Origin of the sequence: Streptomyces sp. Tu 3180, assembly GCF_009852415.1 — a bacterium.
Taxonomy (GTDB): Bacteria; Actinomycetota; Actinomycetes; order Streptomycetales; family Streptomycetaceae; genus Streptomyces.
This window is the reverse complement of sequence record NZ_WOXS01000002.1, coordinates 1,197,771-1,424,924: the sequence shown is the minus strand read 5'-3', so window position 1 is coordinate 1,424,924 and position 227,154 is coordinate 1,197,771. Positions and strand designations below refer to the sequence as shown.

Annotated in this window: 198 protein-coding genes and 7 pseudogenes (2 of these 205 running past the window's edge); 103 read left to right on the top strand and 102 right to left on the bottom strand. The window is 74.2% G+C overall.

Annotated elements, in window-relative coordinates; all coding sequences use genetic code 11:
• Positions 1–483: the beginning of an ABC transporter permease gene (locus tag GL259_RS07280; RefSeq protein ID WP_159530315.1), read on the bottom strand. The gene continues 549 nt to the left of window position 1, outside the view; only the first 483 of its 1,032 coding nucleotides appear in the window; the start codon lies at positions 481–483; its stop codon lies beyond the left edge, outside the window.
• A 163-nt stretch (positions 484–646) separates the two neighbouring features.
• On the opposite strand from GL259_RS07280, the gene GL259_RS07275 reads away from it, so the two are divergent.
• From GL259_RS07275 to GL259_RS07245, 7 genes are all read left to right on the top strand, one after another.
• Positions 647–1,276 carry a TetR/AcrR family transcriptional regulator gene (locus GL259_RS07275; RefSeq protein ID WP_159530313.1) on the top strand — a complete coding sequence of 210 codons (630 nt, stop codon included), beginning with the start codon at positions 647–649 and terminating at the stop codon, positions 1,274–1,276.
• A 137-nt stretch (positions 1,277–1,413) separates the two neighbouring features.
• On the top strand, positions 1,414–1,716 hold the full coding sequence (locus GL259_RS07270) for an urease subunit gamma (RefSeq protein ID WP_208026448.1): 303 nt from the start codon (positions 1,414–1,416) through the stop codon (positions 1,714–1,716).
• A gap of 15 nt (positions 1,717–1,731) precedes the next feature.
• A complete protein-coding gene (locus GL259_RS07265; protein WP_159530310.1) occupies positions 1,732–2,043 on the top strand; it encodes an urease subunit beta in 312 nt (103 codons plus the stop codon).
• Entirely contained in the window at positions 2,036–3,757 is a 1,722-nt protein-coding gene (locus GL259_RS07260; protein ID WP_159530308.1) for an urease subunit alpha, read from the top strand. Before GL259_RS07265 ends, GL259_RS07260 begins: the two co-directional genes overlap by 8 nt.
• Positions 3,757–4,443 (top strand): urease accessory UreF family protein, encoded by a 687-nt coding sequence (locus tag GL259_RS07255; protein ID WP_159530306.1) that lies wholly within the window; start codon positions 3,757–3,759, stop codon positions 4,441–4,443. The genes GL259_RS07260 and GL259_RS07255 overlap by 1 nt, the downstream gene beginning before the upstream one ends.
• A gap of 50 nt (positions 4,444–4,493) precedes the next feature.
• Positions 4,494–5,171 (top strand): urease accessory protein UreG, encoded by a 678-nt coding sequence (gene ureG, locus GL259_RS07250; RefSeq protein ID WP_159530304.1) that lies wholly within the window; start codon positions 4,494–4,496, stop codon positions 5,169–5,171.
• Positions 5,159–5,926, top strand: coding sequence for an urease accessory protein UreD (locus tag GL259_RS07245; RefSeq protein WP_208026447.1), 768 nt, complete (start codon positions 5,159–5,161; stop codon positions 5,924–5,926). Before ureG ends, GL259_RS07245 begins: the two co-directional genes overlap by 13 nt.
• 63 nt (positions 5,927–5,989) lie before the next feature.
• On the opposite strand, the gene GL259_RS07240 is transcribed toward GL259_RS07245, so the two are convergent.
• A complete protein-coding gene (locus GL259_RS07240; RefSeq protein WP_159530302.1) occupies positions 5,990–6,715 on the bottom strand; it encodes a lysophospholipid acyltransferase family protein in 726 nt (241 codons plus the stop codon).
• Positions 6,716–7,048: 333 nt separating this feature from the next.
• Between GL259_RS07240 and GL259_RS07235 the strand changes: the two genes are divergently transcribed.
• Positions 7,049–7,504, top strand: a complete 456-nt coding sequence (locus tag GL259_RS07235) for an RpiB/LacA/LacB family sugar-phosphate isomerase (protein ID WP_159530300.1) — start codon at positions 7,049–7,051, stop codon at positions 7,502–7,504.
• A gap of 57 nt (positions 7,505–7,561) precedes the next feature.
• On the opposite strand, the gene GL259_RS07230 is transcribed toward GL259_RS07235, so the two are convergent.
• From GL259_RS07230 to GL259_RS07210, 5 genes and pseudogenes are all read right to left on the bottom strand, one after another.
• Positions 7,562–8,791, bottom strand: a complete 1,230-nt coding sequence (locus GL259_RS07230) for a SpoIIE family protein phosphatase (RefSeq protein WP_208026446.1) — start codon at positions 8,789–8,791, stop codon at positions 7,562–7,564.
• A 99-nt stretch (positions 8,792–8,890) separates the two neighbouring features.
• Entirely contained in the window at positions 8,891–11,335 is a 2,445-nt protein-coding gene (locus GL259_RS07225) for a SpoIIE family protein phosphatase (protein ID WP_159530296.1), read from the bottom strand.
• 176 nt (positions 11,336–11,511) lie between these two features.
• Positions 11,512–12,738: an ornithine--oxo-acid transaminase gene (gene rocD / locus GL259_RS07220; protein ID WP_159530295.1), complete on the bottom strand. Its 1,227-nt coding sequence runs from the start codon at positions 12,736–12,738 to the stop codon at positions 11,512–11,514.
• A pseudogene (gene ddaH / locus GL259_RS07215) lies at positions 12,735–13,548 on the bottom strand (dimethylargininase). Before ddaH ends, rocD begins: the two are co-directional and overlap by 4 nt.
• Positions 13,549–13,672: 124 nt before the next feature.
• Complete coding sequence (locus GL259_RS07210; protein WP_159530294.1) at positions 13,673–14,176, bottom strand: Lrp/AsnC family transcriptional regulator; 504 nt, start codon at positions 14,174–14,176, stop codon at positions 13,673–13,675.
• 122 nt (positions 14,177–14,298) lie between these two features.
• Here GL259_RS07210 and GL259_RS07205 point away from each other — a divergent pair, with 122 nt between their 5' ends.
• Genes GL259_RS07205 through GL259_RS07190 form a run of 4 tightly spaced genes read left to right on the top strand, consistent with a single transcriptional unit; the run spans position 14,299 to position 18,378 of the window.
• Complete coding sequence (locus GL259_RS07205) at positions 14,299–15,069, top strand: LytTR family DNA-binding domain-containing protein (protein ID WP_159530293.1); 771 nt, start codon at positions 14,299–14,301, stop codon at positions 15,067–15,069.
• A 10-nt stretch (positions 15,070–15,079) separates the two neighbouring features.
• Positions 15,080–15,439 carry a hypothetical protein gene (locus tag GL259_RS07200; protein WP_159530292.1) on the top strand — a complete coding sequence of 120 codons (360 nt, stop codon included), beginning with the start codon at positions 15,080–15,082 and terminating at the stop codon, positions 15,437–15,439.
• Between the two features lie 21 nt (positions 15,440–15,460).
• Complete coding sequence (locus GL259_RS07195; RefSeq protein ID WP_159530291.1) at positions 15,461–17,176, top strand: cation acetate symporter; 1,716 nt, start codon at positions 15,461–15,463, stop codon at positions 17,174–17,176.
• Positions 17,173–18,378, top strand: coding sequence for a histidine kinase (locus tag GL259_RS07190; protein WP_159530290.1), 1,206 nt, complete (start codon positions 17,173–17,175; stop codon positions 18,376–18,378). The genes GL259_RS07195 and GL259_RS07190 overlap by 4 nt, the downstream gene beginning before the upstream one ends.
• A gap of 22 nt (positions 18,379–18,400) precedes the next feature.
• Here the strand turns inward: GL259_RS07190 and GL259_RS07185 are convergent, their stop codons facing one another.
• From GL259_RS07185 to GL259_RS07155, 7 genes are all read right to left on the bottom strand, one after another.
• Positions 18,401–18,577, bottom strand: a complete 177-nt coding sequence (locus GL259_RS07185; protein WP_159530289.1) for a hypothetical protein — start codon at positions 18,575–18,577, stop codon at positions 18,401–18,403.
• A 13-nt stretch (positions 18,578–18,590) separates the two neighbouring features.
• Positions 18,591–20,393 carry a serine/threonine-protein kinase gene (locus GL259_RS07180; protein WP_159530288.1) on the bottom strand — a complete coding sequence of 601 codons (1,803 nt, stop codon included), beginning with the start codon at positions 20,391–20,393 and terminating at the stop codon, positions 18,591–18,593.
• 28 nt (positions 20,394–20,421) lie between these two features.
• Positions 20,422–21,756, bottom strand: a complete 1,335-nt coding sequence (locus GL259_RS07175; RefSeq protein ID WP_347814617.1) for a DUF6777 domain-containing protein — start codon at positions 21,754–21,756, stop codon at positions 20,422–20,424.
• Positions 21,757–21,949: 193 nt separating this feature from the next.
• Complete coding sequence (locus GL259_RS07170) at positions 21,950–22,900, bottom strand: cytochrome c oxidase assembly protein (RefSeq protein ID WP_159530286.1); 951 nt, start codon at positions 22,898–22,900, stop codon at positions 21,950–21,952.
• A gap of 105 nt (positions 22,901–23,005) precedes the next feature.
• Positions 23,006–24,031 (bottom strand): 6-phosphofructokinase, encoded by a 1,026-nt coding sequence (locus GL259_RS07165; protein ID WP_159530285.1) that lies wholly within the window; start codon positions 24,029–24,031, stop codon positions 23,006–23,008.
• 200 nt (positions 24,032–24,231) lie between these two features.
• Positions 24,232–24,960 carry a glutamine amidotransferase gene (locus GL259_RS07160; RefSeq protein ID WP_159530284.1) on the bottom strand — a complete coding sequence of 243 codons (729 nt, stop codon included), beginning with the start codon at positions 24,958–24,960 and terminating at the stop codon, positions 24,232–24,234.
• Positions 24,961–24,984: 24 nt separating this feature from the next.
• On the bottom strand, positions 24,985–26,223 hold the full coding sequence (locus tag GL259_RS07155; RefSeq protein WP_159530283.1) for a MurT ligase domain-containing protein: 1,239 nt from the start codon (positions 26,221–26,223) through the stop codon (positions 24,985–24,987).
• A 147-nt stretch (positions 26,224–26,370) separates the two neighbouring features.
• On the opposite strand from GL259_RS07155, the gene def reads away from it, so the two are divergent.
• Positions 26,371–26,925, top strand: a complete 555-nt coding sequence (gene def / locus GL259_RS07150) for a peptide deformylase (RefSeq protein WP_159530282.1) — start codon at positions 26,371–26,373, stop codon at positions 26,923–26,925.
• Between the two features lie 15 nt (positions 26,926–26,940).
• Here def and GL259_RS07145 read toward each other — a convergent pair whose 3' ends face one another.
• Positions 26,941–27,582: a TetR family transcriptional regulator gene (locus GL259_RS07145; RefSeq protein WP_159530281.1), complete on the bottom strand. Its 642-nt coding sequence runs from the start codon at positions 27,580–27,582 to the stop codon at positions 26,941–26,943.
• A 173-nt stretch (positions 27,583–27,755) separates the two neighbouring features.
• Between GL259_RS07145 and GL259_RS07140 the strand changes: the two genes are divergently transcribed.
• The gene (locus tag GL259_RS07140) at positions 27,756–28,982 is read left to right on the top strand and encodes an acyl-CoA dehydrogenase family protein (RefSeq protein WP_159530279.1); all 1,227 of its coding nucleotides are present in this window, start codon (positions 27,756–27,758) and stop codon (positions 28,980–28,982) included.
• Between the two features lie 108 nt (positions 28,983–29,090).
• Positions 29,091–29,759: a transcriptional regulator gene (locus tag GL259_RS07135; RefSeq protein ID WP_159538446.1), complete on the top strand. Its 669-nt coding sequence runs from the start codon at positions 29,091–29,093 to the stop codon at positions 29,757–29,759.
• A gap of 6 nt (positions 29,760–29,765) precedes the next feature.
• Here GL259_RS07135 and GL259_RS07130 read toward each other — a convergent pair whose 3' ends face one another.
• The 5 genes from GL259_RS07130 to GL259_RS07110 form a co-directional block, all read right to left on the bottom strand.
• Positions 29,766–30,002: a DUF6213 family protein gene (locus tag GL259_RS07130; protein WP_048580541.1), complete on the bottom strand. Its 237-nt coding sequence runs from the start codon at positions 30,000–30,002 to the stop codon at positions 29,766–29,768.
• Between the two features lie 25 nt (positions 30,003–30,027).
• A complete protein-coding gene (locus GL259_RS07125) occupies positions 30,028–31,413 on the bottom strand; it encodes an NADP-dependent succinic semialdehyde dehydrogenase (RefSeq protein WP_159530277.1) in 1,386 nt (461 codons plus the stop codon).
• 75 nt (positions 31,414–31,488) lie between these two features.
• The gene (locus GL259_RS07120) at positions 31,489–31,953 is read right to left on the bottom strand and encodes an NUDIX domain-containing protein (protein WP_159530275.1); all 465 of its coding nucleotides are present in this window, start codon (positions 31,951–31,953) and stop codon (positions 31,489–31,491) included.
• Positions 31,950–33,488 carry an ATP-dependent DNA ligase gene (locus GL259_RS07115; protein ID WP_159530273.1) on the bottom strand — a complete coding sequence of 513 codons (1,539 nt, stop codon included), beginning with the start codon at positions 33,486–33,488 and terminating at the stop codon, positions 31,950–31,952. The genes GL259_RS07120 and GL259_RS07115 overlap by 4 nt, the downstream gene beginning before the upstream one ends.
• A 50-nt stretch (positions 33,489–33,538) precedes the next feature.
• On the bottom strand, positions 33,539–34,528 hold the full coding sequence (locus GL259_RS07110; RefSeq protein WP_243762269.1) for an NAD(P)/FAD-dependent oxidoreductase: 990 nt from the start codon (positions 34,526–34,528) through the stop codon (positions 33,539–33,541).
• Positions 34,529–34,605: 77 nt separating this feature from the next.
• Here GL259_RS07110 and GL259_RS07105 point away from each other — a divergent pair, with 77 nt between their 5' ends.
• From GL259_RS07105 to GL259_RS07080, 6 genes are all read left to right on the top strand, one after another.
• The gene (locus tag GL259_RS07105) at positions 34,606–35,193 is read left to right on the top strand and encodes an XRE family transcriptional regulator (RefSeq protein WP_159530271.1); all 588 of its coding nucleotides are present in this window, start codon (positions 34,606–34,608) and stop codon (positions 35,191–35,193) included.
• A gap of 96 nt (positions 35,194–35,289) precedes the next feature.
• Positions 35,290–36,267: an NADPH:quinone oxidoreductase family protein gene (locus tag GL259_RS07100; RefSeq protein WP_159530269.1), complete on the top strand. Its 978-nt coding sequence runs from the start codon at positions 35,290–35,292 to the stop codon at positions 36,265–36,267.
• The gene (locus tag GL259_RS07095; RefSeq protein WP_159530266.1) at positions 36,264–37,454 is read left to right on the top strand and encodes an acyl-CoA dehydrogenase family protein; all 1,191 of its coding nucleotides are present in this window, start codon (positions 36,264–36,266) and stop codon (positions 37,452–37,454) included. The genes GL259_RS07100 and GL259_RS07095 overlap by 4 nt, the downstream gene beginning before the upstream one ends.
• Positions 37,451–38,536, top strand: a complete 1,086-nt coding sequence (locus GL259_RS07090; protein WP_159530264.1) for an acyl-CoA dehydrogenase family protein — start codon at positions 37,451–37,453, stop codon at positions 38,534–38,536. Before GL259_RS07095 ends, GL259_RS07090 begins: the two co-directional genes overlap by 4 nt.
• A gap of 219 nt (positions 38,537–38,755) precedes the next feature.
• The gene (locus tag GL259_RS07085) at positions 38,756–39,619 is read left to right on the top strand and encodes a phosphatidylinositol-specific phospholipase C/glycerophosphodiester phosphodiesterase family protein (protein WP_159530262.1); all 864 of its coding nucleotides are present in this window, start codon (positions 38,756–38,758) and stop codon (positions 39,617–39,619) included.
• A gap of 102 nt (positions 39,620–39,721) precedes the next feature.
• A complete protein-coding gene (locus tag GL259_RS07080; protein ID WP_159530260.1) occupies positions 39,722–39,916 on the top strand; it encodes a hypothetical protein in 195 nt (64 codons plus the stop codon).
• 64 nt (positions 39,917–39,980) lie between these two features.
• Here GL259_RS07080 and GL259_RS07075 read toward each other — a convergent pair whose 3' ends face one another.
• From GL259_RS07075 to xylB, 3 genes are all read right to left on the bottom strand, one after another.
• A complete protein-coding gene (locus GL259_RS07075; RefSeq protein WP_159530258.1) occupies positions 39,981–40,376 on the bottom strand; it encodes a luciferase family protein in 396 nt (131 codons plus the stop codon).
• A gap of 242 nt (positions 40,377–40,618) precedes the next feature.
• The gene (locus GL259_RS07070) at positions 40,619–41,827 is read right to left on the bottom strand and encodes an ROK family transcriptional regulator (RefSeq protein WP_159530256.1); all 1,209 of its coding nucleotides are present in this window, start codon (positions 41,825–41,827) and stop codon (positions 40,619–40,621) included.
• Positions 41,828–41,923: 96 nt separating this feature from the next.
• Entirely contained in the window at positions 41,924–43,378 is a 1,455-nt protein-coding gene (gene xylB / locus GL259_RS07065; protein ID WP_159530254.1) for a xylulokinase, read from the bottom strand.
• Positions 43,379–43,492: 114 nt separating this feature from the next.
• Between xylB and xylA the strand changes: the two genes are divergently transcribed.
• Both xylA and GL259_RS07055 read left to right on the top strand, forming a co-directional pair.
• Positions 43,493–44,659, top strand: a complete 1,167-nt coding sequence (gene xylA / locus GL259_RS07060; protein WP_159530252.1) for a xylose isomerase — start codon at positions 43,493–43,495, stop codon at positions 44,657–44,659.
• Between the two features lie 342 nt (positions 44,660–45,001).
• Positions 45,002–45,448 carry a hypothetical protein gene (locus GL259_RS07055; protein WP_159530250.1) on the top strand — a complete coding sequence of 149 codons (447 nt, stop codon included), beginning with the start codon at positions 45,002–45,004 and terminating at the stop codon, positions 45,446–45,448.
• A gap of 33 nt (positions 45,449–45,481) precedes the next feature.
• On the opposite strand, the gene GL259_RS07050 is transcribed toward GL259_RS07055, so the two are convergent.
• Together GL259_RS07050 and GL259_RS07045 are read right to left on the bottom strand one after the other, a co-directional pair.
• Complete coding sequence (locus tag GL259_RS07050; protein ID WP_159530248.1) at positions 45,482–46,750, bottom strand: SWF or SNF family helicase; 1,269 nt, start codon at positions 46,748–46,750, stop codon at positions 45,482–45,484.
• Complete coding sequence (locus GL259_RS07045) at positions 46,747–49,557, bottom strand: DEAD/DEAH box helicase (RefSeq protein WP_243762268.1); 2,811 nt, start codon at positions 49,555–49,557, stop codon at positions 46,747–46,749. The genes GL259_RS07050 and GL259_RS07045 overlap by 4 nt, the downstream gene beginning before the upstream one ends.
• 331 nt (positions 49,558–49,888) lie before the next feature.
• Here GL259_RS07045 and GL259_RS07040 point away from each other — a divergent pair, with 331 nt between their 5' ends.
• Positions 49,889–50,071 carry a hypothetical protein gene (locus GL259_RS07040; protein ID WP_159530246.1) on the top strand — a complete coding sequence of 61 codons (183 nt, stop codon included), beginning with the start codon at positions 49,889–49,891 and terminating at the stop codon, positions 50,069–50,071.
• Positions 50,072–50,075: 4 nt separating this feature from the next.
• Here GL259_RS07040 and GL259_RS07035 read toward each other — a convergent pair whose 3' ends face one another.
• From GL259_RS07035 to GL259_RS07025, 3 genes are all read right to left on the bottom strand, one after another.
• On the bottom strand, positions 50,076–51,461 hold the full coding sequence (locus tag GL259_RS07035; protein WP_159530244.1) for a tannase/feruloyl esterase family alpha/beta hydrolase: 1,386 nt from the start codon (positions 51,459–51,461) through the stop codon (positions 50,076–50,078).
• Between the two features lie 222 nt (positions 51,462–51,683).
• Complete coding sequence (locus tag GL259_RS07030) at positions 51,684–52,559, bottom strand: hypothetical protein (protein WP_159530242.1); 876 nt, start codon at positions 52,557–52,559, stop codon at positions 51,684–51,686.
• Between the two features lie 136 nt (positions 52,560–52,695).
• Positions 52,696–52,992: a hypothetical protein gene (locus GL259_RS07025; RefSeq protein ID WP_159530240.1), complete on the bottom strand. Its 297-nt coding sequence runs from the start codon at positions 52,990–52,992 to the stop codon at positions 52,696–52,698.
• Positions 52,993–53,090: 98 nt separating this feature from the next.
• Between GL259_RS07025 and GL259_RS07020 the strand changes: the two genes are divergently transcribed.
• Positions 53,091–53,972: an oxygenase MpaB family protein gene (locus tag GL259_RS07020; RefSeq protein WP_166461628.1), complete on the top strand. Its 882-nt coding sequence runs from the start codon at positions 53,091–53,093 to the stop codon at positions 53,970–53,972.
• Between the two features lie 38 nt (positions 53,973–54,010).
• On the opposite strand, the pseudogene GL259_RS07015 reads toward GL259_RS07020, so the two are convergent.
• Positions 54,011–54,609, bottom strand: a pseudogene (locus GL259_RS07015) (class I SAM-dependent methyltransferase).
• 150 nt (positions 54,610–54,759) lie between these two features.
• On the opposite strand from GL259_RS07015, the gene GL259_RS07010 reads away from it, so the two are divergent.
• The 5 genes from GL259_RS07010 (at position 54,760) to GL259_RS06990 (ending at position 59,713) form a co-directional block, all read left to right on the top strand.
• On the top strand, positions 54,760–55,533 hold the full coding sequence (locus GL259_RS07010; protein WP_159530236.1) for an MHYT domain-containing protein: 774 nt from the start codon (positions 54,760–54,762) through the stop codon (positions 55,531–55,533).
• A 63-nt stretch (positions 55,534–55,596) separates the two neighbouring features.
• Complete coding sequence (locus GL259_RS07005; protein WP_159530234.1) at positions 55,597–58,134, top strand: nitrate- and nitrite sensing domain-containing protein; 2,538 nt, start codon at positions 55,597–55,599, stop codon at positions 58,132–58,134.
• Positions 58,131–58,568 (top strand): roadblock/LC7 domain-containing protein, encoded by a 438-nt coding sequence (locus GL259_RS07000; protein WP_159530232.1) that lies wholly within the window; start codon positions 58,131–58,133, stop codon positions 58,566–58,568. Before GL259_RS07005 ends, GL259_RS07000 begins: the two co-directional genes overlap by 4 nt.
• A gap of 22 nt (positions 58,569–58,590) precedes the next feature.
• Complete coding sequence (locus GL259_RS06995) at positions 58,591–59,001, top strand: DUF742 domain-containing protein (protein WP_159530230.1); 411 nt, start codon at positions 58,591–58,593, stop codon at positions 58,999–59,001.
• A 106-nt stretch (positions 59,002–59,107) separates the two neighbouring features.
• The gene (locus tag GL259_RS06990; RefSeq protein WP_159530228.1) at positions 59,108–59,713 is read left to right on the top strand and encodes an ATP/GTP-binding protein; all 606 of its coding nucleotides are present in this window, start codon (positions 59,108–59,110) and stop codon (positions 59,711–59,713) included.
• Positions 59,714–59,740: 27 nt separating this feature from the next.
• Here the strand turns inward: GL259_RS06990 and GL259_RS06985 are convergent, their stop codons facing one another.
• Entirely contained in the window at positions 59,741–60,169 is a 429-nt protein-coding gene (locus GL259_RS06985; RefSeq protein WP_159530226.1) for a PPOX class F420-dependent oxidoreductase, read from the bottom strand.
• Between the two features lie 119 nt (positions 60,170–60,288).
• On the opposite strand from GL259_RS06985, the gene GL259_RS06980 reads away from it, so the two are divergent.
• Positions 60,289–60,702, top strand: coding sequence for a roadblock/LC7 domain-containing protein (locus GL259_RS06980; RefSeq protein WP_159530208.1), 414 nt, complete (start codon positions 60,289–60,291; stop codon positions 60,700–60,702).
• 251 nt (positions 60,703–60,953) lie between these two features.
• Here GL259_RS06980 and GL259_RS06975 read toward each other — a convergent pair whose 3' ends face one another.
• Together GL259_RS06975 and GL259_RS06970 are read right to left on the bottom strand one after the other, a co-directional pair.
• Complete coding sequence (locus GL259_RS06975) at positions 60,954–61,823, bottom strand: acyl-CoA thioesterase II (protein ID WP_159530206.1); 870 nt, start codon at positions 61,821–61,823, stop codon at positions 60,954–60,956.
• A gap of 19 nt (positions 61,824–61,842) precedes the next feature.
• Positions 61,843–64,356 (bottom strand): DEAD/DEAH box helicase, encoded by a 2,514-nt coding sequence (locus GL259_RS06970; protein WP_166461437.1) that lies wholly within the window; start codon positions 64,354–64,356, stop codon positions 61,843–61,845.
• Positions 64,357–64,501: 145 nt separating this feature from the next.
• Between GL259_RS06970 and GL259_RS06965 the strand changes: the two genes are divergently transcribed.
• Positions 64,502–65,296 carry a metal-dependent hydrolase gene (locus GL259_RS06965; RefSeq protein WP_159530204.1) on the top strand — a complete coding sequence of 265 codons (795 nt, stop codon included), beginning with the start codon at positions 64,502–64,504 and terminating at the stop codon, positions 65,294–65,296.
• Between the two features lie 97 nt (positions 65,297–65,393).
• Here the strand turns inward: GL259_RS06965 and GL259_RS06960 are convergent, their stop codons facing one another.
• From GL259_RS06960 to GL259_RS06940, 5 genes are all read right to left on the bottom strand, one after another.
• On the bottom strand, positions 65,394–65,648 hold the full coding sequence (locus GL259_RS06960) for a type B 50S ribosomal protein L31 (RefSeq protein WP_159530202.1): 255 nt from the start codon (positions 65,646–65,648) through the stop codon (positions 65,394–65,396).
• 59 nt (positions 65,649–65,707) lie between these two features.
• Positions 65,708–66,178 (bottom strand): DUF5709 domain-containing protein, encoded by a 471-nt coding sequence (locus GL259_RS06955; RefSeq protein ID WP_159530200.1) that lies wholly within the window; start codon positions 66,176–66,178, stop codon positions 65,708–65,710.
• Between the two features lie 273 nt (positions 66,179–66,451).
• A complete protein-coding gene (locus GL259_RS06950; protein WP_159530198.1) occupies positions 66,452–68,233 on the bottom strand; it encodes an ABC transporter ATP-binding protein in 1,782 nt (593 codons plus the stop codon).
• The gene (locus tag GL259_RS06945) at positions 68,230–70,062 is read right to left on the bottom strand and encodes an ABC transporter ATP-binding protein (RefSeq protein ID WP_159530196.1); all 1,833 of its coding nucleotides are present in this window, start codon (positions 70,060–70,062) and stop codon (positions 68,230–68,232) included. The genes GL259_RS06950 and GL259_RS06945 overlap by 4 nt, the downstream gene beginning before the upstream one ends.
• A 196-nt stretch (positions 70,063–70,258) precedes the next feature.
• On the bottom strand, positions 70,259–70,723 hold the full coding sequence (locus tag GL259_RS06940; RefSeq protein ID WP_159530194.1) for a MarR family transcriptional regulator: 465 nt from the start codon (positions 70,721–70,723) through the stop codon (positions 70,259–70,261).
• 99 nt (positions 70,724–70,822) lie between these two features.
• On the opposite strand from GL259_RS06940, the gene GL259_RS06935 reads away from it, so the two are divergent.
• Entirely contained in the window at positions 70,823–72,625 is a 1,803-nt protein-coding gene (locus GL259_RS06935; RefSeq protein WP_159530192.1) for an ABC transporter ATP-binding protein, read from the top strand.
• A 43-nt stretch (positions 72,626–72,668) separates the two neighbouring features.
• On the top strand, positions 72,669–73,514 hold the full coding sequence (gene mltG, locus GL259_RS06930; RefSeq protein ID WP_159530190.1) for an endolytic transglycosylase MltG: 846 nt from the start codon (positions 72,669–72,671) through the stop codon (positions 73,512–73,514).
• Between the two features lie 13 nt (positions 73,515–73,527).
• On the opposite strand, the gene GL259_RS06925 is transcribed toward mltG, so the two are convergent.
• Complete coding sequence (locus tag GL259_RS06925; RefSeq protein ID WP_159538438.1) at positions 73,528–74,595, bottom strand: NAD(P)-binding domain-containing protein; 1,068 nt, start codon at positions 74,593–74,595, stop codon at positions 73,528–73,530.
• 90 nt (positions 74,596–74,685) lie between these two features.
• Between GL259_RS06925 and GL259_RS06920 the strand changes: the two genes are divergently transcribed.
• Positions 74,686–75,108: a secondary thiamine-phosphate synthase enzyme YjbQ gene (locus GL259_RS06920; RefSeq protein WP_159530188.1), complete on the top strand. Its 423-nt coding sequence runs from the start codon at positions 74,686–74,688 to the stop codon at positions 75,106–75,108.
• 188 nt (positions 75,109–75,296) lie between these two features.
• Here the strand turns inward: GL259_RS06920 and GL259_RS06915 are convergent, their stop codons facing one another.
• Positions 75,297–84,797, bottom strand: a complete 9,501-nt coding sequence (locus GL259_RS06915; RefSeq protein WP_159530186.1) for a hypothetical protein — start codon at positions 84,795–84,797, stop codon at positions 75,297–75,299.
• A gap of 150 nt (positions 84,798–84,947) precedes the next feature.
• A complete protein-coding gene (locus tag GL259_RS06910) occupies positions 84,948–87,416 on the bottom strand; it encodes a CHAT domain-containing protein (protein WP_159530184.1) in 2,469 nt (822 codons plus the stop codon).
• A gap of 212 nt (positions 87,417–87,628) precedes the next feature.
• On the opposite strand from GL259_RS06910, the gene GL259_RS06905 reads away from it, so the two are divergent.
• Positions 87,629–89,773 (top strand): CHAT domain-containing protein, encoded by a 2,145-nt coding sequence (locus GL259_RS06905; RefSeq protein WP_208026445.1) that lies wholly within the window; start codon positions 87,629–87,631, stop codon positions 89,771–89,773.
• On the opposite strand, the gene GL259_RS06900 is transcribed toward GL259_RS06905, so the two are convergent.
• The gene (locus tag GL259_RS06900; RefSeq protein WP_159530180.1) at positions 89,760–90,128 is read right to left on the bottom strand and encodes a hypothetical protein; all 369 of its coding nucleotides are present in this window, start codon (positions 90,126–90,128) and stop codon (positions 89,760–89,762) included. The two genes, GL259_RS06905 and GL259_RS06900, sit on opposite strands and share 14 nt — an antisense overlap.
• Before the next feature lie 823 nt (positions 90,129–90,951).
• Between GL259_RS06900 and GL259_RS06895 the strand changes: the two genes are divergently transcribed.
• Complete coding sequence (locus tag GL259_RS06895; protein WP_159530178.1) at positions 90,952–93,069, top strand: LamG domain-containing protein; 2,118 nt, start codon at positions 90,952–90,954, stop codon at positions 93,067–93,069.
• Positions 93,070–93,303: 234 nt separating this feature from the next.
• On the opposite strand, the gene GL259_RS06890 is transcribed toward GL259_RS06895, so the two are convergent.
• A complete protein-coding gene (locus tag GL259_RS06890) occupies positions 93,304–94,140 on the bottom strand; it encodes a universal stress protein (protein ID WP_159530176.1) in 837 nt (278 codons plus the stop codon).
• Positions 94,141–94,547: 407 nt separating this feature from the next.
• Between GL259_RS06890 and GL259_RS06885 the strand changes: the two genes are divergently transcribed.
• Both GL259_RS06885 and GL259_RS06880 read left to right on the top strand, forming a co-directional pair.
• Positions 94,548–95,018, top strand: coding sequence for a cation:proton antiporter regulatory subunit (locus GL259_RS06885; RefSeq protein WP_166461436.1), 471 nt, complete (start codon positions 94,548–94,550; stop codon positions 95,016–95,018).
• 4 nt (positions 95,019–95,022) lie between these two features.
• Positions 95,023–96,270, top strand: coding sequence for a cation:proton antiporter (locus tag GL259_RS06880; protein WP_159530172.1), 1,248 nt, complete (start codon positions 95,023–95,025; stop codon positions 96,268–96,270).
• 84 nt (positions 96,271–96,354) lie between these two features.
• On the opposite strand, the gene GL259_RS06875 is transcribed toward GL259_RS06880, so the two are convergent.
• Positions 96,355–97,431, bottom strand: a complete 1,077-nt coding sequence (locus GL259_RS06875; protein WP_159530170.1) for a MerR family transcriptional regulator — start codon at positions 97,429–97,431, stop codon at positions 96,355–96,357.
• 325 nt (positions 97,432–97,756) lie between these two features.
• On the opposite strand from GL259_RS06875, the gene GL259_RS38620 reads away from it, so the two are divergent.
• Complete coding sequence (locus GL259_RS38620; protein WP_243762267.1) at positions 97,757–98,179, top strand: hypothetical protein; 423 nt, start codon at positions 97,757–97,759, stop codon at positions 98,177–98,179.
• On the opposite strand, the gene GL259_RS06865 is transcribed toward GL259_RS38620, so the two are convergent.
• From GL259_RS06865 to GL259_RS06855, 3 genes are all read right to left on the bottom strand, one after another.
• Positions 98,145–98,633, bottom strand: coding sequence for a hypothetical protein (locus tag GL259_RS06865; protein WP_159530168.1), 489 nt, complete (start codon positions 98,631–98,633; stop codon positions 98,145–98,147). The two genes, GL259_RS38620 and GL259_RS06865, sit on opposite strands and share 35 nt — an antisense overlap.
• A 297-nt stretch (positions 98,634–98,930) precedes the next feature.
• On the bottom strand, positions 98,931–101,111 hold the full coding sequence (locus tag GL259_RS06860; RefSeq protein ID WP_159530166.1) for a TerD family protein: 2,181 nt from the start codon (positions 101,109–101,111) through the stop codon (positions 98,931–98,933).
• 90 nt (positions 101,112–101,201) lie between these two features.
• The gene (locus GL259_RS06855) at positions 101,202–101,615 is read right to left on the bottom strand and encodes a DUF5997 family protein (protein ID WP_159530164.1); all 414 of its coding nucleotides are present in this window, start codon (positions 101,613–101,615) and stop codon (positions 101,202–101,204) included.
• Positions 101,616–101,652: 37 nt separating this feature from the next.
• On the opposite strand from GL259_RS06855, the gene GL259_RS06850 reads away from it, so the two are divergent.
• Entirely contained in the window at positions 101,653–102,417 is a 765-nt protein-coding gene (locus tag GL259_RS06850) for a LysR family substrate-binding domain-containing protein (protein ID WP_159530162.1), read from the top strand.
• 29 nt (positions 102,418–102,446) lie between these two features.
• Here the strand turns inward: GL259_RS06850 and GL259_RS06845 are convergent, their stop codons facing one another.
• From GL259_RS06845 to GL259_RS06830, 4 genes are all read right to left on the bottom strand, one after another.
• Positions 102,447–103,196 (bottom strand): DUF4142 domain-containing protein, encoded by a 750-nt coding sequence (locus tag GL259_RS06845; RefSeq protein WP_159530160.1) that lies wholly within the window; start codon positions 103,194–103,196, stop codon positions 102,447–102,449.
• A 92-nt stretch (positions 103,197–103,288) separates the two neighbouring features.
• Entirely contained in the window at positions 103,289–106,111 is a 2,823-nt protein-coding gene (locus tag GL259_RS06840) for a beta-L-arabinofuranosidase domain-containing protein (RefSeq protein WP_159530158.1), read from the bottom strand.
• A 142-nt stretch (positions 106,112–106,253) separates the two neighbouring features.
• Positions 106,254–106,949 carry an HAD family phosphatase gene (locus GL259_RS06835; protein WP_159530156.1) on the bottom strand — a complete coding sequence of 232 codons (696 nt, stop codon included), beginning with the start codon at positions 106,947–106,949 and terminating at the stop codon, positions 106,254–106,256.
• Positions 106,946–107,446, bottom strand: a complete 501-nt coding sequence (locus tag GL259_RS06830) for an Lrp/AsnC family transcriptional regulator (protein ID WP_159530154.1) — start codon at positions 107,444–107,446, stop codon at positions 106,946–106,948. The genes GL259_RS06835 and GL259_RS06830 overlap by 4 nt, the downstream gene beginning before the upstream one ends.
• A gap of 270 nt (positions 107,447–107,716) precedes the next feature.
• Between GL259_RS06830 and GL259_RS06825 the strand changes: the two genes are divergently transcribed.
• Both GL259_RS06825 and GL259_RS06820 read left to right on the top strand, forming a co-directional pair.
• Positions 107,717–109,207, top strand: a complete 1,491-nt coding sequence (locus GL259_RS06825; protein ID WP_159530152.1) for an FUSC family protein — start codon at positions 107,717–107,719, stop codon at positions 109,205–109,207.
• A gap of 104 nt (positions 109,208–109,311) precedes the next feature.
• A complete protein-coding gene (locus GL259_RS06820; protein WP_159530150.1) occupies positions 109,312–110,343 on the top strand; it encodes a lactonase family protein in 1,032 nt (343 codons plus the stop codon).
• A 95-nt stretch (positions 110,344–110,438) separates the two neighbouring features.
• Here the strand turns inward: GL259_RS06820 and GL259_RS06815 are convergent, their stop codons facing one another.
• The 5 genes from GL259_RS06815 to GL259_RS06795 form a co-directional block, all read right to left on the bottom strand.
• Complete coding sequence (locus tag GL259_RS06815; RefSeq protein WP_159530149.1) at positions 110,439–111,362, bottom strand: hypothetical protein; 924 nt, start codon at positions 111,360–111,362, stop codon at positions 110,439–110,441.
• Positions 111,363–111,446: 84 nt separating this feature from the next.
• Complete coding sequence (locus GL259_RS06810) at positions 111,447–112,454, bottom strand: BadF/BadG/BcrA/BcrD ATPase family protein (protein ID WP_159530148.1); 1,008 nt, start codon at positions 112,452–112,454, stop codon at positions 111,447–111,449.
• Positions 112,451–113,128 carry a uracil-DNA glycosylase gene (locus tag GL259_RS06805; RefSeq protein WP_159530147.1) on the bottom strand — a complete coding sequence of 226 codons (678 nt, stop codon included), beginning with the start codon at positions 113,126–113,128 and terminating at the stop codon, positions 112,451–112,453. The genes GL259_RS06810 and GL259_RS06805 overlap by 4 nt, the downstream gene beginning before the upstream one ends.
• A gap of 70 nt (positions 113,129–113,198) precedes the next feature.
• Entirely contained in the window at positions 113,199–114,353 is a 1,155-nt protein-coding gene (locus GL259_RS06800) for an exo-alpha-sialidase (RefSeq protein ID WP_159530146.1), read from the bottom strand.
• 101 nt (positions 114,354–114,454) lie between these two features.
• Entirely contained in the window at positions 114,455–116,149 is a 1,695-nt protein-coding gene (locus GL259_RS06795; RefSeq protein ID WP_243762266.1) for an acyl-CoA dehydrogenase family protein, read from the bottom strand.
• Positions 116,150–116,221: 72 nt separating this feature from the next.
• Between GL259_RS06795 and GL259_RS06790 the strand changes: the two genes are divergently transcribed.
• Positions 116,222–116,998: a PaaX family transcriptional regulator C-terminal domain-containing protein gene (locus GL259_RS06790; protein WP_159530145.1), complete on the top strand. Its 777-nt coding sequence runs from the start codon at positions 116,222–116,224 to the stop codon at positions 116,996–116,998.
• A gap of 76 nt (positions 116,999–117,074) precedes the next feature.
• On the opposite strand, the gene GL259_RS06785 is transcribed toward GL259_RS06790, so the two are convergent.
• A complete protein-coding gene (locus GL259_RS06785; RefSeq protein ID WP_159530144.1) occupies positions 117,075–117,878 on the bottom strand; it encodes a pectate lyase in 804 nt (267 codons plus the stop codon).
• A 266-nt stretch (positions 117,879–118,144) separates the two neighbouring features.
• Positions 118,145–119,224: an NADH:flavin oxidoreductase/NADH oxidase gene (locus GL259_RS06780; RefSeq protein WP_159530143.1), complete on the bottom strand. Its 1,080-nt coding sequence runs from the start codon at positions 119,222–119,224 to the stop codon at positions 118,145–118,147.
• Positions 119,225–119,352: 128 nt separating this feature from the next.
• Between GL259_RS06780 and GL259_RS06775 the strand changes: the two genes are divergently transcribed.
• Entirely contained in the window at positions 119,353–119,712 is a 360-nt protein-coding gene (locus tag GL259_RS06775; RefSeq protein ID WP_159530142.1) for a helix-turn-helix transcriptional regulator, read from the top strand.
• Positions 119,713–119,733: 21 nt separating this feature from the next.
• Here GL259_RS06775 and GL259_RS06770 read toward each other — a convergent pair whose 3' ends face one another.
• Positions 119,734–121,122 carry an FAD-dependent oxidoreductase gene (locus GL259_RS06770; RefSeq protein ID WP_159530140.1) on the bottom strand — a complete coding sequence of 463 codons (1,389 nt, stop codon included), beginning with the start codon at positions 121,120–121,122 and terminating at the stop codon, positions 119,734–119,736.
• 211 nt (positions 121,123–121,333) lie between these two features.
• On the opposite strand from GL259_RS06770, the gene GL259_RS06765 reads away from it, so the two are divergent.
• Positions 121,334–121,801 carry a DUF6214 family protein gene (locus GL259_RS06765; RefSeq protein ID WP_159530138.1) on the top strand — a complete coding sequence of 156 codons (468 nt, stop codon included), beginning with the start codon at positions 121,334–121,336 and terminating at the stop codon, positions 121,799–121,801.
• A gap of 102 nt (positions 121,802–121,903) precedes the next feature.
• On the opposite strand, the gene GL259_RS06760 is transcribed toward GL259_RS06765, so the two are convergent.
• Entirely contained in the window at positions 121,904–122,572 is a 669-nt protein-coding gene (locus GL259_RS06760; protein ID WP_159530136.1) for a DUF305 domain-containing protein, read from the bottom strand.
• Between the two features lie 194 nt (positions 122,573–122,766).
• On the opposite strand from GL259_RS06760, the gene GL259_RS06755 reads away from it, so the two are divergent.
• Entirely contained in the window at positions 122,767–124,269 is a 1,503-nt protein-coding gene (locus GL259_RS06755; RefSeq protein ID WP_159530134.1) for a hypothetical protein, read from the top strand.
• Here the strand turns inward: GL259_RS06755 and GL259_RS06750 are convergent.
• The 4 genes from GL259_RS06750 to GL259_RS06735 all read right to left on the bottom strand — a co-directional run bounded on the left by GL259_RS06750 (position 124,257) and on the right by GL259_RS06735 (position 127,528).
• A complete protein-coding gene (locus tag GL259_RS06750; RefSeq protein ID WP_159530132.1) occupies positions 124,257–124,964 on the bottom strand; it encodes a TetR/AcrR family transcriptional regulator in 708 nt (235 codons plus the stop codon). The genes GL259_RS06755 and GL259_RS06750 overlap by 13 nt on opposite strands.
• A 182-nt stretch (positions 124,965–125,146) precedes the next feature.
• Positions 125,147–125,818 carry a phosphatase PAP2 family protein gene (locus tag GL259_RS06745; protein WP_159530130.1) on the bottom strand — a complete coding sequence of 224 codons (672 nt, stop codon included), beginning with the start codon at positions 125,816–125,818 and terminating at the stop codon, positions 125,147–125,149.
• A gap of 128 nt (positions 125,819–125,946) precedes the next feature.
• A complete protein-coding gene (locus tag GL259_RS06740; RefSeq protein ID WP_159530128.1) occupies positions 125,947–126,882 on the bottom strand; it encodes a M56 family metallopeptidase in 936 nt (311 codons plus the stop codon).
• Between the two features lie 100 nt (positions 126,883–126,982).
• Positions 126,983–127,528, bottom strand: coding sequence for a DUF5134 domain-containing protein (locus GL259_RS06735; protein ID WP_159530126.1), 546 nt, complete (start codon positions 127,526–127,528; stop codon positions 126,983–126,985).
• A gap of 189 nt (positions 127,529–127,717) precedes the next feature.
• Here GL259_RS06735 and GL259_RS06730 point away from each other — a divergent pair, with 189 nt between their 5' ends.
• Entirely contained in the window at positions 127,718–129,400 is a 1,683-nt protein-coding gene (locus tag GL259_RS06730; RefSeq protein ID WP_159530123.1) for an FUSC family protein, read from the top strand.
• A gap of 38 nt (positions 129,401–129,438) precedes the next feature.
• Positions 129,439–130,014, top strand: a complete 576-nt coding sequence (locus GL259_RS06725; RefSeq protein WP_159538433.1) for a MarR family transcriptional regulator — start codon at positions 129,439–129,441, stop codon at positions 130,012–130,014.
• An 83-nt stretch (positions 130,015–130,097) separates the two neighbouring features.
• Here GL259_RS06725 and GL259_RS06720 read toward each other — a convergent pair whose 3' ends face one another.
• Together GL259_RS06720 and GL259_RS06715 are read right to left on the bottom strand one after the other, a co-directional pair.
• Positions 130,098–130,862 (bottom strand): VOC family protein, encoded by a 765-nt coding sequence (locus GL259_RS06720; protein ID WP_159530120.1) that lies wholly within the window; start codon positions 130,860–130,862, stop codon positions 130,098–130,100.
• A gap of 175 nt (positions 130,863–131,037) precedes the next feature.
• Positions 131,038–131,430, bottom strand: coding sequence for a VOC family protein (locus tag GL259_RS06715; RefSeq protein WP_159530118.1), 393 nt, complete (start codon positions 131,428–131,430; stop codon positions 131,038–131,040).
• A gap of 92 nt (positions 131,431–131,522) precedes the next feature.
• On the opposite strand from GL259_RS06715, the pseudogene GL259_RS06710 reads away from it, so the two are divergent.
• Positions 131,523–132,066 (top strand): annotated as a pseudogene (locus GL259_RS06710) (GNAT family N-acetyltransferase).
• Between the two features lie 4 nt (positions 132,067–132,070).
• On the opposite strand, the gene GL259_RS06705 reads toward GL259_RS06710, so the two are convergent.
• Entirely contained in the window at positions 132,071–132,754 is a 684-nt protein-coding gene (locus tag GL259_RS06705; RefSeq protein WP_159530116.1) for a glycerophosphodiester phosphodiesterase family protein, read from the bottom strand.
• 249 nt (positions 132,755–133,003) lie between these two features.
• Here GL259_RS06705 and GL259_RS06700 point away from each other — a divergent pair, with 249 nt between their 5' ends.
• From GL259_RS06700 to GL259_RS06680, 5 genes and pseudogenes are all read left to right on the top strand, one after another.
• Positions 133,004–134,401 (top strand): DUF6421 family protein, encoded by a 1,398-nt coding sequence (locus GL259_RS06700; protein ID WP_159530114.1) that lies wholly within the window; start codon positions 133,004–133,006, stop codon positions 134,399–134,401.
• A 38-nt stretch (positions 134,402–134,439) separates the two neighbouring features.
• Entirely contained in the window at positions 134,440–135,186 is a 747-nt protein-coding gene (locus tag GL259_RS06695; RefSeq protein ID WP_166461435.1) for an SDR family NAD(P)-dependent oxidoreductase, read from the top strand.
• The gene (locus tag GL259_RS06690; RefSeq protein WP_159538431.1) at positions 135,183–136,253 is read left to right on the top strand and encodes a low specificity L-threonine aldolase; all 1,071 of its coding nucleotides are present in this window, start codon (positions 135,183–135,185) and stop codon (positions 136,251–136,253) included. The genes GL259_RS06695 and GL259_RS06690 overlap by 4 nt, the downstream gene beginning before the upstream one ends.
• A 75-nt stretch (positions 136,254–136,328) precedes the next feature.
• Complete coding sequence (locus GL259_RS06685; RefSeq protein ID WP_159530110.1) at positions 136,329–136,901, top strand: transglutaminase domain-containing protein; 573 nt, start codon at positions 136,329–136,331, stop codon at positions 136,899–136,901.
• Between the two features lie 25 nt (positions 136,902–136,926).
• Positions 136,927–137,603: pseudogene (locus GL259_RS06680) on the top strand (phenylalanine--tRNA ligase beta subunit-related protein).
• 39 nt (positions 137,604–137,642) lie between these two features.
• On the opposite strand, the gene GL259_RS06675 reads toward GL259_RS06680, so the two are convergent.
• Entirely contained in the window at positions 137,643–138,371 is a 729-nt protein-coding gene (locus GL259_RS06675) for a lysophospholipid acyltransferase family protein (protein WP_159530108.1), read from the bottom strand.
• A gap of 271 nt (positions 138,372–138,642) precedes the next feature.
• Between GL259_RS06675 and GL259_RS06670 the strand changes: the two genes are divergently transcribed.
• From GL259_RS06670 to GL259_RS06655, 4 genes are all read left to right on the top strand, one after another.
• Complete coding sequence (locus GL259_RS06670; RefSeq protein WP_208026444.1) at positions 138,643–139,032, top strand: thioredoxin family protein; 390 nt, start codon at positions 138,643–138,645, stop codon at positions 139,030–139,032.
• A 142-nt stretch (positions 139,033–139,174) separates the two neighbouring features.
• Positions 139,175–139,684 carry a flavin reductase family protein gene (locus tag GL259_RS06665; protein WP_159530104.1) on the top strand — a complete coding sequence of 170 codons (510 nt, stop codon included), beginning with the start codon at positions 139,175–139,177 and terminating at the stop codon, positions 139,682–139,684.
• Positions 139,685–139,902: 218 nt separating this feature from the next.
• Positions 139,903–140,691, top strand: a complete 789-nt coding sequence (locus GL259_RS06660; RefSeq protein WP_159530102.1) for an electron transfer flavoprotein subunit beta/FixA family protein — start codon at positions 139,903–139,905, stop codon at positions 140,689–140,691.
• Positions 140,692–140,753: 62 nt separating this feature from the next.
• Positions 140,754–141,716 carry an electron transfer flavoprotein subunit alpha/FixB family protein gene (locus GL259_RS06655; protein WP_159530100.1) on the top strand — a complete coding sequence of 321 codons (963 nt, stop codon included), beginning with the start codon at positions 140,754–140,756 and terminating at the stop codon, positions 141,714–141,716.
• Positions 141,717–141,771: 55 nt separating this feature from the next.
• On the opposite strand, the gene GL259_RS06650 is transcribed toward GL259_RS06655, so the two are convergent.
• Positions 141,772–142,677: an endonuclease/exonuclease/phosphatase family protein gene (locus GL259_RS06650; protein ID WP_159530098.1), complete on the bottom strand. Its 906-nt coding sequence runs from the start codon at positions 142,675–142,677 to the stop codon at positions 141,772–141,774.
• A gap of 191 nt (positions 142,678–142,868) precedes the next feature.
• Here GL259_RS06650 and GL259_RS06645 point away from each other — a divergent pair, with 191 nt between their 5' ends.
• The 3 genes from GL259_RS06645 to GL259_RS06635 all read left to right on the top strand — a co-directional run bounded on the left by GL259_RS06645 (position 142,869) and on the right by GL259_RS06635 (position 145,023).
• Positions 142,869–144,173 (top strand): aldolase/citrate lyase family protein, encoded by a 1,305-nt coding sequence (locus tag GL259_RS06645; RefSeq protein WP_159530096.1) that lies wholly within the window; start codon positions 142,869–142,871, stop codon positions 144,171–144,173.
• Positions 144,174–144,244: 71 nt separating this feature from the next.
• Positions 144,245–144,742 carry a DUF2975 domain-containing protein gene (locus GL259_RS06640; RefSeq protein ID WP_159530094.1) on the top strand — a complete coding sequence of 166 codons (498 nt, stop codon included), beginning with the start codon at positions 144,245–144,247 and terminating at the stop codon, positions 144,740–144,742.
• The gene (locus GL259_RS06635; RefSeq protein WP_159530092.1) at positions 144,742–145,023 is read left to right on the top strand and encodes a helix-turn-helix transcriptional regulator; all 282 of its coding nucleotides are present in this window, start codon (positions 144,742–144,744) and stop codon (positions 145,021–145,023) included. The genes GL259_RS06640 and GL259_RS06635 overlap by 1 nt, the downstream gene beginning before the upstream one ends.
• Positions 145,024–145,149: 126 nt before the next feature.
• Here GL259_RS06635 and GL259_RS06630 read toward each other — a convergent pair whose 3' ends face one another.
• The gene (locus GL259_RS06630) at positions 145,150–146,226 is read right to left on the bottom strand and encodes a LacI family DNA-binding transcriptional regulator (RefSeq protein WP_166461434.1); all 1,077 of its coding nucleotides are present in this window, start codon (positions 146,224–146,226) and stop codon (positions 145,150–145,152) included.
• A gap of 212 nt (positions 146,227–146,438) precedes the next feature.
• Here GL259_RS06630 and GL259_RS06625 point away from each other — a divergent pair, with 212 nt between their 5' ends.
• From GL259_RS06625 to GL259_RS06615, 3 genes are all read left to right on the top strand, one after another.
• The gene (locus GL259_RS06625; RefSeq protein ID WP_159530088.1) at positions 146,439–147,392 is read left to right on the top strand and encodes an ROK family protein; all 954 of its coding nucleotides are present in this window, start codon (positions 146,439–146,441) and stop codon (positions 147,390–147,392) included.
• A gap of 153 nt (positions 147,393–147,545) precedes the next feature.
• On the top strand, positions 147,546–147,737 hold the full coding sequence (locus GL259_RS06620; protein WP_159530086.1) for a hypothetical protein: 192 nt from the start codon (positions 147,546–147,548) through the stop codon (positions 147,735–147,737).
• A 143-nt stretch (positions 147,738–147,880) separates the two neighbouring features.
• Positions 147,881–148,921 carry an NUDIX hydrolase gene (locus tag GL259_RS06615; protein ID WP_159530084.1) on the top strand — a complete coding sequence of 347 codons (1,041 nt, stop codon included), beginning with the start codon at positions 147,881–147,883 and terminating at the stop codon, positions 148,919–148,921.
• Between the two features lie 94 nt (positions 148,922–149,015).
• On the opposite strand, the gene GL259_RS06610 is transcribed toward GL259_RS06615, so the two are convergent.
• A complete protein-coding gene (locus tag GL259_RS06610) occupies positions 149,016–150,377 on the bottom strand; it encodes a dipeptidase (RefSeq protein ID WP_159530082.1) in 1,362 nt (453 codons plus the stop codon).
• Between the two features lie 191 nt (positions 150,378–150,568).
• Here GL259_RS06610 and GL259_RS06605 point away from each other — a divergent pair, with 191 nt between their 5' ends.
• Positions 150,569–151,807 (top strand): geranylgeranyl reductase family protein, encoded by a 1,239-nt coding sequence (locus GL259_RS06605; RefSeq protein ID WP_159530080.1) that lies wholly within the window; start codon positions 150,569–150,571, stop codon positions 151,805–151,807.
• Here GL259_RS06605 and GL259_RS06600 read toward each other — a convergent pair.
• Positions 151,791–152,240 (bottom strand): nitroreductase family deazaflavin-dependent oxidoreductase, encoded by a 450-nt coding sequence (locus tag GL259_RS06600; protein WP_159530078.1) that lies wholly within the window; start codon positions 152,238–152,240, stop codon positions 151,791–151,793. The genes GL259_RS06605 and GL259_RS06600 overlap by 17 nt on opposite strands.
• A gap of 179 nt (positions 152,241–152,419) precedes the next feature.
• Here GL259_RS06600 and GL259_RS06595 point away from each other — a divergent pair, with 179 nt between their 5' ends.
• The 3 genes from GL259_RS06595 (at position 152,420) to GL259_RS06585 (ending at position 155,337) form a co-directional block, all read left to right on the top strand.
• The gene (locus GL259_RS06595) at positions 152,420–153,187 is read left to right on the top strand and encodes a TetR/AcrR family transcriptional regulator (protein ID WP_159530076.1); all 768 of its coding nucleotides are present in this window, start codon (positions 152,420–152,422) and stop codon (positions 153,185–153,187) included.
• A gap of 219 nt (positions 153,188–153,406) precedes the next feature.
• Complete coding sequence (locus GL259_RS06590; protein WP_159530074.1) at positions 153,407–154,675, top strand: sensor histidine kinase; 1,269 nt, start codon at positions 153,407–153,409, stop codon at positions 154,673–154,675.
• Positions 154,672–155,337 carry a response regulator transcription factor gene (locus tag GL259_RS06585; protein ID WP_159530072.1) on the top strand — a complete coding sequence of 222 codons (666 nt, stop codon included), beginning with the start codon at positions 154,672–154,674 and terminating at the stop codon, positions 155,335–155,337. The genes GL259_RS06590 and GL259_RS06585 overlap by 4 nt, the downstream gene beginning before the upstream one ends.
• Here GL259_RS06585 and GL259_RS06580 read toward each other — a convergent pair.
• Positions 155,298–155,582 (bottom strand): DUF6332 family protein, encoded by a 285-nt coding sequence (locus tag GL259_RS06580; protein ID WP_159530070.1) that lies wholly within the window; start codon positions 155,580–155,582, stop codon positions 155,298–155,300. The two genes, GL259_RS06585 and GL259_RS06580, sit on opposite strands and share 40 nt — an antisense overlap.
• A 110-nt stretch (positions 155,583–155,692) precedes the next feature.
• Here GL259_RS06580 and GL259_RS06575 point away from each other — a divergent pair, with 110 nt between their 5' ends.
• A complete protein-coding gene (locus GL259_RS06575) occupies positions 155,693–156,085 on the top strand; it encodes a MarR family transcriptional regulator (protein WP_159530068.1) in 393 nt (130 codons plus the stop codon).
• A gap of 18 nt (positions 156,086–156,103) precedes the next feature.
• Here GL259_RS06575 and GL259_RS06570 read toward each other — a convergent pair whose 3' ends face one another.
• From GL259_RS06570 to GL259_RS06560, 3 genes are all read right to left on the bottom strand, one after another.
• Positions 156,104–156,838, bottom strand: coding sequence for a maleylpyruvate isomerase family mycothiol-dependent enzyme (locus tag GL259_RS06570; protein ID WP_159530066.1), 735 nt, complete (start codon positions 156,836–156,838; stop codon positions 156,104–156,106).
• A 73-nt stretch (positions 156,839–156,911) separates the two neighbouring features.
• On the bottom strand, positions 156,912–157,790 hold the full coding sequence (locus tag GL259_RS06565; protein ID WP_159530064.1) for an SDR family oxidoreductase: 879 nt from the start codon (positions 157,788–157,790) through the stop codon (positions 156,912–156,914).
• A 195-nt stretch (positions 157,791–157,985) separates the two neighbouring features.
• Positions 157,986–159,149, bottom strand: coding sequence for an MFS transporter (locus GL259_RS06560; protein WP_159530062.1), 1,164 nt, complete (start codon positions 159,147–159,149; stop codon positions 157,986–157,988).
• A gap of 434 nt (positions 159,150–159,583) precedes the next feature.
• On the opposite strand from GL259_RS06560, the gene GL259_RS06555 reads away from it, so the two are divergent.
• Positions 159,584–160,702, top strand: a complete 1,119-nt coding sequence (locus tag GL259_RS06555; protein ID WP_243762265.1) for a DNA primase — start codon at positions 159,584–159,586, stop codon at positions 160,700–160,702.
• Positions 160,703–160,905: 203 nt separating this feature from the next.
• A pseudogene (locus GL259_RS06550) lies at positions 160,906–161,543 on the top strand (class F sortase).
• Between the two features lie 62 nt (positions 161,544–161,605).
• On the opposite strand, the gene GL259_RS06545 reads toward GL259_RS06550, so the two are convergent.
• The 3 genes from GL259_RS06545 to GL259_RS06535 form a co-directional block, all read right to left on the bottom strand.
• Complete coding sequence (locus GL259_RS06545; RefSeq protein ID WP_159530060.1) at positions 161,606–163,243, bottom strand: cellulase family glycosylhydrolase; 1,638 nt, start codon at positions 163,241–163,243, stop codon at positions 161,606–161,608.
• 49 nt (positions 163,244–163,292) lie between these two features.
• On the bottom strand, positions 163,293–164,375 hold the full coding sequence (locus GL259_RS06540) for a GDSL-type esterase/lipase family protein (protein ID WP_159530058.1): 1,083 nt from the start codon (positions 164,373–164,375) through the stop codon (positions 163,293–163,295).
• Between the two features lie 585 nt (positions 164,376–164,960).
• Entirely contained in the window at positions 164,961–165,824 is an 864-nt protein-coding gene (locus tag GL259_RS06535) for a leishmanolysin-related zinc metalloendopeptidase (protein WP_159530056.1), read from the bottom strand.
• A gap of 474 nt (positions 165,825–166,298) precedes the next feature.
• Between GL259_RS06535 and GL259_RS06530 the strand changes: the two genes are divergently transcribed.
• Positions 166,299–168,152, top strand: a complete 1,854-nt coding sequence (locus GL259_RS06530) for a peroxidase family protein (protein ID WP_159530054.1) — start codon at positions 166,299–166,301, stop codon at positions 168,150–168,152.
• Between the two features lie 108 nt (positions 168,153–168,260).
• On the opposite strand, the gene GL259_RS06525 is transcribed toward GL259_RS06530, so the two are convergent.
• Genes GL259_RS06525 through GL259_RS06515 form a run of 3 tightly spaced genes read right to left on the bottom strand, consistent with a single transcriptional unit; the run spans position 168,261 to position 171,275 of the window.
• Positions 168,261–169,754: a tripartite tricarboxylate transporter permease gene (locus GL259_RS06525; protein WP_159530052.1), complete on the bottom strand. Its 1,494-nt coding sequence runs from the start codon at positions 169,752–169,754 to the stop codon at positions 168,261–168,263.
• A gap of 1 nt (position 169,755) precedes the next feature.
• Positions 169,756–170,295 (bottom strand): tripartite tricarboxylate transporter TctB family protein, encoded by a 540-nt coding sequence (locus GL259_RS06520; protein ID WP_159530050.1) that lies wholly within the window; start codon positions 170,293–170,295, stop codon positions 169,756–169,758.
• Positions 170,292–171,275: a tripartite tricarboxylate transporter substrate binding protein gene (locus tag GL259_RS06515; RefSeq protein WP_166461626.1), complete on the bottom strand. Its 984-nt coding sequence runs from the start codon at positions 171,273–171,275 to the stop codon at positions 170,292–170,294. Before GL259_RS06515 ends, GL259_RS06520 begins: the two co-directional genes overlap by 4 nt.
• Positions 171,276–171,596: 321 nt before the next feature.
• Between GL259_RS06515 and GL259_RS06510 the strand changes: the two genes are divergently transcribed.
• The 4 genes from GL259_RS06510 (at position 171,597) to GL259_RS06495 (ending at position 175,309) form a co-directional block, all read left to right on the top strand.
• On the top strand, positions 171,597–172,364 hold the full coding sequence (locus GL259_RS06510; protein ID WP_159530046.1) for a response regulator: 768 nt from the start codon (positions 171,597–171,599) through the stop codon (positions 172,362–172,364).
• 157 nt (positions 172,365–172,521) lie between these two features.
• Positions 172,522–173,637, top strand: coding sequence for a Gfo/Idh/MocA family oxidoreductase (locus GL259_RS06505; protein ID WP_159530044.1), 1,116 nt, complete (start codon positions 172,522–172,524; stop codon positions 173,635–173,637).
• A complete protein-coding gene (locus GL259_RS06500; RefSeq protein ID WP_159530042.1) occupies positions 173,634–174,560 on the top strand; it encodes a PmoA family protein in 927 nt (308 codons plus the stop codon). The genes GL259_RS06505 and GL259_RS06500 overlap by 4 nt, the downstream gene beginning before the upstream one ends.
• Positions 174,554–175,309, top strand: coding sequence for a cupin (locus tag GL259_RS06495; protein ID WP_159530040.1), 756 nt, complete (start codon positions 174,554–174,556; stop codon positions 175,307–175,309). The genes GL259_RS06500 and GL259_RS06495 overlap by 7 nt, the downstream gene beginning before the upstream one ends.
• Positions 175,310–175,451: 142 nt before the next feature.
• Here GL259_RS06495 and GL259_RS06490 read toward each other — a convergent pair whose 3' ends face one another.
• Both GL259_RS06490 and GL259_RS06485 read right to left on the bottom strand, forming a co-directional pair.
• Positions 175,452–176,123: a phosphatase PAP2 family protein gene (locus GL259_RS06490; RefSeq protein WP_159530038.1), complete on the bottom strand. Its 672-nt coding sequence runs from the start codon at positions 176,121–176,123 to the stop codon at positions 175,452–175,454.
• Between the two features lie 165 nt (positions 176,124–176,288).
• Positions 176,289–178,544 (bottom strand): heavy metal translocating P-type ATPase, encoded by a 2,256-nt coding sequence (locus GL259_RS06485; RefSeq protein WP_159530036.1) that lies wholly within the window; start codon positions 178,542–178,544, stop codon positions 176,289–176,291.
• A 217-nt stretch (positions 178,545–178,761) separates the two neighbouring features.
• On the opposite strand from GL259_RS06485, the gene GL259_RS06480 reads away from it, so the two are divergent.
• Positions 178,762–179,727, top strand: coding sequence for a hypothetical protein (locus tag GL259_RS06480; protein ID WP_159530034.1), 966 nt, complete (start codon positions 178,762–178,764; stop codon positions 179,725–179,727).
• Between the two features lie 3 nt (positions 179,728–179,730).
• Here GL259_RS06480 and GL259_RS06475 read toward each other — a convergent pair whose 3' ends face one another.
• Positions 179,731–181,566: a glycoside hydrolase family 15 protein gene (locus GL259_RS06475; RefSeq protein WP_159530032.1), complete on the bottom strand. Its 1,836-nt coding sequence runs from the start codon at positions 181,564–181,566 to the stop codon at positions 179,731–179,733.
• Between the two features lie 72 nt (positions 181,567–181,638).
• Entirely contained in the window at positions 181,639–182,418 is a 780-nt protein-coding gene (locus tag GL259_RS06470; RefSeq protein WP_159530030.1) for a DeoR/GlpR family DNA-binding transcription regulator, read from the bottom strand.
• Positions 182,419–182,553: 135 nt separating this feature from the next.
• On the opposite strand from GL259_RS06470, the gene GL259_RS06465 reads away from it, so the two are divergent.
• Both GL259_RS06465 and GL259_RS06460 read left to right on the top strand, forming a co-directional pair.
• Positions 182,554–183,435 carry a sugar isomerase gene (locus GL259_RS06465; protein ID WP_159530028.1) on the top strand — a complete coding sequence of 294 codons (882 nt, stop codon included), beginning with the start codon at positions 182,554–182,556 and terminating at the stop codon, positions 183,433–183,435.
• A 21-nt stretch (positions 183,436–183,456) separates the two neighbouring features.
• Complete coding sequence (locus GL259_RS06460; RefSeq protein WP_159530026.1) at positions 183,457–184,323, top strand: class II fructose-bisphosphate aldolase; 867 nt, start codon at positions 183,457–183,459, stop codon at positions 184,321–184,323.
• Positions 184,324–184,444: 121 nt separating this feature from the next.
• Here GL259_RS06460 and GL259_RS06455 read toward each other — a convergent pair whose 3' ends face one another.
• Positions 184,445–185,116, bottom strand: a complete 672-nt coding sequence (locus tag GL259_RS06455) for a hemerythrin domain-containing protein (protein WP_159530024.1) — start codon at positions 185,114–185,116, stop codon at positions 184,445–184,447.
• A gap of 341 nt (positions 185,117–185,457) precedes the next feature.
• Between GL259_RS06455 and GL259_RS06450 the strand changes: the two genes are divergently transcribed.
• Both GL259_RS06450 and GL259_RS06440 read left to right on the top strand, forming a co-directional pair.
• Positions 185,458–186,552 (top strand): glutamate--cysteine ligase, encoded by a 1,095-nt coding sequence (locus tag GL259_RS06450; RefSeq protein ID WP_159530022.1) that lies wholly within the window; start codon positions 185,458–185,460, stop codon positions 186,550–186,552.
• A gap of 1,711 nt (positions 186,553–188,263) precedes the next feature.
• A complete protein-coding gene (locus tag GL259_RS06440) occupies positions 188,264–189,661 on the top strand; it encodes a M20/M25/M40 family metallo-hydrolase (RefSeq protein ID WP_159530020.1) in 1,398 nt (465 codons plus the stop codon).
• A gap of 36 nt (positions 189,662–189,697) precedes the next feature.
• On the opposite strand, the pseudogene GL259_RS38615 reads toward GL259_RS06440, so the two are convergent.
• Together GL259_RS38615 and GL259_RS06435 are read right to left on the bottom strand one after the other, a co-directional pair.
• Positions 189,698–189,802 (bottom strand): annotated as a pseudogene (locus GL259_RS38615) (IS6 family transposase); the annotation flags it as partial.
• 282 nt (positions 189,803–190,084) lie between these two features.
• Positions 190,085–191,218 (bottom strand): methyltransferase, encoded by a 1,134-nt coding sequence (locus tag GL259_RS06435; RefSeq protein ID WP_159530018.1) that lies wholly within the window; start codon positions 191,216–191,218, stop codon positions 190,085–190,087.
• Positions 191,219–191,285: 67 nt separating this feature from the next.
• On the opposite strand from GL259_RS06435, the gene GL259_RS06430 reads away from it, so the two are divergent.
• The 4 genes from GL259_RS06430 (at position 191,286) to GL259_RS06415 (ending at position 194,686) form a co-directional block, all read left to right on the top strand.
• Complete coding sequence (locus GL259_RS06430; RefSeq protein ID WP_159530016.1) at positions 191,286–191,936, top strand: alpha-ketoglutarate-dependent dioxygenase AlkB; 651 nt, start codon at positions 191,286–191,288, stop codon at positions 191,934–191,936.
• A gap of 36 nt (positions 191,937–191,972) precedes the next feature.
• Positions 191,973–193,211, top strand: a complete 1,239-nt coding sequence (locus GL259_RS06425) for an ROK family protein (protein ID WP_159530014.1) — start codon at positions 191,973–191,975, stop codon at positions 193,209–193,211.
• A gap of 114 nt (positions 193,212–193,325) precedes the next feature.
• Positions 193,326–194,213 carry an NAD(P)-dependent oxidoreductase gene (locus GL259_RS06420; RefSeq protein WP_159530012.1) on the top strand — a complete coding sequence of 296 codons (888 nt, stop codon included), beginning with the start codon at positions 193,326–193,328 and terminating at the stop codon, positions 194,211–194,213.
• A 53-nt stretch (positions 194,214–194,266) separates the two neighbouring features.
• Positions 194,267–194,686, top strand: a complete 420-nt coding sequence (locus GL259_RS06415; protein WP_159530010.1) for a PPOX class F420-dependent oxidoreductase — start codon at positions 194,267–194,269, stop codon at positions 194,684–194,686.
• Between the two features lie 205 nt (positions 194,687–194,891).
• On the opposite strand, the gene GL259_RS06410 is transcribed toward GL259_RS06415, so the two are convergent.
• A complete protein-coding gene (locus GL259_RS06410) occupies positions 194,892–195,476 on the bottom strand; it encodes a DUF4865 family protein (protein WP_159530008.1) in 585 nt (194 codons plus the stop codon).
• 38 nt (positions 195,477–195,514) lie between these two features.
• Entirely contained in the window at positions 195,515–196,078 is a 564-nt protein-coding gene (locus tag GL259_RS06405) for a TetR/AcrR family transcriptional regulator (protein ID WP_243762264.1), read from the bottom strand.
• Between the two features lie 197 nt (positions 196,079–196,275).
• On the opposite strand from GL259_RS06405, the gene GL259_RS06400 reads away from it, so the two are divergent.
• Entirely contained in the window at positions 196,276–196,554 is a 279-nt protein-coding gene (locus tag GL259_RS06400; RefSeq protein ID WP_159530004.1) for an SHOCT domain-containing protein, read from the top strand.
• A gap of 131 nt (positions 196,555–196,685) precedes the next feature.
• On the opposite strand, the gene GL259_RS06395 is transcribed toward GL259_RS06400, so the two are convergent.
• Both GL259_RS06395 and GL259_RS06390 read right to left on the bottom strand, forming a co-directional pair.
• Positions 196,686–197,228, bottom strand: coding sequence for an ATP-binding protein (locus GL259_RS06395; RefSeq protein ID WP_208026443.1), 543 nt, complete (start codon positions 197,226–197,228; stop codon positions 196,686–196,688).
• Positions 197,229–197,411: 183 nt separating this feature from the next.
• Positions 197,412–197,735, bottom strand: coding sequence for a hypothetical protein (locus tag GL259_RS06390; protein ID WP_159530002.1), 324 nt, complete (start codon positions 197,733–197,735; stop codon positions 197,412–197,414).
• A gap of 334 nt (positions 197,736–198,069) precedes the next feature.
• On the opposite strand from GL259_RS06390, the gene GL259_RS06385 reads away from it, so the two are divergent.
• Entirely contained in the window at positions 198,070–199,194 is a 1,125-nt protein-coding gene (locus tag GL259_RS06385) for a PLP-dependent cysteine synthase family protein (protein ID WP_159530000.1), read from the top strand.
• A 19-nt stretch (positions 199,195–199,213) separates the two neighbouring features.
• On the opposite strand, the gene GL259_RS06380 is transcribed toward GL259_RS06385, so the two are convergent.
• Together GL259_RS06380 and GL259_RS06375 are read right to left on the bottom strand one after the other, a co-directional pair.
• A complete protein-coding gene (locus GL259_RS06380) occupies positions 199,214–199,702 on the bottom strand; it encodes an SRPBCC family protein (RefSeq protein ID WP_159529998.1) in 489 nt (162 codons plus the stop codon).
• 67 nt (positions 199,703–199,769) lie between these two features.
• A complete protein-coding gene (locus tag GL259_RS06375; protein ID WP_159529997.1) occupies positions 199,770–200,612 on the bottom strand; it encodes a DeoR/GlpR family DNA-binding transcription regulator in 843 nt (280 codons plus the stop codon).
• 406 nt (positions 200,613–201,018) lie between these two features.
• On the opposite strand from GL259_RS06375, the gene GL259_RS06370 reads away from it, so the two are divergent.
• Positions 201,019–203,268 (top strand): hypothetical protein, encoded by a 2,250-nt coding sequence (locus GL259_RS06370; protein WP_243762547.1) that lies wholly within the window; start codon positions 201,019–201,021, stop codon positions 203,266–203,268.
• A 12-nt stretch (positions 203,269–203,280) separates the two neighbouring features.
• Here the strand turns inward: GL259_RS06370 and GL259_RS06365 are convergent, their stop codons facing one another.
• The 4 genes from GL259_RS06365 to GL259_RS06350 form a co-directional block, all read right to left on the bottom strand.
• Positions 203,281–205,719, bottom strand: a complete 2,439-nt coding sequence (locus tag GL259_RS06365; protein ID WP_159529993.1) for a right-handed parallel beta-helix repeat-containing protein — start codon at positions 205,717–205,719, stop codon at positions 203,281–203,283.
• Between the two features lie 157 nt (positions 205,720–205,876).
• On the bottom strand, positions 205,877–206,482 hold the full coding sequence (locus GL259_RS06360; RefSeq protein WP_159529991.1) for a hypothetical protein: 606 nt from the start codon (positions 206,480–206,482) through the stop codon (positions 205,877–205,879).
• A 101-nt stretch (positions 206,483–206,583) separates the two neighbouring features.
• A complete protein-coding gene (locus GL259_RS06355) occupies positions 206,584–207,411 on the bottom strand; it encodes an MOSC N-terminal beta barrel domain-containing protein (protein ID WP_159529989.1) in 828 nt (275 codons plus the stop codon).
• A 41-nt stretch (positions 207,412–207,452) separates the two neighbouring features.
• Positions 207,453–207,887 carry a DUF6643 family protein gene (locus GL259_RS06350; protein ID WP_159529987.1) on the bottom strand — a complete coding sequence of 145 codons (435 nt, stop codon included), beginning with the start codon at positions 207,885–207,887 and terminating at the stop codon, positions 207,453–207,455.
• Positions 207,888–208,185: 298 nt separating this feature from the next.
• Here GL259_RS06350 and GL259_RS06345 point away from each other — a divergent pair, with 298 nt between their 5' ends.
• The gene (locus GL259_RS06345) at positions 208,186–209,457 is read left to right on the top strand and encodes a TerD family protein (RefSeq protein ID WP_159538425.1); all 1,272 of its coding nucleotides are present in this window, start codon (positions 208,186–208,188) and stop codon (positions 209,455–209,457) included.
• Positions 209,458–209,476: 19 nt separating this feature from the next.
• On the opposite strand, the gene GL259_RS06340 is transcribed toward GL259_RS06345, so the two are convergent.
• Positions 209,477–210,670: a glycosyltransferase gene (locus GL259_RS06340; RefSeq protein WP_159529985.1), complete on the bottom strand. Its 1,194-nt coding sequence runs from the start codon at positions 210,668–210,670 to the stop codon at positions 209,477–209,479.
• A 39-nt stretch (positions 210,671–210,709) separates the two neighbouring features.
• On the opposite strand from GL259_RS06340, the gene GL259_RS06335 reads away from it, so the two are divergent.
• A complete protein-coding gene (locus GL259_RS06335) occupies positions 210,710–211,495 on the top strand; it encodes an aspartate/glutamate racemase family protein (RefSeq protein WP_159529983.1) in 786 nt (261 codons plus the stop codon).
• 128 nt (positions 211,496–211,623) lie between these two features.
• Positions 211,624–212,169, top strand: coding sequence for a hypothetical protein (locus GL259_RS06330; protein WP_159529981.1), 546 nt, complete (start codon positions 211,624–211,626; stop codon positions 212,167–212,169).
• Positions 212,170–212,317: 148 nt separating this feature from the next.
• Here the strand turns inward: GL259_RS06330 and GL259_RS06325 are convergent, their stop codons facing one another.
• The gene (locus GL259_RS06325) at positions 212,318–213,340 is read right to left on the bottom strand and encodes an O-antigen ligase family protein (protein ID WP_243762263.1); all 1,023 of its coding nucleotides are present in this window, start codon (positions 213,338–213,340) and stop codon (positions 212,318–212,320) included.
• 326 nt (positions 213,341–213,666) lie between these two features.
• Between GL259_RS06325 and lnt the strand changes: the two genes are divergently transcribed.
• The 4 genes from lnt to GL259_RS06305 all read left to right on the top strand — a co-directional run bounded on the left by lnt (position 213,667) and on the right by GL259_RS06305 (position 218,771).
• Positions 213,667–215,280: an apolipoprotein N-acyltransferase gene (lnt, locus tag GL259_RS06320; RefSeq protein WP_159529977.1), complete on the top strand. Its 1,614-nt coding sequence runs from the start codon at positions 213,667–213,669 to the stop codon at positions 215,278–215,280.
• Between the two features lie 65 nt (positions 215,281–215,345).
• Complete coding sequence (locus GL259_RS06315) at positions 215,346–215,825, top strand: NUDIX domain-containing protein (RefSeq protein WP_159529975.1); 480 nt, start codon at positions 215,346–215,348, stop codon at positions 215,823–215,825.
• A gap of 54 nt (positions 215,826–215,879) precedes the next feature.
• Positions 215,880–216,680: a 3-hydroxybutyrate dehydrogenase gene (locus GL259_RS06310; RefSeq protein ID WP_159529973.1), complete on the top strand. Its 801-nt coding sequence runs from the start codon at positions 215,880–215,882 to the stop codon at positions 216,678–216,680.
• 105 nt (positions 216,681–216,785) lie between these two features.
• On the top strand, positions 216,786–218,771 hold the full coding sequence (locus GL259_RS06305) for a GAF domain-containing protein (RefSeq protein ID WP_159529971.1): 1,986 nt from the start codon (positions 216,786–216,788) through the stop codon (positions 218,769–218,771).
• 60 nt (positions 218,772–218,831) lie between these two features.
• On the opposite strand, the gene GL259_RS06300 is transcribed toward GL259_RS06305, so the two are convergent.
• Complete coding sequence (locus GL259_RS06300; RefSeq protein WP_159529969.1) at positions 218,832–220,217, bottom strand: MFS transporter; 1,386 nt, start codon at positions 220,215–220,217, stop codon at positions 218,832–218,834.
• 876 nt (positions 220,218–221,093) lie between these two features.
• On the opposite strand from GL259_RS06300, the gene GL259_RS06295 reads away from it, so the two are divergent.
• The 6 genes and pseudogenes from GL259_RS06295 to GL259_RS06275 all read left to right on the top strand — a co-directional run bounded on the left by GL259_RS06295 (position 221,094) and on the right by GL259_RS06275 (position 225,695).
• A complete protein-coding gene (locus GL259_RS06295) occupies positions 221,094–221,834 on the top strand; it encodes an ABC transporter permease (RefSeq protein ID WP_243762546.1) in 741 nt (246 codons plus the stop codon).
• Positions 221,835–221,870: 36 nt separating this feature from the next.
• Positions 221,871–222,923, top strand: coding sequence for an ABC transporter substrate-binding protein (locus tag GL259_RS06290; RefSeq protein ID WP_159529967.1), 1,053 nt, complete (start codon positions 221,871–221,873; stop codon positions 222,921–222,923).
• Complete coding sequence (locus tag GL259_RS06285; RefSeq protein WP_159529965.1) at positions 222,910–223,728, top strand: ABC transporter ATP-binding protein; 819 nt, start codon at positions 222,910–222,912, stop codon at positions 223,726–223,728. The genes GL259_RS06290 and GL259_RS06285 overlap by 14 nt, the downstream gene beginning before the upstream one ends.
• 27 nt (positions 223,729–223,755) lie before the next feature.
• On the top strand, positions 223,756–224,640 hold the full coding sequence (locus GL259_RS06280; protein ID WP_159529963.1) for a TauD/TfdA family dioxygenase: 885 nt from the start codon (positions 223,756–223,758) through the stop codon (positions 224,638–224,640).
• Positions 224,641–225,064: 424 nt separating this feature from the next.
• Positions 225,065–225,193, top strand: a pseudogene (locus GL259_RS38610) (transposase); the annotation flags it as partial.
• 256 nt (positions 225,194–225,449) lie between these two features.
• Positions 225,450–225,695, top strand: a complete 246-nt coding sequence (locus tag GL259_RS06275) for a DUF5133 domain-containing protein (RefSeq protein ID WP_159529961.1) — start codon at positions 225,450–225,452, stop codon at positions 225,693–225,695.
• 312 nt (positions 225,696–226,007) lie between these two features.
• On the opposite strand, the gene GL259_RS06270 is transcribed toward GL259_RS06275, so the two are convergent.
• Complete coding sequence (locus tag GL259_RS06270) at positions 226,008–226,382, bottom strand: hypothetical protein (RefSeq protein ID WP_159529959.1); 375 nt, start codon at positions 226,380–226,382, stop codon at positions 226,008–226,010.
• Positions 226,383–226,976: 594 nt separating this feature from the next.
• On the opposite strand from GL259_RS06270, the gene GL259_RS06265 reads away from it, so the two are divergent.
• Positions 226,977–227,154, top strand: the 5' portion of a protein-coding gene (locus tag GL259_RS06265) for a hypothetical protein (RefSeq protein ID WP_159529957.1). 56 nt of this gene lie beyond the right edge of the window; the window shows 178 of its 234 coding nt (coding positions 1–178); it begins with the start codon at positions 226,977–226,979; its stop codon lies off the right edge, out of view.

Below are 227,154 nucleotides of genomic sequence, written 5' to 3'. Positions count from 1 at the left end.
CACGCTCGCGTTCACGGCCGCCCCGCGCGGATCGCCCGCGGCCGCGGGCACGACGTCCTCGGTCGTGACCCGGGCGCCGCCGGCGGACGCCGGATCCGCCACCGCCTGCTGCAGCGCCTGCGCCACGGACGGGCTCGCGGCGGAGGCGGTGAGCAGCTTCGGGCCCCGTTCGGTGACGACGACCGCGCCGTACACCTCGCGGTCCTCCACGGCCTTCCGGGCGGCGGGCTCGTCGGCGTAGCGGTGGAGGTCGAAGGCGCCCTCGCGGTCCTCCAGCCGCTGCTCCACCGGTGCGGTCGCGGTGGCGGGGCCGGCCACGCCGAGCGGCAGGTCGCGGGGGGCCGTACGGGCCGCGGGCCAGGCGAAGGCCCAGAGCGCCAGCGCCACCAGGACGGGGACGAGCACGATCACGGCCGCGACGCGCCGGTGCGGCGGCACGGAGGGTGCCGGAGGGAGCGCGGAGGCGGCGGGGGGAGTGGACATGGAGACTCCTCGGAGGGCTTCCCGGAGGTCGAGCGCTTCTGCGGCGGACGCCCGGGTCCCCGGCGGCCGCCAAAAAAGAAGGATCGTTCGTTTTGGATTCGTCACCACCGTCCCGCTCCCGGCGCTCCTTGTCAAGAAGGAATGTTCGTTTTAGGTTGACCGCATGGCCCGCGTATCCCAGGAACACCTCGACGCCCGCCGCCGCCAGATCCTCGACGGCGCCGCCTCCTGCTTCGCCCGCAACGGCTTCCACGCCACCTCGATGCAGGACGTGCTCAAGGAGGTGGACCTCTCCGCCGGCGCCGTCTACCGGTACTTCAGCGGCAAGGAGGAGCTGATCGCCGCGATCGTGACCGAGGTGCTCGGCACGGTGCGCGGCATCCTCGAGCAGGCCGCGCAGGAGAGCCCGCCGCCCACCCCCGACGTGCTCATCCCGCGCTCCCTGGCCCGGATGAGGGAGCAGCGGCCGGCCACCCTGGACGGCGGCGAGTGGATGTTCCCGCGGCTGATGATCCAGGTGTGGACGGAGACCGCGCGCAGCCCCGAGCTGGCGGCCGTGCTGGGCGACGGATACCGCGACGTCCGCACCGCCTGGGGGAAGGTCGTCGAGAGCTACAAGGACACCGGCCTGATGCCCGCCGACGCCGACACCGACGCCGTGGCCCGGGCGATGATCGCGTTCGTGCAGGGCTTCGCGGCCCAGATGGCCCTCTTCGGCGGACTCTCCGAGCGGGCCCTGGGCGAGGGCCTGCGGGCGCTGATGGCCATGGGCCGCACCACCGCGGACACCTGACACCGGACCACGGCGCGGTTAACGTCCCCGAAACGCCGCCCGACTAGCCTGCCGGTCCACGCCACCGGGACCCTGCCCCGTGGCCGCGGCAGCCGGGCCCCGCACGGCCCGGAACGAGGACTGTGAGGTGGGACGCCGTGCACCTGACCCCGCACGAGCAGGAGAGGCTGCTGATCCACGTCGCGGCCGACGTGGCGGCCCGGCGCCGCGCCCGGGGGCTGCGGCTGAACCACCCCGAGGCGGTCGCCCTCCTCACCTCGCACCTCCTCGAGGGCGCCCGGGACGGCCGTACGGTCGCCGAGCTCATGGCGTCGGGGCGCCGGGTGCTCACCCGGGACGACGTCATGGAGGGCGTCCCCGAGATGATCCACGACGTCCAGGTGGAGGCCACCTTCCCGGACGGCACCAAGCTCGTCACCGTCCACGACCCGATCGTCTGACGGGGAGCGGCCGCCGTGATTCCCGGAGAGATCCTGTTCGCCGACGACCCGGTCGCCTGCAACGCGGGCCGCGAGGTCACCCGGCTGACCGTCCTCAACGCCGCCGACCGGCCCGTGCAGGTCGGTTCCCACTACCACTTCGCCGAGACCAACCCGGGCCTGGAGTTCGACCGCGCGGCGGCGCGCGGCAAGCGGCTGAACGTCGCCGCCGGGACCGCCGTGCGCTTCGAACCCGGCATCCCGGTCGAGGTGGAACTCGTCCCGCTCGCCGGAGCCCGTGTCGTGCCCGGGCTGCGCGGGGAGACCGGGGGCGCCCTCGATGCCTGAGATCTCCCGCGCGGCCTACGCCGACCTGTTCGGCCCGACGACCGGCGACCGCATCCGGCTCGCCGACACCGACCTGCTGGTCGAGATCGAGGAGGACCGCTCGGGCGGTCCCGGACTCGCCGGGGACGAGGCCGTGTTCGGCGGCGGCAAGGTCATCCGCGAGTCCATGGGGCAGGCCCGTGCCACCCGCGCGCAGGGCGCCCCGGACACGGTCGTCACCGGTGCGGTCGTGGTGGACCACTGGGGCGTCGTCAAGGCCGACGTCGGCATCCGCGACGGCCGGATCACCGGCATCGGCAAGGCCGGCAACCCCGACACCATGGACGGCGTCCACCCGGACCTGGTCATCGGCCCCGAGACCGAGGTCATCGCCGGCAACGGACGGATCCTCACCGCCGGTGCCGTCGACGCGCACGTCCACTTCATCTGCCCGCGGATCGCCGACGAGGCGCTGGCCTCCGGCGTCACCACCCTGGTCGGCGGCGGCACCGGACCCGCCGAGGGCTCCAAGGCGACCACCGTCACCCCGGGCCCCTGGCACCTCGCCCGGATGCTGGAGGCGATGGAGGCCCACCCGCTGAACATCGGCCTGCTCGGCAAGGGCAACACGGTCTCCCACGAGGCGATGCTCTCGCAGATCCGGGGCGGCGCGGTCGGGCTGAAGCTGCACGAGGACTGGGGGTCGACCCCGGCCGTCATCGACGCCGCGCTGACCGTCGCCGATCGGACCGGCGTCCAGGTCGCCATCCACACCGACACCCTCAACGAGGCCGGTTTCGTGGGCGACACGCTCGCCGCGATCGCCGGGCGCGGCATCCACGCGTACCACACCGAGGGCGCGGGCGGCGGACACGCCCCGGACATCATGACGGTGGTCTCCGAGCCGCACGTCCTGCCCAGTTCGACCAATCCGACCCGGCCGTTCACCGTCAACACCGTCGAGGAGCACCTCGACATGCTGATGGTGTGCCACCACCTGAACCCCGCGGTGCCGGAGGACCTGGCCTTCGCCGAGTCCCGGATCCGGCCGTCCACCATCGGCGCGGAGGACGTCCTGCACGACCTGGGCGCCATCTCGATCATCTCCTCGGACTCCCAGGCCATGGGGCGGGTCGGCGAGGTGATCATGCGGACCTGGCAGACGGCCCACGCCATGAAGCGGCGGCGCGGCGCCCTCCCGGGCGACGGGCGCGCGGACAACCGCCGGGTGCGTCGCTATGTCGCCAAATACACGATCAACCCGGCCCTCGCCCAGGGCCTCGCCCGCGAGATCGGCTCCGTCGAGAGCGGCAAGCTGGCCGATCTGGTGCTGTGGGAACCGGCGTTCTTCGGGGTCAAGCCCCACCTCGTCCTCAAGGGCGGGCAGATCGCCTACGCCCAGATGGGCGACGCCAACGCCTCCATCCCGACGCCGCAGCCGGTCCTCCCGCGCCCGATGTACGGGGCGATCGGCCGGGCGCCGGCCGCCAACTCGCTGAACTTCGTCGCACGGGCGGCGATCGAGGACGCGCTGCCGGAGAGACTGGGGCTGGGCAAGCGGTTCGCGGCGATCGACTCCACGCGCGGGGTGACCAAGGCGGACATGCGCGAGAACGACGCCCGGCCCGACGTCCGGGTCGACCCCGACAGCTTCGCGGTGCGCATCGACGGGGAGCTGGTCGAGGCGGTTCCGGCCCCGGAACTGCCCATGGCCCAGCGGTACTTCCTCTTCTGATGGCCTCCACGACACCGAGGGCCGCACTCCTCGTCCTGGCCGACGGACGCTTCCCCGCCGGGGGGCACGCGCACTCCGGCGGCGCGGAGGCGGCGGTCGGCGCCGGGCGGATCACCGGGGCGGACACGCTGGAGGACTTCTGCCGGGGGCGCCTCCACACGGCGGGACGGGTGTCGGCGGCGCTCGCGGCGGCGGCCGCGCTGGGCGTCGACCCCGTGGTCCTGGACGAGGCGGCCGACGCCCGAACCCCCTCGCCCGCGCTCCGGTCGGCCGCGCGCAGACTGGGCCGGCAGCTGATGCGGGCGGCGCGCGCGACCTGGCCGTCGGCCGAACTGGACGCGCTGGCGGGGAGGTTCCCCAAGGGAGCGCACCACCCGGTGGTCCTGGGCCTGACGGCGCGGGCGGCCGGGCTGGGACCGGCCGACGCGGCGTACTGCGCGGCGTACGAGAGCGTGAGCGGACCGGCGACGGCGACGGTGCGGCTGCTGGGTCTCGACCCCTTCGACGCGACGCGCGTCCTGGCCCGGCTGGCGCCGGAGCTGGACCGGGTGGCCGGCCGGGCGGTCGAGGCGGCGCGCGGGGCGGCCGACGAGGGGAGCGACGCGCTGCCCGCGGCGTCGGCGCCGCTGCTCGAGACCGACGCGGAGGCGCACGCGGCACGGCCGGTGCGTCTGTTCGCGTCGTAGGCCCCGGGGAAGGCCGCCGGACCGTCACGAGACAGGAAGGACCACGTTCCATGCACCTCGACCACGCCCACCACGGCCCCGGGGCCGTGAGCGCCGACGCCCGCCGCCCGGACGGTGCCCGCCGGGCTCTGCGCATCGGGCTGGGCGGTCCCGTCGGGTCCGGGAAGACCGCCACCGTGGCCGCCCTCTGCCGCGCCCTGCGGGAGGAGGTGTCGCTCGCCGTCGTCACCAACGACATCTACACGCGGGAGGACGCCGAGTTCCTGCTGCGTGAGGCCGTGCTGCCGCCCGAGCGGATCACCGCCGTGGAGACCGGGGCGTGCCCGCACACCGCGATCCGGGACGACATCTCCGCCAACCTCGAAGCGGTGGAGGACCTGGAGGACGAGGTGGGCCCCCTGGACCTCGTCCTCGTCGAGTCCGGCGGGGACAACCTCACCGCCACCTTCTCCAAGGGGCTCGTCGACGCGCAGATCTTCGTCATCGACGTGGCCGGCGGGGACGACATCCCGCGCAAGGGCGGCCCGGGGGTGACCACGGCCGACCTGCTGGTCGTCAACAAGACCGACCTCGCCCCGTACGTCGGCTCCGACCTCGGCCGCATGGCCGCCGACGCCAGGGCGCAGCGGGCCCGTCTGCCCGTGGTCTTCCAGTCGCTGCGCAGTGCGGAGGGGGTGGCCGAGGTCGCCAGCTGGGTGCGGGAGCGGCTCGCCGCGTGGACGGCGTGAACACCACCGGCGTCCGCGCCGTCGCCCGGATCCACGCCCGCTCCGACGGCCGGGGCGGGACCTGCCTGCCCGTGCTGGAGAGCGACGGGCCGCTGGCCCTCCGGCGGGCCCGGGGGAGCGGCGCCGAGGCGCGGGTCGTGCTCGTCGGCGCCATGAGCGGACCGCTCGGCGGCGACCGCTTCACGGTGCGGGCGGAGGTCGGGGAGGGCGCGCGGCTGCGCGTCGGATCGGCCGCCGCCACCCTCGCGCTGCCGGGACAGAACCGGGGCGAGGCCCGCTACGACGTGCGGATCACCGTCGCCGACGGCGCCGAGCTGCACTGGCTGCCCGAGCAGCTGGTCTCCGTCCGGGGCAGCGAGCTGCGCGTCACCACCCGGGTCGACCTCGCCGCCCGGGCCGGGCTCGTCCTGCGCGAGGAACAGGTGCTGGGACGTGCGGGGGAGCCCTCCGGCACGCTCACCGGCCGTCTGACCCTGCGGATCGCCGGACGCGCCGTCCTCGACCAGGAGCTGGCCTCCGGGCCCGGGGCGCCGGGCGGCTGGGACGGCCCCGCCGTGCTCGCCGGACACCGCGCCGTCGGCCAGCTCCTCGTGGTCCGGCCCGGGTTCGCGCAGGCGCCGGTGAGCCCGCGCCCGCTGGGAGACGGTGCCGCGGTGCTTCCGCTCGCCGGGCCCGCCGCCCTGGTGACCGCCGTGGCACCGGACGCGTTGCGGCTCCGCCGCCTGCTCGACGAAGGGCTCTCCCGCCTGGGGTAGCCGTCCGCCGGCACGAGGGACGGCCGGAGCCCCGGGCCGCCCCCGCCGGTGCGCCCGGGACGCTCAGCCCAGCGGCATGCGCGGGAACCGGCGCCTGTCCTCCGCCGCGCGCGCCGCCTCCTGCTCCTTGACGACGGCCGCGTACTGGTCGACGTACTCCTGCCCGGACAGGGTGAGGATGGCGTACATGATCTCGTCGGTGACGGCGCGCAGGACCGCCTTCTCGTTCTCCAGGCCGGCGTAGCGCGAGAAGTCCAGCGGTTCGCCGAAGCGGATCACCACCGGATGGAGGCGGGGGACGACCTTGCCGGGCGGCTGCGCCTCGAAGGTGCCGATCATCGCGCAGGGGACCACCGGGACGCCCGCCTTGAGGGCCATCACCGCGACACCGACCTTGCCCTTGTAGAGACGGCCGTCGTGCGACCGCGTGCCCTCCGGGTAGATGCCGAGCAGTTCCCCCTTGCCCAGCACCCCGAGGCCCTCCCGGACGGCGGCCTGGCCGGCCTCCTTGCCGGAGCGGTCGACCGGGATCTGCCCCGCGCTGTGGAAGAAGAAGGCCGTCAGCCGGCCCTTGAGCCCGGGGCCGGTGAAGTACTCGGCCTTCGCGAGGAAGGTGATGCGCCGCTTGAGCACGGCCGGCATCAGGAAGTGGTCCGAGAACGACAGGTGGTTCCCCGCGATGATGGCGGCGCCGGACGACGGCACGTGCCGCAGGCCCTCTATTCGGGGCCGGAAGAGCAGTCTCAGCAGCGGGCCCAGTAAGACGTATTTCAGAAGGTAGTAGAACAAGCGCACGCTCCTCGACTCTGGCGGACGGGCGGGGCCGCCGCGTTCCAGCAGGTCGACCGGCCGTCGTGAGGGGTGCCAGTCTAGATCCGGGCGGGGTCGCCCGGCACCATGTCCGACGCGCCCGGCACGGAGCCGTGCCGGGCGGCCGAACGCCCGTCGGCGGCCGGGCCGGAGGGCACCGACGCGACCGGGGAGGACCACCGCCCCGGCCTGCCGCCGACGACCGGCCGGCGGCGGCCCGGCCGGCGGGAGCGGCCGGACCGCACGGGCCGGGAGCCCCCGCCGGCCCCTGCCGGGTCTCCCGCCGCCGCCCGGCCGAGTAGGCTCCGGGGCATGCGGATCTCCGTCTCCTCCGACATGGACGAACCCGTGGCCCGCGCCCTCCTCGCCGAGCTGCGCGAGCGCGGTCACGAGGTGCGCGCGCACGGTGCCCTGAGCCCCGGTGACGACTCGCGGTGGGCGGCCTGCTCCGAGGCGGCGGCCCGCGAGGTCGCCGACGGGACGGCGGACCAGGCGGTGGTGTGCTGCTGGACCGGCACCGGCGCGTCGATCGCCGCCAACAAGGTGCCGGGCGTCCGGGCCGCCCTGTGCACGGACGCCTACACGGCGGACGGCGCGCGCCGCTGGAACGACGCCAACGTGCTGGCGCTCGGCCTGCGGCTGACGTCCGAACCGCTGCTGAAGGAGATCCTCGACGCCTGGTTCGCCGGCGCGCCCAGCGACGATCCCGAGGACCGGTGGAACGTGGACCGGACGGGACGGCTCGACCGGGAACGCACCGGCCCCTGACGCGCCGGCGCCCGGCGCACCGGCTTCCCGCCGGACCGGTCACGGCCGCACCCGCGCTCACAGCCGCACGACGACCAGCGCCGTGTCGTCGGTGGCGCCGCCGGGCGGCAGCAGCTCCAGCAGCACGATGTCCGCGAGCGTCTCGGGATCCTGCGTCCGGTGGCGGCGCAGGGACTCGGCGAGACGGAGCAGTCCCGTGTCGATGTCCTCCCGGCGCCGCTCGATCAGACCGTCGGTGTACAGCACGAGCGTCGCCCCCGGCGTGAACGAGGTCGCCGCCTCGGACCTCGGCGTCGGGTCGGGCTGGGCGTCGAGCGGCGGGTCGGTGGCCCGGTCGAGGAACTCCACCCGCCCGTCGCCGTGGAGCAGGACGGGCGGGGGATGGCCCGCGCTGCTGTAGGTGACGGTGTGCCGGTCGAAGTCGATGAAGGTCGTCACCGCGGTCGCGGACTCGGCGCCGTCCACCACGTGGGCGTAGCGGCCCACCACGTTCAGCGCCTGGGCGGGCCCGTCCGCCACCCGGGAGGCGGCGCTCAGCGCGCTGCGCAGCTGGCCCATGACACCGGCCGCCTCCAGACCGTGCCCGACCACGTCGCCCACGGACACGCCGATGCGGTGCCCGCCCACCAGGTCGACCAGGTCGTACCAGTCCCCGCAGACGTTGAGCGCCCCCACCGCGGGCCGGTACCGCACGGCGGCCCGGTGGTGGCCGACCTGCCGGCGGGCGGGCAGCATCGCCTTCTGCAGCGCCAGGGCCACCTCCCGCTCCCGCGCGTGCGCCTGGCGCAGCCGGTTGTTGAGCTCCTGGAGTTCGCGGGCGCGCGAGTACAGCTCGGCCTCCAGCACCCGGCCCCGGCCGTCGTCCGTGCGGCCGCGGGCCCGGACCAGCTCGGTGACCTCCTCCACCCGGTGCACGATCAGCCCGGGCTTCCCGTCGGGACCGAGCACCGGGGTGTTCACCGGGCTCCAGAACCGCTGCTCCCACTCCCCGGGCCGTTCGGGGTTCTCGACGTCGTAGCGCTGGAGGGGCATGGTGTCGCGCTCGCCGGTGGACAGGACCCGCAGCAGCGAGGCCCGGAGGTTGCGCGCGCCCGTGGAGCTCGGGTCGTCCGGGTTGTCGGGGAAGGCGTCGAACAGGTGGCGGCCCACCAGTTCCCCGCGCGAGCGCCCGGTCCCGCGGACGTACGCCTCGTTGACGTCCGCGAACACCAGCTCGGGGGTCAGCAGCGCCACCATGCCGGGCAGGGCCTGGTAGACCGCCGCGTAATCGATCGACGTTTCCGCCATGGCCATCGCCTCATCGCCGGGAACGCGTTGATTTTCCACCATACGGACGTACGGGCCTGGCCGTTCGCCTCCGTCCCGCGGGCGGACGGTGCCGGAACGTCACCCGGCCGGCGCGTCCAGTGACTGCTCGGCCCAGATGATCTTCCCCTCGGCCAGGAACCGGGTCCCCCACCGCTGGGAGAGCTGGGAGACCAGCAGCAGCCCGCGTCCGCCCTCGTCCATCACGCGGGGATGCCGCACGCGAGGCGTCGTCGCGCCGCCGTCGAACACCTCGCACACCAGCGAGCGCTCCAGGATCAGCCGGAGCCGGACGGGGCCGACGGCGTGCCGGATGGCGTTGGTGACGAGTTCGCTGACGACCAGTTCGGTGGTGAAGGCCAGCTCGTCCAGCCCCCACCGGGCCAGCTGCCGGGTGGCGGACCTGCGGGCCTCGGCCACGACGGCCGGATCCCCCGGCAGGGCCCAGACCGCGACCCGCCCGGGAGCGAGGCGCTTGGTACGGGCCATCAGCAGGGCCACGTCGTCGTACGGACGGGCCGGCACCAGTGCGTCCATCACGGCACGGCAGCTGGGCTCGAGCGACTCCGGGGCCCCCTCCAGCGCCCGCCGCAGCCGGTCCCGGCCCGTGCCCGCGTGGGCCAGCAGGCCGTCGGTGTGCAGGGCGAGCGTGCTGCCCTCGGCCAGGGAGAACTCCACCGACTCGAACGGCGGACCGCCCACGCCGAGCGCGGGGCCCTGCGGAAGCTCCACGAAGGTGACCGTGCCGTCGGGCGCCACCACGGCGGGCGCGGGATGGCCGGCGGCGGACATCGTGCACCGGCCCTCCACCGGGTCGTAGATCACGTACAGGCAGCCGGCCCCCACGGCCTGGCCGCCCGGGACCCCGGTCTCCGGCTCCTCGTCCCCGTCCTGCGCGGGGCAGCCGGACACCAGGTCGTCGAGGTGGGCGAGCACCTCCTCGGGCGACAGGTCCAGCGCGGCCAGGGTCCGCACCGCGGTCCGCAGCCGGCCCATGGCCGCGGCGGCGCCGATGCCGTGCCCGGGCACCTCGCCGACGACGAGGGCGACACGGGCGCCGGACAGCCGGACGAGGTCGTACCAGTCGCCGCCCAGACCGGTCAGTTCGTCGGCCGGGCGGTAGCACGCGGACACCTCGACGGCATCCTGCTCGGGCAGCCGGCGGGGCAGCAGGCTGCGCTGCAGGACGAGCGCGGCGTCCCGCTCGCGGGTGTAGCGCCGGGCGTTGTCCACGCAGACGGCGGCACGGGAGACGAGGTCCTCGGCCAGGTTCAGGTCGTCCGCGTCGAAGGGGTTCTCACGGCGGCGCCGGAAGAACGTGGTGATGCCCAGGGTGACGCCCCGGGCGCGGACCGGCACGATCATCACGCTCTGCAGGCCCAGCTCCAGGAAGGTGGGCTCGTAGTCGTCCGGCATCCCCGCGAACCACCCCGTGGCGAGCGGGTCGAGCCGCTCCTGCCGCCAGGACCGCCCCGTGGTCAGACAGCGGACCGGTGGCGAGTCGGCCAGGTACGTCACCACCCCGCCGTGCTCCACGGCCGTTCGCGGCAGGTCCTTGTACAGCGACCGGTGGCCCGCGCGGCGCAGCGGCACCCGGTCCGACTCCGCGAGCGGTCCGGGCGGCAGCTCGGCGCCCCGCAGCACCGTCTCCAGCAGGTCGACGACGACGAACTCCGCGAGCTCCGGCACGGCGACGTCGGCCAGTTCCTGCGCGGTGCGCATGATGTCCAGGGTGCGGCCGATGTACTCGCCGGCCCGGTCGAGCAGGGCGAGGCGCTGCCGGGCGCGGTGCCGCTCGGTGATGTCCACGACCGTGTAGTAGACGCCCATCGGGTGGCCCTGCTCGTCGTCGAGCCGGGTGAACGAGAGCATGTGCGCGGTGTCGCGCAGCGGTGCCGAGCGGACGCGGCCGACGTGCTCGTAGCCGACCACGCGTTCGCCGGTCTCCAGCACGTGCCGCATCTGCGCCTCGACGGACTCGGCGTCCATGCCCGGCTGGACGTCCGCGAACCGCAGCCCCAGGCGCCGCTCGGGCGGACCGCCGCCGAACTGCTCCAGTGCGGCGTTGGACCACACGAAGCGCAGATCCGTGTCCACGATCGCGATGCCGATCGGCGAGCCGGTGACCAGCTGCTCCAGCACCGGGCGGCTCATGTCCCAGCCGCGCGCGCCGGCCAGCTCCGACAGCAGCACCAGCAGCGGCGAGCGGCCCCGCGGCTCCACGGTCGGGATGATCCGGACCATGACCGCGACCGGCCGCCCGTCCCGGTGCAGGGCCGTCATCAGCCCCGCCCAGCCGCCGTCCGCCCGGCACCGCTCGACCAGGTCCGGCACCCGTTCGGCGTCCTGGGGGGTCAGCAGCTCGGCGAGCTTCCTGCCCACCGCCTCGGACGCGCAATGCCCCAGCAGCCGCTCGGCCTGACCGGTCCAGCCCGACACCACGCCCTGCGGATCGAGCAACAGGGGAGCGGCGTCGGCCACATCGAACCCCTGCCGGGCAACGTCCTGCTCCTTGTGTCCGCCCACGGCCGACCTCTCTGTCGCTGAGAGTGGTCTACCACCTCTTGTCCCCATCTTCACCCTTGACCGGAAAGGGGGCTCCCCGGGTGGCGGGGCGGGCGGCGCCGGGCCTCCCCGGCGGGACGGCCCGGCCCGAGGGGGGTGTGACGGGCCCGCGGACCGCCACACCCCGCACCGCCGGTTCAGTCCCGGCGGCCCAGGACCTTCTCCAGGGTCCCCAGGGCCCCCCGGAGCTCGTCCGCCGTGATCGTCAGCGGCGGGGCCAGACGGATGGTGGAGCCGTGGGTGTCCTTGACGAGCACGCCCTCGCGCATGAGGCGTTCGCTCACCTCGCGGCCCGTGCCGAGGGCCGGGTCCACGTCGACGCCCGCCCACAGGCCGCGGGAGCGGAAGCCGACGACGCCCTTGCCGGCCAGCGCCTCCAGGCCCTCGCGCAGGACCACCCCCAGTTCCGCCGCCCGCTGCTGGAACTCACCGGTCTCCAGCAGCTCCACCACGGCCGTACCGACCGCCGCGGCCAGCGGATTGCCGCCGAAGGTCGACCCGTGCTCCCCGGGGTGCAGCACCTGGAGCACCTCGCGCCGGGCGACCACCGCCGACACCGGGACGATGCCGCCGCCCAGCGCCTTGCCGAGCAGGACCACGTCCGGGACGACCGACTCGTGCTCCACGGCGAGCGTGCGGCCGGTGCGGCCCAGCCCCGACTGGATCTCGTCGGCGACGAACAGGCACCCCTCGCGGCGCGTCAGCTCCCGCACGCCCGCCAGGTAGCCGTCGTCCGGGACGACGACGCCCGCCTCGCCCTGGACCGGCTCGATCAGCACCGCGGCCGTCGTCTCGTCGACCGCCGCCTCCAGCGCCGCGAGGTCGTTGTAGGGCACCACCCGGAAGCCCGGGGTGAAGGGGCCGAAACCGGTGCGCGCCACCTCGTCCGTCGAGAAGCTGACGATCGTCGTCGTGCGGCCGTGGAAGTTGTCCGCCGCCACCACGATCGTCGCCCGGTCGGCCGGGACGCCCTTCACGTCGTAGGCCCACTTGCGGGCCACCTTGATGCCGCTCTCCACCGCCTCCGCGCCGGTGTTCATCGGCAGCACCATGTCCAGGCCGGTCAGCGCGGCCAGCCGCTCGGCGAACCCGGCGAGCCGGTCGTTGTGGAACGCGCGCGAGGTCAGCGTGAGCCGGTCCAGCTGGCGGTGCGCCGCCTCGATCAGCGCGGGGTGGCGGTGGCCGAAGTTGAGCGCCGAGTAGCCGGCCAGCATGTCGAGGTACCGCCGGCCCTCCACGTCCTCCACCCACGCGCCCTCCGCGCGGGCGACGACCACGGGCAGCGGGTGGTAGTTGTGCGCGAGGACCGGTTCCTCCGCGTCGATCAGCTCGGCGGACGAACGCGCGGGGACGACAGAGGTCATGAGCGGATCTCCTGAGTGCAGCACTTGATGCCCCCGCCCGCCTTGTGGAACTCGGACAGGTCGACGGGGACGGGGACGTAGCCGCGGTCGGCGAGCCGGGCGGCGAGGGCCGTGGCCCCGGGCGAGATGAAGACGTGGCGTCCGTCGGACACGGAGTTCAGGCCGAACGCCATCGCGTCCTCACGGGTCGCGAGCACCGCGTCCGGGTACAGCCGGGCGAGCACCTCGCGGCTCCCCGGCGAGAACGCCTCCGGGTGGTACGCGATGTTCTCCTCGTCCAGCACGAACAGCGCCGTGTCCAGGTGGTAGAAGTACGGATCCACCAGCGTCAGGCCGATCACCGGCACCCCGAAGAACTCCTGCACCTCGCGGTGCGCCTCACGGGTGGTGCGGAACCCGGTGCCGGCGAGGATCCAGCGCCCGGCGGGCACCAGGTCGCCCTCGCCCTCGCAGACCGACCCGGGGTGGTGGACCTCGTACCCCTCGGCCTTGAACCAGGCCCTCGTACGGCACGGACTCCGGGCGCCGCTCGGGCGCGAGGAACAGGGAGCCGAAGACGCGTCCCTCGACGACGACCGCCGCGTTCGCGGCGAACACCATGTCGGGCAGTCCGGGCTCCGGTTTCACGTTCTCCACGGTATGGCCGTGGTCACGGTAGGTGTCGACCAGCGTCCGCCACTGCCGCTGGGCGAGGGAGACGTCGACGGGGCGGTCGGGGTGCATCCAGGGGTTGATCGCGTATCGCACGGCGAAGTGTCTGGGTTCGCAGACGAGGTAGCGCCGCCGGCGCGCCACACGGGATCCGGGCACAGAGGGGTTCCTCCGCTTCCACACGGTGCCGACAGGGGGTGCCTCCACGGTAGGAACCGGGCGGGACGGGCGACAAGGAACGAGAGCTGCGTGTACGCGCAGGATCACTGCGCGTTTCCGCCGCTCAGCGCACGTCTGCTGCGCCTTCCGGGGCAGGCTGGCTGACTCCTGCCTCAGGACTGTCCGGGAGCAGGTGGGACAGCACCATCACGCTGATCGTCTTGCGGATGAACGGCTCCTGGCGGATGCGCTCCAGCACCTCCTCGAAGTGCTCCACGTCCCGCGCACGCACGTGCAGCAGCGCGTCCGCGCCGCCGGTCACCGTCATCGCCGCGGCGATCTCCGGATGGTTGCGCACCACCTCCGCCAGCCGCCGGGGCGGCGCCGCGCCCTCGCAGTACACCTCGACGTACGCCTCCGTGCGCCAGCCCAGCGCCGACGGCCGCACGGTCGCCGTGAACCCGGTGATCACCCCCGTCTCGCGCAGCCGGTCCACCCGGCGCTTGACCGCCGTGGACGACAGCCCGACGGCCGCGCCGATCTCGGCGAAGGACGTCCTGGCGTTCGCCATCAGCGCGGTGACGATCTTCCGGTCGAGCTCGTCGAACGGTGCGGGCCTGCTGGTCATGCGGGAACTGTATCCAGCGGCGACCGCCCCCGTCCGCGGCGGCGGACGGGGCACCGCAACCGGCGGGACGGCCGCGTCCGGCACGTGCCCAGACGGGGAAATGCCCCCTACACTCCAGCTTCATGCTGCGTGTCCTCGCCGTCGACGACGAACGTCCCTCACTGGAGGAACTGCTCTACCTGCTCAACGCGGACCCCCGCATCGGCAGTGCCGAGGGCGCCGGCGACGCGACCGAGGCGCTGCGCCGCATCAACCGGGCCCTGGCCTCGGGACCCGACGGCCCCGAGGCCGTCGACGTCGTCTTCCTCGACATCCAGATGCCCGGCCTCGACGGCCTCGACCTCGCCCGGCTGCTCACCGGCTTCGCCCGGCCGCCGCTCGTCGTGTTCGTCACCGCCCACGAGGACTTCGCCGTGCAGGCCTTCGACCTCAAGGCCGTCGACTACGTGCTCAAACCGGTCCGCAGGGAACGGCTGGCCGAGGCGGTCCGCCGCGCCGCCGAACTGCGGGCCGCCGCCCGGCGCGGCGCCGCCCCGCACATCCCCGTGCACGAACCCGACCCCGACCACATACCCGTGGAGCTCGGCGGCGTGACCCGCTTCGTCGCGGTCGACGACATCACCCACGTCGAGGCCCAGGGCGACTACGCCCGCCTGCACACCGACAGGGGCAGCCACCTCGTCCGCATCCCGCTGTCCACCCTGGAGGAGCGCTGGCGCTCCCGCGGTTTCGTCCGCATCCACCGCCGCCACCTGGTCGCCCTGCGCCACATCGGTGAGCTGCGGCTCGACGCGGGCACCGTGAGCGTCCTGGTCGGCGCCGAGGAACTCCAGGTCAGCCGGCGGCACGCCCGTGAACTGCGGGACCTGCTGATGCGCCGGACCACGAGCTAGGGAAGGACGCATGCCCCAGGACCCGACCGAACGCCGCGTGGTCGTCACCGGCCCGCCGCGCCGCGCCCGGCGCGCCTTCGGCTACTACCGCCCGCGCACCGAGATCGACGAGCAGACCACCCTCGGCCACACCTACGTCCGCTCCCTGATGCGCATCCAGCTGCGCACCGGCCTCACCGTGTTCGCCGTCCTCGTCCTGCTCATAGGCCCGCTGCCGCTGGTCCTCGCCGCCGCCCCGGACGCCCGCCGCCTGGAGTGGGCGGTCCTCGGCTTCGGGCTGTACCCCCCGCTGGTCCTGCTCGCCCGCTGGTACGTGCGCCGCGCCGAACGCAACGAACGCGACTTCGTGCGGCTCGTCGAGGACCGCTGAGACGACGGGACCGTCCGCGCCGTGAACTCCAGCTACGCCGTCCCCGCCGTCGCGCTCGTCGTCCTGGCGACCGTCCTCGTGGGCGCCTTCGGCCTGCGCATCTCCCGCACCACCTCCGACTTCTACGTGGCCTCCCGCACCGTCGGCCCCCGTCTCAACGCGGCCGCCATCAGCGGCGAGTACCTCTCCGCCGCCTCCTTCCTGGGCATCGCGGGACTCGTGCTCGTACAGGGCCCGGACATGCTCTGGTACCCGGTCGGCTACACCGCCGGCTACCTGGTCCTGCTGCTGTTCGTCGCCGCCCCGCTGCGCCGCTCCGGCGCGTACACCCTGCCCGACTTCGCCGAGGCCCGGCTCGCCTCGCCGGCGGTGCGGCGGCTCGCGGGCGCCTTCGTCGTCGGCGTCGGCTGGCTGTACCTGCTGCCCCAGCTCCAGGGCGCCGGACTCACCCTGACCGCCGTCCTCACCGACGCGCCCGACCGGCTCGGCGGAGTGATCGTCGCCGTGGTGGTGACCGTGATCGTCGCCGCGGGCGGCATGCGCAGCATCACCTTCGTGCAGGCCTTCCAGTACTGGCTCAAACTCACCGCCCTGCTCGTCCCCGCCCTCTTCCTGGTCCTCGCCTGGCAGCGCGACGGAGCGCCCAGCCACGCCTTCGACGAACCGGCCGCCTTCCGCGAACAACGGGTGGTCCGCGTCGAGGACGGCCTCGACCTGAGGCTGGAGGAACCGCTGACCGTGACGGTGGACGGCACCGTCGACGGCCGCGAGCACCACGGCACCGCCCTCCGGCTGCCGGCCGGCACCCACCACATCGACGGCGGCGCACGCCTGACGTTCGCCGAGGGCGCCGGGGTCCCCGCCGCCGGACGCGGCGCCGACGACGCCCTGTCGCCCTCCCGGGCCGAGTCCCGCGAGGAACGCCCGCTGTACGCCACGTACGGGCTGATCCTCGCCACCTTCTTCGGCACCATGGGCCTGCCGCACGTCGTGGTGCGCTTCTACACCAGCCCGCACGGCGTCGCCGCCCGCCGCACCACCGTCGCGGTCCTCGGCCTGATCGGCGCCTTCTACCTGCTGCCCCCGCTCTACGGGGCGCTGGGCCGCCTGTACGCGCCCGAACTCATGCTCACCGGGAACGCCGACGCCGCCGTGCTCCTGCTGCCCGACCGCATGATCGGGGGAGTGGGCGGCGACCTGCTCGGCGCGCTGGTCGCCGGGGGCGCCTTCGCCGCGTTCCTGTCCACGGCGTCCGGGCTGACCATGGCCGTGGCCGGCGTGCTCACCCAGGACGTCCTGCCCTCGCGCGGCGTACGGCACTTCCGGCTCGGCACGGTGCTCGCCATGGCCGTCCCGCTCGCGGCGAGCGTCCTGGTCGGCGGCCTGCCGGTGGCCGACGCCGTCGGGCTCGCCTTCGCCGTGTCCGCGTCGTCCTTCTGCCCGCTGCTCGTCCTCGGCATCTGGTGGCGCCGGCTCACCCCGCCCGGCGCCGCCGCCGGGATGCTGGTGGGCGGCGGTTCCGCCTTCCTCGCCGTCGCCGCGACCATGGCCGGCTACCCCGGCGAGGGCCCCTGGCACGCCCTGCTCGCCTGGCCGGCCCTGTGGTCGGTGCCGCTGGGCTTCCTCACCATGGTCCTGGTGTCCCTGGCCACCCCCGGCCGGGTGCCGCCCGGCACGGCGGGCGTGCTGGCCCGGTTCCACCTGCCGGAGGAACTGCGTACGGAGGTGTCCGCGTGAGCGGTTTCCTCGCCGGGCTGCTGGTCGCCGTACTGCCCCTGCTGGCGGCCGGCTTCTGGCTGGGCCGGCGCACCGCCCGGCCCAGCAGTCTCGCCGGACTCGGCACCCCCGTCGAGCACGCGACCTTCGAGACCCTGCACACCGCCTCCCTGGCCACGCCGCCGCTGCGGGCCGGCCTGACGGAGGAGACCGCCCGCAAGTCCGCCCGCAAGCTGCGCTCCCTGCTGGGCACGGACGCCCTGTGCCTGACCGACCGCGAGCGGGTCCTCGTCTGGGACGGCGTCGGGGCGCACCACCGCACCGAGATCATGGAGCGCCTCGCCGGCCCCCTCGACACCGGCCGCGGCGAGGCCTTCCCGCTCACCTGCGACACCCCCGACTGCGCGGTGCGCTGGGCCGTCGTGGCCCCGCTCACCGTCGACGACCGGGTGCACGGCGCGCTCGTGGCCTGCGCGCCCCACGAGTCGGCGGTCCTGGTCCGGGCCGCCGGGGAGGTCGCCCGCTGGGTCTCCGTCCAGCTCGAGCTGGCCGACCTCGACCAGTCCCGCACCCGCCTCATCGAGGCCGAGATCAGGGCCCTGCGCGCGCAGATCTCCCCGCACTTCATCTTCAACTCGCTCGCCGTGATCGCCTCGTTCGTGCGCACCGATCCCGAACGGGCCCGCGAGCTGCTGCTGGAGTTCGCCGACTTCACCCGCTACTCGTTCCGCCGGCACGGCGACTTCACCACCCTCGCCGACGAGCTCCACGCCATCGACCACTACCTGGCACTGGTGCGGGCACGCTTCGGCGACCGCCTCTCCGTCACCCTGCAGATCGCCCCCGAGGTGCTGCCGGTCGCCCTGCCCTTCCTCTGTCTCCAGCCGCTCGTGGAGAACGCCGTCAAGCACGGCCTGGAGGGCAAGGCCGACAAGTGCCACATCCAGATCACCGCGCAGGACGCGGGCGCCGAGGCCCTCGTCGTCATCGAGGACGACGGCGCCGGGATGGACCCCGGCCTGCTGCGCCGCATCCTCGCCCGCGAGGTGAGCCCCACGGGCGGCATCGGGCTGTCCAACGTCGACGACCGGCTCCGCCAGGTCTACGGCGACGACCACGGCCTGGTCATCGAGACCGCCGTGGGCGCGGGCATGAAGATCACCGTCCGGCTGCCGAAGTACCAGCCGGGCGTGCACTCGGCGGGCCGGCTCACCCCGAAGTGAGACCGGCCGCCGCGGACGGACCTCAGGTGCTGCGCGTGGCGACCATGCCGAGGGTGATCAGACCGAGGACGACCCAGCCGAACCACAGCCAGCCGTTGCTGCCGAGCGCCACCGTGTAGGCCGTCACGGCGACGAGCCCGCCGACGGTGAGCACCCCCATGGTCTTCGTCGAGCTGGAACCGTTCGTGGAACCGGGCATCGCGACACCCTCCTCATTCGGTTCCCTCCATGGTGCCCCCGTTCTGCCTCCGTACGGTGCACACGACGACATGAGTGCCGGATTTCCAGGCCCCCTCGCTGGTCCAGGACCCGGCTTCGTGGACGGACGGGTCGAAGCCGTAGTCGCGCGGCGGCACCTCGCGCGCGCACGCGGCGTCCGACGCGGTGCGCGCCTCGGCGAGCGTGACGTCCCCGCCGAGGCGCGCGAACCCGAGCACCTGCTCGTCGTACCGGCCGCCGCACGGCACCAGCCGGACCTCCCGGCCGGAGCGCACGTCCAGGCAGTCCCGCCGCTGCATCGTCGCGGTGTCGGCGAACGCCGTCCCGAACCGGCGCCGGTCCCCGATCGGCCCGTACACCGGCCCGTGCGCCCCCAGCACCAGACAGGCGGTGCGCCGCCCGGCCGCCTCGAACCCCCGCGCGGTCGGTACGACGGCCAGGCTGCGGACGTCGGCCAGCCTGCCGCGGACCTCCCGCGTCAGCTCCTCGCACCGGGCCGGCCCCTGCTCCCGCGCCTCCTCCTGCGAGGCGGCCCCGGCGAACGCCATGACCTGCCCGTCGGGCGCCTTGTCCCCGCAGGTCGGGTCCAGGGTGAGCCGCGGGACGCCGGTGAACCGGGTGCCGCCGGGCCAGTCGGCCAGCACGCAGTCGCCCTCCGCCAGGGGCTTCACCAGCCCGACGGTCCCGCCGTACGGCAGCGCCGCCCGGCCGCCGCCCCCGGTCCGGTCGGCCAGCGCGTACCAGGCGCCGCCCAGGGCCAGCACCAGGCCGAGCCCGCCGGCGAGGGCGGCGCGCAGCGCGTGCGGGCGGCGCCGCCGGCGGGCGCCGGCGGCGCCGCGGCCCTCCCCTCCGCCCGTGGGCCGGGCCGGGGCCTCCCAGGGCGACGGCGATCCGAGGTCCGTCTGCGTCCGCGCGTACGCCTCCGACTGGGGCGTGACGATGCGCGCCAGCTCCGCCTCCACCGCCCGTGCCGTCGCCCGCCGGTCCGGGTCCTTCTCGAGCAGTGCCCGCAGCACCGGCTCCAGCGCGCCCGCCCGCACCGGCGGGCGCGGTTCCTCCATGACCACCGCGGTGACCGACGCCAGCGGGGACTCCCGCGCGAAGGGACCGTGGCCCTCCACGCCGTGGTAGAGCGTGCAGCCGAGCGAGAACAGGTCGGCCGCGGGGGTGGGCGGGCCCCCGGTGACCCGCTCCGGCGCCAGGTAGCCCGCCGTGCCGACCAGCGCGGACGCCATGGTGTACCGCGTCTCACCGGTGTCCGGCTGGACGGAGATGCCGTAGTCGGTGAGCAGGACCCGTCCGTACGGCGCGCCGGTGCGGTCCGGCGCGAGCAGGATGTTCGCCGGTTTCACGTCCCGGTGCATCACGCCCCGCTCGTGCCCGGCGGTCAGCGCGTCCAGCACGGCCAGCCCGATCCGGGCGCACTCGGCCGGGGGCTGCGGACCGTCCCGGGCCACCAGCTCACGCAGGTCCACGGCGCCCGCGACGTACTCCATGACGATCCACGGCAGCCCTTCGTGCTCCAGGACGTCGTGCACGGTCACTACGTGCGGGTGTCCGCGCAGGCCCGCCGCGTGCCGGGCCTCCGCGCGGGCCCGCGCCACCCGGGCCTCGCGTTCCTGGCCGGGTTCGGCCGGATCGCGGAACACGATCTCCTTGAGGGCGACCTCGCACGCGAGTCCCTGGTCGTGGGCGAGCCAGACGTGCCCCATGCCGCCCCCGCCCAGCCGGCGCAGCAGCAGGTAGCGGCCGGCGATGACCCGGCCGACTCCGGACGTCGGTGATCCTGAAGGCATCCGATGAACTCCCGGGTTCGCGGGGGCGCTACGCGGGGGTGGCCGCGTCGGCGGTTCCGGTGGCGGTCCCCGCAGGGGGGCCGGTGAGGGCGGGCGCTCCGGTGCCCGGGGCGCCCGTGGCGGGTGCGCCGCTCGCGTGCGTACCGGTCGCCGGGGGCGGCGCGGCGCTCGTGACCGGATCGCCGGCCGGGGGAGAGGAGGCGGTGGTTCCCGAAGGCGCCCCGGTCGCGGTGGCCGGCGGGGAGCCGGCTCCCGTCCCGGTGCCCGGCGGAGGCGGTCCGGAGCCGGTCGCAGGTGCGCCGGACGAAGGGGCCGTGGCCCCGGGCGTCTCGCCCGGAGCCCCGGACCCCGGCCGCTCGGATCCCGTCGGTCCGGAAGGGGACGGGGAGGACACCGCCGATGACGACGGGGCCGACGGCGGTGAGGACGGCGCCCGCGGCTCTTCGGCCGCCCGCGACGACTCCGCCCCCGGGGAGGTGGTCCGCCCGCCGGATCCGCTCTCCCCCGCGCCGCCCTCCGTCACGCTCAGCGCGACGTGCGCCCCGAACCCCAGCTCGACGCCGGCGGCCGGGTCGGAGGCCGTGACCCGCGCCCCGTCCGGCGGGGGCCCCTCTCCGGCGTACGCGACCGCCAGTCCCCGCTCGGCCAGCCGCCGGCTCGCCTCGCCGAACGTGGTCCCGGCGAGCGGCGGCACCGCCCGCCGCTCCCGTGTGCCGAAGACCGAGTCGTCCTCGCCGGCCGTCCCGACGGGCCGCTCCAGGCCCCGGTCGGGGTCCTCGACGTCGACGAGGGAGATCCGCTCCAGTGCCCGGGGCGCGGGCCGCACCACCACGACCTCGGAACGGTCGTAACCCTCCCACTTCTCGTTTCCGTCCTCGAACGTGACGGAAATCCTGTTCCTGTCCCCCTCGAAGGGGCGCAGCGGATTTCCGCACGAGCACTTCACCGCGGGCAGTCCCCGCTCGTCGACCAGAATCGCGATTCCGGCCTGGAGCAGCGAGTGGAAGGGAACAGCCTTTCCCTTTTTGTAGTCGTGGTTCTTCACGAGGGTGTCGTGACGCAGGAGAACGGGGGTGAGCCGGTCGAGGTATTCCGGTATCCCGCCCGTGCGGAGCCCCAGCGCCTTCGTCCACGCCCGCGCCTTGCGGTCGTTGCGCGGATCGGTGAGGTACCGCTCCAGCCGCCCGACGTCGCAGAGGGTCCGCTGCCCGGTGCCTCCGTACAGGCCGGGCGTGCTGCCCTGCTGCAGGCCGCCGCGGGCGGGCCGGGACCGCACGTCGGCGTCCCGTCCGAGTCCGCTGCCCTCGTCGAAGAAAGGCGCCCGGGAGGCGGCCCCCGCGGCGACCGCCCTGACGTCGAACAAAGGTGTGGCCGAATCGCACCCGCTGACGACCAGAAAGAACAACGGCAGGACGGCGATCTTCCGAATCGCCGTTTTCCCCGCCCCGTGCATGAACGCGCGCAGTGTCATCACCGCTCCCCCCGGCGGTTTCCCCCAGAAGCATCATGCTACTGAAGGAAATTTCCCGTTCAAGGGGACCGGGGGACCGGTGAATTCAGTTCCCGCGTGCGTGCAGTGAGGCCAGGTAGGCGTTGTACGCCTCGAGTTCCTTGTCCCCGTCACGGTCGGCGGCGCGGTCCTTGCGCCTGGCCTGCCGCTGGTCCGAGGCGTACCACTGGAACAGCAGCGCGATCAGCACCAGGACGGACGGGATCTCGCTGAACGCCCAGGCGATGCCGCCGGCCGCGTTCTGGTCGGACAGCGCGTCGATCCCGAGCGAGGCGGGCGGGTTCTCGAAGGTCGTGACCATCGGGGTGGACGCCATCATCAGCGCGATGCCGAAGAAGGCGTGGAACGGCATGCCCGCGAACAGCTCCAGCATCCGCATGAGGTGTCCCGGCCGGTGCGGGCCCGGGTCCACGCCCATGATCGGCCAGAAGAAGAACAGGCCGACGGCGAGGAAGTGCACCATCATCGCGGCGTGCCCGACCTGCGAACCCATCAGGAAGTCGAACAGCGGGGTGAAGTACAGCGCGTACAGGCTCGCGATGAACATCGGGATGGTGAACACCGGGTGGGTGACGATCCGCATGTAGCGGCTGTGCAGCAGCATCAGCAGCAGCTCGCGCGGGCCCTTGCGGCCCCGCCCGGCCGTCGGCAGCGCGCGCAGCGCCAGGGTGATCGGGGCGCCGAGCAGGATCAGGATCGGCGACACCATGCTGATCACCATGTGCTGCACCATGTGCACGCTGAACATGACCATGCCGTAGTCGTTCAGCCCGGTGCACATCACCAGCCCGATGCTCAGCACACCGGCGGCGAACGCCACCGTCCGTCCCGCCGGCCACTTGTCCCCGCGCCGGGTGAGGCGCACCACGCCCCAGCCGTACAGGGCCAGCCCGATCAGGCAGGCGAGGAGAAAGAACGGGTCCGCCGACCAGGCGAGCCCTCGCCCCAGCGTGAACGGCGGCAGATCCATGGTCATGCCGTGCCCGCTGTGATCCATCCGCCGGCTCCTGTTTCGTGGGGTTGTGCGCTGTCTGTCCGCACCAGAGTAGAACCGCCCCCGGTCGCGACCGCGACCGGGGGCGGGCTCCGCCCACTCAAGGTGTCACAGGACACATTCCGCTTCGGCGTAGCGCTCCTCGGGCACCGTCTTCAGCGTCTCGACGGCCTCGGCCAGCGACACCATGACGATGTCGGTCCCGCGCAGCGCGGTCATCCTCCCGAACTCGCCCCGGTGCACGGCCTCCACGGCGTGCCAGCCGAACCGCGTGGCCAGCACCCTGTCGTACGCCGTCGGCGTGCCGCCGCGCTGGACGTGCCCGAGGATGACCGGACGGGCCTCCTTGCCGAGCCGCGCCTCCAGCTCGAGGGAGAGCTGCCGCGCGATCCCGGCGAACCGCTCGTGGCCGTAGACGTCCTTGCCGCCCTCGTCGAAGTCCATCGTCCCGGCCTTCGGCTTGGCGCCCTCGGCGGCCACCACGATCGCGAACCGCTTGCCGGCCGAGAACCGTGCGCCGACCTTCGCGGTCAGCTCGTCGATGTCGAAGGGCCGCTCGGGCACCACGACGGCGTGCGCGCCGGCCGCCATGCCGGAGTGCAGCGCGATCCAGCCGGTGTGACGGCCCATGACCTCCACGATGAGCACGCGCTGGTGGGACTCGGCGGTGGTCTTCAGCCGGTCCAGCGCCTCGGTCGCCACGCCGACGGCGGTGTCGAAGCCGAAGGTGACGTCCGTGACGGCGATGTCGTTGTCGATGGTCTTCGGCACCCCGACTATCGGCAGGCCGTTGTCCGACAGCAGCCGGGCCGCCTTCAGCGTGCCCTCACCGCCGATCGGGATGATCGCGTCGAGCCCGAGCTCCCGCACGTGCCCCTTGGCCCGCTCCACACCGCCCCGCAGGTGCTCGGGGCGGACCCGGGAGGAGCCGAGGATGGTGCCGCCGAGGGCGAGGATGCCGCTCACGGCGTCGAGGTCGAGCTTGAGGTAGTCGCACTCCAGGAGGCCCTTCCACCCGTCCCGGAAGCCGATGACCTCGTCGCCGTGGTCGACGACGGCGCGGTGCACGACGGACCGGATGACGGCGTTCAGGCCGGGGCAGTCGCCGCCGGACGTGAGGACACCAATGCGCATAGCCCGAAACAACCTTCTCGATGTGGGCCGGGACCGGACCGCGCTGTCCGGCTCGATCTCCGCCACCCTAGCGGCATCGGGGGGCGGGACCGCACCTCACGTCCGCCTGCTGGACGACCCCGCTCACCTGTGCGGAGCAGCCGTCAGACGGGCCGGTCGCGTCCGTCCGACGGCGGGGTGCCCACAGGTCCGGGCGTGCCTCAGGCGGGCTGCTGCGCCGCCGCGATCCGCTCGTTGCGGAGCGCTTCGTACCAGCGGTCGTCGGTCGGCGGCAGCGCGTTGACGTCGAGCGCCAGCTTCAGCAGCAGGTCCGCGATCAGCGGGTTGCGGGCGAGCACCGGGCCGTGCATGTACGTGCCGAAGACGGTGTCGTTGAACGCGCCCTCGGTGCCGTCCCCGGTGCCGTTGCCGTTGCCGAAGCGCACCTGGGCCAGCGGGCGGGCCGTGGGGCCCAGGTGGGTGACGCCCTGGTGGTTCTCGAACCCGGTCAGCGGGGGCAGCCCCAGCTGCGGGTTGATGTCCGCCAGCACGTCGCCCACGCACCGGGCGCCCTCGCCGCGCACCGAGACCACGTCGAGCAGGCCGAGGCCGGGCTCGCGCTGGCCGAGGTCGTTGATGAACTCGTGGCCGAGGATCTGGTAGCCGGCGCACACCGAGAACACGATCGCGCCGTTCTCCACCGCCCGGTACAGGCCGCCGTCCCGGCGCAGCCGCTCGGCGGCCAGCCGCTGCGGACGGTCCTCGCCGCCGCCGATCAGGTAGATGTCGCCGGAGGTCGGGATCGGCTGGTCGCTGCGCACGTCGAGCCGCGCCACGTCCAGGCCGCGCTGCCGGGCGCGTCGCTCGACGACGAGGACGTTGCCCTGGTCGCCGTAGGTGCTGAGCAGGTCCGGGTAGATCCAGACGACCCGCAGCTGGTTGTCGCTCACTTCAAGTCCCCTGAGGTGTCGTGGTCAGTTGCCGACGCGGCGGCGCAGGTCCTGGAACGCGGTGTAGTTGGCGATGACCTCGATGCGGCCCGGCGGGCACATCTGGATCGCCTGGTCGAGGTTCTCGCAGACCTGGAACTGCTGGTCGGCGACCTCCAGGCGCACCGCGAGGTCCAGCTTCCGGTCACCGATGACGCAGATCGGGTGGCCGCTCAGCCGCGTGTAGTCGACGTCCCACAGCCAGGAGGTGTCGGTGCCGTCGGCGGAGCGGGCGTTCACCGACAGGATCACCGGGGTCGGCGGCGGGTCGATCAGCGAGAACGTCTCCAGCCAGCCCGCGGGGTTCTTGGCGAGCAGCAGCCGCAGGTCACGGCCCTGGAACTGCACGACGTCGTAGCGGCCCGCCACGGCCTGCACCTGGTACATCCGCTCCAGGGCGACCTGCGGGGGCACTCCGAAGACGGCGGCGACGGCCGCGGAGCTCGCGGCGTTGGCCTTGTTGGCGCGGCCCGGCAGCTGGAGGTGGATCGGCCAGGCGGAGCCGTGCGGGTCGAGGACGTGGTCGCCGGAGAGCGCCCAGCTGGGGGTCGGCCGGCGGAAGCCGCACTCGCCGCAGAACCAGTCGTCGCCCGGGCGCTGCATCACACCGCCGCAGGACGGGCAGGACCAGGCGTCGTCCTTCCACATCTGCCCGGCGGCGACCCAGATCACGTTGGGGGAGGAGGACGCGGCCCACACCACCAGCGGGTCGTCGGCGTTGGCGACGACGACGGCCTTGGAGCCGGCCAGGCCCTCGCGCCAGTTCTCCGCGAGCATGCGGGTCTCGGCGGCGCGGTCGAGCTGGTCGCGGGAGAGGTTCAGCAGGGCGATGCACTTCGGGTCGGTGTCCCGGGCGACGCCCGCGAGGTACTTCTCGTCGACCTCGATGACGCCGAACTTCGCGTCCGAGCCGCCGGCGAGCGCCGAGGTGATGCCGGCGGGCATGTTCGCGCCGAGCGCGTTGGAGACGACCGGCCCCGCGGCCCTGAGCGCCTCGGCGATGAGCCGGGTGGTGGTGGTCTTGCCGTTGGTCGCCGAGACCAGGACGCAGTCCAGGTTCTGCGCGAGCCGGGCGAGGAGATCGGGGTCGAGCTTGAGCGCCACCCGGCCGCCGATCACCGAACCGCTGCCGCGCCCTGCGGCGCGGGATGCCGCTGCGACCGCCTTGCCCGCGGTCACGGCCAGCTTGGCCCGCGGCGTGAGCGGGTCCGAGTTGCCTGCCATCAGTTCTCGATCCTCCTTGCGTACGCGCCGCGCCTGTGCCTGACGGCCACGTGGTGTGAACGTCAGCCTATCGAGATCCGTTCGCACTCCAGAACCGCGGCACCCTCGTGAGACGGGCGTTGCTGGGAGGACCGTACTCTGACCGCCATGCGACACGGCTCCATCCCCGGCGTCCACGGACGTGTGCGGCCCCTCACCCTGCTCGGCGATCCGGTGCTGCGCGCACCCTGCCGGGAGGTCACCGACTTCGGCCCGGAACTGGCCCGGCTGGTGGAGGACTTGTTCGCGACGATGTACGCGGCCCAGGGGGTGGGCCTGGCCGCCAACCAGGTCGGCGAGCCGCTGCGGGTGTTCGTGTACGACTGCCCGGACGACGAGGACGTCCGCCACCTCGGCCACGTGGTGAACCCGAGGCTGGTCCGGACGGACGGCGTGGTGGTGCGCGGTCCCGAGGGCTGCCTGTCCCTGCCGGGGCTGGAGGCGGGGACGGAGCGCCACGACCACGCGGTCGTCGAGGGTTTCACGGTGACCGGTGAACCGGTCACCGTCCACGGCACGGGTTTCTTCGCCCGGTGCCTGCAGCACGAGTGCGACCATCTGGAGGGCCGCCTCTACGCCGACCGGCTGACGGGGTGGCGGCGCCGCAGGCTCCTGCGCCGGGTGGGGCGGGCCTCCTGGAGCCGGGAGGACCGGGAGGGCTGAGGGCGGCGGGACGGGTCAGAATCCCGGGCCGCCCACCCTGTCGCCCGCCGCGGCCAGCCGCCCCCACAGCAGGTCGGCCAGGCTGCGCACCAGGTCGGCGCGGGAACAGGGCCGTTCGCCGAGCCACCAGTCGCCGGCCGCGTGCATCATGCCGACGATGCCGTGCCCCCACACCCGGGCCAGCCGCTCGCTGCCCGGACCGAGGTCCAGCCGCTCCTCGATGACCTGCGCCAGCTCCTCGCCCATCCGCCGCAGCAGCGGCGCCGAGTGCTTGCCGACGTCGAAGCCCTGATCGCCCTGCGACCCCTCCGCCGGGTGCATCAGGAACCGGTACACCTGGGGGCGCGCCTCGATCGCGGCCAGGTAGGTGTCCAGCGTGGCCTCGACCCGCTCGCGCCGCTCCGCCGGGGCGTCCAGCGCCGCCCGCAGCGAATCCAGCAACGCGTCGGTGTGCCGTTTGGCCAGGGCGGCGTAGAGTCCCCCCTTGTCGCCGAAGTGCCGGTAGAGGATCGGCTTGGTGATGCCGGCCTCGGCGGCGATCGCGTTCATCGAGGCCTGCGGGCCGTCGCGCAGCACCACTCGGTCGGCGGCCTCCAGCAGCTCGCGCCGGCGTCGGTCGGCGGACCGTTGCTGATCGGTCCGCTGTGTGGCGTCCATGAACTCTCCCCACCCGTGCTGTTTCGGTGACGCCTGCGCAAACTAACACTGACGGCGCCCCGGGCATCGAACGGGATGCCGACCGGTCCCGGGGAGTTGACTTTTCCTACCAGCGGGTAACAGACTCGGGTTACCGCAAGTAACATGCACGTGCAGCGCCCGCTGGAGGGGACATGGCCGAGTTCACCATGGAGCTCAACGACGAACAGAAGGAGGTCCGGGACTGGCTGCACGGCTTCGCCGCCGATGTGATCCGCCCCGCGGCCGCCGAATGGGACGAGCGTGAGGAGACTCCCTGGCCGGTCATCCAGGAGGCCGCCAAGGTCGGGATCTACTCCCTGGACTTCTACGCCCAGCAGTACTTCGACGCAAGCGGTCTCGGCATCCCCATGGCGATGGAGGAGCTGTTCTGGGGCGACGCGGGCATCGCCCTGTCGATCGTCGGCACCGGCCTCGCCGCCGTGGGCGTCCTCGCCAACGGCACCGAGGAGCAGATCGGCACCTGGATCCCGCAGATGTACGGCGACGCCAACGACGTCAAGGTCGCCGCGTTCTGCTCCTCCGAGCCCGACGCCGGCTCCGACGTGTCCGCCATGCGCACCCGCGCGGTGTACGACGAGGCCAAGGACGAGTGGGTGATCAACGGCACCAAGACCTGGGCGACCAACGGCGGCATCGCCAACGTCCACGTCGTGGTCGCGGTCGTCGACCCGGAGCTCGGCTCCAAGGGCCACGCCTCCTTCATCGTCCCGCCGAACACCCCGGGCCTCTCCCAGGGCCAGAAGTTCAAGAAGCACGGCATCCGCGCCTCGCACACCGCCGAGGTCATCCTGGACGACGTGCGCGTCCCCGGCTCCTGCCTGCTCGGCGGCAAGGAGAAGCTGGACGAGCGCCTCGCCCGCGCCCGCGAGAAGGCGAAGAAGGGCGGGGAGCGCGTCAAGAACGCCGCCATGGCCACCTTCGAGGCGTCCCGCCCGGCGGTCGGCGCCATGGCGGTCGGCACCGCCCGCGCCGCGTACGAGGTCGCCCTGGAGTACGCCCAGACGCGTGAGCAGTTCGGCCGCCCGATCATCGACAACCAGGGCGTCGCCTTCCAGCTCGCCGACATGCGCACCCAGATCGACGCCGCCCGCCTCCTGGTGTGGCGCGCCTCCTGGATGGCGATCAACGGCAAGCCCTTCACGGCCGCCGAGGGCTCGATGTCCAAGCTGTTCGCCAGCGAGACCGCCAAGAAGGTCACGGCCCAGGCGATCCAGATCCTGGGCGGCAACGGCTACACCCGCGAGTACCCGGTGGAGCGGATGCACCGCGACGCCGCGATCTACACCATCTTCGAGGGCACGAGCGAGATCCAGCGCCTGGTGATCGCCCGCACCCTGTCGGGCATGCCCATCCGCTGAGGCGGCGACGGCACACGGGACCACCCGGCGGTGCGGGCGGCACCGCCGGGTTATCCGCGCCCCGCTCCGGGGGAACGTTCGGGTGTGACCGACGCCACGGAGGACGCGATGACCCGCACGGCCCGGGACCTGATGGAGACGACCGCCCGCGACCTGGCCCCGGACCCGCGCGCCAACCCCCTCGTGCCGCTGATCGCCCGCGGCGAGGCGGACCGGGACGTCCTGGCCGCGCTCGCCCTGGAACAGCGGTGGGTGATCCCCGCGGACCGCCGCGCGTTCCTCCACCTGGCGGACAGGGCCACGGCCACGGCCGAACCGGACTCCGCCGCGTTCTTCACGGCCCTCGCGGAGGGCGAGGCGCTCGCCGAGGGGCACCTCGGGCCGTTCGCGGCCGCCTGCGGTGTCGACGCGGCCCGGGCGGACGGGTACGACCCCCTGCCGGGGTGCCAGGCCTACCCCGCCTACGTCGCCTGGCTGGCCCTCAACGCCGCACCGGCCGACGCCGTCCTCGCCGTGACCGCCAACTTCTCCGCCTGGGGCGGCTACTGCGCCACGATCGCGAAGGCCCTGCGCACCCATTACGGCCTCACCGACGAGGCCTGCGCCTTCTTCGACTTCTTCGCAGGGCCGGCCCCGGACCTCGACCGCACGGCCCGGGCGGCGGTCCGGGCCGCCCTGGACGCCGGCAGCCTGGACGAGCACCGCGCACGCCGCTACGGCCGCCTGCTGCAGAGCTACGAGGCGATGTTCTGGGCGACGCTCGCACCGCCGGCCTGACCGCCCCTACGGCGCGCCGCCGCTGCTGTGCGCGATGCACGCCACGTCGATCCGGTCGGCCAGCTTGGCCAGCTCGATGGTGAGCGCGGCCACCGTGTCCTCGTCGAGCCCGTCCTCCCCGGCCTCCACGAGATGCAGCCACCGTCCGCCCACCGTGCGGAGCAGTTTGCTCACGTCGGCCGCGGCCACCTGCAAGGTACCGCGGTCGTCGACGATCAGAGGCAGAGTCACTTCGCGGTTCACAGTCGGGATCGTAGCCGTGGAAGCCTCACGCACCGTGCCAAACCGTGGTGATGTTGCAGAACTCGCGGATTCCGTGCCCGGACAGCTCACGCCCGTACCCGGACCGCTTGACCCCGCCGAACGGGAACGCCGGATGGGACGCCGTCATGCCGTTCACGTACACGCTGCCCGCCTCCAGGTCCCGGACGAACCGGTCGGCCTCGGCCTCGTCGCGCGTCCAGACGTTGGAACTCAGGCCGAAGTCCGTGTCGTTGGCGATCAGCACGGCCTCGTCCAGGTCGGCCGCCCGGTACAGCGTGGCGACCGGGCCGAAGGCCTCCTCCCGGTGGATGCGCATCTCCCGGCTGATCCCGGTGAGCACGGTCGGCGGGTAGAACCACCCGGGTCCGTCGGGGCGCTCGCCGCCGCACAGCACGGTGGCGCCCGCGCGGACGGCGTCGTCGACCAGTTCCTCCAGGTCCTTGCGGCCCTGCTCGCTGGAGAGCGGGCCGACGTCCGTCTCCTCGTCCATCGGGTCGCCGACCCTCAGCGCCCTCATGCCGGCGACGAAGCGCTCGGCGAAGGCGTCGTGGACGTCCGTGTGCACGATGAACCGCTTGGCGGCGATGCAGGACTGCCCGGTGTTCTGGACCCGCGCGGTCACGGCGACCTCGGCGGCCCGGTCCAGGTCGGCGGACGGCATGACCACGAACGGGTCGCTGCCGCCCAGCTCCAGCACCGTCTTCTTGATCATCTCCCCGGCGGTCGAGGCGACCGCGCGTCCCGCCGGCTCGCTGCCGGTGAGGGTGGCCGCCCTCACCCGCTCGTCCCGCAGGACGTCGTCTACCGCGGCGGAGCCGATGAGCAGGGTCTGGAAGCAGCCCTCGGTGAAGCCCGCCCGGTGGAACAGGTCCTCCAGGTACAGGGCGGTCTGCGGCACGTTCGAGGCGTGCTTGAGCAGGCCCACGTTGCCCGCCATCAGCGCGGGCGCGGCGAACCGGACCACCTGCCACAGCGGGAAGTTCCACGGCATCACGGCGAGCACCGGGCCGAGCGGCCGGTAGCGCACCAGGACCCGGGAGGCGCCGGAGTCCTTCACGTCGGAGGCGTCCGGTTCCTCGTCGGCGAGGAGCCGCGCCGCGTGATCGGCGTACCAGTGCATCGCCTTGGCGCACTTGGCGGCCTCCGCGCGGGCCTGCTTGACCGGCTTGCCCATCTCCGTGGTGATCACCCGGGCGATGTCGTCCCGGTCCTCCTGGAGGAGGTCGGCGGCCCGGTGCAGCAGGCGGGCGCGCTCGTCGAAGGCCGTCGTCCGGTACGTGCGGAACGTGGCCTCCGCGAGCTGGAGTCGGCGCTCGATCTCGTCCTCGTCCATGGGGTGGTACGTCTTGACCGTCTCGCCGTTCGCCGGATTCACCGTTGCGATGTGCATCGCTGACCTCCCTGGGACGGGCTGTGCCTTCGACCTTCCCGCGCGGCGGTGGGCGGCGCAACGCGGGAGGGCTCCTCAGGACGAGTGCTCCGCCAGGCGGTCGAGAAACGCCGCCTGCGCGGTGACGATCACCTCCCGGGCCCGCTCCAGGGTGAACCACTCCACCCGGTCGAGCTCCGGGAACTCCCCGGTCCGCCCCGACCCCGGCGGCCACTCCATCGTGAACGTGCCGGGGACGACCGCCGCCGGGTCCAGGTCGGCCTCGACCGCCCAGACCGTGACGACCTTGCCGCCCGACTGCCGGACCTCCCCGAGCGGGACCGCCTCCCCGTCCGGCGGCTCCAGCCCCAGCTCCTCCCGGAACTCCCGGCGCGCCGCCTCCCGGGCCGGTTCGGCGGGGTCGTACTCGCCCTTGGGCACGGTCCACGCCCCGGCGTCCCGCCGCGCGAAGAACGGGCCGCCCATGTGACCGAGCAGCACCTCCGGGCCCCGGTCGGTGCGCCGGAACAGCAGCAGGCCGGCGCTCCGGGCGCCCCTCACGGCCGTACCCCCGGATGCGCGGCGAGCAGTGCCTCGACCGTGTCGGCCTCCTCGGGGCGCTTGTCCTCGCGGTAGCGGACCACGCGGGCGAAGCGGAGGGTGACGCCGGCCGGATAACGGGGGGAGCGCTGGAGGCCGTCGTAGGCGATCTCCACGACCAGCTCGGGGCGCACGGTGACGACGTACCCGCTCTCGTCGACGGCCAGCTCCCGCAGCCGCTCGGTCTGCCAGGCCAGCATCGCGTCGGTCATCCCCTTGAACGTCTTGCCGAGCATGGCGAAACCACCGTCGGCGGTGCGGGCGCCCAGGTGCAGGTTGGAGAGCTTCCCGGTGCGCCGGCCGTGGCCCCACTCGGCGGCCAGCACCACCAGGTCGAGCGTGTGGACGGGCTTGACCTTGAGCCAGGACGCGCCGCGCCGGCCCGCGCTGTAGGGGGCGTCCAGGCCCTTGACCACGACTCCCTCGTGGCCGCGCGCCAGGGTCTCGGCGAGGAACTCCTCCGCCGCGCCCAGGTCCCCGGGACCCGGCACCGCGGTGCGCCGCACCCGCATGGGTTCCGGGACCAGCCGGGCCAGCTCCGCGTGCCGCTCGGCGAACGGCAGGTCCAGCAGGTCGCGGCCGTCGACGGACAGCGCGTCGAAGAAGACGGGCGAGACGGGGACCTCGCGGGCGGCCGTCGCCACGTCCACCCGGGAGCCGACCCGCCCGGCCGTCTCCTGGAACGAGCGGGGGCGCCCGTCCTCGCCGAAGGAGATGACCTCCCCGTCGAGGATGAAGCGCTCGCCCCGCAACTCCCGTGCCGCCGCGGTCACTTCCGGCAGCCGGTCGGTGATGTCGTCGAGGGTCCGGGTGTGCACGCGGACGGTGTCCCCGTCACGGTGGACCTGGACCCGGATGCCGTCCAGCTTCTCCTCGACCGCGCAGGCACCGAGCTTCTCGACCGCCTCGGCGACCGAGGAGGCGCTGTGGGCCAGCATCGGCAGCACCGGGCGGCCGACGGTGAGACGGAACCGCTCCAGCGCGGCGGGGCCGTCCGCCAGCAGCGCCCCGGCCACCGTCTGCAGGGAACCCGCGAGCATCACCGCGCGCCGCACGTCCGCCGACGGCGCCCCCGTCGCCTGCGCCAGCCCCTCCACGGCGACCGCGTCCAGGGCGCCCTGCCGGACCTCCCCGGTGAGCAGACCGGACAGGAACCGCTGCTCGTCGCCGGTGGCCGCCCCCATCAACTCCCCGACCAGCCGGGCCCGCTCGGCCTGCGACCCGGGGCCGGACACCTCGCCCAGCCGGCTGAGCAGGGCGTCGACCTCGCGGACGGTCAGGGCCGGCTCGGCGGCGGGGGCGACCGGGCGGCTCAGCGCCTTCCAGCCGACGCCGAGCCGGCCCTGCGGCAGCCGCCCCGCCAGATACGGGATGACGATCGGCACGTCGTCCGCCTCGGCGTCCCGGAACAGCTCGGCGAGCAGGGCGATCTTCCGGGACCGCGCGGAGGTGGCGGCGACTTCCTGGGACACACGGGCGAGACGGGACAGCAGCATGCAGTCAGAGTGCTACGCGGCCGCGCCCTTCACACCCGGCCGTTCGGGAGTCACCCGGTCACCGCGGCGTCCAGGTCGGCCATGAGCAGGTCCCCGACGATCGCGGCCGCCGCGCGGTAGCCGCCGCTCGCCGCGTGGACGACCTGTTCGGCGAAGCCGATCGCGTTGCCCGCCGCCCAGACGCCGGGCACCGTGGTCAGGCCGGTCGGGTCGACGACCGGGTACGTGCCGAACGGGGTCTCGTCCATCTCGGCGCCGAGCCGCTGGAGCAGGCCGGTCCGCGGCACGGGGCGCGGCCCGACGTAGAGCACGGAGCGGGCGTGCGCGGAGCCGTCGGCGAGGCGGACCCCGGTGAGGCGGTCGTCCTCGACCAGCAGCTCCGCGACCTCACCGGGCACCACGTCGACCCCGGCGGCGGCCAGCCGCCGCAGGTCCTGGTCGGACAGTTCCTCCTCGGCGACCCGGTGCAGGAAGAAGGTGACGTCCTTGGACCACTGCGACACCATCAGCGCCTGGTGCACGCTCGCCGCACCGGACGCGAGCACGCCGAACGGCTCGTCGCGCACCTCCCAGCCGTGGCAGAACGGGCAGTGCAGCACGTCCCGTCCGAACCGCTCGGCGACCCCGGGCACCGCGGGCAGCTCGTCCTTCAGCCCGGTGGCGACGACCAGCCGGCGGGCCCGCACGGTCCGCCCCGAGCCGAGGACGACGGTGAAGTCCTCGTCCCGGGTCACGTCCGTGACCCGGTCGCGGACGAGCCCGACGCCGTAGCGCGCGATCTCCTCCCGCCCGGCCGCCAGGAACTCGGCCGGTGCCATCCCGTCCCGGGACAGATAGCCCTGCATGTGGGCCGAGGGCGCGTTGCGCGGCTCGCCCGCGTCCACGACCAGCGTCCGGCGCCGGGCCCGGCCCAGCACCAGGGCGGCGGACAGTCCCGCCGCCCCGCCGCCGACGACGACCACGTCGTGGACCTCGTCGCCGTGCGTACCGTCGTACGTCTCGTCCGTCTCGTCGCCGTACGTCTCGTTCGTCTCGTTCATGACGACCACCTCCACGACGACGATCGCCCGGGGACCGCGGGATTGACAAACGGCTTTGCCGATCCTGCAATAGCGGCATGACCGATTCCAACACGAGCACGGACGACGTCCTCGCGGAGGTGGGCCCCCGGCTGCGGCGGATCAGGAAGGAGCGGGAGGTGACCCTCGCCGCGCTGTCCGAGGCGACCGGCATCTCCGTCAGCACCCTGTCGCGGCTGGAGTCCGGACTGCGCAAACCCAGTCTGGAGCTGCTGCTGCCGATCGCGCAGGCCCACCAGGTGCCGCTGGACGAACTGGTCGGCGCCCCGCCGGTCGGTGACCCGCGCGTCCGCTCCAAGCCGATCGTGTGGGGCGGACGCACCCACTGGCCGCTCACCCGGCAGCCCGGCGGGCTCCAGGCCTACAAAGTGCTCGAACCGCGGCGCAGGCTCGAGCCCGAACCCCGTACCCACGAGGGCTACGAGTGGCTGTACGTGCTGTCCGGGAGGCTCCGGCTGGTGCTGGGCGAGCACGACGTCGTGCTGACGGCGGGCGAGGCGGCCGAGTTCGACACGCGCGTGCCGCACTGGTTCGGGTCGACGGGGGAGGGGCCGGTGGAGTTCCTCAGTCTGTTCGGTCCGCAGGGGGAGCGGATGCACGTACGGGCGCGGCCCAGGCAGGCGTGACGCACGAGACTGTTCCCTGAGGGCAAGCGACCGCTTAGTATGCGGTGGACCCGGTCCGGGTGAACCCGACGTCCACAAGCCCCGTGGAGGCCCCCCATGCAGGCATGGCAAGTGCACGAGCTCGGCGAGCCGGGCGAGGTGATGCGCCTCGCGGACGTGGCGCGACCGACGCCCGGTGAGGGGCAGGTCCTGCTGAAGGTGCGCGCCGCCAACATCAACTTCCCGGACGCGCTGATGTGCCGGGGGCAGTACCAGGTCAGGCCGCCGCTGCCGTTCACCCCGGGCGTGGAGATCTGCGGCGAGACCGAGGACGGGCGCCGCGTGATCGCCAATCCCGCGCTGCCGCACGGCGGTTTCGCCGAGTACGCCGTCGCCGACGCCGCCGCGCTGCTGCCCGCCCCGGACGCACTGGACGACGCCGAGGCCGCCGCCCTGCACATCGGCTACCAGACCGGCTGGTTCGGCCTGCACCGCCGGGCCGGTCTCGAGGCCGGCGAGACCCTGCTCGTCCACGCCGCCGCCGGAGGGGTCGGCAGCGCGGCCGTGCAGCTCGGCAAGGCGGCCGGCGCCACGGTCATCGGGGTCGTCGGCGGCGCCGGGAAGGCGGCCGCCGCCCGCGAACTGGGCTGCGACCTGGTGATCGACCGGCGCGAGCAGGACGTCGTCGCCGCCGTCAAGGAGGCCACCGCGGGCCGGGGCGCCGACGTGATCTACGACCCCGTCGGGGGCCAGGCCTACGCCCAGTCCGCCAAGGCCGTCGCCTTCGAGGGCCGGATCGTCGTGGTCGGCTTCGCCAGCGGTTCGATCCCCACTCCGGCGCTGAACCACGCCCTGGTGAAGAACTACTCGATCCTCGGCCTGCACTGGGGCCTGTACAACACCAAGAACCCGAAGCTGGTCCAGCACTGCCACGAGCGGCTCACCGAGCTGGCCGCCCGGGGGGCGATCCGGCCGCTGGTGAGCGAGCGCGTCCCGCTCGACGGTGCCGCGACCGCCGTCCAGCGGGTCGCCGACGGTGTCACCACCGGACGCGTCGCCGTGCTGCCCGCCCTCGCGAACGGAGCCGCCGCATGACCGACGCCGCCGAACTGCGCCGCCGCACGAGGGAGTTGCTGGCCGCGCACCCGCCCGCCGGCACCGGGCGCCTGGACTTCCTGCGCGCCCGCTTCGACGCCGGACTCGCCTGGGTGCACTTCCCCGAGGGGCTCGGCGGGCTCGGCGTCCCGCGCTCCCTCCAGGCCGTCGTGGACGCCGAGCTGGAAGCCGCCGGGGCTCCCGACAACGACCCGCGGCGCATCGGCATCGGCCTGGGCATGGCCGCGCCGACGATCCTGCAGTACGGCACGGAGGAGCAGAAGCGGCGCTTCCTCAAGCCGCTGTGGACCGGTGAGGAGGTCTGGTGCCAGCTGTTCAGCGAGCCGGGCGCCGGGTCCGACCTGGCCGCGCTCGGCACGCGCGCCGTCCGGGAGGGCGGGGACGGGGGCGACTGGGTGGTCAACGGGCAGAAGGTGTGGACGTCCAGCGCCCACCTCGCCCGCTGGGCCATCCTCATCGCCCGCACCGATCCGGACGTCCCCAAGCACCGGGGCATCACCTACTTCCTCTGCGACATGACCGACCCCGGTGTCGAGGTGCGGCCGCTGCGCCAGATCACCGGTGAGGCCGAGTTCAACGAGGTGTTCCTCACCGACGTCCGCATCCCCGACTCCCGCCGCCTCGGCGAGGTCGGCGACGGCTGGCGGGTCGCGCAGACCACGCTGAACAACGAGCGCGTCGCCATCGGCGGCATGCGGCTGCCCCGTGAGGGCGGCATGATCGGCCCGGTCTCGAAGACCTGGCGCGAACGCCCCGAACTGCGCACCCACGACCTGCACCAGCGGCTGCTGAAGCTGTGGGTCGAGGCCGAGGTCGCCCGCCTCACCGGCGAACGCCTGCGCCAGCAGCTCGTCGCCGGCCAGCCCGGCCCCGAGGGCGCCGGCATGAAGCTCGCCTTCGCCCGCCTCAACCAGGAGATCAGCGGACTGGAGGTGGAACTCCGCGGCGAAGAGGGCCTGTTGTACGACGACTGGACCATGCGCCGTCCGGAGCTGGTCGACTTCACCGGCCGCGACGCCGGTTACCGCTACCTCCGTTCCAAGGGCAACAGCATCGAGGGCGGGACCAGCGAGGTCCTGCTGAACATCGTCGCCGAGCGCGTCCTGGGCCTGCCGGCCGAGCCGCGCACCGACAAGGACGTCGCGTGGAAGGACCTGGCCCGATGAGCACCCAGCCCGACCTGCTGTACTCGGAGGAGGAGGAGGCGCTGCGCGCCGCCGTCCGGGACCTGCTCACCGACCACTGCGACGCGGCGGGGGTGCTCGCCCGCGTCGAGTCGGCCTCCCCGCACGACCCGTCCCTGTGGAAGGCGCTCGCCGACGGCATGGGCCTCGCGGGTCTGCTGGTGCCGGAGGAACGGGGCGGCCAGGGCGCCACCCACCGCGAAGCCGCCGTGGTCCTCGAGGAGCTGGGGCGCGCCGTCGCTCCCGTGCCGTACCTGACCAGCGCGGTCGTGGCGACCGAAGCCCTGCTCGCCTGCGCGGACGGCGACGAGCCGCTCGCCGGGCTGGCGTCCGGGCGCAGGATCGGCGCCCTCGCCGTCGGGCTGCACACCGCGCCCGGCGCCGCCTTCGCCACCGCGCGCCTGGAGGGCGGTGCGCTGCACGGCCGGCTGTCCGGCATCGCGGACGCCGCGGTCGCCGATGTGCTGCTCGTGCCGGCGGACGACGGCGGGCTGTACGCGGTGGAGGCCGACGCGGTCACCCTCACCCCGCAGACGTCCCTGGACCTCACCAGGCCGGTCGCCGAGGTCACCCTCGACGGCGCCCGGGGCCGCCGGCTGGGCGACGCCGGACCCGCCGTGCGCCGCGCCCTGCGGGCCGGGGCCGGACTGCTCGCCTCGGAGCAGCTCGGACTCGCCGACTGGTCGCTGACGGAGACCGTCCGTTACCTGAAGGACCGCAAGCAGTTCAACCGCCCCGTCGGCGGGTTCCAGGCGCTCAAGCACCGGCTGGCCCAGCTGTGGCTGGAGGTCGTCAGCCTCCGGGCCGCCGCCCGGGGCGCCGCGGACGCGCTGTCCACCGGGGAGGACGCCGACGTGGCGGCCGCCGTCGCCCAGGCCTACGCGGCCCCCGTCGCGGTCCGGGCCGCCGAGGAGGCGCTGCAGCTGCACGGCGGCATCGGCATGACCTGGGAGCACCCGGTGCACCTCTACCTGAAGCGCGCCAAGGCCGACTCGATCGCCTACGGCACGGCGGGCGCCCACCGGGAGGCGCTGGCCGAGCTGGTCGACCTGCGAGCGCCCTGACCCGTCCGGCCGAACAGCGGGAGAAGCCCGTCCCTCGTGGGGCGGGCTTTTCCGTGCGCCCCGCGCGGGTGAGGTGAACGCGCGACGGCGGATCGGCCAACTCCCCGCACGGCACTGCTTCTTGGCCTCACACGGACCTCATACTCTCCTCCAGTCCCGCATTCGCCCGACCGGGCGGTACCCCACCGTTCCCGTACGGCCCCACCAGGGAGGCAGAGCATGGCCCTCACCACCCGTCGCAGAGCCCTCACCACCCTCGGCACCGCCCTCGCCGGCTCGGTCGCGCTGCCCGCGACCCGGGCACCGGCCGGCGAACGCGGACCCCACCCGCGTCCGTTGTGGCGCGCCCACGCCCACAACGACTACGAGCACCCGCGCCCCCTCCTCGACGCCCTCGACCACCGCTTCGGCAGCGTCGAGGCGGACGTCTTCCTGGTCGGCGGCCGACTCCTCGTCGCGCACGACCCCGAGGACCTCGACCCGTCCCGCACCCTCGAATCCCTCTACCTCGAACCGCTCGCCGCCCGCGTCCGGGCCAACCGCGGCTCCGTGTACCGGGGTCACCGGGGACCGCTCCAGCTCCTCGTCGACCTCAAGACCGAGGGCTCGTCCACCTACCTCGAACTCGACCGCCGGCTGCGCCGCTACCGGCACCTGTTCACCACCTACGCGCACGGCCGGGTCCTGCCCGGACCGGTCACCGCCGTCGTCTCCGGCGACCGCGCGGCCCGCGGCCCCATGGAGGCCCAGCGGGTGCGCCGCGCCTTCTACGACGGCCGGCTCGCCGACCTCGGCGGCCCGGCGCGGTCCTCCTTCATCCCGCTGATCAGCGACAACTGGACGCTCAACTTCACCTGGCGGGGCGTCGGCGCGTTCCCCGACGCCGAGCGCCGCAAGCTGCGGGACCTCGTGGGCACCGCCCACGCCCGCGGTCAGAAGGTGCGGTTCTGGGCCACCCCGGACCTCCCGGGGCCCGCGCGGGACGCGCTGTGGGGCGAACTGGTCGCCGCGGACGTCGACTTCCTCAACACCGACGACCTCGCAGGGCTGGAATCCTTCCTCGACGCCCACCGGAGGGCGTGACACCACACGTTCGGAGGACAGGTCAGCCGCCCGGACGAACCCTCCGCTACGCCACACTTGCGGCCGAACGCCGCGAAGCGGACGTGGCGGAGGAGGTTGACGATGGCCGTTTCCATCTCTGTGGTGCTGCTGCTCTCGGTCCTGGCGGTGATCTTCCTGCGCAACGGCGGGCTGAAGATCTCCCATGCCCTGGTCTGCCTGCTGCTCGGCTTCTACCTGGCCAGCACCAGCATCGCCCCCACCATCCACAGCGGCCTCACGGCGACCGCGGACATCGTCGGCAGTCTGCGGCCGTGAGGCCGGCGGGACGGTCCCGGGGGCCGCTCCCGGAGGACCGGTCCCGGAAGGCCGGGCGGGCGGCTCAGCGGTCGGTCACCGGGTCGCGCGGCAGCACGGTGACCCGGTGGAAGTTGCACCCGGCCGCCGTCGATCCGGCGGAGCGGGGCCGGGCCTGGTGGGCCTTGAGGGCGACGCTCACCAGGCTCAGCAGCAGGTCGACGTCCGTGGTGCAGTCCAGGTGCACCGTCACCCAGCACGAACCCGGGACCAGTTGTATCGCGCTCGACCCGCCCAGGTCGTAGTGGAAGCGCTGGATGGCGCGCTGGGTGAGGTGGAGGTCCACGTCCCGGGCGGAGTGGAAGTGGACGATCTCGTCACGGCTGGTGCGGAGCGCCTGCCCCGTACCGCAACCCGCCGGACAGACCGTGAGATCGGGCCATGTCCCCAGCCGTTCCATGGCTCGCTGCGCCGGTGTCATGCGCTCATCGTCGCCTGCTCACCGTGCGGAAACCAGGAGTTGAGCGATTCGTAATCGAGAGGTGAAGTACCGGGGCCGCCGGCCGCGGTCACGCCGCGGCGGGCGAGGGCCTCGTGCGACCCCGTGACCCGGCACGGCGTCCCCGTCCCCGTGCCCGGCCGCGGGGAACCCGGGGAGAGGACCGGGCGGGGCTGACGGCGGCGGCCGCCCCGCTCCCCGGCGCCCATGGGCGGCCGGCCGTCTCAGGTCCGCCCGGCGACGGCCGCCGGATCGTCCAGGACCCCCCGCACCACCGAGTGCGCCGCGCCCAGCAGCGGTCCCTCGGGACCCAGCGCGGACACGGAGACGGGACAGACCGGTCCCGCCGTACGGCGGGCCAGCTCGGACCGCAGCGACGGCAGCAGCCAGGGCGCGAGCCCGGACAGCGCGCCGCCCAGCACGACGCCCTCGGGGTCCAGCAGATTGACCGCCCCGGTCAGGGCGATGCCGAGCGCCGTTCCCGCGTCGTGCAGGGCGCGCCGTACGTCCGCGTCGCCCTGCTCGGCGCGGCCCGCGAGCACGCCGACGCGGTCCTCGCCCGGCTCCAGGCCGGCCGCGCGCAGCACCGCCTCCTCGCCGGCGTACTGCTCCAGGCAGCCGCGTCCGCCGCACGCGCACCGCGGTCCCTCGGGCCGTACCGGCACATGGCCCAACTCGCCCGCGAAACCACGGTTCCCGCGCAGCAGCCGCCCGTCCACGACCACCGCGGCACCGATGCCGATCTCGGCCGACACGTGGAGGAAGTCCCGCAAGGTCCCCTCGCCGAGCCAGAGTTCGGCGAGCGCGCCGAAGTTGGCCTCGTTGGCCACGGTGAGCGGGAACCGGACCGGCAGCAGTTCGCCGAGGTCGGTGTCGTGCCAGCCGAGGTTCGGGGCGCGTACGACGGTCCGGGCGTCGCGCGCGACCAGACCGGGCACGGCCACGGCGAGCCCCGCCGGCCACAGGCCCTCGGCCTCCGCCTCGGCGACGACCCGGCGGACCAGCCCGGTGAGGTCCCCGAGCACCGACTCGGGGGAGCGGTCCCGGTTCGCCACCTGCCGCACCGCCCGCGAGCGGACGCGTCCGCGCAGGTCGACCGCGCAGACCGCGAGGTGGTCGACGCCGACCTCGGCGCCGATCCCCGCGGGGCCGCGCCCGCTGACGGCGAGCGCCGAGCCGGGACGGCCCACGCGTCCGGGGCGCTCGGGGCCCAGTTCCTCCAGCAGCCCCGAGCGGATGAGCTCGTCGACCAGGGTGGAGACCGCCGCGCGGGTCAGCCCGATGCGCGAGGCGACGGCGGCCCGGGACAGCGGTCCCTCGGCGCTGACGGTGTGCAGCACCCGCGAGAGGTTGCGGCGGCGCATGCCCTGCTGGGTGTCGGGCAGTGCGCGCCCCGGACCGGCCGGGCCGGCCTCGTGCAGCGGTGTGCTCATTCCTCCGTCAGTCCTCGGTCTCTGCGTCGTCGTCCCGTGCCGTCGGTCCCTGCCGTCGGCACGGTGCCTTCGGGGGCGGTGTCCGCGGTCCGCGCGTCACACGGCCTCGGGGGCGCGCTCCAGCAGCGGGGCCGCGTCGGAGAGTACCCCGGCGATCCTGGCCAGCGTCTCCTCGTCCCGCTCCACCGCCTCCAGCACCGGGCCCGCCGCCGTGTTCCACCGCCGGGCGACCGCGGCCGGGTCCTCCCCGGTGAGCAGCCCGGCCGCCTGCGCCGCCGCACCCAGCGCGACGAGTTCCCTGGCCTCGGGCACCTGCACGGGCCGTCCCGACAGCCGCCGTACGGTCTGCTGCCAGGCCGTGCCCCGGGCGCCGCCGCCGATCAGCAGCAGGGGCGACGACGGATCGGCGTCCTCGTCGTCCTCGCCGAGCACCAGGTCCAGCGCGCCGAGCAGGGAGTACACGGCGCCGTCGTAGGCGGCCTGGAGCAGCTGGCCGCCGGTCGTGTCGTGGCGCAGCCCGTGCAGCAGGCCGGAGGAGTGGGGGAGGTTCGGGGTGCGCTCGCCGTCCAGGAAGGGCAGCAGCGTGACGCCGGGACCGGCCTCGACGGCCTCGCGGTCCAGGCCCAGCAGGCTCGCCACCCGGTCCACGGCGAGCGTGCAGTTGAGCGTGCAGGCCAGCGGCAGCCAGTCGCCGCGCGCGTCGGCGAAGCCCGCCACGGTGCCGGTCGGGTCCGCCGGCCTGCGGCGCGACACGGCGTACACGGTGCCCGAGGTGCCGAGGCTCATCACCGGCGTGCCGGGGCGTATCCCGAGGCCCAGCGCGGCGGCGGCGTTGTCGCCGGTGCCGCACGCCACCAGGGTGCCCTTGGAGAACGGCAGGTCGTGGCCGTCGCGCACGGTCCCGGCCACCTCGCCGGGCCGCACGACACGGGGCAGCAGTGCCGGGTCGAGCCCCACGTGCGCGAGGATCTCCTCGTCGTAGGCCTCGGTCGCGGAGGCCCACCAGCCGGTGCCGGAGGCGTCGCCGCGGTCGGTCGTGCCCTGGCCGGTGAGCCGCTCGGTGAGGTAGTCGTGGGGGAGCCGGACGGCCTTGGTGGCGCGGACCGCCTCCGGCTCGTGCTCCGCCAGCCACGCCCACTTGGTGACCGTGAAGGAGGCCGCGGGCACGCTTCCGGTGCGCTCGGCCCAGAACTTCGCGCCGCCCAGCTCCTCGATCAGCCGGCGGCCCTGCGGCGCGGACCGCACGTCGTTCCACAGCAGCGCCGGACGGACCGGCTCGCCGTGCTCGTCCAGGGTGACCAGGCCGTGCTGCTGCCCGCCGATCGACACGGCGGCGGCCTCGTGCGCCGCCTCGCCGCACTGGCGCAGCGCCTCGCGCAGGGCGTCCCACCACTGGCGCGGGTCGCTCTCCCGGCCCGCCCCGGAGGTCACCGTGTGAGGGGCCTGGCCGCTCGCGACGACCCGGCCGGTGGCCACGTCGACGACCAGTGCCTTGGTGGACTGCGTGGACGTGTCCACGCCGACGACGAGCGGGCCCTCGGCTGCTGACATCGGTCTCTCCCTCTTCCGCGGCTCAGCGGGGTGAGTCTCTTCCCAGAAATGTTCCTGCATACTAATTTGTAAACCGCCATGACGAAATAGTCTCAGCGAGCAAGGAGCCGCGGCATGAGCTACCAGCCCACCCCCGAGGACAGGTTCACCTTCGGACTGTGGACCGTCGGCTGGCAGGGACGGGACCCCTTCGGCGACGCCACCCGGCGCGCCCTCGACCCGGTCGAGTCGGTGCGCCGCCTGGCCGAGCTGGGCGCCTACGGCGTCACCTTCCACGACGACGACCTCATCCCCTTCGGCTCGAGCGACAGCGAGCGGGAGGAGCACGTCAAGCGGTTCCGCCAGGCGCTGGACGACACCGGCATGAAGGTGCCGATGGCCACCACCAACCTGTTCACCCACCCGGTGTTCAAGGACGGCGGCTTCACCGCCAACGACCGCGACGTGCGCCGCTACGCGCTGCGCAAGACCATCCGCAACATCGACCTCGCGGTCGAGCTCGGCGCGCAGACCTACGTGGCCTGGGGCGGCCGGGAGGGCGCCGAGTCCGGCGGCGCCAAGGACGTGCGGGTCGCCCTCGACCGCATGAAGGAGGCCTTCGACCTGCTCGGCGAGTACGTCACCGCCCAGGGCTACGACATCCGCTTCGCCATCGAGCCCAAGCCGAACGAGCCGCGCGGCGACATCCTGCTGCCCACCATCGGCCACGCCCTGGCGTTCATCGAGCGCCTGGAGCGCCCGGAGCTGTACGGCGTCAACCCGGAGGTCGGCCACGAGCAGATGGCCGGGCTGAACTTCCCGCACGGCATCGCGCAGGCGCTGTGGGCGGGCAAGCTGTTCCACATCGACCTCAACGGCCAGTCCGGCATCAAGTACGACCAGGACCTCCGCTTCGGCGCGGGCGACCTGCGGGCCGCGTTCTGGCTGGTGGACCTGCTGGAGTCGGCCGGGTACGAGGGCCCGCGGCACTTCGACTTCAAGCCGCCGCGGACCGAGGACCTCGACGGCGTGTGGGCCTCGGCGGCCGGCTGCATGCGCAACTACCTGATCCTCAAGGAGCGCGCGGCGGCCTTCCGCGCGGACCCGGAGGTGCAGGAGGCGCTGCGCGCGGCCCGTCTGGACCAGCTGGCCGAGCCCACCGCGGCCGACGGCCTCCAGGCCCTGCTCGACGACCGGTCGGCGTTCGAGGACTTCGACGTCGACGCCGCCGCCGCGCGCGGCATGGCCTTCGAGCGCCTCGACCAGCTGGCGATGGACCACCTGCTGGGGGCCCGGGGCTGAGCTCCGGACGCGAGGGGCGCGGTCGCACCGGCGACCGCGCCCCTCGCGCGGTACCGCCCGTGGCGGGCTGCCGTCCGTGCCCGCTCGGCGCGGGGCGCGTCCGTCCACCCGCCCGGCGCGCGGTGGGCCCGGTCACGGCCCGGCCCGGCGTGCGGGACGCGCCTGGTCACGGCCCCGTTCGGCGCGCGCCGGTGCCATGTCCGCGCCCCGCGCGTGCCGACGCCGTACGGGCGTGCCTCCGCGCGGAGTACGCCGGAGTCATGGCGCCCGTGCCCTGACTCCGTATCAAGTTCCCCGCGGCGTCCTCGCGCCGGGCCGGGATCCGCGGCGACCATGGCGCGTATGGCCACGCCACCCGTACCGCCCCAGCCGCCGCCCGGCCCGCCGGGTGACACACCGCCGCCTCCGGGCGGCCGCTTCGGACCGCCCTCCCACGGCGGTGCGCCGCCGCCCCGGCCGCCCGGCGACCGGGGCGACCCGGGGCGCGGTCCCGGCGGGCGCAGGGTCCTGTTCGTCCTGCTCACCGTGATCGCGGCCGTCGTCGCCGTCTTGCTCGTCGTGCTGACGGCGTCGGGTGACGACGACCCGGAGAAGGAGCCCGCCGAGAGCGGCACGGCCACGGACGGCCTGCCCGGCCCGTCGCTGGACCTCCCCTCCGGGTTGCCCAGCGGTCTGCCGAGCCGGCTGCCGTCCGGTCTCCCGACCGAACTGCCGTCCGGCTTCCCCACCGAGCTGCCGAGCGGGCTCGAATCGCTCCTGCCGTCCCTCGGGGACGTGGATCCGCCCTGACCGAACGCGGCACCCGGCGCGCCCGCGGTCCGCCTACTCCCCGCCGGCGCGCTCCGCCGTCGCGAGGGCCGTCGCCGGATCCGGGGCGGGGCCGCCCGCCGGGAGCCAGCGGCCGCGTTCCTCGCGGTACGGCCACCACCGGCCGTCGCGGCCCAGGCGCAGCTGGACGGGCGCGCCGACCACCGTCCAGCGGTTGGCCCGGGACCGGAACACCGGTCGTTCGTCCTCGGACCAGGCCGTCTCCAGGGCGGCCCGCGCGCGTGCGAGGTCCTCGCCCCGCACCGTCCACTCCTCGTCGAGCACGGCCAGTGCCGCCGCACCGCCCTGCCGCCAGGCCCGTACGGCCACGGCCAGTCCCTCCCCGCCGCGCCCCGACCCCTCGGCGAGCCGCTCGGACACCGCGCGTGCGGGCTCCCCGGCGGCCAGCCGTACCGCGTCCACCGCCACCGTCGGCTCGGGCTCCACGGGATGCCGTTCGTGCCCTTCCCGCAGCGCCTCCGCCAGCAGGCGGTGGGCCCGCGCGGCGGTCCGCGCGGCCAGGAACTCCAGCGCGGACGGATCGCTCCCGGCAGCCGGCGCCGTCTCCGTGTCCAGCGACGGCGGGATTCCCGGTTCCGCGGGGAGCGCGGGAGGGCCGGGCAGCGACGGCAGGATGTCCCCGGCGGCGTACGCCTCGGCCGGGTCCACGCCCTCCGGCCGGGCGGGCCGGCCGGCGCAGGCCGCGTCGCGCGTCCGGAGCGCGTCCAGCAGGGCGCCTTCACCGCGTCCCCGCAGCAGCAGCAGGACGAACGGGTCCCGGTCCAGCAACCGGGCCACCTGGTAGCAGAGCGCCGCCGTGTGGCCGCAGTGGTCCCAGGCGCCGCAGCCGCACTCCGGCTCCAGATCACCCGGGCCCGGCAGCAGTTCCACCCCGGCCGACTCCGCGTCCTCCACCAGGTGCGCCGGCATCTCCCGGTCGAGCAGCGCCGCGACGTGCCCGGCCCGTTCGCCGGTCATGTCCAGGAAGCGGTCCCACTGCTCCGCGGACAGCTCCTGCAGCAGGACGTCCGCCCGGTGGGCCGTTCCGTCGCGGTCCTTCACGACCGCCGTGACGCGTCCGGGCCGCACGGACACCGCGCCGACCGCTCCCGCGCGCGCGAGCCCGCGGCCCGCCTTGAGCTGCCCGGAGTCCAGCGCCGTGCCCTCCAGCGCCGTCAGCCAGGCCCGGCCCCACCACGTCCGCGCGAAACCCTGCCCCCGCGCGGGCGGCAGCGCGGCGAAGGTGTGCTCCACGTCGGCCCCGTCACCGTGGTACCGGGTCATCGCCGTCCCCCTCGCAGTTCGACCAGATCCGCCAGTTCCTTGTCCGTCAGCTCCGTGAGCGCCGCCTCACCGGAGCCCAGCACCGCGTCGGCCAGCTCCCGCTTGCGGACCAGCAGCTCGGCGATGCGGTCCTCGATCGTCCCCTCGGCGACGATCCGGTGCACCTGCACGGGCCGGGTCTGGCCGATGCGGTACGCGCGGTCGGTCGCCTGCGCCTCGACGGCGGGGTTCCACCAGCGGTCGTAGTGCACGACGTGCTCCGCGCGGGTGAGGTTCAGCCCCGTGCCCGCCGCCTTCAACGACAGGAGGAAGACCGGGACCTCGCCGTCCTGGAAGCGGCGCACCATCGCCTCGCGCTCGGCGACCGGCGTGCCGCCGTGCAGGAACTGCGCCGGCACACCCCGCGCCGCCAGGTGCCGTTCCAGGAGCCGGGCCATCCGCACGTACTGCGTGAACACCAGGACGCCGGCCCGTTCGGTGAGGACCGTGTCGAGGAGTTCGTCCAGCAGCTCCAGCTTCCCGGACCGCCCGGCGACCACGGGCCGCTCCTCCTTGAGGAACTGCGCCGGGTGGTTGCAGATCTGCTTCAGGCCGGTCAGCAGCTTCACGATCAGCCCGCGCCGGGCCATGCCGTCCGCGCCGGCGATCGCGGCCAGCGCCTCGCGCACCGCGGCCTCGTACAGCCCCGCCTGTTCCGGGGTGAGCGACACGGCGTGGTCGGTCTCCGTCTTCGGCGGCAGCTCGGGTGCGATCCCCGGGTCCGACTTGCGGCGGCGCAGCAGGAACGGCCGTACCAGCCGGGCCAGCCGGTCCGCGGCGGCCGGGTCCTGTCCGCCCTCCACGGCGTCCGCGTACCGCCTGCGGAAGGTGCCGAGCCGGCCCAGCAGCCCGGGCGTCGTCCAGTCGAGGATCGCCCACAGCTCCGACAGGTTGTTCTCCACCGGCGTGCCGGTGAGCGCCACGCGCGCGCGTGCGCCGATGGAACGCAGCTGCCGGGCCGTGGACGAGTACGGGTTCTTCACGTGCTGGGCCTCGTCGGCGACGGCCATCCCCCAGGCGACCTCGGCGAGGCGGGGCGCGTCCCTGCGCATGGTGCCGTAGGTGGTGAGCACGAACGTGCCGTCGGCCAGGTCCTCCAGCGCGCGCCGCGCCCCGTGGAAGCGACGCACCGGGGTACCGGGCGCGAACCGCTCGATCTCCCGCTGCCAGTTGCCCATCAGCGAGGTCGGGCAGACCACGAGGGTGGGCCCCGCCGACGAGGGGTCGGTCTGCCGGTGCAGGTGCAGGGCGATGAGGGTGACGGTCTTGCCCAGGCCCATGTCGTCGGCGAGGCAGCAGCCCAGGCCCAGGGAGGTCATGCGGACCAGCCAGTCCAGGCCGCGCCGCTGGTAGTCCCGCAGCGTGGCGGCGAGGGCGGCCGGCTGCGCGACCGGTTCCCGGGCGCCGGGCTCCGCGAGCCGGTCCCGCAGCGCCGCCAGCCACCCGGTGGGGCGCACCTCGATCAGGCTGCCGTCGACCTCCACCGAGCCCGTCAGGGCCGCGCCGAGCGCGTCGACCGGTGCGATCTTGTGGTCCTGGCGCGCCCGGGCGCGCCGGACTTCCCGGGGGTCGACCAGCACCCACCGGTCGCGCAGCCGCACCAGGGGGCGGTTCGCCTCGGCGAGCCGGTCCAGTTCCTCGCGGGTGAGGGGCCGGTCGCCCACGGCGAACGACCAGTCGAAGGCGAGCAGCGCGTCGGCGGACAGGAACGACGGCCCTCCGGGGAGGCCGGTCCTCCCGGGCTCCGGCCCGTCGTCCGCGGGCCCGATCCTCGCGCGGGTGGTGAGTCCGCGGACCGGCTCCCGGGGCCAGTGCACGTCGACGCCCGCGCCGGCCAGCGCCCGGGTGCCCTCGCCGAGGAGTTCGGCGACCTCCTCCTCGGCGAGGTCGACCGCGTCCGGCACGGCCGCCGACAACAGGGGCGCGAGCGGGGCCCAGGCCCGGACGGCGCGTCGCAGCGCGAGCAGGGCGTCCATCCGCGCGCGGGGGCCGAAGGCGGTGTCCGGGGCCCCGGCCCACACCTCGGCGGCGTCCGCGACGAGGGCGGGATCGCTCACGTCGTGCATCTGGAGCACGGCCCGGAACGACACGTCCGCGCCGTCGGACGTGTCGTCCGCCGCGTCCGCCGGCCCGCGCATCTCGATCCGCAGGGAGAGCCGTACGCCCGCGTCGTGGCCCGCGGCGACGTCGGCGGCCCAGGCCCGCAGCCCGGGCAGTCGCTGCGGTTCCGGTACCGCGAAGGCCGGGGTGCCCGTGACCAGGTGGGCGGCGGGGGAGCGGGGGAGGGCGTCGGCGACCGCGTCGAGGAAGGCGCGCAGCAGCCGTTCGGGGTCGGGCAGGCGCGGCGGCCCGGTGCCGTCGAGCGGCGCGGCGTGTGCTTCCGGCGGCATGGCGGCGGCGAGCCGGCGGACCGCCTCGACGTCCTGCGCGTCGAGCGGGCCGACGCGCCAGGCGTCGTGGTCGTCGGGGGACAGGCCGGGCAGCAGCAGACCGCGCGCCACCAGGTGCAGGGCCTGCACGGCGGCGGCCCCCCAGAACCGTGCCGCGCGGTGCCCCGCACCGCCGGCCCGGGCACGCGTGAGGAGCGGGAGCGCGGCGGGCACCGGCACCAGGGTGGCGGGCACGCGCACCGCCTCGACCCCGTCGTCGCCGGGCACGACGACGGTCAGGCGGCCGGCCGACGCCGTGTCCACGACGGGAGGAGCCGAACCGTCGGGCCGCCAGAAGGCGATCCGGCCGGTGCGGGCGGGGTCACCGGGAACGAACACGGCCGGACAGCCGGCCAGCCGGGAGTGTACGGAGGAGGACGCCGGGGGAGTGGTCTGCTCAGCGATGACAAGTCCTCAAATTTGACTACTGAAGTCGGAGTCGCCGAGGGTACCGCATGAGCGGCGTCGACCGGGTATGCCTGCGGTGTGAGACGGGTCACCATGAAGGCGTCGTCGTGAGCCCTCCTCCAAGGGAGGCCCCGGCGGGCCCTCCCGAAGACCCTAGGGGGCGCACCTCAGGGGCGTCTCAGGGTCGCGGTCCGGAACCGCCGAAAGCGCGGGCCCGTTCTCACGACAGAGAGCGGCAGTGGCCGCGAAGGAGGCGACACTCATGTCGAAGAACGCCAAGATCGCCGCGGGGGGTGTGGCGGCCGGGCTCGTCCTGCTCATCTGGCTGCCCTGGTGGGCCGCGCTTCTGATCATCCTGGGAGTCCCGGCCGCCGCGTACCTCACCCTGGACCCCTCGCAGCGGCGCAGGCTGCGCCGCGTCTCGCGCAAGGAGCTGGGCCGCTGAGGCGCTACCGCGCCACCGCCCCACCGGCGTCCAGTGCGCAGGAGTCGACCACGTCACCCTCCGCGGGCCGCTCGACGGTCCGGTCCGCGGGGGGCCTGACCCCGCGTTCCACCCAGGCCACCAAGGCGTCGAACGCCGACCGGTGACAGGGCAGGATCGGCCGCAGCCGGTCCGGGTGGGTGTCGTACAGCCCGTCGGCGTGCGTGCCGCCTTGCACCGTGTAGTAGCGGTGCAGCGCACCCCGCCCGGCCGTGTCGATCATGCGCGCGTACACATCGGAGTCGGTGGCTTTCGGCAGCAGCGCGTCCAGATCGCCGTGCAGGGTGATCAGCGGCCGGCCGATGCGCCCGGTCAGCGACACCCGGGCCACGGCGCGGTGCACGGAGTCGGGGCGCGAGGCGAAGTCGTAGGCGGCGTCGGAGGCGCACGGTGCGAGGACCTGCTCCGTCGTCGACCCCGCGGAGGGGCCGGGGCATCCGGGGTCGTAGGCCGGGTCGAACTCGGCGCGGTAGATCTTCTGCGTGATTCCCCAGTAGACCTTCTCGTGGTACGGCCACAGGAACTCGGAGCCGCGTGCGAAGCCCGCCGCGTACATGTCCTCGTCCCCGGCCGTGCCGGACATCCGGGCCACCGCCACCGGCAGGGAGGTGAGCGGGTGGTGCCCGTCGGCCGCCCACAGGGTGCCCTCCCAGTCCACCCCGCCGTCGTACAGCTCCGGGTGGTTCTCCAACTGCCAGCGCGTGAGGTAACCGCCGTTGGAGATGCCGGTGACGTACGTGCGGCGCGGGGCGTGCCCGTAGCGCTGCGCCACCGCGCGCCGGGCCGCCCGGGTGAGTTGCGTGGTCCGGGCGTTCCACTCGGCGACCGCGTCACCGGGCCGGGTCCCGTCACGGTAGAAGTCGACCCCGGTGTTGCCCTTGTCGGTCGCCGCGTACGCGTAGCCCCGGGCCAGCACCTGGTCGGAGATCGCCTCGTCCGTCGCGTACTGCTTGCGGTTGCCGGGCGCGCCGGTGACGACCAGCCCGCCGTTCCAGCGGTCGGGCAACCGGATGACGAACTGCGCGTCGTGCCGCCATCCGTGGGTGGTGTTGGAGCGGGAGGAGTCCGGGAAGTAGCCGTCGATCTGCACACCGGGCACCCCGGACGGCGACCGGGTGGCCGCGGCGGTCAGACCCGCCTGGTCGGCCATGTCGGTGTACGGGGTGCCGGCCAGCCCCGTGGTGGTCAGGTCGGGCAGACAGGCACTGCGCTGATGGGCGGCGCCGGGCACGCGCACCCGTTCCTGGTGCGCGCAGTGGCCGTCCCCGGCCGCACGGGCCGGGGACGGGGCGGTCAGGGCCGCCGCCGCGAGGGCGACGGCGAGCAACGGAACACCACGGGACGGACGCATGACGGCCTCCGGGAGGACGGACGGAAGAGGGGTACGGGGCTGCCCCATGGTGAGGTGCGACCGCGCCGTCATCGATGGGTTGGGGCCCTATGGAACGACACCTGCGCGTAGGGGGTCACCACATGCCGACTTCCGTCATCCGTAGCCCTTCCGCAGCTCTTCCGCGCCCTTCCGCGGCCCTTCCACAGTCCTTCCGCGGCCCTCCGGCGGGACCGGGAGGGCTCAGAGGGGTCGTACGGCCATCCTGTCGAGTGCTTCGAGCAGTCCCGGCAGCTCCGGCCCCCGGCCCACCGGGAGCACCTCACCGGGTTCGTCGTCCAGCAGGACGAACGCGATGTCGTCGGTCCTGGCGACCAGCGACCAGCCGGGACCGTCGGCCCGCAGGATGCGCGCGCCGCCCGGCGCGAAGGACGAGCGGACCCGGCCGAGCGGCGGTGGCGAGTCGGCATAGGCGCGCGCCTCCGCCAGGACGCGCCGGATGCCGCTGCGGACCGGCCGCCGGCCGCCGCTGCCGCCTTCCCGCCCGCCGTCCTCCGCGCCGCCCTCCGGGGAGACCCCGGCGCCGCCGGCCGCCGCCCCCGAGCCGCCGGGCGCCGCGAACGCCGTGTCGTCGACCTGCTCCCGCCACATCGCCCACTGCAGCGCGATCTCGTCGGCGCCCAGGCGGCGCTGGGCGGGGCCCCAGACGCTCGTGTCCGGCGGAGACAGCGGGGGCCGGTCCGCGACGTCGGGGCCGGGATCGTGCGGCGCGGGCACGTTCGGCGCCGTGACGGCGACCGCGAGGGGCCAGCCGGGCAGCGCGGTCACGACCGTCCGCTCGTCCGGCGACAGGTCGTGCTCCATGCCGCAGTCCCAGGACGCGATCGCGACGGCGACCAGCGAGACGTCGTCGACGACGACCGTCCACCGGGCCCCCTCGCCGTCCTGCCCGAGCACCAGCCCGTACCCGTCGGCGAGCGGCGGGAGACCGAGCGCCGCACACGCCTCCGGGTAGTCGTCGCCCAGCACGCTCGGGAACTTCGCCGGCGTCAGCAGCACCGCCGTGAGCACGTAGAGCGCATCGTCGGCGGCGACGGCTTCCTCATCCGTCCCGGCCATCCCAGCCTCCCCATCGGTTCGTCCGTCGGCGCGCACCCTATGCCGCCCCCGGCCGCTTGTCACGACCCCGCAGCCGCACCCGGAGCTGCGGGTTTCCGGCCGGACGGGACGGATCGGCCGCGCACCGCCGCGGGGATCAGGCCGCCGGAAGCCCCAGCAGCGCACGCGCGACCGTCCGCGGGGACTCGTCACGCTCCCGCGCGAGCGCGATGACGGCCCGGCACGCCAGCTCGTTCACCCCGAACGACAGGGCCTCCGGCGACACCCAGCCGGCCGCCTCGTCGATCCGCTCCTGATCGTCCTCCGCGCAGGCCGAGACGTAGGCCGCGGCGGCCTCGAACAGGTTGTGCGGGCGATCCGCCCGCCCGGCCCGCCGGCGCGTGCGCACGCCGTCGGCCACTCTGACGCCGACCCTGCGAACCCTGCCCCACATGCGGCTCACCTTCCCCCTGTGCCGTTGTCCTCGCCGGTCTTTCCTCTCCTGCTGTTCAACGTAGGGTTGGAACTCCGTCGGCAGAAGGGGGCAGCGTGGTGAAGCGCTTCGAACGGCTGGAGCGGATCCGGCGGATGGACCCGTACCGGGAGGCCACGGAGATCTACCGGCTCAGCGTGGCGTACGAGTTCCCCTGGGACTTCGCCCGGGCCCTCGAACTGGCCCTCTACCGCACCTACGCCGTTCCCCGCATCGGCCGGCTGCTCGCCGAGACGGCGGAGCTCACGGACCGCACGCAGAAGCGCTACGACGACACCTCACTGCTCCTGGACGCCGTCGTCGAGCACGGATTCGGCAGCGACCGGGGCCGGACCGCGATCCGCCGCATCAACCGGATGCACCGCAGCTACGACATCCCCGACGACGACATGCGCTACGTCCTGTGCACGTTCGTCGTGATGCCCAAGCGCTGGATCGACGCCTACGGGTGGCGCAGGATGTCGCGCCACGAGACCGTCGCCGCCGCCGTCCACTACCAGACCCTCGGACGGCACATGGGCATCAAGGACGTCCCCGGGTCCTACGAGGAGTTCGAGACCTTCCTCGACGCCTACGAGGAAGCCCACTTCGGCTGGGACGAGGACGCGCGGCGGGTCTCGGACGCCACGCTCGACCTCATGGCCTCCTGGTACCCGCGCCCGCTCGCCCCCCTGCTGCGCACCGCCACGCTCGCCCTGCTCGACGAACCCCTCCTGCGCGCCTTCCGCTACACCCCGCCCGGCCCCGCCACGCGCGTGTGGGTGCGCCGCGCGGTACGGCTGCGGGGACGCGCCGTCCGTCTGCTGCCGCCCCGCGGCGCCCCGCACTTCGCCCGGCAGAACCGGGAGATCAAGGGCTACCCGAACGGCTACCGGCTGGAGGACCTGGGCACCCGCCCCGTCCCGGGACTGCGCGGCTGTCCGGTGCGGCACGCGGACTGAGGGACCCACCCCCCGGCCCGGGCCCCCGTCCCGGGAGCTCAGCCCTCGCGCACGGCGAGCACCAGGAACCGGGCGTCCTCGTCGGCGTACGAGGTCATGCGCCATCCCGAACGGGCGAGCAGCGGACGGAGATTCGGCTCCGCGCGCAGGTCGTCCGGTGTGATCGAGCGGCCCTGGCGGGCGGCGAGCGCCGCCCTGCCGAGCGGATGGAACAGCGCGAGCACGCCCCCGGGCCGCACCACCCGCGCGAGTTCCCGGAGGTTCGCGGCGGGGTCGGGCAGGTGCGCGATCAGGCCCGCCGCGAACACGGCGTCCAGCACCCCCGGGCGCAGCGGCAGCGCGGTGACGTCGGTCAGCAGCAGCGCCCCGTCGCGGTCCCGTCCGGCCCGTGCCGCCTCCCGCAGCATGGCCGGGGTCAGGTCCGCGCCGAGCACCACCCCGAGGGCCCCACGGCCGCACGCAACGGAGGCAGCGCCCGCCCCGTGCCGCAGCCCGCGTCGAGCACCCGGTCGCCCTCGCGCAGCCCGAGCCCGGCGACTGCGGCCGCGTAGGCGGGGCCGTCGTCGGGGAAGCGGCGGTCCCAGCCGGCCGCGCGTGCGCCGAAGAACTCCTGGACGTGTGTGTGGTCGTCGCTCATGCACCGCATGATCCCTCACCGGGGCGGACGACCCGCTGTGCGCACGTTCGGGCGCGACACGGTCGATCCGGCGCACCGCTGCGTCATCTTCCGACAGCTTTCGGAACGCGCCCCCTCCGCGCACCTGTGCCCCCCTAGCGTCCCGGGGCCATGGGACACCTGGACCACGCCACCCTGGGATGGCTCACCCCCGTGCTGTCGTACGCGATGGCCTGCACCGGTGCGGCCCTCGGGCTGCGCTGCACGGTACGCGCGCTCGCCGCCACCGGCCGCGCGCGCCGCAACTGGCTGGTCACCGCGGCCTCGGCGATCGGCACCGGCATCTGGACCATGCACTTCGTGGCCATGCTCGGCTTCGGCGTCAGCGGCACCGGCATCCGCTACGACGTGCCGCTCACCCTCGCGAGCCTGTTCGTCGCCATGGCCGTCGTCTGCGCCGGCGTGTTCGCCGTCGGCCACGGCCCCGGTCGTGGCCGGGCCCTGCTGCTCGGCGGGCTCACCACCGGTCTCGGCGTCGCGAGCATGCACTACCTGGGCATGGCGGCGGTGCGCCTGCACGGCGACGTGAGCTACGACCCGGTGCTCGTCGGCCTCTCCGTCCTCATCGCCGTCGTCGCGGCCACGGCGGCCCTGTGGGCGGCGCTCAACATCGAGTCACCCGTCGCGGTCACCCTCGCCTCCCTGCTCATGGGCGCGGCGGTCAGCAGCATGCACTACACGGGGATGCTCGCGGTGAGCGTGCGCGTCACCCCCTCCGGCGAGGAACTGCCCGGGGCCACGGCGATGCAGTTCGTCTTCCCCCTCGCGGTCGGCCTCGGGTCCTACCTCTTCATCACCTCGGCCTTCGTCGCGCTCTCGCCGGCGACGCAGGAGCGCGGGAGGCCCGCCCCGGCCCGGCGGCCGGCCGGGGGCGCCGCCCAGTGAACGTGCCCGCCGCGCCGGGACCCGCCCCGGCCCGTCCCCGCACCCCTTCCGAGCGAGGAGTCCATGCGCACACCCCGTAGGACCCCGGCACCCCGCGACGAGGCGCCGCCCCCGCCTCCCGTGCGCGGCCGGCGCGCGCACGCCGGGCCACCGGCCGACGAAGGCCCGGACGCCCCGGACGAGCCGGCACCGGGCACCGCGCCCCCGTCCGCGCGACGCGGACTCACCGGGCCCCGCACCGTGCGGGCCAGGGTCATCTGCCTGCTGATGGTGCCGGTCGTCTCCCTGCTGGCCCTGTGGGGCCACGCGACCGTGACCACCGCCCAGGACGTCGCCCGGCTGCGCCAGGCCCAGCGCGCGGACGCCGCCGTCCGCGCCCCGCTCCTGGCCGCCGTCGCCGCCCTGCAGGACGAGCGCGCCGCCGCGGTGCGCCGCGCCGCCCACGCCCCGGCCGTACGGACCGACGAACTGACGGAGCTCGCCCGGCGCACCGACCGGGCCGTCGCGAGGCTGCGGCTCGGCGAGCGCGGGACCGTCGCCGACGGAGAGGACCTGCCCCGCGCGGTGTCCGGCCGGCTGGAGGCCTTCGTCACCGGGGCGGAACGCCTGCGCCCGCTGCGGACGGCGGTGCGCGAAGGGCACGCGGGCTGGGCGCGGACGTACGACCGGTACACGGACACCGTCGCCACGGCCTACGGCGTCGGCGGCGCCCTCACCGGCGTCCGGGACGCCGGCCCCGGCTCCGACGCGCGCGTGCTGCTCGAGTTCTCCCGCGCGGGCGAGGCCCTGGCCCAGGAGGACGCGGTCCTGGCCGGCGCCCGCCCCGACGGCGGACTCGGCGGAGAGCGGCTGAGACGGTTCACCGGGGCCGTGGCGCTGCGCCGCGCCCTCACCGGATCGGCCGTCGCGGACCTGGACGGCCCCGGGCGCGCCGCCTGGAACGCCCTCGCCCGCGGCGGCGCCCCCGAAGCCCTGGACGCCGCCGAGGACGAGGTGCTCGCCGCCGGCCCGGGCGGCCGGGCCCGCACCGCCGCCGAGCGGGACGCCTGGGACGCGGCACACGCGCGCGTCCGGGACGGGATGCGGACCGTCGAGGCCGACGCGGGCAGCGGTGCGGCGCGCCGGGCCGACCCGTTCACCCGCGGGCTGCTCACCCCGGCCGGCGCCGCGGTGCTCCTCGGCCTCGCCGCCGTCGCCGCCTCCCTCGTCATCTCCGTGCGCATCGGCCGCGGCCTCGTGGTCGAACTGGTCGGCCTGCGCGACGACGCCCTGGAGATCGCCCGCCGCAAACTCCCCGAGGCGATGCGGAGACTGCGTGCGGGCGAGGGGATCGACGTCCGGGCCGAGGCCCCGCCCGGACCGCCCGCGCGGGACGAGGCCGGCCAGGTCGCCGAGGCCCTCGGCACGGTGCACCGCGCCGCCCTGCGCGCCGCCGTCGAGCGCGCGGAACTGGCGGACGGCATCTCCGGCGTCTTCGTCAACCTCGCCCGCCGCAGCCAGATCCTCGTCCACCGGCAACTGAGCCTGCTGGACGGCATGGAACGCCGCTCCGACGACCCCGACGAACTGAGCGACCTCTTCCGCCTCGACCACCTCACCACCCGCATGCGGCGCCACGCGGAGAGCCTGATCATCCTCTCCGGAGCGGCACCGGGCCGCGCCTGGCGCAGGCCGGTCCCGCTCACCGACGTGGTGCGCGCGGCCGTCTCCGAGGTCGAGGACTACGCGCGCGTGGAGGTACGGCAGCTTCCCGAGGCGTCCGTCGTCGGGACGGCCGTCGCCGACCTCACCCACCTGCTGGCCGAGATCATCGAGAACGCGGCGCAGTTCTCCCCTCCCCACACACGCGTGCGCGTCACCGGCGAGCCCGTGGGCAACGGCTACGCCGTCGAGGTCGAGGACCGCGGTCTGGGCATGGGCCGGGAGGCCCTCGCGGAGGCCAACCGCCGCATCACCCGGTCGGAGGCGCTCGACCTGTTCGACAGCGACCGGCTCGGTCTGTTCGTGGTCAGCAGGCTCGCCGCCCGGCACGGCGTCAAGGTGCACCTCAGGACCTCCCCCTACGGCGGCACCACCGCGGTCGTCCTGCTCCCCACCGCCCTGCTGGACGGCACCGCGGCCGAACCCCCCGCCGACGGCGCGGCGGGGACGCGGCGGCCCGACCGGCACGCCCCCGCGCCGCGGCCCGACGGCCTCGCGCCCCCGCAGGCCCTCCCCGCACCGGACGACCGGCGCGCACCGGCGGCTCCCGTCACCGCCGTGCCGGCCGGCACCGCCGGCACGGCGCAGGGCGCCGTCCCGGACCGGCCCCCGGGCGTCGCCACCCTGCGACCGCGCCGCCGGGAGGAGGAGCCGGCCGGTTCCGACGGCCTCCCGCGCCGCGTGCGGCAGGCCAGCCTCGCCCCCCAGCTGCGCGCGGACCACCCCCGGCCCGCCGCGCCCCCGCACCACGGCGAGGGCCGGCACGACCGCACCCCCGAACTCGTACGGGACCGCATGACCGCCTACCGCGACGGCTGGGCGCGTGGCGGCGGCGGACGACCCGGCCGCGGCGTCACCCCGGGACCGGCCGGGCACAGCAGCGAAGGAGATCCCGCATGATCCAGGACCCACGCACCGGAGCCGGCCGGCGGTCCGGCGAACTCGACTGGCTGCTGGACGACATGGTGCTGCGCGTCGGCGACGTACGGCACGTCGTGGTGCTGTCCGACGACGGCCTCGCCGTGGGCGCCTCCGGCGGCCTCGGACGCGAGGACGCCGAGCACCTGGCGGCGGTCGCCTCCGGCTTCCACAGCCTCGCCAAGGGCGCGGGCCGGCACTTCGGGGCCGGCGCGGTGCGCCAGACCATGGTCGAGATGGACGACGGCTTCCTGTTCGTGGCCGCCGCCGGGGAGGGCTCCTGCCTCGCCGTCCTCACCGCCGTGACCGCCGACATCGGCCTGGTGGCCTACGAGATGGCACGGCTGGTCAAACGCGTCGGCGAGCACCTCCGCACCCTGCCGCGCGCCGGCGCGCGGCCCCCCGCCGCCGGATGAGGCGAGGAAGCGGTCCGAGCAGATGACCGAACACACGACGGGCGTCCCGCACGAACGGGGCGGCCACTGGTACGACCACGAGGCCGGGCCCCTCGTCCGGCCGTACGCCGTGACCGGCGGACGCACCAGACCCGGCCCCGGCGGAGCGCGCTTCGACCTGATCGCCCTGGTCACCCTGGACCCGGGCGCACCCGGCGCCGACGACCCGGCGCTCGGACCGGAACACCGTGCCCTGATCGGCCTGTGCCGCCCGGAGACGCAGTCGGTCGCCGAACTCGCCGCGGGCGCCGATCTGCCCGTCGGTGTGGTCCGGGTGCTCCTCGGCGACCTGCTGGAACGCGGCTGCGTCACCGTCAGCCGCCCCGTACCGCCCGCCCGCCTGCCCGACGAACGCGTTCTGCGCGAGGTGATCGAAGGACTGCGGGCGCTGTAGCGGCCCCGCACCCGCCGTCCGGACGCCGCGCGGCGGCGGCTCCCCGGACCCGCGGCACACCCGTACCGCTGCCGACCGCGGCCGGCACTCCAGAGAGAAGTGATCCATGGTTCCCGAACACCCCGGCGCCGCGGGCGGCGAGACGGCCGCACTGGCGCTGAAGATACTGGTCGCCGGCGGGTTCGGCGTCGGCAAGACCACCCTGGTGGGCGCGGTCAGCGAGATCCGGCCGCTGCGCACCGAGGAACTGCTGAGCGAGGCGGGCCGGTCGGTGGACGACACCGACGGCGTCGACCGGAAGGTCACCACGACCGTCGCCATGGACTTCGGGCGCATCACCATCCGGTCCGGACTGTCCCTGTACCTCTTCGGCACACCGGGACAGGACCGCTTCTGGTTCCTGTGGGACGAGCTGGCGCAGGGCGCCCTGGGCGCGGTGGTCCTCGCCGACACCCGGCGCCTGGAGGACTGCTTCCCCGCGGTGGACTACTTCGAGCACCGGCGCATCCCCTTCGTGGTCGCCGTCAACTGCTTCGAGGGAGCCCGGCGGCACGACGCGCGGACCGTGTGCCGGGCGCTCGACCTGGACGAGGGCACCCCCGTCGTGCTGTGCGACGCGCGCGAGCGCGACTCGGGGAAGGAGGTGCTGATCCGGCTCGTGGAGTACGCCGGGCGGGTGCACGCCGCCCGGCTGCTCGACTCGGTGGGGTGAGCGGAGCCCGCCGCCCGCGGCCGGGTCTCAGTCCGCGACGCCCTTCTCCGCCAGGACCTTCCCGATCGTGACGCGGACGAGGAGTTCGCCGGGCACGCCGTTGCGGGCCCCGAACTCCTCGGCGCGGTCCTCGCCCATGTACCGCCCGCCGATCCGGGCGGCCCAGCGCCGGAGCTCCCCGGGGTCCGCCGACAGCCGCGCCCGGCCGTGCAGCACCACGTGGGCGAACGGCGGCCGGTCGTCGTCCACGCAGAGGGCGACCCGTCCGTCACGGGCCAGGTTGCGTCCCTTCACGGTCCCCTCGCCGGTGGTGAACACCACCTCGTCGCCGTCGAGCAGGAACCAGACCGGGGCCACGTGCGGACTTCCGTCGGCGCGGACGGTGCAGAGCTTGGCGGTGCGGGTCCCGGACGAGACGAACTCCCGCCACTCCTCGTCGGTCATCTTCTGTCCCATGGCTCCCATCCTCCTTGCCCGGCGCCCGGTCGTGGGGAAGGCTGGCGCGGGGACCCTCCCGCCAGGAGGGGACGGCGGGCGGGGAAAGCCACGGGGAAGAACACGGGGAGATTCACGACATGGCGCAGAACCGGGGACTCGACTGGCTGCTGGACGACCTGACCCAGCGCGTCGAACACGTACGGCACGCGCTGGTCCTGTCCAACGACGGGCTGGTGACGGGCGCGAGCACGGGGCTGCGCCGGGAGGACGCGGAGCACCTCGCCGCCGTGTCGTCCGGACTGCACAGCCTCGCCAAGGGCTCGGGGCGGCACTTCGGTGCGGGCGGGGTGCGGCAGACGATGGTCGAGTTCGACGACGCGGTGCTCTTCGTCACCGCGGCCGGCGCCGGCAGTTGCCTGTGCGTCCTCAGCGGCGCCGAGGCCGACATCGGCCGGATCGCGTACGAGATGACCCTTCTGGTCAACCGGGTCGGCGAACATCTGGACGTGGACGCCCGCCGGCCGGATCCCGGTCCCTCCACGGGCCTGTGACCTGATCGTCCGCCAACCCCGTGGAGCCGCCCACGGGTCCGCCGCGAAGCGTGACGGAGCCGCCGCGTCTCCCGGGCGGGCGCACACGGCGCCGGCCGCCCGCACTCCACGGGGGAGACGGGCGTGTCCGGACGCCGTCCTCTCCCGCACGCCGCCACCACCGCCGGACGGGCCACGGCGGCACGTGGCACCCGGGCCTCCCCGTACGCGGCGGGGACCCGCCCCGCCCCGGTGCCCGGCGACGGCGGGGATCAGCCCAGCCTGCGGAAGAGTCCCTCCTGGACGACGGAGACCAGCAGGCGGCCGTGCAGGTCGTAGATCCGGCCGCGGGCCAGGCCCCGTCCGCCCGTGGCGATCGGCGACTCCTGGTCGTACAGGAACCACTCGTCCGCGCGGAACGGGCGGTGGAACCACATGGCGTGGTCCAGCGACGCCATGTCGAAGCCGCGCGGACCCCACAGCGGTTCCACCGGGATCCGGACGGCGTCCAGGAGGGTCATGTCGCTGGCGTAGGTCAGGGCGCAGGTGTGCACCAGCGGATCGTCGCCGAGCGGACCGACCGCGCGCATCCACACCGCGCTGCGCGGCTCGGCGCCCTTCACCTCGTCCGGGTCCCAGCGCAGCCGGTCCACGTAGCGGATGTCGAAGGGCTGGCGGCGGGCCATCCGCTCCAACTGCTCCGGCAGCGCACCCAGATGCGCGCGGATCTCGTCCGTGACCGTCGGCAGCGACTCCGGGTCCGGGACCTCGCGGGCCGGCGGCAGCTGGTGCTCGAAGCTCCCCTCCTCCGGCTGGTGGAAGGAGGCGGTGAGATTGAAGATCGTGCGGCCCTGCTGCACCGCGGTGACCCGGCGGGTCGTGAACGACCGGCCGTCCCGCACCCGTTCGACCTGGTACACGATCGGCACCCCGGGCCGGCCCGGGCGCAGGAAGTACGCGTGCAGCGAGTGCACGGGACGGTCGCCCTCCGTGGTGCGGCCCGCGGCGACCAGGGCCTGGCCGGCCACCTGGCCGCCGAAGACCCGCTGCAGCGACTCCTGGGGGCTGCGGCCGCGGAAGATGTTGACCTCGATCTGCTCCAGGTCGAGCAGGTCGACGAGCCTTTCGGCCGGGTTCGTCATGGGTGGGATTCTCCTGTGTTCACAACTGGCCGACGTCGGTGACGCGGACGACGGCGCGGCCCTCCGCGTCGGAGGCCGTGAGGTCGACCTCGGCGCTGATGCCCCAGTCGTGGTCGCCGGCCGGGTCGTCGAAGATCTGCCGGACCCGCCACAGCGCGTTCTCCGGCTCCTCCTCGATCAGCAGCAGCTTGGGCCCGCGGGCGTCGGGGCCGGTGCCGAGTTCCTCGTGCTCGTCCCAGTACCTGTCCATCGCCTCGCCCCAGGCGTCGGCGTCCCAGCCCGACTCGGCGTCCAGCTCGCCCAGTTCGTCCACCTGGTCGAGCGCGGCCAGCTCGACGCGGCGGAACATGGCGTTGCGGACCAGGACGCGGAAGGCGCGCGCGTTGGCGGTGACCGGCTTGACCTGGTCGGCCTTCTCCTGGGCCTCCTCGGCGGTCATCTCCTCGGGGTTGGCCAGCTGCTCCCACTCGTCCAGCAGGCTGGAGTCGACCTGGCGCACCGTCTCGCCCAGCCAGGCGATCAGGTCCTGGAGGTCCTCGGACTTGAGGTCGTCCGGGACGGTGTGCTCCAGGGCCTTGTAGGCGCCGGCGAGGTAGCGCAGCACGATGCCCTCGGTGCGCGCCAGCTCGTAGAGCGACACCAACTCGGTGAAGGACAGCGCCCGTTCGTACATGTCCCGCACCACGGACTTCGGCGACAGCGGATGGTCGCCGACCCAGGGGTGGCTCTTGCGGTAGGTGTTGTACGCGTGGAAGAGCAGCTCCTCCAGCGGCTTCGGGTAGGTGATGTCCTGGAGGCGCTCCATGCGCTCCTCGTACTCCACCCCGTCCGCCTTCATCGCGGCGACCGCCTCGCCGCGCACCTTGTTCTGCTGGGCGGCGAGGATCTGGCGCGGATCGTCCAGCGTGGACTCGACCACGGAGACCATGTCCAGCGCGTACGACGGCGACTCGGGGTCGAGCAGCTCGAACGCCGCCAGCGCGAAGGTGGACAGCGGCTGGTTCAGCGCGAAGTCCTGCTGGAGGTCGACGGTGAGGCGGACGATGCGGCCCTCGGCGTCCGGCCGGTCCAGCTTCTCGACGATGCCGCCGTCCAGCAGCGACCGGTAGATGGCGATCGCCCGCCGGATGTGCCGCAGCTGCTGCTTGCGCGGCTCGTGGCTGTCCTCCAGCAGCCGCCGCATCGCCTCGAAGGCGTTGCCGGGCCGGGCGATCACCGACAGCAGCATCGCGTGCGTCACCCGGAAACGGGACGTCAGCGGCTCCGGCTCGGAGCCGATGAGCTTCTCGAAGGTCTGCTCGGTCCATCCGACGAAGCCCTCGGGCGCCTTCTTGCGCACGACCTTGCGCCGCTTCTTCGGGTCGTCCCCGGCCTTGGCCAGCGCCTTCTCGTTCTCGATGACGTGCTCGGGGGCCTGCGCCACGACGAAGCCCTCGGTGTCGAATCCGGCGCGTCCGGCGCGGCCCGCGATCTGGTGGAACTCACGGGCCCGCAGCGTGCGCACCCGGTTGCCGTCGTACTTGGTCAGGGCCGTGAACAGCACCGTGCGGATGGGGACGTTGACGCCCACGCCGAGCGTGTCCGTGCCGCAGATGACCTTCAGCAGTCCGGCCTGCGCGAGCTTCTCCACCAGCCGCCGGTACTTGGGCAGCATGCCGGCGTGGTGCACGCCGATGCCGTGCCGGACGTAGCGGGAGAGGTTGCGGCCGAACTTGGTGGTGAAGCGGAAGTTGCCGATCAGCTCGGCGATCTTCTCCTTCTCCTCCCGCGAGCACATGTTGATGCTCATCAGCGCCTGCGCCCGCTCCACGGCCTGCGCCTGGGTGAAGTGCACGATGTAGACCGGGGCCTGCCGGGTCTCCAGCAGGTCGGTGAGCGTCTCGGTGAGCGGCGTGTACCGGTACTCGTAGGACAGCGGCACGGGCCGGGTGGCCGAGCGGACCACCGCCGTGGGACGGCCGGTGCGGCGGGTGAGGTCCTTCTCGAAGAAGGAGACGTCGCCGAGCGTCGCCGACATCAGCACGAACTGCGCCTGCGGAAGCTCCAGCAGCGGGATCTGCCAGGCCCAGCCGCGGTCCGCCTCCGCGTAGAAGTGGAACTCGTCCATCACGACCTGGCCGACGTCGGCGTCCTTGCCGTCGCGCAGCGCGATCGACGCCAGCACCTCGGCGGTGCAGCAGATGACCGGGGCGTCGGCGTTGACGGACGCGTCGCCGGTGAGCATGCCGACGTTCTCCGTGCCGAAGATCTTGCACAGCTCGAAGAACTTCTCCGACACCAGCGCCTTGATGGGGGCCGTGTAGAAGGTGACCTCGTCGCGGGCCAGAGCGGCGAAGTGGGCCCCCGCGGCGATCATGCTCTTGCCGGAGCCGGTGGGTGTCGACACGATCACGTTCGCCCCGGAGACCACCTCGATCAGCGCCTCCTCCTGATGGGGATAGAGCGTGAGACCGCGCTCCTGGGCCCAGGACTCGAAGGCTTCGTACAGGGCGTCGGGGTCGGCGGTCGGCGGCAGCTGATCGATGAGGGTCACGCCCCCATCTTGCCTGGCCTCCCGTCCGATGCGGGAATCGGATGCGGGCGCGAAGATCGCGAACGCTACGCTGTGTCGCCGGCGGAGCGCCAACGCGCCCGGCCGGCCGGGCGACGGCGGACGAGGAATGGGGCGGGCAACGGCGATGATGGGACCAGCACACTCACTGTCGGGCGCCGCGGCCTGGCTCGGCGTCGGCGCGGCGACGGCCGCGGCCGGGCACCCGATGCCCTGGCCGGTCCTCCTGGTCGGCGCCCTGGTCTGCGCCGGTGCCGCGCTCGCCCCGGACCTGGACCACAAGGCGGCCACCATCTCGCGGGCCTTCGGGCCGCTGTCCCGCTGGCTGTGCGAGATCGTCGACAAGCTCTCCTACGCCGTCTACAAGGCCACCAGGAAGCAGGGCGACCCGCGCCGCTCCGGCGGGCACCGCACGCTCACGCACACCTGGCTGTGGGCCGTGCTGATCGGCGCCGGCACCGCGGTCCTGGCGATCACGGGAGGCCGCTGGGCGGTGCTGGCGATCCTCTTCGCGCACATGGTGCTGGCCATCGAGGGCCTGCTGTGGCGGGCGACCCGGGGGTCCGGCAGCGATGTCCTGGTGTGGCTGCTGGCGGCGACCAGCTCGTGGATCCTCGCCGGCGTCCTGGACGAGCCGGGCAACGGCTCCGACTGGCTGTTCACCGCGCCGGGCCAGGAGTACCTGTGGCTTGGTCTGCCGGTCGTCCTGGGCGCGCTGGTGCACGACATCGGGGACGCGCTGACCGTGTCCGGCTGCCCGGTCCTGTGGCCCATACCGGTGGGCCGCAAGCGCTGGTACCCGGTCGGCCCTCCGAAGGCCATGCGGTTCCGGGCGGGCAGCTGGATCGAACTCAGGGTGCTGATGCCGGCGTTCATGCTGCTGGGCGGCGTGGGCTGCGCGGCGGCGCTCAACGTGATCTGAGGCGCGCGGGCACCCCGCGGTGGTGCGCCGGGGGGCCGCGCCGGCGGGGGCGGCCCCCGGGCGGCGCCACCGGCCGGCCCGGCGCGCGGCCGCCGGTTCAGCCGGACCCCTCACCGCCGTAGCGGCGCTCGAACCGGGCGACGCGGCCCTCGGTGTCCACCGTCCGGGCCTTGCCCGTGTAGAACGGGTGGCTCTCCGAGGAGATCTCCACGTCCACCACCGGATAGGTCTCGCCGTCGTCCCACTCGATGGTCTGCTCGCTCGTCGCCGTGGACCGGGTGAGGAAGGCGTAACCGGCGGCGCGGTCACGGAAGACCACGGGGTGGTAGTCGGGGTGCTTGTCCTGCTGCATGGATGCTCCTCGGGCGACTCGGGCGGGCGCGACGGAGGGGGAACGGCGGGTTCGGCGGGTCAGCCGGGCAGGGTGTCCTCGTCGACGATGTGCACGGCGGCCTCCTCGGCGGAGGCGGCCGCGCCGTCGATGCCGACGTCGCTCGCCACCAGGGCCTCCTCCTCGTCCTCGTGCGCCCCTTCGTCGGGGGCCACGAGCCGGCCGGAGCGCGCGGCGCCGACCTCGTTGTCCAGGAGCTCGCCGTCGGTGTCCTGGGTGTCGCCGAGACCGTCGCCGTCGGGTACGCCGACGTCCGGGAGTTCTTCGGAGAGCCGCTGGTCGAGCGTCTCTCCTCGCAGGCGCTCCGCCGCCGTCACCCCGACGTGCTCCACGGCCCAGGGCCGCTCGGGAGGGGACCAGCCCGGGTCGAGGGGGTCGTCGGTGCCGTCGAACGCCAGGGTGTCCTCGGTGTCGAGCACACCCGTGTCCTCGAGCTGCCCGTCCTGCTGGGGCTGGTAGACGTCGTCTCCCCATCCGTCGGCGCTGTTCACGGGTACCTCCAGGGGGTGGGGACGGCCCCTTCTCGCCGCGGACCGCGGCGGGCCACCGCTGCACGGGGCACCGGCGCCACCCGTACCCGGTCCGCCGGGCCCCCGGGGGGTTCCCCGAGCCGGTGCTGACTCCAGCCTTCCACCGGTGTTCCCCACCGCGCAACGGCACGCCCCGGCCGGGGTCACGCCGTCGCCCCGCTCCGGGCCCCCGTGCTCCGGACCGCCCGCCGCCCGGATCGCCCGCCCGACGCCACCGTGCCCCGCGGGCGCCGCTCACCCGTGCCAGGACCGCCACAGCGCCGCGTACGCCCCGTTCGCGGCGACCAGCTCGTCATGGCTGCCGAGTTCGCTGATGCGGCCGTCCTCCACGACGGCGATGACGTCCGCGTCGTGGGCGGTGTGCAGACGGTGGGCGATGGCGACGACGGTCCGGCCGTCCAGGACGCGGGCCAGGGAGCGTTCCAGGTGACGTGCCGCACGCGGGTCGAGCAGCGAGGTCGCCTCGTCCAGGACCAGCGTGTGCGGATCGGCCAGCACCAGCCGGGCCAGGGCGATCTGCTGGGCCTGGGCCGGCGTGAGCGGCAGGCCGCCCGAGCCGACCTCGGTGTCCAGGCCGTCGTCGAGCGCGCGCGCCCACCCGTCCGCGTCGACCGCGCCCAGCGCCGCCCACAGCTCGGCGTCCCCGGCGTCCGTCCGGGCGAGCCGCAGGTTGTCGCGCAGCGAGCCCACGAAGACGTGGTGCTCCTGGTTGACCAGGGCCACGTGCGCCCGGACCCGCTCCGCCGTCATCCGCGACAACTCGGCGCCGCCCAGGGTGACCCGGCCGTCCCGGGGCGCGTAGATCCCCGCGAGCAGCCGGCCCAGGGTGGACTTGCCCGCGCCCGAAGGGCCGACCAGCGCCAGCCTGGTCCCCGGGGCGACCTCGAGCGACACCTCGCGCAGGACGTCCACGCCCTCGCGGTAGCCGAAGTGCACCCGCTCCGCCCGCACCCGGCGTCCGTCGGGGACCAGGGCGGCGTCACCGGCGTCGGGCTCGATGTCCCGGACCCCGACCAGCCGGGCCAGCGACACCTGGGCCACCTGCAGCTCGTCGTACCACCGCAGGATCAGTCCCACCGGGTCGACGAGCATCTGAGCGATCAGGGCCCCCGTCGTCAGCTGGCCGACGCCGATCCAGCCCTGCAGGACGAACACACCGCCGATCATCAGCACCGAGCCGAGCACGGTCACGTGCGTGATGTCGATGACGGGGATGAGCACCGACCGCAGCCAGAGCGTGTACCGCTCCCAGGCCGTCCACTCCCTGATCCGCCGGTCCGACAGCGCCACGCGGCGCGCGCCGAGGCGATGGGCCTCGACGGTCCGCCCCGCGTCCACGGTCTCGGCGAGCGCGGCGGCCACGGCGGCGTACCCGGCCGCCTCCGAGCGGTAGGCGGCCGGCGCCCGCCGGAAGTACCAGCGGCAGCCGGCCACCAGCAGCGGCACGGCCACGAGCACGGCCGGCGCCAGCTCGGGCACCGTGACGACCAGCCCGCCCAGCAGCAGGACGGCCCACACCACGGCGATGGCCAGCTGGGGCACGGCCTCGCGCATGGCGTTGCCGAGCCGGTCGATGTCGGTCGTGATCCGCGACAGCAGGTCACCCGTGCCCGCCCGCTCCAGCACGCCCGGCGGCAGTCCGACCGACCGCACCAGGAAGTCCTCGCGCAGATCGGCCAGCATCCGCTCGCCGAGCATCGCCCCGCGCAGCCGCACCTGCCGGACGAACACCGCCTGGACGGCCAGCGCCAGCACGAACAGCGCGGCCGTGAGCCCCAGATGCGGTTCCCGCGCCCGCTCCGCGACCCGTTCCACCAGCCCGCCCAGCAGGTACGGGCCCACCATGGAGGCGACCACGGCGACCGTGTTCACGGTGACCAGCAGCAGGAAGGCCCGCCGGTGCCGGCGCAGCAGCCCGCTCACGTAGGCGCGCACGGTCGCGGGCGCGCCCACGGGCAGGGTGCCGGCCGTGGTCGGGGCCGCCGGGTCGTAGGCCGGTGGCGCCACGCCGATCATGCTGTCTCCTCGATCTCTTCCAGCTCCCGCAGCCGGTGCCGGACCTCGTCCCCGCGCAGTGCGCCGTCCCCGTCGAGGCCCCCGGCCGACGCGGCCCCGTCCTCGGTCTCGCGCGTCACCACGGCCCGGTACCGGGGCTCCGCGCGCACCAGTTCGCGGTGGTCGCCGACCGCCGCCACGGTGCCGCCGTGCAGGAACACCACCCGGTCGGCGAGGTCCAGCAGCAGCGGGGACGAGGTGAACACCACGGTGGTGCGCCGCGCCCGCAGCCCGCGCACGCCCCGGGCGACACGGGCCTCGGTGTGCGAGTCGACGGCCGAGGTCGGCTCGTCCAGGACGAGCACCTCGGGATCCGTGACCAGGGAACGGGCCAGCGCGAGCCGCTGGCGCTGGCCGCCGGACAGGGACCGCCCGCGCTCGGTGATCCGGGCGTCCATCGGGTCGTCGGCGCCCAGGGAGCCCTGCACCAGTGCCGCCAGTACGTCCCCGCACTGCGCGGCGTCCAGCGCGTCGCGCGGGTCGACCGCACCGGACGCGGGCACGTCGAGCAGTTCGCGCAGGGTTCCCGACAGCAGCACCGGGTCCTTGTCCTGCACGAGGACGGCGGCGCGGGCGGAGTCCAGCGGCAGTTCGTCCAGGGGCACCCCGCCGAGCAGCACCGGGGTGCCCTGTTCCGCCGCGTGCCCGCCGAGCCGTTCGGCCAGCCGTCCCGCCGCGTCCGGATCCCCGCACACCACGGCGGTGAACCGGCCCGCGGGCGCGAGCAGACCGGTCACCGGGTCGTACAGGTCACCCGTCGGGGCCTCGGCGTCACGGGTGCCCGCGGTGTCGGTGGCCCGCTCCAGCGACAGCACGCGCGCGGCCCGCCGGGCCGAGGGACGCGAGAAGGAGTACGCCATGGCGATCTCCTCGAAGTGACGCAGCGGATACGTCAGCACCATGACCGAGCTGTAGACGGTGACCAGTTCGCCGACGGCGATGCGGCCCTCGCGGGCCAGGCGGACCCCGTACCAGACCACCGTGACCAGCAGCAGTCCCGGCAGCAGCACCTGGATCGCGGCGATCAGGGACCACATCCGGGCGCTGCGCACGGCGGCGCGGCGGACCTCCTGGGAGGCGCGGCGGTAGCGGTCGAGGAACAGCTCCTCGCCGCCGATGCCGCGCAGCACGCGCAGCCCGGCGACGGTGTCCGAGGCCAGTTCGGTGGCCCGGCCGGCCTTCTCGCGCTGGATGTCGGCCCGCCGGGTGGCGTGCGGCAGCAGCGGCAGCACCGCGATCGCCAGCACGGGCAGGCCCACGGCCACGACCACGCCGAGCGCCGGCTGGTAGACGATCAGGCCGACGCAGACCAGCACGACGGTGACCGCCGCCGCGGTGAACCGCGACAGGGCCTCCACGAACCAGCCGATCTTCTCGACGTCGCCGGTGGAGACGGCCACGACCTCACCGGCCGCGACGCGCCGCGTCAGCGCCGAACCCAGCGTCGCGGCCTTGCGGGCCAGCAGCTGCTGGACGCGGGCGGCGGCGGTGATCCAGTTGGTCACGGCGGCACGGTGCAGGAAGGTGTCGCCGACCGCGTTGCCGGCGCAGGCCAGCGCCATCAGGCCGCCGGCCAGCGCGAGCCGGCCGCCGGAGCGGTCGACGGCGGCCTGGACGGCGACACCGACGCAGAACGGCAGCGAGGCGACGGAGGCGAAGTGCAGCAGGCCCCAGGCCAGCGACTTGAGCTGCCCGGACAGCTGGTTGCGGAAGAGCCACCACAGGAATCGGGGACCCGAGCGCGCGTCGGGCACACCCGGGTCGGGGAACGGAAGGTCCTGGATCTGCATGACGTCCCAGTGGCTCGGGTCAGGAGGGCGGCGGGAAGCGGCCGGAGGGGAGCACGGGCGAGCCGCACGCCGCCGGACGGCAACAGCAAACCGTGACAGGTTGACGCCGCTCAGTGCCGGGAGGCAAGCGGTTTTCCCCGCCACCGCGCAGAACCGGCTGCCGGCCGCCGGGCCGGTGTCCCGCCCGGGACGCGGGTCACCCGGATGCGCCACCGGGCCGCGGGGCGGCCGTCCCGTCGATCAGGGCGTCCAGCAGTTCCCCCAGGACCTCGCGCTGTTCGTCCGCCAGCGGGGCCAGGATCTCCTCCGCGGCGGCCCTGCGCGCGGCGCGCAGCTCCCGCAGCGCCGCGTGCCCGTCCCCGGTGAGCTCGATGCGGATCACCCGCCGGTTGGCCGGATCCGGCACGCGCCGTACCTTGCCGCTCGCCTCGAGCCCGTCGACCAGCGTGGTCACGGCCCGGGGGACCACCTCCAGCCGCTCGGCCAGATCCGCCATGCGGGGAGGGGAACCGTAGTGCGCGAGGGTGCGCAGCAGACGGGACTGGGCAGGAGTGACACCGAGCCCGCGCCGTTCCAGATGACGCTTCTGGATGCGGTGCACCCGGCGGGTGAGCCGGAGCAGCTGCTCGGCCAGCAGGCCGTCGGGATCGGGGACGGTCATGCGGGAACAATATCAGGATGCCGTTCATTGTGAATACAGGTAACAATGAGCTGGGCTCAGTTCGCCCGGGCCGCCCGGCGTCCGTCCCGAAGGGAGACCATGCACCCCGACCACGAACCCGCCTGGACCCCGCCCGCCGGTGCCGAGAGGCAGCCCCGGCAGGTGCGGCGCATCCTGAAGCTCTTCCGCCCCTACCGGGGCCGCCTCGCGATCGTCGGCCTGCTCGTCGGCGCCGCGTCCCTGGTCTCGGTCGCCACACCCTTCCTGCTGAAGGCGATCCTCGACGTCGCGATCCCCGAGGGGCGCACCGGGCTGCTCAGCCTGCTCGCGCTCGGCATGATCCTCAGCGCGGTCCTCACCAGCGTCTTCGGCGTGCTGCAGACCCTGATCTCGACGACCGTCGGCCAGCGCGTCATGCACGACCTGCGCACCGCCGTCTACGGCCGGCTCCAGCGCATGTCGCTCGCCTTCTTCACCCGCACCCGCACCGGCGAGGTCCAGTCCCGCATCGCCGACGACATCGGCGGCATGCAGGCCACGGTGACCTCCACGGCGACCTCCCTCGTCTCCAACCTCACCAGCGTGGTCGCCACCGTCGTGGCGATGCTCGCGCTCGACTGGCGGCTGACCGCCGTGTCGCTCGTCCTGCTGCCGGTGTTCGTGTGGATCAGCCGCCGCGTGGGCGACGAGCGCAGGAAGATCACCACCCGGCGTCAGAAGCAGATGGCCGCCATGGCCGCCACGGTCACCGAGTCGCTGTCGGTCAGCGGCATCCTGCTCGGCCGCACGATGGGCCGCTCCGACTCCCTGACCGGCGCCTTCGCGCAGGAGTCCGAGCGCCTGGTCGACCTGGAGGTGCGTTCCAACATGGCCGGCCGCTGGCGCATGGCGGTCATCACGATCGTCATGGCCGCGATGCCGGCCGTCATCTACTGGACCGCCGGCATCGCCCTGCAGACGGGTGGCCCGGAGGTCTCCATCGGCACGATCGTCGCCTTCGTCTCGCTCCAGCAGGGCCTGTTCCGCCCGGCCGTGAGCCTGCTGTCCACCGGCGTCCAGATCCAGGCCTCGCTCGCGCTCTTCCAGCGCATCTTCGAGTACCTGGACCTCCCGGTCGACATCACCGAGCGCGAGGACCCCGTGCACCTCGACCGGGTCAAGGGCGAGGTCCGCTTCGAGAACGTCACCTTCCGCTACGACGGCGGGAGCGATCCGGTCCTCGACGGCATCGACCTCACCGTTCCCGCGGGCGGCAGCCTCGCCGTCGTCGGTCCGACCGGCGCCGGGAAGTCCACGCTCGGTCACCTCGTGCCGAGGCTGTACGACGTCACGGGCGGCCGGGTCACCCTCGACGGGGTCGACGTCCGCGACCTCGACTTCGACACCCTGGCCCGCGCGGTGGGCGTGGTCTCCCAGGAGACCTACCTCTTCCACGCCTCGGTCGCCGACAACCTGCGCTTCGCCAAGCCCGACGCCACCGACGAGGAGCTGTACGCGGCGGCGAGGGCGGCCCAGATCCACGACCACATCGCCGCCCTGCCCGACGGGTACGACACGGTCGTCGGGGAGCGCGGCCACCGTTTCTCCGGCGGTGAGAAGCAGCGCCTGGCGATCGCCCGCACCATCCTGCGCGACCCGCCGGTCCTGGTGCTCGACGAGGCCACCAGCGCCCTGGACACCCGGACCGAGGCCGCCGTCCAGGCGGCCATCGACGCGCTGTCGGCCGATCGCACCACGCTCACCATCGCCCACCGGCTGTCCACCGTGCGGGACGCCGACCAGATCGTGGTCCTCGACTCCGGCCGCGCGGTCGAGCGCGGCACGCACGAGGAACTGCTGGAGCGGGGCGGGCGCTATGCGGCGCTCGTGCGCCGGGACGCCCAACTGGAGCCGACAAGATGAAAATATGCCGGGTTTGTGGCGATATGCGGGTTACCGTGCCCGCATGCAGATGAACACTCCGTCACGGAGCTCGATCCGACTGACGCGCCGGGGCCGTCTCACCCTCGTCGCGACCGGGGCCGTCGTGGCCGGCACCGCCGTGGCGGTGCCGCTGCTGATCCTGCGGACCGACGGCGAACCCCGCCCCACCACCCTGGTGATCCCGGAGGGCCGGCGCGCGAGCCAGGTGTACACGGCCATCGACAAGGCCCTGGAACTGCCCGCGGGCACCACCAAGAACTCCGTCGTCAAGGCCCGCCTCAAACTGCCGGACGAGGCCGAGGGCAATCCGGAGGGCTACCTCTTCCCGACGACGTATCCGCTGGAGGAGAAGGCGACCCCGGAGAAGCTGCTGTCGCGGATGGTCGACACCGCCGACAAGAAGTTCAACGGGGCCCCGATCGCCGCGGGCGCACAGCGCAACGCCATGAACGTGTACCAGGCGGTCATCGTCGCGAGCATCGTCCAGGCGGAGGCGTCCACCGAGGCCGACATGGGCAAGGTGGCCAGGGTGATCTTCAACCGGCTGGAGCGCGGGATGCCGCTCCAGATGGACTCGACCGTCAACTACGCGCTGGGCCGCTCCACCCTGCGCACCACGGCGCCCGACACCAAGGTCGACAGCCCCTACAACTCCTACGAGCGCATGGGGCTGCCGCCGACCCCGATCGACAACCCGGGCGAGGACGCGATGCGCGCCGCGATCAACCCGGCCCCGGGCGACTGGCTCTACTTCGTCACGGTCAAGCCGGGCGACACCCGCTTCACCGCCGACCCCGTGGAGCACCGGCGCAACCTCGCCGAGGCCGCCGCCCGGCAGCGCGGGAGCAGCGAACGGCCCGGGAAGTGAGCCGCGCCGGACATCACGCCGCGGCCCGCTCCGGCGCCGGCAGCCGCCTGATGTCCCGCACCGCCGCCCGCCCCGCCCGGTTGGCGCCGACGGTGCTGGCCGAGGGGCCGTAACCGACCAGGTGGACGCGGGGATCGGCCACCGCGCGCGTTCCCTCGACACGGATGCCGCCGCCCGGTTCCCGCAGCCGCAGCGGGGCGAGATGGCCCACGGCGGGACGGAACCCGGTCGCCCACAGGATGACGTCGGCCGCCACGTGCCCCCCGTCCGCCCACTCCACGCCGTCGGGCGTGACGCGGTCGAACATGGGCCGCCGGTCGAGCACGCCGTCCGCGAGACCCTGCCGGACGGCGTCGTTCAGCGGCAGTCCCGTCACCGAGACGACACTGCGCGGCGGCAGCCCCCGCCGTACCCGCTCCTCGACGAGCGCCACGGCCGCCCGCCCCGCCTCCTCGTCGAAGGGGCCCTCGCGGAAGACCGGCGGCCGCCGGGTCACCCAGGTGGTGGCCGCCGCGTACGGCGCGATCTCCAGCAGGTGCTGGGTGCCCGAGGCGCCGCCGCCCACCACGACCACCCGCCGCCCGGCGAACGCCTCGGGCCCGGGGTACTGCGCGGTGTGCAGCTGCCGGCCGAGGAAGGTCTCCTGCCCCGGGTAGCGCGGCCGGAACGGCCGGTCCCAGGTGCCGGTGGCGTTGATCAGCGCCCGCGTCGACCAGGTGCCGTCCGAGGTCTCCACGAGGAGCCGCCCCCCGGTCCCCTCCCGCACGGTCCGCACGTCCACCGGACGCCGTACCCGCAGGTCGAAGGCGCGCTCGTAGCGCTCGAAGTACGCGGAGATCACCTCGGAGGAGGGCCGCGCCGGATCGGCGTCCGTGAGTTCCATGCCGGGCAGCGCGTGCATCCCGTGCACCTTGCCGTACGTCAGCGAGGGCCACCGGAACTGCCAGGCGCCGCCCGGGCCGGGGGAGCGGTCGAGCACCACGAAGTCGCGGTCCGGCTCGAACCCGGTCCGCCGCAGGTGATGGGCGCTGGACAGTCCCGCCTGCCCCGCGCCTATGACGACCACCTCGACCTCACGCATGTCGTTCACGTCTCCACCAACGGTGCGGAGGCCGTGGATCTTCCCGCCGGGATCCCGGAGGAACCCGGCGCATGGGTGAGGATGGAGGGCATGTCAGATGCCTTCACCACCCGAGTCCTGACCGTCGCCACCGGCTCCTCGGAAAGGGTCGTCGACATCACCGGCGACTGCGAGTCCTTCCTGCGGGAGGCGGCGGCCGGCCGCGACGGCCTGCTGAACGTCTTCGTGCCGCACGCCACGGCCGGCATCGCCGTCATCGAGACCGGCGCCGGCAGCGACGACGACCTCCTGGCCGCCCTGCACACCCTGCTGCCCGCCGACGACCGCTGGCAGCACCGCCACGGCAGCCCCGGCCACGGCCGCGACCACGTCCTGCCGGCCCTCGTCCCGCCCCACGCCACGCTGCCGGTGATCGGCGGACGGCTGGAGCTGGGCACCTGGCAGTCGGTGTGCCTGGTCGACACGAACAGGGACAACCCCGACCGGAAGGTCCGGCTGAGCTTCCTCGGCTGAGGCGTGTGGCGGCACTGCGGCCTCCGATTCCGGCCGCAGTGATCACCTTGATCACGCGTGGCCGTCTTCTGGCCGCTGGGCCATGAATCGTCGTGACGGTGTCCGCGCAAGCTCGTCCGGCACGGTGGTCGCCCATGCTCCGTTCCTCGTCACGGGCAGCGTTTGGCCCGGCTGTCACCCGGGACGCCTCATGCCGGAGGGCCGGCCTCGTTCCGGAGGGCTGACCGTAGGCTCAGTGCGTACTTCTGGCTCATCGCGGTGGGCGGGTACAGGGGAGGGAGCAGCGTCAACGGCACCTTGTTCCTGGTGATCTTCAGCAGCGCGGTGTTCAGGACGGAGACCTGCCTGTCCAGCAGAAAGCGCTGGGCTGCGGCTGCGTCGGCGGCGGGACGAAGGCTCCGGCCGAGGTCGGCCAGCGGACGGAGGATGACGGCGTCGTTGAGGAGGGCGTCGGCGTCCGGCAGACCGCCGCACGCCGCGACCAGACCTCGGGCCACCGGAGCGGCCGGGTGCGAGTCCCCGTCCGCAGTGGCCAGCCCGGTCAGCGCCTGCGCGAACCTCTCCAGTGATTCCATCTGGGCGTCGGTCAGTTCGGGACCCAGCTCGATGGATCGCAGCCGCCGCCACAACCCGCCGGACTCCTGCTGGCGGTCCTGTCGCGTCAGCCATTGGGTGACCAAGGCCTCGGTGTGAAGCGAACCGAGGGCCCGCAGACCGATCTTCTGGAGCAGGAAGACGGGCCAGTCGTCGGGAAGCGACGGACGTACCGGCCAAGACTTCTTGACTGCCAGTGAGCCGATGGCGCACGCGGCGAGAGCGGGGGCCAGGTCCACGCTCCTCCTGTCGTGGTGCAGGACCGCTTGGCCCTCGATGCTGCCGAGCCAGCCCGTCACCGCACGCACGGCGAAGCCCTGGACCTCGGCCCGGTCGGCGCCGTCGGCTGAGAGGAGCAATCCGCGGGCGCGCATGACCTGGCATGCCTCGGACTCCGCCGCCTCGGCCGTCAGCTTGCCGGCCTGTCCCTCCTCGTAGCTCCGCCAGTACGCCGCGAACCGGGCGGGAACGAGGTCGGCCACGGGCCGCGGAGCCTGGCGGAAGTCCGGCAGCCGGAGCTTGACCAGAGCCTCGGACGTCCATCGGGGAAGGTCCATGACGGTGTGCCGGCTGCCCGGTTTGACCAGAGTCACGAACCGTCCTCCCCTCCGGTCCCGCCTCACTCGGGCCACCTCAGCCACGAGGGACTCCTCGGCCAGTTCGGCATGTACATCTGCCGGGGAGTAGGCGGCGAGTACGCCGAGCGGTTCCACGGACACGAGGCAGGAGGCGGTCTCGCCGGAGGACGTTTCCGCCGGGGACCTGGTGACCACACGCACCGGCAGCAGGCGTCCCGGCGTCAGGTTGTGGAACTCACGCTCCACCAGCGGAAGCCGGCTCAGGCTGACGGTTCCGGGGCCGTCCCGCAGTACGGTGAGCCGCCGGATGCCCCGCAGATGGTCGAAGAGCGTCGCGCCACGAAGACCACCGGTCCACGCCGCTTCCCCGACGGGCAGCCAGTGGGGACGCTGCGTACGGATGTCGCGGCAGACTACGCCGAGCACGCGGTCCTCCTCGTTGTTGACCCGCAGCCAGGGCCGGACGACGATCTCCTCACCGCCCCCGGCCCCGTCGGCCTCACGCCTGCCCGGGATCCCGCACGACAGCAGTTTCTCGGCCTTGTTCCAGTGCAGCCTGACGTACTCCCGGGTGCCGACCAGCGCCCGGGAAGCCGCCTGGATCGGCGTGCCGTGCTCGGGGAGGCCGGGCACGAGCTGCCGGATGTGTACTCGGAACAGCGCGCTTCCCGAACGCACCGCCACGTTGCCGCGGCCGAGGTCGGCTACCGGCTGGACCAGCACCGCCCCCTGGGGCCAGATGCTACGGGGCTGCGCGCGACGGGAGACCGTCACCACGGTTTCCGGCCCGGTGACGACCTGCTCGACGGTGACGGGCAGGACATCCAACTGGTTCAGCAGACCCGCCCCGCCCTGCCGCGCCCGCATCAGTTCGGTGCGCAACCAGCCGCAACCGAACCAGGCGTCGGTGTCACTCTCCGCAGCCAGTTCGACCCGTGCCCTCGGCAGTCCGCAGACCCGCAGGCCGTGCTCCCGATCCAGGGCCAGGAAGACCACGTCGTTCACCGCGACGCTGCCGGGCTCGGCGGCGCTGAGCCGGTTGGCCCGGTCCAGCCACACCGCGCTCTCGACCTGATGGGCGTCCAGTACGGTCTGGTCGGCCGGGTACAACATGGTGCCACGTCCCTCACCCAGATAGAGGGCGCCGGCTTCCTCGTCCCGGAGGGCGACCGGCAGCAGCATGCGACGTGCGGACGATGCCGCCATCGCTCCGCGCAGCCCCGGCCGCCAGTCGTCCAGCACCAGGTGGCCGCACTCGTTGACCCCTCCTTCGACCCGGCCGTAGACCAGGTCGCCCGGGCTGAACAGCGACCAGTCGAGGTCGGCCAGCGAGTGGCCGTCGGCGAACCGCACCAGTTCGCGGCGCACTTCCGAGACGCGGCCCGGGGCCAGTTCCAGCCAGACGCTGCGCCGATTGGCATGGGCGACGGCCCAGGAGCGGCGTCGCCCCTCGGCGATGTCGTCGGTCGGCTCCTCCAAGAGCTCGGTGGCCGGAAAACCGAACCGTTGCAGCGCCTCGCTCTCGTGCCGCAGGGTCCAGCCGGCGGAGTTGCGGGAGAAGAACACGGGCTCGTTGATCGAACGGGCCCGCGCCGGAAGCCGGCGTGTCCGGGGCTTGTCCTCGCCGGGCACCCACTCACGGGTGCGGCTGTCGTGGTAGGTCCACCCGTGCCGGGCGCAGGCCTGCGCGATGCGCTGCGCGCTGTCGTCCATGAACGACAGCTGGGCCCACGCCATCGGCGCCTGTGCGGTGGCCAGTTCCGTACCGGCTGGTGCCAGCCGCTCGCGGCGCACACCGCCCACGACATCGCTGGGATCGAAGGCGAGGGTTCCCGCCTCCGAGTGGTCCAGCGGCACCACCCGGTCCATCGGTCCGCCCCTGGGCTGCTCCTCCCGCCGGACAGCGGCGATCCGGGGATGGCGGGTCTGCAGCAGAACCTTGCCGAAGCCCTTGCGGGAGGTGGCGCTGATCCCCGGGAGCCCTGCGAGGGTGAACCGCCCCGGCTCGTCGGCGCGGCGCAGGTCGTCCTTCGTCTTCAGGTTGTCCTTGGGAAAGACGACCACCGGGCGGGGCCGGTCGCTGAGGTAGGCGTCGTCGGCGGGGATGGCCAGGACGACGTTCACCAGCCCGGTGTCTGCCAGGTCCAACCGGACCACCGACCGTGGTGTGATGCCGGGTCCCCTGTGCAGGTCGGCCATGGGGAAGACGACGCCGGGCCGCACCTCGACACATTGGCCCGCCGGGTCGACGACGCCGAAACAGCCACCCGACCGGCTGTTCAGGTAGCTTCGCAGCACGTCCAGCGGCCGGGGCAGCGGAGACTTGGTGGATCCCTGCCAGCGGTTTTCCTTGTCGGGCGACGGACGCAGGAGTTCCACCAGCATCTTGGCCTGGCCCTCGTAGGCGCCCAGCCCGTCGGTCTCCGCCGCGCGCCGCAGGACGCCTTCCCGGTGGGAGAAGTACCGGCGGGTGACGATGACGTGGAACGGGGCCCGGTCGGGGGCCGCGTCCGGGGCGCCCGGTTCGACCACCCCCGGGGGCAGATCGAAGCGAAGCAGGTAGTCGTTGGCCGTCGGCTGGATCCGGCCGGCCTCCATGTAAAGCCGGTCGCCCGCCCGCAGGCCGGGGGTCTGGTCGTCCGGCGCGGCCTTCGGGGGCACCAGGCGGAAGTGGTGGACGCGACCGCGGGCGGGTCCTTCCCCCACCGTGGCACGGCCGAGGACGCGCTGTCGGGACGTGTCCCGGGGGACGGCCGCCAGCAGCCGGGCGACGTCGTCCGGGTGGAGGAGGGCCCGTACCGAGCGCCCTTCCACATGGTCGTCGGCGCCGTGGCGGTCGACCCCCCGGCTGCGGGTGTACACACGGAGCACCGCCACCCGTCCGGTGGCGTGGTCGATCTCCAGGTCCAGCAGGTGGACCACGTCGTGCGCGGCCTCCTGGTGGATCTGGTACTCGACGCTCTTGCGGATGTCCCGCAGCGCGATCGACACCCTCAGCCCGCCCGGTACCTCTTCCTCGGCCGCGGCGGTCAACGAGACGGCGTCGATCCGGTCACCGTGGAAGAGCGTCAGCGCTGCGGGGTCCACCGGCGCGCCTCCGACGGTGAGGGCCGCGTGCGGCACATCGGCGAACCATCCGTACCCCCACTCAAAGCGGTGCATCGGTCCGGCGTCGGTTTCTTCGAACCCGACGTAGTAGGGGCGGCGGTCGTGTTCGATCGGACAGCGGCTTCCATCCGTGCGGGCGCGGGGGGCGACCTTCTCGACGAACTCGGCCACCGTCAGCGGGGCGGCCCGCAGGTGCGAGTAGCGGTATCCCCGCCCGTACGGCACCGGGGCGGCCCGGACCAGATGCTCGGAGTAGCCGCGTCCGCCGACGAAGGTCTGCGGGCCGTCGTCCGGGTCCAGCCATGTCTGGTAGGTGCCATTGGCGTCGGGAGCCAGTACATCGAGGTGGAGGCGTCCCCGCACCTTCGGGCCCTCCAGGGTCCGGTCGCGGCGCGCCAGGAAACGGGCCCATTCGACCGCGGGGTCCGCGGTCCGCCGGTTCCGATCCGGCCGGGAGCGCAGAGTGGCCGGTGACAGCACGAACCGGCGTTGCACGTCGGTATAACGCGGCCGATCGCCCTGTCGTCGCGATGCGGGGGTCGTGTCGACGCTCAGGGTGTGCACCAGGACCTGGTCCACGTGGACGGGCTGCGCAGTGGCGTCGAGGTAGAAACCGCTCATGGTGCCCACCAACGAGCGTCCGTCCAGTTCCACCAGGACTCTGCCCCGGTGCAGGCGCCTCGCCCTGGCCCGCTCGGGCTGCTGCCGGCCGGCCTCCAGGGCACGGCTCAGCGCAAGCCGGGCGAGCGAGGGGTGCTGGGAGACGGTGTTGCCGTAGTTCTCGCCGCGGTCGGAGACGACACCCACGGTGTGCCACGTGTTGTCGGGTAGGTCGTCCGCCCATTCCCACAGCGCGCGCAGCCGAAGCCGGCGCCGGAGGATGGAGAAGACCCAGCCGTCCGGTGTCCGGACGGCCGTCAGATGGTCGCCCACCGAGGGCGATGCCTGGTCGAAGCACAGGGCCGGGACGACGGCCTCGATGACCTCATCATCGAGACGGAGCCAGACACGCAACATCGTCAGGGCGTTGTCGGTATTGTACATGCGGCCGAGGACCAGACCTGGCAGTGCGGCTGTCCGCTCCAGGCGGGCCGGGTCGGTGAGGCCCGTGCACGCCTGGCCGAGGTCGTCGTAGGCATCCGGGACGCGCTGTGGCTGCGGACGCGGGGCGTGATTGTCCTGAACGACGATCGCGCGCCGACGCGTGGTCTCCGAAATCACGGGAAACTCGCCGGTCAGCGTGAGTGATTCGGTGGCCGCCCAGCCGGTCAGCCCGGACGACAGCATCACCAGGCAGTCCGTGTCCTCCGGCTTCCTGGTCAACTGCCGGACCAGTTCGACCACCATGCCCTCGCGCAACCGGGCTAGCCGGTCGTAGGCCTCGGGAGAGCGCTCCTTCTCCCTGACTCCCGACTCGTCCATCGCCCGGGCGACGGCCAGACGGCCTCGGGCCTGTGGCTCTCCCCAGTGGTCGATGCTGCACAGCGCACGCTTACGCCGCACCCGGCCGATGAGGTTGACCTTGATCCGGGTGGGGAAGCCGGCGACGGCCGGGACGTCGATGGTCCAGGAGCCGCCGTCACCGTCGGCGTCGTGCCGTTGCGCCTCGAGGTAGAGCTCCTGGACGGGGATGTCGGTCTGGTCGTCGTCGTGTTCGTCCTCGGCAGGTCCGCTGGACGGTGCCTGCGCGGGGGAGGCGTCGAAGAGCTCCAGCCAGCGGGCGTTGCGGTCGTCGAACGGGCTCTGGCCGGGTGCCGGTTCGCGCAGGGTGAGCCGTCCGTGCCCTGGTTCGTAGGAGGCGTGCACGATCAGCCCGGCACGTCCGGCCGAGCAGGCCTCGTCCAGCTTCTGCCAGTCCGCCGCATCCCAGGCGGAGGGACCCAGGACATAGGCACGACCCGGTGTGGTGACGAACCGCCAGGCAGGGCCGAATCCCGTGCGGTCGGTCGCCGGCCCCTCGAGCACCAGCCGCAGCGTCGTCCGCTCGGAACGCTGCCCGGTGTCGGCCTCGTCGACGCCCGGCGCCACGGCGAGTTCGGGAGGCCCGGCGTCCACCGGCACCCAGTGGCCGAGCGTCTTGTCCCACCGGGCCAGGGTGTCGCAGGGCAGACCGGTACCGGCGGAGGACGAGTGGGTCCGGGACAGGTCGGGATCCCAGCGGCGCCGCGCCGCGATGTCGTTGGGATGCGTTCCTCGCGGATAGCCGTCCTCGTCCACGCCGTGGACGGACAGTTCCAGCCCGGGGAAGCGGTCGACCACGCTCAGTTCCGCCGTCCGGATCTCCCCGTCCTCGGGGGGCCTGCGGGCCAGCGCGACGACGCGGTCACCGTGCAGCCGGGCTCCGTCCGCGGTGAGCAGGACGGCCACGGCATCGCCTACCCGTCGACGTCGGGCCAGGTACTCGGGCACCAGCGCGGGCACGGGAAACCGCTGCCCGAAGTTGATCCACAGCTTTTGCCGGGAACCCGTCGTGCTGCCGTCCTTGGCGGTGACGAGCCCGAGAACGTACATGCCCTCTTCCGGGCGGGGCGCGTCGGGCAGGAAGAGGTTGTGCACCGGCACGCGGTTGCGTCCCTCCATCCGCGCGTCGATCACGACACCGGGCTGGTACAGGATCGTCTCCCCGGCGCGACGGTCGACGGTACCGGCCCGGACCAGCCACGACTCCCCGTCGGAGGCACCGGGCTCCACCCGTTGGGCCGGAGTGAGGGCCGGTGCGTGGGCGTCCCGCCACAACTTGTTCATGCCGGTGGCCAACGGCAGCTCGCGGGCCTCCAGCATACGGTGGGACGTGTTGCGCAGGAATTCGACCAGGGCGGCCTCGGTACCGCGCAGCGAGGCACGGTCACCGCAGACGTCGAAGGGGTTGCCGGCCGAGGTCGTCAGACCCCAGGGCCCCCAGCGGACGTACAGCGACCGCAGCGCCCGCTGTCGCAGACGGTTGGCGCTCGTAGGAGCCAAGTGCATGCCGTCGCCGAGCACTTCGAACAGCCGGTCGTAGTAGAACGGAGCCTTGGAACTCAGATCGATGACCGTGTCGACGACCTGCTCCAGGACGCGCAGCACACGGTCGTGCGACCCCTTCCCCGAGACGGGGGACGCGAACATGTCGAACATGCGGCCGCGCACCCAACGAGGCAGGTGTTGGGGCAGGTTGAGGGACCGGACCAGCAGCGACCAGGATGTCACCCAGTCCCCGTACGCCTCCGCGTCCCCCAGGTCCGGCTCGCGGAGCAGCGCCGTCAGCCTGAGGGTCCGCACGGTCACCGGAATGATGCCGTAGTCGTCGGAGACGTCCCTCTCCAGTTCCTCGCCCATGCCGGCCCAATCGGCCACCGAGAAGGCGTCCCGGCCCGGGTCCTTGGGCGCGCTCAGCAAGAGCCTGCGGTAGTGCAGTGCGGCCGCCGCACTCGGGTCGGCGTACTCCGGCCTGCCCCCCACCCAGTCCCAGCGCAGCGCGTAGGCGGACTCTCCCGGATAGATCTCACGCCACAGCAGTGCCGCCTGGACGGAAGTGCTCCGGTGCGGCTGGTCCCCGAGGCCCGAGGCGAACTCGAGCAGTGCACGTGCCGGGGCCACCGTGCCGTCCGGGGTGGTGAACCATCGGCCGCTGCCCTCCGTCCGGTGCGGCCGGGTGCCTCCGGCCGCGGCCTCCTGGAGCCAGCTGAGCCCGATTCCGAGCGCGGTACGGGACCTGACCAGCGATCGGACCGGCGCGGGCGGCTTCCGCTCCTGCGTGTCCCAGGCGTGCACCCCGGCCACCAGCCGCACCACCTCGCCAGGGTGCACGCCGGGCCGCTTGCCGGTGCCGACGGCGTCCACCTGCTGGATCTGATGGAGCATGAATGCCCCGAGACGGCGTACGGGCGCCGACAACACCGCGGGACTCCTGGGCGCCCCGGCCTCCCTCTGCCCCTGGCCGGTGCTTCCGTCCCCGTGGCCGTCGGTCAGCTCCTTCATGAGGGTCCGGTGGCGGGTGCCGAGGATGTCACGGACATGCGTCAGCAGGAGCAGCAGGAAGTCGGGGACCCGCCCGGTTACCCGAGCTTCGCGCGGAGACCTGGCGGACAGCAGGCGCACGGCCAGGGAGCCGGCGGCAAGCAGTCGGACCATCTGTTCGGGAGTGGCGCGGAACTGCTTCGGTTCACCGGGCGGCGAAAGGATCCACGGCGACCACACCTGGGCAGCCGTCGCCGGATCGGTGGCCTCGGCGGGACCGTCGGTCAGGTAGAGCACCGGCAGGCGCCCGTCGTGGCCGCGCAACCGCAGCAGCCGTCCTACGTGAAGCTGCGCGTGTGCGTAGTCGTCGCCGTGAGGGACGGTCACTCGCATCTGCCGCTGGGGCGGCAGACCATCCGGTGCCTGCCAGTAACGCTCGAGCCATCGTGCGGCTCGGCCGGCGTCGAGCTCGGCGGCACGCTCGTACAGGGCCGCTTGCCAGAGCACTCCCGGCATCGGCGAGTAGCGGTGGTTCCCGGTGCCGCCGAGCCGGGCGTACGCCAGTACCCGGCGGCTTCCGTCGGGGGTGCCGTCACCCGGAACGCCCGTCGGTCGCCTCCGGGCCGTCCAGCGGCCCAGCTCGGCTCCCGTGGCCGCCTCCGTCACGAGCCGGTCCCACACGTCGTCGTCGGTCTCTCCGGTGGAGCGGAAGACCACCCGGGCGGCCGTGGCCAGGACGTCGGGTTCCATGTCGAAGGAGCCGCCCACGGCTCGCGCCAACCGGTCGATGAGGGCCGTGGTGTCCTCCGGTCGCAACGCGGCGGCAAGTTCCGTCGCCTGCAGCAGCGCCAGCCTGCCGTACCTGCCGCGCAGGGCACCGTCGAGGAGCACCGGGAACTCGTCCAGGAGCTCACCGAGGGCGTCCCGGCGCACGCCCGTCAACGCACGGGCGGCTGCCAGCAGGACGGAGGGCAGCAGATGGTCCAGGAGGTCGTGGTAAGGAGGCGACGGCTCGTCGGCGGTGGCGGCCGCGACCACGGCGGGCCCGTCCAGCACCTTGCCCAGCAGCCGTACCGCCTCCGGGTCTCCCGTACCGACGGCTTGGAGCACGGCGGTGACCAGTGGCCGCAGCTCCTGCGGCAGTACCTCCGCGACACTCCGGTACAGGACACCGGTCCGTCCGGTCAGCTCTCGGACACAGACGCAGCGCCGGTGCTCCGCCGGAGCGTCCTCCGTCTCGTAGCGCTCGTGCTCGGCCAGGAACACCTGGTGCGCCCTGAGCACATGAGGCAGTGCGTACACCGCGAGCGGAGTGTCCGAGCCGGCCAGCCATTCGAGGGCGGCACAGACCAGTTCGCCGGAACCGGGCTGTTCGACGGGCTCCCGCAGGGCGGTGACGACGTCGAGGTAGTCCGAGGCCGCACGTGGCGGCAGGCTCAGAGCCGAACAGAAGTACCAGTTTTCGAGCACTGCGGTCCTTCCCTGTTGTCCGGCGCACTGTCCGCCGTCCCCCGCGGTGCGGCACGCACCCACACGCAACACAGCGATCAAGGTGTGCCGCGGATCACGCAGTCTATCGGGTCATCAGGTTCATCACGTGCTCCAACGGACATCTCCGATTCACCCCATGTCCGCACAAGGGCGGACCGTCGGTCGCCGGAGGCGCGCACGCGGCCGATGGTCAAGTCCAGGACCCCTCGGGGGGATGAACAGTGAAGGCCGCAACGCTCCCCGCAGATCGTGCAGTTCGTCCTGGAGGTCGTAGTCCGGTACACCGCTGGGGAACTTGCTTGCCAGACCGACGAGCGAGCGGCGGGCCGGTGAGCGATCGAGCACCCAGGTCATGCGGGAGGTGCTCAGAGGAAGACGCATCAGCAGGGTCCAGCTGCCGAGCCGTTGCCCCAGAGGATCCAGCTCGGTGAAGTCCGAGCCGGACAACAGCCCGGCTCGGTCCAGTGCCACGGCGTGCTCAGGACTTGCCAGGTCCTGGGCGCGCACCACGGGCTCCTCCCCGCGTGCCGCCACTCTCGCCGCGGCGGTGACCGCGTCGGACGGCTGCTGCTCCTCGAGCCACGCGCGGAACGCGTCGTCGGTGTGCAGACCGGTGTGCAGAAGGCCCAGGACGACCGTGTCGACCATCGTCGGAGTGAGGGCGACGCCCCGGAACGCTTCGGGCCGCGGCAGGCGGCCGGCCCGGTGGGCCGTCCGCAGCCACGCCCGGGTGGCCGCGTCGTCGCCCTCGGTCGCCCACAGCGAAGCCCAGCGTGCCGGGTCGGACCGGTCGACGGCATGAGCGCGCAGCAGTTCGTCCCCGATGTCCGGCTGCCTGGCCCGTACGGCCCGCAGCACCCCGGCCTCGGCGGTGAGGTCGCCCCAGGGCGAGCCGGCGCCATTCAGGTACGCGATGACGGTGGAGGCGTCGGACAGCCCCGTGGGCGGCGTCGTCCCGGTGGCCCTCAGGGCCTCGGCCAGTGCGGCGCCGAACAGGTCCGGATCGGAGGCGTCGGGGTGTTCCAGGGCCCGAACCAGGTACTCGCCCTCACCCAGTTCCTCGGCGATGCGCTGCGCCGTACGCCGTGTGGCCGGGAGGGAGCCGTTGTGGACCTGGAGGACCACGCCGCGCAACCCCGGGAGCAGACGCCGTAGTTCTCGGACGTGGCCGGTCCAGTCCAGGCCGGCGGGAAAGGAAGCCGGTCGGCGGATCACCAGCCCCATGGGCCGCTCGGGAACGTAGGCCGGGGAGAGGGCCAGCCGCAGTGACTCCGGGGTCAGGTCGGGCAGATTCCGCGGCGACCCGTACGTGTACCAGAGGAGCCGCTTACCGTCCAAGGGCTCCTTCCGCTCGACTCTCGTCCGCCACAGCTCTTGTTCCGTACGGTTGAGCAGGTCCGCGAGGTTGTCGCCCGAGGGATCGGCGAGCACCGAGGTGAAGGCGCTTTCCCGCAGGCAGAGCTCCGCCTTGAGACAGACGCGGAAACGTTCGTCGATCCGGTCGGCGACGCCCGTGGGCACGCGGTGCGCCGCCGAGGACATCGACGCCGCCTCCCGGGGGGCCGGTGTGCCCAGTCTGAGCGGGGCTCCGGCCCGGGAGGTGAACAGCACCGGGTGAACGCTGGTCCCCTCGAAGGCCTTGGCACCCTCCAGCACGGCCAAGTCCACGTCGACACCGTTGACCAGGGCCGCGAAGAACCGGCCGGCGAAGTCGCCCGCCTGACCGTCCCGGACCTTGCCGTCCACCGCCACCACGTACGGCACCCCGGCCAGCGCGAGCCGTTCGGCCAGCGACGCCTCATGGCGCCCCTCGTCGTCAGGGGCCGGCGACGCCGAGTCGCACGCCATCAGGACGGCCAGCGGGACCATTTCGTCCACCAGCCACGCCGCGAGTGTGTCGCCGTCCAGCCAGTGCGCGGCCCTGGATCCCGGCTCGCGCGCGACGACGAGTCCGCCGTCGACATGATGTCCGCCGAAGTAAAAGGCGAGCGGCCCACCGGCCAGGTCCCGGTGGATCGCCGCGGTGTCCGCCGGCGCGGGGTCCAACGGCCGGGTCCGGAACCGGCTGCCGTCCAGGACCGCCACGATCCGGTCGCGATCCTCGCTTCCGTACGTCAGCGGCCCCGGACCCGCCACGTGTCGCGTCGTGCCCGGCCTGGTGGTGATCTCCCCCTGGACGGAAGCGGCGCCGGCGACCACGATGACATCGTTGAGGCCTTCCACGACGGCCGAAGGCATGGTGCGTCGTGGGAGGACTTCACGGACCAGGGAGATGTGCGGGTGCTCACGCAGAGAGGTCTTCGGGACGCCCACGACGCCGTGACCGTGCTCGACCCAGTTCTGCCACGCCTCGGTCGCGTCGACGGCGTGCGCCTCGGGTACACAGACCCGTTCCAGCGGAAGAGCAGCCAACCGAACCGTGTCTTCCGGTCCGGTGAGGAGACGGACTCTCAGCCGCACCTTCTGGCCGTCCGCGAGGAGGGTCATTTCACGACTGAGGTGACGCCGCACGGCCTTCGGCAGTACCGCGTCCGACAGATCCTCCAGCGCGAGGGCGTCCTGCAGGATCAGGAGCGCTTCGACGTCGTCCTCGTCCATGAACCGGAAGCTCTCGGCCTCGGTGCCGGGGAGGCCCTCGGGAGACAGAAGCGCCGCGCGTAGCTCCGTTTTGGTCGTCCATGACAATTCGACCAGTACTTCCCGCGGCGTCGTCACCGTCCGCCCCTCTCCGCCTGCTGAATCCCGGCTCATCAGTGCGCGGCGTGCACAATTATCCCTCAGGGTTGTCTGGCCCCAGTCGAAAGGCCCTCATGGTGAACGCCGCGATCGGGAAGGAGGAACTGCGACGGCTTTGCACCTCACCGCTGTGGGACGAGCTGGACCAGCCCTCCCGAGAAGCACTGCTGGCCCTATTGGCGGAGGACATCGCCGACGAGCAGACGTTCCAGGTACGGCTGCAGGAGATACGGCGCAACAACGCCGGCGTGAAACGGATGCTGAGGAAGTACCTGGCCGAGCGTGGGACGAACGAGCGCGGCGTGCCCGTACAGGCACTGCCGCAGCCGGACACCGACGAGCCGCCCGTCACCCAGGACCGGTCGGCCGCCGCGCCTCCTGACGACCGTTACCTCAACCTCTGCCTGACGTGGCCGATCTCCCAGCAGGTGGTGGCCCATGACTGGCTGCTCGGGGCGGGTGCCCGATACCACCTGCGGCTGGACATCGGAAACCTCACTCAGGACAGTCTGCTGTGGGAGAGCGCGCAGCCGTTCCCGGAGGACGCACTGCCGCACGTGGACAGCGGTGCGCAGGGCGACTGGCTTCAGATCAACGCGCTGAGCGAGGACTTCCTGGTGCCGGACCGGCGCCACGCGATGTTCCTGCCGCTCGACGGGGGTGCTTATGTCTGCCCCTGCCCGCCCGGCGGTCGGCACGTGTGTCGGTCCGAGCATCGCGGCAAGTACTTGTGGATCCCGGTCACGGCGCCCGCCGGGCCACGCTCTGAGGCGAGCCTGCGGGTCACCGTGTCGTACCGGGGCAACCTGCTCCAGTCCGCGACCGTCCTCGCGCGCGTGGGGGAGCGGGAGGAGCCCACGGGCGGCTCACTGCGGGGCGAGGTCGACTTCACGCTGATCTCTGGTTTCCTCGGCCTGGACACCCTGCCGAGCCGTGACGCGGCCATCAGGGTCTCCCGCGGATTCGACGGGGCCCTGGTCGTGGACGTCGACGGAGGGGACCGCCCGGTCAGTACCTTCTGGCTGACCGAGGCACAGATCGAGGGTGCCCTCTCCCGGGCCCGTGCCGTCCTCACCGATGTGCACGCCACCCGCGCGGTTCCTCCGGAGAAGCCCGGTGACCAGGGGATCCCGCCCCGGGACAGGCTCGGTGCGGACAACGCCAAGAGCGACGCGGAGTTCCGGGACGATCTGTGGCGGCTGGCCGCCGTGGGCTGGGACCTGCTCCATCTGCTCGCGCCGGTGCCCGCGCAGCGGGCAGCACTGCGCGACCGACTGCGGGAGCCCGCGACCGTCCAGATCTGCCGGCAACAGGGGCAGCCGCTGATGTTTCCCTGGGCCCTTGTCTACGACATCCCTGTCGACACCGGCGACAGCCCTGCGTTCTGCGAAGCGGGCCTGGAGCAGGCCCGTCACGACGACGGCACCGGACGAGCGTGCCGGGACTCGGCGCGGCACACTCGCAACACCGTCTGCCCGTACGGCTTCTGGGGCTTCCGGCATGCGATCGAGCAGCCCACCTCGCGAAAGGACCGAGGCACGTTGCCACTACGGGCCGGACGTGGCCTGGGCAAGCCGCACGTGACTGTCGGGCGCGCTCTCACTCTGCCGCGCGCAGACCTGGCGGAGCGGCACATGACGTCCCTGAGGGAGCAGTTCGGTGCGGACAATGTGCGGGACTGCGACTCTCGCACGACCCTGCTGGATGAGCTCTTCGGTGCCGACCAGGACTGTGTGTACTTCTACTGCCACGGCCGCAGAGAGAAGGATGCCGCTGACCGCACGGGTGCCACGGTCCTGGAGGTCGGGCACGGACAACTCGTCAAACCCGCTGACATCTCGGCCCGGATGACCGAGGCGGCCGGCGTGACCGGGGCGCGTGACGTGACCGAGACGAAGGGGTGGCGGGACTGGGAGGAGAATGCCCCGCTCGTCTTCCTCAACGGCTGTCACACGACCGACGACAACCCGGGCACCTGGCTCTCCTTCGTCGACGTGTTCAGCAACCTGGGTGCTTCCGGGATCATCGGCACGGAGATCCCGGTCGGCCAGAACTTCGCGAGCGAGGTGGCCCAGTCGTTCTGGCGTCATTTCCTGGAAGGGCTGACAGTGGGCGAGTCACTGCACCGCGTGCGGGCGCAACTGCTCGGCAAGGGCAATCTGCTGGGACTCGCGTACACGGCTTACTGCTGCGCCGACCTGAGACTCAGTCGCCCATGAAGGAGCTGACGCTGGGTACTTCGGACTGCTGCGGCAGTGAGGGGGAACCTCCCGCGGCCCCCTCCGGCTGTGGCGCCGGCTGGGCGGCCCTCCGCTTGCTCTCCGCACGGTTCAGCAACCCGGCGACGATCAGGTAGCCGAAGAAGCCGACAGCCAGCCCGAGCGCGTAACAGGCGAACAGATCCGGTTCCGGGAACTGCGTATTGACCACTACACCGCCACCCAGTGCGGCAACTACGGTGACCAGGTCGGAGATGTGCGACCCCTCGGAGCGCCGCAGGGTCCGATAGGCGATCCACCCGACGACCAGGCCGAAGCAGCCGGAACCCACCAGACTGAGGACGGAATGCTGCACGCTACTCCTCACCGCTGTTGTCGCATGGAACACCGTTTTGGACGGCTCCGCGAGAGTAGCGCAAACTCCCTCAGCGGACTGGCGCTTTGAGGGGGGCAGGCAGCGCGCGTGGGCCCGCCGCCCGGGTACGGGTACAAGCCGGACGCCGGCAAGCGCTGGGTTCTGTCTCTCCGGTCAGCGTCGGGTCCGGAATGAGGATGCCCGCGAGGTGGAGCGCGGCCTGGTAGGCGGTCGCGAGCTTGTCTTGTCGGTTCGTGCGGCCAGGCCGCGCCGCTGAATCCATTCCGACCTCAGGTTGAGGCGTGGCGGAGGACGAAGACGGCCTTCACGATGTCGGTGATCCGGCTGGTGCCGCGGCGGAGTTTGCACTGCAGGCGCCGGCCCTTCAGCCCTGCCGTTGCGAGCGTGTCGATGATGCCGTCGTGGCTGCGGGAGCGAGGTCCGGCCACACCGAGTGAGGAGGCCCGCCAGGTTTGGTTTGGGGGGCGCGAACCGTCCTGATCCGGTCGTCCGGGTGCTCGTGGCGGTACGCGGCGGCCCGCCGTCCGGGGTGCGCGATGCACGGGCCGCCGGCCGCGACCTCCGGGTGCCCGGCGGCACCGCCCCGTCCCCGGCCCTCGCCTGCGGACCCGGCGGTGCCACGCTCCTGCACCGACCCGGGAAAGCGTTGTGAACGCGTTCGAGGAGCGTTCTATAGTCGTGCGGCCTGAGACTGACGGTGGGCATGACAGCCGCTGGTCTCTGCGTGGCCCCCTGCGCGAGCCGAAGGCGGCAACCGCCCTCGCGTGGGACCGGGCAGTCGAAACAGGGGGGACCCCACCGCATGAACACGCACTCCGGCCGGCGCGCCAGAACCGCCGCCGCCACGGGACTGGCAGCCGCGCTGCTCGCCGCCGCCCCGGGCGTCGCCACGGCGGCCGGGGAGAACCTCCCCCCGCTCCGGCCGAGCACCGACACCCTCACCGTCGACGCGGCCAAGACCTGCTCCGACGAGCCCGTCCACGTCCCCCGCGCGCCCGAACTCCGGGCCGTCGTGGAGGACCCGGCGGAGGACAACGAGGGGTGGGAGACCAACGGGGCCGGTGCCGAGTTCGAGCTCTGGTGGACCGGCGCCGACGGAACCGAGCAGCGCCGCACCCACACCTCCGGCATCGTGCACTCGCCCGTCACCCAGCTGTGGCGGACCCCTTCCGACCTTCCGGCGGACACCGTCGTCTCCTGGCACGTGCGGGCCGTCGACGACGAGGGCGCGACCTCCGCCTGGAGCGACCAGACCCCCGGCACCACCTGCCGGTTCGTCATCGACACGGTCAACCCCGAACCGGCGACGGTCGTCTCGGAGCAGTACCCGGACGACGGCGGCGGCTGGCACGGCGGCGTCGGGGTCTACGGCAGCTTCACGTTCGACTCCCCGTCCGAGGACGTCGTCGAGTACGTCTACTCCTTCCTCGGCTCCGTGCCCGGACGGGTCCGGCCCGAGGAACCGGGCGGACCGGTCACCGTCCGGTGGATGCCGGAGGAGAGCAAGCCCTACTACCTGGAGGTCACCGCCGTCGACCGGGCCGGGCGCCCCAGCTCCCGGACGACTCACTGGATGCGCGTCGCCGCCGGCCGCGCTCCCGTCGCCCACTGGACGCTCGCCGATCCGGCCGGAGCCGACGCCGCCGCCGCCGAGGCCGGCCCCGCGGCCCGCGCCGAGGACGGCGTCGTCTTCGGCGCGCCCGCCCCCTCCCGCACCGGCCTCACCTCCACCGTCAGCCTCGACGGCCGGGGCAACGGCTACCTCACCCCGGACGCCCCCGCGACGGACACCGCCGAGACCTTCGCCCTCTCCGCCTGGGTCCGCCCCGCCGCCACCGACGCCCCGATGACGGTGGCCAGCCAGGACGCCGCCGACGGCACCTCCGCCTTCACCCTCGGTCTGCGCCCGACCGCGGACGGTCCCGCCACCTGGGCCTTCCGCTACGGCGGCACCACCCTCACCGGCGGCAGCGCCTCCGCCGGCGGCTGGGCCCACCTGACCGGCCTGTACGACACCGAGGACGACACCCTGCGCCTCTACGTCAACGGCGAGGAGGTCGCCTCCGAGACCGGTGTCGCCCCGACGTCCGCCCCCGGCGCCTTCCAGATCGGCCGCGCCCGCGGTGACGCGGGTGCGCGCTGGCGGGGCGAGATCGGTGACGTCCGCGTCTGGGACCGGGTCGTGCCCCGCAAGGAGATCGAGAGGATGGGCTCCCGTCCCGCCGAACTGGTCGCCGCCTGGGACATCGAGCGGACCGACGACGGCGTGATCCCCGACCGGGAGGGCGGCGAGCCGCTCACCCTGCACGGCGGCGCCGGCTTCTACACCCCCGACTACGACGCCTGCTTCGAGGACCCCGAGTGCCTCGAGTTCCCGGCGGGCGCCCTCGACGGCGACGACCACCTGGCCCTGGACGGCACGGGCGGCCACGCCGCCACCGACGGCCCCGTCGTCGACACCGCCGACAGCTACAGCGTCGGCCTGCGGGTCCGCTTCGCCGCCACCACCCCCGACCGGCCGATGACCGTCCTGTCCCAGGGCGACGCCGACAGCGACGCCTTCCGGGTCCGCTACGACCCGGCCGCGTCCGAGTGGCAGCTGGTCGTCACCCACGGCGGCGAACCGGGCGCCGAGGAGACCGTCGTGGCCGGGCCCGGCGCCCCCACGTCCTCCTCCGACGAGGTGATCGTCGTGCACGACGACTCCGAGGGGCGCATCACCCTGTACGTCGGGGGCGAGGCCGTGGCCACCGCGGGGTTCGGCGCGTCCCGGAGCGCCCCCGGTCCGCTCCAGATCGGCCGCGGCCACACCGCCGACGGCGGCTGGGGCGAGTACTTCCACGGAGGTGCGGACACCGTCCGGGTCTTCAGCGGAGCCCTCACCGCGTCCCAGGTGCCCTCGTTCGCCCACCTCGGCTGAGTCCGCGGGAGCGCCCTTCGGCCGTTCCCGGTTCCCGAACGGCCCGGGAACGGCCCCCTGCGCCTTCGCACCGGACGCGCATGCCGCACGGTTCCCGGGCGTGGCCGCCCCTCCGGCGTCCCCACGGTCCGTACCGCTGCCGCGGCGGCCGGCCCGGGCGGTGGCCCGCGGCCACCGGCTGACCGAAGCGGCGGAGGGGACGCTCACCGTGCTCGCCGGCGAGCCGGGGACCGGTCACTGCGTGCCGCGGACGACCGTGACCGGACAGTCGGCGTGGTACAGCAGCGCCTGGCTGACCGAACCGAGCAGCATCCCGGTGAAGCCGCCGTGACCGCGGGCGCCGGCCACCACCAGCTGGGCGTCCCGGCCGGCGTCGAGCAGCGTGTGGCGTATCCGCCCCCGCTCCAGGCGCAGCTCCACGGCGACCCGGGGACGGGCGGCCCGCCAGGGCGCCACCGCCTCCTCCAGCAGCCGACGGTGCTTCTCGCGGAGCCGGTCGAGGTCCACCACGACGTTCAACGGGTCGGCGGGACCCTCGTAGGGCGTCGGTTCGCTCCAGGCGTTCCACACGTGCACGGCGACCAGCGGAGCTCCGCGCAGGGACGCCTCGGCGAAGGCGAACTCCGCCGCCGCGTTCCCGGCGGGCGAGCCGTCCACGGCGAGCAGCACCGGTCCCCGGGGGTCGGGGCGGCCCCGGACCACCATGAGCGGGCAGTGGCCGTGCGCGGCCAGCTGCACGACCGTCGAGCCCAGCAGCAGCCCCCCGAACCCGCCGCGGCCCCGCCCGCCGACCACCGCCAGCACGGCGTGGCGCGACTCGCTCCGCAGCACCGTCAGCGTCCCGCCCGACGCCACGGTCCGGGCGACCTCCAGGTCCGGCGCGATGCCGTGGGCGCGCCGCTCGGCCTGCGCCAGCACGCCGTGGATCATCGGGTCCAGGTCGGCGGGGCGGCTGAAGGCGTGCACGATCCGCAGCTGCGCGTCGCGCAGGCGGGCCTCCCGCGCAGCGACGTCGACCGCGGCGAGACTGGGCGGCGAGCCGTCCACTCCGACGATGACCGTGTCGTTCACTGCTCTCTCCCGTCCCCGGCCGCGCTGCCCGGCACGGGGCGGACGGGGAGGACACAGCGCCCCCGTGCCCCGGTCCCGGCAGCGCACCCGAGTACCCGCGGGCGACGGCGCCCACGCGTCACGCGGCGCGCCCCGCGCGGCGTCCCCGGCGCACCGGTCCCGGGGACGCCGCGGGCCGGCCGGCGCACCCCGTGTGGACCCCGCTGATCTGCGGCGATACGGTCCCCCCGGGCATCCTCGGCCTCCCGGCGGCCCGTGTCCATCGGTGACAGCACCCATATTCCGGCCGGATGACCGGATGGCACCATGTCCGCTGTGGGTGTGGATCATCCGTGCGATGCGGCACCCCGTCCAGGATGAAGCCGTCGAGGGAGAACGGGAAGGGGAGGGCTGTGCCTGCTCCACGGATGAGCGCCACGCCGCTGCCGGGCATCGGCGTGAAATACGACCTCACCACGCGTGAGCACCAGCACTTGTCCGTGATCGCGCACAGGGACGGCGCCCGCACGGTCAACGTCTACCGTTCCGACGACCCGGACGCCTGCGCCCAGTCGCTGCGTCTGACCGTCGCCGAGTCGGCCGCGATGATCGACGCGCTGATGCCCGACCACCACAGCCCCAACCTGCTGCACACCACCGACCTCGGACTGGTCGCCGAGCGCATCGAGCTGTCCGCCGCCTCCCACTGGAACGGCCGGGTGCTGGGCGAGACGCGGATGCGCACCGACACCGGCGCCTCGATCGTGGCCGTGCTGCGGCGGGCGGAGGCGATCCCGTCCCCCGCGCCGGACTTCCGGCTGGCCGGCGGGGACACGCTGATCATGATCGGCACCCGCGAGGGCATCGACGCCGCCGCCGAGATACTCGGGCGGGAGTGAGCGCGTGCACTCCTCCGCTGTCTTCCTGATCGAGTTCGGCGCGATCATCCTCGGGCTCGGCCTGCTGGGACGCCTCGCCGGGCGCCTCCAGTTCTCCCCGATCCCCCTGTACCTGCTGGCCGGCCTGGCCTTCGGCGAGGGCGGGCTGCTGCCGCTCGGCGCGAGCGAGGAGTTCGTGGCGATCGGCGCCGAGATCGGCGTCATCCTGCTGCTGCTCATGCTCGGCCTGGAGTACACGGCCAGCGACCTGGTCTCCAACCTCAAGACCCAGTACCCGGCCGGCCTCGTGGACATGGCGCTGAACGCCCTGCCCGGCGCCGTCCTGGCCCTGCTGCTCGGCTGGGGCCCGGTCGCCGCGGTGGTGCTGGCCGGCGTCACCTGGATCTCCTCCTCCGGCGTCATCGCCAAGGTCCTCGGCGACCTCGGACGGCTCGGCAACCGCGAGACGCCGGTGATCCTCAGCATCCTGGTGCTCGAGGACCTGGCGATGGCGGTCTACCTGCCGATCATCACCGCCCTGCTCGCCGGGGTCGGCCTCGCCGCCGGCAGCGTCACCCTGGCCATCGCGCTCGGCGTCGCCGGGCTCGTCCTCTTCGCCGCCGTCCGCTACGGGCGGATGATCTCCCGGTTCGTCTCCAGCGACGACCCGGAGAAACTGCTGCTGGTGGTCATGGGCGTGACCCTGCTCGTCGCGGGACTCGCCCAGCAGCTGCAGGTCTCGGCGGCCGTGGGCGCGTTCCTGGTCGGCATCGCCCTGTCCGGGGAGGTGGCCGAGGGCGCGCACAACCTGCTGGCGCCGCTGCGGGACCTGTTCGCCGCGGTGTTCTTCGTCTTCTTCGGCCTGCACACCGACCCCGGTTCCATCCCGCCGGTGCTCCTGCCCGCCCTCGCGCTCGCCGTGGTCACCGCGCTGACGAAGGTCGCCACCGGGTACTGGGCCGCCCGGCGGGCCGGGATCTCCCCCAAGGGCCGCTGGCGCGCGGGCGGCACCCTGGTCGCCCGTGGCGAGTTCTCCATCGTCATCGCCGGGCTCGCCGTCACCGCGGGCATCGAACCGGACCTCGGCCCGCTGGCCACGGCGTACGTCCTGATCCTGGTCGTCGCGGGCCCGCTCACGGCCCGCTTCACCGAGCCCGTCGCGCTGCGCCTGACGAGCCGCCGCGCGGCATCCGCCGACGCCCGGCCCGCGCACACCGCGGCACCGGCCGCGGAGACCCTCGAGCCGGTGCGGGACGGCACGCCCGAACGGTGACCGGGCGCCGTGCCCCCTCGTCCGCGCGGACGAGGGGGCACGGACGACGGCGCACGGGAGGCGGCCGCGCGCGGGCGAGGGGTCCTAGCCCTCCAGCCGGACCGGCATCAGGAGCGAGAAGGTGTCCTCGTCGTCCGGCCGGCGGATCGCGAGGGGCGCCGTGGGGGCGCCGATCTCCAGGACCAGCCGGTCGCGGCCCCCCGCGGCGAGCGCGTCCAGCAGGAACGCGCGGTTCACGGCGACGAGGTCCCGGTCGTCGTCCCCCTCCCCGGCGAGGACCGGCGAACCGTCGTCCGCCACCTTGAGCACGCTGAGGTCACAGGGCGCACCGTCCTGCGCGCGGACGGGACCGGCCAGCACCGCCTCCCGGAAGACCGGCACCTCGACGAGGACGCGCCGTCCGGCCGGGAGGCCGGCGAGACGGCGGTAGTCGGGGAAGTCCTGGCCGAGGCACTGGCCGGCCGTCTGGCGGTTCCCGGTCTCCAGGGTCACCCGGTCGCCGTCCACGGCGAGCCGGGCCCGGCCGTCGCCGTCCAGCAGCGCCCGCATCGCGTCGACGAGCGGAAGCGGGACGGTGACCCGGACGCGGGGCCCGTCGTGTCCGGTGGCGGCGGTGCGCGCCACCGCCATCCGGTACCGGTCGGTGGCCACGAGGCGCAGCGCGTCGCCCTCGGCGTCGAACAGGACCCCGCCGAGCACCGGCAGCTCCGGATCGGTGCCGGCCGCGAAGCGGACCGCGTCCAGCGCGGCGGCCAGCCCGGGTGCGGAGACGGTCAGCCGGACGGCGGCGGGGGCGGCGGTGCGGGGCGGGGCCATGGGGTTCTCCCTGTGGTCGAGAAGGGCTCGGAGCGCGGAGAACTCGGTGCGGGCGTCGGACAGCCCCTGCTCGAGTCGGCGCAGGTGCGCCTGGAGGAGCTGGCGTACGAGACCGGTGTCCGCGCCCGACCAGCCGGCCAGCACCAGCCGGACGTCCGCCAGCGGCATGCCGGCGCGACGCAACCGGGCCAGCAGCCGGGCCTCGTCGAGCTGCCCGGGGGCGTACCAGCGGTAGCCGCTGACCGGATCCACCCGGGCGGGGACCAGGACGCCGGCACGGTCGTAGAACCGCAGGGCGCTCACCCCCAGCCCGCTGTCCCGGGCCATCTCACCGATGCTGCGCATCTCGCTCTCCACACCGCCCCACCCTGATCCCTCGACAAGGTCGAGGGTCAACCCCCGCATTCAACGCGGCGTCCGGGACGATCGCGAACCGCCGGACGGCCGGGAAGGCGCGTCCGATGCCGCCGGGCCCGGGCGCCGGAGTCCCGGTCGTCCCGGCGGTGTCGAGCCGCTCGTGCGCGACCCGGTCGGCTTCCGGGCGGACGGCCCCCTCCGCCGCTCGCCCGTCCGACCGGTGCGCGCCCCCGTACGGGTGATGGCTTCACCCGACCCGGCGGACCCGGGGCCGAGCGCGTACCACCGGCGCACGGGGGCGCGTTGGCCCGGCATGGACAGCACTGAGGCGGCGCGGTGCCTTCCCGGGAACGGCGCCGCGAGCCGGCCGTACGCCGAACTCACCAGTGGGTACGTGGGGCACACACCGATCTACGCGGCCCTCGTCGCGGAGTGGCGGGCCAGGGGCCACACCGTCCCGGAGCACCGCGACGGCCAGTGGGCGTCCTTCGCCGCCTCCACGGTGAGCGAGCGCGCGTCCGTGCCGCCCGTGCCCTTCCGCGTCCCGATCCCCCTGCTGCGGCCGCCCGGCGGCGAGAGACCTCACGGGGAAACCGGCGACGAGAGGCCCGACGAGGAACCCGGCGACGCGGGACCCGACCAGGGACCCGGCGACGCTCCCCCCGACGGCCGTCCCCCCGCCGGGGACGCCCGCGAGGAACTCACCAGCGCTCCGCCCCCGTCGGCTCCGCGCTGACCGGCGCCAGCACGGCCAACGTGCAGGTGGCCTCGCGCAGGGCCAGTTCGAGCGGTCCGGGAGCGTGCAGGACACCGCTGCCGTCCGGCGGGACGAGCCACTCCAGGCGGCCGGCGGGCCGGTACGGCGGTGGTACGGCGACCCAGGACCCCCGGCCGACGTGCCGCACGCCGAACCCGACCCACTCGCTGCCCGGATCGGGCGGCAGGAAGAACCCCACCCTGCGGGCCGTGACGTCCACCAGCGTGGGCCCGGGCACCTTCAGCGGATCACGCCACAGGACGTCCAGGGCGAGCAGTCCCAGCCGGTCGGGCACGCTGAGCACGTCCCAGTACCGTCCCGCCGCGAGCAGCGCCGTGCCCGTGCCCCGGTCCCAGTCGCGTTTGCACTCCTGGGGGTTCGTGGCCGCCGCGGCCAGCCACTCGACGGCCTGCTTCCACATGGCGCTGTGCATGTTCCATCCCGGGCGCGGTCGGGTGCGCCGCTGCGGGCGCGTGCCGGACGCGGGCCGTCGGTGTCGCGGTCGTCCACGCGGCGGCCCGGTACGCCGACATGTTGGTAGATATTTCTATCCGCCGGAAGGGGTGGAGCGGCCCGGTGTTCCGTTTTGCCCCCGGCACGGACGAGAACACCCCCGAGGCCGGGGATCCCGGTCGGGGGTGTGCGGGGCGGGGAGAGCGAACGGACTGGTTTCAGGAAAGGAAAGGAGAAGGAAGCCCGTTCATGGCCTCGCCGCGGCCAACGGTAGCAGTCAGGCGGGGATCAGGTCCCGCAGGTTTTCGGGGGTGAGGACCCGGGAGTCCGGGTGCAGCCCCTCGGGACGCTCCAGGCCGATGTAGGTGACCGGCCCGTCCGGGACCCTCTCGCCGTCCCACGACGTCACGGCCGTGGCCCGGTCGGCCAGGAGCCCGGTGAGGTGGCGGACGGTGAGGTGCTCGCGGTCGGCGATGCCGCGCAGCAGGGTCGCCACCGACACGCGGTTGCCCTCGACCCGGTTCGCCGACGGGTGTCCCTTGAGGTACAGGTGCAGCCACTTGGCGTGCCACCGCCCGTCGTCGCCGCGCACGAACACCAGCGGCAGGGCGACCCTGCCGGGGCCGCGCAGCTCCGACTTCATCCGCACCGTCCGCGGTTCGAACGGACGGCCCCGCTGCCCGGCCTCCCGGAGCATGAACCCGAAGAAGGACTCCTCGACCTCCTCGAAGCCCTCGCCGGAGTAGATGTTGACCTGAGGCACGATGTAGCTGCCGCGCACCGCGCCCAGCCGCAGGTCGATGAACTCCGACGCGCCCTCGGGCGCGTCGGTGACGTCGCCGGAGTGCGTGCCCTCCACGTCCCGCAGCGCCGTGTACGACAGCCACGTGACGGTCCGGTGGTCGGCGTCCAGGACCAGGGCCGACAGGTCGTAGTCGGTGGAGCGGCCGGTCTGCTTCCAGTACACGAAGAAGCGCAGCAGCTCGCCCTCCACCGCGGACACGGACCCGCGCGGCAGCACACCGAGCCCGGCCGTCGTCGCCCGGCCGCTGAGGGGGAGCGCGACGTCCAGGACGGCGGGGTCGATCAGCAGGTGCCCGGGCCCGGGCAGCCGGCGGCCCACCTCGGCGTCGAAGGCGGAGACCAGGCGCCGGCGCACCGGAGCCGGCAGGGGCGCACGGCTGTCGGAGGCCACCCAGGCACGGCCGAGCCGGTTCACGAAGACCCGGCGGTCCTCGGGGCCGCCCTCCTCGTCGGCCCGGTTGCCCAGGTGCTCCCGCACCGCCAGCACCACCCGGCCCGAGACCAGGGGCGCGGCCTCCTCGGCGGCGGCCGCGACCGCGTCGCGCTCCTCCTCGGTGCCGGCCGTGCGCAGCAGGCGGTCGAGCGCGCGGAACAGCTTGCCCGGAGCGGACTTCAGCAGCGCCACCGCGCCGGTGACGTCACCGAGGCCGAGCAGTTCCTCCACCCGGCTGTCGAGGGAACGGACCGGTGTCTCGCCCCGGGCGGCCGCGAACACCTCGGCCGCGTGCGGCCACCGCGGGTACTCGTGCGGGTGCAGCCGCTCGCCGAGCCGCTTGAACGCCTCCCGGTGGGCGAGGACGTCGGCGAGCTTGGCGGGGGAGGTCTCCACCACCGCGTCGAGGCCCGCCAGCAGCGCGCGGCGCACGGGCCGGGACAGCGCCCGGAACCGTGTCGGCCGCTGCAGGGTCACGTCGCCGTCCGACAGCGCGCAGGCCAGGCGCAGGACGTCGGTCACGGTGTCCAGCAGCAGGTCCGCGCCGGCCCGGAGCCGTGCCCGGTTGACGACCGCGCGGTTCTCCCGGACCGGGATCGCCCCGGGCTGCGGCCCCGCCGCGCACGCGCCGGCCAGGGTCTCGAGGTCGGCCAGCCCCTCGTCGCCCAGCGGGGTGCCGCTCCCGGCGAGGGCCAGGTACAGGGCGGTGACCTCGTCGTCCAGGGAGCCGCCGAGGTGCAGGACCGTCGTCCGGTCGCCCGCGGCGGCGATCAGCTCGTCGTGGGCGGCGAGCATCTCGGCGTAGGTGTGGCGGTAGGCGCCGTACGACGGCAGCGTGAGCAGGTCCAGCACGCCCGTGCGGAGCCGGGCGAGGACGCCCTCGCGCGCGGTGCCGTCGGCGAGCGCCTCGGTGACGCAGCGCATCCAGAAGTCGAAGGTGTCCGGCACGTTCGCCGGGAAGTCGACGAAGTACACGTTGTGCCGCACGTGGTCGCCGACCGTCTCACGGACGGTGCCCAGGGTGCGGACGGCCGTGTCGACGACCGCCTCCTCGGACAGCCCCGACAGGTGCTCCAGCAGCCGGGCGGAGAGCTTGAAGCCGACCGACATCAGCGCGGCGTCGAACTGGCGCGCCGCGGTGCTCCCGTCCCCCGAGGGACCGGTGGGGGAGGGGAGACGACGGGTGCGCCGGACGATCAACTGTTCGAGGCGGTGATCCATCCGGGCATGGTCCCAGAGCCCCGAGCGCCGCCGCACCCGGGTTTTCCCGGGCCTCCGGGGCCTGGGGGAGGAGCGGCGGCCCCGGCCGGGTCAGTGGCCGCGTGCCGCGCGCTCGGCGTCGCGCTTCTTGATCCGCGCCGCCTCCCTGCGGACCTCCGCCTGGGTGGCGCGCTCCCGCTCCAGCCACTCGGGACGCTCCTGCTTCAGCGCCTCGATCTGCTCGGTGGTGAGGGGCTCGGTGACCCCGCCGCGGGCGAGACCGGCGATGGAGACGCCCAGCTTCGCCGCGACCACCGGGCGCGGGTGCGGGCCGTCGCGCCGCAGGTCGCGCAGCCACTGGGGCGGGTCGGTCTGGAGCGCGTTCAGCTCGGCCCGTGAGACGGCACCCTCCCGGAAGTCGGCGGGGGTGGCCTCGAGGTACACACCCAGCTTCTTGGCCGCGGTCGCGGGCTTCATCGTCTGGGTGCTCTGGTGCGACGTCATGGTGTCCAGGGTATCGAGCATGTGCGCGAGGGCCGACCACGGCCGGTAACCTGGCCAGGTGACAGGCTCGGAAGTACCCCCCTCGTTCCGGCTCGTGTACGTCCCCGGGGTGATGCCCGACAAATGGGTGCGCATCTGGAACGAGCGGCTGCCCGACGTCCCGCTGACCCTCACGCAGGTGCCCGCCGGGGAGGCGCAGGGGCTGCTGCTGGGCGGGGACGCCGACGCGGGTCTGGTCCGGCTGCCCGTCGACCGGACGGTCCTCAGCGCGATCCCCCTCTACACCGAGCAGACGGTCGTCGTGGTGCCCAGGGACCACCTCGTCACGGCGGTGGACGAGGTGACCCCCGGGGACCTGGCCGACGACATCGTGCTGCACCCCCTCGACGACGTCCTCGACTGGGAGGCCCTGCCCGGGCGGCCCGCCCTCGAGCGCCCCGCCACCACCGCCGACGCCGTCGAACTGGTCGCGGCCGGGATCGGCGTGCTCGTCGTGCCGCTGTCGCTGGCCCGGCTGCACCACCGCAAGGACCTCACCCACCGGCCCCTCACGGACGCCCCCGGGTCGAGCGTGGCCCTGGCCTGGCCCGAGGACGCGACGACGGACCGGGTGGAGGACTTCATCGGCATCGTCCGCGGCCGGACCGTCAACAGCACCCGGGGCCGTCCCCGGCAGCCGGCGCAGGAGAAACCCCGGCGCGCCGACCGGGACGGCGCCCGCCGGCAGCAGGCGGCGGGCGGACCGGCCGGCGGGGGCCGCCGGAAGGGCACCGGCGGCTCGTCGAAGACCCCGCGCCGCGGCAAGCCCCGCCGCAGGTCGTAGCCCGCGGGCCCGCCCGGCGGGCCCGCGGGCTACTTCACCGTGGGCGACGGGGACGGCGCCGGGGAAGCCGTGTTCAGGTCCTTCAGCTCCTCGGGGATCTCCAGCACGAGGACCGGCGCGCCCGCCTGCGGAGCCGGCGGGGTCACCTGCTCCTGGGGCATCTTGGGCGGGCTGGTCTGCTGGAAGTTGACCTGCTCGTGATTGACCAGCCCCGTCTTCTCCAGCACCGTGATGTGGTCGAGCACGGTGTCGTTGGCCTGGTCGGCGAGCTGCCGGACGAGGGTGTTCCTGGTGTTGGCCCGGATCTTGGCGATGGCCGGGAAGATCTGCCCGTGCGTCACGCGCATGATGTTCACCGCGGTGGAGTCGAACTCCTTGCCGGCGCTGGACCTCACGGTCTCCACGAACTGCTGCTGCTGGGGCGACGCCTGGTTCGGCAGCGTGATGCCGAGCTCGAGGGAGATCTTGCGGCAGCTGGCGTCGAGCCGGCCGTGCCCGACGACCAGGTGCTCGCCGGCCTCCTTCATCTCCGGCGTCGTCCCCCGCTCCATCGCCAGCAGCCCCAGGGGGTGCTCCCACAGGCCGGCCGCGCGCACCTTGACCACGAAGTCGCGGTCCGCCTCGGTCAGCGGGCCGTAGTTGGTGTTGGCGATCACCCGGTCCTGCGTGGTCGATGTGTTCTGCACGCCCAGCATGGTGGGGTAGGCGAGCGCGGTGAGGGTGAGGACCATGGCTCCGCCCACGAACGCGGTTCCTGCCGTGCTGCGCGAGATGCGCATCGTGCCTCCTGGGATATGAACGGCCCAACACCAGGAAGTACGGACGCCGGACGCGAAACAATCACCGCTTCGGAAAGAACTTCCGCCCGTTCTCAGGGCGCGTACGCGGCCCGCCGCGCCGTACGCACCACGGTGTCGCCGTCCGCCGCGCTCAGCAGGCCGTCGGACACCCAGGTCCGCACGGCGGACCGCACCCGTGTCACCAGCGCCCCCTTGCCGGTGAAGGGCGCACCGGCCCAGATCTCGTCCAGGAGCGTGGTGCCGTCGCCGCGGGCGGGGTTGGCGACGCCGGAGTCCAGGCCGCCGAGGACCACCCGCGGCTCCGAGCGCCGGAAGTAGGCGTGCGTCGGGTCCTCGGTGCCCTCGGAGAAGGGCGCCAGCCGGACGCCGTCCAGCGTGTGGTGCAGCGGCTGCCCGGCGACCGGGGTGAGGGAGGGCAGCAGATCGCCGGAGAGACCCGCGTTGCGGTACAGCCCGAACCGCAGGTGGTCCGTCGCCGGTTCGCGGGCGACCAGGTTGACCGGGCCGAGGAACAGGGTCTGCAGGGTGGGGTCGTCCGGGGTCCTCTCCACCCGCAGCCGGAAGGGGACGGAGATCCGTACGGTGTCGCCGTCGCGCCAGGTCCGGGAGACGGCGAAGTAGCTTCCGGCGGCCGGGGTCCCCGGCACCGCCCGCCCGTTGACGGTCACCCGGAAACCGGCGTCCGCCCAGGACGGCACCCGCAGCAGCAGGGTGAAGGAGGCCCGGCCGCCGCCGACGGTGAGCGTGCTGCCCTGCTCCTCGGGGTAGCGGGTGGTCTGCGTGACCGTGACGCCCTTCTCGGCCCAGGTCAGCCGGGAGGCGCTGTAGAGGTTGACGTACAGGGCGCTCCCGTCGGCCTTCGCGAAGTACACCGAGTCCTGGTACTTCGTGGCGCTCTCCAGGCCGGTGCCCTCGCAGCAGGTGGTGCCCTGCTTGGGCGTGTAGTCCCGCACGTGACCGGGCGTCAGGCCGATGAAGTACGTGACGAGCGGCTTCTCCGCGTCCGGCCGGTCCTGCTTGGAGCCGAGCACCTGGTTGTACAGGGCCCGCTCGTAGTAGTCCATGTAGGCCGGGTCCTGCTCGTGGAAGAACAGCGTCCGGCTCAGCTTGAGCATGTTGTACGCGCAGCAGGTCTCGGCGGTGGTGGCGCCGATCGTGCCCGCGATCACGTCGCGGGCCCTGAAGAACTCGCCGCTGCTGGTGCCGCCGATCCCGTACACGCGATGGGGGACGACCATGCGCCAGAAGTTCTTCGCGGCCGTGAGGTAGCGCTCCTCGCCCGTCTCGTCGTGCAGCCGTGCCAGGCCCGTGAAGACGGGGATGTGCTGGTTGGCGTGCAGCCCGTCGAGGACGTCGGTGTCCGCGGCGCAGGCGTCGATGAGCCGGTCCGGGCCGAACAGGCGGGCCAGGGCGAGGTGTTCGGCCTTGCCGGTGAGGGCGTGCAGATCGCAGACCGCCTCGACGAGGCCGCCGAACTCCCCGCTGGAGAACAGCCCCCACATCCGCTGCAGGGTGGCCCGCGGCAGCACGGACAGCCGCGCGTGCATCCAGTCGCACAGACCGGACGCCAGGTCGAGCGCCCGGTCGTCGTCCGTGGCGAGGTGCGCGTCGAGCAGCCCTTTGAGGATCTTGTGGGCGGTGTAGTACGGCGCCCACACCCGGGTGTAGTCGCTGCCGGTCATCGACTCCAGTTCGATGAACTGCGTCTCCGGGTACGCGGCGAGGAACCCCGGGTGGCTGGGCGCGCCCCAGGTGCGGCGCAGGGTGGCGTCCAGACCGCGGCCGGAGGCGTCCGCGAACGTCGCGCCGGCGGTCTCGTCGAAGGCGTACGACGCCAGGTCGCCCCGGCCGGCCGACGCGTCGGCGGCCCGGCGGCCCCGCAGCTCGGTGATCTCGGCGGGGGTCAGGGCGCGCGAGAAGACCTCGACGCCCCCGAAGGCGCCGGCGAAGACGGGGTCGGCGGGGAAGTGGGAGCGGCCCAGCCAGTGGTGCGCGAGGGTGCCGAGCGCGGCCGGGGTCAGGGTCATCGCCGTGTTGCGGGCGACGGCGGCTCCGTCGACGTAGAGGGTGCCGGTGCCGTCCGCGAGGGTCACGGCGACATGGCTCCACTCGCCGAGCGGCAGCGGCGCGGTGCCGTCGAGCCCCTGTTCGCCGCCGGGCCCGGAGGTGGTGACGGCGAACCTCGGCACCCCGTCGGCGTTCCGGACGGCCAGGTACAGGTAGCGGGTGGTGTCGTCGCCGAAGTCGAGGATCCGCGCCCAGGCGGCGTCGTGCGCGGGCCTCACCCAGGCGGACAGGGTGAGCGCCGGGGCGCCGCCGAGAACGGCGCCCGGGAGGTCCACGTACTGGTGGGAGCCCCGCACGTTCTCCGCGGCACGCCCGAACCGTCCGGTGGTGCTCAGCACGGCCGGGCCGCGGCGCAGCGCCGCGCGCACCTCGGTGAGCGCGCCGACCACGGCGTCGACGCGGTCCGCGAAGACCTGTTCCCCGGTGCTGCGGTACGCCTGCGCCAGCATGGTCAGGAAGTGGCCGGTGTAGTGGCCGCGCAGATTGCCGTTGGCCTCCCCGTCCAGTCCTTCCCAGCCGCCGGGGGCGACCGCGCCGCGGGTGGACAGGCCGGCGTTGGCGCGGAAGACCTGGAGCAGCCGGTCCACGTCGTAGCCGCGGGCGTGGTCGAGCACCAGCCGTCGCTTGTCGGCGAAGACGCCCGGTCCGAGGGCCACGTCCTCGAGCGCGAACGGCCGCGCGGTCCACGCGGCCGGCACGCCGGGGCCGGCGGCCGGCGCGTCCGGTGCGGCGGCGGCGCGCCCGGCGGCCGCGGGGGACGTGGCGGTGGCCGCCGCCGTCACGGCGGCGGCCTGGAAGAGGGTGCGTCGGGAGAGGGGCCGTGCCATGGATGCTCCTCCACTTGATGTTCGACATCACGAACGCCGTGCGAGCAATCGACCAGACGATAGGGAGGGGACGGGAGGGCGTCAACGGGTCGGGGCGATCGGTTCCGGACGTCCGCGGGGGAGCGCGGGGGCGGGGCGCCGCTCAGGCGGTCCGGGCCGTCCGGGTCAGCCACGCGTGCGCCGCTCGCGCCGTGAACTCCCGCTGCCCGCCGCGCAGCAGCAGGCCGGCGGTGGCGAACTCCGCGGCGTCGGCCTGCTCGGCGACGTACGGGATCGCGATGCAGCGCATCCCGGCCGCGTGCGCGGCGGTGGCGCCCGGGGCCGCGTCCTCCAGCACCACGCAGTCGCCGGGGTCCGCGCCGAGCCGGCGGGCCGCCTCCAGGAAGACGTCGGGAGCCGGCTTGCCGCGCGCCACCTCGTCGGCCGAGACGACGGTGCGCAGGTGCGCGTCCAGGCCCGTGCCCGCCAGGACCGCCCCGATGGCCTCGGGCGAGGAGCCGGAGGCCACGGCCATCGGCACGCCCTCGTCCGCCAGCAGCTCGACGAAGGCGCGCATCTGCGGGTACACGCGCGTGGAGGCGCGGGCCAGCTCCAGATAGCGGCGGTTCTTCACCGCGAGCAGCTCCTCCACGCCGGCCCGCAGCCCGTACCGTTCCCGCCAGTCGGCGACCGTCTCCCGGGTGCTGATGCCGACGTACCGCTCGTGCTCGGCCCACGAGAAGTCCGGGACGCCGTACGCGGCGAGGGTCTGCCGGCCCGCCTCGTAGTAGTTCGGCTCGCTGTCCACGAGCGTTCCGTCGAGATCGAAGATGACCGAGAGGGGGCCGAGGGTGCTCATGGGGACCATGATGCCGAGCCCTGCTTCCGTGCCGTCCGGCCGATCGACTCCACCAGCGGCAGCAGCCGGTGCGGGACCCGCTCGCGCAGCGCCACCTCGGTGCGGGTGCGCACCACGCCGGGCAGGCCGATCAGCTTCTGGATCACGTCCTCCAGGTGTCCGGCGTCGCGCGCCACGACCCGGGTCAGCAGGTCGCCGCCGCCCGTGATGGAGAACGCCTCGACGATCTCCGGCACGGTCGCCAGCGCCTCGCCCACGTCGTCCAGATGGCCCTGGGTGACCTCGATGTGCACGAAGGCCAGCACGGGGTGGCCCAGCGCGGCGGGGGACAGGGCCGGACCGGTGCCGGTGATCACGCCCTCGCGCTCCATCCGGTCGAGACGGGCCTGCAGGGTGCCGCGCGCGACCCCGAGGATGCGGGCGTACTCGCGCACGCTGGTGCGGGGCTGCTCCAGCATCAGCCGCAGGATGCGGGTGTCGAGCTCGTCCACGGCCATGACGCCCGGCCTCCTCGTCGTTCGTGATCGTTTCCGACTGTACCAATGGCCCGGAGGCAGGCCGCTCCACCGGGCCGGTGGTATTCGGCCGTTGGTACTCCATCGGCCACCCCCGGGGCGATATGACCGAGCCAATGGCACAGCATTTCGGAGCTGTGTTGAGCCAATGACGGAAAGGATGCTGATATGGAGGTGTCGATGGCGCTGCGGACCCCGCGGCGCCTTTTTCATGCCGCGGTGCACATCACGATCCCCAGGGGGCGGTAAGCAGTGCTCAAGAAGGTGTTCATGGCGCCGGACCCGGGCCGGGTCCGGCTTCGCTTCGCGGCGCGGGCCGTGCTCGGCGTCGGGCTGGCGGTCGTCGTGTGCGGCCTGGCCGGCCACTCCCTCACGGGTGCCGTCACCGGTGGGCTCGCCGCGCTGCTCGCCCTGTTCACCGTCACCGACGCCACGGTCCGCGGGCAGGCCGTCACCACGGCGCTGCTGCCCGCCGTCGGCCTGCCGGTGCTCGCCGTCGCGGCGGGACTGCACGACCACCCCGTGGCACGCGACCTCGCCTTCCTCGCCGTGGTCGGTCTGGGCGTGTACGCGCGGCGCTGGGGCCCGCGCGGGCACAGCCTCGGGGTCTTCGCGTTCATGACCTACTTCGTGGCGCAGTTCCTGCAGGCGAGGACGGGCCAGCTCCCCGAGCTGTACGCCTCCGTCGTGCTGTCCGTGCTCGCCGCGGCCGCGGTGCGCTTCGGGCTGTGGTGCTACGAGCGCCGTCTGCCGCCCGCCGCCGCGCCGCCCCCGCCGCCCGGCGGCACGGGCCTGGCCCGCGTGACCACCCGCCAGGCGATCCAGGCGACGGCCGGCGCGGGCTTCGCCCTCGTCGTGGGCCAGCTGGTGTCCGGGCAGCGCTGGTACTGGGCCGTCGGCGCCACCTGGTGGGTCTTCGTCAACACCACCTCGCGCGGCGAGACCCTGGTCCGCGGTTTCCGGCGGGTCCTGGGCACGGTCATCGGCATCGGTCTGGCGCTGTTCGTCGCCGTCCCCGTGCACGGGGACGCGGTCCCCACCGTCCTGATCGTCGCCGTGTCCGTCTTCGGCATCTTCTACACGGCCGCGGTCTCCTACACCTGGATGATGCTCTGGGTGACGCTGCTCGCCGCCATGCTCTACGGCCTCCTGGGCGTGCTCGGTCCCGGTCTGCTGGCCCTGCGGCTCGTGGAGACGGGCGTCGGCGCGCTCGGCGCCGCGCTGGCGGTGGCCCTCGTCCTCCCCGTGACCACCCACAGCGTCACCGACGCCTGGATCCAGCGGGCCCTGCACTGCGTCCACGCGTGCACCGCCGAGACGGCCGCGCGGCTGGCCGGTGCCGAGGGCGCCGACCCCGCGCCGAAGGTGGCGGAGCTGGAGCAGCTCCTCGCCCGGGTGCGGCTCTCGGTCGCCCCGCTGGTGCATCCGCTGAACCCCATGCGCGGCCGCAAGCGGCGCGCCCGCCGGGTGCTCGCCCTGCTCGACGACTGCGCCCGGGAGATCCGCGGCCTCGTCGCCGTCGCCGCCGACCCCGAGGCCTCGCACGACGCCCGCCTGGCCGCCGCCTGCCGGCGCGTGGAGGTCGCGGTCGAGGCGCTCACCGGCGGCCGCGACATCGCGGTGCGCACGGTTCCGGCCGCGACGGAACCCGCGCTGGCCCACCTCCACGGCCTGGAACGCGCCCTCGCGGAACTCGCGGCGCCGCTGCGGACGCCCTCCGGGTCCCCGCTGGTCGGCGCCTGAGGCCCGTCCCGGACACGCGCCCCGGCCGGCCCCTCCTGGTCTAGACCTGGAGGGGCCGACTGCTACCGTCGCTCCGAACCGGTACCGGACGAGAGGGGACAGCCGTGGCGGACGGCGGACAGCGGGCGTTCATCGGGTCGTTCACGGCGGCGGGAGGCCCCGGCATCGTCACCGCGGCCGTCGCTCTCGACAGCGGCGCGCTCACCTTCCTGAGCGCCGTGAACGGCGTGCCCGACCCCTCCCACCTGGCCCTGTCGGCCGACCGCCGCACGCTGTACGCGGTCAGCGAGACGGCCGAGGGCGCCGTGGCCGCGTTCCGCGTGACCGGGGACGAGCCGGAGCCGGCCGGGCCCCCGGTACCGGTCGGCGCGAACGGGCCGACCCACCTCTGCCTCTTCGCCGGGCACCTGCTCACCGCGAACTACGGCTCCGGCAGCGTCACCGCCGTCCCCGTCCGCGCGGACGGCGGCCTCGCGCGGTCCGCGTCCGGGGTGCTGCGGCACACCGGCTCCGGTCCCCACCCGCAGCGCCAGCAGGGCCCGCACGCCCACCAGGTGCAGCCCGACCCGAGCGGCCGCTGGGTGGTCAGCGTCGACCTCGGCACGGACTCGGTACGGGTGTGCACCCTGACCGGCGGCACCCTCGCGCCGCACCGGGAGATCGCCCTGCGCCCCGGATCGGGCCCGCGCCACCTGGCCTTCCACCCGGGCGGCGCGCACGCGTACGTCCTCAACGAGCTCAGCCCCACCCTCGTCGTCTGCCGCTGGGACGCCGCGGGCGGCGAGCTGAGGCCGCTCGCGGAGGTCCCGGTGCTGCCCGGGGCCCCGGCCGGGGACGCCTACCCGTCGGGCGTGGCCGTCTCGCCCGACGGCCGCTTCGTGTGGACCGCGACCCGCGGCGAGGACGTGCTGTCCGTGTTCGCGGTCGAACGGGAGGGGGAGGCGGTGAAGCCGCTCACCACCGTGCCCTGCGGCGGCCACTGGCCCCGTGCGCTCACCGAGTCCGGCGGCTTCCTGTACGTCGCGAACGAGCGCTCCGGGGACGTGACCTGGTTCGCGGTCGACCCGGTCACGGGGGTGCCGCGACGCGGCGGCTCGATCCCGGTGCCCGCGGCGTCCTGCGTGGTCACCGGCTGACCGGGGCCGCCCCCGTCCGGACTCCCCGCGCGTGCGAAGGGGCCCGCTCCGGTCACCGGAGCGGGCCCCTTCGGCGTCGGTGCGGGCCGGCCGCGTCAGCGCACCGGGGAGCTCTGCGCCTGCTGCGGCGCGATGCCCAGCGCGGTCGTGTACTTGGCCAGGGCGAGCTTGCCGATCGCCGGGTACGGGCCGAGCGCCTCGGCGGCGGAGCAGTCCGCCTCCTTCGCGGCCTCCTCGATCAGGCTCGCGTCGATCTCCGGGCCGATCAGGTACGGCGCGAGCGCCAGCTGCTGCGAACCGGAGCCGCGCAGCTGCTCGGCGACGGAGGCGATGGACCCCTCCCGGTCCAGGGCGGCCGCCATCACCGGCACCGCGAGGCGCGCGGCGAGCAGCATGCCGGTGATCCCGGCCGCCTGCACGGCCTCGTCACCGCCCACGGACGCCAGGATGATGCCGTCCGCGGCGGTCGCCACGGTGAACAGGCGGGCGCGGTCGGCACGGGCCAGACCGGCCTCGGACAGCCGCACGTGCAGCGCCTCGGCGAGCAGCGGGTGCGGGCCGAGCACATCGGTCAGCTCCGCGGCGACCCGGCTGTCCATCAGGGCCTGGCGGATCCGGCGCAGCAGCGCGCTGTCCGGGCCGGCCAGCAGCGGCACCACGACGGCCACGGGGCCGTCGGGCTCCTTGACGTCCATGCCGGCGGCGCGGGCCTGCTCGAAGCGGGCGGTGCGCTCCTCACCGGCGTGCGCGAGCACCGACTGCAGCGAGGGGAACTCCTCGTCGTCGCCGTCGAGGTAGCCGATCCGGGCGTCGAGGCCGGGCAGCTCGGAACGGGCGATGCTCACGACCTCGTCGGCGAGGGAGCGGGTGGTGCCACTGGGCGCACCCGGCACGGCGAGGACGAGCGCGGGCGCGCCCTCGGGGGCCACCAGGGGTTCGGGGCGGCGGTGGCGCCCCGGCTGGCGGGGGCGCGGCATTCGTACTGGCAGGCCGGACGCGGGCCCAGTGGGGGTGCTCATGCTGCGGCATGTTAGTGGCTCACCGGGCTTCCCTGTTCGGGGAGGGGGCGGGTGAGAGGTATCCGTCCGGTTTTGTCCGGCGGGTCACGTCCCGGGACCGGCCGTCCGGGTGACGTCCTCGCCTGCCGGGCTCGTCACGCACAGCATCCTTCCCTCGCACGGAAGGGCGAACGTGCCCGCCGCGAGGTCGGCGGCGATGCGTACCGCGCCGTGCAGGGGGTCGCCTTCGGCCGTGACCCGGCGCGCCCGCGGCAGCCGCCTCGCCAGCTCCTCGTCCAGCGGTGCGAGCAGAGGGGGGCCCATCTCGAACAGGCCGCCGGTGAGAGCGACGGGCGGCTCGTCCAGGCCCGGGCACACGGCCGCGGCCGAGTCCGCCATGTGCCGGGCCGCCGCGCGCAGCACGTCCGCGGCGACGGGGTCGCCGTCGGCCGCGCACTCGGCCACCCGGGGCGCGAAGGAGGCGAGGACGGCCGGCCGGTCGGTGCGCGGATACAGCAGGCCGGGCAGTCCCGCCGCGGGACCGAACACCGCCTCCGCGCCCGCCAGCAGCCGTGCGGAGCCGCCCTCCCGCCCGTCGTGGGCGCGCAGCGCCGCCTCCAGCCCCGCCCGCCCGATCCAGGCGCCGCCGCCGCAGTCGCCGAGCAGGTGACCCCAGCCGTCCGCCCGGCGCCAGCCGGTCAGATCGGTGCCGATCGCGATCAGTCCCGTGCCCGCGGCGATCACCGCACCGGGCCGCGGCCCGAGGGCACCGACGTAGGCGGTGACCGCGTCGGCGGCCAGCGCCACCCGCCGCACGCCCAGCTCACGGGCCAGCGCCCCCGGCAGTTCGGCGCGCAGCGCGTCCCCCAGGCCGGCCATCCCGGCCGCACCGACGACGGCCGAGTCCAGCCGCCGGACCCCGGTCTCGGAGCACAGGGCCCGCGCCATCGGCACCAGTTGCTCCATGAGGTGCCCCGGGTCGATCCCCCGGGCCCCGGTCCGCACCGGCTCCTTCGAGGCCCTCCGGGCCGACGCGTCGTGCCCGGGGGCACCGACGGCGACCCGGACACCGGAGCCCCCGGAGTCCACGGCGAGGAACCCGCGGCCGGTCACGGCAGGCGCCAGTCCACCGGTTGGCCGCCCTGGCGGATCAGCAGGTCGTTGGCCCGGCTGAACGGACGCGAGCCGAAGAAGCCGCGGTCGGCGGACATCGGCGACGGATGGGCCGACTCCACCGCGGGCAGGTCCCCGAGCAGCGGACGGCAGTTGCGGGCGTCACGCCCCCACAGGATGGAGACCAAGGGCTTGCCCCGCCCCGCCAGCGCGCGGATCGCCTGCTCGGTGACCTCCTCCCAGCCCTTGCCGCGATGGGCGGCCGGCCTGCGCGGGGCCGTCGTCAGTGCCCGGTTGAGCAGCAGCACGCCCTGCTCGGTCCACGGCGTGAGGTCACCGCTGGACGGCTGGGGCAGGCCCAGGTCGGTGGTCAGCTCGCGGAAGATGTTGACGAGGCTGCCGGGCAGGGGCCGCACCTCGGGCGCGACCGAGAAGGACAGCCCCACCGCGTGCCCCGGGGTGGGATACGGGTCCTGCCCGACGATGAGGACGCGTACCTCGTCGAAGGGCTGCTGGAAGGCCCGCAGGACGTTCGCCCCGGCCGGGAGGTAGGTGCGTCCCGCGGCGATCTCCGCGCGCAGGAAGTCCCCCATCCCGGCGATCCGGTCGGCCACCGGTTCCAGGGCCTTCGCCCAGCCCGCTTCGACGATCTCATGCAAGGGTCGTGGTGCCACGGACGTCACCCTACTGCCGCGGCGGCGGCGGAGATCAACCCGTGGCCGGGACCGGACGGGATCCTCCGGCTCATCCGACGACCGCCGCCCGCACGCACAGCACGTCCGGCAGGTGCGAGGCCAACTGCCGCCAGCTGTCGCCGTCGTCGGCCGACGCGTACACCTCGCCGTTGCGGTTGCCGAAGTACACGCCCGCCGGGTCCGCGCCGTCGTGGCACATCGCGTCGCGCAGCACCGTGCCGTAGTGGGCCTCCCGCGGCAGGCCCGCCGTGAGCGGCTCCCAGCTCCTGCCGGCGTCCGGGGTCCGGAAGACCCGGCAGCGCCGGCCGGCGGGCACCCGGTCGGAGTCGGCGTTGAGCGGGAACACGTACGCCGTGTCACCGCGGCGGGGGTGGGCCACCACCGTGAAGCCGAACGTCGACGGCAGCCCCTCGCCGATGTCCGTCCAGTGCCCGCCCGCGTCGTCGCTGCGGTACACCCCCCAGTGGTTCTGCAGGTACAGCCGGTCCGGGTCCACCGCGTCCCGCGCGACCTTGTGCACGCACTGCCCGAACTCCGGGTACGGGTCCGGCAGGAACACCGCGGAGATCCCGGAGTTGGACGGGGACCAGCTCGCGCCGCCGTCCAGCGTGCGGAACACGCCCGCCGTCGACACGGCCACCGTCACGGCCCGCGGGTCGCGCCCGTCGGTCAGCACGGTGTGCAGGCCCTCGCCCCCGCCGCCCGGCACCCACTTCGAGCGGGTGGGGTGCTCCCAGAGCGGCCTGACCAGCTCGAAGCTCTCCCCGCGGTCCTCCGAGCGGTACAGCGCGGCCGGTTCCGTGCCCGCGTACACCACGTCCGGTTCGGCCGCGGCCGGGTGCAGCTGCCAGACCCGCTCCAGCGAAGCCCCGGTGTCCCCGGGGAACCTGACGGCGGGTCGCGCCGGTTCGGTCCAGGTGCGGCCCAGGTCGTCGGAGTGGAACACCGACGGTCCCCAGTGCGCGCTGTCGCCGCCGGCCAGCAGCCGCGGGATCGCGCCGCGGGTGTCGACGGCGACCGAGTACACGGCCTGCGCGTTGAAACAGGGACTCTCGTCGAACTCCCAGGCGCCACCCCGCCGGCGCCCGATGAACAGGCCCTTGCGGGTGCCCACGGTGAGCAGTACCTCGGACATGCCGACCACCTCCGCGACGTCTTCGTCGACGTCCTCGTCCCGGACACCGGCCAGTGTGCACCCCGCCACTGACAGTCCCCCCGGACCGGACGGCGCCGCAGGCCGGCGCGGTGCGGCCCGGGGGGCGACGGCGCGCGCACCGCGCGGTGGCCCGACGGAGGCCGGAGGGTTCAGGCGGCGTCCGGCAGCGCGCGGTCCACGATCGCGTCGAGTCCGGCCGCCGCGGGCAGCGTGCCGAAGGCGTGTCCCCAGTCGCCGCCGAGCCGCGTCGCGCAGAAGGCGTCGGCGACCGCGGGCGGCGCGTGCCGGACGAGCAGATGGCCCTGCAGCGTCAGGGCCATCTGCTCCACCAGGCGGCGGGCGCCCGCCTGCGAGGCCTCGGCCAGGCGGTCCTTCAGCCGGACCACGGCCGCGTCCAGCCGGGCGTCGGCCCCTCGGGTGAGGGCCAGTTCGTCGAAGAGGGCCTGCGCCGTGGCGGGGTCCCGGCCGAGCGCCCGCAGCACGTCCAGGGCGTTGACGTTCCCCGAGCCCTCCCAGATCGACAGCAGCGGGGCCTCGCGGTAGTGCCGGGGCATGCCCGACTCCTCGACGTAGCCGTTGCCGCCCAGGCACTCCAGGGCCTCGGCGGTGAAGGCCGGACCGCGCTTGGTGACCCAGTACTTGCCCACCGCGGTCGCGATCCGGCGGAACGCGGCCTCCCCGGCGTCCCCGCGCACCGCGCGGTCGGCGGCGCCGGCCAGCCGCAGGGTGAGGGTCGTGGCGGCCTCGGACTCCAGCGCCAGGTCGGCCAGGACGTTGCGCATCAGCGGCTGGTCCACCAGCCGGGCCCCGAACGCGCTGCGGTGCCGCACGTGGTGCCCCGCCTCGACGAGCGTCTTGCGCATCAGCGCCGCCGACATCGTCACGCAGTCCAGCCGGGTGCAGTTGACCATCTCGATGATGGTCCGCACGCCCCGCCCCTCCGGGCCGACCAGCCAGGCCACGGTCCCTTCGAACTCGGGCTCGGAGGAGGCGTTGGACCGGTTGCCCAGCTTGTCCTTCAGCCGCTGGATGCGGAAGGCGTTGCGCGTCCCGTCGGGCAGCACGCGCGGCACCAGGAAGCACGACAGTCCTCCCGGGGCCTGCGCCAGCACCAGGAACAGGTCGCACATCGGCGCCGAGGTGAACCACTTGTGCCCGCGCAGGGTGTACACGCCGGGTTCGGCGGTGGGCGTGGCCGCGGTGGTGTTGGTCCGGACGTCGGAGCCGCCCTGCTTCTCGGTCATCCCCATGCCGGCCAGCAGCCCGCGCTTGGCGGCCGGCACGCGCAGGCCCGGTTCGTACTCCCGGCTGGTCAGCAGCGGCTCGTACGCCCTCGCCAGCTCCGGCTGCCGGCGCAGGGCGGGGACCGCCGCGTACGTCATGGACGTCGGACAGCCGTGTCCCGCGTCGGTGTGCCCCCACACCAGCACTCCCGCGGTGCGGGCGACGTGCGCGCCGGGCCGGTCGTCCGCCCAGGGCGCGGCCGCCAGTCCCTCGGCGACGGCCGTGCGCATCAGGTGGTGCCAGCTCGGGTGGAACTCGACCTCGTCGATCCGGTGCCCGTACCGGTCGTGCGTGCGCAGTGCGGGCTCGTGGCGGTTGGCCTGATCGCTCCACTCCTGCACCTGCGCGCTGCCGGCCAGCCTGCCGAGCCGCCGCAGGTCCTCCTCGGCCCAGCCGGCGCCCTCGCGCCGCAGGCCCTCCAGCAGGGCGGTGTCGTCGGACGCGTCGTAGGGCGCCAGGGGAGCGGGCTGGTTGACGACGTCGTGCGTGGCGTGTCCGCCGTGCCCGTCGCCCTGTTCGCCGGATCCCGCGTGCCGTTCCCGCACGGATGTCGTGACCATGCGCCGAGTGTTGCACTTCTCCTGCGGTCGCAGCAATGATGCAACACGCGGTCCGCCGTACAGTACGGACCCATGAGGACGAACGCCCCGGCGCCCCCGGACGCCCCGGTGCTCCCGGACGACCTGCGGCCGCGCCCCCTGTCCGCGCGGTCGGTCGTGCTGAGCCTGCTGCTCGGCACGCACCCGCCGGAGCTCCCGGCCCGGGAGCTCGGGCGGCTCGTGGCGGGCTTCGACGTCGGCGGATCCACCCTGAGGGCGGCGCTCAGCCGGATGGTCGCCGCCGGTGACCTGCGGCGCACGGACGCCGGTTACCGCCTCAGCGACCGGCTGGTGCGGCGCCAGCAGCGCCAGGACGAGGCCGTGCGGCCCCGCACGCGCGCCTGGGACGGCGACTGGGAGATGGTCGTCGTCACCGCGACGGGCCGCGGCCCCGCCGCACGCGCGGACCTGCGCACACAGCTGGCCGCCCTCCGGCTCGCCGAGCTCCGCGAGGGCGTGTGGCTCCGTCCCGCCAACCTGATCCGCCCCCTGCCCGCCGCTCTCGACCGGGTGGCCCAGCGCTGCACCGCCCGCCCCGCCGGGCCCGCCGGGGACCTGGCCGCGAGCCTGTGGCCGCTGGACGCCTGGGCCGGCACGGCCCGCGCGCTCCTCGCGCGCACCGGCGGCGCCGGCCGCCCCGCCGACCGGCTCGCCCTGTTCGCCGCCGTGGTGCGCCACCTGCTCGCCGACCCGGTCCTGCCGCCCGGCCTCCTGCCCGCCGGCTGGCCCGGTGACGCGCTGCGGACCGCGTACGCCGACTACCGGAGGGAACTGACGGGGCAGGTGCGCGCGCGGGCGGGCGGCGCATGACGCGGCGGCCGTACGGAGCGCCGCGCGGGACGCCTCGTACGGCCGCCTTCACCGTGGGGGGACCGTTCCGGGGGAACTACCGGTAGGTGATGTCGGACGACGCGTACTTGCAGTACGTACCGTCGGGGCCCGAGCCGTTGGTGGTCGGCTCGTCGCCGTCGTCGTTGCCGATGTACTTCTGGCACGGGACGATCTTCTTGCTGCTGTCCCCGATGATCGTGATGTTCCGCAGGGTCGCGCTGTCGCCGTAGTTGGTGTTGATGCCGGCGAGCCTGCTGCCCTTCCAGGTCACCTCGACGGTGTTGAGGTTGATCGTCCGCTTGTACTGCGTGGAGCAGTTGCCGCAGGAGCGGACGAAGGTGCCGAAGTTCTTCACCGCGAAGTTCGACACGTTCAGCGTTCCGGCGCCGTTGAACTGGAACACCTTGTCGCTGGCCTCCTTGGCGCCGCCGCCGCTGACGGTGTAGACCGCCGACGACGACTTGCCCTTGAACGTGGCGGCGTCCTCGCCGACGTCCTCCCACCACACGTTCTGCAGCGTGCAGGAGCCCTGGCAGTGGATGCCGTCGGCCGCGGGGGCGCCCAGGATGACGTTCTTCAGGACCGCGCCGTCCGCCAGCTGCAGGATCGGGCCCTGGTCCTCGTCCTGGCCGCCCGAGCCCAGGTCGCCGGTGCCGTACAGGCGCTTCATCCCGTAGTCCTTGGTGCCGGACACGGAGATGGTGGAGGAGACGCCCTCGCTGCCGTTGGGGGTCGGCCAGGTGGCGGCGCTCGCCGAGGGTGCCCCGGCAGTCATGAGCATGCCAACCGAGAGGCCGAGGGTGGCCAGCGCGCCCGTCAGCGCCTGCCCGCGGGTACGTGGTCGTGTCGCAGAAGTCATCTCATTCCTTCTGTCGTGATGTGGGGGTGTCGGAGCCCTCCGGCGCCCGCGCGTGCCCCTCGGGCGCCCGGACGGCTCATGTACGTGAACGTTCGTCGCCCGGGTGACGCGAACGGGTCACGTCGCTGAACGGAACGTATGGGGTAAGCGCTTTCTAGTCAACGCCTCGCGCACATCACATTCGGTCAGGAAAAGCGGACGCCGGCGGCCCGGGGTGCGAGGGGCACCCCGGGCCGCCGGCGCGGTGACGGCAGGGTCAGGCAGGGTCAGAGGGAACGGTGGTACTGGTCCGGCACGTGGACCTCGCCGCCCAGCTCGCGGGCCGCGTGCCGGGCCCACGAGGGATTGCGGAGCAGCTCGCGGCCGAGGAACACCGCGTCCGCCTCGCCGTTGGCCAGGATCTTCTCGGCCTGCTCGGCATCGGTGATCAGCCCGACGGCGGCGACCGGCATCGGCGTCTCGGCCCGCACCCGCGCGGCGAAGGGGACCTGGTAGCCGGGCCCGGCCGGGATGCGGACGCCGGGGGCGACGCCCCCGGTGGAGACGTCGAGCAGGTCGATGCCGTGGGCGTGCAGCTCGCCGGCGAAGCGGACGGTGTCGTCCGGGGTCCAGCCGGACTCCTCCAGCCAGTCGGTGGCCGAGACGCGGAAGAACAGCGGCTTGTCGTCCGGCCACTCCTCGCGCACGGCGTCGACGACCTCGAGCGCGAGGCGCGTCCGGTTCTCGTACGAGCCGCCGTAGGCGTCGGTGCGGTGGTTGGAGTGCGGGGAGAGGAACTCGTTGATCAGGTAGCCGTGGGCGCCGTGGATCTCGGCGATCTCGAACCCGGCGGCGAGCGCCCGGCGCGCCGCGGCGCGGAACCGGTCGACGACGTCACGGATCTGTTCGGCGGTCAGCTCCTCCGGCACCGGGTGCCGCTCGTCGAAGGCGAGCGGGCTCGGCGCCACCGGCCGCCAGCCGTGCGCGTCCCGCCCCACCGGGGCGCCGCCCTTCCACGGGCGGTCGGTCGACGCCTTGCGGCCGGCGTGGGCGAGCTGGACGGCGGGGACGGTGCCCTGCGAGACGAGGAAGGAGGTGATCCGGCGGAACGCCTCGACCTGGGCGTCGTCCCAGAGGCCGAGGTCGTACGGCGAGATGCGGCCCTCCGGCGACACGGCGGTGGCCTCGACGACGATCAGGCCCGTGCCGCCGGCCGCGCGGGCCGCGTAGTGCGCGAAGTGCCAGTCGCCGGGCGCGCCGGCCCCGGGGCCCTCGGGCGCGGCCGAGTACTGGCACATCGGAGGCATCCACACCCGGTTGGGGATCGTCACGTCACGCAGGGTGTAGGGCTCGAACAGCGCGCTCACGGCGGACTCCGTTTCGTCGGGGGGACCAGAGGGGGCGAGACTCATACGATAGGCATCGTAGTACGGTGAATGTCGAACTACGAGGATTCTCGTACAATGAGGGTTCCCGGACCGAATGTGGAGCCGCCGTGGCCACCGCCGCCCCCGTCCCCAGCAGCCGCGATCTGCCGCACCCGGCGCGCGGGGAGATCCGGCTGGAGGGCGTGCTGCACGCGCTCTCCGACCCCGTGCGGCTGCGGATCGTCCGCGAGCTCGCCGCCGAGGGCGTCCCGCTGTCCTGCTCGCACTTCGACCTGCCGGTCACCAAGTCCACCACCACGCACCACTTCCGGGTGCTGCGTGAGAGCGGCGTGATCCGGCAGATCTACGAGGGCACCGCCAAGATGAACGGCCTGCGCCGGGACGACCTGGACGAGCTCTTCCCGGGGCTGCTCGACTCCCTGCTCACCGCCGCCGCCCGCCAGGCCGCGCGGCACGGCGGGGGCTGACCCGGCCGCCGTCCGCGGGCCTCACGCGCCGGCGTTGCGCGCCGCCGCGAGCAGCGACTCCCAGTCGGGCAGCTTGACCACGCTCCGGCCGAGCGAGGCGCCGAGCTCCGCCTCGGCCCGTTCGATCGCCCGCCACCCCGCCCACTCGACCGGCTCGATCCCCTCGGCCCGCAGCGCCGCCGGCGGGTCGTCGGCCACGTCGCGGGTCACGAGGGCGGGGGCGTCCTCCAGCAGGGACGCCACCGTCTCCTTCGCGCACGGCCGGTTGGTGCCGATGACGCCGGTCGGGCCGCGCTTGATCCAGCCCGCCACGTACTCGCCCGGCGCGACGGCGCCCTCGCGCAGCACGCGCCCGGCGAGGTGCGGCACCGTGCCGCCGGCGGCGTCGAACGGCAGCCCCTCCAGCGGCACCCCCCGGTACCCCACCGAACGCAGTACCAGCTGGGCCTCCACGTCCTCGAACCGTCCCGTGCCCGTCACGCCCCCGCGCCCGTCCGGAACCGTCCGCTCGAAGCGCACCGCGCCCACCCGGCCCGCCCGGGGGAGCAGTTCGACGGGGCGGAGGAAGAAGCGCAGCCGGATCAGACGGCGGGCGCCCGGCGCCGCGGGCCCGGCCCAGTCGCGCAGCACCTCGACGTTGCGGCGCTGCGGGGCCGGCAGCGCCGCGGGGTCCGGGTACGCCGGGTCCAGCGCCAGCTCCGCCGGATCGGCGAGGACCGCGGTGTCGGGCAGCGTGCCCAGCTCGCGCAGCTCCTTGGTGGTGAAGCGGGCCTGGGACGGGCCGCGCCGGCCCACCATGTGGATGTCCGTCACCTCGCTCGCGGCGAGCGCGGTCAGGGCGGCGTGCGGCATGTCGGTCGGGCGCAGCTCCGCCGCGCCCCGGGCCAGCATGCGCGTGACGTCCACGGCGACGTTCCCCACGCCGATGACCACGGCCGACCGCACGCCCCGCAGGAAACCGTCGTCGGCGGGGGGACCTCCCCGCTCGCGCCCGGCCGGCGCCGGGAGTCCGGGGGAGTCCGGGTGCGCGCTGTACCAGGACACGAACTCGGTCGCCGACCAGCTGCCCGGCAGGTCCTCGCCCGGGATGCCCAGCCGCCGGTCCGTGGCGGCGCCCACGCAGTACACCACCGCGTGGTACAGCTCCCGCAGCCGGGCGACCGGCACTCCGCCCGAGCCGACCGGCACCCCGCCGAGGAAGCGCACCCGTTCGTGCTCCAGGACCGTGCGGAGGTTGTTCTGCAGGGACTTGATCTTCTCGTGGTCCGGCGCCACGCCGTAGCGGACCAGGCCGTAGGGGCAGGGCAGCCGGTCCAGGACGTCGACGCGTACCTGGGGGTCCTGCTGGACGAGGCTCTGAGCGGTGTAGCACCCGCTCGGCCCGGAACCGACGACGGCGACACGCAGCACGGCCGAACTCCTCACCCCGGGGGACCGACGGGAGACCGACGGGAGAGCGCTGACGCATCCAGCATCGCACCGCCGGCGCTCCGCTGTCAGGGTGCCGTCCGCCGTGCGGGTGCGTGTTCCACGAGAAGGAAAGTGATCACATGGTTACGGTGCGTGCGTGCTCGAGGAGTCTTTTCTTCAGCTTTCCGATCGCTCTCCGGCGGAGGGCGCGGTGTCCGTGTGGCCCGCGTGGGAGGTGCGGGAGGGGGAACGCGCGACGCGGTGGCTGCATGTGCGGCTGGCCTTCGGCGACGGGGCCCGGGTCGACGCGCTCGCCACGGTGTCCGGCGGGTGCGTGTGCGTCGAGGACGTGCGGGCCCGGCCCGCGCTGGCCCTGGAGGACCTGGCGGTGTTCGCCGACTGGATCGAGGGGCCGCTGGCGCGGGCGTGCGGCGCCGGGGACGGGCCGGTCGGCGGGGACGGCGCCGGCACCGGGACGCACCGGGGCCGCCCGGCCTGGCCGCGGGGCCCGGAGGGATGGCGGCTGGTGGCCCGTGAGTACCGGACGGCCCGGGAGCGGGGCGCCGATCCGGTCCTCGCCGTGATGAGCGCGACCGGACACAGCCGGCGCGGGGCGCTCCGGCTGATCGGCCGGGCGCGCGACGCGGGCCTGCTGTCCCCGCGCCACGCCCGGCGGTGAGCGGACCGGCCGGGCGCCGGGCGCCCGGCCCGCCGCGGGCGGGCCCGCCGGGGCGCCGCCGTCCGGTCCCGTCCCGCGAGTCCCGTCGGCGGCCGGCGCGTCTCACAGCAGGTCGCGCATCCGTGTGATCTCGCTCGTCTGCTGGGCGACGACGTCGTCGGCCATCTCCTCGACCTGGATGTTGTTGCCCTGCCCCTTGACGTCGGTGGCCATGGTGACCGCCCCTTCGTGGTGGGTGATCATCAGGGTGAGGAAGAGCTGGTCGAAGGCCTTGCCCTCGGCCTCGCGCAGTTTCTCCATCTGGGCGCGCGTCGCCATGCCGGGCATCGTCGCGTGGTCGTGTCCGTGGTCGTGTCCGTCGTCCCGGGCCTGCTTGCCGTGCGTCTTCAGCCAGCCCTCCATCGCCTTGATCTCCGGCTGCTGCGCGGCGGCGATGCGTTCGGCCAGTTTGACGACCTTCGACGACTCGGCGCGGTCCGGGACCAGTTCGGTCATCTCCAGGGCCTGTGCGTGGTGCTCGGTCATCATCCGCACGTAGGACACGTCGGCGGAGTTGGGGGAGTCGTCCTCCGCCCGCTGCTGTGCGGCCTCCTCGGCCGACAGGGTCCGGTTCGCCTCCCCGGGTTCACCCGGTGCGATGACCGAGGGCCCGCTCGTCGCGGCCGACCTGGTGCCGTCCGTGCCGGAGTCGCAGCCCGTGAGGCCCAGTACGGCCAGGGCGGTCAGCCCGGCCGCGACGACGGACGCACGGGGCACACGGCGGTAGAGCACAAGGACCTCCTGTGGCAGGCGGGTTGCGGGGCACCTCGTGAGTGCTGACGACCGTCCTAGCACGCTTCCGCGCGTCAATGATCAGAAAACTTCATTGCAAGTGTGTTTCCCTCTGTTGGTATGTGCATGTCGAAGACGATACTGCCGGTGCGAAACCCGTTCCGAGTTGAACGGAACCAGGGAGGAAGAAGACAGTGATCCTGTTGAGTGTTCCCCGAACCCGGCGCAGACGCCTGGGAGTTGCCGCGGCGGCCGGTGGGCTGCTGACCGCGCTCCTCACCGCTGCCCCGGCCGCGGCGATCCCCGACCCCGGGGACGGGCCGGACGCACGCAAGGAGGTCTCGTCGAGCGCCCGGGCCGAGGCGCGCGAGGCCATCGAGAACGGCGAGATCCCCGGCCAGGACGAGATCGTCCACTCCGGCAACATCCGGCACGTGGCCAACATCCCCAAGGACGCGCTCCCCGGCACCAATTCGGACCTGGCGTTCCAGGGGCGCTACGCGTTCGCCGGCAACTACGACGGCTTCCGCATCTTCGACATCAGCAACCCGAAGTCGCCGAAGACGGTGGCCCAGGTCCTGTGCCCCGGCTCGCAGAACGACATCTCCGTCTCCGGGGACCTGCTGTTCCTGTCCACCGACTCCTCGCGCAGCGACAGCAGTTGCAACAGCACCACCCAGCCGGTGACCGAGAAGTCCTCCTGGGAGGGCATGAAGGTCTTCGACATCAGCGACAAGAGCAACCCGCGCTACGTCGCCGCCGTCGAGACCGCCTGCGGCTCGCACACCCACACGCTGGTGCCCGAGCGCAAGAACGTCTACGTCTACGTCTCCTCGTACTCGCCGAACGCGGCCTACCCCGACTGCCAGCCGCCGCACGACGGCATCTCGGTCATCAAGGTGCCGCGCCACGCCCCGCACGAGGCGGCGGTCGTCGGCTTCCCGGTGCTGTTCCCGGGCGAGGGCCCGGACGGCGGCGGCAACCCGGGCGCGCCCACCAACCCGGGCGTCTCCAAGACCACCGGCTGCCACGACATCACCGTGCTGCCGTCCGAGGACCTGGCCGCCGGTGCCTGCATGGGCGACGGCATCCTGTTCTCCATCGAGGACCCGGAGCGTCCGAAGGTGATCGACCGGGTGCAGGACAACGTGAACTTCGCGTTCTGGCACTCGGCGACCTTCAACCAGAAGGCCGACAAGGTCGTGTTCACCGACGAGCTGGGCGGCGGCGGCGCCGCCACCTGCAACGCGGAGGTCGGCCCGAACCGCGGCGCGGACGGCATCTACGACATCGTCGGCAAGGGCGACCGGCGCGAGCTGGTCTTCCGCAGCTACTTCAAGATCCCCCGCCACCAGGCGGACACCGAGAACTGCGTCGCCCACAACGGCTCGCTGATCCCGGTCAAGGGCAGGGACCTGATGGTCCAGGCCTGGTACCAGGGCGGCGTCTCCGTCTGGGACTTCACCAACTCCTCGAAGCCCAGGGAGATCGCCTACTTCGAGCGCGGCCCGCTGACCACCGACAGCATCGTCACCGGCGGCTCCTGGTCGGCGTACTACTACAACGGCTACATCTACTCGAACGACATCGCCAAGGGCCTCGACGTCCTCAGGATCGACGACCGGCGCACGGACCCGGCCCGATGGGTCCACCTGCGTGAGCTCAACGTGCAGACGCAGCCGGACTACTTCGACTGAGCGTCCGGCTCCGGCCGGAGGGCCGGCGCCGGACTCTCCGGCGCCGGCTCGGTCGCGAAGAACCGGGACAGGTCCCTCCGGCCCGTGCCGCCGGACACCTCGGTGTCCGGCGGCACGCCCATCTCCCAGTCGAGCCGGTAGCGCTTGAAGAGCTCCGCGCGCAGCACCGGGACGGGCATCGGCGCGCCCGGGACGAGGGCCGCGAACACGGCCCCCATCAGCAGGGCGCGCAGCATCGGGTAGTCGGTGTCGACGTCGTGGGAGCCGTGCCGGGCGACGGTGTCCCTCAGCAGCTCGGCCAGCCGCCGCTGTTCGGGGCACACGACGAATCCCTCGGCCTGCAGCATGCCGGCCATGTGCTGGCGCATCAGGACCGGCCGGTCCCGTGCCAGGCCCAGGATCGCGTCGATGGCCCGCGCCATCCGCTCCCGGCCGTCCTCGGTGTGCGGCTCGCGCTCCAGCGCCTCCTCCAGGGTGCGGTGCATCAGCCGGTGCACGGCGGACTGCACGAGCTGGCGCTTCCCCGGGAAGTAGTACGAGACCAGGCCGCGCGCGGAACCCGCCCGGTCGGCGATGTCGCCGAGTGTGGTCGCCTCGTATCCGTGCTCGCTCACCAGCTCGACGGCCGCTTGCAGAAGCCGCTCCTTCGAACGCCTCCGCAACTCTTCATTGACCAGGGCGCTGCGCGGGGACATGCTTGACTCCTGCGTTGACTGGCTGGCAGCCAACTATACTCAACGCGTCCGGCCGGGTCCTTGGGGCCCGCTCCGGGCTGCCGTCCGTCTCGGGCGACGCGGGGGATCGTCCGAGACGGACGGTTCAGGCCTGGTAGTAGCCTCGGGCTATCACTGCCGGGTCCCCGGTGCGGGTCGGCGGCTCACGGGTGCCGGCGCCGGTGGACCAGCACCGCCGCGGCCACCACCAGCGCGCCGAGCAGCCAGCCGCCGAGGACGTCCGTGGGCCAGTGGACGCCGAGCCAGACACGGGTGAGGCCGACACCCGTCACCGAGAGGACCGCCAGGAACAGCGCCGCGTGCCGCACGGGGCGGCTCACGCCGTGGCGGTGCAGGAGCCACAGCAGGAGCCCGCAGACCACCGTGGCGGTCATGGCGTGGCCCGACGGGAAGGCCGCGTAGTGCGCGGAGTCGACCGGGTCGGGCCAGACCGGGCGGGCGCGGTCCACCGCGGCCTTCAGGCCCTGTTGCACGGCCGTCCCCAGGGCGACCGTCACCACCAGCCACACCGCCGTCCACCGGGCCGCGTACCGCCGTGCCAGCAGCACCGCCGCCACACCGCACAGCACCCGCATCGTCCACGGGTCCCAGACCCAGTCCGTCAGGACGCGGGCCGTCTGCGTCAGTCCGGGTTCCTCGACCGCCCAGCGGTGGGTGGTGCGGGAGATGTCGCCGTCCAGTTCGAGCAGCGGACGCCACTCGACGGCGACCAGTGCCAGCAGCAGCGCCGAGCACAGCGCCAGTACACCGGTGGACAGGGTGGTGGGGGGCCGGTCCGCGGGCCGGGGCGGGGAGTCGACGTGGGGGGTGTGCATGCAGTGATCCTTGCCGACCGGCGGGGTCCGGGGCCAGTCGTCCTTCCGTGTCCTGACGTCCGGAGCCGGTCACCCGTGTCCGTCGGACCGCCCGCCGGGCCGTCCCCGGCCTGCTCCGGGCCCCCCGGCTATCCCAGTGCCCGCAATCCCGGCACGAACGCCACCAGTACGGGGATCACCGGCACCAGGGACGCCGCGGCCGTCAGGCGCAGCCGCCGTCCCGCCGTCAGCCGGTCCGGCGGAGTGAGCAGCCGGCGGACCCGGGCCGGGACGTTCGCCTGCGAGGCCGGGCAGGGGCCGAACACCCCCCGGTGCTCGTTGAGTTCCACCAGGGCGAGGGCCGTGGTCAGCCGGCCGAAGCGGCGGGAGGCGGTGTCGTCGGCGGCGAGTTCGACCAGCCGGTGCATCTCGTCGCGGAACGCGGCGAACACCGGCACCTGCGGGAAGCCGCCGGCCAGCGCGCAGGAGCAGTGCAGCAGCCAGTCGTGCCGGGCCCGCGCGTGCCCCCGCTCGTGCGCGAGGACGGCGTCCAGCTGCCGGCCCTTCAGCCGGCGCAGCGCGGCCGTGGTGACGACCAGCCGGGGCGGGGTGCCGGGAAGCCACCAGGCGTCGGGTCGCTCCCCCTCCAGGACCACCAGCCGGTCGGAGCGCGGCTCCTCGCCGGGCAGCAGCGGAGCCCGTACCCGCAGTTCGGCCCGGCGCGCCCGGCGCCGGGCACGGGCCCGCGCGATCTCCCGGACCAGCATGGCCGCGCTCCAGATCCCGCCGCACGCCAGTGCCACCGCGGTGGTCGCCGCCCAGATCCCGGCCGTCCCCAGGGCGTACGCCTCCGCCACCGCGCGGGGCGCGGTGGCGAACACCCGGCCGCCCACCGCCCGCCAGGCGGCCGCCGCGCTGAACGTCATCGACAGGGCGCAGCACAGCAGCACCGCCGCGATCACGCACTGCCACACCCACAGCGCCACCACCGGTTCACGGTCCGGCCAGTCGGCCCGGGCGAGCAGCCGGGGTCCGGCGACGGCGGTCAGGACGCCGAGCAGCAGCAGGGCCGCGGGGAGCATCATGCGTGCAGCCTATGAGCGGGTACCGCGCGTGCGTACCGCCCTCGGGGCAAAGTGACGCAGCCAACGGTCCCGCGTCGCGCCCCGCGGGCTCCGGCCCGCCTCACATCGTCAGCAGCATCGCCACCATCGCCATCCCCATGGACAGCCGGCAGACCCGGGCCAGTTCCGGCCGGTCGCCCCATCCGGCGGACCCGCCGGTGACCGCAGGGGCGGGCACGGGCACCAGCCGGACACCCGTCACCAGCACGTATCCGGCGAAGTAGAGCAGCAGGGTCCCGGTCAGCAGGGGGGTGCCCGGGCCGCCGTGCCCGTGACCGGCGGGGGACGTGGCCATCGCCACCGCCATGTAGACCATGGCCCCGGCCCCGACCAGGTGGTGCAGGTGGCGCGCGCTCGCACGGGCCGTCCACAGCGCGTGCAGCCCGGCCGCGCCGAACACCACCGCGTAGACGGGCCAGGCCCACGACGGCGGGGTGAACGCCGCCGCCGGCACGGCCATCGCGGCCATGCCGAATCCCATGAGCGCCTCACCGCCCGCGGCGCGGCGCTGCTCCTCGACGCTGCTGCGCATCCGCAGCAGGCAGTAGGCCCCGGTCGCCGCGCAGAGCGCGACCAGCAGCCAGCCGGACGACGTCGGTCCGTGCACGCGCACCGCCCCCTCGACTCGTTCCGACGGTCGGTCAAGGGATGCCCCGGCCCGGCGGCGTGCACGCGAGCGCAAGGGTGTGCACGAGGAGCGTTCGGGGGAGCACGGCAGGCCGGTGCGGGGGCGCCGCGGGGCGGCGCACGCCGGACATGTAATTTACGAGTAAAATACCTGCTAACATCATGCTTCATGAGCAGTGCGCCCCCCACCCCCGCCGTCCCGCCCGCCCGGCGCCTCCCGGTCGCCGGCGCGCTGCGCCTCGGACGGCCCTCCGACATCTGGTTCAAGCCCGCCCTCAGCGTGGTCGTCGCGGTCGCACCGCCCAGCCTGCTCCTGGTGGCGCTCGGCCGGCTCGACCTGGCGATGTACACCATGGCCGGGTCCCTGTGCGCCCTGTACGCCCACAACCGCCCGTACGCCGCCCGGGCCAGGACGCTGGCGGGGGTGGTCCTCGGCATGCTCGGCGGCCTCGCCGTGGCCCTGACCGCCGCCGCCCTCACCGGGAACGCGGTCGTCCTGGTCACCGTCGGAGCCGTGCTGGCCGCCGTCCAGAAGGCACTGTGCGACGCCACCCGCATCGGCCCGCCCGCCCACGTGATCCTCACCTTCGTCAGCTCCGCCTCGCTGTTCGCCCCGCAGACCCTCGGCCAGGTCCCCGGCCACCTCGCGCTCGCCGCCGCGGCCGGCGCGTGGGCCTGGCTGGTCGGCATGGCGCCCGCGCCGGTCCGGCCGCACGGCCCGGAGCGCCGGGCCACCGCCCACGCGCTGAACGCCGCCGCCGCGTACGCCGGGACCGCGGGCGCGGGCGCCGGTCACCCCGGGGCCCGTGCCGCCGCCTACGCCGCCGTCCAGGCCGCCTGGCAGTCGCTGCCGGCGGCCGGGAACCGCCCCTCGCCCACCCGCCGCGCCCTCGAACGGCTCCTGGTCCGCGCCGAGGTCGCGCTCGCCGCGCCGGCCGACGTCGACCCCGCGCGCCTGCGCGCCTGGGCCCGCGCCCTGCGCGGCACGGGCCGCGTCCCGCACACCGGCGACCCCCGCACGGACGCCGACGAACTCCTGGGCGCGGCGGCGGAACGCGCCACCGCGCCGCGCCCCCTGTGGAGCAGGCTCGGCCCGCTCACCCCGATCGCCGTCCGCACCGGGCTCGGCTGCGCGCTCGCCGGCTACGCCTCCCTCGCCCTCGGCATCGGCCGCCCCTACTGGGCCCTGGTCACCGCGGCCTCGCTCTACCAGGCCAACGTCACCCTCACCTGGAGCCGGACCGTGCAGCGCGTCGTCGGCAACCTCGTCGGCGTGCTGATCTTCGCGGCCGTCGCCCCGCTCGCCCACCTCGGTCCGCTCGCCCTCGTCCTGTGCTGCCTCGCCTTCAACTTCGGCGCCGAGGCGCTCATCGGCCGCAACTACTGGCTCGGCAGCGTCTGCGTGACCCCGCTCGCCCTGCTCGTCACCGAGTTCCCCGGCCACCAGCCGACCGGCGACCTGGTCGCCGAACGCGTGGCGGACACCCTCGTCGGCGCCCTGGTCGGGTTCGCCGCCGCCGTGGCCGTCACCAACCGGCGGGCGGGCGATCGCGTCGAACGGGCGCTCACCGCCGTCGACCGCGCCCGCGAGGCCGCCGCCCGCCTGCTGGCCGACCCGCAGGCCGCGCCCGCGGCCCTGGGGGCCGCCCGCCGCGCCCTCGCCGACGCGGTGGTCGACCTGCGGGCCACCGCCGACGCCGCGGCCGGTGAATGGCGGCAGCGCGCGCTGCCCCAGGAGCGGGTCGTGCTCGCCGAGCAGGCGGCACACCGTACGCTCGCGGCGACGGTACGACGCCAGGGGCTGCTCCCGGACCCCGGCACGAGCACGCACACGGAGGACGTACGGCCATGACGGCGACCGAAGGACCATCGGCCGGCGAAGGAGAACCGGTGACCGGCGGTGACGGCCGGGCGGCCGCCGGAGGGGCGGGGGCGGCGGGCGGAACCGGGCCCGGCCGGGGGCGGGGCGACACCGTCGCCGCGGTCGTCCGGCAGTGGCGGGCCGTCCACCCCGACCTGGACACCGGTCCCATGGAGGTGATCGGCCGCATCAACCGCTGCGCCGCCCTCCTCCAGCAGGCCGAGGACGCCCCGCTGCGCCGGGCCGGCCTGACCCGCCCCGAGTTCGACCTGCTCGGCGCGCTGCGCCGCACCGGCCACGAACTGACCCCGAGCGAGCTGGCCCGCGAGACCTTCTCCTCGGGCGCCGCCGTCACCAAACGCCTCAAGCAGCTCACCGAGCGCGGGCTGGTCGAACGCCGCGGCGACACCCGCGACCGCCGCGTCGCACACGTCCGCCTCACCGACGCCGGACGCGACCTGGTCGACGGCATCCTGCCCGCGCAGCTCGCCTACGAGACCGCCGTGCTGTCCGGCCTGGACGGACCGGCACTCGGGGAACTCGCCGCCCTGCTGGGCGAACTGCTCGGGCAGCTGGAAGGCCGTCTGGGCACCCTGCGGGCCTGAGACCGGCCGCGGCACCCGGCCCCGAGGGCACCGCCGGGCCGGGCGCGGCCCGCGGCACCCCGCGCGTCCCGTCCCACCGGGCCTCAGAACCCGTCGCCCGCCCGGTACACGCCGAACATCGCCCCCTGCGGGTCCCGGAGCACCGCGATGCGCGGGCCGTCGGGCAGCGAGGTGGGCTCCATCAGCACGTTGCCCTCCACCCGCGTCGTCGTCAGGGTGGCGGCGTCCACGTCCTCGACCGCGAAGTACGGCAGCCAGTGCGCCGGCACCTCGTGCGGGAACTTCTCGTCCATCGTCACCATGCCGCCGAAGTCCGCGCCGCCGACGCCCCACCGGGGGTAGCGCAGGGCGGGGTCCACGCTCCAGCCGAACACGGTGGTGTAGAAGGCCACGGCCTCCCGCGGCGCGCGGGTCAGCAGCTCCGCCCAGCCGAGCGACCCGGGGGAGTTGAACAGGCCGGCGCCCGGGAAGGCGCCGGCCTGCCACAGCTGGAAGACGGCACCGGACGGATCGGCGGCCACCGCGGAACGGCCCGCGTCGAACACGTCCACCGGCCCGAGGAGCACCGCCCCGCCCGCCGAGGTCACCGCGCGGACGGCGGCATCGGCGTCGGCCACCGCGAACGACACGTTCCAGGCGACCGGCTGCGACGGCTGGTACAGCGGGGCCAGCGCGGCGACCGCGGCGCCGCCGAGACGCGCGACCGTGTAACCGCCCGCCTCCGGGCGCTGGTCCGTCTCCGGGAGCCAGCCGAACAGCCGCGTGTAGAACCGCCGGGCGGACTCCGGGTCGCCGGTTCCCAGCTCGACCCAGCACGGCCCGCCGGTCACCGGCGCGGTCAGCTCCATGGCGCTCCTTCCGCGAGGCCCCTGCCGGGTGCGCCCCCTCCAGCACGCTAAGCCCGGCTCCCGCCCGCGGCCATCCGGCGCGGGACCCGCCGGCGCGGGGCGGCGGTGGTCCGTGCGCCCGGGCCCGTACCGCCCGGCCGGCCGCCGCGCCCGGACGCCCGGCCGGCCGCCGCGCTCAGATGCCCGGCCGGAACCGCAGCGGGTGCTCGGCGGGGATCTCCACCAGGACGATCGGCGTCCCGTCCGGATCCGCGATCCACATCTCGATCAGGCCCCACGGCTCCTTCACCGGCGGCCGGACGATCCCGACGCCCTTCTCCCGCAGCTCCTCGTGCGCCGCGCCCACGTCCGCGACCTGGAGCCACAGGCGTACGGCGGGGGACGGGGCCGGGTCCGAGCGGCCCGAGAGCTCCAGGAACCCGCCGCCCAGGAAGTAGACGGTGCCGCGCTCCGGACCCGTGCCGAACTCGCGGTACACGGCCAGGCCCAGCTGCCCGCCGTAGAAGGCGCGGGAGCGTTCGGGGTCGGTGGGGCGCAGGAGGACGCGGCTGCCGAGTACGTGCACCATGCGGCCGAGCGTAGTGCCCGGGTTAGTCTCGTCCCGGCCCGAGCCACGCCGGAACGTGACGCAGACGCAGCAGAGAGACCGGAGAAGCGCCCATGGAATCCGCCACCGCCACCGCACTGACCTTCCGCGACGCCACCGACGCCGACGTGGACGCGCTCGTCGCGCTGATCGAGTCGGCGTACCGGGGGGACTCCAGCCGCGCCGGATGGACCACGGAGGCGGACATCCTCCAGGGGCAGCGGACCGACCCGGAGGGGGTGCGGGAGGTCGTCGCGTCCCCGGACAGCCGGCTGCTGACGGTGGAGCGCGACGGCCGGATCGTCGCCTGCTGCCAGCTCGAACACCGAGGTGAGTACGCCTACTTCGGGATGTTCGCGGTCAGCCCCGTCCTCCAGGGCGCCGGACTGGGCAGGACGGTCATCGCGGAGGCCGAGCGGCAGGGCCCGCGAGACCTGGGGCGTGCGCGAGATGCACATGACCGTGATCTCCGTGCGCGAGGACCTGATCGCCTGGTACGAGCGGCGCGGCTACCGCCGCACGGGAAGGACGTCCCCCTTCCCGTACGGCGACGAGCGCTTCGGCGTCCCGCTCCGCGACGACCTGGAGTTCGAGCTGCTGGTGAAGGAACTGGCCTGACGGCTCACGCGGTGAAGCGCCCGGTCCGCTTGATCTCCGGGTAGTCGGTGGTCGCGCCGTCGAGCTCCAGGGCCCGGACCAGTCTGAGGTGGTCCTGGGTGTTGACCACCCAGCCGATGATCGCCAGCTCCGCCTTCCGCGCGTGCTCGACGATCTCCAGGGTGAGCCGGCGGATGTTGAGGCAGACGGTCGAGGCGCCGGCCCCGACCGCCCGCTGAACGACGTCGGTGCCGTAGCGGCTGGCGATGAGCGCCGTGCGCACGCCGGGTACCAGCCGTGCGATCTCGGCGATCGCCTCGTCGTGGAACGACGAGACCTCGACCCGGTCGGCCAGTCGCCGTTCGTTCATCACCCCGGCCAGCGCCCTGGCCGCCCGCACGTCCTTGATCTCGGCCTGCAGCGGGGCCCGGACGGCGTCCAGGACCTCCTCGAAGACGGGGATCCGCTCGCCCCGCCCGGCGTCCAGGGCGCGCAGCTCGGCGAGGGTCTTGTCGGCGATCGGGCCCGTGCCGTCCGTCGTGCGGTCCACGTCCGTGTCGTGCATGACGACGAGCGCGCCGTCCTTGCTCAGGTGCAGGTCGAGTTCGATGACGTCGAGGCCCGCCTCCTGGGCGGCGGTGAAGGACCGGAGGGTGTTCTCGGGTTCGACACCCATGACTCCGCGGTGACCGATGGTGAGGAAGTTCAAGATCCGACTCGCTTCCGTCGACGGCGGGGGCCGCGTCCCTACGGCCTTCCTGGACCGTATCGCCTGTGCCCGCTCCGTCCAGAGGCTGAACCGCGTCGACGCGGCACCTCCCCCGTACGCGTGACCGGCAGGAAAAAGTGCGGTGAAGCCGGGGGTGGGGCAGGATAATTTATTGAGATGCCCCTTGCTGGGAGAAACCTCGTATGTATACGGTCTGCTTACGCGAGGTTCTCCCGTGGAGGATGGGACATGACGGAAATTCTTGTGCAGGTGGGTTCTGAGGGGAAGGTTCCTTCGGTGAGCAGGGTGGTCGAGCACCCGGCATGGCCCGTGCTCAAGGATGCCGTGGAGCGGATCCGGCCCTGGCAGGCCAAGGACGGGTCGATCGACTTCGGGGCCGAGGGCGCCCCGGCCCGCGCCGACGCCGAGCGCGCGGTGCGCGAGGTGATCGAGGCCGTCGAGCGGCTGTCCCCGCTGCTGCCCCACGACCGCGCCTACCACGAGGCCCTGGCGAAGGACCTGGGCCGCTGGGCCGAGGGCGGCTTCGAGGTGCCCGACTTCCTCGACTCGCTGCTGGCCTTCCAGCCGGCCGCGCACCGCGAGGACGGTCTGCAGCACCTGGTCGTCTTCCCGATGTACACGCAGAACGGCAACCCGGACCGCAACCTCGAGGCGGTCGTGCTGCGCATGGTCTGGCCCGAGTGGCTGGCCGAGCTGGAGCGCACCCGCTACGACAACCCGCTGTTCTGCGGCATCACCTTCGAGGACTTCACCGCGGGCTACGACACCAACTCCGCGGTCCTCTTCCCCGAGACCATCGCCGTGCGCGAGGCCCCCGAGCGGTTCACCTGGGGCGGCATCTTCTGCGACCGCGAGGCCGCGCGCTTCCGCCGGGTGACCGAGGCGGCCGTGGACATCCTCGGCCTCCAGCTGCCCGAGGACGTCGCCGCGATGGTGCACGACCAGAAGCGCTGCGAAGAGGCCTTCGTGCTCTGGGACATGGTCCACGACCGCACCCACAGCCACGGCGACCTGCCCTTCGACCCGTTCATGATCAAGCAGCGCCAGCCGTTCTGGATGTACGGGCTGGAGGAGCTGCGCTGCGACCTCACCGCCTTCAAGGAGGCCGTGAAGCTCGCCGGCGACGGCGTCCCGCAGGCCCGCGACGTGCAGGTCGCGGTGCTCTTCGACCGGATGTTCCGCTTCCCGGTCACCGGTGAGCGGGTCCGCAACTACGACGGCCTCGGCGGCCAGCTGCTCTTCGCCTACCTGCACAAGCACGACGTCGTCCGCTGGACCGACAACAAGCTCTCCATCGACTGGGAGCGCGCCCCGCAGGTCACCAACCAGCTGTGCGCCGAGATCGAGAAGCTGTACCGGGACGGCATCGACCGCCCCAAGCTCGTCCACTGGTTCGCCGGGTACGAGCTGGTGTCCACCTACCTCTCCCCGCACCCGGGCTCGAAGTGGGCCAAGGGCCCCGAGGCCCTGGACCTGTCGCAGCCGCCGCGCAAACTCGTCGATGACGTGCTTCCGGACGAGTTTCCGCTGAGCATGTTCTATGAGGCACTGTCCAAGAAGCTGAAGAACGTGATCGCCTCCACCAGGGGCATCACGGCGGACGGCGCCGAGCGGGTCGCCGCGTGAGCGATCGCGAGTCCACAACTGCTCAGGAGGCGAGGACCATGGGGAACGGGGCGCTCGACGGCGCGGTGATCGCGGTGGCCGGTGCGGGGGGACCCGCGGGACGTGCGGCACTGCTCAGGCTGGCCGAGGCGGGGGCGACCGTGATCGGCTCCGACAACGACCCGGAGCGGCTGGCCCAGGCCGTGGACGCGGCGCGCTACGCGCACGGCGGCGCCACCGTCGTCGGCGACACGGTCGACCTGCTCGACCTGGACTCCACCCGCGACTGGGCCGCCCGCATCGAGAAGGAGTTCGGCCGGGTCGACGGCCTGGTCCACCTCGTCGGCGGCTGGCGCGGCAGCGAGACCTTCACCAAGACCAGCCTGGACGACTGGGACCTGCTGGAGCTGCTGCTGGTGCGCACCGTGCAGCACACCTCCCTCGCCTTCCACGAGGCGCTCCAGCGCAGCGACCGCGGCCGGTACGTCCTGATCAGCGCGGCCGGCGCGAGCAGGCCCACCGCGGGCAACGCGGCGTACGCCGCGGCCAAGGCCGCCGCCGAGGCGTGGACGCTGGCCATGGGCGACTACTTCCGCAAGGCCGGGGGCGAGCAGGGGCCGACGTCGGCGGCTGCGATCCTGGTGGTGAAGGCGTTGGTGCACGACGCGATGCGCGCCGACCGCCCCAACGCGAAGTTCGCGGGCTTCACGGACGTCGAGGACCTGGCCGAGGCCATCGCCGGAGTCTGGGAGAAGCCCGCCGCGGAAGTGAACGGAAACCGTCTGTGGCTGACCGAGAAGCCGTGAACCCGCCCAGGACCGACGCGCGTCGTCATCACGACCCGGACGTCCGCGGTTTCGCCAGCGACAACTACGCCGGGGCCCACCCGGAGGTGCTCGCCGCCCTGGCCCTCGCCAACGGCGGGCACCAGGTCGCGTACGGGGAGGACGCGTACACCGAGAACCTCCAGCAGGTGGTCCGCAGCCACTTCGGCCCCACCGCCGAGGCGTTCCCGGTCTTCAACGGAACCGGCGCCAACGTCGTCGCGCTCCAGGCGGTCACCGACCGCTGGGGCGCGGTGATCTGCGCCGAGAGCGCCCACATCAACGTGGACGAGGGCGGCGCGCCGGAGCGGGTCGGCGGGATCAAGCTGCTGACCGTGCCCACCCCGGACGGCAAGCTCACCCCCGAGCTGATCGACCGGCAGGCGTACGGCTGGGAGGACGAGCACCGCGCCATGCCGCAGGTGGTCTCGATAGCCCAGGCCACCGAGCTGGGCACGGTGTACACCCCGGACGAGATCCGCGCCATCTGCGAGCACGCCCATGCGCACGGCATGAAGGTGCACGTCGACGGCTCCCGGCTGGCCAACGCCGCCGCCACGCTGAACGTGCCGATGCGCACCTTCACCAACGCGGTCGGCGTCGACCTGCTCTCGCTGGGCGGCACGAAGAACGGCGCCCTGTTCGGCGAGGCGGTGGTGGTGCTGGACCCGGACGGCGTCCGGCACATGAAGCACCTGCGCAAGCTGTCCATGCAGCTGGCGTCCAAGATGCGCTTCGTGTCGGTGCAGCTGGAGGCCCTGCTGGCCCGGGACCTGTGGCTGCGCAACGCCCGGCACGCCAACGAGATGGCCCAGCGCCTGGCCGAGGGCGTGCGCGCCGTGCACGGTGTGGAGATCCTCCACCCGGTGCAGGCCAACGCCGTGTTCGCGCGGCTGCCGCACGACGTGAGCGAGCGCCTGCAGAAGCGGTTCCGCTTCTACTTCTGGGACGAGGCGGCGGGCGACGTCCGCTGGATGTGCGCCTTCGACACCACCGAGGACGACGTGGACACGTTCGTGGCGGCGCTCAAGGAGGAGATGGCCCGCTAGCAGCGTCTGCATAGATATGCGGTAGACCGGAAATGCATTGACTGCCGGTCGGCCGCGTACCTATGCTCGGGCACCATGCAGCTGATCCAGGAAACGCCCGACCTCTCCGCATACCTGGCCGCCGACGAGGCGATCGACCATCACCACGCGCTGGTCCGCGAGACGGCCGCACGTCTGGCCGCGGGCGTGGTCGATTCGTATGAGTATGCGCGGGCGGCGTTCGAGTTCGTGCGCGACACCATCCCGCACTCGCAGGACTCCGGCGATCTGCGCGTCACCTGGCGCGCCTCCGACGTCCTGGAGCGGCGCACCGGCATCTGCTACGCCAAGGCCCACGCGCTGGCGGCGCTGCTCCGGGCCGAGGACATCCCGACCGCGTTCTGCTACCAGAACCTCGGGGTGGTGCACGGCCTGGTCGCCGTCCGCTTCAACGGCGCCTGGCACCGGCAGGACCCGCGGGGCAACAAGCCGGGGGTCGACGCGCGGTTCTCCCTGGACGGTGAGCGCCTGGCCTTCACGCCCGACGCCGCGTCCAACGAGACGGACCACCCGGTCCTGTATGCGGCACCGCATCCGGTCGTGCTGAGCACCCTCAAGGCCGCCTCCGACCGGCCGCACCTGTGGCGGACGCTCCCCACCGCGCTCTGAGCCGAGGCGAGACCGTGGCCCTCGGCTGACCGTGTCCGACGAGGCGCGCCCCGGCGCCCGGTTTCCCCCCTGTCGCCGTCGAGGCACACGGCCTGGTCGACGGACCCGCCGCCGAAGCGGGTTCCGCCCTGCTCGATGACGCGGCCCGGCGGCCGGCCGCCCGTCCGGCGGACGGGCCCCGCACGAGGACCCGCACATGACCGCCCGGCGCGAGGTCTGCGCGGCGTTCGGCTCGAAGCCGTCCCGCACCCGCGACTCGGCCGAGGCGCCGGCGAGGCGGGCCCCGGCCGGGGCCGGACTGCCCCGGACCGACCCCCTCGTCGACCTCCGCGACGCCGTCAGCGCCGCCCGCCTGATCCCCGTCGGAGGCGAGGACGCCGACCGGACCCGGGCGGGACGCGGCTCGTGCGGGCCACCGGCGAGGAGGACTTCGTGACCGTCGCCCAGGGAGAGGAGACCGTCGAACACCCCGGCGCCGGCGAGGTGGTGCGGCGCGACGACGCCGGCGTGACCCGCCGCCGCTGGAACCGGCGCCAGGGCCCGCGCACCCGGCTCGCCGGGGGGCGACCGCGGGTGTCTTCCTGCTTGGAGGGCCTGGCGCCGGTGCCGCTCGCCGAGGTGGAGGACGCGGCGGCCGGACTCGTCGGACCGCCGGAGGGGTTCAGCCCCGGGGCACGGATCACCGCCCACCCGACGGCGTGAGCGGTCCCGGGCGGCCGCCGTCCCTCCCGGCCGGTTCGCTCAGTGCGCCTCGGCCGCGCGGACCTGCTCCGGCGTCGGGGCGGTACCGCCGAGGTGCGCGGGCATCCACCAGGTGTCGTCCGGGCCCTTGGGGCGCACGGGGTAGGCGCGCTGCGCCGCCTCCAGCAGCTCCTGGACGCGCTCGCGCAGCTGGCGGGTGATCGCGCCCGCGTACTTGTCCCTGGACGCCTCGATCGTCTCGCCGACGCGGATGGTGATCGGGGTGTGGCTGCGCTTGAAGTTGCGCGGGTGGCCCTTGGTCCACAGCCGCTGGGTGCCCCACACCGCCATCGGGACCAGCGGCACGCCCGCCTCCTGCGCCAGGCGCGCGGCACCCGACTTGAAGCTCTTCAGCGTGAACGACTGCGAGATCGTCGCCTCCGGGAACACCCCCACGATCTCGCCCGACCGCAGCGACCGCAGGGCGTGCGCGTACGCCGCCTCGCCCTGCTCGCGGTCCACGGGGATGTGCTTCATCCCGCGCATCAGCGGACCGGAGACCTTGTGCCGGAAGACGGACTCCTTCGCCATGAAGCGCACGAGCCGCTTCTGCGGGAGCGCCGCCAAGCCGTTGAAGACGAAGTCCAGGTAGCTGATGTGATTGCTCACCAGCACGGCGCCGCCCGAGCGCGGGATGTTCTCCGAACCTCGGCAGTCGATCTTGAGGTCCCACACCTTGAACAGCGTGCGGGCGAAACCGATCACGGGACGGTAGACGAGTTCTGCCATGGGCGGGATGGAACCCTTCCTTCTCTGCCTGGGAAGGAGGAACTCCCAGTCGAATCGAAAGTTACGCAGCCGTAGGTTTACGGCTTGTCGCAGATGGTGCCCGAAGAACGGCCGGGGAACCAGCCCCGACGCCCGTCGGCGGGGAGATTCTCGTCACGTCCACCCCCTGATCCACCTCGGGGTTTTGCGACACCGTTACTCCGGAGGGCCCGCCCGGAGCACCTCGGGCGTGGCCGGATCGCCTCGCACGACCGGGAATCCCCGCGCCCTCGTGGGCGCTTCACAGGGGAGGGCAGCGCGATGGCGGTGCGGACGGCGGAGAAGGAGGACACGGGTGCGCGGGCGGGACGACGGCGGGCGGCTCGAGGCGGCGGAACTGGGCGCGGAACTCGGTGAACGGGCGACGCTCGTGCAGTTCTCGAGCGCGTTCTGCGCGCCCTGCCGGGCGACCCGGAGGGTGCTCGGCGAGGTGGCCGGCATGGTCGCCGGCGTGGCCCACGTGGAGATCGACGCCGAGGCCCGGCTGGATCTCGTACGGCGGCTGGAGGTCCTCAGGACCCCGACGGTGCTGGTGCTCGACGCCGACGGCCGTGTCGTCCGGCGCGCGGCCGGCCAGCCGCGCAAGGCCGATGTGATCGCCGCCCTCGGCGAGGCGGTGTGACGCCGTGAGCCGTCTCCCACATCCCGGGACCGACTTGACTGCACCTTCCGTCCATCGCCAGCCTGACACCATGCCGTCGGAACTTCTTCGCCCCCGGCGGGTACCCGGCCGCCCACGTCACCTCCCGCAGAAGGACAGTTCCATGACGGCCACGCCCGACCTCGGCGCCGCCCGGCCCGCCTCGCCCGATCTGCTGCGCTCCGTCTTCCGGAAGCACGCGGCGGGTGTCGCCGTGATCACCGCGCGCGGCCGGTCGGGTCCGGTCGGCTTCACCGCCACCTCCCTCGCCTCCGTCTGCGCCGACCCCCCGATGCTGTCCTTCGCCGTCGGCACCGGGGGCTCCAGCTGGCCCGCGATAGCGGTGAGCGACCACGTCGGCGTGCACGTCCTCGGGGAGCACCAGCAGGAGCTGGCGGCCACCTTCGCGCGCAGCGGCGCCGACCGCTTCGGCCCGGCCACCGCCTGGCAGGAGGGGCCCGAGGGCGTGCCCGTGCTGGACGACGTGCCGGCCTGGATGGTGTGCAAGGTGGTCACGCGGGTGCCCGCCGGTGACCACCGGATCGTGCTCGCCGAGGTCCTGACGGGCGACCCCACCGGCCGCGGCCGTCCGCTCCTCTACCACCAGGGGCGCTTCAACGGCCTGCGGGACTGAGCCGGGCCGGTCCCCTGCTGCGGACCCGTCGGGTTCCGGTTACGCTGCGTTGCGAAGGTCACAGTTCAAAGCGCTTGCTTAGCGGGGAAGAACTGGATGTACTGACGAGTAATATCTCGTTCGGAGCGTGGGCCGCCCCGACCGGGATCGCCCGCTTCAGGCGCCTATGCTGCCTGCAGGCAGGCAGCCAGAAATGACGATGCAGTAGGAGAGCCGGCGTGAGCTTGAGGATCGTTGTCACCGTGAAGTACGTGCCCGACGCCACTGGCGACCGGCACTTCGCCGATGACCTGACCGTCGACCGTGACGATGTGGACGGTCTGCTCTCCGAGCTGGACGAGTACGCGGTCGAACAGGCGCTGCAGATCTCGGAGAACTCCGACGACGACGTGGAGATCACCGTCCTGACGGTGGGCCCGGAGGACGCCAAGGACGCCCTGCGCAAGGCGCTGTCCATGGGCGCCGACAAGGCGATCCACGTGGAGGACGACGACCTGCACGGCACCGACGCCATCGGCACCTCCCTGGTCCTGGCCAAGGCGATCGAGAAGGCCGGCTACGACCTGGTGATCTCCGGCATGGCCTCCACCGACGGCACCATGGGCGTCGTCCCCGCGCTGCTCGCCGAGCGCCTGGGCGTTCCGCAGGTGACCCTGCTGTCCGAGGTCTCCGTCGAGGACGGCACGGTCAAGGGCCGCCGCGACGGCGACGCCGCCAGTGAGCAGCTGGAGGCCTCCCTCCCGGCGGTCGTGTCGGTCACCGACCAGTCGGGCGAGGCCCGTTACCCGTCCTTCAAGGGCATCATGGCGGCCAAGAAGAAGCCGGTGGAGTCCTGGGACCTGTCCGACCTCGACCTCGAGGCGGAGGAGGTCGGTCTGGAGGGCGCCTACACCACGGTCGACGCCGCGACCGAGCGTCCGGCCCGCACCGCCGGCACGATCGTCAAGGACGAGGGCGAGGGCGGCAAGCAGCTCGCCGAGTTCCTCGCGAGTCAGAAGTTCATCTGAGCCGAGAGGCTCGACTCGCTTCCCGCCCCTCACCACTTCGCAAGCAGGAGAGAAGAAGTCCCATGGCTGAAGTTCTCGTCTACGTCGACCACGTGGACGGCGCCGTCCGCAAGCCCACCCTGGAGCTGCTGACGCTGGCCCGCCGCATCGGCGAGCCGGTCGCCGTCGCGCTGGGCGGCGGTGCCGCGGACACCGCCGCCACCCTCGCCGAGCACGGTGCGGTCAAGGTCCTCACCCACGAGGCCGCCGAGTACGCCGAGTACCTGGTCGTGCCGAAGGTGGACGCCCTGCAGGCCGCGGTCGAGGCCGTCTCCCCGGCCGCCGTCCTGGTCCCCTCCTCCGCCGAGGGCAAGGAGATCGCCGCCCGCCTGGCGCTGCGCATCGGCTCCGGCATCATCACCGACGCCGTCGACCTGGAGGCCGGCGACGAGGGCCCGGTGGCCACCCAGTCGGTGTTCGCCGCGTCCTACACCACCAAGTCCCGCGTCTCCAAGGGCACTCCGGTCATCACGGTCAAGCCGAACTCGGCCGCCGTGGAGCCGGCGCCGGCCGCCGGTGCGGTCGAGGCCCTGTCGGTGACCTTCTCCGCCCAGGCGACCGGCACCAAGGTCACCGGCCGCACGCCGCGCGAGTCGACCGGCCGTCCGGAGCTGACCGAGGCCGCGATCGTGGTCTCCGGCGGCCGCGGTGTGAACGGCGCGGAGAACTTCGCGATCATCGAGGCGCTCGCCGACTCCCTCGGCGCGGCCGTCGGTGCCTCGCGCGCCGCGGTCGACGCCGGCTGGTACCCGCACACCAACCAGGTCGGCCAGACCGGCAAGTCGGTCTCGCCGCAGCTGTACATCGCCTCGGGCATCTCCGGCGCGATCCAGCACCGCGCCGGCATGCAGACCTCGAAGACCATCGTGGCCGTCAACAAGGACGCCGAGGCCCCGATCTTCGAGCTGGTCGACTACGGCGTCGTCGGCGACCTGTTCGACGTCGTCCCGCAGCTGACCGAGGAGATCAAGGCCCGCAAGGGCTGATCGGCTCCCGGCCGTACGAGACCCCCGCGACCGTGCAGGCCGCGGGGGTCTCGGGCTATCCGGGCGTCAGTGACGCCTGCACCGGCAGGTGGTCGCTCGGGAACCGCCCGGCCGGCGCGAAGGTGTTGACGGACGCCCGGTGCACCGTGGTGCCGGGTGTGGCCAGGATCCAGTCGATGCGGGGGCCGCCCGGCACCGGCGGCCGGTACCCGTGGAAGGTCCCGTACGGCGCACCGCGCTCGCGCGCCGCGTCCCAGGTGTCGACGAGCCCGGCGCCCAGCATCGTGTCGTACACCGGATCGCCGTGGGCGGCGACGTTGAAGTCCCCCGTCACCACCACCGGCACGGAACGGCCCAGCCCGCCGATGCGGTCGGCGATGAGGGCGGCGGCCCGCTCGCGGGCGTACCGGCTCGCGTTGTCCAGGTGGGTGTTGAGGACGTGGAACTCCCGGCCGTCCGCGCGCAGGTCGCGGAAGCGGACCCGGGTGACCATGCGGACGAAGGCGTTGCCCCAGGTGTTCGAGGCGATCACGTCCGGGGTGTCGGAGAGCCAGAAGTGGTCGTACTCCAGCGGGGCGAGCCGGCGGGTGTCGTAGAGGACCGCCGTGAACTCGTCCCGGCTGCCGCCCGCCCGCCCGGTGCCGATCCAGTCGTAGGCCGGGCCCAGGTCCGCCCCGATGTCCAGCAGCTGCCGGTAGAGGCCCTCCTGGGTGCCGATGACGTGCGGGCGCTCGCGGCGCAGCAGGTGCCGCATCACGGGTCTGCGGACGGCCCAGCTGTGGGGCTCCGCCGCGCTCGCGAAGCGCAGGTTGAACGACATGACCTCCAGGGGACGGCCCGGGCGTTCCTCCGCCGGGGCGGGCCGGGAGGACAGTGCTGTACTGGAGAGCGGGAGGGCGACGGAGGCGGCCAGCGCGGTCTTCACCCCCAGGCGGCGTGTGACTCGGCTGTGGTGCGGCACGGGTGTCCTGCCTTTCTGCTCGGGGCGGTCCGGCCGTTCGCTTCCGCTCAGACGGTGCCAGACGGACGTGAGCCTGCCGAGAGGGCGGAGGGGGCCGGAACGCGGGACGGGTGTTGACCGGCGGGAAGTCGCCCGATAGCTTCGTTCTACGGATTGTTGATTCCGTATGGCGGAAGTGAGGAGTGTGCGGCATGGGGCAGGGCCAGCAGGAGCGGGTGGCGACGAGTCTCGCGGGTGCCGTCAGCGAGGGGATCAGTGCCTCCCTCGCGCCAGTCGACGCCGAACTGGAGCGCCGCTACCCCGGAGACCCCGGCACCCGTCAGCCCGTCCACACCGTCTACGTCCCCGGCGACGCCTTCGCCGCCGGCACCCTCCGCTCCTGGGGCGACCGGGCCCTCGCCGCGCTCGACGAACACGCTCCCGACGCCGCGTCGTTCGCCGCCGTCCTCGGCCTGGACGACCGGCTGGCCGAGGACGTGTACGGCCGCGTCCGCGCCAAGCTGGAGCGCGAGCCGGTCGAGGACCTGCGCGTCGACTTCGAGGACGGCTACGGGAACCGGCCCGACGCCGAGGAGGACGAGGCCGCCGCCCGCGCGGCACGCCTGATCGCCGAGGCGTACGGCGACGGCACCGCCGCCCCCTGCATGGGCATCCGCATGAAGTGCATGGAGGCCGCCGTCCGGGACCGGGGCATCCGCACCCTGGACGTCTTCCTCACCGGCCTGATGGGGGCCGGCGGCCTGCCGGACGGGCTGGTCCTGACCCTGCCCAAGGTCACGTACCCCGAGCAGGTCACCGCCATGGTCCGCCTCCTGGAGGCCTTCGAGGAGGCGCACGGCCTCGGGCCGGGCCGGATCGGCTTCGAGATCCAGATCGAGACCAGCCAGGCCGTCCTGGCCGCCGACGGCACCGCCACCGTCGCCCGCATGATCCAGGCCGCCGGGGGCCGCGCCACCGGTCTGCACTACGGCACCTTCGACTACAGCGCCTGCCTCGGCGTCTCCGCTGCTCACCAGGCCGGCGACCACCCGGTCGCCGACCACGCCAAGGCCGTCATGCAGGTCGCGGCGGCGGGCACCGGGGTGCGGGTCTGCGACGGCTCCACCAACGTCCTGCCCGTCGGGCCGGCCGAGAAGGTGCACGCCGCCTGGCGCCTGCACTACGGACTCACCCGCCGCGCCCTGGTCCGCGCCTACTACCAGGGCTGGGACATGCACCCCGGCCACCTCCCCACCCGCTACGCGGCCGTCTTCGCCTTCTACCGCGAGGGCTTCGAGCAGGCCGCCGCCCGCCTCGCCCGGTACGCCGGCCGGGCCGGCGGCGACGTCATGGACGAGCCCGCCACCGCCAAGGCCCTCGCCGGGTACCTGCTGCGCGGCCTGGACTGCGGCGCCCTCGACGTCGCCGAGGTGGCACGGCTGACCGGCCTGACCCGCGCCGACCTCCAGGGGTTCGCGGCGTCCCGGCGGGGCGACCTCACGACCTCGGTGCGGTAGCCGGGCCGCCCGCTTGCCTCACCTATCGAATCTCGATAGATTTCCATCGTGGTTCGATCGGAGGAGGGGTCATGGGGCAACTGACGGTGTTCGCGCTGCGTGCCGTGCTCGGAGCGCTGCTGGCGGGCTCGGTGTTCGTGCAGGCGGTGATGGTGCCGCTGCTGGCGAGCGATCTGGAAGGGCTGGACGCGGACCACGCGCACCTGCGCACCCCGTTCCTGCTCGTCGTGGTGCTCGGGGTGGTGACCGCCCAGGTCGTCCTGGTCTGCGTCTGGCGCCTGGTGACGATGGTGCGGCGCGGGACCGTGTTCTCCCACGCCGCCTTCCGGTACGTGCACATCGTGATCGGCGCGTTCGTGGCCGCCGCGCTCCTGGTGTTCACGCTCGGGGTGCTCCTGGCGCCGGGCGAGGCCGTGGCCCCGGGCGTCGTGCTCCTGCTGGGCGGGGCCGGTCTGGCGGTCCTGGGTGTCGCGCTCGTCGTGCTGGTGCTGCGGATGCTGCTCGCCCAGGCCGTCGCGCGCGACGTCGAGGCGTCACGGATGCGGGCCGAGCTGGCCGAGGTGATCTGATGCCGATCGCCGTCGACATCGACGTGATGCTGGCCAGGCGGAAGATGTCCGTGGGCGAGCTCGCCGAACGCGTCGGGATCACGCCCGCCAACCTGGCGGTCCTCAAGAACGGCCGCGCCAAGGCGGTGCGGTTCACGACGCTCGCCGCGCTCTGCGAGGTGCTCGAGTGCCAGCCGGGCGACCTGCTGCGCTGGGAGCCCGAGGGTCCCGGGGACGCCCAGGGCCCCGGGGACTGCGGGGGCGCGGAGGCACCCCTCGCGGGTGAGGCCGTCCGCCCGTGACGCGGCCCCCGGTCGAGGGGGTCGTCTCCGGGCCCCCGCGCGGCAGGCCCGTCGCGGGCGGCGCGGACGCGGGGACGGCACCGGCGGCCGGCACCGGATCACGGCGCGGCCGCCGGTGCCGTCCGCTCAGTCCGCCGGGGGCAGCTCGCCGGAGCCGCGCGTGATCAGCCGGGTCGGCAGCTCGATCCGCTCGGGGCGGAGCAGGGTGCCGTCCAGCTGGCGGAAGAGGCGCTCGGCAGCGGTCCGGCCGAGGGCCGCCGCGTCCTGGGCGACGACCGTGACACCCGGCTGGAGCAGATCGGCGAGCTCGATGTCGTCGAAGCCGACCAGCGCGACCCGGCGCGCGTGCCCGGCCAGCACCCGGATCACGGTGACCGTCACCCGGTTGTTGCCCGTGAAGATCGCGGTGACCGGATCCGGACCGGAGAGCATCTCCTCGGCCGCCCGGCGCACCCGCTCGGGGTCGGTGACGCCCAGTGACATCCAGGAGTCCGCCACCGGTATGCCCGCGTCCGCCATGGCGGTCCGGTAGCCGCGCAGCCGCTCGGCCGCGGTGTGGATGCGGGGCATGTCGCCGATGAAGCCGATCCTGCGGTGTCCGTGTGCGATCAGGTGCGCCACGCCGTCGCGGGCGCCGCCGTAGTTGTCCGACAGGACGACGTCCGCGTCGATCCTCCCGGCCGGCCGGTCCACGAACACGGTGGCGACGCCCGCCTTCAGCTCCGGCTCCAGATACCGGTGGTCGTCGCCGGCGGGGATCACCACCAGCCCGTCCACCCGGCGGGCGCACAGCGCCAGCACCAGCTCCTGCTCGCGGTCGGCGTCCTCCGCGCTGGAGCCGTTGATCAGCAGGGCGCCGTGTGCGCGGGCCACCTCCTCGACCGCCCGGCTCAGCGGCCCGTAGAACGGGTCCGCCAGATCCTCGAGGACCAGTCCGATGCTGGCGGTGCGGCCCTTGCGCAGCACTCGCGCACTGTCGTTGCGGCGGAAGCCGAGGGCCTCGATGGCCTCCTGGACGCGGCGCTCCGTCTCCGGCGTGACCCCGGGTTCGCCGTTGACCACCCGGGAGACCGTCTTGAGCCCGACCCCGGCGCGGGCGGCCACGTCCTTCATCGTCGGACGGCTGCCGTAACGGGTCCCTGGGAGGTGGTCGGTGCGGCGGGGCGTCTCCGGCACGGTGCGGTGTCCTGTCCTGTCGTCCACGGGGATGCGTGGGGCCGTGGGGTTGTATGAGGATGTGGCGTCGAGCATAGAGCCTGGACAACGTTGTCAGGCTCGGGGGACACTGTCCACCGCACCCTCCGGCCCGCGCGTCGCCGCGCGGCCGGGGTGTTCTCTGCCCCCTGTGCCGCCTCCTCGGCCGCCCAGGGGCCTTCCGGGCGTTTTCTGATGGTTGACGGGGAGATCCGACACTGATGCACACCGACCTCGTGGCTGCGCTCGACATCGGCGGCACCAAGATCGCCGGCGCGCTGGTGGACGGCCGGGGCCGGATCCTGGCCCGCGCCCAGCGGCCGACGCCCGCGCGGGAGGACGGGGAGACCGTGATGCGGGCGGTCGAAGCCGTGCTCGGCGAACTCCACGCGTCCCCGCTGTGGCGCAGCGCCCGCGCCGTGGGCATCGGCAGCGCCGGCCCCGTGGACGCCTCCGCGGGCACGGTGAGCCCGGTGAACGTGCCGGGCTGGCGCGACTACCCGCTCGTCGCCCGGGTCCGGGACGCGGCCGGGGGCCTGCCCGTGGAGCTGATCGGCGACGGCGTGGCGATCACGGCGGCCGAGCACTGGCAGGGCGCCGCCCGCGGCCACGACAACGCGCTGTGCATGGTCGTGTCGACCGGGGTCGGCGGCGGCCTGGTGCTGGGCGGCCGGCTGCACCCCGGACCGACCGGCAACGCGGGCCACATCGGCCACATCAGCGTCGACCTGGACGGCGACCCGTGCCCGTGCGGCGCGCGCGGCTGCGTGGAGCGCATCGCGAGCGGCCCGAACATCGCCCGCCGCGCCCTGGCCGACGGCTGGCGGCCCGGCCCGGACGGCGACACCTCCGCCGCCGCGGTGGCCACGGCCGCCCGGGCCGGGGATCCGGTGGCCGTCGCCTCCTTCGAACGGGCCGCCCGGGCGCTGGCCGCCGGCATCGCGGCCACCGCGACCCTCGTCGAGATCGACATCGCCGTGATCGGCGGGGGAGTGGGCAAGGCCGGCGAGATCCTCTTCACCCCCCTGCGCGAGGCCCTGACCGAGTACGCCACCCTGTCCTTCGTCCGGCGCCTCACGGTGGCCCCGGCGCGGATGGGCACCGACTCCGGTCTCGTGGGCGCCGCTGCGGCGGCGCTGGCCAGGCGGACGGACCCGGCGGCCATGGGCGTCTGAACGCGGCCTCCCGGGCGCGGGCCCCGCGCGGGGTGCCGGGGGGCGTCCGGGCCCGCCCGGGGCGCTCCGCCGGGGCGGAGCCGGACACGGCCGCCGGCGCGACCGCGCGAACCCGTGCGTGACCCCGGAGCCGTTCGGGCAGTTGAGCCCGTCATGAAGAAGCGCAGCATGCTCGCCATCGCCTCCCTCGCCACCGGCTTCGTCGTCGCGGCGGTCACCCCGTCGCACGCGCTCGGGGGGAGCGCCGACGCCCTCGGCACCGACGACGCCCTCAGCACCCTCGACCGGACCGTCGACGCCGACGACGTCCTGGACCTGGACCGGACCCGGGAGGGCAGGGACTGACGCGTCCCGCGGCAGGACCGCACGGCGCCGGCGCCCCTCGTCCCGGGGTGCCGGCGCCGTCGTCATGCGTTCTCAACTGGAGCTGGTTTCCGTGGCAGGGTGGAGCGGGCAAGCCACAGGGGGCCAACAGAAGAGGGGGAACCGTGATCGTCTGGATCAACGGCGCGTTCGGGGCGGGAAAGACCACCACCGCGCACGAACTGATCGAGCTGATCCCGAACAGCACGCTCTTCGACCCCGAGGTCATCGGCGGAGCACTGGACCGTCTGCTGCCGCCCAAGCACCTCGCCGAGGTCGGTGACTTCCAGGACCTCCCGATCTGGCGACGGCTCGTGATCGACACGGCGGCCGCGATGCTCGCCGAGCTCGGCGGGACCCTCGTGGTCCCCATGACCCTGCTGCGCCAGGAACACCGCGACGAGATCTTCGGCGGCCTCGCCGCCCGCCGGATCCCGGTCCGCCATGTCCTCCTCGCCCCGGCCGAAACGATCCTGCGGGAGCGCATAGCCGGCCGTGAGGTTCCCGCGGACCTCCCCGACGGCGAGATACGCGTCCGGCAGTGGTCCTACGACCACATCGAGCCGTACAAGTCCGCTCTCGCCTCCTGGCTCACCGCCGACGCCTACCCGATCGACACCGGTGCCCTGACCCCGTACGACGCCGCCCTGCGGATCGCCGAGGCGGTCGGCAGCGGCGCGGCGCCCGCCTGCGACATCGTGCAGACGCCCGAGCCCACCGCCGAGACCGTCGCCGCCGGGGTCCTGCTCTTCGACGAGCAGGACCGGGTGCTGCTCGTCGACCCGACCTACAAGGCGGGCTGGGAGTTCCCGGGCGGGGTCGTGGAACGCGGGGAGGCACCCGCACGCGCGGGCATGCGCGAGGTCGCCGAGGAGACCGGGATCCGCCTCGACGAGGTACCGGCACTGCTCGTCGTCGACTGGGAACCGCCCGCACCGCCCGCGTTCGGCGGCCTGCGCCTGCTCTTCGACGGCGGCCGTCTCGACTCCGAGGACATCGGCCGGCTGCTGCTGCCCGGACCCGAACTGCGCGACTGGCGCTTCGCCTCCGAGGAGGAGGCCGCCGAGCTGCTGCCGCCGGTCCGCTACGAGCGGCTGCGCCGGGCGCTGCGGGCCCGGGAACGCGGGAAGGCGATGTACCTGGAGGCCGGGGTGCCGGTCGGATGAGCGGGGGACGGGCCCGGTGACGTCCGCGGGAGGACGGCGGGGCGGATCCCCCGCCCGGGGACGGGGGATCCGGCGGAGCGGCGGGCCGCCGCGCTCAGCCCGCGTCGGACGCGTAGGCGCGCAGGAACAGCGCCTCCGCGACCGACAGCCGCTCCAGCTCGTCGGGGGACACGCTCTCGTTCACCGCGTGGATCTGCGCCTCCGGCTCGCTCAGCCCGATGAGCAGGATCTCCGCCTTCGGGTAGAGGGCGGCGAGGGTGTTGCACAGCGGGATCGAGCCGCCCTGACCCGCGTACTGCATCTCCTGGCCCGGGTACGCCACCGCCATCGCGTCGGCCATCGCCTGGTAGGCCGGGCTGGCGGTGTCCGCGCGGAACGCCTGGCCCTGGCCGATCTGCTCGGTGCTCACCCGCGCGCCCCACGGCGTGTGCGCCTCCAGGTGCGCCCGGAGCAGCCTCGTCGCCTCCGCCGCGTCGACGCCCGGCGGCACCCGCAGGCTGATCAGCGCGCGGGCGCTCGCCTGGACCGACGGCGTGGCGCCGACCACCGGCGGGCAGTCGATGCCGAGCACGGTGACCGCCGGGCGCGCCCAGATGCGGTCGGCGACCGTGCCGGAGCCGATCAGCTCCACGCCGTCGAGCACCTTCGCGTCCTTGCGGAACTGCTCCTCCTCGTACTGCAGCCCGTCCCAGGCGGTGTCGCTGGTCAGCCCGTCGACGGTCGTGGTGCCGTCCTCGGCGCGCAGCGAGTCCAGGACGCGCACCAGCGCGGCCAGCGCGTCGGGCGCGGCACCGCCGAACTGGCCGGAGTGCAGGTTGCCCTCCAGGGTGTCGATCCGCACCCGGACGAGCGTCATGCCGCGCAGGGTGGAGGTGACCGTCGGCAGGCCGGCGCGGAAGTTGCCCGCGTCGCCGATGACGATCGTGTCGGCCTCCAGCAGCTCGGGGTGGTCCTCGGCGTACCGCTCCAGGCCGCCGGTGCCCTGCTCCTCCGAGCCCTCGACGATCACCTTGACGTGCACGGGGACGCCGCCGTTCGCCTTCAGCGCGCGCAGCGCCAGCAGGTGCATGATGACGCCGCCCTTGCAGTCGGCGGCCCCGCGCCCGTACCAGCGGCCGTCCCGCTCGGTCAGCTCGAAGGGCGGGGTGGTCCAGCCGGCCTCGTCCAGCGGCGGCTGCACGTCGTAGTGCGCGTACAGCAGCACGGTCTTCGCGCCCTCCGGGCCGGGCAGGAAGCCGTACACCGACCGGGTGCCGTCCGGGGTGTCGAGCAGGGCCACGTCCTGGAACCCCTCGGCGGTGAGCGCGTCCGCTATCCAGCGCGCGGCGCCCTCGCTCTCCTCGCGGGGGAACTGGCCGAAGTCCGCCACCGACTTGAAGGCCACCAGTTCGGTGAGCTCCGCCTTCGCCCTGGGCATGAGGGAGGCGACGGTCGCGGCGACCGGATTCGACGACATGGGCACGCTCCTTGTGGGTGCGACGTTGTACTTCTGCGTACTTCTGTGTACGAGATGATCGTGCGGGCGCGGGCACATTCCCGTGTACGGGGCACCCACGCCGCCGATCCTCCCACAGCGGCCTGCGGTGACCGCCGCCGTAGGATGCGGGAGACAGCGGCAGGCGGCTTGATCGGGAGCAGTAGACCATCGTGAGCAGCGAGAACTCTTCGGCGGACGACGTGCGGCAGGTGTGGGACGTCGTCGTGGTGGGTGCGGGACCCGCGGGGGCCTCGGCCGCCTACGCGGCGGCGGTCGCGGGGCGGCGCGTGCTGCTGCTGGAGAAGGCGGAGCTGCCGCGCTACAAAACCTGCGGCGGCGGCATCATCGGCCCCTCGCGCGACGCGCTCCCGCCCGGCTTCGAGCTTCCGCTGAAGGACCGGGTGCACGCGGTGACGTTCTCCCACAACGGCCGCTTCAGCCGCACCCGCCGCTCCCGGCAGATGCTGTTCGGGCTGATCAACCGGCCCGAGTTCGACCAGCAGTTGGTGGAGCACGCGCAGAAGGCGGGCGCCGAGCTGCGCACCGGGGTCACCGTGCAGCGGGTCGAGCAGCACGGCTCGGCCGTACCGGACCGGCGCACGGTCGCCCTCGTGCTGCAGGGCGGCGGGACGGTGCTCGCGCGGGCCGTCGTCGGCGCGGACGGCAGCGCGGGCCGGATAGGAGCACACGTCGGGGTCAAGGTCGACCAGGTCGACCTGGGCCTGGAGGCGGAGATCCCGGTGCCGGAGACGGTCGCCGAGGACTGGAAGGGGCGGGTGCTCATCGACTGGGGCCCCATGCCCGGCAGTTACGGCTGGGTGTTCCCCAAGGGCGACACGCTGACCGTCGGCGTGATCTCGCGGCGGGGTGAAGGCGCCGCGACCAAGCGGTACTTGGAGGACTTCATCGGGCGGCTCGGCCTCGCCGGCTTCGAACCGAGTATCTCCTCCGGCCACTTGACCCGCTGCCGCGCCGACGACTCGCCGTTGTCGCGCGGGCGGGTGCTGGTGTGCGGGGACGCGGCCGGGCTGCTGGAGCCGTGGACCCGCGAGGGCATCTCCTTCGCGCTGCGCTCGGGCCGGCTGGCGGGGGAGTGGGCGGTGCGGATCGCCGAGGCCCACGACGCCGTGGACACGCGCCGGCAGGCGCTGAACTACGCCTTCGCCGTCAAGGCGGGCCTCGGCGTGGAGATGAGTGTCGGCAAGCGGATGCTCGCGGCGTTCGAGCGGCGTCCCGGGGTGTTCCACGCGGTCCTCACCGGCTTCCGCCCGGCCTGGAAGGCGTTCAAGGACATCACCCGGGGCTCGACGACGCTCGGCGAGCTGGTGCGCACCCACCCGTTGGCCCACCGGGCGCTGATGGCGCTGGACCGGCGTCCCGCGGACGACGCGGTCAGCTCCGGGTCGTGATGCGGAAGACCGGGTGGTCGGGGGCGATGCGGCGCAGCTCGTCGTCGGAGGAGCGGGGGCCGACTCCGCCGAAGAAGACCCCGACCTCCGCCTTCCACCGCTCGAGGTAGGCGCGCAGCAGCGGCGGCTTGTCGTCGTCGGCCACCTCGGTCGCGGTGAAGACCTCCACGTTCCGGCCCAGGCGCAGCTCGCCGCCGCCGGCCGCGCGCATGTTGTGCGTCCACTGGACGTGACCGCGCGGCGCGACGAGGTACTGCTCGCCGTCCACGGTGAGGAGGTTGACCGGGGTCGTCCGCCACTGTCCGCTCCTGCGGCCGCGGACGGCGAGGATCCGTGAGCCCCAGACGCTCAGTCCGCGGCGGGTCAGCCACGCGACGGGGCGGTTGACGACGTGGACGGTGAACCAGCCGGGCTTCTTGACGTGCGTGGACATGTGCGGACCCCCAGGGACGCGGTCGTTTTCGTGAGCGATGCTCTCTTGTGTGAGCACTGCTCTCGTCGATGGACGCCGGTCTGCCCGAGACCGGCGGTCCAGGACAAGAGCAGTGCTCTCTTTCCGGTTCAGTGCTCTCCTTTGTGTGCGGTGCTCTGCTTCCGTGGAACACTGATCCCATGAGCACCGCACACGGCGCCCGTGCCCGGGCCAGGATCGAAGTCACGGCGGCCATCAAGGAAGAGGCCCGCAGGCAGCTCGCGGAGGAGGGCGCCGCGAAGCTCTCCCTGCGGGCCGTGGCCCGTGAGCTCGGCATGGCCTCCTCCGCGCTGTACCGCTACTTCCCCAGCCGTGACGACCTGCTGACCGCCCTCATCATCGACGCCTACGACTCCCTCGGCGCGGCCGCCGAGGCGGCGCACGACGCGGCCGCCGGCGCCGGGGCCGTGCGGCGCTGGACCGCGGTGTGCGAGGGCGTGCGCGGCTGGGCGCTCCGGCACCCGCACGAGTACGCGCTGATCTACGGCTCGCCGGTCCCCGGCTACACCGCGCCCCGGAGCACCGTCCCGCCCGCCTCCCGGGTCGCCCTCGTCCTCATCGGCATCCTCCGCGACGCCCACCGGGGCGACGGGCTGGTCCGGCCCCCGCTGCCGGACGACCTGCGGCCCGAGGCCGTGCGGATGGCCGCCGACTTCGCGCCCGACCTGCCGCCCGAGGTGGCGGTGGCGATGGTGGCGGCCTGGGCGCAGCTCTTCGGGCTCGTCGGATTCGAGCTGTTCGGGCAGTTCAACCGGGTCGTGGAGGACCGCGAGACGTTCTTCCGGCACGCGGTGGGGCAACTCGCCGGCACCGTGGGCCTGCCGTGTCCGCGGCAGGAGGGGGCCGGGCGGGCCCCCGCCCCCCAGGCCGCCGGAACCGGGGGCGAGGGCAGCAGCTCCGGATCCTGACGCAGCACCCGGGCGTGCGGCGACCGCAGCCCGGCCCCGGATCCGCGCCCGTCGCCTCGGCGAACTCGCTCCCCGCCGTGCTGCTCCTGCCGGTCCCCGTCCACCGGCGGACGGCCGCCGCCCCGCTCCGTCGCCGGCGGAGGTACTTCGCCGGGAGTACGTGTGAGCACCGCGCCGGGGTGACGCCGCGCGGGGCGTCCGGCGTCTAGCGTGGCCGGCATGCACGAGCGACGTGGGCGCGGCGGGCCGTCCGGGTGGTGGCACCACGGGCCGCCCGCCCGGTGGTGGCGGCACGGCCCGCCCGGACGGGACGGCCGGCCCGACCGGCCCGACGACGGCGCCGAGGACCGGCGCCCCCGGTGGCCCTGGCGCTCCACCGCGCTGCTCACGGCGTTCGTGCTGGTCGGCTCCGACTTCGCGGAGCACGCCCAGGAGGGCGGGCGCGTCGCGCTGGACCCCTTCGCGCGGGCGCTGCTGCTCGTCGCGGGGGTGACGCTGCTGTGGCGGTGGCGTCACCCCGCGATCGTGGCGTTCGGCACGGTCGCCGCCGTCCTGCTCTACCTGGGGGCCGGATACCCGTACGGCCCGGTCCTCCTCACCATCGCCGTGGCCTGTTTCAGCGCCGTCGTCTCGGGGCGCCGCCGCGCCGCGTGGGCGGCGCTGGGGACGCTCTGGGCGGGGCACGCGCTCATGGCCCACGTGCTGTACCGGTGGCTGCCGCCGTCCGGCGACCCGGGCGCCTCCTGGAACCAGGAGATCGTGGCCGCCACCTGGGCGGTGGCGGTCGTGGCGGTGTCGGAGCTGGCCCGGGCCCGGCGCGAGCAGTGGGCGCGGGAGAGGGCCGAGCGGGCCCAGGCGGCGCGCCGGCGCGCGGACGAGGAGCGGCTGCGGATCGCCCGCGAGCTGCACGACGTGCTCGCGCACAGCATCTCCGTCATCAACGTGCAGGCGGGCGTCGGGCTCGCGCTGCTGGACAGCGACCCGGAGCAGGCGCGCACCGCGCTCACCACCATCAAGAACAAGAGCAAGGAGGCGCTCGGGGAGGTGCGGCAGGTGCTCGACACACTACGGGCGCCCGGCGCCGCGCCCCGCACCCCGGCGCCCGGCCTGGACCGGCTGCCCGAGCTGGTGGAACAGGCCGCGAGCGCGGGCCTCACGGTCACCGTCGAGGGGGAGCCGCCGGACCTGCCGCCCGGCACGGACCTGGCCGCCTTCCGCATCGTCCAGGAGGCCCTCACCAACGTCGTACGGCATTCCGGGTCGCGGCGGGCGCACGTGCGCGTCGAACGGGGCGAGGGGCGGCTGAGCCTGTGCGTCGACGACGACGGTCCGGCCACCGGCGCCGACGCGGGCGGCGGCGGCAAGGGGCTCGCCGGGATGCGGGAGCGGGCCGCCGCGCTGGGTGGCACCATCGAGGCGGGCCCGCGCCCCGACGGGGGCTTCCGGGTGCTCGCCGTGCTGCCGCTCGAGACCGGGGAGGACCGGTGATCCGCGTACTGCTCGCCGACGACCAGGCACTGGTCCGGGCGGGATTCCGCGCGCTGCTGGACGCCCAGCCGGACATCGAGGTGGCGGGGGAGGCGTCCGACGGCGAGGAGGCGGTGCGCCTGATCCGCGAACTGCGGCCCGACGTCGTCCTGATGGACATCCGCATGCCCGCGCTCGACGGCCTGGCAGCGACCCGCCGGGTCACCGGGGACGCGGAGCTGGCGGAGGTGAGGGTGGTCATGCTCACCACCTTCGAGCTGGACGAGTACGTCTTCGAGGCGATCCGCTCGGGCGCCTCCGGCTTCCTGGTCAAGGACACCGAGCCGGAGGAACTCCTGCGCGCGGTGCGGGCGGTGGTCGCGGGCGACGCGCTGCTCTCGCCCGGGGTGACCCGCCGCCTGATCGCCGAGTTCGCGGCCCGCTCCAAGGAACCGGCCGCCGCCGGCGCCCTGGCCCGGCTCACCGAACGGGAGCGGGAGGTGATGGCCCTGGTCGGCATCGGCCTGTCCAACGAGGAGATCGCCCGCCGCCTGGTCGTGAGCCCGCTCACCGCCAAGACCCACGTCAGCCGCACCATGGTGAAGCTGGGTGCCCGCGACCGGGCCCAACTGGTGGTCCTCGCCTACGAGTCCGGACTGGTGCGGCCGGGCTGGCTGGGCTGAACCGGCCGCCCGGAGCGGAGCAGCACGGCGGCCGTACGGACGGCGAACAGGACCGGCGCGAGCACCAGCCCGGCGCGCAGCAGCACGGTCTCCAGGACGTCCGGCAGCGCGAAGAGCAGCGCCGGTCCCGCCACGGCCCCGAAGACGACCGCCGCCGCGAAGGCCGCACTGCACAGCGCGTACCCGATCTCGACGGTGATCGCGTCCCGCTCGGCCTGGGTCCGTCGTCCCCCGTGTCCCGTCATGTGCGTCCCCCGTGTCCCGTCATGCGCGTCCCCCGTCCGCGGTCGTTCCGGAATCATGCCCCGGGCACTCGGCCGCGGCAAGGGACCGGTGGTCCTGCTACGGTGCGCCCATGGCGGCGACGCAGGCCGAACAGGCGCTCGTGGAACGCTGGCGGAGCATGCTCGCGCTGCATGCGCGGACCCAGTGCGAGCTCGACCGCGCGCTGCACGGACACGGGGTGTGCGCCAGCGACTTCGAGGTCCTGGACGTACTCGCCGCGCACTCCGCCGCCCACGGCTGCTCCTACCGCGTCCAGGAGATCTCCGAGCGTGTCCATCTGAGCCAGAGCGCGCTGTCCCGGCTGATCGCCCGCCTCGAGCGGGAGGGGCTGGTCGAGCGCGGGATCTGCCCGGAGGACCGGCGGGGGGTGCGGGTGTCCCTCACGGCGAAGGGGCGCGCGCTGCACGGCGAGGTGCTGCCCGTGCAGCGCGCGGTGCTGGCCCGGATGCTCACGGACGGCTGAGCGCCCGCTCCCGGGGCGTCAGGTCACGGCGGACGCGTCACGCCAGAGCGCGGCGAGCGCCGGGTCCCCCGAAACCGCCGGCACCGGCAGCCGGTTCCACAGCGCAAGGTACAACCGCTCCGCGGGGCCGGCCAGTTCGCACTCGGCGTCCCCGCCCGCGTCCCGCACGGTCACCGGTGGCTCCTGGGACAGCCGCACGGTCCACACCGCGTCGGCGTCGGTGACCCGCACCCGCAGGACGCGCGGCACCTCGGTGCGCACCCGGCTCCTGGGGCGGGCGTGGAAGCCGCGCAGCAGTTCGTCGATGCCGTCCACGGCGAAGTCCGTGGCGATCGGCGTGGCGGCGCCGCCGCGCGCCGACTCCGCGTCGAACCGGTGCACGGCCGTCTCGTGCGCCTGGCGGCGGGCCCAGAAGGCGAGCGCGGAGGGCGGTCCGGGCAGGAAGGTGAAGCACTCCACGTCGGGCGGCGCGCCGGTCAGGACGTCGAGGAGGTGGCGGTGGCTGTCGCGGTACCAGTCCACGAGTTCCGCGCCGTCGGTCTGCGGGGGCTCGCCCATCGGGCGGGGAGCGGTCCACCGGTCGGCGACGAACCCGGCGGCCCACCGGTGGACCACGCCGGTGTGCCGCAGCAGGTCGCCCACCCGCCAGCCCGGGCAGGCCGGCACCGCGGCGTCCACGCCGGCCTCCTCGGCGGCGGTGGCCAGCAACTGCCCCTCTTCGTCCAGGATTTCCAGGAACCAGGAAGTGTCCATGCACAGGAGTCTGCCGTACGCGGCCGGAGCGCACCCCGGTCCGGCCCGCCCTCGCGGTCTCCGGACGGTTCTCCTACGGCAGTGGCGTCCCGCCCGTCGCGTTGACGATCTCCGCGGTGATGTACGACGCCTCCTGGGAGGCGAGGAAGACGTACGCCGGGGCCATCTCGGCCGGCTGGGCGGGCCGCCCGATGGGCGCCTGCTTGCCGAACTCCTTCGTGTCCGGCAGCGTCGCCGGGATCAGCGGTGTCCACACCGGTCCCGGTGCCACGGCGTTGACGCGGACGCCGCGTTCGATCACCATCTGCGCCAGCCCCTGGGTGAAGGTGACGATCGCCCCCTTGGTCGTCGCGTAGTCCAGCAGGTGCGGGCTCGGCTTGTAGGCCTGCACGGAGGTCGAGTTGATGATGCTGCCGCCCTCCGGCATGTGCGGCAGCGCCATCTTGCACAGCCAGAACATGCCGTACAGGTTGGTGCGCATCACCCGGTCGAACTGCTCGGTGGAGATCGCCTCGATGCCGTCCGGCTGCGACATCTGGTACGCCGCGTTGTTCACCAGGACGTCGATCCGGCCGAACTCCGACACGGCGCGGTCGATCAGCGCCCGGCAGTTCTCCTCCTCCCGGATGTCGCACGAGACGGGCACGGCCCGCCGGCCGGCCTCCTCCACCAGGCGCGTGGTCTCGGCGGCCTCGTCCTTCTCGCTCTCCAGATGGGTGAAGAGCACGTCGGCGCCCTCACGCGCGAACGCCAGGGCGACCGCCCGCCCGATCCCGGAGTCCCCGCCGGTGATCACGGCCTTGCGGTCCGTGAGCCGGCCGCTGCCCCGGTAGGAGTCCTCCCCGTGGTCCGGCGGCGGGTCCATGGGACCGGTCCAGCCGGGATGCGGCTGGTCCTGGGACGGGAAGTCGGGGGTCGGATGCTGCCCGGCGGGGTTCTGCTGTTCGGTCACGGTCTCTCCCTGTTCCGCGGGGTCGGTCGTGTGCGCACCGCCCGTCGACGTGCGGCCGGCGGGCGCGGAAGAGCGGGTACCCCGACGCGGGGCGGCCGATCAGGCGGTTTGCGCCGAACAGCCGAACGGCCGGGAGCACCGTGCGGACCGGGTCCGCGGGGGCGGCCGTCCCGGCGGCGCGGGGCGCGTGCGGGCTCAGCCCGTGTCCACCCGGCGCGTGGCGAAACCGATGAGCGTGGCCACCGCGGCCAGCACCGCCACGCTGGTCAGCGCGACCGGCAGGCTGGACCAGTCCGCCATGAACCCGATCGCGGGCGGGCCGAGGAGCATGCCGCCGTAGCCCAGCGTGGAGGCGACGGCGACACCGCTGGAACCCGCGAGCGCGCCGGCCCGTTCGACGGCCACGGGGAAGAGGTTGGCGAGACCGATCCCGGTGACCGCGTAGCCGAGCAGGGCGGCCCACAGGGAGGGCGCGAGCGCGCCGAGCAGCATCCCGGCCGTCGCGGTGGAGCCGCCCGCGAGCACGGTCCGGGTCCGGCCCAGCCGCTCGAGCAGGGTCGTGCCGGTCAGCCGTCCGACCGTCATCGCGAGCGCGAAGCACGAGTACCCGAGGGCCGCGGCACCCGGTGAGGCGCCGAGGTCCTGCTCGAGGTGGAGCGCGCCCCAGTCGGCCAGCGCCCCTTCGCCGTACGCGGTGCACAGCGCGATGAGCCCGAAGACGATCACCAGCCCGCGGGTACGGCCCGACGGCCGGTGCGGGGCGGACGGCTCGGACCGCCCCCGGTCCGCCGGGTTCAGCGGCTCGCACCGCAGGAGCATCCGCCCCGCCACGGCCGTCACGAGCAGCCCGACGGCGGCGAGTCCCCACAGGTGCCGGGCGGGCGAGAGGGAGCCCGCGACCAGGGCGCCCAGCCCCGCGCCGAGCATGCCGCCCAGACTGAACGCGGCGTGGAAACCGGGCATGATCGGCCGCCGCAGCGCGGCCACCAGATCGACGGCGGCGCTGTTGAAGGCGACGTTGATCCCGCCGTAGGCCGCACCGAACAGCAGGAGCACCGTGCCGAGGGCGGGGGCGGAGTGGGTCAGCGGGGGCAGCCCGACACTGAGGGAGAGCAGGACCGCGCAGACGACGGTGACCGGATGGCTGCCGTAGCGGCGGCACAGGCGGCCGGTGAGCGTCATGGTGACGACGGCTCCGGCGGAGACGCCGAGCAGGGCGAGGCCCAGGGCGCTGGCGGAGGCGCCGGTCTGCTCCTTGATGGCGGGGATGCGCACCACCCAGCCGGCGAAGACGAAGCCGTCGAGGGCGAAGAAGAGGGTCAGGGCGAGTCGGAGTCGGACGAGGTCGGTACCCGGCACGGCACTGTGCGATCGGGTTTTGTTTATTTGCGGCACAAAGTCAGGCTAGGCGGGCGCGGGAGGCAAGGGCAAGCACGCCGACGGCCGCGACGGCCACCACGGCGAGCGCCCCGGAGGCGAGCCGCCGTGCCGCGGACCGCACGGGACGTCGTCGACGCCGGTCCCGGGGATTGCGTCCCGGGTCCGGAACCCGCCGTGCCGCCGGTCCCCGGCGCCCCGGCGCAGACCTCGGCGAACCGGATTCCGGCCGCCGGCGCGGGGGGTTCCGTGAGGCCCGGGAGCCGCCTGGTGCTCCGTAAGAGCGTGGGGATTAACCCGTGTGAACGTCTCGGATGGTGAGGCCGGATCGCATGGCCGACTGTGGATCACGCGGGGCCGGGTTCACCGTGCTGGCGAGGCGTCAGCAGCCCGGCCGCCTATGGAAGGACTCTCAGATGCGCTCTGCCCGCATGGTGCTCGCCACCGCAACGGCCACGGCGGCTCTCGCCATCTCCGCCCCCGTGGTCTACGCGGACCACATGGGTGACAAGGACCACGACAAGTCTTCCTACAGCAAGGAGTACGACGAGGAGAGCAAGCACGACGAGGAGAGCAAGCACGAGGAGGAGAGCAAGCACGACGAGTACAGCAAGGACGAGTACGGCAAGGACGAGTCCAAGAAGGACGACGAGTACAAGAAGGACGACCACGGCAAGGACGACGAGTACAAGAAGGACGACGAGGAGAGCAAGCACGGCAAGCCGCACGGCGGTGTCCACGCGGGCGGCGGCGCTCTGACCTCGCTGAACGAGGACGAGTACGGCAAGGACGACGAGTCCAAGGACGAGTACGGCAAGGACGACGAGTCCAAGGACGAGTACGGCAAGGACGACGAGTCCAAGGACGAGTACAGCAAGGACGAGTACAGCAAGGACGAGTACGGCAAGGACGAGTCCAAGAAGGACGACGAGTACAAGAAGGACGACTACGGCAAGGACGACGAGTACAAGAAGGACGACGAGGAGAGCAAGCACGGCAAGCCGCACGGCGGTGTCCACGCGGGCGGCGGCGCTCTGACCTCGCTGAACGAGGACGAGTACGGCAAGGACGACGAGTCCAAGGACGAGTACAGCAAGGACGAGTACAGCAAGGACGAGTACAGCAAGGACGACGAGTCCAAGAAGGACGACGAGTACAACAAGAAGGACGAGTACAGCAAGCACGAGGAGGACAGCAAGAAGGAGGAGGAGAAGAAGTACGACAAGCCGCACGGCGGTGTCCACACGGGCGGTGGGGCCCTGGCCGCGGTGAACGAAGAGGACTGGGGCAACTCCAAGGACCGGAAGTACGACGCCGAGTCCTACAAGGAGAAGGACGACTCGCACAGCGAGGAGTCCTGGGGCGGCAAGGAGGACGAGCACGGTAAGTACGACAAGCCGCACGGCGGCGTGCACACCGGTGGCGGTGCCCTCGCCGAGCCGGGTGTCACCGCGGGTGGCCTGGCCGCGCTGGCGGTCCTCGGTACCGGCGCGTACGCGCTGCGACGCAAGAAGGTCTCCGGAAACCTGGCCTGAGCCATGTCCGGTGTCATAGAGACCGGGGCCGCCGGACGCGCGTAGCGCGTCATGGCGGTCCCGCTCGCTGCTCAAGTCCCTCGTGTCCGCTGCCGTGTCCGAGTGAGGTGGTCCCCCCGATGGCAGCCAGTCCCCCTTCCCCCTGTGAAACCGAGCCGGCCGCAACCGAGCCGACGCCGAAGAGGCGGAGACTGCGCGCCGTCATGACGGCGGTCTTCTGGAGCGGAGCCGGCCTGGCGCTGATCATGACGCTGCTCGGCGGCGGGGAAGACCCCCCGACGACGCCCATGTGCCGCACGCCCCTCCCGCGGTCTCCACCGCCTCCGCCCCGGAGGAGAACGAGCCGGCCAAGAACAAGCCGGCCAAGGACAAGCCGTCCGGCAAGAGCCTGCCGCGGTCCGAGCCGACCCGGCTGCTCATCCCCGAGATCGACGTCGACGCGCCCTTCACCGATCTCGCCATCGGCAAGGGCGGGCAGCTCGAGGCCCCGCCGCCGCGCGACACCAACCTGGTCGGCTGGTTCGCCAAGGGAGCCACCCCGGGAGAGACGGGCACGTCGATCATCGCCGGGCACGTGGACACGGCGACGTCACCGGCCGTGTTCGCGCGGCTCAGCGAGCTGGAGGAGGGGGACCGGTTCCGGGTGGTGCGGGCCGACGGGAGCAAGGCGACGTTCGAGGTGCACGACACGGAGGCGTTCGAGAAGGACGACTTCCCGAACGAGCTCGTGTACGCCGACGCCCCCAGGGCCGAGGTCCGGCTGATCACCTGTGCGGGCGACTACGACCGCGCCGCCAGGGACTACACCGAGAACCTGGTGGTCTTCGCCCACCTGGTCTGAGGCGGACGGCGGACGGGTGGCTGCCCGGAAGGGAGAACGACACCTTCCGGGCAGCGCGCTCGTCAGGCCACGGAACAGGTGGCACCGTTGAGGCTGAACGCCGTGGGGCTGGGGTTGGCGCCGGACCGCGAGGCGGTGAAGCCGAGGGTGACGGAGCCGGACGCGGGGATCGTCGCGGTGTACGAGGCGGCGGTCACGCTGACCTCGGAGCCGCTCTGCGCCGGGGTGCCGCCCCAGAGGTTGGTGATCCGCTGGTCGCCGGGGAAGGTCCAGCGCAGCGTCCAGCCGTTCACCGCCGAGCCGCCGGTGTTGCGGACGACGATCTCGCCCTGGAAGCCGCCGGGCCACTCGCCCGTCACCCGGTAACCGACCGCGCAGGCTCCCGTCGTTCCGCCGGAGGACGTGGTGACGGTCACCGTGGCGGAGCGCTGCGAGCGGTTGCCGGCGGCGTCCCGGGCGTAGACGGCGAAGGTGTAGGACGTGGCCGGGGCGAGGCCGGTGACGGTGGCGGAGGTGCCGGTCGCCGTGGTGACGGTGGTCTCCCCGCCGCCGCCGATCCGCACGACGTCGTAGCCCGTGACACCGTTCGCGTCGGTGGCGGCGCCCCAGGTGAGGGTGGCCGACGAGGAGGTCACCGCCGAGGCGGCCGGGGTGCCGGGAGCGGTCGGGGCCGTGGTGTCACCGCCGGAGCCGGAGGAGTAGATCTCGGCCTCCTCGGAGGTGGCGGCGATGCCGTTGGCGCCGTCGAAGAGGCGCCGCCCCCAGCCGGTCAGCTGGTTCGGGTCGAAGTCCGTGACCATGTCCAGGTACTCGACGCCGCCGCCGTTGCCGCTCCAGGACCAGCCGAGGTAGCCGAGGCCGAGCTGTTGGGTGACGGCCAGGATGGTGTCCTCGTCGGGGTTGCCGTCGGAGTGGTCGTGGCCGAACTCCCCGACCACGATCGGGAGTTTCGCCGCCACGAAGCGGCCCAGGTAGTCGCTGATCTCGGCGGCGGTGTCGAAGACGCCGTACATGTGGATGGAGAAGACGGTGTTGGCGTCCGGGTCGGCAGCGAACACCGAGGCGGCGTTGTCGCGCATGGTGAACGCCCAGTCCTGGCCCCAGTTGGGCGCGTCGACCATCAGCGTGTGGCCGAACCCGGCGTTGCGCAGCTTCTGGATCGCCGCCTTGGTGTCGGCCGTCCAGCTCGCATAGTCGGTGTTGCCGTAGGGCTCGTTGCCGATGTTGACGATGACGTAGTCCTCCTGGCCGGTCAGGGCGCTCTGGACGCTGATCCAGTAGTCGGCGGCGCGGGAGAGGGTGACCGCTCCGCTCTGCTCGCCGTAGCCGGTGGTGTCGTGCACCTCCAGGACGCAGATCAGCCGGTTCTGCTTGCACTGCGCGACGACGTTCCTCACGTCGGCGGCGTCGTTGCGGGTCCAGCGGTCGCCGCTGGAGAGGACGACGCGCACCGTGTTGGCGCCCTTGGCCTTGATGTGCGCCAGCGAGCTGATCCGGTCCGCGTACCAGGTGTGGGCGTGGTTGACGCCGCGCATCACGAAGTCGTTCCCGGAGGCCTCCAGCAGCCGGCCGTTCTGGACGCGGAAGCCGGTGGGCGCCGCGTGGGCCGGTGGGGTGAGGGCGAGGAGCGGGAGCAGGAGACCCAGGAGCGCGGCGAGGAGGCCGGCGGCTCGTGGGGCGGTGCGGGCAGGGGATCTCATGGCGGCTCCAGGACGGGGTGGGCGGGATGGTCTCGGTGCGTGTCGTGCGTCAGGGGGTGGCCGCGCAGTCGACGGCCGCCGCGGGGGCGGTGGACGTCGCCGGGGCCGTGGCGACGAGGCCGAAGGCGGTGCTCGCGCCGGGGGCGAGGGCGCCGTTCCAGCCCGCGTCCGCGACCCGGGCCGTGCCGTCGGCGGACGCGGTGAGGGTGCCGTTCCAGACCTGGGTGAGGCGGGCGCCGTCCGCCGGTACGACCGTCACCGTCCAGCCCGACACGGGGACGGAGGAGGCGTTGCGCACCGTCACCTCGGCCTGGTGGCCGCCCTGCCAGCGGGCGACGACCCGGAAGGACGCGGTGCAGACGGGGTCGCCGTCGCCCGGGCCGCCGCCCGGGACCCCTTCCTCCAGGAGGGCCGACAGGGCCGGGAACCAGCGGGCGGCGATCTTCTCGTCGCCGGCGGCGTTGGGGTGCACGCCGTCGTAGGTGTCGGTGGCCGTGTCGAAACCCGTCCACTGGTCGACCGCGGTCACGGGGGAGCGGCCGGTGCTCGTCGCCTCGGCCCACGCGGGGATCCGGGCGTTGAGGTCGGCGACGCGCCGGGCGCAGGCGGCGCACGTGGCGGGGTTCATGGGGATGAGCCGGGCGACGAGGACGCGCATGTCCGGGTTGGACGCCCGCATCTGCGCCACGAGCTCCGTGTAGGCGGCGAGGATGCGGTCGGGGGAGACGTTGCTCCAGACGTCGTTCGTGCCGAAGTGCATGACAACGATGTCTGGCCGCGTCGCCGCCAGCCGTCCGGGAAGCAGGTCCCGGTCCGCCACGTCGGTGACCAGTTCGCCGCCGTGGCCCTCGTTGTCGCCGTCGTGCGCCAGTGCGCAGCCCTGCTCGCGCAGGGTGCCGACGAAGTCGACGTCCGTGTGGCCGGCGTCCAGCAGCCGGTTCCACAGCACCGCTCGCCAGCACCCCGGCGAACCGGTGATCGAGTCGCCCAGCGGCATGACGCGCACCGGGGCGGCCCTCGGTGCGGCTGCCGCGCCCGGCGCGAGGACCATGCCGAGGGGCAGCAGGAGCAGGGCGGTCAGCAGGCCGCGGACCGTGAGCGTGTGCAGGCGCGAAAGGCGGGTGCCGCCCATGGTGTCCCCTTCCCTGGTTTCCCGGGTGAGAATGGGAGCGCTCCCATGGGGACATCAAGCCATCGTTGTCATTGACGCGTCAAGAGGCGGGACGGAGGCTGGTGTCCGCGTCGTGGTCCGGGCGTGCCGCCGGAGCCGGTGCCGGGCGGGCCCGCACCGCGGCGCACACGGCCGGCCGTGAGCCGCCCGGGGGACCTGGACGGCCGCGGAGCGGACCCGGCGGGGCCCGGACGTCGGCGCAGGCACCGGACCGCACGTCCCGGACCGGATGCCCCGCACCGGACGGCCCGGTGCGGACGGCCCGGTGCGGACGACGGCCGCACCGGACTCGCTCGCCGTGCCGCCGAAGGGCCCTCACCCGGTGGGAGGCGCGCCGAGGAGGAGGGCGGGCCGGGTCGTCGGCCGTGGCCCGGGGCGGGACGCCGCGCCCCGGCTCGCCCTGTCACCGCAGACCGGGACGCCGGGGCGGCGGCCGTACGACGGTGGCCGTGGCGGTCGTGATGCGGTGGCCGCGGCAGCCGTGAGACGGTGACCGCCGCGGTCGTACGGCGGTCACCGCCGTGGCGCACGGCGCCCGCGGCGCCTCTACGGTGTGGCGGCGGGCAGCCGGGTGGGCACGGCCGGGAGCATCACGCCGTCGCCCAGGGGCGCCGTGTGCGGCACGAGGGCGCCCTCCCTGGCGATCCGGAGCAGATCCGGGAGCGCGTAGGGTTCGGCGCCCTCGAGGTCGACCTGGTAGCCCATGTCGCCGAGGCTGGCCGCGGTCATCCGGCTCAGGGGGTTGTCCGCACCGGAGATGAACGGCGACATCAGTTCGTGGACGAAGACGGCCTCACGCCAGTGGCTGTCCTGGGTGCCGGGCCCGCCGAAGTTGGCGACCGGTACCGGGACCGGGTCCTCCTCGCCGAGGAGCGCGGCGAACTCCGCCATCGCGCCCGCGCCGACGAAGGTCGGGTTCTGGCTGCCGGCGCCCTTGAGGAGGCCGAAGTCGGCCCACAGGGTGCCGACGCACAGGACGTGTCCCATCTCGTGCGTGATGACGTCGACGAGCGTGCCGTCCGCCTCCATCCGGTCGAGGTCGGCGGAGTCGAACCTCATCACGCCCTTCGCCGGCAGGAACCGGCCGAACTGGGCCGACCCGTCGCGGAAGTCGGTGGGCCCGGCCATCCCCAGGATGCCGCCGGTGCCGTCGATGTCCACGCCCTCGGCCTCGATCAGCAGGTCGTCGATGACGTCGCCGCCGACGAGCGCGGTGTCCAGGTCCCCGACGATGACCCTGGCCCAGCGGTCGGCCGCCGCGGCGAAGGCGTCCTGCTGATGGCCCGTCAGTCCGCCGAGGAAACGGACCTCGATGGTGAACGGCGAGGTGGTGCGGGCGACTTCCCTGGCCCGCTCGAAACTGGCGACCGCTCGGTACGTCTGGAAGGTGTGGGTGGCGACCTTTCCCATCGCGGTTCTCCTCATGTCGGCCTCGAGGTGAGTCACCCCCCTCTTGCCACACTAGGCCGGTCGGGTGAGGGCTGCGCGTCGGCCGGCGGTGCGGCCGCGGTCCTCGACGTGCAGGTGGGCGAGGCCCCTTCTAGCATGGAAATCGGAGCGTTCCAGGGGGTCCCTCCCTTCGGGCCTCAACTTCCCCGGGGCGTTCGGCGGCGGTTCCCGTCGTCACGGGAGCCACCGCTCCTTCGGGAGGGACCACGGCCGTGAAGCGTGCTTCCCGACGCCGCGTCCCGGCCCGCCCGTTCGCGGGCACCGGGCTTCCCGACGGGGCCGCCGGGATCCTCCGTCGCCCCCGGGCCCTTCGCCGTCGCCCCCCGTCCGCGTGGCCGGCGAGAAGGCGAGCGGCGTGGCCCTCGGCGACCCATCCGCCCCTGGAGCGGCCGCCCCGGCGGCACGACCGGGAGCCAGCCAAGGAGCAGTACCGCGATGACCGAGCACCGACGCGCCCGACGGCCCTCCGCGGCCGGGTACCGAACCTCTCTCCCCTGGCGGATCGTCACCGGCGGCGCCGAGTACGCCGACCGGCGCGTCGGCTGGGACCGGCTGCCCGTCCTGCCGGGCCTGCTGACGCTCCTCGGACTGCGCGTCAGGCTCCGGCAGAGGAACCTCCACGACACCGGGCACCTGCCCTCGGTGAACCAGCCCGATCCCGCGCCGCCGTCCGGGAGCCACACGGTCGACCGGACCGCCGACGGCAGCCACAACGACCTCGACGAGCCGCGGGCGGGCATGGCGGGCACCCGTTTCGGCCGGAACATCCCCCTGGACCGGATCGCCCCGGCCGCCCCCGAGGACGTCCTGTCCCGGCCGAGTCCCCGCGAGGTCAGCCGCGCCCTGCTCACCCGCGACGAGCTGATCCCGGCCGAGTCGGTCAACTCGCTGGTCGCCGCCTGGCTCCAGTTCATGATCCGCGACTGGTTCAGCCACGGGACGAGCCCCACGGAACGGCCCTGGGAAGTGCCGCTCACGGACGACGACCCCTGGCCGGAACGGCCGATGCGGATCATGCGGACGCCGGACGACCCGACCCGTGACCCGCGGGCGCCCGCCGGGACGCCCGACACCCGGGTCAACGTCTCCTCCCACTGGTGGGACGCCTCGCAGATCTACGGGACGAACGAGACCGAGCAGCGGCTGATGCGCACCGGTGAGGCGGGCAGGATCCGCCTGTGGGGCGACGAGCAGTCACCCTTCCCCTCGGACCCCTCCCGCGACCCCTCGCGCGTGCCCGGCTTCTGGCTGGGGCTCGCGATGATGCAGAGCCTGTTCGCCCGCGAGCACAACGCGATCTGCGACCACCTGCACGACGCGTACCCGTCGTGGGGCGACGAGGAGCTGTTCCAGCGCGCCCGGCTGGTCAACGCCGCACTCCTCGCCAAGATCCACACCGTGGAGTGGACACCGGCGGTGATCAGCCACCCCACGACCGTCAAGGCGCTGCGGGCCAACTGGTGGGGCGTCGCGGGCGAACGCGTGCACGACCTGTTCGGCCGGATCAGCCGCAGCGAGGTCCTCAGCGGCATCCCCGGTGGCGCCACCGACCACTACGGCGTCCCGTACTCCCTCACCGAGGAGTTCGTCGCCGTCTACCGCATGCACCCGCTCGTCCGCGACGCATGGCACCTGCGGTCCGCGGCCGACGACCGGACCCTGCGGCACTGCACCCTCCGCGAGATCTCGGGGCCGGGCGCGCTGAAGGTCCTGGAGACCACCGGGACGGCCGACCTGCTCTACAGCTTCGGCACGCTCCACCCCGGGCTGGTCACCCTGCACAACTTCCCCAGGTTCCTCCAGGAGTTCGAGCGTCCCGACGGGCACCTCCAGGACCTCGCCGCCACCGACATCCTGCGCTCCCGTGAACTGGGCGTCCCCCGCTACAACGAGTTCCGGCGGCTGCTGCGGCTGAAGCCCGCGGCGAGCTTCGCCGAGCTGACGGACGACCCGGTGTGGGCCGGGCAGATCGAGCGGCTCTACGGCGGCGACATCGAGAAGGTCGACCTCATGGTCGGGCTGTACGCGGAGAGGCTGCCGGCCGGGTTCGCGTTCAGCGACACGGCATTCCGCATCTTCGTCCTGATGGCCTCGCGCCGGCTGAACAGCGACCGCTTCTTCACCGAGTACTACACCCCCGAGGTGTACTCCCGGGCCGGCATGGCCTGGATCGACGACAACAGCATGATCACGGTGCTGCTGCGCCACCACCCGGAGCTGCGCCCGGCCCTCGCGGGCCTGACGAACGCCTTCGTGCCGTGGCGCACCGCCACGGGGACGGCGGCCTGACACGGCGGTCGCGGACAGGTGCGGTGGCGGAGCCGGCGGCCGGCCGCCGCGGCCCGCACCCGCCCGTCGGGGCGCGCACGCCCCGACGGGCGGGAACCCCGCGTGCGGTCAGGCCCCGCCGCGCCCGCGGGGCAGCGCCTTGCGCACCAGCGGCCAGGCCAGCAGCAGCACGACGACCGCGTACACGGTCACCGAGAACGGCGTGCCGACCAGGCCCGTGACGCTGCCGTCGCTGATCTGCAGGGCGCGGCGGAGCTGCTGCTCGGCCGCCGGGCCGAGGATGACGCCGATGACGGCGGGCAGCACCGGCAGCCCGTAGCGCCGCATGCCGAAGCCGACCAGGCCGATGAGCAGCAGGATCACCAGGTCGATCACCTCACCGCCGACCGCGTACGCGCCGACCGCCGCGAAGAACAGGATCCCGGCGTACAGGTACGGCCGCGGGATGCGCAGCAGTTTCGCCCACACCGGCGCGAGCGGCAGGTTGAGGGCGAGCAGCAGCACCATGCCGACGAACAGCGAGGCGATCAGGCCCCACACCAGGTCCGGTTCGCGTTCGAAGAGCAGCGGACCGGGCTGGATGCCGTACTGCTGGAACGCGGCCAGCATCACCGCCGCGACCGCCGTGGTCGGCAGGCCCAGGGTCAGCATGGACACCAGCGTGCCCGCCGCCGAGGCCGACGCGGCCGACTCCGGGCCGGCGACACCCTCGATGGCCCCCTTGCCCCACTCGTCCTTGTGCTTCGACAGCCGCTTCTCCGTGACGTACGACAGGAAGGTCGGGATCTCGGCGCCGCCCGCCGGGATCGCGCCGAACGGGAAGCCGATGAACGGGCCGCGCGCCCAGGACTTCCAGGTGCGCCCGAGGTCGGCGCGGTCCAGCCAGGGCCGGCCCACCGGGATCGGCTCGGGCGGCCTGCGCCGCAGGTGGGCGGCGACCCACAGCGCCTCGCCGATGGCGAACAGCCCCACCGCGACGATCACCACGTCGATGCCGTCGGCGAGTTGCAGGGAGCCGAAGGTCAGCCGCTGCTGACCGGTCATCCGGTCCAGGCCCACCAGACCGATCGTCAGGCCGATCAGCAGCGAGGCCAGGCCCCGGATCCGGGACGAGCCGAGCACCGACGTGACGGCGATGAACGCCAGCACCATGATGGCGAAGTAGTCGGGGGCCCCGATGCCCACGGCCAGGTCGGCGACCGTCGGCGCGAGGGCGACCAGCAGCACCGTGCCGACCATGCCGCCCGCGAAGTGCCCGACGGCGGCGGCCGCCAGCGCCTGCGCGCCGCGCCCCGACCTGGCCATGGGGTTGCCCTCCATGGCCGCGACCACGGCCGCGCTCTCCCCGGGCGTGTTCAGCAGGATGGACGTGGTCGAACCGCCGAACATCGCGCCGTAGTAGATGCCCGCGAACATGATGAACGCGCCGGTCGGATCGAGCCCGTACGTCACCGGAAGCAGCAGCGCGACCGCCATCGCCGGGCCGATGCCGGGCAGGACCCCGATCGCCGTGCCGAGCAGCACGCCCACGGCCGCCCACAGCAGGTTGAGCGGGGTGAGAGCCGTACCGAAGCCGTCCAGCAGGGAGTTGAGGGTGTTCATGTCACAGCACTCCCATCAGCGGACCACCGGGCAGCGGCACTCCGAGCAGGTTGTCGAACACGGCGTGGGTGAGGAGGGAGACCACCGCCGCGATGAGCGGATCGCGGTCGAAGCGGCGGCTGCCCAGGGCGAAGGCCGCGCCCCAGAAGAGCAGCGCGCCCGCGACGGGGAAGCCCAGCGGCTCGATGAGGACGGCCGAGCCGAGGAACACCCCGGTCAGCAGCAGCACCGTGCGCCAGTCGGCGGGTTCGGACAGGTCGACGTCCTCGCCGGTCCCGGCCTGCCCCCGGCCGCCGCGCAGCACGTCGACAGCCAGCAGGGCGGCGACGACCAGCAGTCCCGCGCCGACGACGACCGGGACGGTCCTGGGGCCCACGGGCCCGCGCTGGGTGACGTCGACGTCCAGGGTGAGGGCATCGGTCAGGACGAGCACGCCCAGCGCCAGCAGCAGCACGCACACCCCGAGTTCGGAGTGGTCGCGCAGCCAGGAGCGCCGCCGGGCGGCGGACGCGGGGGAGGGGCCGGTGGCCGGTGTCGTCACAGTCCCAGCTCCTTCAGCACGGAGACCACGCGCTCGTCCTCGGCGTCCAGGAACGCGCCGAACTCCTCGCCGGTCAGGAAGGCGTCGTCCCAGCCGTTGCGCTCCAGCGACCGCCGCCACTCGTCCGAGTCGTGCAGCTCCTCCACCAGGCGCACGAGCTTGCGGCGCTCGGTGCCGCTCAGGCCGGGCGGGGCGACGATGCCGCGCCAGTTGGTGAAGCTCACGTCGTAGCCCGCCTCCCGGAGCGTGGGCGCGTCGAGCCCGGGGACCCGCTGCGGGCCGGTGACCGCGAGCAGGCGCAGCTCGCCCGCCCTGATCTGGTCGAGGTACTCGCCGACGCCGGAGACGCCGAAGGCGACCTTGCCGCCGAGGATCGAGGCGAGCAGCTCGCCGCCGCCGTCGAACGGGACGTAGTTGACCTGCTTCGGGGGGATCCCGGCGGCCCGGGCCATCAGCATCGGCGCGAGGTGGTCCGGCCCGCCGGGGGAGGAGCCGCCGCCCACCGGGAGCCTGCCGGGGTTCTTTCGCCACGCGCCGATCAGGTCGTCGATCGTCCTGTACGGGGAGTCCTTCCCGACCACGATGACGTCCTGCTCCTCGGTGAGCCGGGCGATCGGGGTGGTGTCCGCGAGGGTCCTGGGCGCGTCGTTGGAGCGCACGGCGCCGACCACGCCGAGGCCCATCGACATGGCGAGCTTGCCGTTGCCGTGCTCGCTCACCAGCCGGCTCAGTCCCACGGTGCCGCCGGCCCCGGGCAGGTTGAACACCTCGATGCCGTGGGTGAGTCCGGCGTCCTCGGCGTTCTTCGCGGCCGTACGGGCCGTGATGTCGTAGCCGCCGCCGGGTGTGTTGGGGACCATGAGGCGCAGGCCCGGGATCCGGGTGCCGGTGTCGGCGCCGCCGCCGGTCGTGAGCAGCGGGGGGCCCACGAGCACGAGCACGGCGGCCCCGAGCAGGGCGAGGGGGGTGCGCAGGCGCACGAATGCCACCACCTGTCGGTCGTCGTCTGGGGGTTGCGCGAAGCCCTGTGGGGGAGGGTGACGCGGGCCACATGGTGCCCGGGCTTCGCCGCACTGTCCCGCTTGCGCAACCAAAGGAGGTTGTGTTCGTTGCGTCAACGGGCGCCCCGGGCCCCCTCGCCGGACCCCGCGTGGCGCACGTCTCTTTCCCCCGGCCGCAGGTGAGGGCCATGATGGGCGGCTCCGGCGCCCGCGCCGCACGCCGTCGCGCCGACCGGAGGCGACGGGCACCGCACGACCGCCGGCCACCTCGTCGACGCGGTGGCGGAAGGAGCAAGGCCGATGACCAGCAGGCGGGGCGAGGACCCCACGCCCACGACCGCCGACGCGATCGGCGTGCTCGTGGTCGACGACGACTTCAGGGTGGCCCGGGTGCACCGCGCCTACGTCGAACGCCTCGAACCGTTCCGGGTCGTCGGCGTGGCCGGCACCGGTGAGCAGGCCCTCGCCGCCGTGGACGAACTCCGTCCCGACCTGGTCCTGCTCGACCTGTACCTGCCGGACGTCTTCGGCCTCGACGTCATCCCCCGGCTGCGCACCGCGGGGCACGACTGCGACGTGATGGTCGTCAGCGCCGCCCGGGAGGCGGACGCGGTGCGCGGCGCGGTCCGCCACGGGGTCGTCGACTACCTGCTCAAGCCGTTCGAGTTCGAGGACCTGCGGGGCCGGCTGGAGCGCTACGCCGTGCAGCGGGGCCGGCTGCTCGGGGCGGTCGTCCGCGGCCAGGCCGACGTGGACCGCGTCCTGGCCGGGGCGGCGGCTCCGGCGTCCCCCGTGCTGCCCAAGGGCATGAGCGCGGAGACCGCCGAGCTGATCGAGCGCACCCTGCGCGAGACCGAGGGCACCCTGTCGGCCACCGAGTGCGCCCGGCTGACCGGGGTCTCCCGGGTCAGCGCCCGCCGTTACCTGGAGTACTTCCACACCGCCGGCTGCGCGGAGGTGTCGCTGCGGTACGGGGCGGCCGGGCGGCCGGAGCGCCGGTACCGGTTCCTCGGGCGGGACGGCGGGCGGTCCGGCGGACCGCGCTCGGGCGGCGGGGCGCGGGCGTAGGAACAGGCGGCCACAGGTCCGAGGCGGGCGCGCAGCCGGGGCGTCGCGCGTCCTCGCCCCGGCGCGCGGGGTTGTCCCCCGCCCTGCCCGGGCCTAGGGTCGACGGCTGGAGAAAGCGCTTTCCAAATGTGTCCGCCGAACGTCCCAGGAGCGCCGCATGTCCTTGCCCCCCGTCCGCCGTCGCGTCGCCGTCATCGGCACCGGCGCCATCGTCAGCGGCGGCCATCTGCCCGCGCTGCGCGCCCACGCCGACCGGACCGAACTGGTGGCGGCCGTCGACGTGGACCGGGAACGGCTCGACGCCTTCCGCGCCGAGGCCGGGGAACACGTCGCCGCCTTCACCTCGGTGGGCGCGATGCTGGACGCCGTACGCCCGGACCTGGTGCTGATCGGGACGCCGCCGTCGCTGCACCGGGAGCAGACGGTGGCCGCGCTCGAGGCGGGTGCCTGGGTGCTGTGCGAGAAGCCGCTGTGCCTGTCGCTCGCCGAGTACGACGAGATCGCGGCCGCCGAGGAGGCGTCGGGCGCGTACGCGTCCGTGGTCTTCCAGCACCGCTACGGCTCCGGCGCCGTGCACGCCCGCGAGCTGATCGCGAGCGGCGAGCTGGGCGCCCCGCTGGTCGCGCACTGCCAGACCACCTGGCACCGGGACGCCGCCTACTACGCCGTGCCCTGGCGCGGGCGGTGGGCCACCGAGGGCGGCGGGCCGACGATGGGGCACGGCATCCACCAGTACGACCTGCTGCTGCACCTGCTCGGCGAGTGGGACGAGGTGCGGGCGATGGCGGCGCGCCTGGTCCACGCCACCGAGAGCGAGGACGTCTCCACCGCCCTGGTGCGCTTTCGCAACGGGGCGCTGGCGACCGTCGTCAACAGCGTGCTCTCGCCGGACGAGGTGAGCCGCATCCGCGTCGACTGCGCCGACGCGACGGTCGAACTCACCCACCTCTACGGGCACGGAAACGACGACTGGTCCTACACCCCGGCCCGGCACGTCCCCGCCGGGCGCGCCGCCGCCTGGCGCACCCCGGCGCACGACGTCCCCAGCTCGCACACGGCCCAGCTGGGCGCCCTCCTCGACGCCCTCGACGCCGGCGTCAGACCCCCGGGAAGCGGCCGGCAGGCCCGCGACACCCTGGAGTTCGCCGCCGCCCTGTACAAGGCGGCGTTCACCGGCCGGCCGGTGCGGGCCGGTGAGATCGCCCCCGGCGATCCCTTCCACGAGGCCATGCACGGCGGCCACCCCGGCTGGGCACCCGAGGAGCAGGCATGAGCGTCCGCGTCACCCACACCCACGGCGAGGCCGTCACGGTCACGGCCGCGGGCGGCACGGAGATCCTCCGCTACGTCTACCGCCCCGACCCCGATCCGTTCGAGTCCCGCAAGCCGTACGCCCATCCGGTGCGGACCCTGGCCGGCCGCACGGTGACCGGGTACCGCCCGAACGACCACCGCTGGCACAAGGGACTGCAGATGACGGCCAGTCACCTGTCCGGGCAGAACTTCTGGGGCGGCAACTCCTACGTGCACGGCCGGGGTTACCTCCCGCTGCCCGAACGCGTCGGTTCGATGCGGCACGAGGGCTTCTCCGCGTTCCGGGCCGGGGACGACCGCTTCGACTGCACCGAGGACCTCACCTGGGTCGCGAACGGCGGCGCCGAGTGGGCCCGGGAGGAACGGGGCCTGAGCGTCCACTCGGTCGACGAGGAGGCCGGCGCCTGGGTGCTGGACTGGTCGATCCGGCTCACCAACCTGCGGGACACACCGCTGGAGTTCGGCTCCCCGACCACCGCCGGCCGGGAGATGGCCGGCTACACCGGGCTCCAGTGGCGCGGCCCGCGCGACTTCACCGGCGGCACGGTCCTCGCCCCGGACTCCGACGCGGACGCCGCGCACCTCATGGGCACCCAGAGCCCCTGGCTCGCCTTCACCGCCGAACACGACGAGTACGACGGCCACTCCACGCTCGTCTTCGCCCACGCGCCGGAGAACCTCGACGAACGGAGCGCCGTCCACGCCTCGCACTGGTTCGTCCGCGCGGAGCCGATCCCGTCGGTCGCGTTCTCCTGGGCGTTCTTCGAGGAGTTCGCGCTGCCGCCGGGCGGGTCCTTCGCCTACCGCTACCGGATCGTCGTGGCGGACGGCGCCTGGGACCGGGACCGGGTCGGCGCCCATCTGGCGGGCGTGCCGTGGTGAGCGGCCCCGCGTCCGGCGCCCCGCTGCCCGGCGCGGTCGGGCTGTCGCACCTGAGCCCCTACGACGGGGAGGCCGCCGACGGGCTGTGCGGCGGCAGCCCGCACCTGCACCTGGTGTGCACGGAGGCGTACGTCGTCACCGGCGGCCGCGGCGCCGTGCAGACGCTGAGCCCCGACGGCCACCGGGACATCCCGCTGCGGCCGGGCACGGTCGCCTGGTTCACGCCCGGCACGGTGCACCGGATGGTGCAGGGCGACGGTCTGCGGGTCACCGTGCTGATGCAGAACAGCGGCCTGCCCGAGGCCGGGGACGCCGTGTTCACCTTCCCGCCCGGGGTGCTGGCCGACCCCGGCCGCTACGCCGCCGCCGCGACGCTCCCGCCGGGCACCGGACCGGAGACGGAGGCGGCCGCGCGCCGCCGCCGGGACCTCGCCGTCGAGGGCTGCCTCGGCCTGTGCGAGGCGCTCGTCGCCGGGGACGCCGGCCCGTACCGGGCGTTCCAGCGGGCCGCCGCCCGGCTGGTGCGCGACCGGGTGCCGGCGTGGCGGGAGCTGTGGCGGGCCGGCGCGCCGGCCGCCGCCGAACGCACGGGCGCCCAGCTGGACGCGCTGGCCGCCGGCGACCCCGCCCACCTCGGCGAGGCGACGGCGTACCGGGCGGAACCCAGCCGCCTCGGCGGTTTCGGCATGTGCGGACGGCGGGACGAGTACGCGCTGCCGGGAGCCACGGTGCCGTACGGCGACGCGTGACACCCGGCCGCCCCGCGGGAGCCGGCGCCCGTCCGTCCTGCGGCCGCCCGCCACCGCAGCGGGGCGCGGGTCGCGGTCGCCCGCCCCGGCCGCGGACGGAGGGCCGCCCACCGCGGTCACCGCCCCGCGTCACGGCCGCCGGTCACCGCCGCCGGGACCGCAGCGTCCGGCCGAATCCGTAGGAGGCCGGAAGGCGGGCCGCCGCCACGGCCAGGGCGGTGGCGGCGCTGGCGATGCCCAGGACCGCGCCGGCGGCCACGTCACCGGGGTAGTGCACGCCCGTGTGGACGCGGGAGTAGCCGACCGCGCCCGCCAGCGCGCCGAGCGGCACCGACGCGGCGGGCAGCACCGTCCCGACGGCGGTGGCGAACGCGACCGCCGAGGCGGTGTGCCCGGACGGGAAGGACGCCGACGTCGGCATCGGCACGTGCCGGTCCACGGTCACCCGGGCCGCCTCCCGGTCCGGCCGGTCCCGGCGGACCAGGCGCTTGCCCAGCAGGTTGGCCGACGCCGAGGCCACGGCGACGGCCCCGACCCCGGCGAGCGCCGCCCGGCGCGGCCGCGGCCCGCCCAGCGCGAGGGCCCCGGCGATGGCGAACGAGATCTTGGAGTGGTCGGCCGCGTGGGAGAGCCGGCGCAGGGCCCGGTCGAGGGTCGGCGTGGGCGTGGCGGCCACCGCCGCGTACAGGGCGCCGTCCACGGCCCTGAGGTCGCCGAGCACGGCCGAGGCGACTCTGCGCAGCCCGTCGGCGGGCGGTACGGGCGCCGTGAGCGGACGGGTGACGCCCTGGTCGGTACTGGTCGGCTCGCTCATCTCGTCTCTCCCGCGGTGACATCGTGGGGCAGGGCCCGGGTGCGGGCCCGCGCCTGGCGTTCCCGCACCGTGGCGCGGGAATCACCAGGTGCCCACGGTACGCACGCTCCACACGGGGGAGCCGACCGCCCCGGCACCGGGCCGGGGCGGTCGGCTCCCTGGGGGTCAGGCGGCCCGGAAGGCGCGCAGACGCAGGGAGTTGCCGACCACGAAGACCGAGGAGAACGCCATCGCGGCTCCGGCGATCATCGGGTCGAGCAGTCCGGCCGCGGCGAGCGGGAGCGCGGCGACGTTGTAGGCGAAGGCCCAGAACAGGTTGGACCTGATGGTGCCGAGGGTCCTGCGGGCCAGCCGGACGGCGTCGGCGGCGGCCCGCAGGTCGCCCCGGACGAGGGTGAGGTCGCCGGCCTCGATCGCCGCGTCGGTGCCGGTGCCCATGGCCAGCCCGAGGTCGGCCCGGGCGAGCGCGGCGGCGTCGTTGACCCCGTCGCCGACCATGGCGACCGAACGGCCCTGCGCCTGGAGCCGCTCGATCACCTCCACCTTGTCCTGCGGCAGTACCTCGGCGACGACGTCCTCCGGCGCGATACCGACCTCGTGGGCGACGGACCGGGCCACCGCCTCGTTGTCCCCGGTCAGCAGGACGGGTCGCAGACCGAGCGCGCGCAGCCGCCGGATCGCCTCGGGACTGGTCTCCTTGACGGCGTCGGCGATCTCGAGCACCGCGCGGGCCGCACCGTCCCAGGCGACCAGGACCGCCGTACGGCCGGCCGCCTCGGCCGCGTCCACGGCCCGGGCCAGGTCCCGCGGCACCTCGAGCGCCCACTCGGCCAGCAGCCGCCGCCGTCCGACGAGAACCGCGTGACCGTCCACGACCCCCTGGACGCCGAGCCCGGGCACGTTGGCGAAGTCCTCCGGCGTGGGCAGCGCGCCCGTCCTCTCCCGTGCGCCGTCGGCCACGGCACGGGCGATCGGGTGCTCCGAGGAGTGTTCCAGCGCTCCGGCCAGCCGCAGCGCCTCCGCCTCGTCGGTCCCGTCGGTGGTGTGCACGGCCAGCAGGGTCATGCGTCCGGTGGTGACGGTGCCGGTCTTGTCCAGCACGACGGTGTCGACCCGGCGGGTGGACTCCAGCACCTCCGGGCCCTTGATGAGGATGCCGAGCTGGGCGCCGCGTCCGGTGCCGACCATCAGCGCGGTGGGGGTGGCGAGCCCGAGGGCGCAGGGGCAGGCGATGATCAGGACCGCCACGGCGGCGGTGAAGGCGGCCGTCAGCCCGGCGCCGTTGCCCAGCCAGAAGCCCAGGGTGCCCAGCGCCAGGGCGATGACGACCGGCACGAAGACGGCGGAGATGCGGTCGGCGAGCCGCTGGGCGGCGGCCTTGCCGTTCTGCGCGTCCTCGACCAGCTTCGCCATCCGCGCGAGCTGGGTGTCCGCGCCGACCCGGACGGCCCGGACGACGAGCCGCCCGCCGGCGTTGACCGTGGCCCCGGTGACCGCGTCCCCCACGCCGACCTCGACCGGCACGGACTCGCCGGTGAGCATCGAGGCGTCGACGGCCGAGGTGCCCTCGACCACGGTCCCGTCGGTGGCGATCTTCTCGCCCGGCCGGACCAGGAAACGGTCGCCGACCGTCAGCGCGGCCACCGGGACGGTCTCCTCCCGCCCGTCGGCGCGCAGCACGGTGACGTCCTTCGCGCCCAGCTCCAGCAGCGCCCGCAGGGCGGCACCGGCCTTCCGCTTGGCGCGCGCCTCGAAGTAGCGGCCGGCCAGGACGAAGGCGGTGACACCCGCGGCGGCCTCCAGGTAGATGTTCCCGGCGCCGTCCGAGCGGGTGATGGTCGGCTCGAAGGGGTGCGTCATGCCCGGGGTGCCCGCGCTGCCGAGGAACAGCGCCCACAGCGACCACAGGAACGCCGCCGAGGTGCCGACCGAGATCAGCGTGTCCATGGTGGCCGCACCGTGCCGCGCGTTGGTGAACGCCGCCCGGTGGAAGGGCCACGCCGCGTACGTCACGACCGGTGCCGCCAGCGTCAGCGACAGCCACTGCCAGTACTCGAACTGCAGCGCCGGCACCATCGCCATCGCCACGACCGGGACGGACAGCACCACGGCCGTGACCAACCGCTGCCTGAGCGGCCGGAGTTCGTCGGGCCCGGCGCCGTCCTCCCGGGCCGGCTCGTCGGACCGCCCGGGCGGCGCGGGCTCCTGAGCCGTGTAGCCGGTGGCCTCGACGGTGGCGATCAGGTCGTCGACGGTGACCCCGTCGCCGTAGCTGACCCGTGCCTTCTCGGTGGCGTAGTTGACGGTGGCGGTGACCCCGTCCATCCGGTTGAGCTTCTTCTCGATCCGCGCGGCGCACGAGGCGCAGGTCATCCCGCCGATGGCGAGCTCCACCTCGGCGCCGGCTGTACGGACGGTCATGGGTGCTCCTGGTCGAAGGGACCGGCCGGGACACTGCTCGACGGCCGGTGACGCATACGGGGAGGGGGTATCCGCCCCCGGGCTCCATGTATACCCCTGGGCCGTATGCGGCGCAACCGTGCGAGCGACTTGACTCATTACCCCCAGGGGGTATGGTGAGCTGCATGGAAACCGGCTCGAGTGAGCCGGAGGCCCCGTTCCCCGAGGAGAGACGGCCATGAACACCGGACTGAGGATCACCGCGTTCGCCGCCGCCCTGGCCGCCACCTTCGGCACGGCCTACGGCGTCGGCCAGGGGCTCGACCCGGTCGTCGCGGACCGTGCGCCCGCGCACGACGGGCGGCACACCCCGACGCCATCGGCCGGCGAGGAGGCCGGCGGCCACGCCGGGCACGGGACCACCCCCGCCGGCGGGCTCCAGATCTCCGAGAGCGGCTACACCCTCGACCTGGAGACCCCGCACGTGACCGCCTCGGACCGCACCGAACTGCGCTTCACCGTCCGGGACGACGAGGGGCGGCCCGTCACCCGGTACCGCCGCGAGCACGACAAGGAACTCCACCTCATCGTGGCCTCACGCGACCTGCTCACCTACCGCCACCTGCACCCGGCCCGCGCCGCCGACGGCACCTGGACCACCCCCGTCGAGCTGCCCCGGGCCGGCGACTACCGGGTCTTCGCCGACTTCACCCCGGCGCGGAAGGGCGCGCGGAACCTCACCCTCGGCGCGGACCTCGCCGCCTCCGGCCCCTACCGTCCGCAGGAGCTCCCCGAACCCGGCGGCACGGCACGCGTCGACGGCTACGAGGTCGAACTGACCGGCGCCCTGCGCCCGGGCCGGGCGGGCGAACTGCGCCTGACCGTCTCCCGCGACGGCGAGCCGGTCACCGACCTCCAGCCCTACCTCGGCGCCTACGGCCACCTGGTCGCCCTGCGCTCCGGAGACCTCGCCTACCTGCACGTCCACCCCCACGGCGAGCCCGGCGACGGCGCGACCGAGCCCGGCCCGGCCGTCTCGTTCACCGCCACCGCGCCCAGCAGCGGCACCTACCGGCTGTTCCTGGACTTCAAGCACGACGGCGTCGTGCGCACGGCGGCGTTCACGGTCCGGGCCGGAGCGGAGGCGGACACGCGCACCCCGGGCGACGGCGCGCCGGAGCACTCCGACGGCCACGGCCACTGAGCGTCAGCCCAGGGCGCGGTCGAGGTTGAACGCGGCGCTGATCAGGGAGAGATGCGTGAACGCCTGCGGGAAGTTGCCCTGCTGCTCCCCGGTGCAGCCGATCTCCTCGGCGTACAGGCCGAGGTGGTTGGCGTACGTGAGCATCTTCTCGAAGGCGAGGCGCGCGTCGTCGAGCCGGCCGGCCCGGGTCAGCGCCTCGACGTACCAGAACGAGCAGATGGAGAACGTCCCCTCGTCGCCGCGCAGCCCGTCGGGGCTCGACCGCGGGTCGTAGCGGTAGACCAGCGAGTCGGACACCAGGTCCTCGGTGAGCGAGTCGAGCGTGGACAGCCACTTCGGGTCGGTCGGCGCGATGAACTTCGACAGCGGCATCATCAGCACCGCCGCGTCCAGCACGTCCCCGCCCTCGTGCTGCACGAAGGCCCGGCGCGCCTCGGACCAGCCGCGGCTCATGATCCTGCGGTAGACGGTGTCGCGGCTCGCCTGCCAGCGCGGCAGGTCGGCGGGCAGGCCGCGCCGGTTGGCCATGCGGATGCCCCGCTCGATCGCCACCCAGCACATCAGGTGCGAGTAGAGGAAGTTCTTGCGCCCGCCGCGGGTCTCCCAGATCCCCTCGTCGGGCTGGTCCCAGTGCGCGCACACCCAGTCCACCAGCGCGCACACATGGTCCCACTGCTCGCTGGAGACGGGCTCGGCCCACTTGTCGTACAGGTAGATCGAGTCGACCAGCGCGCCGTAGATGTCCAGTTGCAGCTGGTCGGCCGCGGCGTTGCCGACGCGTACCGGCGCCGAGCCGTTGTGGCCCTCCAGGTGGCCGAGTTCGCGCTCGGGCAGATCGGTGCGGCCGTCGATGCCGTACATGATCTGCAGGGGGCCGGACGGCTTGCCGTCGCCCGGGCTGACGTGCCGGGACACGAAGCCCATGAACGCCTCGGCCTCCTCGGTGAAGCCCAGCCGCAGCAGCGCGTACACGCAGAAGGCCGCGTCGCGCACCCACACGTACCGGTAGTCCCAGTTGCGCTCCCCGCCGAACTCCTCGGGCAGGCTGGTCGTCGGCGCCGCCACGATCGCCCCGGTCGGCGCGTAGGTGAGCAGCTTCAGGGTGAGGGCGGAGCGGTGCACCATCTCCCGCCAGCGACCCCGGTAGCGCGAGGAGGAGAGCCACCGCCTCCAGTACCGCACCGTCGCGCCGAACTGCCTCTCCGCCTCCCCGCACTCGCACCGGCTCGGGGACACGTCACCGCAGATCCGGTCCAGGGCGAACACCGCCGTGTCGCCCTCGGCCAGCTTGAAGTCGGCCCGCACGTCCGCCCCGTCGGCCTCCAGCGGGACGGTCGCGGTGAGCGCGAGGGACAGGTCCCGGGAGTCGAAGACCGCGACGTCCCCGGTCAGTTCCAGGGTGTGCGGCCGGGCGCCGTACCCGAACCGCGGCGCCACCCGCGTCCGGAACGGGAGGGAGCCGCGCACGCACAGCACCCGACGGATCAGCCGGTGCCGCCCCTCCGCGGCCGGTTCGCCGGCCACGGGCATGAAGTCCTGCACCTCGCCGACGCCGTCCTCGGTGAAGAACCGGGTGATCAGGACGTTGGTGTCGGGGAAGTAGAACTGCTTGGTGCGCGCCGGCACGGCCGCCGCCAGCTCGAAGCGGCCGCCGCGCTCCGCGTCCAGGACGGAGGCGAAGACGCTCGGCGAGTCGAAGGCCGGGCAGCAGTACCAGTCGATGGTGCCGTCGGTGCCCACCAGGGCCACGGTGCGCAGGTCGCCGATCAGCCCGTGGTCGGCGATCGGCACGTACCGCCGCGCCCCGGACGTGTCCCGTTCCCCGGCGGTCCCGCCCATCGCAGCCTCCCTGGCCCGGCGCGCCTCACCCGCCAGCTTAGGCGGGTCCGGCCGCACCGGCAGCGCGGCGGCTCAGACGACGACGACCCGCACCCCCGCCTCCTCGAACCGGCGCACCGTCCCGGGATCCGCCGCCGAGTCCGTCACCAGCGTGCCCACCGAACCGGTCGCGCAGATCCGGGCGAACGCCCGCCGGCCCAGTTTGCTGGAGTCGGCGGCCACGACCACCCGCTCGGCCCGCTCGCACAGCAGCCGGTTGATCGCGGCCTCCGCCTCGTCGTGGGCCGCGGCGCCGTGCGCGACGTCGAAGGCGACGACGCCGAGCACCGCCACGTCGAGGGTGATCTGGTCCAGCACCCCGTCCGCGAGCGGCCCGATGAGCTCGTACGACTGGGCCCGCGCCACCCCGCCGGTCACCACGATCTTGAACTGCGGCCGTACGGCGAGCTCGTTGGCGATGTTGAGCGCGTTCGTCACCACGGTCAGCGCGGGCGCGCCGGAGCCGAGATCACCGCGCACGGCCAGCGCCCGCGCCACCTCCGTGGTGGTCGTGCCGCCGGTCAGCCCGACCGCCTCGCCCGGCGCGACGAGATCCGCCACCGCCTTCGCGATGCGCTGCTTCTCCGGGGCGCGGCGCGCGGTCTTGTAGCGCAGCGGCAGCTCGTACGACACCCCGTGCACGACCGCGCCGCCCCGGGTGCGCACCAGCATCTGCTGCTCGGCGAGCTGGTCGAAGTCGCGCCGGATCGTCGCGGCCGACACCGACAGCTCGGCGGCCACCTCCTCGACGTCCAGCCGGCCGCGCTCGACGAGCAGTTCCAGCAGCGCCTTCCAGCGGGCGTCCCGCGACATCCGCCCTCCCGTTCCCGGCCGTTCCTCGTCCTGCGGCGACCCTAACGCACCCCCACTCCGCCCCGGATGCTTGATTCTGCGCGAAAAATCGATCTATCTTGCAACAACAATCATCGAGTCGGTCGGGGGTGCGACATGACCCATGTCGAGGACGAACTGAACAGCCAGCCCGAGTGCTGGAGCCGCGCCGCGGCGCAGGCCGCCGGGCACGCCCCGGCGCTGCCGGCGCCCGGCGAGCGGGTGGCGGTCGTCGGCTGCGGCACCTCGTACTTCATGGCCCAGGCGGTCGCGGGCCTGCGCGAGGCGGCGGGCCTGGGCGAGACCGACGCCTTCGCCGCCTCGGAGTTCCCCCGCGGACGCGCCTACGACCGGGTCGTCGCCCTGACCCGCTCCGGCACCACCACCGAGGTCCTGGACCTGCTCGGGAGGCTGAAGGGCACCACCCGCACCACCGCGGTCACCGCCGACCCGGCCACCCCCGTGATGTCGCTGGCCGACGAGCCGGTCGTGCTCGACTACGCGGACGAACGCTCCGTCGTCCAGACCCGGTTCGCGACCACCGCCCTCACCCTGCTCCGCGCCCACCTGGGCCTGCACACCGAAGCGGTCGTCGAGGACGCCCGGACGGCCCTCGGCACGCCCCTGCCCGAAGGACTCGTGGACCGCACCCAGCTCACCTTCCTCGGCCGCGGCTGGACCGTCGGCCTGGCCAACGAGGCCGCGCTGAAGATGCGCGAGGCCGCACTGGCGTGGACGGAGGCCTACCCGGCGATGGAGTACCGGCACGGTCCCATCAGCATCACCACGCGTTCCACGGCCGCCTGGATGTTCGGGACGGCCCCCGACGGGCTGGCCCGGCAGGTCCGGGACACCGGCGGACTGTGGATCGAGGGCACCCTCGACCCGCTCGCCGAACTCGTCCGCGCCCAGCGCCTCGCGGTCGCCGTCGCCGCGGCCCGCGGCCTCGACCCCGACCGCCCCCGCCACCTCACCCGCTCGGTCGTCCTCGCGCCCTGACACCGCCGGAAAGGACAGGCCGTGCCCCTCACGACCACCGGCGAACTCGTCGCCCGCGCCACCGCGCGCCGCTCGGCGATCGCCGCGTTCAACATCATCACCCTCGAACACGTCGAGGCCGTCATCGCCGGCGCGGAGTCGGTGCACGCCCCCGTCGTGCTCCAGGTCAGCGAGAACGCCGTCAGGTTCCGCTACGGCCGGCTGCTGCCGCTCGCCCGCGCCGCCGTCGCCGCCGCCGAACGCGCAACCGTCCCCGTCGCCCTGCACCTCGACCACGTCCACAGCGACGCCCTGCTGCGCCAGGCGCCCGACGCCGGCTTCGGCTCGGTGATGTACGACGCGGCCCGGCTGCCCTACGCCGAGAACCTCGCCGCGACCCGGGCCGCCGCCGACTGGGCCCACGCCCACGGCCTCTGGATCGAGGCGGAGCTGGGGCAGATCGGGGGCAAGGACGGACAGCCCCCGCTGGACGCCCACGCCCCGGGCGCCCGCACCGACCCCGGCCGGGCCCGCGCCTTCGTCGCCGACTCCGGCGTGGACGCGCTGGCCGTCGCCGTCGGCACCACCCACGCCATGACCACCCGCACGGCCGCCCTCGACCACGCCCTCCTCAAACGCCTGAGCGCCGCCCTCGACGTCCCCCTCGTCCTGCACGGCTCCTCGGGCCTGCCCGACGGGGAACTCGCCGCGGCGGTCGCGGGCGGCATCGCCAAGGTCAACGTCGGCACGGCCCTGAACATCGCCATGACCGGCGCGATCAGGGAGTTCCTCGCCGCCCGCCCGGAGGCGGTCGACTCCCGCGGCTACCTGACGGTGGGCCGGGAGGCGATGACCCGGACGGTGGCGTCGCTCATCGGGGCGATCGGCCCGCTCCCCGCGACGCCCTGAGCGGGCCGGTGGTCGTCGCGGTCGGTCGTGGGGTGCTCCCGTGTCGACGGGCCGGGGCCGTGCGCGGGGGTCCCCGCGTACGGCCCCCGGGCGTGCGCGGCGGTGGGGTGGGCGGGCCGCCTCAGTGCCGTTTGCGCTGCACCGCGACGGCCGCGAGTGCGGCGACGAGGGCCCCGGCCAGGCCGACGAGCACCTTCTTGGCCACGGCGGCGGAGCTGCCGAGGGCGTCGCGCACGCGGTCGTGGACGCTGAGCGGCACGCCGAGGAGCGCGTTGCCGGGGGGACGCCGCGGGACGACGGGGTGGGGGTGGGTGGGGGCGGTCTGCCGCACCGTCTCCCAGGCGGTGCCGAGTGCGCGCAGCCGAACGGGGTCCATCGCCTCCTGCAGCCGGGGCAGGAGGAGGTCCTCCTCGTCCCTGATGTCCTGCCGTATCAGCGCGAAGGCCCCCCGCACCTTGTCCTCGCGCTCGGGGTCGCCGGGAGGAAGGCGTTCGACGTCCGCCACGAGACCGTTGATCTGCTGGTGCTCCTCCTCGACCCGGGAGGTCAGTTCCTCGCCGTCCGGGACCGAGCGCCGCACCGCCGGCCACAGCACGGTCTCCTCCGCGAAGGCGTGGCTGAAGACCAGCTGGACGACCTGCTTCAGGGCCTGTTCGCGCCGGGGGCCGTCGTCGAGGGTCCGGTACTCGTTCATCAGCCGGTCCATCTCCTCGTGGTCACGGCGTTGCCGCGCCAGGACGCTGGCGCGGCCCCCCAGCTGCTCGACGGTCTGGTCCTTGAGGGTCCTGGGCATGGCTCGCTCCCGTTCGTGCGCCGGAGAGGGGGGCCGGTGGCGCGTCCCTGCGGTCCTCCGGGCCCTTCTGCTCGGTCCGGGTACCCCGGCCCGGCCCGGCACACCGCACAACGCCGTTCCCCGGGCGCGGCGGGAGCGGACGCGGCCACCGCGGGCGACGGCATGAGGCGGTCCGGCGCGCGCCTCCCGTCCCCGGCCGTGCGGAGTTTGCGGCGAACCGGCCGCGGCACTCGGATGCCCCCGACAACGCGTGCCTCCGTGGAGGTGGTCATCGCCGTGATGGGTGTCAGGCAGGTCATCGCGAGCCGGATCGCGGCATCGGGCGGAACAGGGGACCGCCGATGACGACCATCGGGGTGGAAGAGGAGTACCTGCTGGCCGATCCCGTTCTGGGTCTTCCGGTACCGCAGGCGGAGAAGGTGCGCGTGTCGGCGGGCCTGACGGACCTCGTGGGCGGCCAGGAGGTGCAGTTCGAGCTGCTGCAGGCGCAGCTGGAGGTGGCCACCCCGGTGTGCGTCGGCCTGGAGGAGGTCGGAGGACACCTGCTGCGCCTGCGGCACGCCCTCGGGACGGCCGCCGAGGCGCACGGCTGCCGGATCGCGGCCTGCGCGACACCGCCCTTGCGCGACGCGTGTCCGGTGGCCGTCGTCGACCGGCCCCGTTACCGGACCATGCTCGCGCAGGCTCCCCAGCTGGTGGCGGAGCAGCTGGTCAACGGCATGCACGTGCACGTCGCGGTGCCCGGTCGTGAGGCGGGCGTGCAGGTCCTGAACCGGCTGCGGGCGTGGTTGCCGACGCTGACGGCGATGGCGGCGAACTCCCCGCTGTGGGACGGTCACGACACCGGTTTCGCCAGCTGGCGCACCGTGATCTTCAGCCGCTGGCCCGTCGCCGGGCTGCCGCCGTACTTCCACGACGCCGCGGACTATGACCGGCGCGTGCGCCGGCTGCTCGCATGCGGTCTGATAGCGGACACCGGGCAGCTGTACTGGCAGGCCCGTCTCTCGGAGCGGTATCCCACCGTGGAGGTGCGGTGTCCGGACGTCCAGCTGCGCGTGGACGACGCGGTCATGCTCACCGGGATCGTCCGGGCGCTCGTGGAAACCGCTCTGGGGGAAGCAGCCGCGGGAGTGCCCGTACCGGACTGCGCTCCCGAACTGCTGCAGGCCGCCATGTGGCACGCGGCCCGCCACGGCCTGAGTGACACCCTGATCGACCCCGGCGGCCGGCGGCGCCGCGCGGACGACGTGCTGTGCCGGCTCCTGCGGTACGCCGCCCCGGCCCTCGACGCCTCCGGCGACACCGACGAGGTGACGGCTCTGGTCCACCGGCTCCTGCGGCACGGCACCGGCGCGGACCGGCAGCGCGCCGCCCTCGCCGCAGGGGGCCTGCGCGCGGTCATGGACTTGATCATCAACGACAGCACCACGTCGTGAACCCGCCACAGGAGAACGGGGGTGTGCTGTGCGGGGGCGGCCGCCGCGCCGCCCGCCGGGGAAGGAGGTCCGCTCCCCGGTCCACCGGGCCGGTGCGGGATCGCGCCGGTCGGCCAGGACATGCCGGCCTCGCGCCCGTCCGAGGCAGGCACGAGTGTCCCGTTCTGCCCGCAGGGGTGCTCCCGGTCGGTCCGGCCCGGTGTCCGGCGGACCCTCTTCCCGCCGGGCGAGCGGGCGCCGGGGTCCCGGTCGTGGACGACGGGCCGGTGTCCGTCGTGCCGGAGCCGTAGGGGATCTCCTCGGACACGGGCGGCAACCGGTCACGGATTTCCTGCCGGCGCCGAGGCATGCACGGCCGCCGAGGGGTACCTGGGAGTTCCGCCGTCCTCCCGGCCGTGCGGAGATCCTCCTGCGGACGGAGGGGCCGGCTTCTCGCCGAGGCACCGGACCCCGGCCCGGAGTGCACGGCCCTCGGCAGGAACGGAGACGATCATGCCAGGCACATGGCTGACCGGTGAGCGTCCCGGAGCGAGGACCCCCGCGGACGACACGGCACCGCGGCAGTGGCGGGCGATCCTGCTCGCGCTCACGGACCGGGACGGCTCCGGCCCCCCGGGAGGGGGGTCCCTGGACGAGCTGGAGCGCCTGGCCGCGACCGACGGCATCGGTGTGGCGGACCGGATGGTGCAGGTGCGCGACCGTCCGGACCCGGCGACGTACCTCGGCTCGGGCAAGGTGCGCGAGCTCGCGGAGCTGGTCGGGGCCCGGCACGCGGATGTGGTGATCGCCGACGGCGAGCTGACTCCGGCGCAGGTGCGCGGCCTGGAGGACGGCACCGGGGTGCGGGTGGTGGACCGCACCGGGCTGATCCTGGACATCTTCGCCGAGCACGCCCGCAGCTTTGAGGGCAAGGCGCAGGTGGAGCTGGCACAGCTCGCCTACGAGCTGCCGCGGCTGCGCGGCCACGGCCGCGAGATGTCGCGCATCGGCGGCGGCCGGATGGCCGGCGGCGCGGGTGTCGGAGTCCGCGGACGCGGCGAGATGCGGCTGGAGATCCAGCGCCGCCACCTGCGCCGGCGCATGCGGACCCTGCGCGAGCAGGTGCGGCGCACCGCCCGCCGGCGGGAGGTGACGCGGCGGCGCCGGACCCGTGACCGCGTCCCGTCCGTGGCGATCACCGGTTACACCAATGCCGGGAAATCGGCCCTGCTGAACCGGCTGGCGGGCGCGGACGCCGAGGTCGCCGACGTCCTGTTCGCCACCCTCGACCCGCTCGTGCGCCAGGTCCGCACCCCCGACGGGCTGACGTACACCCTCACCGACACCGTCGGTTTCGTGCGCCGCCTTCCCCACCAACTGGTCGACGCCTTCCGCTCCACGCTGGAGGAGGTCACGCGGGCGGACCTGGCCCTGCACGTCGTCGACGCCTCCTCCCCGCAGGCCACGGAGCACATCGCCACCGTCCGCGGCGTCCTGGGGGACATCGGCGCGCGGGACGTGCCGGAACTGCTGGTGCTGAACAAGGCGGACCTCGCCGCGCCCGAGCAGATGGACACGCTGCGAAGGATCCACCCGGCCGCCGTCCCCGTGTCCGCCCGCACGGGCGAAGGACTGGACGACCTCCGGGACGCCCTGCGGGACCGCCTGGCGGCGCTGTTCCCCCGGACCGGGCCCGGACCGCCACGCCCGCCGACACCGAAGGAAGCACCTGATGCAGGAACCCGAACCCGCCGTACACGACTACCTGCACGACCGCGTCGACACGCTGCTGGACGACCTGGCGGCCTGGGTCCGCATCCCGTCCGTGTCCGCCGACCCCGCCCACGAGCGGGACGTGATGCGGTCGGCCCGCTGGCTGCAGGCCCATCTGCTGGAGACCGGCTTCCCCGACGTGGAGGAGTGGGACACCGACGGCCTGCAGGCCGTGTTCGCCCACTGGCCGGCCGAGGATCCCGACGCGCCGACGGTGCTGGTCTACAGCCATCACGACGTCCGTGCCGTCAAGGACCAGGAGTGGCAGGAGGTGGCCCCCTTCGCGCCGGCCCTGCGCCAGGGACGGATGTACGGGCGCGGCACCTCGGACGCCAAGGGACAGGTGCTGACCCACATCTGGGCCCTGCGCGCCCATCTGGAGGCCACCGGCCGCAGTGCCCCCGCGGTCACCCTCAAGTACCTGATCGAGGGAGAGGAGGAGGTCCGCTCACCGCACCTGGCCGACCTGGTGCACGAGCACGCCGACCGGCTCGCGGCCGACGTGGTCGTCGTCTCCGACACCATGCTCTGGTCCCTGGAGGAGGCCGCGGTCTGCACCGGTGTGCGCGGCTCGGTCAACGCCCACCTGGAGGTGCGCGGACCGCGCCGGGACGTGCACAGCGGCGTCGTCGCCGGGGCCGCCCCCAATCCCCTGACCGAGATCTGCCGCCTGGCCGGCCGGCTCCACGACGACCGGGAGCGGATCGCCCTGCCCGGCTTCTACGACACGGTCGCGGAACCGTCCGCCGAGGAACGCCGGGGCATGGCCGCGATCGTCTTCGACACGGACGAGTGGCTGGAGCGCACCCGCAGCCGCAGCGTGCAGGGCGAGGCCGGGCACAGCGTCCTGGAACGCGTGTGGACCCGGCCCGCCGCCGAGGTCGTCACCCTGCTCGGCGGCGACCCCGACGACCCCGCCCGCGGCGTCATCCCGGCGGTCGCCTCCGCCGACATCACCCTGCGCCTGGTACCCGACCAGAGCGCCGAGCAGGTCATGAAGCAACTGCGGCACTGGGTGGCCGAGCAGATCAGGGACGGCTTCGAACACGAACTGACCACCTCCACCACCAACCAGGACCCCTACGTCACCCCCGCTGACCACCCGGCCCTGTCCGCGCTCGAGAACGCCATGAGCCGGACCCTGCAACGCCCGGCGCTGCGCATCCGCAACGGCGGCGGAGCCCCCGCCGCCCTCCTCGCCGGGACACTCGGTGCCACCGTCCTGTTCCACGGCACCGGCCTGCCCGAGGACCACTGGCACGACTCCGACGAGAAGACCGAAGTGCAGGCACTGCTCCATGGTGCGGAAACGCTCGCCTACCTGCTCGAGGATCTCCCCGGCCGCCTGCGCACCTGAGCGACACGGACACTTCCGCCGCGCGGCGCCCCGGCGGCGCACCGTCCCACAGGAGACGGCGATCCCGAGCTCGGGCACGAGCTCCCCGACCTCGCGGAACGACAGCGGGAAGCGGTGGTACAGCCACACGCAGGGGGAGATGACCTCGACCGGACACCGGTGGCCCTGTACGACGGCGACACGGCCCCGTGGACAGCCCCCTCCACCACGATCGACGGGAGGCCACACGGGCAGGACCTGGGGGTGTCGTTCGGACCAGGCCGACTCCGGGCAACGGTGCCTTGCGGACCGACCCGAGCGGGGTCTGGTGCGTGCGGACGCAAGGCGGAGGAGGGCGCCAGGGCGGAGCCCCGGCAACCGACGACAACGCCGCAGATGCGCGTGCCGGGCCCCGCGGCCCCGGCAAGATCCAAACGACACCCCCTAGCGCTTCACGGCCCTCAGCACCACGAACTTCGGGTCGGACGCCACCACTTCGCCGTTCCCGAACAGCCGCCGCAGCTTCGCGTGGTACCCCAGGTGCCGGTTGCCGATCACCCACAGCTCGCCGCCCGGGCGCAGGGTGCGCCGGGCGCCGGTGAACATGCGCCAGGCCGTGGCGTCGGTGGTCGCCTGGTGGGAGTGGAAGGGCGGGTTGTTGAGCACCAGGTCGACGCTGCCGGCCGGTACGCCCGCCAGGCCGTCGCCGACCCGGAACTCGGCGTGCCCGGGAACGCCGTTCGCCCGGTAGGTGGCCTGGGCGGACGCCACCGCCTGGAAGGACTCGTCCACGAACAGCACCTCGGCCCGCGGATCGGCCAGCGCCGCCGCCGTACCGATCACGCCGTTGCCGCAGCCCAGGTCCACCACCCGGTCGCCGCTCCGGCCGGCCGGCAGGTGCTTGAGGAAGAACCGGGTGCCGATGTCGAGGCGGTCGGCGCAGAAGACGCCCGCGTGGTTGACGACGGTCCGGCCGGAGACCGGGCCGACGTCGTCGGGCAGGGTGTAGCGGTGCGGCCACGGATTGGCGGGCCGCTCCCGCGCGGGGTCCGGCGTGCAGAGGATCAGCCGGGCCTTCTTCTCGGCGAGCGAGGTGCGGGTCGGACCGAGGATCCGCTCGAACAGGTCCAGCGTCGAGGTGTGGATCTCCTTCACCATGCCGGTGCCGACCACGACCGTGCCCTCGTGCACCGCGGGCGCCAGCCGCAGCAGCTGGTCCTCCAGCAGCGCCAGGCTCTTCGGCACGCGCACCAGCAGCACGTCGATCCGGCCCGGCGGCGGGTCCTGCGTGGTGAGCAGCCGGACCGTGCCGGGCCCGACACCGTTGCGGGCCAGGTTGGCGCGGGTCGCCTCCTGCCCGAGCCAGGAGTCGGTGATCTGCGTCGGCCGGTGCTCCGCGAGCGCCGTGACCAGCGCCCCCCAGCGGTCGCCGACGACCACGACCGTGCCGGACAGCGGGACCTCCCGCTCGGCGAGGTGCCTGAGCAGATACGCGTCGGAGGCGTCCCAGGCACGCAGCCGGTCGCGCGGGTCCTCGGGGAAGCGGGTCAGCGCCGGCGCGCCCCACGGAGTCGTCATGCGGTCGTTCATCGTGCGTCCAGGCTAGCCGAGCCGCAGCTCAGGACGTGTCGGGCAGGATGGGGGCATGGACGCCGAGTTGTTCCCCCGCACCCGCGCCCAGGTGGCGCCCGGCGCGGTGCACGTGCCGGACTGGCTGGACGCCCGGGCACAGCGCGAGCTGCTCGACGACTGCCGGGAGTGGGCCCGGCCGCCCGCCGGACTGCGCACGGTGCGCACCCCCGGCGGCGGCACCATGACGGCCCGGCAGGTCTGCCTCGGATGGCACTGGTACCCGTACGGCTACTCCCGCACCGTCGTCGACGGCGACGGAGCCCCGGTGAAGCCCTTCCCCGGCCGGCTCGGCGCACTGGCCCGCCGCGCGGTGGCCGACACGCTCGGCGCCGGGACCGCGCGGGACGCCGCGTACGACATCGCGCTGATCAACTTCTACGACGGCGACGCCCGCATGGGCATGCACCGCGACAGCGACGAGAAGGCGGACGCGCCCGTGGTGTCGTTGAGCCTCGGCGACACCTGCGTCTTCCGCTTCGGCAACACCGGGACCCGGACCCGCCCCTACACGGACGTCGAGCTGCGCAGCGGCGACCTGTTCGTCTTCGGCGGGCCGTCCCGGTTCGCGTACCACGGGGTGCCGAAGGTGCACGCGGGCACGGCGCCGCGGGAGTTGGGCCTGACCGGACGGCTGAACATCACCCTGCGGGTCAGCGGCCTGTAGTCGGCGCCGGTTGCGGATCATGGGAGACTCGCCCTCATGAGCGGGAAGGCGGACCCCCGGCCGGCGGGGGAAGGGACCACCTCGAGGACGCGGCTGGACCGGGGACGCGGTGCGCTCGGCCCCGCGCTGGAGCTCGTGCACACCGGACGCGCGCCGACCCGCGCGGTGCTCACCGCCGAGCTCGGGGTGACCCGGGCCACGGCCGGTGCGGTCGCCGCGGAGCTGGAGGCGCTCGGGCTGATCCGGGTGGACGCCCGGCCGGGTGCGGCGGCCGGTTCGCAGGGGCGCCCCTCGCACCGCCTCTCGGTCGCCGAGGACGGGCCCGTGGCCCTCGCCGCGCAGGTCCACGCCGACGGCTTCCGGGCCGCCCTGGTCGGGCTCGGCGGCCGCATCGTCGCCACGACGCCCGGCTGCGAGGTGGTCGACGCCGACCCGGCGAAGGTGCTGGGCTCCGTCGTCGCGGCCGGCGCGGAACTGCTGCGGGAGACCGGACGGCGGTGCGTGGGCGCCGGCCTCGCGGTGCCGTCGGCGGTGGCCGAACCGGAGGGGCTGGCGCTCAACCCGCTGCACCTGGCCTGGCCCGCGGGCGCGCCGGTGCGGGAGATCTTCGCCGAGCAGGTACGGGCGGCCGGCCTGCCCGGACCCGCCTTCGCGGCCAACGACGTCAACCTCGCCGCCCTGGCCGAGCACCGGCACGGGGCCGGGCGCGGCTCCCGCGACCTGCTGTGCGTGGCCACCGGCCACCGGGGCGTGGGCGGTGCGCTGGTGCTCGACGGCCGCCTGCACTCGGGCAGTTCGGGTCTCGCCCTGGAGGTCGGCCACCTCGCCGTCAACCCCGAGGGCCGCCCCTGCCACTGCGGCAGCCGCGGCTGCCTGGACGTGGAGGCGGACCCGCTGGCCCTCCTCACCGCGGCGGGACGCGCACCGGGCCCCGAGATGTCCCTGCTGAAGCAGGCCGACGACCTGATCCGCGGGCAGTACGGCGACCCGGCCGTGCGCACGGCCACCGAGACCCTCATCGACCGCCTCGGCCTCGGCCTGGCCGGCCTGGTCAACATCCTCAACCCCGACCGGATCATCCTCGGCGGCCTGCACCGCACCCTCCTGGAGGCCGACCCCGACCGGCTCCGCGCCGTCGTCGCCGACCGCAGCCTGTGGGGCCGCAGCGGCGGGGTCCCGATCCTCCCCTGCACCCTGGACCACAACAGCCTGGTCGGCGCCGCCGAACTGGCCTGGCAGCCGGTGCTGGACGACCCGCTGGCGGCGCCGGTGTAGCGGATCGGCGGGCACCGGACCCGCGTGGTCCAAACCCGTGCGGGACCGGACCGCGCACAATGATCGACGAGCACCGATCGCAGAAGACGGCCCGACAGAAGGAAAGCGCACGTCATGACCGACAAGCTCACCGTGAGCGTCCTGGGCACCGGCATCATGGGCGCGGCGATGGCCCGCAACCTCGTCCGCGCCGGGCACGCCGTCCGCGCCTGGAACCGCACCCGGGCCAAGGCCGAACCGCTCGCCGCCGACGGCGCGCACGTCGCCGGCACCCCCGCCGAGGCGGTCGAGTCCGCCGACGTCGTGCTGACCATGCTGTACGACGGTCCCGCCACGCTGGAGACGATGCGTCAGGCCGCTCCCGCCCTGCGCCGGGGAACGGCCTGGGCCCAGTCCACGACCGCGGGGATCGAGGGCGTCGCCGAACTGGCCGGCTTCGCCCGCGAACACGGCCTGCACTTCTACGACGCCCCCGTCCTGGGCACCCGGCAGCCCGCCGAGGCGGGACAGCTGACCGTGCTCGCCGCCGGCCCCGCCGAGGGCCGGGACAAGGTGACGCCGGTGTTCGACGCGGTCGGCGCGCGCACCGTGTGGACCGGGGAGGACGGGGCGGCGGGCAGCGCGACCCGGCTGAAGCTGGTCGCCAACAGCTGGGTGCTGGCGGCCACCGCCGCCGCGGGCGAGACCCTCGCCCTCGCCCGGGCACTCGACGTCGCACCGGACGGTTTCTTCGACCTCATCGCGGGCGGTCCGCTCGACATGGGCTACCTGCACGCCAAGGCCGGCCTGATCCTCGACGGACGGCTGTCCCCGGCCCAGTTCGCCGTGACCACCGCCGCCAAGGACGCCCGTCTGATCGTGCGGGCGGGCGAACGGCACGGCGTCCGCCTGGACGTGGCCGCCGCGAGCGCCGAACGCCTGGAGCGGGCCGCCGCCCGGGGCCACGGCGACGAGGACATGGCCGCCGCCTACTACGCCAGCTTCGACGAACCCGCCACCTGAGCCCCCGTACGAAGCGTGCGGGACCCTACGCGAACCCCCCGGAGGAGACCGTCGTGTCCAAGCCCCCGCTGCCCCCCGAGGCCGACGCCCTGCTGCGCGGCCCCCACCCCTGCGTCATGGCCACGCTCCGCTCCGACGGCGCGCCCGTCTCCACCCCCACCTGGTACCTGTGGGAGGACGGCCGCGCGCTGATCAGCCTCGACGAGGGACGGGTGCGCCTGAAGCACCTGCGCCGCGACCCGCGCGTCACCCTCACCGTCCTGGCCGACGACTGGTACACCCACGTCACCCTGATCGGCCGCGTCGTCGAGATGCGCGACGACGAGGGCCTGACCGACATCGACCGCCTCGCCCGGCACTACACCGGCGACGCCTACCCGGACCGGGAGCGCGCCCGGGTCAGCGCCTGGATCGAGGTGGAGCGCTGGCACGGCTGGGGCGCGCTGCGGGACAGCGATCAGGCGGCCACCTGAGCGCCGGCACCCGGCCGGGGCGCGACGCCGGTCCACGGCGAACCGGCGGGGACCGGCGTCGCGGACGCGCCCCGCGGCGTCCGCGCCGACGGCGTGCGCGAGCCGGGACCGCGGCCGGCCCGGCAGGTGCGCCGTCCCGGGACCGCCGCCGGTCCCGTCCGCGCCGTGCCGGGCGGTGCCCCGCCCGGCACGGCGCGGACCGCGCTCACCACCGGCGTCCCCGGGGCAGCCGGTCCCGCTCCGGCGCCGACAGGTGCAGCACCCGGAAGACCTCGCCGTCCGCCCCGGGCGCGTCGTGCCCCCAGAGCGAGAAGTGGACCAGCTCCCAGGCGCCGGTGTCCACGGCCGCCGCGGCGAGCACCGCACCGTCCTCGCCGGCCAGCCGCCCGCACTCCCGGACCGCCTCCTCGGCCACCTCGCCGAGCCTCACCCCGTCCGGCACGGGGCGCCGCCGCCGTACGGCGACGACCGGCGCGGCACCCGCGGCGGTCCCCTCCTCGTACGCCAGGCCCGTCCACCACCGCACCCGGGGGCGCCCGAAGTCGTCGGCGATCCCCTGGAGACCGCCGCCCCAGAGGAAGCCGTTCGCGCCCTCCACCGTGTTCCACAGGTAGAACGGCGCGTACTGGTTGACCGGCGAACCGTGCACCCCGCGCTCGCGCACCAGGTACGCCTTGACGCCGAGCCCCTCCCAGGCGTCGAGCAGATGCCCGCGCCGGGCCACGCGGTCCCGGACGATGCCCATGTCGTAGTCGGCGGGCAGGGTGAGTTCGTACTGCATGGCGTGCAACGAAGGCCTCCTCGGCACGGGGCGACGGGGGAGAGAGGTCACGGCTTCCGGGGGGCGAGCAGCGCGAGCACGCCCCGCACCGCCGCGTCGAAGGCGGCGGGGGAGCCGGAGGCGCGGGCGAGTACGTAGCCGCCCTGGACGGTCGCGACGACGGCCGCCGCGACCTCCCCGCCGTCCAGCCCCGGTTCGAACAGGCCCTGCTCCCTGCCCTCCTCGACGATCCCGGCGAGCCGCTCGCGCAGCCAGTCCAGGGTCTCGTCCACCGGGGCGCGCAGCACGTCGTCGGCGACGACGTCCGGGTCCATCGTGAGCCGCCCGACCGGACAGCCGCGCAGGACGTCGCGTTCGCGCAGCAGATACGCCTCGATGCGCTCGTACGGCGTCCCCGGGCCGTCGAGCACCGCCTCGGCGGCGGCCCGCAGCTGCGCGGCGGTCCGCCGGATCGCGGCCAGGGCGAGGTCGGGCTTCCCCTTGAAGTGGTGGTACATGCTGCCCTGGCCCGCGCCCGCCCGCTCCAGGATCGCCCGGGGGCTGGTGCCCACGTACCCGCGCTCCCACAGCAGCTCGCGCGTGGACTCGATCAGTCGCTCCGAGGTGCTCATGCCCCCACTGTACATACCAGTAGGTACAGAAGGCGGGCGTTCTGCGGCCCGGGGAGCAGGGGCCCGCCGCCCGCGTACTCCCCGGGAGGTGCGCACGGTGCCGCCGGCCGTACGACGACCGGGCACCCCTCGCGGGGTGACCCTCGAGGGGTCGCACAGGGAGCGACGAGACGACGCATCCGAGGAGTTGAACGACCATGCAGACCCTGGCGCACTTCGGCGACGGCGGGCCCGGCCCGTGGATCCTGCTCCTCCCCCTGGTCTGGGCCCTGCTCGTCGGCGTCGGCGCCGCGCTGCTGCGCCGTACGGTGCGGCACGGACGCCGGGGCCCCGGGCGGCCCGCGGAGGAGGCCGACTCGCCCGTCGCGGTGCTCGGCCGGCGCTTCGCCTCCGGTGGGATCGACGAGGACGAGTACTGGCGGCGGCTGTCCGTCCTGGACGAGCGGTTCGGGGGCGGCCGGGGAGGTGCGGTGTGACCGCCGCCCCCGGCCCGGCCGCCCCCGCGCGGGCCGTCGCGCGGCGCCGACGGGGCGCGAGGCCCGCCCGGGCGTGCCGCGGGCCGTCGCCACCGGGCGGGGGCGCCGTGCGCGACGAGGCCGCCGCCCGGTCAGCCGGCGACGGCGGACCGGGCGGGAGCGGGTTCGGGCCGGTGGTCCTCGGCGGGCTCGCCGAGCGCCACCTCCGCGAACCGGTGGCCGGGACGCTCGCCGGCCACGAGCCGGGGACGGCGGTCCCAGGCCGCCGGGGCGGTCCGGGAGGGCGTCGGCAGGATGAACCACACGACCTTGCCGGAATCGCCGTCCGGCAGGGCGCCCCAGCTCTCGCTCATCGCGGCCACCATCGCCAGCCCCCGCCCGCACGTGGCGAGCGGACCGGCGTCCTCCAGGACCGGCAGACGCGGGTCGTGGTCGCGCACCGAGACCTTGAGCCGGTCGAGCAGCAGCTCCATCTCGACGGTGCACGTCTTGTCGGGCCGGGCGTGCCGGTGGACGTTGGACAGCAACTCCGTCACACCGAGCGAGGCCCGGTCTATCAGTGAATCCATGTGCCAGTAGCGCAACTGCGCAGATACGATTCTGCGGACCTGGCCGATCCGCGACGGCAGGGCTTGGAGCTCCACCGCGCAGTGCCTGCTTGGGTGAGTGATCACGGCTGCGACTCCCCGACGTGAGGTCCGGAAGAACACGGAAGACGGATCCAGCAGGGCGCCTGCGTGACGCTGCCGCCTGCTGTCGTGGCCGGCGGGCTGGTTCGCAGCGTTATCGCCGGTAAACCCAGAGTGACGTGAGACCAGCGTGACGCAAGGGGTGAAGTGACGCAAGTCACGGTCATCTCAGGCGCCGCGCCCCGACGCCCGGCGCACGGCCTCGATGAAACGGCGGGCGGCGGGCGGACCGGGCTCACCCGGCGCGGGGTCGTGGTCGCCCAGGGTCAGCAGGTACCGCTTGCCGTTGAGGTCCGCCAGCGCCCGGTCCTCGGGCGCGAACCAGGGCCTGGACGCGCGTACCGCCTGCACCGGCGCGCTGTCGATCTCGCTGCCGTAGCTGGTGAGCAACTCCAGCCTGCCGTCGCTGATCCGGACCTGACCGGCCCGGGTGAGCGACCGCAGCCGCTTGCCGATCCGCACGCCCGTGGCCGTGAACTCCGGCTCCGCCATGCCGCCCGCCCCCTTGTGCGCGTCGGTGTGCCGGACCGTGCTCCGCGGGCCGGCTCGTGTCCAGAACCAGTGTGCCCCGGTGCGGGGCCCTGCTCCCGCCGGTGCAGTCTGCCCCCACCCGCCGTCGAGCACCAGTGCGCGCGCCTCCTTCCCGGGGGCGCCCGAAGCACTCGGGCCCCTGCGCCCCTGCGCCCCCGCGCCCCCTGTGCCCCAGGGGCCCCTTTGAGCCGCTCAAAGATGCGTTTATGCAGGTGGGAAGTGGTGTGACGGGTGCTTATGATCGGTGGACCGGCCGCGCGAGACGCCGTCGGCGCTCAGCTTAAGGAGCCCCGTCGTGAGCACTCCCCAACCCACCCTGACCGGCGCCGTCCTCGACGTCGACCGCAGCGACCCCGGCTACCGTGCCTGGCTGAAAGAGGCCGTGCGCAGGGTCCAGGCCGACGCCAACCGCTCGGCCGACACCCATCTGCTGCGCTTCCCGCTGCCCGAGCGGTGGGGCATCGACCTCTACCTGAAGGACGAGTCGACCCACCCCACCGGCAGCCTCAAGCACCGGCTGGCCCGCTCCCTCTTCCTCTACGGGCTGTGCAATGGCTGGATCCGCCCGGGCCGTCCGGTGATCGAGGCGTCCAGCGGCTCGACGGCCGTCTCCGAGGCGTACTTCGCGAAGCTGATCGGCGTCCCCTTCATCGCCGTCATGCCGCGCACGACCAGCGCCGAGAAGTGCCGCCTGATCGAGTTCCACGGCGGGCGGTGCCACTTCGTGGACGACCCCCGCACGATGTACGAGGCCTCCGCGGCCCTCGCGGCGGAGACCGGCGGCCACTACATGGACCAGTTCACCTACGCAGAACGGGCCACGGACTGGCGCGGCAACAACAACATCGCCGAATCGATCTTCCGGCAGCTCCGGCTGGAGCGGTTCCCGGAGCCCGCGTGGATCGTCGCCACGGCCGGCACCGGCGGCACCTCGGCGACCCTCGCGCGCTACGTGCACTACATGCAGTACGACACCCGCATCTGTGTCGCCGATCCGGAGAACTCGTGCTTCTTCGAGGGGTGGACCACCGGCGACCCGGACGTCACCTGCGACCGCGGTTCCCGCATCGAGGGCATCGGCCGGCCCCGCATGGAACCGAGCTTCGTGACCGGCGCCGTCGACCGGATGATGAAGGTGCCCGACGCGGCCAGCGTGGCCGCCGTGCGGGCCCTGGAGCGGGCCATCGGCCGCAAGGCGGGCGGTTCGACCGGCACCGGCCTGTGGAGCGCGCTGGAGATCGTCGCGGAGATGGTGGCCGACGGGCGGCGGGGGAGCGTGGTGACGCTGCTGTGCGACCCGGGGGACCGCTACCTCGACAAGTACTACTCGGACGCCTGGCTGGCCGAGCAGGGCCTGGACATCGGGCCCTGGGCGGCGGCGATCGAGACCCTGCTGCGGACCGGCGCCTGGCCCCGCTGACGGCCGGGGCCGCCCGGTCTCATCCGCCGGACGGGCCCCGGCGCGCCAGCCGCCGGTCCAGCGAGGTCACCGCGGAGCGGAACGCCCGCCCGAGGCCCGGCCGAGCGGCCCTGAGCGCGAGGCGGAACGGCGCCGTGCCGTCGGCGGCGAACGTCCACCGCACCCGCGTGCCCGCCCCGGCCGGCGCCAGCCGCCATTCCTCCACGAGGGCGCGTGCGCCGGGGGCGTCGGTCACGTCGACGCGATAGGCGTACACCTCGGGTTCCTCCGCCACGAGGACCGTCTCGCGGAAGCGGACGCCGCCCCGGAGCCGGATCTCACGCCCCGCGCCGTCGTCCAGGGGGCGGGCCAGCGTGACGGCCCCGAACCACTCGGTCCAGCCGGTCACGTCCTCGGCCAGTGCGCGGAAGACCGGTACCGGCGCGGCCGAGACCTCCCGGGAGAAGACCAGGCGGACGGGCGCGGTCCGGACGAAGTCGGGCCCCACGGGGCGCAGGCGCTGGGCCATGGGCGTAACCCCCTCGACAAGAGCCGCGGTCGCGGCGGGCCGGGCGGCGCATCCGGCCGGCGGGCCGTCAGAGGTCCGCGGGCTCCCCGTCGGAGTTCTCGGGCTCACCCGCCACCACCAGCCGCCGCAGGTGTTCCGCGACCTCCGCGCGTGCCTCGTCCGGCAACCCGGAGTCGGTCACGAGGGTGTCGACCTGATTCAGGGACGCGAACGAACTCAGCCCCACCGTACCCCACTTGGTGTGGTCGGCGACCACCACCACGCGCCTCGCCGACTGCACCAGCCGACGGTTGGTCTCGGCCTCGGCGAGGTTCGGCGTCGACAGCCCCGCCTCGACGGATATCCCGTGCACCCCGAGGAACAGCAGGTCGAAGTGGAGCGTCGCGATCGCCTGGTCGGCCACCGGCCCCACCAGGGAGTCGGACGGAGTGCGCACCCCGCCGGTCAGCACCACCGTGGCCGCGCCCTGCCGGGGGCCCGAGGTGCGCTGCGCCGTGTGGAAGACGTCGGCCACCCGCACCGAGTTGGTGACCACCGTCAGATCGGGGACGTCGAGCAGCTGGTGCGCCAGCGCGAACGTCGTCGTACCGCCCGAGAGCGCGATCGCCGCGCCCGGGGACACCAGCTCGGCCGCCGCCCGCGCGATGTCCTCCTTGGCGCTCAGCTCCAGGCCCGACTTGGCCTCGAAACCGGGCTCGTGCGTGCTCGCCTCCACCACGGGGACCGCCCCGCCGTGCACCTTCTCCAGCACGCCCTGCCGGGCCAGCGCGTCCAGGTCGCGGCGGACGGTCATGTCCGACACACCGAGCTTGCGGGTCAGCTCGTTGACCCGGACTCCGCCCCGGCGCCGGACCTCGTCGAGGATCAGGGTGCGCCGCTGCTCCGCGAGGAGGTTCTGATTCTCGCTCACGTACGCTCCGGTCCTTTCGCCACGAAACCGCCCGACACGCCGTCCCGCGCACCCACTCCGACGAGCGCGTTCTCCGCGTCGCCGGTGCGCGGACGTCCCATCCTCGCATGCCGGGACCCGGGCGGCGCCACCGGTGGATCGTCGCGCGCATGACGGCGGTATCCCGTATGTTGCTTGCTCGTCACGCGGATCGGGGAGATTCCGTGACGAGAGGTGTGAGCCGTCCCGGCACGGGAGATCCTGTGCCCGCACGGACGGAGCCGACGGCGTGTCACGGGGGAAGTGCGCATCAGTGGAACGGACGCGGGAACACGGGCCGGACGGGAGCACGGACGGTACCGCCACACGGCCCGGGGCCGCCCTGGAACTCCTGGTCCACGGGGTGGGCGGCACCACCCCCGAGGCCATGCTCGACGATCCGCGCACGGTGCGGATCACCGGTGACGACATCGCCGCCGTGTTCCGGCGCGCCGACGACGCCGACGCGGAACAGCGGCCCGCCGACCGCCGCGACGGGCCCGTTCCCGAGGCCTACGTCTGGTGCAACCTCACCTCCGGAAACGGCACCCGTGCCCTGTGGCTGCTGCTGCTGCCCTTCATGGTGGTCAACCTCGCCCACTGGATGCGCCCCACGACCCGGGGCCGCGCCCGCACGGTCCGGCTGTACGGGCTGCTGGTCCGGCTGACCGGGCTGAGCCTGACGGTGCTGCTCGTCGCGGCCGCCTGCGAGGTCGCCCTCGACCTGGCCGCCTGGCAGTGCGCGGGCACGCGCGCGTGCGCCGAGCGGCACTCCTGGCTCGGGTTCCTCTCGCCCGAGGTCTCCGACGGCGGCTGGTGGAGCCTCCCGGGCCGCAGGCTCGCCCTCGCCGCCCTGGTGCCCGCAGCCCTGACCGGCCTGCTGTGGTACCTGTCCCTGCGCACCTGGAACGCCTACGAGTCCCAGCAGCCGATGACCCGCGACCCCGAGGAGACCGGCGGCCGCACCGCGCTGAACCGGCCCGGCTTCTGGTACGGCCGGCGCCTGGTCGCCCGGCTGCGCGCCGCGCACACCGCCGCCGGACTGCTGACGGTCGCCGCCGCGGTCGGCTCCGCCGCCGCCCGGCACGACCGCGAGCCCGGCGGCCCCGCCGTCCTCGCCGTGCTCGGGATGCTCCTGGAGGCGGCGCTGGTGGCCGGGGCGTGCGCGGTGGTGTGGGTGGTCTGCCGCCGGGGCCGCACCGAACGCCGGCTGGACGGCGAACTCGACGCGGCCCTGGTGCGGGGCCTGCCCCTCGCCGCCCTGGCGCTGCTCGCGTCGGCCCTCCTGTACGCCGGGTGGGAACGCGACGGGTGGGAGTCGGCGGGCCGGCTGCCCGGCGACCCGACCTTCGGCGCCCTCGCCCTCGTCCAGGGCCTCCTGGTGATCGTCCTCGCCGGGGTCGCCCACGTCCTGTACCGCACCCGCCCCGACCGGCGCGCCGCGATGCGGGGCCTGGCCGGGCCGGCGGTCGCCATGCTCGGCTGCGCCCTCGGCAGCGTGATGTCCGGGGGCGTGTCCCAGCGGATGTCCGACTGGCTGGACGGCACCGGGACGTCGATCCCCGGGCCGCCGGTGCTGCTGACCTGGCAGGCGTCCGTGATCCCGCCACTGCTGGTGCTGCTGCTGGTGCTGGGCGGCTGGCTGGCCCGGCGCGCCTGGCGCATCGCGCGGGCCGGGCGCGCCGCCGTGGAAGACGAGTACCCCGGCGAGACGGGCGACCCCGGCCGCACCCGCCGCATCGCCGCCACCCGCGCGATGGCCGCCCTCACCGACCGGGCGCCGCGCATCCTCGCGGTCACCTCCGCCGCCACCCTGCTGCTGGGCGCCGGCGCCCTCGCCGGCGCCCTGATCACCGACCGGACGCCCGGCGCGGCGACCCGGGACTCGTACGCCGTCGTCCACGGCGCCGCCGAGACCGCGCAGGCGCTGGGGTCCTGGCTGATCGGACTGGGCTTCGTCCTGCTCGTCGCCTGCGGCCGGCGCGCCTACAAGGACGCCTCCGCGCGGCGCACCATCGGCATCCTGTGGGACGTCGGCACCTTCTGGCCGCGCGCCGCCCACCCCTTCGCGCCGCCCTGCTACGCCGAGCGCGCGGTGCCCGACCTGACCTGGCGGATCGCCACCTGGACCGAGGCCACCGGCGGACGGCTGGTGATCTCCGGCCACTCCCAGGGCAGCGTCCTGGCCGCCGCGGCGGCCTGGCAGCTCCCGACGTCCACCCGCAAACGGGTCGCGCTGCTGACCTACGGCTCCCCGCTGGAGCGGCTGTACGGCCGCTGGTTCCCGGCCCACTTCGGTCCGGCCGCGCTCGGCTCCCTGCACCAGGAGGTCGACTGCTGGCGCAACCTGTACCGGCTCACCGACCCCATCGGCGGCCCGGTGCGGCTGCCCGGCGACGGCGGCCCCGAGGTGGACCGCGCCCCGCTCAAGGACCCCCTCGCCTACGGCCGCACCGGGGCCCATCCGCTGCCCGCACCGATCCTGGGCCACTCCGGCTACCAGGCGGACCCGGCGTTCGCCGAGGAGCGCCGCAGGCTGCTCGCCCGGCTGCGGCCGGAGGTGCCGGCACCGCGGCACACGGAGGACCCCGGCCCCGACGGCGGCGCCCCGGCCGGTGCCCCGGTGCCCTCGGCGTAGCGCGGGCGGCGCTCAGGGCAGTGCGGGCAGGTCCTCGGCGTACAGCAGGGTCAGGTCGTCGGTGGTCGGCTCGTCGAGCTGGGCGACGCGGCTCGCGTGCCGCTCGACCATCGCCTCGAACGTCTGCCGCGCGGTGCGCCCGTTGCCGAACGCGGGTCCCTTGGGGATCTCCGTGAAGTACTTCAGCAGCGCCTCGCCCGCACCCGGGGCCAGCCGGTACTCGTGCTCCTCGGCCTGCTGCTCCACGATCCGCAGCAGTTCCCCGGGGCCGTAGTCGCCGAAGGTGATCGTCCGTGAGAAACGGGACGCCACCCCCGGGTTGACCGAGAGGAACCGCTCCATCTCGGCCGTGTAGCCGGCGACGATCACCACCACCGCGTCCCGGTGGTCCTCCATCAGCTTCACCAGGGTGTCGATGGCCTCCTTGCCGAAGTCCCGCCCGGCGTCCTCGGGGGAGAGCGCGTACGCCTCGTCGATGAACAGCACGCCGCCGCGCGCCCGTTCGAACGCCTCCTGGGTGCGGATCGCCGTGGAGCCGATGTGCTCGCCGACCAGGTCGACCCGGGACACCTCGACCAGGTGCCCCTTCTCCAGCACGCCGAGCGAGGCGAGGATCTCGCCGTACAGGCGGGCGACGGTGGTCTTGCCGGTGCCGGGGGAGCCCGTGAACACCAGGTGCCGCTTGACCGACGCCGCCTTCAGCCCCGCCCGCTGCCGGCGCCGGCCCACCTCGATCATGTCGGTGAGGGCGCGCACCTCGCGCTTGACGCTCTCCAGGCCCACCAGTGCGTCGAGTTCGCCGAGGACGTCCTTCGGGGTGCGCGCCGCACGCTCCGGCTCGGGGGCCGGCGCGGGAGGCGCGGATCCGGCACCCCGGCCGGGAACCGGTCCCAGCAGCCCCGGGGAGTGGCCCACCGTCTGCACGGCAGGCTCCGGTGCGGGAGCCGGTGCGAGGCTCCCGCTCTCGTCGCTCGTGCAGTCCTCGACGACCGGACCGCCCGCGCCGGAGGCCGCGTCCGCGCCGCCCTCGGCGAACTCGTAACCACCGCGCGCGCAGCGCTCGGTGCGGCACTTCCTGAGCGTCGTGCGGCTGCCGTCGATCACGTGGAAGCCGTAGCCGCCGCTGCCCGTGACCCGGCAGTCGAGGAAGGTGCCGCGGCCACCGGCCGAGACGTAGACGCCGGCCTCGGCCGGGGAGTCGATGGTGCAGCGCTCGACGGTCGGGTCGGCGCCCTTGGTGACGATCACGCCGGTCTGTATGCCGTCCAGGGTGCAGTTGCCGAGGGTGCCGCCGCTGCCGTGGTCCCGGAACCAGGCGCCCGTGGCCGCCTCCCTGATCCGGCAGTCGTCGAGCTGCGCGGTGGCGCCGTCGCTCACCGACACCGCCGTGTTGCGCACCTGCGACAGGTCGCTGTCGACCACGTCCGCGCGCGAACCGCGGTCGAGGACGAACAGCGCGTCCGGCACGTCGTGCACCCGGCAGGAGTCCAGTACGGCGGTGGCGCCGTCGCTCACCCACACCGCCGGGTAGTCGCCGGTGCTGTCGAAGATCTCGCACTGGTTGGCGTCCACGCGCGTGCCCGGGTCCCACACCGACAGGCCGTTGCGGCCGAACTGCCGCACGCTGGTGCGGGTCAGCGTGAGCACCGACCGGGACCGCAGGTCGACCGCGTTCTCCGGGATGTCGTGGATCCGGCAGTCGGCCAGCGTCAGCACCGCGTCCGTGTCGAGGGTGACGCCGTCGCCGGTGGTCCGGTGCACCTCGCAGTCGGTGAGGTGGGCGGTGGCGCGGTTCGTCACCTGGACACCGCTGCCCCGCACCTCGTAGACCTCGCAGCCCACCGCCTCCAGCGCCGAGTTCTCCCCGGTCGCGGTCAGTCCCGAGCCCGAGGCGTGGTGCACCCGGCAGCGCTCCAGACGGGGACGGCCGCCACCGCGGACGGCCACGGCGGCCTGTCCCGCGGCGACCACCTCGCACTCCTCGAAGACCCCGCCCCCGCCGTCCAGCACGGCGATGCCGACGCCCGCCGGGTTGTCGACCGTGCAGCGGCGCACCGTGGGCCGGGCGCTGCCGCGCACCTCGATGCCGGCCGCGGAGCGGGTGACCACGCGGACGTCGCGCAGCTCCGGGGCGCCCTCCTCGACCAGCACGGCCGGGGCGGCGGCGTCCTGGCCCTCCACGTGCAGGTCCTGCACCACCGCCGAGGCGCGCACGGTCAGCGGAACGCCGTCCACGGGCGCGATGCGCACCGATCCGGGGGAGCCCTCGGGACCGCGCAGGGTCACCGCCCGCTGGACGACGAGGTTCTCCCGGTAGGTGCCGGGGGCGACGGTGAGCACGTCGCCGTCGGCCGCGGCCTCCAGGGCGGCGGCGAGCGACGCGTACTCACCCGTGCGGCGGCGCCACCTCGATGTGCCGGTGTGCGTCACCTGGACCGTGCCCTGTGCCATGGTGTAGCCGTGCCCCCACCTCGTCGTACCTGTGGCTCGTTCGCCTGCCGGACGCCGCGGCCGGCCCCGCGGCCCGCGTGCGGGGTGTCGCCGACCGGTTCGGCCGGACCACCGTAGCGTGCGCGCGGGCATGGGGTTGACCGGAGGCGGAACGCGGTCAGTTGCCGGTGCCCGTCCTGCCCCAGTCCGGGCCCGCCTTCTCCCACGCCCGGTCCCAACGGGCGTACCGGCGGCGGACCATGCGCCAGACGATCAGCCGTCTGCCGCCCTCGGCCAGGGCCGCGGCCACCAGGGCCGCGCCGAACCCGGCGAGCACGGCGTGCGTCGTCGCCGTCGCGGGGTCCAGCGGACGGGCCGCGACGCGCCCCCGCCCGTCGGTCCACATCCCGAAGCGGTCGCCCGGCCGCGGGTCCTCCAGGCGCGTCGGCACCGGTCCGCTCCGCTCGGTGCCGTCCGGGGCGGTCCAGCGGGCGAGGACGCGGCTGCGCGGGCCCTGGCCGGAGGAGGTCTCCGGGTCGATGTCCAGCGGGGACGGGTCGAGCGCGCGCACCACCGTGGCCGGCACCGGGTGCCGGGCCTGGTGCTGTGCGCGGACGGACCGCTGCAGCGCGTTCTGGGCGGCGCCGCCGACGAGGCAGCCGGCCACCGGGGCGGCGACGAGGGCGAGCAGCAGCGCCGCGAGCGCCACCCAGGCCTCGGCCAGGTCGGTCCCGCGGCACAGCGGATTGCGCCGCCAGCGCCAGAGTCCGCTGATCGCCCGCACCGTCCACACCCCCCTGTCGCCCGTGCGTTTCTCACGAACCTCTCACGGAAGGCCAACGCCCGGGTCGGGGGGCCGGTTCCCGTCCGCACGGACGGGAACGGCTACGCCAGGATCTCCACCGGGTCGCCGACGCGGACCGTACCGGTGGACAGGGGCACCAGGTTCTGCCCGAAGACGAGCTTGCCGTCGGTCCGCCGACGGGCGGCCAGCGTGCGCAGCGGCTCGCTCCCGCGCCGGGCGGTCTCCTGGTCGGTGGTCGTCACCACGCACCGGCCGCAGGGCTTCGCGACGCGGAAGGGGACCTCGCCGATGGTGAGGCGCGTCCACGCGTCCTCGTCCCAGGGCGAGGTGCCCTCGACGACCACGTTCGGCCGGAAGCGGTTCATCGGCAGCGGGCCCTCGGCCGGGTGGTCGCCCTCCGCGATCAGGGAGTTGAGGTGGTCGAGCGAGGCGGTCGTGGTGAGCAGCAGCGGATAGCCGTCGGCGAAGGTGACGGTCTCGCCCGGTCGTGCGTACTGCGGGTCGACCGGCCGGCGCGTGGCCGGGTCGTCCAGGTGCACGAGGCGCACGTCGGCGCCGAGGTAGGCGCTGCACCAGGCGTGCGCGGCGTCGTCCTCGGCCGGGACCGCCTCGATCTTGTCGCGGAAGAGCACCACCGGGACCGTCCTGCCGGGCCGGGGGACGGGCACCGTCACCGGCTGCGCCCCGGGCGCGGACAGCCGGACGCCGCCGCCGGGCAGGAGCTCGGCGGCGGCGAGCGCGAGGCGCGGCTGCTGGCGCTGTGTGACGACCTTTCCCCCGTCGTCGACCAGCATCCAGCGCCGGTCTCCGGCGGGCCCCCAGGGCTCCACGACGACCTCGCGGAGCGGAAGGCTCCGGAAGGCCTTGACCGGATGGATGTGAATCGAGTGCAGACGCGCGTTCCCCATGGGGCCATCCTGCCAGCCGGCGTCGGCGGCCCCGGGACGGATCAGTACCCGCGGTACTGCTGCTGGTGGTGGTACGGGTCCTGGTACGGGGCCGGGGCGGGCCGGGGAGCCGCGGGGCGCATCGCCTCGTAGCCCGCACCGGGGGCGACCGGACGCGGCGGCTGCGGCTGGGGCCCGGGGTAGCCGCGCGGCGCGGTGGCCTGCTGCGGGATGTACGCCGCGGGCGCCTGCTGGAGCGGGGCGGGCTGCGGCGCCTGCGGATAGCCGTAGGAGGGCTGGGACGGGGCCGCCGGGAGGGCGGGCAACGCCGAGGGGAGCGCGGGCAGATGGGGGGCCGGCGCGTCGTACGCGGCGGGGACCCGGATCGGGGCGATCTGCGGGGTGCCTCGTTCGGCCACGAGGGAGTCGTAGATCGGGGTCTCCGGGAAGGAGGCGGAGTAGTAGCCGCCACCATAAGTGGAGCGGGGGGAGGTCATGGCACATAAGTTAAGCCCACGATGTGCTGGTTGGGGAGACCGATAAGAGGGTTGTTTTCCGTGCCCGGGGTGACCTGGGATCCCCAATGTGAGCGAATCTGGGGAAAACGGGCGTTCCACCGGGCGGATTTCGTGTAAAGGCCGAGTTCCGGGCCGGTTACCGGCGGTTGGCCCCCGGTCTTCACGCACTCCCCGTGGGAGTTCCCGCCCGGGGGGAATAGGTTGTGCGGACGAGAACCCGACGGACGCCGGGACGCGCGGCCCGGCGCGGCGACCTGTGATGGGGGCGGACATGTCAATGTCGAAAGGGTCGAACACACCGGTTCCGGCCACGGCACTGAGGGTGGAAGTGGGCTGGCGCTCCGGTCCCGGCGTCCCCGACGCGGACGCCTCGGCGCTCCTGCTGGTCGGCGGGAAGGTCCGCTCCGACGACGACTTCGTCTTCTACAACCAGCCCGCCCACTCCTCCGGCGCCGTCCGCCACGAGGGCAAGCGGAACGCCGGCGGCCGGGTCACCGACACCCTGCTCGTCGACCTCACGCGCGTGGAGCCCGGCATCGAGACCGTGATCGTGGCCGCCTCCTCCGACGGCGGCGCCTTCGGCCGGGTCCCGGACCTGTACATCGAGGTCAAGGACGCCGCGAACGGCACCGTGGCGGCCCGCTTCGACAGCACCGGGGCGACCAGCGAGACGGCGTTCGTGCTCGGTGAGTTCTACCGGCGCCAGGGCGCCTGGAAGTTCCGCGCCGTCGGCCAGGGCTACAGCAGCGGACTCGAGGGCCTGGCCACCGACTACGGCATCACCGTGGACGAACCGCAGCACACCGCCCCCGCGGCCGCGGTGCCGCCCCCGGTCACCGCGCCCCCGGTCCCGGCGGCCCGCCCGGCCGCCCCGCCGCAGCCCGCGGTGTCTCCCGCGCCGGCGCCCGTCCGCCTGACCAAGGTGACGCTCACCAAGGCGTCCCCCACGGTCTCGCTGACCAAGCAGGGCGGCACCTCCGGGGCCCTGCACGTGAACCTCAACTGGCAGGTGCGCAAGCAGTTCTCGGGGTGGGCCGCCAAGCTGGGCCGCCCGGTCGCCATGCACTCCGACCTGGACCTCGACCTGTGCGCCCTGTACGAACTCACCGACGGCAGCAAGGGAGTGGTGCAGGCCCTCGGCAACGCCTTCGGGTCCCTGCACCAGCCCCCGTTCGTCCACCTGGACGGCGACGACCGCACCGGTGCCGTGTCCACCGGTGAGAACCTCACCGTCAACCTCGACCACAAGCACCTCTTCCGGCGCATCCTGGTCTTCGTCACCATCTACGAGGGCGCCCGCTCCTTCGCCGACCTGCACGCCACGGTCACCCTGCGGCCGCAGTACGGCGCACCGATCGACTTCTCCCTCGACGAGTGCACCGTCCCCTCCACGGTCTGCGCGCTCGCCCTGATCACCAACACCGGCGGCGGCGACCTCGTCGTCCAGCGCGAGGCCCGCTACCTGGTGCCCGAACGGGGCGTGAGCCCGCAGCGCACCGTCGACCACGCCTACGGCTGGGGCATGAACTGGACGCCGGGCCGGAAGTGAGCCGCGGGGAACCGTCCGCTCAGCCCTCGTCGGGCACGGCGTCCGGACGGGCGTAGGTGCGGCCCTTCCAGGCCGCACCGCGCCCCCGCCGGTGCTGCACCGCCGAGTCGACCGTCATCAGGAGGTACAGGAACGCGGTGAACGGCAGCAGGGGGGCGAGCCACAGCGGCTGCCGGTAATACCGGAGCATCGGGACGTACGTCCCCGCCATCACGAGCCAGGCCGCCCCGCCGAGGACCGCCGCGACCGGGCTCCCCGCCCCCGTCCCCGCGACCACCGCCACGGGCGGCACCAGGTACACCAGGACCAGCCCGGCGACCGTACCGGCCAGCACCACCGGACTGTGCCGCAGCTGCGCGTACGCGCTGCGCGCCACCATGCGCCACAGGTCGTGCAGCCGCGGGTACGGCCGCACGCTGTCCACCCGGTCCGCCAGCCCCAGCCAGACGCGTCCGCCGCGGCGCTTGACCGCCCGGGCCAGGGCCACGTCGTCGATGACGGCGTGCCGCACGGCGTCCGGGATCCGTGCCCGCTCGGCCGCGTCGGCGCGCAGCAGCACGCAGCCGCCGGCCGCGGCGGCCGTCCGCGTCCCGTCCCTGCCGATCCGGCGGAACGGGTAGAGCTGCGCGAAGAAGTAGACGAAGGCGGGCACGACCAGCCGTTCCCAGGGGCTCTCCACCCGCAGCCGGGCCATCTGCGACACGACGTCGTACCCCCCGGTGCGCGCCGCCGCCACCAGCCGGCGCAGGCTGTCCGGGGCGTGCGCGATGTCGGCGTCCGTCAGCAGCAGGTACTCGGGGGCACGCACGCGTGCCAGGCCGATGCCGTGCCGCACCGCCCACAGCTTGCCGGTCCACCCGGCGGGGGGCTCGCCCGGGGAACCCACGGTGAGCGGCAGCCCGCCGGACCGGCGCGCGAGCTCGCGCGCGAGCTCCCCGGTGCCGTCGGTGCTGCCGTCGTCGACGAGGAAGACCTCGGCCCGTCCCGGATACTCCTGGGCGAGCAGCGTCGGCAGGCTCGCGGGCAGCACCGCCGCCTCGTCGCGCGCGGGGACGACGACGCACACCGACGGCCACGTCCCGGGATCGCGCGACGGCGGGAGCCGTACATCCGTGCGCCAGAAGAAGCCCTGGCAGAGCAGCAGCCACAGCCAGGCGGCGAGTGATCCGGCGGCGGTCCACACAACGGCGCTCACGTGCGCAGTCTGCCCCACGGGACCGGCCGGAAGACGCCCATCGTCTATCGTGGCCGGGTGAAGATCGCGCTCATGGACTCCGGAATCGGCCTGCTGGCGGCCACCGCCGCGGTGCGGCGCCTGCGCCCCGACGCCGATCTCGTCCTCTCCCTCGACCCCGACGGCATGCCGTGGGGACCCAGAACGCCCGAGGACCTCACCGAGCGCGCACTGGCCGTCGCCGAGGCGGCCGCCGCGCACCGGCCCGACGCGCTGATCGTCGGCTGCAACACCGCGACCGTGCACGCGCTCACCGCCCTGCGCGCCCGCCTCGAACCGGACCTGCCGGTCATCGGCACCGTCCCGGCGATCAAGCCCGCCGCGGCCGGCGGCGGACCGCTGGCCATCTGGGCCACGCCGGCCACGACCGGCAGCCCCTACCAGAAGGACCTGATCCAGAACTTCGCCGACGGCGTGGCCGTCACCGAGGTGCCGTGCTGGGGTCTCGCCGAGGCCGTGGAGCGGGCCGACGAGGCGGCGATCGACGCCGCCGTCGCCGCGGCCGCCGAGCTCACCCCCGAGGACGTGACGACCGTCGTCCTGGGCTGCACCCACTACGAGCTGGTCGCCGAGCGCATCCGGGCCGCCGTGCAGCGCCCCGCCGCCCCGCCGCTCGCCCTGCACGGCTCCGCCACGGCGGTGGCCGCCCAGGCCCTGCGCCGCATCGGCGAGCGGCCCGCCCCCGGTGCCCCGGCCGGCGGCACCCTGACGGTCCTGCTGAGCGGACGCGAGGGCACCCTCCCCGCGGCCGCCCTCACCTACGCGGAAGGCCGGCTGCTCCGGCAGGTCACCACCGCCGGGTGAACCACCGCCGGTGAACCGTCACCGGCGCCGGTCCCCGCGTGGAGTCCCGGCCCGCCGCACGCCCGGTCGGCCCAGTGACGCTGTGCCACGCGGCCCCTGCGGAGCGAATCCTGAGTAACCTCGAACGCATGAGGGACCACCGCCGTGGCGAGCACGCCCCCTGTCCCGAGGTGTGGACCGGTCGCGCGACCAACCGCTACCAGTGGCTGCTGGCGCTGATCGGCGCCGCCTGCATGGCGCTCGGCATCGCGCTGGCCGTGGACTCCGCGTGGACGAGCGGTGTCGCGCCCCTGGTCATGGCCGTCGTCGGGTGCATCGCCGCCGGACTGCTCGTCCTGTTCGGAACCCTCGCCTTCGTGCACGTCGCGCTGCGGGTCGACGAGGAGCACCTGGAAGTGCGCTGCGGCCACATGGGCGTGCCGCGCCGCCGCATCCCGCTCTCGCAGGTCGCCGGCGCGGAGTTCGCCCCGCACGTCACCCCGCGTCACTGGGGCGGCTGGGGTTATCGCTGGCGGCCCGAGAAGGGCACGGCGGTCGTCGTGCGCCGCGGTGAGGGCGTCGTGCTGCAGTTGTGGGACGGCCACACCTTCACGGTCACCGTGGACGACGCGGAGGCGGCGGTGCACGTCATCCGCGACCGGCTCCGTCCGCACAGGCCGGGCGCGACGCGCTGAACCGCGCGGGAACCGGCCGGACCCCCGGTCGGGTCGACCGGGGGTCCGGCCGGTCGCCGGGTCCGTCCGGTCGGCCGGGGAGAGGCGTCCGGCCGCCGCCCCCGCCCCGCTCACCGCGCGCAGAAGCGTTTCCCCCCCATCGTCGTGTTCACCGTCGTGGAGACCGGTCCCGGCGCGGACGCGTCCGCCGGGTCCGCGCCGGATGCCGTGCCGCGTCGTCGGCGAGGGGCCGGGCCGTCGCCAGCCCCGCCAGCAGACCGGTCCCCACGGACACCGCGGTGAAGCTCAGCGCGTTGCCCACCGCCGCGACGGCCGCGACGGCCGTCAGGGCCGCCCCCGCGGTGAGGACCACCGGCGTGGCACGCGGGCTGCGCCACAGCGCGTACAGCAGCCAGCCGAAGACCGCCGCCAGCAGCACCACCCCGACGGCGCCCTGCTCGGCCGCCAGCTGGAGCGGCGCGGAGTGGGGCCTGCCGCCGGACGCCGGGGACCGGACGGCGGTCGTGCTCAGCTCCCCGAAACGTCCCGGCCCCACCCCCAGGCCCGCGTGGTGGCGGACCATGCCGAGCGCGTCCCGCCACAGGTCCACGCGGTGCGGCGTCAGCCGGCCCTCCAGCGAGGCGGCGAACCCCTTCGGCACGGCGTCCCCGGCCACCGCCCAGGTCAGCCCCGTCACCCCCGTGGCGGCCACGGCCAGGACGGCGACGCCCGGTCCGCGGCGCCGTACGCGGCCCACGGCGAGGGAGCACAGCAGCACCGCCGCGGCGGCGAAGCAGCCCGGGACCGAGCCCAGCACGGCCGCGATCACCGCGATCCCCGCGGCCGGCAGACGCAGCGCGAACCGTACGGTCCGGGCGGAGGCCGCCCACGCGGCGCAGCACGCGGCGCCGGCCGAGAGCGCCAGCACCGCGGTCGTGGCACCGGCGTGCCCCGGGGGAGCGGTGATCTGCGGGCCCGGCACCAGGTGCGGAACCGTCACCGTCAGGCCGAGGCCGGCCAGGGCGCCGGCGCACGGCGCGGCCACCGGCAGCAGCGCTCCGCCGATGCGGCCGGCGGCGTAGCCCGCGGCCACGGCCAGGACCGCGAGCAGCACGCCCTCGGGACGGCCGTCCCCGGCCGCCGCCGTGACCAGCGACCAGGCCGCACAGGCCCCCAGCACCACGACGCCCACCGCGTCCGGACCGCCGCGTCTTTCGCCGTCCGTCTCCGGACCGGCACAAGCCGTCCCCGTGGAACCCACCCCGCACCCCGCACCGCGTCGCCCCCGACCTGTGACGGACCCCGGCCGCCGACGCCGCGACCGGCCGCACGACAGGGGCACCGGCACACCGTAACGGCTGGTGGTCGTCCGGGGCACGGGTTGTGACAAGGCCCGCGGAAACGATCCGGCACGCACCGCGCCACCCGCGGTCACGACCGCGTCGCCCGCCGTCACGGCCGGGCCGGCCCCGCCGACCGTGCTGTCGGCCGCGATGTCACTCCCCGTAGACTCCCGGAGTGACCGCCACCGCAACTCCCGTCGGCGAGTCGGACCCGAAGCCGCCGCAGACCGCGCCCGCGGCGCGGGGCAGGCGACTCGTCCGCCTCCTCCCGGCCGCCGCAGCCGCGCTCTCCGGCCTGCTCCTCTACGTCAGCTTCCCGCCGCGCACCCTGTGGTGGCTGGCCCTGCCGGCCTTCGCCGTCTTCGGCTGGGCGCTGCGCGGACGCGGCTGGAAGGCGGGACTCGGTCTCGGCTACCTCTTCGGCCTCGGCTTCCTGCTGCCGCTGCTGGTGTGGACCGGCGTGGAGGTCGGCCCCGGGCCGTGGATCGCCCTCGTGGTGATCGAGGCGGTCTTCGTCGCGCTGGTCGGCGCGGGTGTCGCCGCGGTGTCCGGGCTGCCCGGATGGCCCGTGTGGGCGGCCGCGCTCTGGACCGCCGGCGAGGCGGCACGCGCGCGGGTGCCGTTCCACGGGTTCCCCTGGGGCAAGATCGCGTTCGGCCAGGCGGACGGCGTCTTCCTGCCGCTCGCCGCGCTCGGCGGCACCCCCGTGCTCGGCTTCGCCGTCGTGCTGTGCGGCTTCGGCCTGTACGAGAGCGTGCGGGCGGCCCTGCGGGCACGGCGCACCGGCACCGTCCGGCAGGCCGCCGCGGCCGTCGGCGTGCTGAGCGTCGCCGTCCCGGTGGCGGCGGCCGTGGCCGCCCGGCCGCTGGTCGGCGACCGGGCCGAGGAGGGCACGGTGACCGTCGCGGTCATCCAGGGCAACGTGCCGCGGCTGGGCCTCGACTTCAACTCCCAGCGGCGCGCCGTCCTCGACCACCACGCGCGCGAGACCGAGCGCCTGGCCGCCGAGGTGGAGGCCGGCCGGGCCGAACGGCCGGACATCGTGCTGTGGCCGGAGAACTCCTCCGACATCGACCCCTTCGTCAACGCCGACGCGCGCGGCGTCATCGACCGCGCGGCCAAGGCGATCGGCGCGCCCGTCTCGGTCGGCGGCGTGGTCGCCGAGGACGGCAGGCTGCTCAACCAGCAGATCCTGTGGGACCCGGTGAAGGGTCCCGTCGACACCTACGACAAGCGGCAGATCCAGCCGTTCGGCGAGTACCTTCCGCTGCGCACGCTCGTCGGGGCGATCAACGAGGACTGGACGTCGATGGTCCGCCAGGACTTCAGCCGGGGCGACGAGCCGGGCGTCTTCCGGATGGGCGGTGCCGGGGTCGGCCTGGTCACCTGCTACGAGGCCGCCTTCGACTGGGCCGTGCGCGACACGGTCACCGCCGGCGCCGGGATGATCTCCGTGCCCAGCAACAACGCCACCTTCGGCCGCAGCGAGATGACCTACCAGCAGCTCGCCATGTCCCGCGTCCGCGCCGTCGAGCACAGCCGCGCCGTCGCCGTCCCGGTGACCAGCGGGGTCAGCGCGATCATCATGCCGGACGGACGGATCACGCGGAGGACCGGCATGTTCGTCGCCGACTCCCTGGTGCAGGAGGTGCCGCTGCGCTCCTCGCAGACCCCCGCCACCCGCCTCGGCGTCCTGCCGGAGATCGCCCTGGTGCTCGTCGCCGCGGGCGGCCTCGGCTGGGCCGTCGCCGCCGGTGTGCGCGGGCGACGCGCCGGTGACGTGCGGTAGTACGCCCGCCGCACGCCCCCTGAAGTGCCGGAGAGCGCCCTGGCCGGCCGGTTAGGGTCGGGGGCATGGCCACTCCCGACTTCATCCGCACCCTGCGCGCCTCTGCCGGTAACCAGCTGCTGTGGCTCCCCGGGGTCACCGCGATCGTCTTCGACGACGAGGGCAGAGTGCTGCTGAACCGCCGGTCCGACACCCGCAGGTGGTCGGTGATCGGCGGCATCCCCGACCCGGGGGAGCAGCCCGCGGCCTGCGCGGTGCGGGAGGTCGAGGAGGAGACCGCGGTGCGCTGCGTCGTCGAGCGGGTCGTGCTGGTCCAGGCGCTGGAGCCGGTGACGTACGGCAACGGCGACGTCTGCCAGTACATGGACATCACCTTCCGCTGCCGGGCCGTCGGCGGGCAGGCCCGGGTCAACGACGACGAGTCGCTGGACGTCGGCTGGTTCGCCGTGGACGCGCTGCCGGAGCTGGACGAGTTCGGCCGCTTCCGGATCAAGCAGGCCATGGCGGATGCACCCACATGGTTCGACCCCACTGGAACCGGCTGAACTGTAGGGCCTGACCACATGGGGTGGGGGACGGGTGCTGCCTAGGGTCGAGACATGACCGCGCCCCGAGCCGTTCCGGCCCCCCACATCCCCCCGCTCGACCTCGGCGGCCGCACCGCCCTCGTCACCGGTGCAGCCGGCGGCATCGGCCGCGCCTGCGTGCTGCGGCTCGCGGCCGCCGGCGCCAAGGTGAGAGCCGTCGACCGGGACGCCGAAGGACTGGAGGCGCTCGCCGAGGGGACCCGCGGCCTCGCGGGCACCGTCGAGCCGCACGTCCTCGACCTCACCGACCTGGACGCCGCCGAACTCGCCGCCGCCGGCACGGACGTGCTGGTCAACAACGCCGGACTGCAGCTCGTCCGCCCGATCGAGGACTTCCCGCCCGACGTCTTCCACACCGTGCTCACCGTGATGCTGGAGGCGCCGTTCCGGCTCATCCGCGGAGCCCTGCCCCACATGTACGGCCAGGGATGGGGCCGCGTCGTCAACGTGTCCTCGGTCCACGGCCTGCGCGCCTCGGCCTACAAGTCCGCCTACGTGGCCGCCAAGCACGGCCTGGAGGGCCTGTCCAAGACCACCGCCCTCGAAGGCGCGCCGCACGGCGTCACCTCGAACTGCGTGAACCCCGGCTATGTGCGCACCCCGCTGGTCGAGCGGCAGATCGCCGACCAGGCCCGGGCCCACGGCATCCCCGAGGAGCGCGTCCTGTCCGAGGTGCTGCTGCAGGACAGCGCCGTCAAGCGGCTCATCGAACCGGAGGAGGTCGCCGAGGCGGTGGCCTACCTGTGCGGCCCGCAGGCGTCCTTCATGACCGGAACGTCGCTGGTCCTGGACGGCGGCTGGACCGCCCACTGAGCCCGCCCCCCGGCCGGCCGCGCCGCCGGCAGACCCACGGCCCCTCCCCGGCCGGGTCGTCCACAGGCCTGACGGAGCGGCCACGGGATGAGGAATCCTGTGAGCATGTCCCGCGATCACGTGCAGTCCGCCGAGCGCGCCGCCCCCGGCGCCGCGCCGCCGGACCGGGCACGCCCCGGCACCCGACCCGCCCCCGGCAGCGCCGAGACGCCGTTCCTGGAACTGCTCGCCCGGGGCGCGCCCGCCGAGGCCTACGAGCAGCCGGTGCTGCTCGCCCGTGCCGAAGGGCTGCCCACCGAGCGCGTCACCGCGCTCGAGCAGGCCAAGCTGCTCGCCCTGCGCGTGCGCTCGGAGCTGGAGGGCAGGCGCCGCCGGGAGGCCGAGCTGTCCGCGCTCTTCGAGACCGCCCACGACCTCGCCGGACTGCGCGACCTGGACGCCGTGCTCCAGGCGATCGTGCAGCGCGCCCGCTCGCTGCTCGGCACCGACGTCGCCTACCTCAGCCTGAACGACCCGGCCAGGGGCGACACCTACATGCGGGTCACCGAGGGCTCGGTCGCCGCCCGCTTCCAGCAGCTGCGCCTCGGCATGGGGGAGGGGCTCGGCGGCCTGGTCGCCCAGACCGCCCGCCCCTACGTCACCGACGACTACTTCCGCGACGACCGCTTCCAGCACACCCACACCATCGACACCGGCGTGCGGGACGAGGGGCTCGTGGCCATCCTCGGGGTGCCCCTGATGCTCGGGCACCACGTCATCGGCGTCCTGTTCGCCGCCGACCGGCGCGCCCGGGTCTTCGAACGGGAGCAGATCGCCCTGCTCGGCTCCTTCGCCGCCCTCGCCGCGGCCGCCATCGACACCGCCAACCTGCTCGCCGAGACCCGCTCGGCCCTCGCCGACCTGGAGCGCGCCAACGAGATCATCCAGGACCGCAGCGGGGCCATCGAGCGCGCCTCGGACGTCCACGACCGGCTGGCCGAGCTGGTCCTGCGCGGCGGCGGGGTGCACGACGTGGCCGCCGCCGTCTCCCAGGTCCTGGACGGCACGGTCGAGTTCACCGAGGCCGCCGCGGCGCCCGCCCGGGCCCTGGAGTCCTCCCGGGCGGAAGGGCACGCGGTGCGGCACCGGGACGACTGGATCGCCGCCGTGACCGCCGGCGACGAACTCCTCGGCGCCCTCGTCCTGCGCGGCCACCCCGGCCTCGACCCCGTCGACCAGCGCACCCTGGAACGCGCCGCCATGGTCACCTCGCTGCTGCTGCTCGCCCGCCGCTCGGCCGCCGAGGCCGAACAGCGCGTCCGCGGCGAACTGCTCGACGACCTGCTCGACGCCCGCGACCGCGACCCGCGCCTGCTGCGCGACCGCGCGGCCCGGCTGCACGCCGACCTCGACGCCACCCACACCGTGCTCGCGGCCCGGCTGGAGGGCGGCGCCACCGACGCCGACCAGGAGGCGGACGCCCGCAGGCGCCTGTGGGCCGCGGCCTCGCACCTCGCCGCCACCCGGCAGGGCCTCGCCGCCGCACGCGACGGCGGCACCGTCCTGCTGCTGCCCCTCGCCCCCGGGGACACCGCCACCGACCTGGCCCGCCGCACGGCCCGGCACCTGGGCACGGCCGTCCACGAGCCGGTCACCGTCGGCGCGTCCGCCCCGGTCGAGCCGCTCACCGCACGCCCCGACGCCGTGGCGGCGGCCTACGCGGAGGCCCGGCGCTGCCTCGACGCCCTGCGGCGGCTCGGCCGCTCCGGTGACGGCGCCGCCGCCGAGGACTTCGGCTTCCTGGGACTGCTGCTGGCCGGCGAGCGGGACATCGCCGGCTTCGTCGACCGCACCATCGGCCAGGTCGTGGCGTACGACGAACGGCGCGGCACCGAGCTGCTGCGCACCCTCGACGCGTACTTCGCCAGCGGGATGAGCCCCGCCCGCACCAAGGACGACCTGCACGTCCACGTGAACACCGTCGCCCAGCGCCTGGAACGCGTCGGCCGCCTCCTCGGCGACGACTGGCAGAGCCCCGCCCGGGCGCTGGAGATCCAGCTCGCCCTGCGCCTGCACCGGCTGTCGGCGGGGACGCCGCCGGCACAGCGATGACCCCCGTACGCGCGGGGCGTACGGGGGCGATGACCGGCTGGACCGGGACGGCCCGCGGGGTCAGACGGTGTGCGCGTCCCGCGCGGACCGGTCCCCGGCCGGCTCCTCCGCGTCACCGGCCGGGGCGACGTCGGACAGGTCCCGGTGCCGGGTCTCCTTGGCCGCCGCCAGGGCGACGATCGTCAGCAGGCTCGCCGCGATGACGTACAGCGCGATCGGGGTGGAGCTGTCGTAGTCCGAGAGCAGCGCGGTGGCGATGAGCGGCGCCGGCGCGCCCGCCGCGACGGAGGAGAACTGGGCGCCGATGGAGGCACCGGAGTAGCGCATCCGGGTCGCGAACATCTCGGAGAAGAAGGCGGCCTGCGGCGCGTACATCGCCCCGTGCAGCACCAGGCCCACGGTCACCGCGAGGAGCAGGCTCCCGAAATCGCCGGTGTCGATCAGCGCGAAGAACGGGAACATCCACAGTCCCACACCGGCCGCGCCGATCAGGTACACGGGACGGCGGCCGATCCGGTCCGACAGCGCGCCCCAGGCCGGGATGGCGGCGAAGTGGACGGCCGAGGCGATGAGCACCGCGTTGAGCGCGGTCTGCTTGGAGACGTCGGCGGCGGTGGTGGCGTACACGAGGATGAACGCCGTGATCACGTAGTAGCTGATGTTCTCCGCCATGCGCGCGCCCATCGCGACCAGCACGTCCCGCCAGTGGTGGCGCAGGACGGCCACGATCGGCATCCGCTCGGCACCGGCGTCCGCCTTGCGGGCCTCCGCCTGCGCCAGCGCCTGCTTGAACACGGGGGACTCGTCGACGGAGAGACGGATCCACAGACCGACGAGCACCAGCACACCGGAGAGCAGGAACGGAATCCGCCAGCCCCAGGCCTCGAACGCCGATTCCGACATCACGGCGGTCAGCAGGGCCAGTACGCCGGTGGCCAGCAACTGACCCGCCGGCGCGCCGGTCTGCGGCCACGAGGCCCAGAACCCGCGCCGCCGCGCGTCCCCGTGCTCGGACACCAGCAGCACGGCGCCGCCCCACTCACCGCCCAGTGCGAACCCCTGGACGAGCCGCAGCACGGTGAGCAGCACGGGCGCGGCGCTGCCGATGGTGGCGTGCGTGGGCAGCAGTCCGATCGCGAAGGTGGCCCCGCCCATCAGCAGCAGGCTCAGCACCAGCAGCTTCTTGCGCCCGAGCCGGTCCCCGTAGTGTCCGAAGACCAGCGCTCCCAGCGGCCGCGCGGCGAACCCGACGGCGTACGTCAGGAACGACAGCAGCGTGCCGACGAGCGGGTCGGAATCGGGGAAGAACAGCTTGTTGAAGACGAGCGCGGCGGCGGAACCGTAGAGGAAGAAGTCGTACCACTCGATGGTGGTGCCGATGAGGGACGCGGCGACGATGCGCTTGAGGTTGCCGGGGGGCGGGGGAGCGGTTGCTGGGGAGGCCATGTGCGCCACTTCCTCGTGTGCGGTGGGGACGGGTACGTGTCGGCACACCGTAGGAAGCCGCAGGTCAGGGGCACATGTGGTGGGGCACCATAGTTCAGGGGCTGGGTATGCGTGCAGCCACCATGCTGACTTGGGGAAGAGTGGCCCGGGGAGCCGGGTGAGGCCGCAACGAGCGCTGCCCGCGAAGCGTGGCCCGAGGCGGTCCGGCGGCGCGGTGCCGACTCCCGTGCTGGTTCGGCGCCGGCCGAGATCCCACGTCATCACCCGCCCCGCGCCGGCCCGGTGCCGGCCGCGCCGCGCCCACCGCCAGGACCCACGCCCTTGTCAGGGTCTCCCGGAGGCGAAGAGGGAGCCTTGACGGGTTCCTCGGCCGATCCCGTGGCCTGTCCGGCCGTTGTGGCTGTGGAGCGCCCCGGTCACCTCCCGGTGGACGCTCCGTTCCAGGAAGTGGACACCTCTTGGTGCGGAGCGGGGGCTGCTGTAGAACTGGACCATGATTCCCGAGCCCTTGGTGCGACGCCTGGTCATCGACCTGTGCCGACGCGCGGGCTCGTGTTGTTGTTGATCCTGCCTTTCTGACGCGCCCCGCCGTCCGGTGACGCCACCCGGCGGGGGCCGTTCGCGCACCCTGGCTCAGGGTGTCCCCTCCGCTTCGTCCAACAACACTCTCGCTCGGGGCCGGCCGCCCCCCGTCGGTCGACGGCAGCCGCTCATGTCCCGGCGCCCCACGGAGGACGCCACATGTCCACGACTTCCCGTCCGTTCAAGCCCGACGCGTTGGCGGAACCCGTCGGCCCGCCGCCCGAACGCCGTCCCCCGACGGGGAGGGCGTGGGCGCGCGTGCGTCATGCCGCGCTGCCGCTCGGTTCGCTGCTGATGTTCCTCGTGCTGTGGCAGCTGCTGGCGTCGAGCGGGACGTGGAGCGACACACTGGTCCCGCCACCGGCCGAGGTGTGGGACGCGTTCGTCGCCGTGTCCACCACCCACGACGGCACACGGGGCTACAACGGCACCACCCTCGTCGAGCACCTGGGCATCAGCCTGCGCCGCATCGCGGTCGGAGCCGGCATCGGCATCGCCCTCGGTGTGCTGTTCGGGCTGCTCATGGGCACCGTCGGCTGGCTGCGCTCGCTGTTCGAGCCCTGGATCACCTTCCTGCGGACGCTGCCGCCGCTGGCGTACTTCTCGCTGCTCATCATCTGGCTGGGCATCAACGAGGAGCCGAAGGTCACCCTGCTGGCGGTGGCGGCGTTCCCGCCCGTGGCGGTCTCCACCACCACCGCCGTCGCCGCCGTGCCCAAGAGCCTGATCGAGGCGGCCCGGGCACTGGGCGGGTCGCGGTGGGACGTCGTCAGGGACGTCGTCGTGCCGTCCGCCCTGCCGGAGACGCTCACCGGGGTCCGGCTCGCCGTCGGTGTGGCCTACTCCTCCCTCGTCGCCGCCGAGTTGGTCAACGGCCTGCCCGGCATCGGCGGCATGGTCAAGGACGCCGCCAACTACAACAACACCCCCGTCGTGCTCGTCGGCATCATCGCCATCGGCGTCTCCGGCCTGATCATCGACGGCCTGCTGCTGCGGCTGGAACGCGCGGTCGTTCCCTGGCGCGGTCGCGCGTAGAACCCTCACTCCCCTCTGCACAGAAACGGCTCCGCCATGTCCCGTTCGTCCCAGGCTCCTTCCCGTCGTCTTCTCCTCGCCGGCGCCCTGGCCGCCGTCTCCGCGGCCGTCACCGGCTGCTCCTCCGACAGCGCGGCCTCCACGTCCGGCGGCGCCGGGCGGCTGCGCATCGGCTACTTCGCCTTCCCCAGCGGCGACTTGATCGTGAAGAACAAGAAGCTGCTGGAGAAGGCGCTGCCCGACCACGAGATCACCTGGATCAAGTTCGACTCCGGCGCCGGCGTGAACCAGGCCTTCATCGGCAAGTCCCTCGACATCGCCGCGCTCGGCTCCAGCCCGTTCGCCCGCGGGGTGTCCGGCAGCTCGCCGATCCCGTACAAGGTCGCCTGGATACTCGACGTCGCCGGGAGGAACGAGGCCCTGGTGGCGCGCAAGGGCACCGGCGTCTCCGACGTCGCCGGGCTCAAGGGCAGAACGATCGGCACGCCGTTCGCCTCCACGTCGCACTACAGCCTGCTGGCCGCACTGGAGGCGGCCGGGCTCAAGCCGTCCGACGTCAAGCTCGTCGACCTGCAGCCGCAGGCCGTCCTCGCCGCCTGGCAGCGGGGCGACATCGACGCCGCCTACGTCTGGCTGCCGACCCTGGACGAGCTGCGCAGGACCGGCACCGAGCTCACCAGCAGCAAGGAGATCGGCGGGTCGGGCAAGCCCACCCTGGACCTCGCCGTCGTCTCGGACGACCTGATCGCCGAGGACCCGAAGGCCATCGACGCCTGGCGCAAGGCGGAGGCCGAGGCCCTGCGCCTGCTCAAGTCCGACCCCGGCGGCTCCGTCCGGGCCGTCGCGGCCGAACTGGGCATCAGCGCCGCGGACGCCGAGGCGCAGCTGAAGCAGGGCGTGTTCCTCACCCCGGAACAGGTGGCCTCCGCCGACTGGCTCGGCACCGACGGCAGCCCGGGCAAGCTCCTCGGTTACGTCACCGACACCGGCCGGTTCCTGGCGGACCAGAAGCAGATCGACGCCGCACCGTCCGAGGACGCCGTCCGCAAGGCCTTCTACCTCGAGGGGCTGTCCGATGCCGTCAAGTGAGCTCACCGGCACCCCGGACGAGGTGGACTCCGCCCGCACCGGGTCCGTCCGCCTGGACCGCGTCGTCCACCGGTACGGCCGCGGCGGCGAGACGTTCACCGCCGTCGGCCCGGTCGACCTGACCGTGCCGGCCGGGGAGTTCCTGGTCCTGGTCGGCGCCTCCGGCTGCGGCAAGAGCACCCTGCTGCGGCTGATCGCCGGGTTCGAACGGCCCACCGACGGCTCGGTGCGGGTCTCCGGGGACGAACCACGGCCCGGCAGGACGGCCGGCGTGGTGTTCCAGAGTCCGCGGCTGTTCCCGTGGCGGACCGTGCGCGGCAACATCGACCTGGCACTGCGGTACGCGGGGGTGGACCGTGCGCGGTGGCCCGAGCGCCGCGCGGAGTTGCTGGCCCGGGTCGGCCTCGAGGGCACCGAGGAGCGGCGCGTCTGGGAGATCTCGGGCGGCCAGCAGCAGCGCGTCGCCATCGCCCGGGCGCTCGCCGCCGAGAACCCGCTCCTCCTCCTCGACGAGCCGTTCGCGGCGTTGGACGCGCTGACCCGGGAGCGGCTCCAGGAGGACGTCCGCCGGGTGACCGACCGGACCGGACGGACCACGGTGTTCGTGACGCACTCGGCGGACGAGGCGGTCTTCCTCGGCTCCCGCATCGTCGTGCTGACCAGGAGCCCGGGAACCGTCGCCCTGGACCTGCCGATCACCCTGCCCCGCGGCGGCATCCACGCGGAGGAGCTGCGCGGCTCGCGGGAGTTCGCCGCACTGCGCGCGCAGGTCTCCCACGCCGTCAAGGCCGCCGCGGCGGCCTGATCCCGTATCACACGAAAGGACACGCAGATGAGCATCCTCAGCGAGCGGCCCACCGCGACGACGCTGCCGGTCCTCGAACTCGGCCCGCACTTCGGCGCCGAGATCCACGGCATCGACCTCGGCCGCCTCGACGACGACCAGGTCCTCGCCCTGCGCGAGGCGCTCGTCAGGTACAAGGTGCTGTTCGTACGCGGCCAGCACGGTCTCGACGACGCCGCACAGATCGACTTCGGCAGGCGCCTGGGCGAGGTCACCGTCGGGCACCCCGTCCACGACTCCGGGGACGTGGCACCCGAGGTGTACTCGCTGGACAGCCAGGACAACGGGTTCGCCGACGTGTGGCACACGGACGTGACGTTCGTGCGCAGGCCCCCGGCGATCTCCGTGCTGCGGGCCGTGGTGCTGCCGCCCAACGGCGGCGACACCAACTGGGCCGACAGCCAGCTCGCCTACGAGTCGCTGTCGCCGGGCCTGCGGGCGTACGTCGACACGCTGACCGCCGTCCACGACGGCACCCGCGAGTTCGGCTACTACCTGGCCCAGCGCCGGCAGGGCCGCGGCAACCTGTGGGAGGGTGAGGTGTTCACCCAGCTGACGCCGGTGGAGCACCCGGTGGTACGGGTGCACCCCGAGAGCGGACGCAAGGGCCTGTTCGTGAACCCCGGCTTCACCTCGCACGTCGTGGGCGTCTCGGAGCACGAGAGCCGGGGCATCCTCGACATCCTGTACGCCCACCTCACCAAGCCCGAGCACGTCGTGCGGCACCGCTGGCAGCCGGGCGACGTCGCCCTGTGGGACAACCGCAGCACCGCCCACTACGCCAACCGCGACTACGGCGACCAGCACCGCGTCATGCACCGCATCACGTTGCGCGGGGACATCCCGGTCGGCCCCGCCCCCGAGGCCCGCTGACCCGCGCGCGGGGCCCGGCGGCGTTCCCGCGCGCCGGGCCCCGCGGTCACCTGCGGCTCCACTCCCGCACCTCCCCGGGGGGAGCGGAAGCGCGTCGGTGCTTACCGCCGGCGAGCCGTACGGGGAGGGCGCCACGGCGAGTGACGATTTCCGGCGCCTGTGACCGGCCGCAGCCAGTCAGATCGGGCACGCCCTCGTTTCTCACCCGGCACGAGTCGTCCCGGTGCTGGCTCCGACGGGTCGATGTCGACAAGACAGCAGGTCATCACCGCGATCGGACGTACGGCGCCCCGCCCGCCCTTACCGGGCCCTGCGCGAGGGGACCATGGAAGCGGACGAGAGCGGCCCACCGGTCACCCGGGCCGCCCCGAGGCCGGTCGCTCCGCCCGGTGCCGGTCCCGGGACCGGCGGCAGGCGTGGGCGGCATCCCGGCCGGCTCCGCTCGGAGGCAGCCCTCGCCCACCTCCGAGGAGCCGGGCCGGTCCCGGCCTCGTCCGGACGTGCCGACCGTCACCGCCTCGACCGCAGCGGCGACAACGCCCTGCGCACCGTCGTGCCGGTTCCCACGGGACACGACCGGCGCACCCGGGACCACGCCGCCCGCCCCACGTGATCCGTCCCCCGAACCGCTTGACGATCTGCAGGAGCTTCGGCGAGCGCAGGCATGGACCTGTCGGCGCGGGGCAACCGAACGCCTGCTGGACGTTGCCCGGTGATGAGCGGTGGCGTCGGACGCCATGGACACGGCCAGTTCCTCGTGGTGCGGCCGACCGCCCTGTGGGATGCGCTTTGAAGGGAGAGGTATCACCATGATCCTTCCGGCGGAGAAGGAACTGCGCGCTGTGCTGGCCCGGTTCGCCCAGGCGCGCATCGAACACGACGTGTGCCCCACCGGGCGCACCAGCCGGGTCCTCGAAGACACCACGTACACGCTGTGCGTGATGACCGGAGCCCGCACCGTCGAGCAGGCCCTGCTCGCGGCAGACGCACTGCTCGAGCAGTACGGGGCGGGCTCCGTGAGCCTCCGTCAGGAGGACGAGACGCTGGCCGCGTAGGGGTGAATCCCCTCCGCCCGCCGCTCCGCCGGCCACGGCACGCGGCGGGGTTCCCGGTCCCGCACCGGTGACGAATCCCCGCGCCGGGCGGCGGACAGGGGACGGCGCCGAGTGGTCCGCTCCCGTTCGCCCGGCCTGGTCATGGGCGGCGTCTTCCCGCCGCCCCGGCCGGTCCGCCGCAGGCGCCGCACACCCGTGGAGGCGAACGCCGGCCGGCGGCCCCGCCGGACCGCCGGCCGTACGGCGGTGGTGTCCGGCCGGCGTCGGCGGTGGTCCGTCACCGGTGCGGCGCACCGCCCTGCTGAAGGACACTCAGCCGACCGGTGCGGGGGAGCGGGCCGGTTCCTCCGCGGGCCGCAGGAGCGGCGGGGGCGCGTGCCGCCGGAGTGAGCCGTCCTTGTGGAGGGCCGTGGGGGTGACGCCCTCCCGCAGGGCCCGGGGGCCGAGCGTCACCCGGCCGAGTCCCGGGCAGCGCATGGTGGTGTGGGCGACGACCGCTCCGGCCGGGGACCGGCGTGCGCGTGCCGGTGAGATGCCGGGCAGCGTGGCCCGCTCGGGTGCGGGCAGCCCGGCCGGGGTGGCCACCGCGGCTTTCGGGTCGCGGCGGGTCAGCCGGTGAGGTGCCGTGCGGCCCTTGCGGCCGGAGGCGGCTGCGCACAGGCGGCCGGGACACCGGGGCCGGGACACCGGGCACGACGTACAGGTGCACGCCCGTTCCGGCGTGCGCCTCGGCCGGCACGTCCCGCTGATCGGGCGCATCGCGTACGGCAGCGGTGGCGAACATGAGGGGCCTGCTCACGCCCCGGCCGGCCCGCCTCCTTCCTGGCCGGGCCGGCCGCTTCGACCCGTCGCTCGACCGCGTCACGGCCGAGCCGGCCGCCGGCCGCGGCCCGTTCGGCCAGGCGCAGCCGCCGCTCGCTGCCGTGCACGGGCAGCGGCGTCTCACCGCCCCGTTCCGCGACGACCGGCCGCACCGTGTTCGAACCCCCGTCCACCACCCCGGGTCGCATGGACGAGGGGGTCCCCATGAGTCCGGCGGCATGCCGGTGGACCGGTCTCCGTGCTCCTCGGCCGGGAGCAGGGGGGAACGGGACGGACGAAGCGCCGGAGGCACCTGCGGCCGTCGTGCTCGCGCCGGTGGCACCGGGCGGTGTCCCGGTTGCGAGGCCGGCCGAGGGGAAACCCCGGGAGGGAACCGCGCACCACGGTCGACGCTCCCGCCGAGGCCGCACCCCCGGAGGCGGGTGGCGGGGTGCCGGTGCACACGGACGGGGAGTCCGCATGAGGACTGTCGTGTGGCACGGGCTGGGGGACATGCGCCTGGAGGCGGTGCGGACGGTGCTGTCCGCCGTGGACGGGGCCGTGGTGCGCGACGAGGAGCCACGGCTCGTCCCGGAGGAGGCCGGTGTCGAGCGGGACACCACCGTCACCGCCGACTTCCCGGTCCGGCGCCTCGAGG

What these genes read in the sequence shown, in the direction of transcription:
- GL259_RS07275 (WP_159530313.1), top strand. Translation starts at nt 647, where the DNA reads ATGGCCCGCGTATCCCAGGAACACCTCGACGCCCGCCGCCGCCAGATC.
- GL259_RS07260 (WP_159530308.1), top strand. Translation starts at nt 2,036, where the DNA reads ATGCCTGAGATCTCCCGCGCGGCCTACGCCGACCTGTTCGGCCCGACG.
- GL259_RS07255 (WP_159530306.1), top strand. Translation starts at nt 3,757, where the DNA reads ATGGCCTCCACGACACCGAGGGCCGCACTCCTCGTCCTGGCCGACGGA.
- ureG (WP_159530304.1), top strand. Translation starts at nt 4,494, where the DNA reads ATGCACCTCGACCACGCCCACCACGGCCCCGGGGCCGTGAGCGCCGAC.
- GL259_RS07235 (WP_159530300.1), top strand. Translation starts at nt 7,049, where the DNA reads ATGCGGATCTCCGTCTCCTCCGACATGGACGAACCCGTGGCCCGCGCC.
- GL259_RS07230 (WP_208026446.1), bottom strand. Translation starts at nt 8,791, where the DNA reads ATGGCGGAAACGTCGATCGATTACGCGGCGGTCTACCAGGCCCTGCCC.
- rocD (WP_159530295.1), bottom strand. Translation starts at nt 12,738, where the DNA reads ATGACCTCTGTCGTCCCCGCGCGTTCGTCCGCCGAGCTGATCGACGCG.
- GL259_RS07210 (WP_159530294.1), bottom strand. Translation starts at nt 14,176, where the DNA reads ATGACCAGCAGGCCCGCACCGTTCGACGAGCTCGACCGGAAGATCGTC.
- GL259_RS07205 (WP_159530293.1), top strand. Translation starts at nt 14,299, where the DNA reads ATGCTGCGTGTCCTCGCCGTCGACGACGAACGTCCCTCACTGGAGGAA.
- GL259_RS07200 (WP_159530292.1), top strand. Translation starts at nt 15,080, where the DNA reads ATGCCCCAGGACCCGACCGAACGCCGCGTGGTCGTCACCGGCCCGCCG.
- GL259_RS07185 (WP_159530289.1), bottom strand. Translation starts at nt 18,577, where the DNA reads ATGCCCGGTTCCACGAACGGTTCCAGCTCGACGAAGACCATGGGGGTG.
- GL259_RS07180 (WP_159530288.1), bottom strand. Translation starts at nt 20,393, where the DNA reads ATGCCTTCAGGATCACCGACGTCCGGAGTCGGCCGGGTCATCGCCGGC.
- GL259_RS07170 (WP_159530286.1), bottom strand. Translation starts at nt 22,900, where the DNA reads ATGGATCACAGCGGGCACGGCATGACCATGGATCTGCCGCCGTTCACG.
- GL259_RS07165 (WP_159530285.1), bottom strand. Translation starts at nt 24,031, where the DNA reads ATGCGCATTGGTGTCCTCACGTCCGGCGGCGACTGCCCCGGCCTGAAC.
- GL259_RS07155 (WP_159530283.1), bottom strand. Translation starts at nt 26,223, where the DNA reads ATGGCAGGCAACTCGGACCCGCTCACGCCGCGGGCCAAGCTGGCCGTG.
- def (WP_159530282.1), top strand. Translation starts at nt 26,371, where the DNA reads ATGCGACACGGCTCCATCCCCGGCGTCCACGGACGTGTGCGGCCCCTC.
- GL259_RS07145 (WP_159530281.1), bottom strand. Translation starts at nt 27,582, where the DNA reads ATGGACGCCACACAGCGGACCGATCAGCAACGGTCCGCCGACCGACGC.
- GL259_RS07140 (WP_159530279.1), top strand. Translation starts at nt 27,756, where the DNA reads ATGGCCGAGTTCACCATGGAGCTCAACGACGAACAGAAGGAGGTCCGG.
- GL259_RS07135 (WP_159538446.1), top strand. Translation starts at nt 29,091, where the DNA reads ATGACCCGCACGGCCCGGGACCTGATGGAGACGACCGCCCGCGACCTG.
- GL259_RS07125 (WP_159530277.1), bottom strand. Translation starts at nt 31,413, where the DNA reads ATGCACATCGCAACGGTGAATCCGGCGAACGGCGAGACGGTCAAGACG.
- GL259_RS07115 (WP_159530273.1), bottom strand. Translation starts at nt 33,488, where the DNA reads ATGCTGCTGTCCCGTCTCGCCCGTGTGTCCCAGGAAGTCGCCGCCACC.
- GL259_RS07110 (WP_243762269.1), bottom strand. Translation starts at nt 34,528, where the DNA reads ATGAACGAGACGAACGAGACGTACGGCGACGAGACGGACGAGACGTAC.
- GL259_RS07105 (WP_159530271.1), top strand. Translation starts at nt 34,606, where the DNA reads ATGACCGATTCCAACACGAGCACGGACGACGTCCTCGCGGAGGTGGGC.
- GL259_RS07100 (WP_159530269.1), top strand. Translation starts at nt 35,290, where the DNA reads ATGCAGGCATGGCAAGTGCACGAGCTCGGCGAGCCGGGCGAGGTGATG.
- GL259_RS07095 (WP_159530266.1), top strand. Translation starts at nt 36,264, where the DNA reads ATGACCGACGCCGCCGAACTGCGCCGCCGCACGAGGGAGTTGCTGGCC.
- GL259_RS07090 (WP_159530264.1), top strand. Translation starts at nt 37,451, where the DNA reads ATGAGCACCCAGCCCGACCTGCTGTACTCGGAGGAGGAGGAGGCGCTG.
- GL259_RS07085 (WP_159530262.1), top strand. Translation starts at nt 38,756, where the DNA reads ATGGCCCTCACCACCCGTCGCAGAGCCCTCACCACCCTCGGCACCGCC.
- GL259_RS07080 (WP_159530260.1), top strand. Translation starts at nt 39,722, where the DNA reads ATGGCCGTTTCCATCTCTGTGGTGCTGCTGCTCTCGGTCCTGGCGGTG.
- GL259_RS07075 (WP_159530258.1), bottom strand. Translation starts at nt 40,376, where the DNA reads ATGACACCGGCGCAGCGAGCCATGGAACGGCTGGGGACATGGCCCGAT.
- GL259_RS07070 (WP_159530256.1), bottom strand. Translation starts at nt 41,827, where the DNA reads ATGAGCACACCGCTGCACGAGGCCGGCCCGGCCGGTCCGGGGCGCGCA.
- xylB (WP_159530254.1), bottom strand. Translation starts at nt 43,378, where the DNA reads ATGTCAGCAGCCGAGGGCCCGCTCGTCGTCGGCGTGGACACGTCCACG.
- xylA (WP_159530252.1), top strand. Translation starts at nt 43,493, where the DNA reads ATGAGCTACCAGCCCACCCCCGAGGACAGGTTCACCTTCGGACTGTGG.
- GL259_RS07055 (WP_159530250.1), top strand. Translation starts at nt 45,002, where the DNA reads ATGGCCACGCCACCCGTACCGCCCCAGCCGCCGCCCGGCCCGCCGGGT.
- GL259_RS07050 (WP_159530248.1), bottom strand. Translation starts at nt 46,750, where the DNA reads ATGACCCGGTACCACGGTGACGGGGCCGACGTGGAGCACACCTTCGCC.
- GL259_RS07040 (WP_159530246.1), top strand. Translation starts at nt 49,889, where the DNA reads ATGTCGAAGAACGCCAAGATCGCCGCGGGGGGTGTGGCGGCCGGGCTC.
- GL259_RS07035 (WP_159530244.1), bottom strand. Translation starts at nt 51,461, where the DNA reads ATGCGTCCGTCCCGTGGTGTTCCGTTGCTCGCCGTCGCCCTCGCGGCG.
- GL259_RS07030 (WP_159530242.1), bottom strand. Translation starts at nt 52,559, where the DNA reads ATGGCCGGGACGGATGAGGAAGCCGTCGCCGCCGACGATGCGCTCTAC.
- GL259_RS07025 (WP_159530240.1), bottom strand. Translation starts at nt 52,992, where the DNA reads ATGTGGGGCAGGGTTCGCAGGGTCGGCGTCAGAGTGGCCGACGGCGTG.
- GL259_RS07010 (WP_159530236.1), top strand. Translation starts at nt 54,760, where the DNA reads ATGGGACACCTGGACCACGCCACCCTGGGATGGCTCACCCCCGTGCTG.
- GL259_RS07005 (WP_159530234.1), top strand. Translation starts at nt 55,597, where the DNA reads ATGCGCACACCCCGTAGGACCCCGGCACCCCGCGACGAGGCGCCGCCC.
- GL259_RS07000 (WP_159530232.1), top strand. Translation starts at nt 58,131, where the DNA reads ATGATCCAGGACCCACGCACCGGAGCCGGCCGGCGGTCCGGCGAACTC.
- GL259_RS06995 (WP_159530230.1), top strand. Translation starts at nt 58,591, where the DNA reads ATGACCGAACACACGACGGGCGTCCCGCACGAACGGGGCGGCCACTGG.
- GL259_RS06990 (WP_159530228.1), top strand. Translation starts at nt 59,108, where the DNA reads ATGGTTCCCGAACACCCCGGCGCCGCGGGCGGCGAGACGGCCGCACTG.
- GL259_RS06985 (WP_159530226.1), bottom strand. Translation starts at nt 60,169, where the DNA reads ATGGGACAGAAGATGACCGACGAGGAGTGGCGGGAGTTCGTCTCGTCC.
- GL259_RS06980 (WP_159530208.1), top strand. Translation starts at nt 60,289, where the DNA reads ATGGCGCAGAACCGGGGACTCGACTGGCTGCTGGACGACCTGACCCAG.
- GL259_RS06975 (WP_159530206.1), bottom strand. Translation starts at nt 61,823, where the DNA reads ATGACGAACCCGGCCGAAAGGCTCGTCGACCTGCTCGACCTGGAGCAG.
- GL259_RS06965 (WP_159530204.1), top strand. Translation starts at nt 64,502, where the DNA reads ATGATGGGACCAGCACACTCACTGTCGGGCGCCGCGGCCTGGCTCGGC.
- GL259_RS06960 (WP_159530202.1), bottom strand. Translation starts at nt 65,648, where the DNA reads ATGCAGCAGGACAAGCACCCCGACTACCACCCCGTGGTCTTCCGTGAC.
- GL259_RS06950 (WP_159530198.1), bottom strand. Translation starts at nt 68,233, where the DNA reads ATGATCGGCGTGGCGCCACCGGCCTACGACCCGGCGGCCCCGACCACG.
- GL259_RS06945 (WP_159530196.1), bottom strand. Translation starts at nt 70,062, where the DNA reads ATGCAGATCCAGGACCTTCCGTTCCCCGACCCGGGTGTGCCCGACGCG.
- GL259_RS06940 (WP_159530194.1), bottom strand. Translation starts at nt 70,723, where the DNA reads ATGACCGTCCCCGATCCCGACGGCCTGCTGGCCGAGCAGCTGCTCCGG.
- GL259_RS06935 (WP_159530192.1), top strand. Translation starts at nt 70,823, where the DNA reads ATGCACCCCGACCACGAACCCGCCTGGACCCCGCCCGCCGGTGCCGAG.
- mltG (WP_159530190.1), top strand. Translation starts at nt 72,669, where the DNA reads ATGCAGATGAACACTCCGTCACGGAGCTCGATCCGACTGACGCGCCGG.
- GL259_RS06925 (WP_159538438.1), bottom strand. Translation starts at nt 74,595, where the DNA reads ATGCGTGAGGTCGAGGTGGTCGTCATAGGCGCGGGGCAGGCGGGACTG.
- GL259_RS06920 (WP_159530188.1), top strand. Translation starts at nt 74,686, where the DNA reads ATGTCAGATGCCTTCACCACCCGAGTCCTGACCGTCGCCACCGGCTCC.
- GL259_RS06910 (WP_159530184.1), bottom strand. Translation starts at nt 87,416, where the DNA reads ATGGACGAGGACGACGTCGAAGCGCTCCTGATCCTGCAGGACGCCCTC.
- GL259_RS06905 (WP_208026445.1), top strand. Translation starts at nt 87,629, where the DNA reads ATGGTGAACGCCGCGATCGGGAAGGAGGAACTGCGACGGCTTTGCACC.
- GL259_RS06895 (WP_159530178.1), top strand. Translation starts at nt 90,952, where the DNA reads ATGAACACGCACTCCGGCCGGCGCGCCAGAACCGCCGCCGCCACGGGA.
- GL259_RS06885 (WP_166461436.1), top strand. Translation starts at nt 94,548, where the DNA reads ATGAGCGCCACGCCGCTGCCGGGCATCGGCGTGAAATACGACCTCACC.
- GL259_RS06875 (WP_159530170.1), bottom strand. Translation starts at nt 97,431, where the DNA reads ATGCGCAGCATCGGTGAGATGGCCCGGGACAGCGGGCTGGGGGTGAGC.
- GL259_RS38620 (WP_243762267.1), top strand. Translation starts at nt 97,757, where the DNA reads ATGGACAGCACTGAGGCGGCGCGGTGCCTTCCCGGGAACGGCGCCGCG.
- GL259_RS06865 (WP_159530168.1), bottom strand. Translation starts at nt 98,633, where the DNA reads ATGCACAGCGCCATGTGGAAGCAGGCCGTCGAGTGGCTGGCCGCGGCG.
- GL259_RS06860 (WP_159530166.1), bottom strand. Translation starts at nt 101,111, where the DNA reads ATGGATCACCGCCTCGAACAGTTGATCGTCCGGCGCACCCGTCGTCTC.
- GL259_RS06855 (WP_159530164.1), bottom strand. Translation starts at nt 101,615, where the DNA reads ATGCTCGATACCCTGGACACCATGACGTCGCACCAGAGCACCCAGACG.
- GL259_RS06845 (WP_159530160.1), bottom strand. Translation starts at nt 103,196, where the DNA reads ATGCGCATCTCGCGCAGCACGGCAGGAACCGCGTTCGTGGGCGGAGCC.
- GL259_RS06840 (WP_159530158.1), bottom strand. Translation starts at nt 106,111, where the DNA reads ATGGCACGGCCCCTCTCCCGACGCACCCTCTTCCAGGCCGCCGCCGTG.
- GL259_RS06835 (WP_159530156.1), bottom strand. Translation starts at nt 106,949, where the DNA reads ATGAGCACCCTCGGCCCCCTCTCGGTCATCTTCGATCTCGACGGAACG.
- GL259_RS06830 (WP_159530154.1), bottom strand. Translation starts at nt 107,446, where the DNA reads ATGGCCGTGGACGAGCTCGACACCCGCATCCTGCGGCTGATGCTGGAG.
- GL259_RS06815 (WP_159530149.1), bottom strand. Translation starts at nt 111,362, where the DNA reads ATGAGCACCCCCACTGGGCCCGCGTCCGGCCTGCCAGTACGAATGCCG.
- GL259_RS06795 (WP_243762266.1), bottom strand. Translation starts at nt 116,149, where the DNA reads ATGGTCACGACATCCGTGCGGGAACGGCACGCGGGATCCGGCGAACAG.
- GL259_RS06790 (WP_159530145.1), top strand. Translation starts at nt 116,222, where the DNA reads ATGAGGACGAACGCCCCGGCGCCCCCGGACGCCCCGGTGCTCCCGGAC.
- GL259_RS06785 (WP_159530144.1), bottom strand. Translation starts at nt 117,878, where the DNA reads ATGACTTCTGCGACACGACCACGTACCCGCGGGCAGGCGCTGACGGGC.
- GL259_RS06750 (WP_159530132.1), bottom strand. Translation starts at nt 124,964, where the DNA reads ATGTCCCCGCGCAGCGCCCTGGTCAATGAAGAGTTGCGGAGGCGTTCG.
- GL259_RS06745 (WP_159530130.1), bottom strand. Translation starts at nt 125,818, where the DNA reads ATGCACACCCCCCACGTCGACTCCCCGCCCCGGCCCGCGGACCGGCCC.
- GL259_RS06740 (WP_159530128.1), bottom strand. Translation starts at nt 126,882, where the DNA reads ATGATGCTCCCCGCGGCCCTGCTGCTGCTCGGCGTCCTGACCGCCGTC.
- GL259_RS06730 (WP_159530123.1), top strand. Translation starts at nt 127,718, where the DNA reads ATGAGCAGTGCGCCCCCCACCCCCGCCGTCCCGCCCGCCCGGCGCCTC.
- GL259_RS06720 (WP_159530120.1), bottom strand. Translation starts at nt 130,862, where the DNA reads ATGGAGCTGACCGCGCCGGTGACCGGCGGGCCGTGCTGGGTCGAGCTG.
- GL259_RS06715 (WP_159530118.1), bottom strand. Translation starts at nt 131,430, where the DNA reads ATGGTGCACGTACTCGGCAGCCGCGTCCTCCTGCGCCCCACCGACCCC.
- GL259_RS06700 (WP_159530114.1), top strand. Translation starts at nt 133,004, where the DNA reads ATGACGGAAATTCTTGTGCAGGTGGGTTCTGAGGGGAAGGTTCCTTCG.
- GL259_RS06695 (WP_166461435.1), top strand. Translation starts at nt 134,440, where the DNA reads ATGGGGAACGGGGCGCTCGACGGCGCGGTGATCGCGGTGGCCGGTGCG.
- GL259_RS06685 (WP_159530110.1), top strand. Translation starts at nt 136,329, where the DNA reads ATGCAGCTGATCCAGGAAACGCCCGACCTCTCCGCATACCTGGCCGCC.
- GL259_RS06675 (WP_159530108.1), bottom strand. Translation starts at nt 138,371, where the DNA reads ATGGCAGAACTCGTCTACCGTCCCGTGATCGGTTTCGCCCGCACGCTG.
- GL259_RS06665 (WP_159530104.1), top strand. Translation starts at nt 139,175, where the DNA reads ATGACGGCCACGCCCGACCTCGGCGCCGCCCGGCCCGCCTCGCCCGAT.
- GL259_RS06655 (WP_159530100.1), top strand. Translation starts at nt 140,754, where the DNA reads ATGGCTGAAGTTCTCGTCTACGTCGACCACGTGGACGGCGCCGTCCGC.
- GL259_RS06645 (WP_159530096.1), top strand. Translation starts at nt 142,869, where the DNA reads ATGGGGCAGGGCCAGCAGGAGCGGGTGGCGACGAGTCTCGCGGGTGCC.
- GL259_RS06640 (WP_159530094.1), top strand. Translation starts at nt 144,245, where the DNA reads ATGGGGCAACTGACGGTGTTCGCGCTGCGTGCCGTGCTCGGAGCGCTG.
- GL259_RS06635 (WP_159530092.1), top strand. Translation starts at nt 144,742, where the DNA reads ATGCCGATCGCCGTCGACATCGACGTGATGCTGGCCAGGCGGAAGATG.
- GL259_RS06625 (WP_159530088.1), top strand. Translation starts at nt 146,439, where the DNA reads ATGCACACCGACCTCGTGGCTGCGCTCGACATCGGCGGCACCAAGATC.
- GL259_RS06620 (WP_159530086.1), top strand. Translation starts at nt 147,546, where the DNA reads ATGAAGAAGCGCAGCATGCTCGCCATCGCCTCCCTCGCCACCGGCTTC.
- GL259_RS06610 (WP_159530082.1), bottom strand. Translation starts at nt 150,377, where the DNA reads ATGTCGTCGAATCCGGTCGCCGCGACCGTCGCCTCCCTCATGCCCAGG.
- GL259_RS06600 (WP_159530078.1), bottom strand. Translation starts at nt 152,240, where the DNA reads ATGTCCACGCACGTCAAGAAGCCCGGCTGGTTCACCGTCCACGTCGTC.
- GL259_RS06595 (WP_159530076.1), top strand. Translation starts at nt 152,420, where the DNA reads ATGAGCACCGCACACGGCGCCCGTGCCCGGGCCAGGATCGAAGTCACG.
- GL259_RS06590 (WP_159530074.1), top strand. Translation starts at nt 153,407, where the DNA reads ATGCACGAGCGACGTGGGCGCGGCGGGCCGTCCGGGTGGTGGCACCAC.
- GL259_RS06580 (WP_159530070.1), bottom strand. Translation starts at nt 155,582, where the DNA reads ATGACGGGACACGGGGGACGACGGACCCAGGCCGAGCGGGACGCGATC.
- GL259_RS06575 (WP_159530068.1), top strand. Translation starts at nt 155,693, where the DNA reads ATGGCGGCGACGCAGGCCGAACAGGCGCTCGTGGAACGCTGGCGGAGC.
- GL259_RS06570 (WP_159530066.1), bottom strand. Translation starts at nt 156,838, where the DNA reads ATGGACACTTCCTGGTTCCTGGAAATCCTGGACGAAGAGGGGCAGTTG.
- GL259_RS06555 (WP_243762265.1), top strand. Translation starts at nt 159,584, where the DNA reads ATGCGCTCTGCCCGCATGGTGCTCGCCACCGCAACGGCCACGGCGGCT.
- GL259_RS06545 (WP_159530060.1), bottom strand. Translation starts at nt 163,243, where the DNA reads ATGAGATCCCCTGCCCGCACCGCCCCACGAGCCGCCGGCCTCCTCGCC.
- GL259_RS06540 (WP_159530058.1), bottom strand. Translation starts at nt 164,375, where the DNA reads ATGGGCGGCACCCGCCTTTCGCGCCTGCACACGCTCACGGTCCGCGGC.
- GL259_RS06535 (WP_159530056.1), bottom strand. Translation starts at nt 165,824, where the DNA reads ATGGGAAAGGTCGCCACCCACACCTTCCAGACGTACCGAGCGGTCGCC.
- GL259_RS06530 (WP_159530054.1), top strand. Translation starts at nt 166,299, where the DNA reads ATGACCGAGCACCGACGCGCCCGACGGCCCTCCGCGGCCGGGTACCGA.
- GL259_RS06525 (WP_159530052.1), bottom strand. Translation starts at nt 169,754, where the DNA reads ATGAACACCCTCAACTCCCTGCTGGACGGCTTCGGTACGGCTCTCACC.
- GL259_RS06510 (WP_159530046.1), top strand. Translation starts at nt 171,597, where the DNA reads ATGACCAGCAGGCGGGGCGAGGACCCCACGCCCACGACCGCCGACGCG.
- GL259_RS06505 (WP_159530044.1), top strand. Translation starts at nt 172,522, where the DNA reads ATGTCCTTGCCCCCCGTCCGCCGTCGCGTCGCCGTCATCGGCACCGGC.
- GL259_RS06500 (WP_159530042.1), top strand. Translation starts at nt 173,634, where the DNA reads ATGAGCGTCCGCGTCACCCACACCCACGGCGAGGCCGTCACGGTCACG.
- GL259_RS06490 (WP_159530038.1), bottom strand. Translation starts at nt 176,123, where the DNA reads ATGAGCGAGCCGACCAGTACCGACCAGGGCGTCACCCGTCCGCTCACG.
- GL259_RS06485 (WP_159530036.1), bottom strand. Translation starts at nt 178,544, where the DNA reads ATGACCGTCCGTACAGCCGGCGCCGAGGTGGAGCTCGCCATCGGCGGG.
- GL259_RS06480 (WP_159530034.1), top strand. Translation starts at nt 178,762, where the DNA reads ATGAACACCGGACTGAGGATCACCGCGTTCGCCGCCGCCCTGGCCGCC.
- GL259_RS06475 (WP_159530032.1), bottom strand. Translation starts at nt 181,566, where the DNA reads ATGGGCGGGACCGCCGGGGAACGGGACACGTCCGGGGCGCGGCGGTAC.
- GL259_RS06470 (WP_159530030.1), bottom strand. Translation starts at nt 182,418, where the DNA reads ATGTCGCGGGACGCCCGCTGGAAGGCGCTGCTGGAACTGCTCGTCGAG.
- GL259_RS06465 (WP_159530028.1), top strand. Translation starts at nt 182,554, where the DNA reads ATGACCCATGTCGAGGACGAACTGAACAGCCAGCCCGAGTGCTGGAGC.
- GL259_RS06455 (WP_159530024.1), bottom strand. Translation starts at nt 185,116, where the DNA reads ATGCCCAGGACCCTCAAGGACCAGACCGTCGAGCAGCTGGGGGGCCGC.
- GL259_RS06450 (WP_159530022.1), top strand. Translation starts at nt 185,458, where the DNA reads ATGACGACCATCGGGGTGGAAGAGGAGTACCTGCTGGCCGATCCCGTT.
- GL259_RS06440 (WP_159530020.1), top strand. Translation starts at nt 188,264, where the DNA reads ATGCAGGAACCCGAACCCGCCGTACACGACTACCTGCACGACCGCGTC.
- GL259_RS06435 (WP_159530018.1), bottom strand. Translation starts at nt 191,218, where the DNA reads ATGACGACTCCGTGGGGCGCGCCGGCGCTGACCCGCTTCCCCGAGGAC.
- GL259_RS06430 (WP_159530016.1), top strand. Translation starts at nt 191,286, where the DNA reads ATGGACGCCGAGTTGTTCCCCCGCACCCGCGCCCAGGTGGCGCCCGGC.
- GL259_RS06425 (WP_159530014.1), top strand. Translation starts at nt 191,973, where the DNA reads ATGAGCGGGAAGGCGGACCCCCGGCCGGCGGGGGAAGGGACCACCTCG.
- GL259_RS06420 (WP_159530012.1), top strand. Translation starts at nt 193,326, where the DNA reads ATGACCGACAAGCTCACCGTGAGCGTCCTGGGCACCGGCATCATGGGC.
- GL259_RS06405 (WP_243762264.1), bottom strand. Translation starts at nt 196,078, where the DNA reads ATGAGCACCTCGGAGCGACTGATCGAGTCCACGCGCGAGCTGCTGTGG.
- GL259_RS06400 (WP_159530004.1), top strand. Translation starts at nt 196,276, where the DNA reads ATGCAGACCCTGGCGCACTTCGGCGACGGCGGGCCCGGCCCGTGGATC.
- GL259_RS06390 (WP_159530002.1), bottom strand. Translation starts at nt 197,735, where the DNA reads ATGGCGGAGCCGGAGTTCACGGCCACGGGCGTGCGGATCGGCAAGCGG.
- GL259_RS06380 (WP_159529998.1), bottom strand. Translation starts at nt 199,702, where the DNA reads ATGGCCCAGCGCCTGCGCCCCGTGGGGCCCGACTTCGTCCGGACCGCG.
- GL259_RS06370 (WP_243762547.1), top strand. Translation starts at nt 201,019, where the DNA reads ATGCTCGACGATCCGCGCACGGTGCGGATCACCGGTGACGACATCGCC.
- GL259_RS06365 (WP_159529993.1), bottom strand. Translation starts at nt 205,719, where the DNA reads ATGGCACAGGGCACGGTCCAGGTGACGCACACCGGCACATCGAGGTGG.
- GL259_RS06355 (WP_159529989.1), bottom strand. Translation starts at nt 207,411, where the DNA reads ATGGGGAACGCGCGTCTGCACTCGATTCACATCCATCCGGTCAAGGCC.
- GL259_RS06350 (WP_159529987.1), bottom strand. Translation starts at nt 207,887, where the DNA reads ATGACCTCCCCCCGCTCCACTTATGGTGGCGGCTACTACTCCGCCTCC.
- GL259_RS06345 (WP_159538425.1), top strand. Translation starts at nt 208,186, where the DNA reads ATGTCGAAAGGGTCGAACACACCGGTTCCGGCCACGGCACTGAGGGTG.
- GL259_RS06330 (WP_159529981.1), top strand. Translation starts at nt 211,624, where the DNA reads ATGAGGGACCACCGCCGTGGCGAGCACGCCCCCTGTCCCGAGGTGTGG.
- GL259_RS06315 (WP_159529975.1), top strand. Translation starts at nt 215,346, where the DNA reads ATGGCCACTCCCGACTTCATCCGCACCCTGCGCGCCTCTGCCGGTAAC.
- GL259_RS06310 (WP_159529973.1), top strand. Translation starts at nt 215,880, where the DNA reads ATGACCGCGCCCCGAGCCGTTCCGGCCCCCCACATCCCCCCGCTCGAC.
- GL259_RS06305 (WP_159529971.1), top strand. Translation starts at nt 216,786, where the DNA reads ATGTCCCGCGATCACGTGCAGTCCGCCGAGCGCGCCGCCCCCGGCGCC.
- GL259_RS06300 (WP_159529969.1), bottom strand. Translation starts at nt 220,217, where the DNA reads ATGGCCTCCCCAGCAACCGCTCCCCCGCCCCCCGGCAACCTCAAGCGC.
- GL259_RS06295 (WP_243762546.1), top strand. Translation starts at nt 221,094, where the DNA reads ATGTTCCTCGTGCTGTGGCAGCTGCTGGCGTCGAGCGGGACGTGGAGC.
- GL259_RS06290 (WP_159529967.1), top strand. Translation starts at nt 221,871, where the DNA reads ATGTCCCGTTCGTCCCAGGCTCCTTCCCGTCGTCTTCTCCTCGCCGGC.
- GL259_RS06285 (WP_159529965.1), top strand. Translation starts at nt 222,910, where the DNA reads ATGCCGTCAAGTGAGCTCACCGGCACCCCGGACGAGGTGGACTCCGCC.
- GL259_RS06280 (WP_159529963.1), top strand. Translation starts at nt 223,756, where the DNA reads ATGAGCATCCTCAGCGAGCGGCCCACCGCGACGACGCTGCCGGTCCTC.
- GL259_RS06275 (WP_159529961.1), top strand. Translation starts at nt 225,450, where the DNA reads ATGATCCTTCCGGCGGAGAAGGAACTGCGCGCTGTGCTGGCCCGGTTC.